156 protein-coding genes, 1 other RNA gene and 1 riboswitch are annotated in these 180,426 nt (G+C 67.0%); of the genes, 58 read left to right on the plus strand and 99 right to left on the minus strand.

Annotated features, from left to right (window positions below):
- Window positions 1-295: 295 nt before the first annotated feature.
- A complete protein-coding gene (locus ACWDTF_RS09550) occupies window positions 296-556 on the minus strand; it encodes a helix-turn-helix domain-containing protein (protein WP_240855894.1) in 261 nt (86 codons plus the stop codon).
- Between the two features lie 83 nt (window positions 557-639).
- Here ACWDTF_RS09550 and map point away from each other — a divergent pair, with 83 nt between their 5' ends.
- Together map and ACWDTF_RS09560 are read left to right on the plus strand one after the other, a co-directional pair.
- Window positions 640-1,401: a type I methionyl aminopeptidase gene (map, locus tag ACWDTF_RS09555; RefSeq protein WP_240855896.1), complete on the plus strand. Its 762-nt coding sequence runs from the start codon at window positions 640-642 to the stop codon at window positions 1,399-1,401.
- A 38-nt stretch (window positions 1,402-1,439) separates the two neighbouring features.
- On the plus strand, window positions 1,440-2,153 hold the full coding sequence (locus ACWDTF_RS09560) for an NUDIX hydrolase (RefSeq protein ID WP_240855897.1): 714 nt from the start codon (window positions 1,440-1,442) through the stop codon (window positions 2,151-2,153).
- A 43-nt stretch (window positions 2,154-2,196) separates the two neighbouring features.
- On the opposite strand, the gene ACWDTF_RS09565 is transcribed toward ACWDTF_RS09560, so the two are convergent.
- The 7 genes from ACWDTF_RS09565 to ACWDTF_RS09595 are packed head-to-tail and all read right to left on the minus strand — an operon-like array spanning window position 2,197 to window position 7,731.
- A complete protein-coding gene (locus ACWDTF_RS09565) occupies window positions 2,197-2,415 on the minus strand; it encodes a GNAT family N-acetyltransferase (protein WP_355274405.1) in 219 nt (72 codons plus the stop codon).
- An 11-nt stretch (window positions 2,416-2,426) separates the two neighbouring features.
- Window positions 2,427-3,086, minus strand: a complete 660-nt coding sequence (locus ACWDTF_RS09570; protein ID WP_240855900.1) for a DUF2567 domain-containing protein — start codon at window positions 3,084-3,086, stop codon at window positions 2,427-2,429.
- A 2-nt stretch (window positions 3,087-3,088) separates the two neighbouring features.
- On the minus strand, window positions 3,089-3,328 hold the full coding sequence (gene bsaP, locus ACWDTF_RS09575) for a biotin synthase auxiliary protein BsaP (RefSeq protein ID WP_240856037.1): 240 nt from the start codon (window positions 3,326-3,328) through the stop codon (window positions 3,089-3,091).
- 44 nt (window positions 3,329-3,372) lie between these two features.
- Window positions 3,373-4,410 carry a biotin synthase BioB gene (bioB, locus tag ACWDTF_RS09580; RefSeq protein WP_240855901.1) on the minus strand — a complete coding sequence of 346 codons (1,038 nt, stop codon included), beginning with the start codon at window positions 4,408-4,410 and terminating at the stop codon, window positions 3,373-3,375.
- Window positions 4,407-5,156, minus strand: a complete 750-nt coding sequence (bioD, locus tag ACWDTF_RS09585) for a dethiobiotin synthase (protein ID WP_355274396.1) — start codon at window positions 5,154-5,156, stop codon at window positions 4,407-4,409. Before bioD ends, bioB begins: the two co-directional genes overlap by 4 nt.
- A gap of 11 nt (window positions 5,157-5,167) precedes the next feature.
- Window positions 5,168-6,433: an 8-amino-7-oxononanoate synthase gene (locus ACWDTF_RS09590; protein ID WP_449754314.1), complete on the minus strand. Its 1,266-nt coding sequence runs from the start codon at window positions 6,431-6,433 to the stop codon at window positions 5,168-5,170.
- Entirely contained in the window at window positions 6,430-7,731 is a 1,302-nt protein-coding gene (locus tag ACWDTF_RS09595; RefSeq protein ID WP_355274391.1) for an adenosylmethionine--8-amino-7-oxononanoate transaminase, read from the minus strand. Before ACWDTF_RS09595 ends, ACWDTF_RS09590 begins: the two co-directional genes overlap by 4 nt.
- Window positions 7,732-7,879: 148 nt before the next feature.
- Here ACWDTF_RS09595 and ACWDTF_RS09600 point away from each other — a divergent pair, with 148 nt between their 5' ends.
- From ACWDTF_RS09600 to treY, 4 genes are all read left to right on the plus strand, one after another.
- Entirely contained in the window at window positions 7,880-8,458 is a 579-nt protein-coding gene (locus ACWDTF_RS09600; RefSeq protein ID WP_240855913.1) for a TetR family transcriptional regulator, read from the plus strand.
- Window positions 8,459-8,584: 126 nt separating this feature from the next.
- On the plus strand, window positions 8,585-10,780 hold the full coding sequence (locus ACWDTF_RS09605) for an acyltransferase family protein (RefSeq protein WP_449754315.1): 2,196 nt from the start codon (window positions 8,585-8,587) through the stop codon (window positions 10,778-10,780).
- Between the two features lie 118 nt (window positions 10,781-10,898).
- Window positions 10,899-13,577 (plus strand): glycogen debranching protein GlgX, encoded by a 2,679-nt coding sequence (gene glgX, locus ACWDTF_RS09610; protein WP_449754316.1) that lies wholly within the window; start codon window positions 10,899-10,901, stop codon window positions 13,575-13,577.
- A gap of 3 nt (window positions 13,578-13,580) precedes the next feature.
- The gene (gene treY, locus ACWDTF_RS09615) at window positions 13,581-15,905 is read left to right on the plus strand and encodes a malto-oligosyltrehalose synthase (protein ID WP_449754317.1); all 2,325 of its coding nucleotides are present in this window, start codon (window positions 13,581-13,583) and stop codon (window positions 15,903-15,905) included.
- Between the two features lie 445 nt (window positions 15,906-16,350).
- Here treY and ACWDTF_RS09620 read toward each other — a convergent pair whose 3' ends face one another.
- The 9 genes from ACWDTF_RS09620 to ACWDTF_RS09660 all read right to left on the minus strand — a co-directional run bounded on the left by ACWDTF_RS09620 (window position 16,351) and on the right by ACWDTF_RS09660 (window position 25,865).
- The gene (locus ACWDTF_RS09620; RefSeq protein WP_449754318.1) at window positions 16,351-17,310 is read right to left on the minus strand and encodes a hypothetical protein; all 960 of its coding nucleotides are present in this window, start codon (window positions 17,308-17,310) and stop codon (window positions 16,351-16,353) included.
- A gap of 95 nt (window positions 17,311-17,405) precedes the next feature.
- Window positions 17,406-18,578: an MlaD family protein gene (locus ACWDTF_RS09625; protein WP_449754319.1), complete on the minus strand. Its 1,173-nt coding sequence runs from the start codon at window positions 18,576-18,578 to the stop codon at window positions 17,406-17,408.
- Window positions 18,575-19,738, minus strand: a complete 1,164-nt coding sequence (locus ACWDTF_RS09630) for an MlaD family protein (protein WP_355274381.1) — start codon at window positions 19,736-19,738, stop codon at window positions 18,575-18,577. Before ACWDTF_RS09630 ends, ACWDTF_RS09625 begins: the two co-directional genes overlap by 4 nt.
- The gene (locus ACWDTF_RS09635; RefSeq protein ID WP_240855940.1) at window positions 19,735-20,844 is read right to left on the minus strand and encodes an MCE family protein; all 1,110 of its coding nucleotides are present in this window, start codon (window positions 20,842-20,844) and stop codon (window positions 19,735-19,737) included. The genes ACWDTF_RS09630 and ACWDTF_RS09635 overlap by 4 nt, the downstream gene beginning before the upstream one ends.
- Entirely contained in the window at window positions 20,838-21,818 is a 981-nt protein-coding gene (locus ACWDTF_RS09640; RefSeq protein WP_355274377.1) for an MCE family protein, read from the minus strand. The genes ACWDTF_RS09635 and ACWDTF_RS09640 overlap by 7 nt, the downstream gene beginning before the upstream one ends.
- The gene (locus ACWDTF_RS09645) at window positions 21,815-22,849 is read right to left on the minus strand and encodes an MCE family protein (protein WP_240855944.1); all 1,035 of its coding nucleotides are present in this window, start codon (window positions 22,847-22,849) and stop codon (window positions 21,815-21,817) included. Before ACWDTF_RS09645 ends, ACWDTF_RS09640 begins: the two co-directional genes overlap by 4 nt.
- Complete coding sequence (locus tag ACWDTF_RS09650; RefSeq protein WP_240855945.1) at window positions 22,846-24,165, minus strand: MlaD family protein; 1,320 nt, start codon at window positions 24,163-24,165, stop codon at window positions 22,846-22,848. The genes ACWDTF_RS09645 and ACWDTF_RS09650 overlap by 4 nt, the downstream gene beginning before the upstream one ends.
- Window positions 24,166-24,172: 7 nt before the next feature.
- Complete coding sequence (locus ACWDTF_RS09655) at window positions 24,173-25,039, minus strand: MlaE family ABC transporter permease (protein ID WP_240855946.1); 867 nt, start codon at window positions 25,037-25,039, stop codon at window positions 24,173-24,175.
- A 1-nt stretch (window position 25,040) separates the two neighbouring features.
- The gene (locus ACWDTF_RS09660; protein WP_240856046.1) at window positions 25,041-25,865 is read right to left on the minus strand and encodes an MlaE family ABC transporter permease; all 825 of its coding nucleotides are present in this window, start codon (window positions 25,863-25,865) and stop codon (window positions 25,041-25,043) included.
- Window positions 25,866-26,246: 381 nt separating this feature from the next.
- Here ACWDTF_RS09660 and treZ point away from each other — a divergent pair, with 381 nt between their 5' ends.
- Complete coding sequence (treZ, locus tag ACWDTF_RS09665; protein ID WP_355274372.1) at window positions 26,247-28,028, plus strand: malto-oligosyltrehalose trehalohydrolase; 1,782 nt, start codon at window positions 26,247-26,249, stop codon at window positions 28,026-28,028.
- On the opposite strand, the gene ilvA is transcribed toward treZ, so the two are convergent.
- Window positions 28,016-29,392 carry a threonine ammonia-lyase IlvA gene (gene ilvA / locus ACWDTF_RS09670; protein ID WP_240855950.1) on the minus strand — a complete coding sequence of 459 codons (1,377 nt, stop codon included), beginning with the start codon at window positions 29,390-29,392 and terminating at the stop codon, window positions 28,016-28,018. The two genes, treZ and ilvA, sit on opposite strands and share 13 nt — an antisense overlap.
- Window positions 29,393-29,557: 165 nt before the next feature.
- Here ilvA and ACWDTF_RS09675 point away from each other — a divergent pair, with 165 nt between their 5' ends.
- Window positions 29,558-30,526: an SMP-30/gluconolactonase/LRE family protein gene (locus ACWDTF_RS09675; RefSeq protein WP_240855951.1), complete on the plus strand. Its 969-nt coding sequence runs from the start codon at window positions 29,558-29,560 to the stop codon at window positions 30,524-30,526.
- Window positions 30,527-30,547: 21 nt separating this feature from the next.
- Here the strand turns inward: ACWDTF_RS09675 and ACWDTF_RS09680 are convergent, their stop codons facing one another.
- The 6 genes from ACWDTF_RS09680 to lspA all read right to left on the minus strand — a co-directional run bounded on the left by ACWDTF_RS09680 (window position 30,548) and on the right by lspA (window position 39,599).
- Window positions 30,548-30,811, minus strand: coding sequence for a hypothetical protein (locus ACWDTF_RS09680; protein ID WP_355274368.1), 264 nt, complete (start codon window positions 30,809-30,811; stop codon window positions 30,548-30,550).
- A gap of 97 nt (window positions 30,812-30,908) precedes the next feature.
- The gene (locus ACWDTF_RS09685; RefSeq protein WP_240855953.1) at window positions 30,909-32,606 is read right to left on the minus strand and encodes an NAD-binding protein; all 1,698 of its coding nucleotides are present in this window, start codon (window positions 32,604-32,606) and stop codon (window positions 30,909-30,911) included.
- Between the two features lie 51 nt (window positions 32,607-32,657).
- Complete coding sequence (gene dnaE / locus ACWDTF_RS09690) at window positions 32,658-36,200, minus strand: DNA polymerase III subunit alpha (protein ID WP_240855957.1); 3,543 nt, start codon at window positions 36,198-36,200, stop codon at window positions 32,658-32,660.
- Window positions 36,201-36,492: 292 nt separating this feature from the next.
- Window positions 36,493-38,016, minus strand: coding sequence for a serine/threonine-protein kinase (locus ACWDTF_RS09695; RefSeq protein WP_449754320.1), 1,524 nt, complete (start codon window positions 38,014-38,016; stop codon window positions 36,493-36,495).
- A 40-nt stretch (window positions 38,017-38,056) separates the two neighbouring features.
- The gene (locus tag ACWDTF_RS09700; RefSeq protein WP_240855960.1) at window positions 38,057-38,983 is read right to left on the minus strand and encodes an RluA family pseudouridine synthase; all 927 of its coding nucleotides are present in this window, start codon (window positions 38,981-38,983) and stop codon (window positions 38,057-38,059) included.
- Window positions 38,976-39,599: a signal peptidase II gene (gene lspA / locus ACWDTF_RS09705; RefSeq protein WP_449754321.1), complete on the minus strand. Its 624-nt coding sequence runs from the start codon at window positions 39,597-39,599 to the stop codon at window positions 38,976-38,978. The genes ACWDTF_RS09700 and lspA overlap by 8 nt, the downstream gene beginning before the upstream one ends.
- Before the next feature lie 53 nt (window positions 39,600-39,652).
- On the opposite strand from lspA, the gene ACWDTF_RS09710 reads away from it, so the two are divergent.
- Entirely contained in the window at window positions 39,653-40,597 is a 945-nt protein-coding gene (locus tag ACWDTF_RS09710) for a hypothetical protein (protein WP_449754322.1), read from the plus strand.
- A gap of 256 nt (window positions 40,598-40,853) precedes the next feature.
- Here the strand turns inward: ACWDTF_RS09710 and ACWDTF_RS09715 are convergent, their stop codons facing one another.
- From ACWDTF_RS09715 to ACWDTF_RS09735, 5 genes are read right to left on the minus strand one after another with little or no spacing between them, the layout of a single operon-like run.
- On the minus strand, window positions 40,854-41,960 hold the full coding sequence (locus ACWDTF_RS09715) for an ABC transporter ATP-binding protein (protein ID WP_449754323.1): 1,107 nt from the start codon (window positions 41,958-41,960) through the stop codon (window positions 40,854-40,856).
- Window positions 41,961-42,010: 50 nt separating this feature from the next.
- Complete coding sequence (locus tag ACWDTF_RS09720; protein ID WP_240855967.1) at window positions 42,011-42,892, minus strand: carbohydrate ABC transporter permease; 882 nt, start codon at window positions 42,890-42,892, stop codon at window positions 42,011-42,013.
- The gene (locus tag ACWDTF_RS09725; protein ID WP_240855968.1) at window positions 42,892-43,851 is read right to left on the minus strand and encodes a carbohydrate ABC transporter permease; all 960 of its coding nucleotides are present in this window, start codon (window positions 43,849-43,851) and stop codon (window positions 42,892-42,894) included. The genes ACWDTF_RS09720 and ACWDTF_RS09725 overlap by 1 nt, the downstream gene beginning before the upstream one ends.
- A gap of 2 nt (window positions 43,852-43,853) precedes the next feature.
- Entirely contained in the window at window positions 43,854-45,245 is a 1,392-nt protein-coding gene (locus ACWDTF_RS09730) for an ABC transporter substrate-binding protein (protein WP_449754324.1), read from the minus strand.
- On the minus strand, window positions 45,242-46,282 hold the full coding sequence (locus ACWDTF_RS09735) for a sugar-binding transcriptional regulator (RefSeq protein ID WP_355274353.1): 1,041 nt from the start codon (window positions 46,280-46,282) through the stop codon (window positions 45,242-45,244). Before ACWDTF_RS09735 ends, ACWDTF_RS09730 begins: the two co-directional genes overlap by 4 nt.
- Before the next feature lie 128 nt (window positions 46,283-46,410).
- Between ACWDTF_RS09735 and ACWDTF_RS09740 the strand changes: the two genes are divergently transcribed.
- Genes ACWDTF_RS09740 through xylB form a run of 3 tightly spaced genes read left to right on the plus strand, consistent with a single transcriptional unit; the run spans window position 46,411 to window position 50,284 of the window.
- Window positions 46,411-47,451, plus strand: a complete 1,041-nt coding sequence (locus ACWDTF_RS09740; RefSeq protein ID WP_355274421.1) for an NAD(P)-dependent alcohol dehydrogenase — start codon at window positions 46,411-46,413, stop codon at window positions 47,449-47,451.
- The gene (locus tag ACWDTF_RS09745) at window positions 47,448-48,914 is read left to right on the plus strand and encodes a mannitol dehydrogenase family protein (protein ID WP_449754325.1); all 1,467 of its coding nucleotides are present in this window, start codon (window positions 47,448-47,450) and stop codon (window positions 48,912-48,914) included. The genes ACWDTF_RS09740 and ACWDTF_RS09745 overlap by 4 nt, the downstream gene beginning before the upstream one ends.
- Window positions 48,911-50,284, plus strand: a complete 1,374-nt coding sequence (xylB, locus tag ACWDTF_RS09750; RefSeq protein ID WP_240855976.1) for a xylulokinase — start codon at window positions 48,911-48,913, stop codon at window positions 50,282-50,284. Before ACWDTF_RS09745 ends, xylB begins: the two co-directional genes overlap by 4 nt.
- A gap of 3 nt (window positions 50,285-50,287) precedes the next feature.
- Here the strand turns inward: xylB and ACWDTF_RS09755 are convergent, their stop codons facing one another.
- Window positions 50,288-50,959, minus strand: coding sequence for a GntR family transcriptional regulator (locus ACWDTF_RS09755; RefSeq protein WP_240855978.1), 672 nt, complete (start codon window positions 50,957-50,959; stop codon window positions 50,288-50,290).
- Between the two features lie 123 nt (window positions 50,960-51,082).
- Here ACWDTF_RS09755 and ACWDTF_RS09760 point away from each other — a divergent pair, with 123 nt between their 5' ends.
- Genes ACWDTF_RS09760 through ACWDTF_RS09775 form a run of 4 tightly spaced genes read left to right on the plus strand, consistent with a single transcriptional unit; the run spans window position 51,083 to window position 55,456 of the window.
- Window positions 51,083-52,261 carry an acyl-CoA dehydrogenase family protein gene (locus ACWDTF_RS09760; RefSeq protein WP_449754326.1) on the plus strand — a complete coding sequence of 393 codons (1,179 nt, stop codon included), beginning with the start codon at window positions 51,083-51,085 and terminating at the stop codon, window positions 52,259-52,261.
- A gap of 28 nt (window positions 52,262-52,289) precedes the next feature.
- On the plus strand, window positions 52,290-53,036 hold the full coding sequence (fabG, locus tag ACWDTF_RS09765) for a 3-oxoacyl-ACP reductase FabG (RefSeq protein ID WP_355274343.1): 747 nt from the start codon (window positions 52,290-52,292) through the stop codon (window positions 53,034-53,036).
- 34 nt (window positions 53,037-53,070) lie between these two features.
- Window positions 53,071-54,297, plus strand: coding sequence for an acetyl-CoA C-acetyltransferase (locus ACWDTF_RS09770; protein WP_449754327.1), 1,227 nt, complete (start codon window positions 53,071-53,073; stop codon window positions 54,295-54,297).
- Between the two features lie 16 nt (window positions 54,298-54,313).
- The gene (locus tag ACWDTF_RS09775) at window positions 54,314-55,456 is read left to right on the plus strand and encodes a CoA transferase (protein WP_355274337.1); all 1,143 of its coding nucleotides are present in this window, start codon (window positions 54,314-54,316) and stop codon (window positions 55,454-55,456) included.
- Window positions 55,457-55,528: 72 nt separating this feature from the next.
- Here the strand turns inward: ACWDTF_RS09775 and ACWDTF_RS09780 are convergent, their stop codons facing one another.
- Window positions 55,529-56,050, minus strand: coding sequence for a hypothetical protein (locus ACWDTF_RS09780; protein ID WP_355274418.1), 522 nt, complete (start codon window positions 56,048-56,050; stop codon window positions 55,529-55,531).
- 178 nt (window positions 56,051-56,228) lie between these two features.
- On the opposite strand from ACWDTF_RS09780, the gene ACWDTF_RS09785 reads away from it, so the two are divergent.
- Window positions 56,229-57,197, plus strand: a complete 969-nt coding sequence (locus ACWDTF_RS09785) for an asparaginase (protein ID WP_355274334.1) — start codon at window positions 56,229-56,231, stop codon at window positions 57,195-57,197.
- A gap of 245 nt (window positions 57,198-57,442) precedes the next feature.
- Here ACWDTF_RS09785 and ACWDTF_RS09790 read toward each other — a convergent pair whose 3' ends face one another.
- Both ACWDTF_RS09790 and ACWDTF_RS09795 read right to left on the minus strand, forming a co-directional pair.
- Window positions 57,443-58,816: a DNA polymerase IV gene (locus tag ACWDTF_RS09790; RefSeq protein ID WP_240856055.1), complete on the minus strand. Its 1,374-nt coding sequence runs from the start codon at window positions 58,814-58,816 to the stop codon at window positions 57,443-57,445.
- Between the two features lie 77 nt (window positions 58,817-58,893).
- A complete protein-coding gene (locus ACWDTF_RS09795; protein ID WP_240855987.1) occupies window positions 58,894-59,340 on the minus strand; it encodes a nitroreductase/quinone reductase family protein in 447 nt (148 codons plus the stop codon).
- A gap of 128 nt (window positions 59,341-59,468) precedes the next feature.
- Between ACWDTF_RS09795 and ACWDTF_RS09800 the strand changes: the two genes are divergently transcribed.
- On the plus strand, window positions 59,469-60,161 hold the full coding sequence (locus ACWDTF_RS09800; protein ID WP_355274331.1) for a TetR/AcrR family transcriptional regulator: 693 nt from the start codon (window positions 59,469-59,471) through the stop codon (window positions 60,159-60,161).
- Between the two features lie 140 nt (window positions 60,162-60,301).
- On the opposite strand, the gene sigJ is transcribed toward ACWDTF_RS09800, so the two are convergent.
- From sigJ to ACWDTF_RS09935, 27 genes are all read right to left on the minus strand, one after another.
- Window positions 60,302-61,198, minus strand: coding sequence for an RNA polymerase sigma factor SigJ (sigJ, locus tag ACWDTF_RS09805; RefSeq protein ID WP_240855991.1), 897 nt, complete (start codon window positions 61,196-61,198; stop codon window positions 60,302-60,304).
- Window positions 61,195-62,385, minus strand: coding sequence for an NAD(P)/FAD-dependent oxidoreductase (locus tag ACWDTF_RS09810; RefSeq protein ID WP_240855992.1), 1,191 nt, complete (start codon window positions 62,383-62,385; stop codon window positions 61,195-61,197). The genes sigJ and ACWDTF_RS09810 overlap by 4 nt, the downstream gene beginning before the upstream one ends.
- Before the next feature lie 90 nt (window positions 62,386-62,475).
- Window positions 62,476-63,927, minus strand: coding sequence for an MFS transporter (locus tag ACWDTF_RS09815; RefSeq protein WP_449754328.1), 1,452 nt, complete (start codon window positions 63,925-63,927; stop codon window positions 62,476-62,478).
- On the minus strand, window positions 63,924-65,165 hold the full coding sequence (locus tag ACWDTF_RS09820) for an alpha/beta hydrolase family protein (RefSeq protein WP_355274325.1): 1,242 nt from the start codon (window positions 65,163-65,165) through the stop codon (window positions 63,924-63,926). The genes ACWDTF_RS09815 and ACWDTF_RS09820 overlap by 4 nt, the downstream gene beginning before the upstream one ends.
- A gap of 65 nt (window positions 65,166-65,230) precedes the next feature.
- Window positions 65,231-66,238: a hypothetical protein gene (locus ACWDTF_RS09825; RefSeq protein ID WP_449754329.1), complete on the minus strand. Its 1,008-nt coding sequence runs from the start codon at window positions 66,236-66,238 to the stop codon at window positions 65,231-65,233.
- A 219-nt stretch (window positions 66,239-66,457) separates the two neighbouring features.
- Complete coding sequence (ileS, locus tag ACWDTF_RS09830) at window positions 66,458-69,619, minus strand: isoleucine--tRNA ligase (RefSeq protein ID WP_449754344.1); 3,162 nt, start codon at window positions 69,617-69,619, stop codon at window positions 66,458-66,460.
- A 333-nt stretch (window positions 69,620-69,952) separates the two neighbouring features.
- On the minus strand, window positions 69,953-70,594 hold the full coding sequence (locus tag ACWDTF_RS09835; RefSeq protein ID WP_240855996.1) for a hypothetical protein: 642 nt from the start codon (window positions 70,592-70,594) through the stop codon (window positions 69,953-69,955).
- 31 nt (window positions 70,595-70,625) lie between these two features.
- The gene (gene wag31, locus ACWDTF_RS09840; protein WP_355274412.1) at window positions 70,626-71,444 is read right to left on the minus strand and encodes a DivIVA-like cell division protein Wag31; all 819 of its coding nucleotides are present in this window, start codon (window positions 71,442-71,444) and stop codon (window positions 70,626-70,628) included.
- 341 nt (window positions 71,445-71,785) lie between these two features.
- Window positions 71,786-72,118 (minus strand): YggT family protein, encoded by a 333-nt coding sequence (locus ACWDTF_RS09845; RefSeq protein WP_240855998.1) that lies wholly within the window; start codon window positions 72,116-72,118, stop codon window positions 71,786-71,788.
- Between the two features lie 482 nt (window positions 72,119-72,600).
- Window positions 72,601-73,356, minus strand: a complete 756-nt coding sequence (locus ACWDTF_RS09850) for a cell division protein SepF (RefSeq protein WP_240855999.1) — start codon at window positions 73,354-73,356, stop codon at window positions 72,601-72,603.
- Between the two features lie 102 nt (window positions 73,357-73,458).
- On the minus strand, window positions 73,459-74,226 hold the full coding sequence (locus tag ACWDTF_RS09855; protein WP_449754330.1) for a YggS family pyridoxal phosphate-dependent enzyme: 768 nt from the start codon (window positions 74,224-74,226) through the stop codon (window positions 73,459-73,461).
- Window positions 74,219-74,971 carry a peptidoglycan editing factor PgeF gene (gene pgeF / locus ACWDTF_RS09860; protein WP_240856001.1) on the minus strand — a complete coding sequence of 251 codons (753 nt, stop codon included), beginning with the start codon at window positions 74,969-74,971 and terminating at the stop codon, window positions 74,219-74,221. The genes ACWDTF_RS09855 and pgeF overlap by 8 nt, the downstream gene beginning before the upstream one ends.
- Before the next feature lie 6 nt (window positions 74,972-74,977).
- Window positions 74,978-76,150: a cell division protein FtsZ gene (ftsZ, locus tag ACWDTF_RS09865; RefSeq protein WP_240856002.1), complete on the minus strand. Its 1,173-nt coding sequence runs from the start codon at window positions 76,148-76,150 to the stop codon at window positions 74,978-74,980.
- A gap of 216 nt (window positions 76,151-76,366) precedes the next feature.
- On the minus strand, window positions 76,367-77,065 hold the full coding sequence (locus ACWDTF_RS09870) for a cell division protein FtsQ/DivIB (RefSeq protein WP_240856003.1): 699 nt from the start codon (window positions 77,063-77,065) through the stop codon (window positions 76,367-76,369).
- On the minus strand, window positions 77,062-78,546 hold the full coding sequence (murC, locus tag ACWDTF_RS09875) for a UDP-N-acetylmuramate--L-alanine ligase (protein WP_355274410.1): 1,485 nt from the start codon (window positions 78,544-78,546) through the stop codon (window positions 77,062-77,064). The genes ACWDTF_RS09870 and murC overlap by 4 nt, the downstream gene beginning before the upstream one ends.
- Window positions 78,547-78,690: 144 nt before the next feature.
- Window positions 78,691-79,848, minus strand: coding sequence for an undecaprenyldiphospho-muramoylpentapeptide beta-N-acetylglucosaminyltransferase (murG, locus tag ACWDTF_RS09880; RefSeq protein WP_374246018.1), 1,158 nt, complete (start codon window positions 79,846-79,848; stop codon window positions 78,691-78,693).
- A gap of 78 nt (window positions 79,849-79,926) precedes the next feature.
- The gene (gene ftsW / locus ACWDTF_RS09885) at window positions 79,927-81,840 is read right to left on the minus strand and encodes a putative lipid II flippase FtsW (protein WP_433255157.1); all 1,914 of its coding nucleotides are present in this window, start codon (window positions 81,838-81,840) and stop codon (window positions 79,927-79,929) included.
- The gene (murD, locus tag ACWDTF_RS09890; RefSeq protein ID WP_449754331.1) at window positions 81,837-83,399 is read right to left on the minus strand and encodes a UDP-N-acetylmuramoyl-L-alanine--D-glutamate ligase; all 1,563 of its coding nucleotides are present in this window, start codon (window positions 83,397-83,399) and stop codon (window positions 81,837-81,839) included. Before murD ends, ftsW begins: the two co-directional genes overlap by 4 nt.
- On the minus strand, window positions 83,392-84,489 hold the full coding sequence (gene mraY, locus ACWDTF_RS09895) for a phospho-N-acetylmuramoyl-pentapeptide-transferase (RefSeq protein ID WP_240856008.1): 1,098 nt from the start codon (window positions 84,487-84,489) through the stop codon (window positions 83,392-83,394). The genes murD and mraY overlap by 8 nt, the downstream gene beginning before the upstream one ends.
- A gap of 16 nt (window positions 84,490-84,505) precedes the next feature.
- Window positions 84,506-85,084, minus strand: coding sequence for a UDP-N-acetylmuramoyl-tripeptide--D-alanyl-D-alanine ligase (locus ACWDTF_RS09900; RefSeq protein ID WP_449754332.1), 579 nt, complete (start codon window positions 85,082-85,084; stop codon window positions 84,506-84,508).
- On the minus strand, window positions 85,081-86,730 hold the full coding sequence (locus ACWDTF_RS09905) for a UDP-N-acetylmuramoyl-L-alanyl-D-glutamate--2,6-diaminopimelate ligase (RefSeq protein WP_449754333.1): 1,650 nt from the start codon (window positions 86,728-86,730) through the stop codon (window positions 85,081-85,083). The genes ACWDTF_RS09900 and ACWDTF_RS09905 overlap by 4 nt, the downstream gene beginning before the upstream one ends.
- Before the next feature lie 113 nt (window positions 86,731-86,843).
- Window positions 86,844-88,751, minus strand: a complete 1,908-nt coding sequence (locus ACWDTF_RS09910) for a peptidoglycan D,D-transpeptidase FtsI family protein (RefSeq protein ID WP_374246025.1) — start codon at window positions 88,749-88,751, stop codon at window positions 86,844-86,846.
- A 103-nt stretch (window positions 88,752-88,854) separates the two neighbouring features.
- Window positions 88,855-89,643, minus strand: a complete 789-nt coding sequence (locus ACWDTF_RS09915) for a hypothetical protein (protein ID WP_240856011.1) — start codon at window positions 89,641-89,643, stop codon at window positions 88,855-88,857.
- Window positions 89,640-90,647 (minus strand): 16S rRNA (cytosine(1402)-N(4))-methyltransferase RsmH, encoded by a 1,008-nt coding sequence (gene rsmH / locus ACWDTF_RS09920; protein WP_449754334.1) that lies wholly within the window; start codon window positions 90,645-90,647, stop codon window positions 89,640-89,642. Before rsmH ends, ACWDTF_RS09915 begins: the two co-directional genes overlap by 4 nt.
- Window positions 90,648-90,823: 176 nt before the next feature.
- On the minus strand, window positions 90,824-91,264 hold the full coding sequence (gene mraZ / locus ACWDTF_RS09925) for a division/cell wall cluster transcriptional repressor MraZ (RefSeq protein WP_240856017.1): 441 nt from the start codon (window positions 91,262-91,264) through the stop codon (window positions 90,824-90,826).
- A gap of 601 nt (window positions 91,265-91,865) precedes the next feature.
- Window positions 91,866-92,270, minus strand: coding sequence for a DUF3040 domain-containing protein (locus ACWDTF_RS09930; protein ID WP_240860561.1), 405 nt, complete (start codon window positions 92,268-92,270; stop codon window positions 91,866-91,868).
- 177 nt (window positions 92,271-92,447) lie between these two features.
- Entirely contained in the window at window positions 92,448-92,936 is a 489-nt protein-coding gene (locus ACWDTF_RS09935) for an SAV_6107 family HEPN domain-containing protein (protein ID WP_449754335.1), read from the minus strand.
- 225 nt (window positions 92,937-93,161) lie between these two features.
- Here ACWDTF_RS09935 and ACWDTF_RS09940 point away from each other — a divergent pair, with 225 nt between their 5' ends.
- The 3 genes from ACWDTF_RS09940 to ACWDTF_RS09950 are packed head-to-tail and all read left to right on the plus strand — an operon-like array spanning window position 93,162 to window position 96,369.
- Window positions 93,162-93,821 carry a GNAT family N-acetyltransferase gene (locus ACWDTF_RS09940; RefSeq protein WP_240860559.1) on the plus strand — a complete coding sequence of 220 codons (660 nt, stop codon included), beginning with the start codon at window positions 93,162-93,164 and terminating at the stop codon, window positions 93,819-93,821.
- On the plus strand, window positions 93,818-95,482 hold the full coding sequence (locus ACWDTF_RS09945) for a phytoene desaturase family protein (protein WP_449754336.1): 1,665 nt from the start codon (window positions 93,818-93,820) through the stop codon (window positions 95,480-95,482). The genes ACWDTF_RS09940 and ACWDTF_RS09945 overlap by 4 nt, the downstream gene beginning before the upstream one ends.
- Window positions 95,479-96,369, plus strand: coding sequence for an LppM family (lipo)protein (locus tag ACWDTF_RS09950; protein ID WP_433255178.1), 891 nt, complete (start codon window positions 95,479-95,481; stop codon window positions 96,367-96,369). Before ACWDTF_RS09945 ends, ACWDTF_RS09950 begins: the two co-directional genes overlap by 4 nt.
- A 221-nt stretch (window positions 96,370-96,590) precedes the next feature.
- On the opposite strand, the gene ACWDTF_RS09955 is transcribed toward ACWDTF_RS09950, so the two are convergent.
- Complete coding sequence (locus ACWDTF_RS09955) at window positions 96,591-97,610, minus strand: methylenetetrahydrofolate reductase (RefSeq protein WP_449754337.1); 1,020 nt, start codon at window positions 97,608-97,610, stop codon at window positions 96,591-96,593.
- Window positions 97,611-97,680: 70 nt separating this feature from the next.
- Here ACWDTF_RS09955 and ACWDTF_RS09960 point away from each other — a divergent pair, with 70 nt between their 5' ends.
- Together ACWDTF_RS09960 and ACWDTF_RS09965 are read left to right on the plus strand one after the other, a co-directional pair.
- Entirely contained in the window at window positions 97,681-98,811 is a 1,131-nt protein-coding gene (locus ACWDTF_RS09960; RefSeq protein ID WP_240860556.1) for a polyprenyl synthetase family protein, read from the plus strand.
- The gene (locus ACWDTF_RS09965; RefSeq protein WP_449754338.1) at window positions 98,808-100,343 is read left to right on the plus strand and encodes an alpha-(1->6)-mannopyranosyltransferase A; all 1,536 of its coding nucleotides are present in this window, start codon (window positions 98,808-98,810) and stop codon (window positions 100,341-100,343) included. The genes ACWDTF_RS09960 and ACWDTF_RS09965 overlap by 4 nt, the downstream gene beginning before the upstream one ends.
- A 17-nt stretch (window positions 100,344-100,360) precedes the next feature.
- Here the strand turns inward: ACWDTF_RS09965 and ACWDTF_RS09970 are convergent, their stop codons facing one another.
- Window positions 100,361-100,729: an Rv2175c family DNA-binding protein gene (locus ACWDTF_RS09970; protein WP_240860553.1), complete on the minus strand. Its 369-nt coding sequence runs from the start codon at window positions 100,727-100,729 to the stop codon at window positions 100,361-100,363.
- A 100-nt stretch (window positions 100,730-100,829) separates the two neighbouring features.
- On the opposite strand from ACWDTF_RS09970, the gene ACWDTF_RS09975 reads away from it, so the two are divergent.
- Entirely contained in the window at window positions 100,830-102,071 is a 1,242-nt protein-coding gene (locus tag ACWDTF_RS09975; RefSeq protein ID WP_240860552.1) for a protein kinase domain-containing protein, read from the plus strand.
- Between the two features lie 208 nt (window positions 102,072-102,279).
- Here the strand turns inward: ACWDTF_RS09975 and ACWDTF_RS09980 are convergent, their stop codons facing one another.
- Both ACWDTF_RS09980 and ACWDTF_RS09985 read right to left on the minus strand, forming a co-directional pair.
- Window positions 102,280-103,686 carry a class II 3-deoxy-7-phosphoheptulonate synthase gene (locus ACWDTF_RS09980; RefSeq protein ID WP_240860551.1) on the minus strand — a complete coding sequence of 469 codons (1,407 nt, stop codon included), beginning with the start codon at window positions 103,684-103,686 and terminating at the stop codon, window positions 102,280-102,282.
- Between the two features lie 44 nt (window positions 103,687-103,730).
- Complete coding sequence (locus ACWDTF_RS09985; protein ID WP_240860550.1) at window positions 103,731-104,216, minus strand: polyadenylate-specific 3'-exoribonuclease AS; 486 nt, start codon at window positions 104,214-104,216, stop codon at window positions 103,731-103,733.
- 133 nt (window positions 104,217-104,349) lie between these two features.
- Here ACWDTF_RS09985 and ACWDTF_RS09990 point away from each other — a divergent pair, with 133 nt between their 5' ends.
- On the plus strand, window positions 104,350-105,996 hold the full coding sequence (locus ACWDTF_RS09990; protein ID WP_433255192.1) for a mannosyltransferase: 1,647 nt from the start codon (window positions 104,350-104,352) through the stop codon (window positions 105,994-105,996).
- A 28-nt stretch (window positions 105,997-106,024) separates the two neighbouring features.
- Here the strand turns inward: ACWDTF_RS09990 and ACWDTF_RS09995 are convergent, their stop codons facing one another.
- The 6 genes from ACWDTF_RS09995 to ACWDTF_RS10020 all read right to left on the minus strand — a co-directional run bounded on the left by ACWDTF_RS09995 (window position 106,025) and on the right by ACWDTF_RS10020 (window position 110,602).
- Window positions 106,025-106,738, minus strand: a complete 714-nt coding sequence (locus ACWDTF_RS09995) for a lysophospholipid acyltransferase family protein (protein WP_240860572.1) — start codon at window positions 106,736-106,738, stop codon at window positions 106,025-106,027.
- Between the two features lie 132 nt (window positions 106,739-106,870).
- Window positions 106,871-107,914, minus strand: a complete 1,044-nt coding sequence (locus tag ACWDTF_RS10000) for an ROK family protein (protein ID WP_240860548.1) — start codon at window positions 107,912-107,914, stop codon at window positions 106,871-106,873.
- A 4-nt stretch (window positions 107,915-107,918) separates the two neighbouring features.
- Complete coding sequence (locus tag ACWDTF_RS10005; RefSeq protein ID WP_240860546.1) at window positions 107,919-108,434, minus strand: hypothetical protein; 516 nt, start codon at window positions 108,432-108,434, stop codon at window positions 107,919-107,921.
- A gap of 70 nt (window positions 108,435-108,504) precedes the next feature.
- Window positions 108,505-109,707, minus strand: coding sequence for an ArsA-related P-loop ATPase (locus ACWDTF_RS10010; protein ID WP_433259552.1), 1,203 nt, complete (start codon window positions 109,705-109,707; stop codon window positions 108,505-108,507).
- A gap of 20 nt (window positions 109,708-109,727) precedes the next feature.
- Entirely contained in the window at window positions 109,728-110,165 is a 438-nt protein-coding gene (locus tag ACWDTF_RS10015) for an SRPBCC family protein (RefSeq protein ID WP_240860544.1), read from the minus strand.
- Window positions 110,165-110,602: a hypothetical protein gene (locus ACWDTF_RS10020; RefSeq protein ID WP_240860543.1), complete on the minus strand. Its 438-nt coding sequence runs from the start codon at window positions 110,600-110,602 to the stop codon at window positions 110,165-110,167. The genes ACWDTF_RS10015 and ACWDTF_RS10020 overlap by 1 nt, the downstream gene beginning before the upstream one ends.
- 129 nt (window positions 110,603-110,731) lie before the next feature.
- On the opposite strand from ACWDTF_RS10020, the gene ACWDTF_RS10025 reads away from it, so the two are divergent.
- Window positions 110,732-112,555 (plus strand): AMP-dependent synthetase/ligase, encoded by a 1,824-nt coding sequence (locus ACWDTF_RS10025; RefSeq protein WP_355279575.1) that lies wholly within the window; start codon window positions 110,732-110,734, stop codon window positions 112,553-112,555.
- Between the two features lie 389 nt (window positions 112,556-112,944).
- On the opposite strand, the gene ACWDTF_RS10030 is transcribed toward ACWDTF_RS10025, so the two are convergent.
- The 4 genes from ACWDTF_RS10030 to ACWDTF_RS10045 all read right to left on the minus strand — a co-directional run bounded on the left by ACWDTF_RS10030 (window position 112,945) and on the right by ACWDTF_RS10045 (window position 117,551).
- A complete protein-coding gene (locus ACWDTF_RS10030; protein WP_355279577.1) occupies window positions 112,945-114,069 on the minus strand; it encodes a glycosyltransferase family 4 protein in 1,125 nt (374 codons plus the stop codon).
- A gap of 19 nt (window positions 114,070-114,088) precedes the next feature.
- Window positions 114,089-115,399 (minus strand): peptidase MA family metallohydrolase, encoded by a 1,311-nt coding sequence (locus ACWDTF_RS10035; RefSeq protein ID WP_240860540.1) that lies wholly within the window; start codon window positions 115,397-115,399, stop codon window positions 114,089-114,091.
- Between the two features lie 147 nt (window positions 115,400-115,546).
- On the minus strand, window positions 115,547-116,590 hold the full coding sequence (locus tag ACWDTF_RS10040; protein WP_449754339.1) for an NlpC/P60 family protein: 1,044 nt from the start codon (window positions 116,588-116,590) through the stop codon (window positions 115,547-115,549).
- Between the two features lie 277 nt (window positions 116,591-116,867).
- Window positions 116,868-117,551, minus strand: a complete 684-nt coding sequence (locus tag ACWDTF_RS10045) for a C40 family peptidase (protein ID WP_240860539.1) — start codon at window positions 117,549-117,551, stop codon at window positions 116,868-116,870.
- Window positions 117,552-117,568: 17 nt separating this feature from the next.
- Window positions 117,569-117,776, minus strand: a riboswitch (cyclic di-AMP (ydaO/yuaA leader).
- A 626-nt stretch (window positions 117,777-118,402) separates the two neighbouring features.
- On the opposite strand from ACWDTF_RS10045, the gene ACWDTF_RS10050 reads away from it, so the two are divergent.
- Both ACWDTF_RS10050 and ACWDTF_RS10055 read left to right on the plus strand, forming a co-directional pair.
- Window positions 118,403-120,223 (plus strand): DEDD exonuclease domain-containing protein, encoded by a 1,821-nt coding sequence (locus ACWDTF_RS10050; protein ID WP_240860538.1) that lies wholly within the window; start codon window positions 118,403-118,405, stop codon window positions 120,221-120,223.
- A gap of 65 nt (window positions 120,224-120,288) precedes the next feature.
- Window positions 120,289-120,567 (plus strand): Lrp/AsnC family transcriptional regulator, encoded by a 279-nt coding sequence (locus ACWDTF_RS10055; RefSeq protein WP_240860537.1) that lies wholly within the window; start codon window positions 120,289-120,291, stop codon window positions 120,565-120,567.
- A 16-nt stretch (window positions 120,568-120,583) separates the two neighbouring features.
- Here ACWDTF_RS10055 and trpD read toward each other — a convergent pair whose 3' ends face one another.
- Window positions 120,584-121,663 (minus strand): anthranilate phosphoribosyltransferase, encoded by a 1,080-nt coding sequence (trpD, locus tag ACWDTF_RS10060; RefSeq protein ID WP_240860536.1) that lies wholly within the window; start codon window positions 121,661-121,663, stop codon window positions 120,584-120,586.
- A gap of 46 nt (window positions 121,664-121,709) precedes the next feature.
- On the minus strand, window positions 121,710-122,252 hold the full coding sequence (locus ACWDTF_RS10065; RefSeq protein ID WP_355279370.1) for a hypothetical protein: 543 nt from the start codon (window positions 122,250-122,252) through the stop codon (window positions 121,710-121,712).
- A 105-nt stretch (window positions 122,253-122,357) separates the two neighbouring features.
- On the opposite strand from ACWDTF_RS10065, the gene ctaE reads away from it, so the two are divergent.
- From ctaE to ACWDTF_RS10090, 5 genes are all read left to right on the plus strand, one after another.
- Window positions 122,358-122,975 carry an aa3-type cytochrome oxidase subunit III gene (ctaE, locus tag ACWDTF_RS10070; RefSeq protein WP_240860534.1) on the plus strand — a complete coding sequence of 206 codons (618 nt, stop codon included), beginning with the start codon at window positions 122,358-122,360 and terminating at the stop codon, window positions 122,973-122,975.
- 113 nt (window positions 122,976-123,088) lie between these two features.
- Complete coding sequence (gene qcrC, locus ACWDTF_RS10075) at window positions 123,089-123,961, plus strand: cytochrome bc1 complex diheme cytochrome c subunit (RefSeq protein WP_240860533.1); 873 nt, start codon at window positions 123,089-123,091, stop codon at window positions 123,959-123,961.
- Window positions 123,958-125,103 (plus strand): cytochrome bc1 complex Rieske iron-sulfur subunit, encoded by a 1,146-nt coding sequence (qcrA, locus tag ACWDTF_RS10080; RefSeq protein ID WP_240860532.1) that lies wholly within the window; start codon window positions 123,958-123,960, stop codon window positions 125,101-125,103. Before qcrC ends, qcrA begins: the two co-directional genes overlap by 4 nt.
- Window positions 125,100-126,722, plus strand: coding sequence for a cytochrome bc1 complex cytochrome b subunit (gene qcrB / locus ACWDTF_RS10085; RefSeq protein ID WP_240860531.1), 1,623 nt, complete (start codon window positions 125,100-125,102; stop codon window positions 126,720-126,722). The genes qcrA and qcrB overlap by 4 nt, the downstream gene beginning before the upstream one ends.
- Window positions 126,723-126,818: 96 nt before the next feature.
- Complete coding sequence (locus ACWDTF_RS10090) at window positions 126,819-128,321, plus strand: bifunctional phosphatase PAP2/diacylglycerol kinase family protein (RefSeq protein ID WP_240860530.1); 1,503 nt, start codon at window positions 126,819-126,821, stop codon at window positions 128,319-128,321.
- Between the two features lie 73 nt (window positions 128,322-128,394).
- On the opposite strand, the gene ACWDTF_RS10095 is transcribed toward ACWDTF_RS10090, so the two are convergent.
- Window positions 128,395-128,811, minus strand: coding sequence for a cytochrome c oxidase subunit 4 (locus tag ACWDTF_RS10095; protein ID WP_355279375.1), 417 nt, complete (start codon window positions 128,809-128,811; stop codon window positions 128,395-128,397).
- Window positions 128,808-129,995 (minus strand): aa3-type cytochrome oxidase subunit II, encoded by a 1,188-nt coding sequence (ctaC, locus tag ACWDTF_RS10100; protein ID WP_433255218.1) that lies wholly within the window; start codon window positions 129,993-129,995, stop codon window positions 128,808-128,810. The genes ACWDTF_RS10095 and ctaC overlap by 4 nt, the downstream gene beginning before the upstream one ends.
- 286 nt (window positions 129,996-130,281) lie before the next feature.
- On the opposite strand from ctaC, the gene asnB reads away from it, so the two are divergent.
- Window positions 130,282-132,207: an asparagine synthase (glutamine-hydrolyzing) gene (gene asnB / locus ACWDTF_RS10105; RefSeq protein ID WP_355279378.1), complete on the plus strand. Its 1,926-nt coding sequence runs from the start codon at window positions 130,282-130,284 to the stop codon at window positions 132,205-132,207.
- Window positions 132,208-132,277: 70 nt separating this feature from the next.
- Here the strand turns inward: asnB and ACWDTF_RS10110 are convergent, their stop codons facing one another.
- The 3 genes from ACWDTF_RS10110 to ACWDTF_RS10120 form a co-directional block, all read right to left on the minus strand.
- Window positions 132,278-133,252, minus strand: a complete 975-nt coding sequence (locus tag ACWDTF_RS10110; RefSeq protein ID WP_240860524.1) for a carbohydrate kinase family protein — start codon at window positions 133,250-133,252, stop codon at window positions 132,278-132,280.
- 128 nt (window positions 133,253-133,380) lie between these two features.
- Window positions 133,381-133,740, minus strand: a complete 360-nt coding sequence (locus ACWDTF_RS10115; RefSeq protein WP_240860521.1) for a HesB/IscA family protein — start codon at window positions 133,738-133,740, stop codon at window positions 133,381-133,383.
- Window positions 133,741-133,908: 168 nt separating this feature from the next.
- Window positions 133,909-134,973 (minus strand): glycerate kinase family protein, encoded by a 1,065-nt coding sequence (locus ACWDTF_RS10120; RefSeq protein WP_240860564.1) that lies wholly within the window; start codon window positions 134,971-134,973, stop codon window positions 133,909-133,911.
- A 78-nt stretch (window positions 134,974-135,051) separates the two neighbouring features.
- On the opposite strand from ACWDTF_RS10120, the gene ACWDTF_RS10125 reads away from it, so the two are divergent.
- From ACWDTF_RS10125 to ACWDTF_RS10135, 3 genes are read left to right on the plus strand one after another with little or no spacing between them, the layout of a single operon-like run.
- Window positions 135,052-135,741, plus strand: a complete 690-nt coding sequence (locus ACWDTF_RS10125) for a DUF3043 domain-containing protein (RefSeq protein WP_240860520.1) — start codon at window positions 135,052-135,054, stop codon at window positions 135,739-135,741.
- Between the two features lie 3 nt (window positions 135,742-135,744).
- On the plus strand, window positions 135,745-137,478 hold the full coding sequence (gene cobT, locus ACWDTF_RS10130) for a nicotinate-nucleotide--dimethylbenzimidazole phosphoribosyltransferase (RefSeq protein ID WP_355279816.1): 1,734 nt from the start codon (window positions 135,745-135,747) through the stop codon (window positions 137,476-137,478).
- 7 nt (window positions 137,479-137,485) lie between these two features.
- Window positions 137,486-138,268, plus strand: coding sequence for an adenosylcobinamide-GDP ribazoletransferase (locus ACWDTF_RS10135; protein WP_240860518.1), 783 nt, complete (start codon window positions 137,486-137,488; stop codon window positions 138,266-138,268).
- A gap of 12 nt (window positions 138,269-138,280) precedes the next feature.
- Here ACWDTF_RS10135 and ACWDTF_RS10140 read toward each other — a convergent pair whose 3' ends face one another.
- On the minus strand, window positions 138,281-139,387 hold the full coding sequence (locus ACWDTF_RS10140) for a branched-chain amino acid aminotransferase (protein WP_240860517.1): 1,107 nt from the start codon (window positions 139,385-139,387) through the stop codon (window positions 138,281-138,283).
- A 63-nt stretch (window positions 139,388-139,450) separates the two neighbouring features.
- Between ACWDTF_RS10140 and ACWDTF_RS10145 the strand changes: the two genes are divergently transcribed.
- Entirely contained in the window at window positions 139,451-139,792 is a 342-nt protein-coding gene (locus ACWDTF_RS10145; RefSeq protein WP_240860516.1) for a DUF2200 domain-containing protein, read from the plus strand.
- 23 nt (window positions 139,793-139,815) lie between these two features.
- On the opposite strand, the gene gcvT is transcribed toward ACWDTF_RS10145, so the two are convergent.
- Entirely contained in the window at window positions 139,816-140,925 is a 1,110-nt protein-coding gene (gene gcvT / locus ACWDTF_RS10150) for a glycine cleavage system aminomethyltransferase GcvT (RefSeq protein ID WP_449754340.1), read from the minus strand.
- A gap of 10 nt (window positions 140,926-140,935) precedes the next feature.
- The gene (locus ACWDTF_RS10155; RefSeq protein ID WP_240860513.1) at window positions 140,936-141,550 is read right to left on the minus strand and encodes a CHAP domain-containing protein; all 615 of its coding nucleotides are present in this window, start codon (window positions 141,548-141,550) and stop codon (window positions 140,936-140,938) included.
- A 121-nt stretch (window positions 141,551-141,671) separates the two neighbouring features.
- Between ACWDTF_RS10155 and ACWDTF_RS10160 the strand changes: the two genes are divergently transcribed.
- The 6 genes from ACWDTF_RS10160 to ACWDTF_RS10185 all read left to right on the plus strand — a co-directional run bounded on the left by ACWDTF_RS10160 (window position 141,672) and on the right by ACWDTF_RS10185 (window position 148,800).
- On the plus strand, window positions 141,672-143,201 hold the full coding sequence (locus tag ACWDTF_RS10160; RefSeq protein WP_355277805.1) for a leucyl aminopeptidase: 1,530 nt from the start codon (window positions 141,672-141,674) through the stop codon (window positions 143,199-143,201).
- A 337-nt stretch (window positions 143,202-143,538) separates the two neighbouring features.
- Entirely contained in the window at window positions 143,539-145,353 is a 1,815-nt protein-coding gene (gene sucB / locus ACWDTF_RS10165) for a 2-oxoglutarate dehydrogenase, E2 component, dihydrolipoamide succinyltransferase (protein WP_355277807.1), read from the plus strand.
- Window positions 145,354-146,238: a TIGR01777 family oxidoreductase gene (locus tag ACWDTF_RS10170; protein ID WP_355277810.1), complete on the plus strand. Its 885-nt coding sequence runs from the start codon at window positions 145,354-145,356 to the stop codon at window positions 146,236-146,238.
- Window positions 146,231-146,974 (plus strand): lipoyl(octanoyl) transferase LipB, encoded by a 744-nt coding sequence (gene lipB, locus ACWDTF_RS10175; protein ID WP_355277813.1) that lies wholly within the window; start codon window positions 146,231-146,233, stop codon window positions 146,972-146,974. Before ACWDTF_RS10170 ends, lipB begins: the two co-directional genes overlap by 8 nt.
- Entirely contained in the window at window positions 146,971-147,990 is a 1,020-nt protein-coding gene (lipA, locus tag ACWDTF_RS10180; RefSeq protein WP_240860504.1) for a lipoyl synthase, read from the plus strand. The genes lipB and lipA overlap by 4 nt, the downstream gene beginning before the upstream one ends.
- A gap of 66 nt (window positions 147,991-148,056) precedes the next feature.
- Window positions 148,057-148,800: a DUF4191 domain-containing protein gene (locus ACWDTF_RS10185; RefSeq protein ID WP_240860501.1), complete on the plus strand. Its 744-nt coding sequence runs from the start codon at window positions 148,057-148,059 to the stop codon at window positions 148,798-148,800.
- Between the two features lie 672 nt (window positions 148,801-149,472).
- Here ACWDTF_RS10185 and ACWDTF_RS10190 read toward each other — a convergent pair.
- A complete protein-coding gene (locus ACWDTF_RS10190; protein WP_240860499.1) occupies window positions 149,473-149,976 on the minus strand; it encodes an RDD family protein in 504 nt (167 codons plus the stop codon).
- A 291-nt stretch (window positions 149,977-150,267) separates the two neighbouring features.
- Between ACWDTF_RS10190 and glnA (ACWDTF_RS10195) the strand changes: the two genes are divergently transcribed.
- Window positions 150,268-151,701: a type I glutamate--ammonia ligase gene (gene glnA / locus ACWDTF_RS10195; protein WP_240860497.1), complete on the plus strand. Its 1,434-nt coding sequence runs from the start codon at window positions 150,268-150,270 to the stop codon at window positions 151,699-151,701.
- 426 nt (window positions 151,702-152,127) lie between these two features.
- On the opposite strand, the gene ACWDTF_RS10200 is transcribed toward glnA (ACWDTF_RS10195), so the two are convergent.
- Entirely contained in the window at window positions 152,128-152,310 is a 183-nt protein-coding gene (locus ACWDTF_RS10200) for a hypothetical protein (protein WP_355277818.1), read from the minus strand.
- Between the two features lie 4 nt (window positions 152,311-152,314).
- On the opposite strand from ACWDTF_RS10200, the gene ACWDTF_RS10205 reads away from it, so the two are divergent.
- Together ACWDTF_RS10205 and ACWDTF_RS10210 are read left to right on the plus strand one after the other, a co-directional pair.
- Complete coding sequence (locus tag ACWDTF_RS10205; protein ID WP_355277820.1) at window positions 152,315-152,761, plus strand: DUF4189 domain-containing protein; 447 nt, start codon at window positions 152,315-152,317, stop codon at window positions 152,759-152,761.
- 112 nt (window positions 152,762-152,873) lie between these two features.
- Window positions 152,874-153,059 (plus strand): hypothetical protein, encoded by a 186-nt coding sequence (locus tag ACWDTF_RS10210; protein WP_240860492.1) that lies wholly within the window; start codon window positions 152,874-152,876, stop codon window positions 153,057-153,059.
- A 60-nt stretch (window positions 153,060-153,119) separates the two neighbouring features.
- Here ACWDTF_RS10210 and ACWDTF_RS10215 read toward each other — a convergent pair whose 3' ends face one another.
- Window positions 153,120-154,655, minus strand: a complete 1,536-nt coding sequence (locus ACWDTF_RS10215) for an MFS transporter (RefSeq protein ID WP_355277822.1) — start codon at window positions 154,653-154,655, stop codon at window positions 153,120-153,122.
- A gap of 99 nt (window positions 154,656-154,754) precedes the next feature.
- Here ACWDTF_RS10215 and ACWDTF_RS10220 point away from each other — a divergent pair, with 99 nt between their 5' ends.
- Together ACWDTF_RS10220 and ACWDTF_RS10225 are read left to right on the plus strand one after the other, a co-directional pair.
- Window positions 154,755-155,525 carry a TetR/AcrR family transcriptional regulator gene (locus ACWDTF_RS10220; RefSeq protein ID WP_355277824.1) on the plus strand — a complete coding sequence of 257 codons (771 nt, stop codon included), beginning with the start codon at window positions 154,755-154,757 and terminating at the stop codon, window positions 155,523-155,525.
- 65 nt (window positions 155,526-155,590) lie between these two features.
- Window positions 155,591-155,998, plus strand: a complete 408-nt coding sequence (locus ACWDTF_RS10225) for a hypothetical protein (RefSeq protein ID WP_355277826.1) — start codon at window positions 155,591-155,593, stop codon at window positions 155,996-155,998.
- Between the two features lie 67 nt (window positions 155,999-156,065).
- Here the strand turns inward: ACWDTF_RS10225 and ACWDTF_RS10230 are convergent, their stop codons facing one another.
- From ACWDTF_RS10230 to glnA (ACWDTF_RS10245), 4 genes are all read right to left on the minus strand, one after another.
- Complete coding sequence (locus ACWDTF_RS10230) at window positions 156,066-156,731, minus strand: biliverdin-producing heme oxygenase (RefSeq protein ID WP_240860486.1); 666 nt, start codon at window positions 156,729-156,731, stop codon at window positions 156,066-156,068.
- Entirely contained in the window at window positions 156,728-157,672 is a 945-nt protein-coding gene (locus tag ACWDTF_RS10235) for an endonuclease/exonuclease/phosphatase family protein (RefSeq protein WP_355277829.1), read from the minus strand. The genes ACWDTF_RS10230 and ACWDTF_RS10235 overlap by 4 nt, the downstream gene beginning before the upstream one ends.
- Window positions 157,672-160,728, minus strand: coding sequence for a bifunctional [glutamine synthetase] adenylyltransferase/[glutamine synthetase]-adenylyl-L-tyrosine phosphorylase (locus ACWDTF_RS10240; protein ID WP_240860484.1), 3,057 nt, complete (start codon window positions 160,726-160,728; stop codon window positions 157,672-157,674). The genes ACWDTF_RS10235 and ACWDTF_RS10240 overlap by 1 nt, the downstream gene beginning before the upstream one ends.
- A gap of 67 nt (window positions 160,729-160,795) precedes the next feature.
- On the minus strand, window positions 160,796-162,136 hold the full coding sequence (glnA, locus tag ACWDTF_RS10245; RefSeq protein WP_240860482.1) for a type I glutamate--ammonia ligase: 1,341 nt from the start codon (window positions 162,134-162,136) through the stop codon (window positions 160,796-160,798).
- 296 nt (window positions 162,137-162,432) lie between these two features.
- Between glnA (ACWDTF_RS10245) and panB the strand changes: the two genes are divergently transcribed.
- The 3 genes from panB to ACWDTF_RS10260 are packed head-to-tail and all read left to right on the plus strand — an operon-like array spanning window position 162,433 to window position 165,833.
- On the plus strand, window positions 162,433-163,287 hold the full coding sequence (gene panB / locus ACWDTF_RS10250) for a 3-methyl-2-oxobutanoate hydroxymethyltransferase (RefSeq protein WP_240860480.1): 855 nt from the start codon (window positions 162,433-162,435) through the stop codon (window positions 163,285-163,287).
- Between the two features lie 53 nt (window positions 163,288-163,340).
- Window positions 163,341-164,291, plus strand: a complete 951-nt coding sequence (gene pip / locus ACWDTF_RS10255; RefSeq protein ID WP_240860478.1) for a prolyl aminopeptidase — start codon at window positions 163,341-163,343, stop codon at window positions 164,289-164,291.
- 51 nt (window positions 164,292-164,342) lie between these two features.
- Complete coding sequence (locus tag ACWDTF_RS10260) at window positions 164,343-165,833, plus strand: CYTH and CHAD domain-containing protein (protein WP_449754341.1); 1,491 nt, start codon at window positions 164,343-164,345, stop codon at window positions 165,831-165,833.
- A 273-nt stretch (window positions 165,834-166,106) separates the two neighbouring features.
- Here ACWDTF_RS10260 and ACWDTF_RS10265 read toward each other — a convergent pair whose 3' ends face one another.
- On the minus strand, window positions 166,107-167,528 hold the full coding sequence (locus ACWDTF_RS10265) for an RNB domain-containing ribonuclease (RefSeq protein WP_433255258.1): 1,422 nt from the start codon (window positions 167,526-167,528) through the stop codon (window positions 166,107-166,109).
- A 42-nt stretch (window positions 167,529-167,570) separates the two neighbouring features.
- Entirely contained in the window at window positions 167,571-168,599 is a 1,029-nt protein-coding gene (locus ACWDTF_RS10270) for an alcohol dehydrogenase catalytic domain-containing protein (protein WP_449754342.1), read from the minus strand.
- A gap of 202 nt (window positions 168,600-168,801) precedes the next feature.
- On the opposite strand from ACWDTF_RS10270, the gene rnpB reads away from it, so the two are divergent.
- An RNA gene (gene rnpB, locus ACWDTF_RS10275) (RNase P RNA component class A) lies at window positions 168,802-169,227 on the plus strand.
- Window positions 169,228-169,243: 16 nt separating this feature from the next.
- Here rnpB and ACWDTF_RS10280 read toward each other — a convergent pair.
- The 4 genes from ACWDTF_RS10280 to cobC form a co-directional block, all read right to left on the minus strand.
- On the minus strand, window positions 169,244-169,897 hold the full coding sequence (locus ACWDTF_RS10280; protein WP_240860471.1) for a histidine phosphatase family protein: 654 nt from the start codon (window positions 169,895-169,897) through the stop codon (window positions 169,244-169,246).
- 3 nt (window positions 169,898-169,900) lie between these two features.
- Entirely contained in the window at window positions 169,901-170,638 is a 738-nt protein-coding gene (locus tag ACWDTF_RS10285; RefSeq protein ID WP_355277842.1) for a zinc ribbon domain-containing protein, read from the minus strand.
- A gap of 82 nt (window positions 170,639-170,720) precedes the next feature.
- On the minus strand, window positions 170,721-171,854 hold the full coding sequence (locus tag ACWDTF_RS10290; RefSeq protein ID WP_433255263.1) for a Nif3-like dinuclear metal center hexameric protein: 1,134 nt from the start codon (window positions 171,852-171,854) through the stop codon (window positions 170,721-170,723).
- Window positions 171,851-172,948, minus strand: coding sequence for an Rv2231c family pyridoxal phosphate-dependent protein CobC (cobC, locus tag ACWDTF_RS10295; RefSeq protein ID WP_240860562.1), 1,098 nt, complete (start codon window positions 172,946-172,948; stop codon window positions 171,851-171,853). The genes ACWDTF_RS10290 and cobC overlap by 4 nt, the downstream gene beginning before the upstream one ends.
- Before the next feature lie 30 nt (window positions 172,949-172,978).
- Between cobC and ACWDTF_RS10300 the strand changes: the two genes are divergently transcribed.
- Both ACWDTF_RS10300 and ACWDTF_RS10305 read left to right on the plus strand, forming a co-directional pair.
- On the plus strand, window positions 172,979-173,665 hold the full coding sequence (locus ACWDTF_RS10300; protein ID WP_355279984.1) for an HAD hydrolase-like protein: 687 nt from the start codon (window positions 172,979-172,981) through the stop codon (window positions 173,663-173,665).
- Entirely contained in the window at window positions 173,658-174,134 is a 477-nt protein-coding gene (locus ACWDTF_RS10305) for a low molecular weight protein-tyrosine-phosphatase (protein ID WP_355279987.1), read from the plus strand. The genes ACWDTF_RS10300 and ACWDTF_RS10305 overlap by 8 nt, the downstream gene beginning before the upstream one ends.
- A gap of 37 nt (window positions 174,135-174,171) precedes the next feature.
- Here the strand turns inward: ACWDTF_RS10305 and ACWDTF_RS10310 are convergent, their stop codons facing one another.
- Entirely contained in the window at window positions 174,172-175,179 is a 1,008-nt protein-coding gene (locus ACWDTF_RS10310) for a zinc-binding metallopeptidase family protein (protein ID WP_240862289.1), read from the minus strand.
- A gap of 36 nt (window positions 175,180-175,215) precedes the next feature.
- On the opposite strand from ACWDTF_RS10310, the gene ACWDTF_RS10315 reads away from it, so the two are divergent.
- Window positions 175,216-176,220 carry an SURF1 family cytochrome oxidase biogenesis protein gene (locus tag ACWDTF_RS10315; protein WP_433255268.1) on the plus strand — a complete coding sequence of 335 codons (1,005 nt, stop codon included), beginning with the start codon at window positions 175,216-175,218 and terminating at the stop codon, window positions 176,218-176,220.
- On the opposite strand, the gene ACWDTF_RS10320 is transcribed toward ACWDTF_RS10315, so the two are convergent.
- Window positions 176,198-177,130, minus strand: coding sequence for a cobalamin biosynthesis protein (locus ACWDTF_RS10320; protein WP_433255271.1), 933 nt, complete (start codon window positions 177,128-177,130; stop codon window positions 176,198-176,200). The genes ACWDTF_RS10315 and ACWDTF_RS10320 overlap by 23 nt on opposite strands.
- Window positions 177,131-177,196: 66 nt before the next feature.
- Between ACWDTF_RS10320 and ACWDTF_RS10325 the strand changes: the two genes are divergently transcribed.
- Window positions 177,197-178,009: a spermidine synthase gene (locus ACWDTF_RS10325; protein WP_449754343.1), complete on the plus strand. Its 813-nt coding sequence runs from the start codon at window positions 177,197-177,199 to the stop codon at window positions 178,007-178,009.
- Between the two features lie 229 nt (window positions 178,010-178,238).
- Complete coding sequence (locus ACWDTF_RS10330) at window positions 178,239-180,203, plus strand: protein kinase domain-containing protein (protein WP_240862280.1); 1,965 nt, start codon at window positions 178,239-178,241, stop codon at window positions 180,201-180,203.
- Window positions 180,204-180,426: the final 223 nt, after the last annotated feature.

A 180,426-nucleotide genomic window follows, 5' to 3' on the forward strand; every position in this document is an offset into this window, starting at 1 on the left:
GGTGGCCAGGATCGGGCCCCTGACGGTGGTCCTCCGGGTATATCCCGGAAGCGGACGCTGACGGGCCCGATCTCAGTCACCGATTGCCGGTCGCCACATTCCGCCGACGGCGACGCCAGGAACATACGCCCACAAAAAGTCGGGGAAGAAACTTCGTCCCCGACCCTTGGTGTCTTCCCCCCGAAATTTGTAGGGGACGACCGTGAACCTCGGGGAAGAAACTTGTTCCCCTAGATTTTGCGGGCACAGTATCGTGTTTCCCCAGGTCAGAAGGCGGGTCACTGAACTCTTCGGATCAGACAGCTGCCGCGCGATCCCCGTCGAGGACGCGAGCGAGATCGTCCAGCGAGGCGTCGAGAGCCCGAGCGAGAGCGGCGATGGTCGCGAACGCGGGTGTCGGCATCCGACCGGCCTCGATCTTGCGAAGTGTCTCCGGCGAGATGCCGGCCGCCGCAGCGACCCCGCTCAATCCTCGATCACCGCGCAGTTCTCGCAATCGGGCGCCAAGTCGTCGGCCGGCAGCCTTCTGTTCAGGCGTCAGCGGATTGCGAACCATGACCACAACGTAGTCGGTCTGGTATATAAATACCAAGCAGTGTCGGTATTTTTATACCGCGCCATCGTCGAGAAAGGAACCACATGGTCGAGCTGAAATCCCGCGACGAGGTCGCCGCCATGGGCGTGACCGGTTCCTTCATCTCCGACCTGCTCAGCGACCTGGTCGCAAAGGCCGACGTCGGCGTCAACCTGCTCGACCTCGAGCATCGCGCGCGCGACCTGATCCGCGACCGCGGCGCGGTGTCCTGCTATTGGGACTACGCACCGTCCTTCGGCCGCGGCCCGTTTCGCAACGTCATCTGTCTGTCGGTGAACGACGCCGTGCTCCACGGCTTGCCGCACGATCACGAACTACGCGACGGCGACCTCCTGTGCATGGACATCGCCGTGTCCATCGACGGATGGGTCGCCGATTCGGCACGCAGCGTGATCGTCGGAACCCCGCGACCCGAGGATCAACGGCTCATCGACGCGACGGAGCAGGCACTGACCGCGGCCATCGACCATGCCCGCGCCGGAAATCGCCTCGGCGACATCTCCGCCGCGATCGGAGCAGTTGCGGCGTCGCATGGTTACCGGGTGAACAACCAGTTCGGCGGACACGGTCTGGGTCGGACGATGCATGAGGATCCACACGTCGCCAACACCGGGCGAGGCGGGCGAGGAATGCGGCTGCGCCCGGGTCTCACCCTTGCGCTCGAGCCGTGGTTCACCTTGGGTACCGATCGCATCACTTACGACCCCGACGGCTGGACCATCCGCTCGGCCGACGGCTCACGCGGCGCCCACAGTGAACACACCATCGCCATCACCGACGGCGACGCGCTGGTCCTCACGCGCTGACGCTCATCCGACGACCGGTCACCCCTACAATCGACGCCATGTCCGCCGAGGGATCCGATTCGTCAGCCGGCGACGGATCCGTGGGGCTTCGCGTCGAAGTGCTCAGTGTTGTCTTTCAGGTCCGCGAGACGCAGCCGGACACCGCGCCGGCGCTCTGCGTGCTCCTGACGAAATCCTCCGACGCCTGGGCCCTGCCCGGCGGCGACGTCGGTGCCGCGGAGACGCTCTCGGAGAGTGCGCGACGACTGCTCGCCGACAAGATGGACGTCCGCAAGGTCGCCCACCTCGAGCAGCTGTCGGTGTTCTCCGATCCTCACCGAGTACCCGGGATCCGGACGATTGCCTCGACATATATCGGGCTGGTCCCCACCGACGCACCCGCTCGTCTCCCGGCAGAGGCCGCCTGGCACGAGGTCGACGCACTGCCATCGCTGGCCTACGACCACGCCGACATCATCGCGGCGGGCCGCCATCGCGTGGCTGCCAAGCTGTCGTACACCAACATCGCCTTCGCGCTCGCACCGGCCCGCTTCCCGATGTCAGAACTGTCAGAGATCTACTGTGCAGCACTGGGTTACGCCGTGGACACGACAAACCTGCTGCGCATCCTGAGTCGACGGGCCGTGGTGGTGTCGACCGGCACCGTCGGCAAGACCGGCCGCACCGGCGGACGCCCTCCGGCACTGTATGCGTTCGCCGACAACGAATTACGCGTCACCGACGAGTTCGCGACGCTACGTCCGCCGATGTGACCCGTCGTCGAACATCCGCCGAGTGATACCGAAGCACAGCGAATCACGCAGTCGTCGTCGTCACCAGGACGCGTCCCTCGGTCGCGGCCATCGCACGGTTGAGGACATCCCGCGACTCGTCGATCGTGTTCGGACCCCAAGCGGTGAACTCCACCACGCGCGGATCGGAACCGATGACATGCACAGCGTCGAGGTCGTCGAAGGCGAAGTCGGTCAGGCGAACCCGGGGTCCGCGCGCATGGACGATCTCAGTGGTCGGCATGCACGCGGATGCTACCGAGGCCCGCGCGTCGGATCACCCGGATTTCCCGAGGGACCGATCGCGTCCTGTGGGCCGGCGGGCTGTGCATAGGCGACCCGATCATTCGTCGCGTCGGCTGCGATGTATTCGTGTCGTCGGTCATCGAGATCCCCGACACCCAGATCGGCTGTGCGCGAGGAGAGTACGCAAACGAGGTAGACCAGGGTGAGCGCAAACGGCGCGCAGATCAGCAATGTCCACGGCTCGGCGGCGCCATGTGCGGTACCGCCACGCAGCCACAACCGCGGAACGAGTTCGACGGTGTCCCCCAGCGCAATTCCGGTCCGATCGCCGTATAGCCAATCGGTGATCCACATCCCGACCTCGATGGCCAACGCCGACCCGCCGATGGTGGCCGCCAGTACCGCGCCATAGCCCAGCAGTCCGCGCCATGTCCGTGCGACGAACCAGGCGACCAGTGCCGCGATCAGCCCGTACACGGCCATCGTCAGGCCGAAGACGGCCACACCGCTGAACGCCTTGGCCGTCTGCTCGGCGGGGAGGGTGAAGCCTCCGTCGACGCGTGTCGCGGTGACGGTGGGCGTGATGGCCGCCCACGTTGCACCCGCGACCGCACCTAGCAGGACCACGACACCGACGACGGCGAGCAGAACCCCCAAAGGTCGGCGCACCCTCACCGTCGGCCCAGTTCGGTGGAATCGACGACCCCGTGCCGAGAACAGCGCGCATGCCAGCCGTCGGGCCGTACCTGAACGACCATGCGCCGACCGCACTGACCGCAGAACCGCGGTGGTTCCAGGCCCAGGCGGGCCGCAGGTGGGATCGCGTCGGGCGACTGCAGTTCCAGCTCGAGTCCGGTGTACACGCCGTAGCGGCATGGCTCGGCAAGCGGGCCGGGGACGGTGTCGATCATGTCGGGCACGCCTTCGATGGTGTCACGCACGCGGTGGCGGCGTGTCAGATGGTGTCGTTGAGGGTCTTGATCGGCATCGACAAGTCGGTCAGCAGATCGAGATCGTCTTCGGCAGGGCGACCGAGAGTGGTCAGGTAGTTACCGACGATGACGGCGTTGATGCCGCCGAGGATGCCCTGCTTGGCGCCGAGGTCACCAAGGGTGATCTCACGGCCACCCGCGAACCGCAGAATGGTCCGCGGCAACGCCAACCGGAACGCGGCAACCGACTTCAGCGCCTCGGAGGCGGGCAGCACGTCGAGGTCGCCGAACGGGGTTCCCGGACGCGGGTTGAGGAAGTTGAGCGGCACCTCGTCGGGCTCGAGAGTGGCGAGATCGGCGGCGAACTCGGCGCGCTGCTCGAGGCTCTCCCCCATGCCGAGGATGCCGCCGCAGCAGACCTCCATGCCGGCCTCGCGCACCATCCGCAGCGTGTCCCAGCGCTCCTCCCAGGTATGGGTGGTGACGACGTTCGGGAAGTGACTGCGCGCGGTCTCCAGGTTGTGGTTGTACCGATGCACACCCATGTCGCGGAGCTGGTCGACCTGTTCCTGGGTGAGCATGCCGAGGCTGCAGGCGATCTGGATGTCGACCTCGTTGCGGATGGCCTCGATACCCGCCGCAACCTGGCTCAGCAGGCGCTTGTCGGGACCACGGACCGCGGCCACGATGCAGAATTCGGTGGCACCGGTCTTCGCGGTCTGCTTGGCCGCCTCCACCAGTGACGGGATGTCGATCCATGCACTACGGACCGGCGAAGCGAACAGGCCCGACTGCGAGCAGAAGTGGCAATCCTCCGGGCAGCCACCGGTTTTCAGCGAGATGATGCCCTCGACCTCGACCTCCGGCCCACACCACTGCATGCGCACGTCGTGCGCGAGCTGCAGCAGTTCGGTGAGTCGTTCGTCGGGAAGCCGAAGTACGCGCAGGACCTGATCCTGGTCGAGCCCCTCGCCTCGTTCGAGAACCTGCTCACGCGCGATGGCGAGAATGTCGTCGGAATCGCGAACGCCGGTGTCGGCGGCGACGGTTGCCTGGGTCACGAAAGCACTCCTTGCTTGATGTTGTTCAAAGTTTGGCCAGATTGCGACAATTCGGTGCGCAGCCACTGGGCGTCCAGCCATCCGGGTGCGGCCGCACGGAAGTGCGTGGCGTCCAGCGCGCTTGCGCCGGAAGGGATCACGCCGACGACCGGTACGCCGGTCAGGCGCGGCAGATCGTCGCGATTGCAGCGCATCGCGAGATCGGGATCGGCCGGCCACCATCCGATCACCAGACCGGCCGGTCGCAGGCCGCGCGCCCGAAGGGCATCGACGGTGAGTTCGGCGTGATTGAGCGCCCCGAGGCCGGGCTGCACCACCACGACGACGCCTGCCTGCGTATCCGCGGCGACGTCGGCGATCGTCAACGACGGTGCGAGACGGACCATCACGCCGCCGGCACCCTCGACGAGAGTCAACTCGTGGGTCATGGTGAGGGCATCGACGGCCGCCGCGATGTCGGCGCGGTCGACGCTCGGCAACCCGGCGCGACGGGCCGCGGTTTCCGGGGCCAGCGGTTCGGGATACCGCGCACATTCGACGGTGGTGAGGTGACCCGCGAGGGCGACGATCGTCGCGAGGTCGCCGGCCTCACCGGGAGCCACACCAGTCTGGACCGGCTTGCAGACTGCGACATCGGCGCCGAGAGCTTGCGCCGAAACAGCCAGCGCCGCAGTGACAATCGTCTTTCCGACGTCGGTCGAGGTTCCGGTCACCGCGAGGACGGCTCCGCTGGTCGGTGAGCTCATCGGGCCCGTATTCATCGAACACCGACCTCGCGCAGTGCGGCATCGACGACGTCGGCCACATGATCGACGGTCGCGTGGTCGAGGTCGGCCCGCACGGTGATACGCAGTCGAGAGGTGCCCTCGGGCACCGACGGTGGACGGAAACACCCGATCAGTACGCCGCGATCCCGGCAGGCCGCCGCGGCAGCAACCGCTTGCTTCGGGTCGCCGATGATGATCGAGATGACCGCTGCCGCCGGCTCGGCCGCGCCGCAGCGCTGCGCAAGGCGACGGGCGTTGTCGCCCAGCATGATCGGAAGGTCGGGGTTCGCGCTCAGCAGGGCGAGTGCCGCACTGGCCGCGCCGACCGCAGCCGGATTGAGCCCGGTGTCGAAGATGAAGGTCCGCGCGCAATCGATCAGATGCTCCCGAACGGCCCGCGTGCCGAGCACCACTCCCCCCTGGGCGCCAAGGGATTTCGACATCACTGCGGTGACCACCAGATCCGGGGCGCCGGACAGGCCGGCCTCGGCGACCAGACCCCGACCACCGGGTCCGCGCACCCCGAAGGCATGCGCCTCATCGACCAGCAGCACGGCACCGTGTGCGCGTGCCGCGTCGTACAACTCTGCGACGGGCGCAGGCTCACCGTCGATGCTGTAGACCGAGTCGGTGACGACGAGCGCGCGCTGCTCGTCGCGGTTGGCGAGTGCATCGCGCACCGCTTCATGATCACCGCGATCGACCACGACGACCCGAGCGCGCGACAGGCGGCAACCATCGATCAGCGAGGCGTGTGTCCCGGTGTCGCTGACAATCAGGTCACCGCGACCGGCGAGTGCGCAGATGGCACCGACATTGGCCAGGTATCCCGACGAAAAGGCCAGCGCTGCATCGAAACCCAGGAAGTCGGCGATCTGGTTCTCGAAGTCGACATGGAGTTGGGTGGTACCGACGACCAGCCTCGACGCCGTCGACCCTGCACCCCATTCGGCCAGGGCGGCCTGCGCACCGGCCACCACGTCGGGACGCGTCGACAGGCCGAGATAGTCGTTGGAGGCCAGGTTGATCAAGCCGTCGGCGGACTGCCGCACATGCGGCTCGCGGTGCAGCCCGGCCGACTTGCGCGCCTCGGCCGCGTCGACCAGCCAGGCGAGACCCGTGTCGTCGACCGCGGGACGCACGGTCAACGGCCCTTCGAGGCTCGCGGCTAGCGCTCCTCGCACCTCAGGGAGCGGTAGGTGCTCCTCGGCGAGCGGCGAGCGGCGCCCGGACGTGCGGGGGTGAACGGTGGTCATGAGTTTGCTCCCACGGGAATCGGGGTCGAGACGGTCGCTGCCACCGCCGCGCGAACACCGTCGACGACCACCCCGATGTCGTCGGAGGTGCAGACGAACGGCGGCATCACGTAGACGAGATTGCGGAACGGACGCAGCCACGCGCCGGCCTGCACCGCCGCGGACGTCGAGGCGGGCATGTCGACGGGACGGTCGAGTTCGACCACGCCGATCGCGCCGAGGACCCGCACATCGACCACACCGTCGACGTCGGAGAGCGGCGCGAGTCCGGAGCGCAGTTCATGCTCGATTCGCCTCACCTGCTCGCGCCAGGTTCCGTCGGCGAGCAGGTCGATGGAGGCAACCGCAATCGCGCACGCGAGCGGGTTGGCCATGAAGGTCGGGCCGTGAGCGAGTCCGCCGGCCTCCCCGGCGCTGATGACCGCGGCGATCTCATCGGTGCACAGGGTGGCGGCCAGCGACAAATAGCCGCCGGTCAGCGCTTTGCCAACACACATGATGTCGGGTGCGACGCCGGCTTGTTCGGCGGCGAACATCGTCCCGGTGCGACCGAACCCGGTGGCGATCTCGTCGAAGATCAGCAGCACGCCTCGTTCGTCGCAGATGCGACGCAGGTCCGCCAGGTAGCGGGGATCGTGGAAGCGCATCCCGCCGGCACCCTGGACCACCGGCTCGACGATCACGGCCGCGAGCTCATGTGCGTGCCGGGCGATCGCGTCGTCGAGGATCTCGACGTAGCCCTCGCGGTACTCCGACGGGGGCGCGGGCACGAAGATCTGTTCGGCGAGCACATCGGTCCACATCGAGTGCATGCCACCGTCGGGATCGCAGACGCTCATCGGGGTGAATGTGTCGCCGTGATAGCCGCCCCGCCAGGTGAGAAGCCGGGTGCGTCGGGGTTCCCCGCGGCCCCGCCAACACTGCAGTGCCATCTTCGCGGCGACTTCCACCGACACCGACCCGGAGTCGCAGAAGAACACCTTCTGTAGCGGCTCCGGGGTCAATTCCACCAAGCGTTGCGCCAGCTGTGCCGCGGGCTCGTGCGTGAGTCCGCCGAACATGACGTGCGACATCTGTCCCAGCTGCGCGACAGCCGCGGCATCGAGCACCGGATTGCCATAGCCGTGGATTGCGGCCCACCAGGAGCTCATACCGTCGACCACCTCGCGCCCGTCGGCGAGCGTCAGCCGCACCCCGCGCGCCGAGGACACCACCAGCGGTTCGGTGCTCGGCGGCATCGCACCGTAGGGATGCCAGATGTGCTCGGCATCGATACGGGAGATGGTCTGGTGATCCACGGAACATTCCTCATCGAACGGTTTCGGGCTGTGTACGCGTGCCGATGGGCATGAAGGCGGCACGGTTCTGCCTGGACACTGTACAGGCTTCCTGGACGGTGTACAGGCCGGTGCGCACGAACAACCAGCGGCTCACTATCGTGGGGCCGTGAGCAACAGCCGCGCCGATGTCCTGCGAGCCGCCCGCGGCATCCTCGTCGAACACAGCCTCGCGGACCTGTCCATGCGGCGATTGGCCACCGAACTCGGCGTGCGACCCAACGCTCTGTACTGGCATTTCCCGAACAAACAATCGCTGCTGGCCGCGCTCGCGGACGACATCCTCGATCACGTGGTGATTCCCCCGCCGACGCAGCGCTGGGATGACCGCCTGGCGTCGCTGGCGATCGGGATGCGCGGCGCACTCCTTGCCGTCCCGGACAGCGCCGAGGTCGTGTCGTCGAGTTGGGCGTCGGGCCTCGCCACCAAGGCGATCACCGCCGACATCATCACCGCCGCCCGCGCCGGCGGCCTGCCGATACGGGATGCCGAAGCGGTCACCACGGCGGTCTGCCAGCTCGTCATCGGCCTGACCATCGAAGAACAGACGCGAGCGCAGATGGAACGTCTCGGCGTCATCGAACCGTCCGGGCGCGACTTCGGTGGCGAGTTCACCGACGGGCTCGCAATCATCCTCGACGGCGCCCGCGCGCGGGCCACCAACACCACGCCTGCACCCACTAAGTAAAGAAAAGTAAAGGTCAGCGCCGCGTGTGTCGCTGCGGACCGAGTCGATTTTTCACAGGTTCGACGGGTACATTGCTAGCCGATCCCACCGACCGTTCCCCACCGACGAAGGAAGAAAACCGAGCCCTTGGCAGCCCCGACCCGTGTTGAACTCGCGCCGAAGACGAACTCCACGTCAGCGGCGCCGCCGGTCTATCGGACCGATCTCGACGGGCTGCGGGGTATCGCGATCACTCTCGTCGCGTGCTTCCACGTCTGGTTCGGGAAGGTGTCCGGCGGCGTCGACGTCTTCCTGACGCTCTCCGGCTTCTTCTTCGTCGGGTCGCTGCTGCGTCACGCCATTCACAGCCAGGCGCCACACACCACGTACCGCGACGCGGCCAACCCGTGGCCCCGACTCAAGCGGCTGATCAAACGACTGCTGCCCGCGCTGCTGACCGTACTCATCGCCGTTGCGGTGCTGACGGTGCTGATCCTGCCGCAGGTCCGGTGGTCCAACATCGGCAACGAACTCGTCGCCAGCGCCACCTACTGGCAGAACTGGTATCTGGCCTGGAACTCCCAGGACTATCTCGCCGCGAGCTCGGCCAACAGTCCGCTGCAGCACATCTGGTCGATGTCGATGCAGGGCCAGTTCTTCCTCATCACCCTGCTCACCGCCCTCGGGATCACCGTGGTCATCAAGCTGGTGTCCCGCGTCATCTCGGGTGTCGCCGACCCCCGGGTGATCCGGGTGATCGTCGGCGGATCGGTTCTGCTGGTCGCCCTCGCGTCGTTCTGGTGGGCGCACCGCGGACTACAGATCAACCAGCCGTACAACTACTTCGACACGTGGTCGCGACTCTGGGAACCCCTCGCCGGTGGCCTGCTGGCCATCTGGCTGCCACGCTGGCGGATCCCCAATTGGCTGCGCAACGTCGCCACCGCGGTGGCCTTGGCGCTCATCGTGACCTGCGGTTGGTGGATCGTCGGCGTCGAGCAGTACCCCGGTCCGTGGGCCCTGGTACCCGTGGGCGCGACCCTGCTCATCATCTGGGCCGGCGCCACGGATCTACAGCGTCGCCGACCCGACCAGCCCGACGGCACCGAGCCCATGCCGCTACTCAACCGTGCTCTGGCGAGCCGGTGGCCGGTCTGGCTGGGCACCATCGCCTACAGCCTGTACCTGTGGCACTGGCCGCTGCTGATCTTCTACCTGGCCTGGCGCGACAAGCAGCACGCCTCGATTCTCGAGGGTGTCGGGATTCTGGCCGTCTCCATCGGCCTGGCGTGGACGACGAAGCGCTTCGTCGAAGATCCGCTCCGTGGTGGCGACCGGTCGAAGTTGACCCGCGGCACCAGGACCGGGCGCAGGCGCCTGATCACGTACGCATCGGTGATGACCAGCATCTTGCTGGTGGGGACGATCGCGGTGGGAGTCGGCATCAAGATGTGGGACCGGCACGTCTCCACCATCACCGTCGACACCGCGAACCTCGACCCGCGCGACTACCCGGGCGCACGCGCCTTGCTCAACAATGCGCCGGTACCGAAACTCGACCCGGTCCCCGAACCGCTCGCCGTCATCAAGGATTTCCCCGAGACCTCGACCGACGGTTTCACCAGCAACTTCCAGGACGGAAGCATCCACGTCGGCGTCTACGGCGATCCGACCGCGAAGCGCACGATCGCCCTGGCCGGCGGTTCGCACGCCGAGATGTGGATCTCCGCGCTCAACCTCATCGGCCAGCGCAATCACTTCAAGGTGACCACCTACATCAAGATGGGTTGCCCGCTGTCCACCAATCCGGTTCCGCGCCAGCAGGGTGAGCCGTACCCGCAGTGCTATGAGTGGGGTCAACGCGTCATCGCCGAGATCATCAAGGCGAAACCCGATGCGGTGCTCACGAACTCGACACGCCCGCGGGACTATGAGAACGGCGACTGGACGCCACCGGACTACGTGCCGATCTTCGATCAGTTCATCGCGGGCGGTGTGCCCGTGCTCGGGATCCGTGACACTCCGTGGCCGATCAGGTCGCGGATCGACACACCGATCTGCCTCAACGACGGCGGGACCGCCGAGAGCTGCGGCACCAGGCGAGCGGTCTCGATGTCGCCGACCGACCCGGCTCTCGCTCTGGCCGCGACCCGTCCCGACTTCCATCCACTCGACCTCACGAACGGCATCTGCACGGCCGATTTCTGCCCGGCCATCGTGGGCAACATCATCGTCTACAAGGACCCGCACCACCTGAGCGCGACCTACATCCGCAGCCTCGCCGACGAACTCGAGCGGCAGATGAGGATCCAGTTGCCGTGGATCGGTCAGCCGACCCGGTGACCTGGGAAAACTGATCGACGAAAGTGGCGCAGGCCACTTTGGCGCGCAAAGGCGGCTTTCGAGATGAAGGCTTGGCACAACGCGGCTAGTGTCGTTCCATGACCTCAGGAAGGTGGGTATGACCGTACCGCCAACCACCGGCGACCAGCCCCCGTCAGCCGCCGATGCACCCGGAACCCCACCGGTTCCCCAAACCCCCACTGGTGACGTGCCGAGGGCGCAGTCCGGCTCGGAACCCGCCCCCAGTGACGCGCCGGGTGCGGCTTCGACCGACACCACCACGGCCGCGCCACTGAGCAACGACGACGCCACCTCGGCACCCGTCACCTTGCCGTCGACTCCGATGCAGGCCGACGCCCTGGTGGAGCCCGAACCGGCACCGATCCCGGTCTGGCCGGGTACCGCGTTCCCACTGGGCGCCACCTACGACGGTGTCGGCACCAACTTTTCGCTCTTCTCCGAGGTCGCCGAAGCGGTGGAGTTGTGCCTCATCGACCGCGACGGTCGCGAACGCCGCATCCGCCTCGAAGAGGTCGACGGCTACATCTGGCACTGCTACCTGCCCAACGTCGGGCCGGGCCAGTTCTACGGCTTCCGCGTCCATGGACCCTACGATCCGTCACGGGGACTACGTTGCGACGCAAGCAAATTGCTGCTCGACCCGTACGGCAAGGCATTTCACGGGGACTTCGACGGAGACGCATCGCTGTTCTCCTATCCCCTTCCGGAGCGCGTGCCGGCGGAACCCGAGCAGGCCGAACCCACCGCAGACGCCGATCCCGGCGTGGCTGCCGGACCGCCGGTAGAGCCCGCAGACCTGGAACCGGCCCCGACGACCGACTCGGTCGAGGTCTCGACCACAGACCCGGCACCGATCCCCGCAGACGTCGACCCGCAGAAGACCGATGCGGCGGTAGTCGACGTCGCATCCGACGAGGTGCCCACCGAACCAGTCGAGATCGAGGACGCGACTGCCGAGCCGGCTCCGACGCCGACCGAGAACCACTCGGAAACAACCGATTCCGAATCGGAGAACCCGATGCCGCAGCTCGATTCGCTCGGGCACACGATGGTGTCGGTGGTGATCAACCCATTCTTCGACTGGCAGAACGACCGATCGCCCAAGCGCTCGTATCACAAGACGGTCATCTACGAGGCCCACGTCAAGGGCATGACCGCGACCCATCCCGACATTCCGGAACGGCTTCGCGGGACCTACGCCGGCCTGTGTCATCCGGTGATCATCGAGCACCTGAAGTCCCTCGGCGTGACCGCCATCGAACTGATGCCGGTCCACCAGTTCATGCAGGACTTCGTGCTGCGTGACCAGGGACTGCGAAACTATTGGGGTTACAACACCTTCGGGTTCTTGGCGCCGCACCTGGAGTACGCATCCAACCCCGACCAGCCCGCCAGTGCGGTCACCGAGTTCAAGGCCATGGTCCGCGAGTTCCACAACGCGGGAATCGAAGTCATTCTCGACGTGGTGTACAACCACACGGCCGAGGGCAATCACCTCGGTCCGACGGTCTGTTTCCGCGGCATCGACAACGCCGCCTACTACCGCCTGGTCGACGGACAGCCCGAGATGTACATGGACTACACCGGGACGGGCAACAGCCTCAACGGGCGTCATCCTCACACGCTGCAGCTCATCATGGATTCGTTGCGGTACTGGGTGCTGGAGATGCACGTTGACGGGTTCCGTTTCGACCTTGCGTCGACTCTGGCCCGCGAACTCCACGATGTCGACCGTTTGTCCGCGTTCTTCGATCTGGTGCAACAGGATCCGGTGGTCAGCCAGGTCAAGTTGATCGCCGAGCCATGGGATATCGGTGAGGGCGGATACCAGGTCGGCAACTTCCCGCCGCTGTGGACCGAGTGGAACGGAAAGTACCGCGACACTGTTCGCGATTACTGGCGTGGCGAACCTGCCACCCTGGGCGAGTTCGCTTCTCGGCTCACCGGGTCGTCGGACCTGTACGAGGCGACCGGGCGCCGCCCACTGGCCAGCATCAACTTCGTCATCGCCCACGACGGATTCACGCTGCGAGACCTTGTGTCGTACAACGAGAAACACAACATGGCCAACGGCGAGGACAACCGCGACGGCGAAAGCCACAACCGGTCGTGGAACTGCGGCGTCGAGGGACCCACCGATGATCCGGAGGTACTCGCCCTGCGCGCCCGCCAGCAGCGCAACATCCTGGCGACCCTGTTCTTGTCGCAGGGCACGCCGATGCTCGCGCACGGCGACGAGATCGGCCGAACCCAACAGGGCAACAACAACGTCTACTGCCAGGACTCCGAGCTGTCGTGGATGGATTGGTCTCTCGCGGAGAAGAACTCGGATCTTCTCGAGTTCACCCGCAAGGCCATCGCGCTGCGCACCAAGCATCCTGTGTTCCGGCGTCGGCGGTTCTTCGAGGGCAAACCCATCCGATGGGGTCATGACACCCTGGACATCGTGTGGCTCACACCCTCGGGTGAAGCCATGACCACCGACGATTGGGGCAGCGGATTCGGCAAGAGCCTTGCCGTGTTCCTCAACGGTGCGGGTATCGGCGAGAAAGACGAGCGCGGCGAAGCCATCGTCGACGACAGTTTCATGATCTGCTTCAACGCACACTACGAGGACATCGACTTCCGCATGCCGACCGATCAGTTGGCCCTCGAATGGGAGGGCGTACTGAACACGACGCACCCGACGGGCGACTCGGACGTGGTCGCCGCCAAGTGCGGGAGCACGGTGACCATCGGTGCGAGATCGCTACTCGTGCTGCGCAAGACGCACTGATCTATGACCACAGGGGGCAGTGACCACCGGCGGGAGCCACACGCGACCTACCGTGTGCAGTTGCACGCGGACTTCGGATTCGCCCAGGCCGCAGGAATTCTCGACCACCTGCGCGATCTGGGCGTCAGCCACCTCTACCTGTCCCCCATCGGACAGGCCGCCGAGGGTTCGACCCACGGGTACGACTGGCTACCCCCGCCGGCGGTCGCACCGGTCCTCGGTGGCATCTACGGCCTGCGCGAATTGCGTACGGACGCAGCCGAACACGGGATCGGCGTGATCATCGACATCGTGCCCAACCACACCGGGGTCGCCGATGCACTGGCCAACCCGTGGTTCGCCGACCTCCTCGCCAACGGGGCACGTTCGCCCTACGCCAAGTACTTCGACGTCGATTTCTCCGCGGACAACGGCGCCGACGGTGCGATAGCGATCCCTGTCGTCGCCGCCGACGGCGACCTGTCACCACTCGACGTCGACGACGACGGGCACCTCTGCTACTATGACCACCGGTTCCCTACTGCCGCAGGTACTCTCGGTGGAACACCCCAGGAGGTCCACAGTCGCCAGCATTACCGGCTGGTGCCGTGGAACAGCGGCCTCATCGGCTATCGGCGCTTCTTCACCGTCAACGAACTCGCCGGCCTGTGCCAGGAAGACCCGACCGTCTATTCCGCCACCCACGCCTGGCTGCGCGAGCTCATCGACGAAGACCTCATCGACGGTGTGCGCGTAGATCATCCGGACGGTCTCTGGGATCCCCAGGGCTACCTCCGGCAGCTCCGCACCGACGTCGGCGACCAACGGTTGATCTACGTCGAGAAGATCCTCGCCCCCGACGAACCCTTGGAACCGACACTGCCGGTGGAGGGCACCACCGGCTACGACCAGATGCGGGTGATCGACTCCTTGTTCGTGGCGCCGTCGGGGGTCATCGAACTCGCGGAGGTCCACGAACGAGTCACCGGCGTGCCCGGCGACTCGCACTGGATCGAATCCACCGAGCGCGAACGCAAACTCGCGACCCTCGAGAACTCCTTCCCCACCGAACACCGTCGGCTCGTGCGTGCGCTGACCCATTCGGACCCCGACGTCGACCCGTCCCTCATGGCCGAGGCCAGCGCCGAACTGATCGCGGATCTCGGGGTATATCGAGCCGACTATCCGACGTTGCGCACTCGCCTCGTCGACACCGCAGCGGAGATCGCGCGCCGTCGGCCGGCGCTCGCAGAGTCCCTCGATCTGATCGTTCGCCGCACGGCGTCGCCCGGCGCGGCGACGTCGCGACTCGCCCAGACGTGTGGCGCGGTCACCGCAAAGAGCGTGGAGGACAGCCTCTTCTACCGCACGGCGCGGTTGGTCTCGGCCCAGGAGGTCGGCGGCGATCCGGCCAACCCGGCAATGAGTCTGGCCGCCTTCCACTCGCACAATGCGACCCGTGCGGCCGAATGGCCGTTGGCGATGACCGCGTCGTCGACGCACGACACCAAGCGCGGCGAAGACGTTCGTGCGCGTATCGCTCTGCTCGCCCAGGTGCCCGAGCGCTGGTCGCTGGCAGTGGACCGCATTTGGCGGGCGACCTCGATACCCGATTCGCTCAGCTGCTACTTCCTGCTGCAGAACATCTTCGGGGTGTGGCCGCTCGACGGTCGAGTCTCCGACGCATTGCGGTCCCGCCTGTACGACTATGCGCAGAAGGCGATGCGGGAAGCGGGTCTGCGAACGACGTGGACAGAAGTCGACGAGCAGTTCGAAACCGCCATCCGCGACTGGATCGACGACGTCACCACCGGACCCGTTGCCGACATCCTGACCGGGCTGGTGTCGCGAGTATCCGACTCCTGGAAGCAGGAAGCGTTGGCCCGCAAGGCCATTGCCATTCTCGGCCCCGGCTTCCCAGACATCTACCAGGGCACCGAATGGTGGGACGACTCACTGGTCGACCCCGACAACCGCCGACCGGTCGATTTCACCCAGCCGAGTGACCATCCGAAAACCGCTGTTGTGCGTGCGGGATTGCGTCTACGCGCCGATCACGCGGCCGCCTTCGGTTCCGAAGGAACCTACCGATCTCTGACGGCCGCCGGCCCCGCCGCCGACCATGCCATCGCCTTCTCCCGCGGCGACGGCCGGGTGGCACGGGTCGTGCTCATCACGGCCCGCTTCACCCACAGCCTCCGTGCCGACAGCGCCCGCGCCACCGCGATCACGCTGCCCACCGGCCGCTGGCGCAACGCGTTGAGCGGTGAGATCCACACGGACGCCGTCGATCTCGCCACCGCTCGGGCACGAGGCCCGGTGGCCATGCTGGAACTGCTGGACACCTGAACCTTGGATCCGTGAAGACCCCCTTCCGGTCCCTGAGGTGCGAGCGGAGCGACCCTCAGAGTGTCGTCGTCGAGCATGAACGCACGATCCGTTTGAAGTTGAGCCCGTATCCCGGGCTCAACTTCAAACGGATCAAGGGCCGGCCAACCACATGGTTGCCATGAGTGCGCAACGGCGGCATTCTCGTCGGCGGCGCGAACCGGCGCCACAAAAGTAGGGGAAGAAACCTCTTCCCCCACCCTTGGAGTCCTCCCCCAGAAAATTCTCGCGGACGACTATGAACCCCGGGGAAGAAGTTCTTCCCCTAGATTTCGCGGGCACGACGCCGGCTCATTTCCGCAGGTCAGCGGGATTGTTTACCGACTCTTCGGATCAGGCAGCGGAGGTCGACGCCGGTTCCACGGATCCAGGCTAAGGGAGCGGAGGTGGCTCGGTCCGCAATCGGCTAGCCCCCGGGAGCGGGCGCCGGGGCCGGGGTGGGTGTGGGAGACGGAGCGGGCGTCGGAGTTCCGTTCGGCGGAACTCGGGTCCCGTCGCCGAATAACACACCCGTGTCGGGCGCAGTGCCGAGCTTGGAGACCAGCCACTCGCCATCCACCTTCTCGAGGTTGATCAGGTAGAAGAACGTCGCCTTCTGCGGCGTCGCGGCCATCGCACCGGAGGCGGTGACTTCCACCTGCAGCAGCGTCGTGGCAGTGTCGGAGGTGAACTGTTCGACCGTGGCGAGTTTGATGTTGGCCGACGCGTCGGTCACCTTGATGTCGCGGGTCTGCTGCTCGGTCGCGGTGCGCTCACGCGCCAGCGTCTCCTTGAACTCACCGGTGCTCAACGGACCGAGTCGATCCTTGTACTGGTCGGCCGCGTTTGCCGGCATCGTCGCCACGAGTTCGTTGATGAAGTGCTTCGACGCGGCGATGCTGTCGTCGAAGGCGGCCAAACGCTCGTTCTTCTCGTGCAGTCGCCAACCGAGGAAGCCGATGCAGGCGAGCAACGCGACCACGGCCAGCACTGCGACGGCGCGGAGTAGCCCGCTTCTGCTGACGGTGAGCGTGAACTCCTTCTTGGCCCCGTCCTTCACGCCGTCCGACTTCACCTGCGCAGGCTTGGTCTTGCGCTCGACCGGCACCGTATCGGCGGTATCGATGACCTCCGTGTCATCAGCGCCTGAGTCCTCGGCGTTCGAATCCTCGGCCTTTGATTCCTTGGCGGCCGATTCGTCGGCGTCATCCGCCGACGTGGAGACGGAAACCGACCCCTGCGACCGCCGACGGGATTTGCCCGTCGGGGTGCGTGGAGCAGTTGCCTCTTCTTCGACGGTGACGTTCTCGGCGTCGTCCACCGTCGTGAAGTCGTCGGTCACGTTGTTGTCGGCCACTGTGTCATCGGTCTTGTCAAGATCGGTCATCTGAAGTCATTTCCTAGCGCACCGCAGATGGGCGTCGTCGCAGGGCGACACCCATGTCGGCGTGGTGTCGAACTCATGCTCGTGCGAGCAGAGAATCACTTGTCCATCGGCACGGTACGTGCGTTCGGGTCGTATCCCGGCGGCGGTCCGGCGGTGTCGTCACCCGGGGGTCGGGGTGCGTTGGCCGAGCCACGGATCTGCTGGTTCGGATCCTCCGTCACACAGTACAGATTGACCGGCACCGCGAGTTCGAGCACCTGCGTCGGTCGACGCGGAGTCACCGGGTAGTTGCAGGCCGGGCGTGGAAACACCGAACCGAACGTCCACCATGCCCCGCCGTGGAACATTGCGAGGCTCTTGACACTGGCGTCCCGGATCGACGGCAGCAGGTTGGCGATGGCCGGCGCGCGCAGAGCACCCTGACGGGCGATGTCGAGAACCTGTTTGAGTACGTCGGCCAGCGGGTCGTTCAGCTGGTTGAGTGAACCCGTCAGACTCGTGAGCTGTGTGGGCCCACGGTTCAGGAGGGTGCGGATCTCTTTGTCCGACGCGACCGTCGCGTTGATGACCGCACTGATCGAGGCCACCGTGGTGCCGAAATCTGGCTGGATCCCGGCGGTGGTCTTGAGGATCGTGCCCGAATCCTGGATGAGCTTGGTGGTCTGCGGGAGAACACGGTACAGGCTCGCGAAAATTGTTCCGCCCGAGGCGAACAGCGCGTCGAGCTGGTTGTTGCCGTCGTCGCTGCCGAGCGCGACGTCGAGGTTCTCGATCACCGAGCGAAGCTTCACCGGGTCGATCTGTTCGATGACGCCCAGCGACGATTCGAGCAAATCCGGGAAGGGTGCGGTGACGTGTGTCTGGTTCGCATTGATGGTGTCACCGTCCTCGAAATACGGACCGTCGGCGGTCGGCGGCTGGAAGTCGACGTACTGTTCGCCTGCGGCCGACAGACCCAGCGCGGCCACCATGGCGTTGCGGTTGATCTTCACGTCCTCGTCGATCGAGACCTTCACCTCGACCGAGTTCGGCTGCACCTGAATGCTGTCCACATCGCCGATCTGGGAACCCCGCAACGTCACCCGCGAGGTGTCCTGCAACCCGCCCGAGATCGGGAAGTTGATCGTCAGGTGATATTTGCCGGTGAGTGGCTCCCAGCGCAGGATTCCGAACGCGAGGTAGGCCAGACCGACAACCATCACCATCACCAGGGCGAGGTTGCCCAGGATGACCGAGTGTTTCTTGAGGAAGGCCAGCATTGCGGTCATCCGCAGCACCCCTTTGTCCCGGTCAGTCGCGCCAACAGCCTGGTGAGGGTTTGTTGCAGCGCGGCCGAACCCGCATCCACGTCGCCGAGTTCCGGTAGGCGGCTTGCGGAGTCGAAGCCGACACCCGGATTGAGCCAGTAGACCTTGGCCGACAGCGCTGCCGCGCTGCCCTGGGTCGTCTTTGCCCACCTCGGCACCAGGATGTGCAGGTTGTCGGCGAGAGATCCCAGCGTGGGGGCCGCCTGCTGCAAGCCGATGACGACAGTGTTCAGATGCCCGATCAGTTCCACCAGGTTGTTCCCGTTGGAGTTGAGGAAGTCGTTGGTCGCCGCAGTGACCTGTTGCGTCTTGTTCAGCGTCGTCAGCACGGACCCGATCTGCGAGTTCACCGCATTCACGGCCGGCCCGATCTTGTTGATGGAGGCCATGATCTGCGCGCGTCCAGCGGCCAGCTGAGCGGTGAGCACCCGCGTGTTGGCCATCGCCCGGTCGACCTCGCCGGCGTTCAGGTTGAACTTCCGGATGGCGGTGGTGAGCCCTTCGATGGAGTCGTTGAGTTCGTTGGGATGGGGCGACACCGCAGCACTCAACTCGGTGAGAATGACCGTCAACGAGTTCAGCGAACCGCTGTCGACCACACCGCTGACGCTGATCAGGAGATCCTCGACGGTTGCCGCGGCCGACGTCGGGCCGGTGAGGGTGTCACCGTCGGACAGATACCCCGTCGGCTGGCCGGGTGGCGGCAAGAGCGCCACGAACACATCGCCGAGCGGCGTGGCCTGGCGCAGCTCCGCGCCGGTGCCGACCGGCAGCTTGGTTGCCTTGCTGACATCCATCTTGACGATGGCCTTGTAGTCCTTCACCGAGATGTCGGTGACCTGGCCGACGTCGGTGCCGTTCAACTTCACCTTGGCCCGGGTCGGGAGGTTGAGCGCGTTGTCGAAGTTCGCGGTGAGTTCGATGGCCTCACCGATTCCGCCCGGTGCCGGCAACGGGATCTGTTCGACGGTGAGCCCGGGAAGCACCCCGCATCCGGTGAGGGTCATGAGACCGGCGACCACCACGGCCAGCAGTCCCACCCGACGGCGAGTCGACGGACGGCGAGATTCTCCGCGCGAGGCGCGCGGACGGTCCAGTGCAGTGCGGGTGACTGTTCTCATTTCGCCAACTCCAACAGTGCGGAGTAGATGCCCAGGTCGGGTCCGAAGTCCTTCAACTTGCCTGTCCTGCAGCCGTCCTTCTGGAGGTTGATGGTCTCGCAGAACTTGGCGAGCAGTTCGTTGTCGAGCAACGACTTGTCGAGCAACACCTGGGCACGCCAGGCGCCCTGCTCTGCGGACACCGAGTTGCTGAGGTTCTGGAACAGCAACGGTCCCAGGTCGATGGTCTCGACCACCTGCCGTGAGTAGTCACCGAGATTCGCTGCGAGTGCCGCGAGCCGTCCGAGCGAACCGCTGATGGTCCCGGTGTTGTTCTGCAGGAAGACCGTCGTGTTCTGCAGGGCGGTGTTGAGATCGCCGAGCGTGGCGACGAGGCCCGGTGACTGCGCCCGAAGCATGGTCGCGACACCGTTGATCGAGTTCGAGAACTCCAGCATTTTCGGATAGTTGGCAACCAGAGTCGTCGTCAGGCCCTGAATCGTCTTCACCAGATCCATCAGGACGTTGCTGTTGCCGGACACGACCTCCGATGCAGAACCCAACTCGTTCAACGCATCTCGAATGGCCTGCCCGTTACCCGACGCGATTCCCGAGGTGATGTCGATCATGTCGGCAAGCGGTCCAGCTCCGTTGCCGTCGCCACCGAGCGCGACCACCAGGTGATCGAGTGAATCGAACAGCTCGCCGACCGACACCGGCGCCTTGGTCTGCTTGAGGACCGCACCATCCTCGAGTTTGGGCCCACCGCTGTAGGCCGGACTCAGTTCGACGTGGCGGGTCGTCACGATCGACGTGTTCACGATCGCCGCGGTCGCGTCGGCCGGTACCGGCACGTCCTTGTCGATGGTGAACGTGACCTTGACACGATTGCCCTGGGGTTCCACCGACGTCACCTGTCCGACCGGCATCCCGAGGACCGCGACGTCGTTGCTCTTGTACAGCCCGGCCACGTTGTCGAAGTAGGCGGTCACCTCGATCGCCTGGCCGAAGGTCTTCTGCCAGCTCGCCGGGATGAACGAGCATCCGGACAGCCCGACCACGCCCAGCAGCGCAAGGCCGACGAGCCACACCGACCGTTTGAGATTCACCTTCTGCGCGTTCAGCATCCGTCCACCACCCGTGCCAGGCACAGCCAGTTGTCCGGGAAGATGCCCCAGGGCAGGTAGCTGTTCGCGTACGGACCGTCACCGATGACGTTGTTGGTCAGTCGTGCGGTGACCGGCAGGATCTCGAGGATCTTGCGCAAGTTCTTCCGGTTCTTCTCCAGGCCCTGCGAGACCGTGTTCAGGTTCGTCATGATGGGCGCGAACTGGTTGGCATTCTCGCCGGCGACGGCCTTGGCCTGCTCGGACAGCGCCGCGATACCGTCGAGCATCCGGGTCACCAATGCCTCACGCGCGGTGATCTTCTGGGCGAGTTGCCGGCCCTGGCCGACGATGATCGCCAGTTGCGCCTGGTTGTCGGTCACGATCCCCGTCACCGTCTGGGTGTCGGCCAGCAGTTGGTTGATCTGGTCTTTGCGGTTGGTGATGACCTTGGACATCGCCGTCAGGGCGTCGATGGTCGGCTTGGTGATCGCCGGCGCACCGGCCAGTTGCTTGTTCAGCGTCCGGATGCTCTGACTGAGGCTGTCGCTGTTCAGGTCGTTCAGGATCGGGGCACCGGCCTCGATGGTGCGCTGCAGATCGTAGGGGACGCGCGTCTGCTCGATCTTGCCGTCCGGGGCGGGCTCGCTGGAGTCGCCGAGCGACAGATCGATGTAGCGCTGGCCCAGCAGCGTCGACATCTTGATCTCCGCCGACCCGTTGGCGGTGACGTCCACATCCTGATCGACCTTCATGGTGATGGTGATGTGGTTGCCTTCGAGTTCGGTGTCGGTGACCTCCCCCTTGTCGATTCCGGCAACGCGCACCTTGTCGCCCGGTCGGATGCCGCCGGCCTGCGCGAAGTCACCCGTGTACGTCTTCTTGCCCAGGTGCGCGTTCGCGAGCGCAGTCACCCCGAGTAGGAGCGCGACGATGACGACGGCGCCGATGAGCCCGTACCAAAGTCGTTTGTTGTTGCGGAAGTGGTTCTTCATCGGCACACCACCGAGTGCTTGGTGCCGCCGATCTTGTTGATCAGCCCGGGTGGCAGGAGTACGTCGCCGATCGCGATGTCGAGGTCACACGCGTAGATGTTCAGGTAAGAACCCTCTCCGAGGACGAGCGGGAAGTGCCCGAGGAAGATGGGCAGGTCGACCGCCAGCTGATCCAGTTTTGCGCCCTCGCCGATCAGGGTGTTGGTGGCCACTCGCGCATTCGTGGCCGCCGATGCCAGATCGGCCCGACTCTGGCTGAGGACGTTCGCGAAACCGGTGGCGGTGTTGCCGATGTCGGTGACCGCCCGGCCGAAGGTCGCCGAGTTCTTGTTGAGGTTCTCGATGATGGTGCCCAGACTCGAGATCACCGTGCCGACCTGGCCGCCCTGGCGAGCGAGGTCGCGCATCACGCCACTGAGGTTGTCGATGATCGCGCCGATCACCGCATCGCGGTTCGCGGTGTCGTCGGCCAGCTTGCCCACCTGCGCGATCGTGTAGCTCAGGGACACGTCGCTGCCTTGGAACGCGTCGATCAGACCCTGCGACAGCGCGTTGACCTGCTCGGCGTCGAGCGTCTCGAACACCGGCTGGAAACCGGCGAGGAGTTTGGTCACGTCAAAGGAGTCCTCGGACGGCAACTTGAGTGTCGAACCCGCGGGGAGTGGCTGGGACGCGACCGCCTTGTCCAGCGTGAGATTGAGGTAACGCTGCCCGATGAGGTTCTGGTACCGGATGGCCGCCTTGGTGTTGGTGTACATCGGCTGGCTGTCCTGGACCTCGAAGCTCACCTTCGCGCGACCATCGTCGAGGACGATCTCGTCGACTCGGCCGACCCGGACTCCGGCCATCCGGACGTCGTCGCCGGTGGCCAGGCCCGAGGCGTCGGTGAAGTAGGTCGTGTAGGTGTTCGTCGGTCCCGACACCGACCGCTCCAGCGTGGAGAAGATGATGTAGGTGAGCAGCAATGCCACCACGCCGAAGATCAAGAACCCGAACAGCGGCTTGCGGATTGACGCCTTCCCCGAGCTCATCGTCCCCCTCCCGGTGTCTGTGCGGTGGTCGGGCGTGCCTCGACGCTTTGCACGAGCGGCCCCAACATCAAGGCGTCGGCAGCGTTCGGCTTACGACGGAGCGCCTGGCCCAGCGTCCGGGCATCGTCGCCCGTGGTCACCATGCCCGCGGGCGAATTGCGCCGCATGCCGTCGGACGGATAGATCATCAGCGGACCCGAACTCGTCGGCCCGGTCCCGGTTCCCGGTCCCACACAGCCCGGCCCGCGTGTCTGGCCATATGGCCCGCCGTTGTACACGGGGCAGTTCTGCCGCGTATATCGCTGGAAGGCGCCGAAGCTGACGCCGATGTTGAGTTGGGCATGCCCGTTGACACCGGTGAACACCGTGAGCACCTTGGCGGCGAGAGTATTGAGCGCGCTGAGTGCCTCGGGCAGTGAATTGGGTTCGAGCACAGCCGCACCGACCATGCGGTTGAGGTCGGTGACCAGACGCTTGCCGCCGTCACCGTTGCGCGCGAACAGAACCTGGGTCTGGTCGAGGATGCCCTGCCCAGCCGACAGCAGCGCCGCGAGATCCTGCTGCTTTTCCGCGATCGTCATCGCCGGGATGACACTGCGGCCCAAGGCGTCCAACAGTTGAGGCGTCGACTGCGCCAATCCCTGGACAGCGTTGTTGAAGTTGTCGAAGCCCGACGGTGCGCCAGGCGGGAACTGCGCGTTGATCGTCTTGAAATAGGTGTCGAGCACGCCGACGAATGAACCGAACACCGCACCGCCGCCCTTGAGCGCGTCGGAAAGCGTTCCGAGGAAGCTGGCCAGTTGCTCCGGCGGTATGGCCTTCAGCAGGGTCCGCAGTTCGTTCTGCGCGTCCTGCAGCCGAATGGTCGGCAGCGACGTATCGGCCGGAATCTGTGCACCGTCGCTGATGCGGGCGGTCCCCGGATCTGCGGGTGGGATCAGTTCCACCGAGTTCACGCCGAACAGGTTGGACGGCACGGTTCGGGCCGTCACGTTCGCCGGGATGCCCTCGGCCTGTTGAGGCTCGAGATCAATGTCGACGAGCTTGAGCTGCGCCGTCCCGGTGGCATCGGAATCGTCGAGCTCGATCGTCTTCACCGATCCCACGATCAGACCGTTGTAGCGGACGTCCGCGCCGGGGAGAAGACCATCGCCCACGTCGTTGAGTTTCGCGGTGACCGGAACCGTCGAGCTGAACACACCCTGATAGCGCATGGTCAGCAGGACCGCGATGATCAGCATCACGATCAGGAAGGCGACGCCGCGCAGCACGTACTGCAGGAGCGAGGGATTACGTCCGTCGGTTGCGATGTTCATGAGTCCCCTACCCCGAGATCTTGATTCCGGGCGAGGTGCCCCAGAACACCAGCGTCATGATCAGGTTGGCGAACACGATGACGATGATCGCGAGTCGGATGGCATGTCCGGCGGCCACACCCACGCCTTCGGGACCGCCCGAGGCGAAGTAGCCGTAATAGCACTGGATGAACGTCGTCAGCAGCACGAACACGATCACCTTCAAGAAGGAGAAGACCATGTCCCAGGACACGAGGAACTGACTGAAGTAGTACAAATAGGTCCCGGCACCCTGACCGCTCTGGAACTGGAACATCACCTGGCAGGCGATGTAATTGGCGGCCAGCGACACCGAGTAGAGCGGGACGATCGCGAGCACCGCGGCGAGCATCCGCGTGGTCACGAGGTACGGGAGCGGGCGGATCGCGATGGCCTCGAGCGCGTCGATCTCCTCGGCGATGCGCATCGAACCGAGCTGAGCGGTGAACCGGCAACCCGACTGTGCGGTGAAGGCCGTCGCCGCGAGCAGCGGCGCGATCTCGCGTGTTGTCGCGAACGCGGACAGGCCGCCGGTGACCGGCGCCATGCCCAGCAGGTTGAGGGCGGTATATGCCTCGATGCCGACCGTCGCACCGCCCATGATGCCGAGGATCACCATGACGCCGACGGTGCCGCCACCCACCACGATCGCGCCGTTGCCCCAGGCCACATCGGAGAGCAGGCGCCAGACCTCTTGGCTGTAGTGCCGGAAAGCCAGGGGTACGGCGCCGATCGAACGAACCAGGAAGGTGATGAGGTGCCCCATCGCAGCGAGCGCGTTGCGCGGACCGCGGTACAGCGATTTGGCCGCCTCGACCGGCCGCAGCGCGGGGGGTATATACCGAGAAGCAGTCACGTCACACCACCTTTGCCGGGACGAGGATCGCGAAGAGCTGGGTCAGGATGACGTTCACCGTGAACAGCAGCAGCACCGAGTTCACGACCGCCGCGTTCACGGAGTTCGCCACACCGGCCGGACCGCCCTTGGTGGACAGCCCGCGGTCGCAGGCGACGATCGCCACGATCGCACCGAATATCACCGCTTTACCCAGCGCGAACAACAAGTCCGACGTCGAGGCGAAAGACGCAAAGGTGCCCGTATAACTGCCGGGCGTACCGCCCTGGAAGTAGACGTTGAAGGCGTAGCCGGTGATGAAGCCGACGAAACAGACGAAACCGCAGAGCAGGAAACTGACCACCATCGTCGCCAGAAGACGGGGTGAGATGAGCCGCTCGATCGGGTTGACGCCCATCACTCGCATCGCGTCGATCTCGTCGCGGATGGTGCGCGAGCCGAGGTCGGCGGCAATGGCCGATCCGACCGCGCCGGCGAGAAGCAGGGAGGTGACCAGGGGCGCACCTTGCCGGATGACACCCAGACCGGTCGCGGCACCGGAGAACGACGTCGCACCGATCTGTCCGGCGATGTTCGACACCTGGATCGAGACAATCACGCCGATCGGAATTGCGACGAGCAGCGTCGGGAACACCGAGGTGCTGGCCATGAAGGCGCACTGACGGATGAACTCACCAAACGGGAACCGACGCTTGAAGATGTCCACGAACAGCGTCTTGAACACCTCGATGAACATCCCCAACTGACGACCGAAGGTGTCGAAGGATGCCACCACGTGGCCGTTGAACCACGACCGAAGCACCCCAGGCCCCCGCCGTGAATCCACTTCCTCGTCGTCGGAGGTGGTTGTGTTTGTGCTCAATCCCTACCCTTGCGTCCGAAAAAATCCGTACCGATGGTTCGCAGCCGTGTCGATGGTCAGGTGACCTCGAAATCGAATATGAAACATGCCCCCCGGGCAGGTGCGTGGGTAATATACCTCGCTTCGTCGGTGTGCTGTGCCTCGCCTCACAAGTTCGCCGGTCTGCGCCCCGGTTCCGTTCGACATACCTTGTGTCAGGTGACCGATTCGGAAAAGGCCGCCGACCACGATGTGACGCGCAATACATCTGGTGACGATTGCACCATAACTGGGACGGTCGACCAGCGCTCGCAAAACCCCCCCTTTTCGGCGTCGGCGAGTCGCTTTCACAGCCCACGGAGTCTCATGGACCTGCGGGTCTGGGCACCCGACGCCTCATCTGTCCAACTCGAGACCGGCAGCGACTCTCCCGCCGGTCCAATCCGGGTATCGATGACGGCGGGATCGGGCGGATGGTGGACCGTGCCGGAGTCTGCCGTCGAACTCGTCGAATCAGACGGTCCGGGGGCGCGGTACAGCTTCGTCATCGACGGCGCCGATCCTCACCCCGACCCCAGATCGGTCCGGCTACCCGACGGCGTGCACGCACCCTCGGCCCTGTTCAGGGTCGACGACACGCTGTGGACCGACGACGACTGGCCGGGGCGTGGGGTCCATGGCTCGGTGATCTATGAACTTCACCTCGGAACCTTCACTCCCGACGGCACCCTGGACTCGGCGCTCGAGCGTCTCGACCACCTCGTCGATCTCGGAGTCGACTTCGTGGAGCTGATGCCGGTCAACGCGTTCAACGGCGTCTACAACTGGGGCTACGACGGCGTTGCGTGGTACGCGGTGCAGGAGGCCTACGGCGGGCCGGGCGCCCTGGCCCGATTCGTCGACCGCTGTCATGCGCGCGGCCTGGGCGTGATCCTCGATGTCGTCTACAACCATCTGGGCCCGTCGGGCAACTATCTGCCCGAGTTCGGCCCCTACCTCACCGAGGGCACCAACAGTTGGGGATCGTCGCTCAATCTGTCCGAGCCGGACTCCGACGAGGTACGGGCGTACATCGTCGACACCGCGCTGCGCTGGTTCCACGAGTTCCACGTCGACGGACTGCGCCTCGACGCCGTACACGCTCTGATCGACCACCGGGCTGTGCACATCCTCGAAGACCTCGCGACGGCCACGGATGCGTTGTCGGCCGAACTCGGCCGACCGCTGTCGTTGATCGCCGAGAGCGACCTCAACGATCCGCGGATGATCCTGCCCCGGACGGTCGGCGGCCACGGCTTGGCGGCGCAATGGGACGACGACATCCACCACGCCATCCACACCGCGGTCTCGGGCGAACGCCAGGGCTATTACGCCGACTTCGGAAGCTTCGAGTGCCTCGCGAAAGTGTTGCGCGGCGGCTTCTTCCACGACGGCACGTACTCGTCGTTCCGGCGTCGGGGTCATGGGCGGCCGATTCCCACCGAGCAGGTGTCGGCGTCAGCGTTGGTCGCCTACACGTGTAATCACGACCAGATCGGCAACCGCGCCATCGGCGACCGACCAGGCTTCTACCTCGACGACGGCCAGCTGGCGATCAAGGCCGCACTGGTCCTGCTCGCCCCCTTCACACCGATGTTGTTCATGGGCGAGGAATGGGCCGCGAGCACACCGTTCGCCTTCTTCACCTCTCATCCCGAACCCGAACTGGGCGAAGCAGTGCGGACCGGCCGACGCGGAGAGTTTGCCGAACATGGTTGGGACACCGAGGATGTCCCCGACCCGCAGGACCCTGCGACCTTCGAGGCGTCGAAGCTCCACTGGTCCGAACTCGACGACCCGGCCCACTCGAGGGTACTCGACTTCTACCGCGCGCTCATCGCACTGCGGAAATCCCAACCGGAACTCGGTGCCGAATCGTTCGATTCGGTCGACGTCACCTACGACGCGGAGGCCCGCTGGTTCGCGATGCACCGCGGCTCATGGTCGGTGGTCGGGATATTCGGCGAGAACGAGACGGCCGTACCGATCGCGCTCGACGTCGAACTGTCCTGGGAACCCGTGACGCCCAACGACTCCGGCTTCGCCTCCCCCGGCCACAACGTGGTCGTCGGGCGACGGACCGAGGCGAATGGAGATCAGGTCAGGTAGTCGTAGGCGGGTGTTCCCGGTTCGAGTCGCTCGCAGCTCAGACGCGAGTGCGACATCCGGTCCATCAGTTCCGGCAGCCCGTCGGGCGAGCCGAGTTCGACGCCGACGAGCGCGGCGCCGGTCTCGCGGTTGTTGCGTTTCACGTATTCGAACAGCGTGATGTCGTCGTCGGGCCCGAGCACCTCGTCGAGGAAGCGCCGCAGCGCGCCGGGTTCCTGCGGGAAGTCGACGAGGAAGTAATGCTTGAGTCCCCGATGGACAAGTGAGCGCTCGATGATCTCGCCGTAGCGCGACACGTCGTTGTTGCCACCGGAAACCAGGCTCACGACGCTCGCACCGGCCGGTAGTTGCAGCCGCGACAGCGCGGCGGTGGCCAGCGCGCCGGCGGGTTCGGCGATGATGCCTTCGTTCTGATAGAGCTCGAGCATGGCCGAGCAGATCGCACCCTCGTCCACGTGGGTGATGTGCGTCGTCCCGGGTCCCACCTCGATCGGACCATCGGGCAGCACTTGCGTCGATGCGTTCACCGGAACCTCGGCGAGTGTCGGGTGGTCACTCACCGACGACGCCATCGCCGAGAGCACGCCGTGCCCGATCGAGCCGATGCGCTTGACCGCTGCGCCGTCGACGAACGGATCGATGGTCGGCAGGGTGTATGGCCCGCCGTAGACCAGGGCAGCGGTCAGCGACACCGCGCCGGTGGGTTCGACACCGATGATCGCGACGTCGGGGCGTCGGGCGCGAAGGTATGTCGCGATGCCGGCCAGACATCCGCCACCACCCACGGGCGCGACCACGACGTCGGGAACCTCGCCGAGTTGGTCAACGAATTCGTGCGCGATCGTGCCCTGCCCCGCCGCTGTTCGCGGGTCGTCGAAGGCGTGAATCCAGGTGGCGCCCGTCCGCAGCACATCGGCCTGAGCAGCCGCCGCGGCCGCGTCGTAGGTGTCGCCGACCGCCAGCAACTCGACGAATTCGCCACCATGCCAACGGATTCGGTCGCACTTCTGCTTTGGCGTGGTGGTCGGCACGTAGATCCGACCATGTACCGCCATGGTGCGGCACGCGAACGCCACCCCCTGCGCATGATTGCCTGCGCTGGCGGCAACCACTCCCCTGGCCAGTTCGGGCTGGGTCAGCTGGGCCATCACATTGAACGCACCGCGAATCTTGTACGAGCGAACCGTCTGCAGATCTTCCCGCTTGAGATAGACCTGCGCTCCGACATCCGAGGAGATGCGTGGGCAGGCTTCCAACGGGGTGCGGGCGATCGCGGGCTCGATGCGGCGCGACGCCGCCTCGATCGCCTCGGCGGTCAACGCCGGTTCGGACACCATCGCGGATTGGGTACTCACGACGTCCATGGTCTCACTGCGTGGTCGAGCCCGACGAATCGCGGTATCGCGACAAAGTCCGGCGCCTACACTGGCAACGGTCATGGGTTCTTGTCGGCGACTGAAGACCGCGGCGCCACCGAAGCCCGTCACGGACCAGCAACTTCGGGTCCACCCGACAACGCTTGGAGTGTCATGACACACCGGCCCACCTCCCTTCGCACACGTCTCGGAGCCATTCTCGCGGGCGTCACGGTGACCGCAGGTCTCGCCGCCGCAGTCGTTTCGGCGCCCGCATCGGCCGCGCCCTGTCCCGGCGCCACACCACCACGACTCGTGGGCAGCGTCCCGGGAGCCGCCCTCGAAGGGCTCACCGTCGACGCCGGCGGACGGCTCTACACCACAGATCTGTTCAGTGGCCGCGTCTATCGGCTCGACCGGCCCGGCGCACCGGCGATCCCGATCGCCCGCGTACCCGGCGGAAGCGGAGCCGGCGCGCTCGCCTGGACTCCCGGCGGCACGCTGCTCGTCGGATATGGAGCCGACCCCCGTGTGATCGTCGGCGACACCCTGCGACACGCCGGCATCGCGCGACTCAACATCACCGATCTCGCGATCCGCCCCTGGGTGGGCGGCCTGTCCGCGGCCAATGGCATGGACGTCTCGGCGCGCGGAACCGTGTACGCCACCAACGACTTCGGCAACCTGATCGGCCGAGTGTTCCCGAACGGATTCGTGCAGGCCGGGTGGGCGACATTTCCCAGCGCCAACGGTGCAGTTCTGAGCCGCGACGATCGCTGGCTCTACGTGTCACGCACCTTCGTCAACCCCGGCGTCAGCCGCATCTCGACAACGAATCCGCGAGTGGTGCAGAGCCTGCTGTCGGTCGGCGGCAACGCGACACCCGACGGCCTCACCCTCGACGCGCGCGGCCGTCCGATCGTCCCGTTCAATGCTGCTGGTGAGGTCGTCCGGATCACCTCACCGGGTCGCTATTGCGTACTCGCGTCAGGAATGCCGCTGTCGAGCGTCGTCAGCTACGGACGCGGCGATCGCGGCTTCTCGTCTGGACGACTGTTCCGCGCAGGCTTCGACGGTCGGATCTACGAGATTCCGGGCGGGTTCAGCGCAGGCGCTACGGCGGCGATACCCGCCACCCGCTGACCGGGCGCGGAATTTGGGGTGCTACTCCGACGGTCGGAACCGGACGGCCAACGCTGCGACGGCGGGAAGTCGGGTGCCCCACCAGACGGCCAGGACGGCAAGAGCGGTCACCCACATCGTGGCCTGACCCGATTGCGTCACGATCAGGGTCATGAGTGCCGCGACAATACCCACGACGACGGCAGCCACCTTGTGAAACGGCCACTGCACGCCGGCAACATTCACGGTGGGCGCATCGCCACGACGTCCGACGACCGGATTCACGATCTGGATGAGCGTGGTCATCGACGTCTCCTTGGATGCGGCGGGCTAGAACACCACTGTAACCGATGTCGAAAAGAAATGTTCGGCTACCCGAAAACTATCCGTGGATGTTCGGAGATCACACGCCGTGAGCGTCGGCGGACCTGGTGCCGCGCTGCAGGGTGGCCAGCAGCTCGTGGTACGGACCGACCAGGTACGCGGTGTCGCCTGCGGCAAGACGATCGTCGCGCCGAGGATGCTCGACGACCTCCCCGTTCGCGCTCTCGATGGCGATCACCCGCGTCTGCGTCGGCAGATCCGACATCGACGCGCCATCGAGCGCACTCCCGGCGCGCACCGAGACCCCACCCACCATGAATGACCGCTGCCCCACCGAGAACGTGCCGGAGACGTCGAGGCCGAGTGCGGCGCCGATGAACCAGGGTGCCGCCAGTTCCACGGTCGACCGGACATGCGCGAAGCCGAAACGCCGAGCCACCGCGTCGCCGAGCGCGTGGTCGAATACCCGCAGCACCACGGGCACACCGGGTGCGTCGGCCGACCCCGACCAGCGCACGCCGAGCGCTTCGCGCGCCGCGATGCCCGTCTCCACATTGACCATGTCGTCTTGCGTCAGAACCACGACCGCCGACGCACTCGAGATGCGCGCGTCGTCGAGGGTCTGGCGTACCGTCGCGTCGCCGAAGATCACCGGAACACCGAGATCGGCGGCAGTCGACAGATAACGGTTGGACTGGTCGCGTTCGACGACGGCGACGTCGTATCCGAGCTGCCGCAGGTCGGCGGCGACCCGAATGCCGAACGATCCGAGCCCGACGACGATCACATGACCGGTGAACTGTCGCGCCCGACGCCGACCCGCGGACTGACCCAACCTCCGAGAGAGCAGGAGATCGGCGACGAAGGCCATCAGGATCGCGGTGGTCCCGACGCCGGCGAACATGAGGACGATGGAGAACAATCGCAGCCACGTCGGCTGATCGACAAAGCTGAAGTCGCCGTAGCCGACCGTGGCAATCGTCTCGGTCGAGAAGTACAGGGCGTCCACGAAACTCATGCCCGGCTTGTCGTATGTGTAGCGCAGCAGCAGGGTCGCACCGATGAGCAGGGTGAACGAGACCCCTAGTGCGCGAAACAAATTCGGGTTGACGTCATCGCGGAAGTCCCGTACGGCCTGTGCCACGCGCATCGGACCGCGCGGCCGATGATGAGCGGCCCGCAGCGGATGCTCGGTCGAGATGCTCTGTCCGGCAAGCTCTTCTGCGGTACCGATCATCGCAACCCAGTCGCCTTCGGCGACCATCAGGTCGCGGCCCGGGCAGGCCACCACAGCACCCGGAGACGCAGCGAACTCCCCGCGGATGACCGCGACCGGCGCAAGGTCCCCGTAGAGCTCACGTAGCGTCCCGGTGCGCGGGGCACCCGCACCGGACACCACGAACTCCGTCCCGGCCACCGTGATCGAGTGGGTGGTGCGCGCCAGAGCGGCCTCGAGGACTGACGGAGCGGCCAGTTCGGCGACGTCGAGCACCGCACCCGGACCGTTGCCGTGCGCCACCGCTTCGCGCAGCACTCGATTCGACAGATGGGTCACCACCCGCACCTGCGGGTTGAGTTGTCTTGCCAGCAAAGCGATCTCGAGGTTCACGGCATCGTCGGAGCCAGCGCATACCACTGCGGTCGCGGCCTGCACATCCACCGCTGCGAGGTCGGCGGCTGCGGCGATCATCGTGGTGGCGCTGCCCGCACTCGACAGCTCTTCGACAATCCGCCTGGTCAGTGCGTCGTCGCCGTGCACGATGACGTTCGCGTCCATCGGTAGAGACTACTCAGCGGACGGGTCGTCGTGCATGGTGAACGACACGCCCTAGCTGAGGCAGCTAGGCCCGAGCAGCGCCTTGAGATCCCCCATCAGCGCCGAACTCGGCGTCACCCGCAGCGACTCGGTGAGCCGCAGCTGTGTTTGACGTTCGTCGCTGATCAGCGTCACGTGAACATCGGCCGTGCCCGGATGCCGAGTGAGTACCTGCTTGAGTGCCTGGACCCGGTCGGGGGTGCACAGGCGAGCGGGCAGCGTCAGCGCGACCGGCTTGCTCGCGCCTGCGGCACTGAGATCCGGCACGGCCAGATCGTTGGCGCTGATCATCATGCTGTCGTCGCGCAGGTTCACCCGTGCCTTGATGAGCACGATGTTGTCGGCGACGATGTCCATCCCGTACGCCGCAAAGGCCCGCGGGAAGAAGTACACCTCGACGCCACCGACCATGTCCTCGAGGGTGACCGCAGCCCACGGTTCGCCCTTCTTGTTGACCCGTCTCGTCACCGACGAGATGATGCCGCCGATGGTGATCTGTGCCCCGTCGGCGATGTTGCCCTCGAGAAGGGTGGTGATCGACGTGTCGGTGTGCGCGGCGATGGCATGTTCGACGCCGCTCAGCGGGTGCCCGGAGACATAGAGTCCCAACATCTCTCGTTCGATGGCGAGTTTGTGCTTGGAATCCCATTCCTCGTCGGGCACCTTGACGGCGAAGACTTCCGCCATGGTTTCATCGGCGCCGCCGGCATCGCCGAAGAGATCGAACTGTCCGATCGCCTCGGCCTTCTTGGTGCCGAGCACGGATTCGACCGCCTCGCCATGCACCAGGAACAGCCCCTTGCGGGGATGCGACAGCGAATCGAAGGCACCGGCCTTGATCAGCGACTCCGTCACCTTCTTGTTGCAGGCGGTGACGTCGATCTTCCCGAGATAGTCCGAGAAGCTGGTGAACTTGCCCTTGTCGTCGCGCGCGGTGAGGATCGAGCCGACCACGCCGCTTCCGACGTTGCGAATCGCCGCGAGCCCGAAGCGGATGTCGGTGCCGACGGCGGCGAAGTTGCGCTGCGACTCGTTGACGTCCGGGGGCAGCACGGTGATCCCGAGCTTGCGGCAGTCCGAGAGATAGATGGCGGCCTTGTCCTTGTCGTCGCCCACCGACGTCAGCAGACCGGCCATGTATTCGGCGGGATAGTTCGCCTTGAGGTAGGCCGTCCAGAACGATACGAGTCCGTAGCCGGCGGCGTGCGACTTGTTGAACGCGTAGCCGGCGAACGGGAGCACCGTGTCCCAGAGCGCGGTGATGGCTCCCTGGGAGAATCCGTTGGTGCGCATGCCCTCCGCGAAGCCGTCGTATGCCTCGTCGAGGATCTCTTTCTTCTTCTTACCCATCGCGCGACGGAGCAGGTCGGCCTGTCCGAGCGAGTAGCCCGCGACCTTCTGCGCGATCTGCATGATCTGCTCTTGATAGACGATCAGACCGTAGGTCTCGGCGAGGATCTCCTTCAACGGCTCCTCGAGCTCGGGATGAATCGGCTTGATGTCTTGCAGACCGTTCTTACGCTTGGCGTAGTCGGTGTGCGCGTTCACGCCCATCGGACCCGGGCGATACAACGCGAGCACGGCCACGATGTCCTCGAAACCGGTGGGCTGCATCAACTTCAGGAGTTCTCGCATCGCCGCACCGTCGAGCTGGAAGACGCCGAGCGTGTCGCCGCGGGCCAACAGCTCGTAGGTCTTGGTGTCCTCGAGCGGCAGGGCGTCGAGGTCGAGGTCGACGCCGCGGTTGGTCTTGATGTTCTCCAGGGCATCGCCGATGACGGTCAGGTTGCGCAGACCGAGGAAGTCCATCTTGAGGAGGCCGATGTCCTCACACGACGGGTAATCCCAGCCGGTGATGATCGCGCCGTCCTGAGCGCGTTTCCACACCGGGATGGCATCGGTCAACGGCTCCGACGACATGATCACCGCACACGCGTGGACACCCGCGTTGCGGATCAGCCCCTCGAGTCCGAGTGCCGTGTCGTAGATCTTCTTGACGTCCGGATCGGTTTCGATGAGGGCACGAACCTCGGCGGCCTCGTTGAACCGCTCGTGCTCGGAATTGGTGATGCCCCACACCGGGATGTCCTTGGCCATGATGGGTGGCGGCAGGGCCTTGGTGATGCGGTCGGCGATGGCGAATCCCGGCTGGCCGAACTGGACTCGGGCCGAGTCCTTGATGGCGGCCTTGGTCTTGATGGTGCCGAAGGTGATGACCTGGGCGACCTTGTCGACTCCCCACCGCGTCGTGGCGTAACGCACCATCTCGCCGCGACGACGGTCGTCGAAGTCGATGTCGATATCGGGCATCGACACACGTTCGGGATTGAGGAATCGCTCGAACAGCAGTCCGTGCGGGATCGGGTCGATGTTGGTGATGCCCAACGCCCAGGCGACCAGCGACCCCGCCGCCGAACCGCGGCCCGGGCCGACCCGGATACCGACTTCCTGCGCATGCCGGATCAGATCGCCGACCACTAGGAAGTAGGCGGGGAACCCCATCTGGATGATGACATCGAGTTCGTAGTTGGCGCGTTCGGAATAGTCCTGCGGCACCGGCTGTCCGGGGAACCGCCGTTCGGCGAGGCCCTTGGCGACCTCCTTGCGCAGCCAGGTCTGCTGCGACTCCCCCTCGGGGACGTCGAAGACCGGCATCCGGTCGCGATGGGTGAAGACGTCGGAGTAGCTCTGCACCCGCTCGCCTATTTCCAGGGTGTTGTCGCAGGCACCGGGGACCACCGAATCCCACTGGTCGCGCATCTCCTGCGCCGACTTGAGGTAGTAGCCGTCGCCGTCGAACTTGAACCGGGTCGGATCCGTGAGCGTCTTGCCGGTCTGCACACACAGCAAGGCCTCATGCGCCGCGGCGTGGTCCTTGGTGACGTAGTGGCAGTCGTTGGTGACGATCGGTTTGATGCCGAGCTTGCGGCCGATCTCCAGCAGCCCTTCGCGAACACGACGCTCGATCTCGAGTCCGTGCTCCATCAGCTCGAGGTAGAAGTTCTCCTTGCCGAAGATCTCCTGCCACTTCGCGGCCGCCTCGAGCGCCTCTCGCTCGTGCCCGAGACGCAGGCGGGTCTGCACCTCGCCGGACGGGCAGCCGGTGGTGGCGATGATGCCCTCGGCGTATTGCGCGATGAGTTCGTCGTCCATCCGGGCCCACTTGCCGAGTTGACCCTCGATGGACGCCAGCGACGACAGCTTGAACAGGTTGCGCAGCCCCGTCGCATTCTCGGCGACCATCGTCATGTGCGTGTAGGCACCGCTACCGGAGACGTCGTCACCCTTCTGGTCGCGGGTACCCCAGGTCACGCGCTTGGTGTCGAATCGCGAGCCGGGAGCGATGTAGGCCTCGATACCGATGATCGGCTTGATGTCGTTTTTGACCGCGGTGTTGTAGAACTCGCTGGCGCCGAACATGTTTCCGTGGTCGGTCATGCCGATCGCGTTCATCCCCAGCCGTTTGGCCTCCGCGAACAGCGGCGACACCTTGGCGGCACCGTCGAGCATCGAGTACTCGGTGTGGTTGTGCAGGTGAACGAACGAATCGGTCACGGTGCCCCTTCTGCTTCGTCGGACTGCCAGTGTTCCAGGTCGGGTTTTCCGGATACGACGGCCCCGCGGAGCGCGGCGTCACGGAAAGCCTGGTCCACTGTATGTCCTCGTGCCGACACTCACGGACAGGCGCGGCGGGCCGTGACAGATGTGGCCACCGTGACGTTCAATCCGGGCCCGAAACCGAGTCGGCTCGCGACAACCGGTGCCGAATTGGAGAACGCGAGTGCTGCAGCACTCGCGTTCTCCAATTCAACTCGATTCCTGGCGCGGTGGTCACCGACTCTTCGGATCAGAGCACGACACCGAGCACGATCGCCGTCACCAGGATCAGCAGCACGACCGCGACGATGGCGATGATCACCCCCGGATCGGGTCCGGTGGACGGTGGGGCCTGCGGTGCGCGCGGCGGTGGGGGTACCGCCGGACGACGATCGAGCGGGCCCGAGGAGGCACCAGGAATGGTCGGCGGCGCACCACCACGATTCGGTCCGGCGTGCAGCGGGCCAGAAGGGTTCGGTGCAGAAGGGTTCGGTGCAGAAGGGTTCGGTGCAGAAGGGTTCGGTGCAGAAGGGTTCGGTGCTGAAGGGGGCGGCCGCACCGGGTCGCGCGGTGGGGCACTCACATGGTCGTCGGTCTGCCGACGACGAACCGGGTCCGACGGCACCGCGTTGGGCGACACCTGGGTCTGCTGCCACGCCGGCAACTCCCCACGGCGAGGATCACCACTGCGGGGAGCGTCGCGATGTCGAGATCCGTCGCCGGGTCGTGGGCCGGCGGGCGGCGGTTGCCGTCGCGGCGGCGGCCCGACGCGGGGTGGACCCGGGATCCCCGGAGCTCCGGGGCGACGCGGGCCGTGCGCAGCGGGTTGCGGAAACCGGGGCTCATGTTGCCGGGGCGCCGGATGCGGTGGCCGCGGCGCGGGCCTCGCCGGCCGTGGCCGCACGGCGACTGCGAGGGCGTCGGCGAATTCCCGGCACGTCCCGAACCGGGCACCGGGCGACTTCGCCATGGCCTTGGCGATGACGGCGTCGACCGCCGGACTGACACCGCTCGTCGCGTCCGACACCTTGGGCACCGGGGATTTCAGGTGAGCTGCGATGACCGCACCGGTGTCGCGGTCGTCGAAGGGAACCTTGCCGACCAGCAGGTGGAAAGCCGTGGCCGCCAACGAGTACTGGTCGGTGGTGCCGTCCAGGGTCTCTCCGGACAATTGATCTGGTGACGCATAGGAGAGCGTTGCCAGGACCGTGCCGACGGAGGTGAGTCCCTCGACATCGTCGGTGATCTTGGCGACACCAAAGTCTGCCAGCACCACCCGCTGCTCGTCGGCGTCGTCCTCCGGCTCGCTGGTCGACAGCAAGATGTTGGCCGGTTTGATGTCGCGGTGCAGGAGATTGCGTCGGTGTGCGTAGTCAAGCCCATGCGCGATCTCGGTCACGATGTGCGACACCCGCCGCGGATCGAGTCGGCCTTTGGCGGCGACCTCACGCGCGGCGTCGGTCCCGGGCACATACTGCATCGCAATCCAGAGCAGATCCCGACCGGCCGCCGAGTCGCCGGTCGGAACGGAGGCGCGTCCGCGGTTGTGCACGGTGACGATATTCGGATGATCGAGAGTCGCCGCGACCTCTGCCTCGCGCAGGAATCGGCGCCGGAACTGCTGATCCGACGCGCCGCCCGACGCGGACAGGACCTTCAGTGCATCCGACCGCGGCAGTTCGGGATGGCGAGCCAGGTAGACAGCACCCATCCCGCCACTGCCGAGTACCCGCTCGATGCGATACCCGGCGACGGATGTTCCCGGCTCCAGCACCCTCCAAGGCTACCGAGAACCCCCGTCAGGTTTCATCTCATTAGGTCGCCCGGAGGACGTCGAGCGCGTGTTGCAGATCGGCCGGATAGTCGCTTGTGAACTCGACACGCCGGCCGTCGGCCGGGTGAGCGAAGGCCAGCGAACGGGCGTGCAGCCACTGTCGTTCCAGGCCCAGGCGTTTGGCGAGGACCGGGTCGGCGCCGTAGGTCGGGTCACCGCAGCACGGATGGTGCAGCGCCGAAAAATGCACCCGAATCTGGTGCGTACGACCGGTTTCCAGATGCACGTCGAGCAACGACGCCGACGCGAACATTTCGAGGGTGTCGTAGTGGGTGATGCTCGGTTTGCCGTTCGCGGTCACGGCGAAGCGCCAGTCGTTGCCGCGATGGCGGCCGATCGGTGCGTCGATGGTGCCCGACGGCGGATCGAGATGGCCTTGTACGAGCGCGTGGTATCCCTTGTCGACGGTCCGCTGTTTGAATGCCCGCTTGAGGATGGTGTAGGCACGCTCGGAGACCGCGACCACCATGACACCGGACGTGCCGACGTCGAGTCTGTGCACGATGCCCTGCCGCTCGTGCGCGCCCGACGTCGAGATCCGGTAGCCGGCCGCCGCGAGAGCGCCGATGACCGTCGGGCCGCTCCACCCGAGCGACGGATGTGCCGCCACCCCCACCGGCTTGTCGACGACCACGATGTCGGAGTCGTGGTATATGACCTCGAGATCCTCGACCGGTGTCGGTTCGATCTGCAGCGGCTCGTCCGGCTCCGGAAGCGTCACGTGCAGCATCGTGCCGGCGGCGAGGCGGTGTGATTTGCCGACCGCGATCCCGTCGACCGTCACGTCGCCGTCGTCGGCGAGACCCGCGACGACCGTTCTGGACAGTCCGAGCATCCGGGCGACCCCGGCGTCGAGCCGCATCCCGTCGAGACCGTCGGGAACCGGCACCAACCGTGACTCACGCATGGCTGCCGTCCTCGGTCGGGGAAACGTCTCCGTTGGCGGCGGCTTGGTCGTCGCGACTGTGCCGCGCCGCCCAGCCGGTCCGCGTGCCGTCGTAGTCGTACCCGAGCGCCGAGAGCACCACCAGCAGGATCGCGCCGCACACGACCGCAGAGTCGGCGACGTTGAACACCGGCCACCAGCCGACCTTGACGAAGTCGACGACGTGGCCTTGCAGTGGCTGTGGCGCGCGGAAGATCCGGTCGATGAGGTTGCCGATCGCGCCGCCGAGCACCATGCCGAGGCCCAGGACCCACCAGGCCGATCGCAACCGGCCGCTGTATCGCACGATCACGACGACCACCACGAGCGCGATGATCGAGAGAATCCAGGTGTAGCCGGACGCCATCGAGAAGGCCGCGCCGCTGTTGCGGACCAGCCAGAGTTCGACGTTGTCGCCGATGACCTGCACCGCAACACCCGGTTCGAGCAGTTCCACGGCGAGCGTCTTGGTCAGCAGATCCAGACCCACCACGGTGAGCGCGACCGCGAGCAAGGTCAGCATCACTCGCCTCGAACGGCCGCCGCGAGTGTCGGCGGAAGGATCTGGTGCAACGTCATCCACCACATCATCATCCATGACAGGTCTGGGCGAGCGCAGCGACGGGGGATCTACCGAATACGCTGGCTGCCGTGTCCCGTCACCGCCGCCGCAACCCGCGTGTCCTCACCACTCTCACGGCCCTGATGACGGTGGGCGTCCTGCTCGCGGGTTGCGGTTCCGACGGCGACGACGACACCTCGTCGGCCTCCGATGGTGGCTGTGCGACGGAGAACACCTCCGATCGAGACAAAGTGAACCTGATCCCGATCCCGCCGGTGAAGGTCACCGTGACCGGTTTCGGGAACGGCGAACGGCGGGTACCCGCGGCCGCTCCCGATCGGGATTCGGCCCAGCAGGCGACGGTGGTCACCACCTCGTCGGTCGCCTCCGCGGGTTCGGCGCAGGCCCAGACCGTCGACCTGCCGCTCACCGCACGATTCCACTGCACAGATCCCACCGACCTCGAGATGGACCTGGGGACGGTGACCTCTCCCGATCCGACTCTCAACGATCAACTGGCGCCGGCCGCGGGCGGCCACGCGGGAATGGCGATCGCCCCCGGCCTGGTGCCGATCTCGCTGCGTCTGATGCCGACCGACTCGTCGGGCCCCGAAGCCCGCCTCGCCATCGAGCAGGCGATGATCGGGGCGTTCACCCGGTCGGTTCCCTTGCCGACGGTGCCGATCGCCGTGGGCGCGACCTGGCGCGCCGAGCGGGTGATCAGCGCCGCCGCAACCGTCACCCAGACGATCGAGGCGAAACTGACCGCGTGGGAGGGCAACCGGCTCACGGTCACCTACACGGTCGACGAATCACCGATCAACTCGGTGTTCGCGATCCCCGGCGGCAATCAAACGCTGACGATCGCGCGCTACAGCTTCACCGGGAATGGCACGGAGACCGTCGACCTGACGCGCGGTCTCCCCGTCGACGGCGCGGCGACCTACCGCGGGGCACGGGAGCTCGTCGGCGCCGACGCGTCGCAGCGACTGCTTCAGCAGACCGGGTTCACTCTCACCTGGCGTTCGCGTTGACTCGACGGTGCGAGCGGAGCGAGTTTTCTCCGCTCCCTGAGGTGTGAGGAGCGCAAGCCGCCGGGCTGAGGAGCCCCATGCGAGGTACGAGCAGGGAGCGTCTCGAAGTCGACGAGCCTCGAAGGGCCTGGTGAGACAGGGCAATTCCGAGACCAAGTAGCTACGGTCACCAGCCCTTCGAGGCTCGCAAGCTCGCACCTCAGGGAGCGGGGGCGAGCTCAGGGAGCGGATTGGACCGGCAGTCTGACGACCGACGTCACACCAAGCGTTCACCGGTGTCGGGGTGGAACAGGTGCACCGCACGGTCGGACTGGTGCAGACGCACGCCATCACCGCGCTTGGCCGGCGCACGCTCGTGCGACCGCGCAACCAGGATCATGGGTTCCCCGTCGAGGTTGCGGATCGACTGATCCGCAACAGATGCATACACATAGGTCTCGCTGCCGAGTTCCTCGAGCAGTGCGACGTCGGCGGCGAGTCCGCGGCCTTCGTCGGACAGTTCCAGGTGCTCGGGGCGGATGCCCACGATCACCGAGGAAATCCCCGAATTCCGCAGCGCGGCTTTCGATTCTTCGTCGACGTGGATCACCGAACCGGAGATGGAGATCTGGCCATCGGTCACGGGTGCGGTGAACAGATTCATTCCGGGCGATCCGATGAATCCCGCGACGAAGGCGTTGACTGGTCGATCGTAGAGCTCGGTCGGAGTGGAGAATTGCTGCAGCACGCCATGTTTGAGAACAGCAACCCGGTCCCCCATGGTCATCGCCTCGACCTGATCGTGGGTGACGTAGACGGTGGTGGTACCCAGGCGACGCTGCAGCGCGGCGATCTGGGTGCGAGTCTGCACGCGCAGTTTGGCGTCGAGGTTCGACAACGGCTCATCCATGCAGAACACCTGCGGCTCGCGAACGATGGCCCGTCCCATGGCGACTCGCTGACGCTGACCGCCGGATAGTTTCGCCGGCTTCCGGTCGAGAAAGTCGGTGAGGTCGAGGAGCTTTGCCGCGTCGGCGACCTTCTTGGTGCGCTCTTCGGTCGACACGCCGCGCATCTTCAACGCGAAACCCATGTTCTCGCCGACCGTCTTGTTGGGATAGAGCGCGTAGTTCTGGAAGACCATCGCGATGTCGCGGTCCTTGGGTGCGACGCCGACCATGTTGTCGCCGCCGATGCGGATCTGACCGGAGTCGATGTCCTCGAGGCCCGCGAGCATCCGCAGGGCGGTGGACTTGCCCGACCCGGACGGCCCGACCAGGACGACGAACTCGCCGTCGTTGATGTCGAGATCGAGTGAGTCGACGGCCAGTTTGTCGGCGCCGGGATAGACGCAGCACGCTTTGTCGTAGGTGATGGATGCCATGGTGACTGCTCCTGTGAGTGTGGGGTGTGAAGGGGAAGGTCGGGCGTCGATTACTTGATGGCGCCGAAGGAAAGGCCGCGGACGAGTTTGTTCTGTGCGATCCAGCCGCAGATGACGACCGGGAGTGCAGCGAGGACCGAGGCCGCGGACAGTTGGGCCCAGTACAGGCCCTGCCCGGACATGAATCCGGTGAGGAACACCGGCATCGTCTGCGCGTTGACCGCGGTCATGTTGACGGCGAAGAAGAACTCGTTCCACGAGAAGATCACGCAGATGAGCGCTGTCGCAGCGATTCCCGGTGAGATGAGCGGCAGGATCACCTCGCGCACCGAGGTCCAGAGACTGGCACCGTCGATGCTGGCGGCCTCGAGCAGTTCGCCGGGCACCTCGAGGAAGAACGAGCGCATCATCCACACCGCGATCGGCAGATTCATTGCCGTGTACAGGATCACGAGGGTCCAGATGTTGTCGAGCATGTCCATCTTCCCGACGATCACATACAGCGGGATGATGGCGGCGACGATCGGCAGCATCTTGGTGGAGATGAAGAAGAACAGCGCGTCCTTGGTCTTGCGCACCGGCCGCAACGACAGCGCGAACGCCGCCGGCACGCCGAGCAGCAACACCAGGATCGTCGAGACGATGGTCGCGAACAGCGAATTCAGCAGCGGCGTGGCGATTCCCGCGTCGAAGACGTCGCGGAACTGTTGCAGGGTCGGAGCGAAGATGAAGGTCGGCGGATTGGTCGCCGCGTCGCTCTCCTGTTTGAAAGCGGTCAGCACCATCCACAGCACCGGGAAGAAGAACCCGATGGCGAGAATCCAGGTCACCGCGGTCAGTGCCATCTGGCGCGGGTTGCGCTGCTTCTCGATGTCCTGCGGCCGCACGTGCGCGGTCGTGGTGGGTGTGTCGGGACGGATGTCGGTGCTCATCAGGCCGGCTCCTCTGTTCCGGTGAATGACTTGAAGATCAGGCGCAGGGCGAGGGTGGCGACGACGATCGTGCCGATCACCGTGACCACACCCATCGCGGCCGCCTGCCCGATGTCGAATCCGAGGAAGGCCCGCTGGTAGATGTAGAAGGACAGGTTGGAACTCGACACCCCGGGTCCGCCGGAGGTCATCATGTAGACCGCGTCGAAGGTGTTGACCAAATAGATCGCGCCGAGGACGGTACCGAGTTCGATGAAGCGTCGCAGGTGCGGCAGCGTCAGCTCACGGAAGAGCCGGAAGCTGGTCGCCCCGTCCACCCGGGCGGCCTCCTGGATGTCGCGAGGCATCGACTGGAGACCGGCCAGGATCAGCAACATCATGAATGGCGTCCACTGCCACACCAATTCGGCCATCACGCTCATCAGCGGGAACTCCGAGAGCCAGTCGGTGTGGATGCCGAACGGACTCAATGCCCAGTTCACCAGACCATTGGTGGGTGAGAGCAGGCTGGTCTTCCAGAGCAGGGCCGATGCCACCGGGGTCACCAGGAAGGGTGTGATCAGCAGCGTGCGAACCACACCGCGGCCCAGGAACTTCCGGTCCAGCAGCAGCGCGAACATCAGTCCGAGCAACACCGAGACGATGACGGTTCCGACGATCAGCACGATCGTGTTCGCGGTGACCCGCCAGAACTGGCTGTCGGCGAAGACCGCGGCATAGTTGTCGAGGCCGACGAAGGCCCGCGAACCGGGCCGCACCAGATTCCATGATTGCGTGGAGTAGTAGAGCGTGAAGACGAACGGGATCTGGGTGACCACGATCATGAAGATCAGGGCCGGAAGGAGCGGACCGCGCCTGCGCCAGCCCTCGGCGCGGCTGATGTGGTCGCGCCGCGAGGTCAGCGGCGCCTGATCGGCGGGCGGGACCTGCTCGTCGCGGGTGGATACTGCGGTGGCCATGTCTAACGCTCCCTCTGGTAGGTCTTGCCCACGACCTCGGCATACTGCTGCGCCTGTTCGAGGGCGTCATGGACGCTGATCTGACCCGCGATGGCAGCCGAGATCTGTTGGCTGACACGTGTTCCGAGGTCCTGGAACTCCGGGATGGCCAGGAACTGGATGCCGGTGTACGGGACCGGGTCGAGCGTCGGCTTCTGTTGGTTGGCCGCCTGCATGGCCTGCAGGGTCGGCTCGGCGAACGGACCCGATATCTTCTGATACGCCGGGAGTTGGTAAGTCGAGAGCCTGCTGCCCGGCGGGATGTGGCTCGCACCGAGTTTGTCGGCGACGTGCTCGATGTAGTTCCGGTTGGTCATCCAGTTGATGAACTTCCAGGCGTCGTCCGGGTTTTCGCTGCTCGACGGGATGCCGAGCGACCAGGTGTAGAGCCAGCCGTTGTCGTTCTTGGCCATGCTGGGCGCCGGCAGGTAGCCGACATCGCCTGCGATGGTGGAGGTGTCGGGACTCTCGAGCACCGACACCGCCGACGTCGCGTCGTACCACATCGCAACCTGGCCCTGCGACATCAGGTTTCCGCATTCCTGGAAGCCCGACGACGACGCACCGGCCTCCCCGTACTTGCGAACCGTGTCCACATAGAACTGCACCGCGGCCTCCACCTGCGGACTCGTCAGCTGCGCGTTCCAGTTCTCGTCGTACCAGCGGCCGCCGAAGGCGTTGATGACCGTGTTGAGCGGTGCCAGCACCTCGCCCCAACCCGGCTTGCCGCGCAGGCAGATTCCCGCCGTGCGGTCGTTGGTGAGCCGCGCCGCCGCCTCGGCCACCTGCGGCCACGTCGGTTGGGCGGGCAGCGACACACCGGCCTCGCGGAACAGCTTCTTGTTGTACATCAGGAACGACGACTCGCCGTAGAACGGCGCCGAGTACATCGAACCCTGATATGACAGTGCGGTTTTGAGGGTCGGGATGAAGTCGTCGGCGGCATAGGTCGGGTCGGCGTTCATGTAGGGCGTCAGATTGACCAGCCATCCGTACTCGGCCCACATCGGGGTTTCGTAGTTGCTGATCATGACGACATCGAACTCACCTCCGCCGGTGGCGACGGACGCCGTGATCTTGGCGCGCGCCTCGTTCTCGGAAAGGGTGACGAAGCGGACCTTGAGGCCCGGATTCTGCTCCTCGAACTGGCTCGACAACGCGACCGCGTCCTGCATCTGAGAGTTGGAGACCATGGCGACCGTGACCTCACGCCCGCCGCCTCCGGTCAGCGAACCCGCGCCGGCACACCCGGTCGCCACCAGGGCGATGGCCGCACACAGCGCGACCAAGGCGGTCCGGCCGTTGTGGAGAATGCGGCGCGGCAATTGCGTCACCTGCCGTCGTGGAGATCTCATAGCTGACCTTCCTGTTGTGAGACAAGCCATTCCGCGGTCGGTTCGTCCGTGACCAGAATGGTCGCGTAACCGCCACGAAGCGCACCGAGAATGGACTCCTGCCGGTGAGCGCCGCCGGAGACGAGAATGGACGTGGGGCACGCCCGGATGGCGTCGAGCGACACCGACACGGTGCGTTCGACCAGAGTCGAATCCACCGGGTTGCCGTCCTTGTCGTAGAACCGCCCACCGATCTCGCCGACTGCACCGAGTTCGACGAGTTCGTCCAGCACGATCGCGTCGATGTAGGCACCTTCGAATAGCGTGGTCGAGGTGGACACCGATCCCACGCCGAACAGCATCACCTGTGCACCCCGAGCCGCGGAAAGTGCTTGGGACAGAATCGAATCACGATGCAGTGCCGCCACGGTCTCCGGGTCGACGTACAGCGGTGCCACCAAGCGCAGCGGCTGAGCATGCAGCCGCTCGGAGAAGCGTGCGAGAGCATGGTCGACGCCGGTGTGGTAGTCGACCGAGGTCATCGAGCCATCCATCTGCACCACCCGCTGGCAGCTTGCCGCTCCCCCCATCGCGTCGGCGACCGCCACCTGCTCTGGGCCCCAGGTGAATCCGAAGGTGTCGGTGGGCTGGATACGTCGTGCGAGCACGGATGCGCCCGCGCGGCCCAATGCGGCGTTGCCCGACGCAGTACCGTCGGCGGGTTCGTCCATCACGAGCACCTCGTCCAGACCGAAGAGTCGTTCGACCTGGCGCTCGAGGTCGGTGTGGATCGAGGAGGACAGGTGGGCCGGAGCCGTCACCGAGACCTGCACCAAGCCCTGCGCGCGGGCCCGTTGGATCAGGCGCCCCGCCGTGGGCCGGGACACGCCCAGCCGCCCGGCGATCTCGGCCTGCGTCAATCCCTCGAGGTGGTACATCGTGGCCGCTCGGACGAGCAGGCGAAGGTCCTGTCCCGTGTCGGCGCCGCCGCGGGCCCCTGGCTTGTGTCCCGCCGGTCGAGACGGGGACTCCTCGGCCATCTGCTCTCGCGCTGCCACGTGCTGAGCTCCATCCACTTGAACTGGTTGAGCATTTGCTCACTAGCGGTTCATATGCTCAGTACGCTAGCATTCGCTGTGTGAGCTACGCAACAGTCGATTCCGAATGTGACGCCGAGCAGCAAACGATGAAGGCGGCGGTCCTGTGGCCTGATCTCCGCCTGGAGGTCGAAGAGCGACCCGTGCCGACACCAGGCCATGGGGACGTGTTGGTGCAGGTCAGCGCCGTGGGTGTCTGCGGATCCGATACCCATTACCTACGCGAGGGCCGCATCGGCGACCACGTCGTCCGCAACCCGCTGGTCCTCGGGCACGAGGCCGCAGGCGTGATCGTCGACGTCGGAGAAGGCGTCGACGCAGCGCGCATCGGCGAGCGAGTGTCCATCGAGCCGCAGCGCCCGGACCCGATGAGCGCCGAATCGATGCGCGGCGACTACAACCTCTGCCCGCACATGCGGTTCTTCGGCACTCCCCCCGTCGACGGCGCCCTCGCCGGCTTCGTCACCATCGGGTCGGCCTTCGCCCACGCCGTTCCCGACGACGTGACCGACGAGGCCGCCGCACTCTTCGAGCCGTTGTCGGTGGGGATTGCCTCCGTGGCGAAAGCAGCAGTCGGGCTCGGTGGCTCCGTGTTCATCGCCGGGGCCGGCCCCATCGGCCTGGTGTGCGCGCAGGTGGCTCGCGCGGCGGGCGTCTCCCGTATCACCATCAGCGAGCCCGATCCCGACCGCCGTTCGCGTGCGTACGATTTCGGTGCCACCGAGGCGGTGTCCCCGACCGACTCGGTCACCGGATTCGATGCGTTCATCGACGCGAGCGGGGTTCCCGCCGCGGTGCGCGGCGGCCTGGCGGCCCTACGTCCAGGAGGGCGGGCCGTGCTCGTCGGCATGGGCGCCGACAGCATGGACCTCCCGGTGTCGCTCATCCAGAATCGCGAGATCGTCCTGACCGGCGTCTTCCGCTACGCCAACACCTGGCCGATTGCCCGAGCGCTGGTGACCTCGAAGGCCGTCGACCTCGACGCGATGGTCACCGGGCACTACGGACTCGCCGACGCCGCAGCGGCCCTCGAATCAGACCGCGTGCCCGGGATGATCAAAGCCATTGTCCACCCGCAACTCTCGCATCACCCCGACACCCCGCCAGCCGCTCGAAAGGCCGTTTCGTGAACACCCCGCTGTCCAACGCCACCCTCCCGTCGATCACCGACATCCCCACCCCCGGCTACGACCGCAGTCAGGTTCGGCCGACCATCGTGCACTTCGGCGTCGGTGGGTTTCACCGCGCCCACCAGGCCATGTACCTCGATCGTCTCCTGGGATCCGACCCCGCCTGGGGGATTTGCGGCGTCGGCGTACGTCCGGCCGACGAACGGATGCGCGATGCGCTGCTGCCGCAGGACGGCTTGTACACACTGACGCTCAAACATCCGGACGGGGCGGTCGAGACCTCGGTGATCGGGTCGATCGTCGACTACCTGTACGCCCCCGACGATCCGGAGGCCGTGATCGAGCGATTGGCCGATCCCGGCACCCGCATCGTGTCGCTCACCGTCACCGAGGGCGGCTACAACTTCTCCGCATCGACCGGCGAGTTCGACGCCGACAACCCGGAGATCGTCGCTGATCTCAGCGAAAACAAGCCTCCGACATCGGTTTTCGGCCTGGTGACCGAGGCACTCTCCCGCCGACGGGACCGTGGCATCGAGTCGTTCACGGTGATGAGCTGCGACAACATTGCCGGCAACGGCCACATGGCCCGGGCCACCTTCCTCGCCTACGCCCGATTGCGCGACGCCGAACTGGCGGCATGGATCGACGATCACACAAGGTTTCCGAACTCCATGGTCGACCGGATCACCCCCGCCACGCCGGCGGACCTGGCCGACGAGGTGACGGCGCGGACCGGCATCGTCGACAACTGGCCGGTGGTGGCCGAACCGTTCACACAGTGGGTCCTCGAGGACGACTTCTCCTGCGGGCGACCGGCTCTGGAGCAGGTAGGTGTGCAGGTGGTCGAGGACGTCACGCCGTACGAGCTGATGAAGCTCCGGCTGCTCAACGCGGGGCATCAGGCACTCTGCTACTTCGCCCATCTGCTGGGCTACCGCTACGTGCACGACGCCGCGGTCGACGACGACCTGCGAACCCTGTTGCGCCGCTATATGACCGAGGAGGGCAAGCCGACCCTGCAGCCACTGGCCGGTGTCGATGCGGACGACTACATCGACACACTGCTGGAACGCTTCGCCAATCCGGCCATCGCCGACACCATCGCCAGGCTGTGTCAGGATTCGTCGAATCGGATTCCCAAGTGGCTGGTCCCGGTAATTCGGGACCGGCTCGCCGACGGCGGCTCCGTCGATCTCGCTGCAGCCGTAGTCGCCAGCTGGACCCGGTACGCCGAGGGTCTCGACGAGAGTGGTAACCCCATCGCGGTCGACGACCCACTGGCCGATCGGCTGGTGCCCCTGGCGCGGCAGTCGATCACCGAGCCGCTGGCCTTTGTTCGCGAGCAGTCGCTGTTCGGCGACCTGGCGGACCACGACGCGTTCACCACGCCTTACCTGCGGACGCTGGAGTCGTTGCGTACCAAGGGTGCTCGCGCCACCCTGACCGAGTTGCTGTCATGACGCTCGTCGCCGGAATCGATTCGTCGACCCAGTCCTGCAAGGTGATGATCTGCGACGCCGACACCGGCGCGGTGATCCGCACCGGCAGCGCACCACATCCCGACGGCACCGAGATCCATCCCGACCATTGGTGGGACGCCTTGTGTTCGGCCATCACGAAGGCCGGTGGTCTCCACGATGTCTCTGCACTCTCGGTCGCCGGCCAGCAGCACGGCATGGTGTGCGTCGACGACGCAGGCCGCGTGGTCCGAGACGCATTGCTGTGGAACGACACCCGATCTGCGACCGCCGCCGACGATCTCGTCTCCGAATTTGGCGGGCCATCGGCATGGGCGAAGGCGGTCGGCGTCGTCCCCGTCGCCTCGATCACCGCAACCAAGCTTCGCTGGCTCGCCGACCACGAACCCGAGCACGCCGACGCGACCGCCGCCGTGTGCCTGCCGCACGACTGGCTGACCTGGCGTCTGTCCGGCAGCGGCGACATCGCGACGTTGACCACCGATCGCAGCGACGCCTCCGGAACCGGCTATTACAGCGCCGCGACCGGACAGTACCGAACAGATCTGCTGCGCATGGCCTTTCGCGATCGTGAACCTCTGGTTCCCCGCGTCGTCGATGCCGGGGAGGCGGCCGGTAAAACACCCACGGGTCTCGTCGTCGGAGCAGGCGCCGGCGACAACGCGGCTGCCGCGCTGGGTCTGCATGCCGGGCCCGGCGACGTGATCATCTCGCTGGGCACCTCCGGGGTGGTCAGCGCCGTCACCGACGTCGCGCCCGCTGATCCGTCCGGCATCGTTGCGGGTTTCGCCGACGCGACCAGACGACATCTACCTCTGGTCTGCACTCTCAACGGGGCGCCGGTGCTGGCCGCCACCGCCCGCGCACTCGGCGTCGACCTCGACACTTTTGCACAACTGGCCCTGTCGGCGCCTCCGGGCTCCGATGGGCTGACCCTGCTGCCCTACCTGGCCGGCGAACGCAGCCCCAACCTCCCCGACGCCACCGGCACACTCTCCGGGATCACCGCCGCCAACTTCAGCCCGGCCCACGTCGCACGCGCGGCGGTCGAGGGCTTGCTCTGCTCGCTGGTGTATTGCCGGGAGCAGATCGAGGCGCAGGGTGTGTCCGTCGAGCGATGCACCATGGTCGGTGGCGGCGCGAAATCAACTGCGGTGCGCGCGATCGCACCTGCCCTCTTCGGCGGTGAGATCACTCTTCCCGCCGACGGCGAGTACGTGGCGCTCGGCGCGGCTCGTCAGGCCACGTGGGCGTTGACCGGTGACCTCCCGGAGTGGAAGGTCGAGACCACGACACTGACAGCCACACCGACACCCGAGGTGTACGAGCGCTACCGGGCCGCCATGGGGTGACACCTACGCCCAGAAACCTCGCTCCTCCAGCTGCGCCACCGCTCGATGCCCACCGCGAAGGAAGTGCCCCTCGGTCAAGGTGCGCACCATACCGGGCGAGCGGGACGCGAGCGCATCGACGATCTCGCGATGATCACGCAACGACGACGCGACCGACTCCGGATGAGAGTCGAAGAAGCCCAACGGAATCGCGCCACTGAGCAGCTTGAGTTCGGCGACCAGGCGACGCGATCGTGCGCCCAGGTTGATGAGCCGATGGAACTGAAAGTTGAGTCGCTCCATGGCGAGGAGATCATCGGTCGATTCCATCCGATCGGCCAAGGCCGTGAGTTCAGCCAGTTCCTCATCGGTGAGGTTGACCGATGCCCGCTCGGCAGCCAGTCCGGAGATGACGCCCAGCATCCAGTAGTGGTCCCGAATGTCCGCGCGCGTGAGGTCGGCAACGAATGCCCCTCGACGCGGGATGGTCTCGATGATGCCCTCGCCAGCGAGAGCGATCAGCGCCTCCCGCACCGGCAGCTTGCTCATGCCCAGTCGCTCGGCCAGGGCGTCCTGGTCGACCTTGGCCCCCGGCTTCATCTGTCCGGAGAAGATCTGCCGACGGATCTCCTGCGCTGCGGTCTGCTTGAGCACCGCGGAACTCGCATCGCCGACAAGACGGCCCGCATTGCTCATGAGACTGTCTCCGATCCTGAAACCATTGCGCTAATTTATCATCTTCTGGCCCTATTGCGTCCATATGGTGGACTTTTGCTGGCACTTCTAGCCAGAGGGCTCATTTTTTGATAATTTCGAGCCATGCCCGCTTCAGCACTCCCCCACACCCCCGTCGTCAGCGCGGACGACTTCGACCAGATTCGCACCGTCGTCCACGACTTCATCCGGACCAAGGTCGTCCCGCGTGAGACCGAGATCATGGAAACCAACGCCATCCCCGACGACCTGCGTGCTCAGGCTGCCGAAATGGGCCTCTTCGGCTACGCGATCCCCCAGGAATGGGGCGGTCTGGGCCTCGACCTCACGCAGGACGTCGAGCTGGCCATGGAGTTCGGCTACACGACGCTCTCCCTGCGGTCGATGTTCGGCACCAACAACGGCATCGCCGGGCAGGTGCTGGTGAACTTCGGCACCGACGAACAGCGCACCGAATGGCTGGAACGCATCGCCTCCGGCGACGTCGTGGCGTCGTTTGCGCTCACCGAACCCGGCGCAGGCTCCAATCCGGCAGGCCTGCGGACCAAGGCGACCCGCGACGGGGACGACTGGGTGATCGACGGCCAGAAGCGGTTCATCACCAATGCCCCCATCGCCGACCTCTTCGTCGTGTTCGCGCGCACCCGCCCGGCCGACGAATCAGGCACGGGTATCGCCGTCTTCCTGGTTCCGGCCGACACTCCCGGGGTCGAGGTCGGCGTCAAGGACAAGAAGATGGGCCAGGAGGGCGCCTGGACCGCGGACGTCTCCTTCGACGGCGTGCGAGTCCCCGCCTCGGCCCTCGTCGGCGACACCGACACCGGCTACAAGGCCGCGATGACCTCCCTGGCTCGGGGCCGTGTGCACATCGCCGCGCTCGCCGTGGGTGCCGCGCAACGCGCACTCGACGAATCGGTCGAGTATGCCGCGAGCGCGACTCAGGGCGGAAAGCCCATCGGCTCTTTCCAATTGGTTCAGGCGATGCTGGCCGACCAGCAGACCGGGGTCATGGCCGGGCGAGCGTTGGTGCGCGACGCCGCCGCGAAGTACGTGTCCGGTGAGGATCGACGCACGGCGCCGTCGGCGGCCAAACTCTTCTGCACCGAGATGGCCGGCAAGGTCGCCGATCTCGCCGTCCAGGTCCATGGCGGTACGGGCTACATGCGTGAGGTCCCCGTCGAACGGATCTATCGCGACGTCCGGCTGCTGCGCCTTTACGAGGGCACCAGCGAAATCCAGCGACTCATCATCGGCGGCAACCTCATTCGCGCTGCATCCAAGTAGAGCCGCATCCAACCAGACAGGAATCACCATGCCCGGACCTCTCCTGAAAGACCAGACCGCCGTCATCACCGGCGCCGCACAGGGAATCGGCTGCGCGATCGCCCAACTCTTTGTAGACGAAGGCGCGCGCGTGATCATCGGCGACATCAACGCCGAGGCCGCCGAGAAAGCCGCCGTCGAACTCGGTGGAGGCGGCGTCGCTGTCGGAGTGCGCTGCGACGTCACCGTCGGCGACGATGTCGACGCTCTACTGGCCGCGGCGGCAAAACATTTCGGACCCGTCGACGTGATGGTGAACAATGCCGGCATCACCCGCGACGCGACGATGCGCAACATGACCGAGGAGCAGTTCGACCAGGTCATCAATGTGCACCTCAAGGGCACCTGGAACGGCACCCGCAAGGCCGCGGCCATCATGCGCGAGCGTAAGAGCGGCGCCATCGTCAATCTCTCGTCGCTGTCCGGGAAGGTCGGGATGGTCGGTCAGACCAACTACTCGGCAGCCAAGGCCGGGATCGTCGGCATGACCAAGGCGGCCGCAAAAGAGCTGGCGCACCACGGTGTTCGGGTCAATGCGATCCAGCCCGGCCTCATCCGCTCGGCGATGACCGAGGCCATGCCTCAGAAGGCGTGGGATCAGAAGATGGCCGAGATCCCGATGGCCCGGGCCGGCGAGGTCACCGAGGTCGCATCCGTCGCACTGTTCCTGGCCACCCACCTGTCCTCCTACATGACCGGCACCGTCATGGAGGTCACCGGCGGCCGGTTCATGTGAACGCACAACGATCGAGCACCAGAGGAACACCATCATGACTCCCACTTCCCTGCGCCGGGCCGCGATCGTCGCACCGGCACGCACTGCCGTCGGCACCTTCGGCGGCGCACTGCGCAACGTGCCCGTCGAGGATCTCGGCGCCGCTGTCGTCAGGGCCGTCGTCGACCGCTCCGGCATCGACCCCGACCGCATCGACGACGTCGTCTTCGCCCAGTCCTACGCCAACTCCGAGGTTCCGTGCGTCGGACGATGGATCGCATTGCACGCCGATCTCCCGATCTCGGTCGGCGGCATGCAACTCGACCGCCGCTGCGGTGGCGGACTCCAGTCGCTGGCCACCGCGGCGATGATGGTGCAGACCGGCGCTGCCGTCGCCGTCCTGGCCGGCGGCGTCGAGTCGATGAGCCGAATCGAGTACTACTCCACCACCAACCGGTGGGGTGCGCGCTCGGGGAACGTCACCATGTACGACCGCCTCGACCGCGGACGCGAACGCTCCCAACCGGTCTGGCGGTTCGGCGAGATCTCCGGAATGATCGAGACCGCCGAAAACCTCGCTCGCGACTACGGCATCACCCGTGATGCGGCCGACGCCTACGCCGCGCGCAGCCACCAGCGCGCCGCCGCAGCCTGGGACGCCGGGCGGTTCGACGACGAGATCATCGAGATCAGTGTTCCTCAACGCAAGAAGGACCCAGTCGTCTTCAACCATGACGAAGGCGTCCGGCCCGATTCCACCGCAGAATCGCTGGCCAAGCTCCGCACCCTGATGCCCGACGGCACCGTCACCGCGGGTAACGCCAGCCAGCAGAACGACGCCGCGGCAGCGTGCCTCATCGTCGCCGAGGACGCCCTCGACGAACTGGGCCTCGTGCCGATCGGGTATCTCAACGGCTGGGCGGCGGCCGGGTGCGACCCCTCCCGGATGGGGATCGGCCCGGTTCCGGCCACCGAGAAGCTGGCCGCGCGATCCGGATTCGACTCCGCTGCCGAACTTCTCGACTCGATCGATCTCGTCGAACTGAACGAGGCGTTCGCCGTGCAGGTGCTGAGCGTCCTCGAGGGATGGAAGTGGAATGATCAGGATCGGTTGAACGTCAACGGCTCCGGTATCTCCCTCGGACACCCGATCGGGGCCACCGGAGTCCGGATGACCACCACCCTTCTGCACGAACTGCACCGTCGCGGTGGTGGAACCGGATTGGTCACCATGTGTATCGGCGGCGGCCAGGGACTGGCAGCCGTCGTCGAAGCGGTCTGAACGAAAGGCTTGGGACATGGGTTCACCGAGACCGCTCGACGGGATACGCGTCGTCGAGATCTCGAGTTTCGTGGCCTCGCCGTTGTGTGGGCTCACGCTCGCGCAGCTCGGTGCCGAGGTGATTCGCGTCGATCCGATCGGCGGCGCGGCCGACATCAATCGGTGGCCGCTCACCGACGACGGTGAGACATCGATCTACTGGACCGGCCTCAACAAGGGCAAGAAGTCGGTCACCGCCGACCTGCGCGCCACCGAAGGTCAGGCGTTGGTGCAGCGTTTGGTCACCGAATCCGGTCCTGGCGGCGGCATTCTCGTCACCAACTCCGGCGGACGCGAGTGGATGAGCCACGACACCCTGGCCGCCGTGCGCGCCGATGTCATCACTCTCGAACTGCTCGGCGGTTCCGACGGCTCACCGGCCGTCGACTACACCGTCAACGCGGGACTCGGCTTTCCGATGATCACCGGTCCCCTCGATCACAACGGACCGGTCAATCACGTCCTGCCCGCCTGGGATGTGGTGTGCGGACTGTATGCGGCACTGGCCATCACGGCGGCGATCCGACGACGCGAGCAGACGGGCGCAGGCAGCCGTATACGACTGCCGCTCGAGGACACCGCGCTGTCGATCGCGAGTGCGTTGGGTTATCTCACCGAACCGCAGGTCAATTCGTCGTCGCGGCCGGCCACCGGAAATGACGTATACGGCACCTACGGCACCGATGTGGTCACCGCCGACGGCGATCGATTCATGCTCGTCGCACTGACCCCAAGACACTTTCGGGATCTGGTGCGCATCACCGAGACAAAATCGGTGATCGACGCGCTCGCGGGTTCGCTCGGCGCCGACTTCACCCGCGAATCCGACCGGTACACCCATCGCCACGTACTCAACGCGTTGTTCCGCAAGTGGTTTGCCGATCGCTCCACCGACATCGTCACCGCTGCGCTCGACGAATCATCGGTGCTGTCGGAACGCTACCGCTCCTTCGACGAGGTCGTGTCGTCCGGCGTTCTTGCCGACAACCCGATGTTCGCCGGGCTCGACCAACCGGGGATCGGAACGTACCTCGCCGCCGGCCTGCCCGCGGCCTTCGACGGCGAGCACTTCTTCACCGGCCCCGCCGCCGACCTGGGAGCCCACACTCCGCAAACATGACAGCGCACACATGACATCGCAGACATGACACCGGCCCGGCGTTCACCAGAACGCCGGGCCGAGTATCTGCGGTCAGTTCGAGGGCCGAGCCGCGCTACTGCGTGACGAGGTGCTCTTACCGGGGCACATCGCGCTCTTGACCTGATATGCCGACAGCAGGGTGCACACCGTCGCGTTCGAGAGCTTCCAGCGGCCGTCCTCGTAGACGATGGTCGCCTCGATCGGGGTGGGCGGGTTGCCCTCGGTGGTCACCTCGACCGACACGCGCGCCTTGTTCGGCCCCTGACGGATCGGCGGGTTGGTCACCTTGTAGGTGATGCCCGGATTCTCGTTCTTGGCCTCGACGAGCTTGTCGAAGATGTCCGGGTCCTTCTCGGCGCCCTCGACGAGCAGAACCTTCTGCGAGTTGGGGACGTTGGGGTCGAGGGCCTCGTTGATCATGGCCTCGATGGTCGCGGCCGATGGCGGCTTGCTGCCATCCGTGCGCTGATCAGCGGCACCGGTGCTGGCGGCCGACGATGTCGCCACAGTCGGCGGCGCATCACTGTCGTCGCTGCCGCAGGCGGCAACGCCCAGCAGTGCACCCGCGATCATGGTCGCGCTTACGAGTTTCGAAAACTTCAACGATCTCCCTCACTGTCGTGGTCTGCGGGTGGGTCCGTCCACCTCGGCGAGAGCCCACACCACTATGCCAAAAGTTCGCGAGGTGCCCAACAAACGCGGCCGCGCGGACCTCACCGCAACCCTTGACCGCAGGTGGATGATGATCTCCATGTCGAAGGAGAATCCGACCTTGCCCGACGAGACCGCGAATCCCGCAATCGGGACGATTGTGCTGATCAGCACGGGTGGAACGATCGCGTCGCAGGCCACCGCAGACGGCGCGGTCCCCACCCTCGACGCCGACGACATGCTGGTGGCCACCGACCTGTCGACGCCGGTGCGCACCGTCGACCTCATGTCGGTGGATTCCTCGGCACTGCGTGTGGCCGATCAGTACGCGATCGTCGCGGCCATCGTCGATGCGCTCGGCGACCCCACGGTGCGCGGCGTCGTGGTGACCCACGGCACAGACACCATGGAAGAGACTGCCTTCCTCGCGGATCTGTACGCCACCGACGAGCGGCCCGTGGTCTTCACCGGCGCACAGCGTCCGGCCGACCACCCCGACGCGGACGGACCGGCCAATGTCGCCGCAGCGCTCGCGCTCGCCTCGGACCCCGCCAATCGGAGTCGCGGTGTGCTCATCGCTCTGGGCGGCCATGTGGTCGCCGCGCGCGGAGCCTTCAAGGTGTCGACCACCGACCCCGTCGCCTTCGACACCGTCCGCGCCGACCTGCCGCGCCCAACGTTGGCGGGACCTGTCCCGTCGGGTCGGTTCGCGCGGGTCGACGCGTTCACGCTCTATCCCGGGGTCTCTCCAGGTTTGATCGCGGCCGCGGTGGCGCAGAACGCCGCCGGCATCGTGCTCGGCGGGACCGGATCGGCGAACTCGCATCCCGACATCACCGCCGAGGTCGCGCTGGCCGTGCAGCGTGGCGTCACCGTGGTGGTGACCTCACGAGTCCCGTACGGCGAGGTTCACGCGACCTATGGCGGTGGCGGCGGTGCGGTGGATCTCGAACGATCCGGCGCGATCGTGTCGCCGTGGCTGCGCGCACCTCAGGCACGAATGGCGCTTGTCGCGTTGCTGACCGCACAGGTTTCCCCGGCCGGGATCGCCGAGTTCTTCCGCAACTGATGCGGTCACCGAATCAACCCCGATGCCTGCGAAGGCAACCCGTTGCCTGAGCCTGGATCCGTGGAAGCGGAGCCAACCTTCGCTGCCTGAGGTGCTCGAGGCGCTAGCCGAGAGCACCTCAGGGAGCGGATGGGGGCATCGGCCAGCGCCCCGAGCACCCCGGGGAGCGGAAGTGGGGAGCGGAGGAAAGGCGGCCCGGTCACCGAACCATGGACGACCTGGCCCAATCAGGTTGCCGCCGAGCGCTATTCAGACTCCGCCACATCCGGCCAGTCGAGACTGGCCAGCGGGTCCCCGAGCGCGAGCGATTCGTCATCGAGCGTGAAGGTACGGGTACGGCCCGGACCGGTGGTGCGTGTCTCGAAGCGCACCGTGACCACGCCGTGGCCACTGCCCTGCACCCAACCGTGCCCGTAGTCGACGTGGAACACGTCTCTGCCTGGAACGAGATGAGCTGCGCGTGAGGTGTTCTCGGCCGACGGCTCAGCCGGCGGGTCCGCACCTTCCGGGGCAGCACCGTTCGGGGCAGCGTCCGACAGTGTGTCCTCGGCGTGGATCTGATCACCGTCGGCCGGGTCGACGAACAGTGCGTACTGCTGAACGTCGCTGAGTCCGGAATAGCCGACGCCGACGAGCCGGATCGGACCCACCGAGCGCGGATCGAGCGCCAAACGCTGTGCGGCACGGCCGAGTTCGTCGAGGTCGGTGGTGGCGGCGGAAAGAGTGGTCGAACGCGTCAGCACGGACATGTCCGACCGCTTGAGTTTCACCACGATCGTGCGCGCACCGCGTCCGTCTGAGAGCAATCGTCGGTGGGCATCGGTCGCGGCACGATCGATCGCATGCCGGAGATCGGCGAGTTCGACGATGTCGGTGGCGAAGGTGGATTCGGCGCTGATCTGCTTGGCCGAGGACCGTTCCGCGACCGGGCGGTCGTCGATGCCCTGTGCGAGCCGATGCAGCGCCGGACCCACCGTCGCACCCAGCACCGAGGACACCTCGATCGGCGACATCGCGGCAAGGTCGCCGATGGTGGCAATGCCCAACCTCGACAACTTGTCGCCGGAGACCGGTCCGATCCCCCAGAGCTTGCGCACCGGCAGCTCGTGGAGAAAGTCCATCTCCTTCGACGGCGGAATGACCATCACCCCATCGGGTTTGGCCAGCGTCGAGGCGATCTTCGCGATCTGTTTGCCGCTGCCCAGCCCGACCGACGCCGCCAGCCCGACCTCGGCCCGGATTCTCGCCCGGATGTGTTGGGCGAAGGCGGTTGCCGTCTGTGCGGTCGCGCCGATGAGCTCTTCCGGTTCGGCGAATGCCTCGTCGAAGGACAGCATCTCGATCACCGGAACCGCCTGGCGCACCAGAGCGAAGATGCGCGCACTGACCACCCGATACACGGCCCCACGCGGCGGAACCACCACCGCAGTCGGACCGACCAGGCGTCGGGCCTGATGCATCGGCATCGCGGACGACGCCCCGTAGGCGCGGGCCTCGTAGCTGGCACCGGCGACCACACCGCGCCCACCGGTTCCGCCGACCAGGACCGGACGTCCGCGCAGTGTCGGCCGGGTGAGTTGTTCCACCGAGGCGAAGAACGCATCCATGTCCAGGTGCATCACCCAGCGCGCGCTCCGCTCGTCGGGGGCGGTCGGCGATTCGTCGGGTGGCACCCCAGCATCGTATGACGGGCCTCTCAGCCCGCAATCGCGAAGACCGGCAGCTGGTGGGCATGGGCAGCGAGCTCCTCGTCGGTGGCGTCGACGGTGAGACCTTCCGGGAGGAACCGCTTGACCTCCCAGCCCCACTTCTTCAGGTACGCACGCAACACCGGCACCCGCTGGGCGGCCTCGATCTCGTGCAGGGCCACCGTGCGGCGCTTGCGGCCGCGACGCAGCTCCGCGGTTGCCGCCGCGCGCGCATTGCGGACCCACTGCGCCTCACCGCGAACCGCGACGAGGTACTCCCCTCCGTCGAACGTCAGCGGATTCACCGGCACACGCTGCGGTTGCCCGCTGACGCGTCCGACGACGGTAAGGGTTTCCGCGCCGGCCAGATTCACGCCACGGTCGGCGAGCCAGCGCACCGCGCGGCTGAAGGTGCGGTCGGAGCCGGCGGGCGGGATGTAGTGCGTGTCGTTCATGTCTGCCCCCTTGTGAGGTCGAAGTACTATGTCGAGAAATTGGAGAGCACCGCTCTCTTTTCCAAGTGTGCACCACGTGTCACGGCAAATCAAGAGCAGTGCTCTCGCTTTTCTGGCAGGATCTCCTCATGGGCACCACGACGAGAAGCAAACGGGCCGAGAACCGCGCAGCGATGGAGGCGGAGATCCGTCGACTCGGTCGCGAGCAGCTGACCACGTACGGCGCGGCAGGGTTGTCGCTGCGGGCCATCGCGCGCGATCTCGGCGTCGTCTCGTCCGCGGTCTACCGCTACGTGCCGTCCCGCGACGACCTGCTCACGCTGCTGGTCGTCGAGGCCTACACCGACCTGGCCGACACGGTCGACGCCGCGGCAGCGGCCGACGGGACCAATCGCGAGCGAATCCTGGCAATGGCTCTCGCGGTTCGGCGATGGGCAGTGGCCGATCCTGCCCGATGGGCGCTGTTGTACGGCAGCCCGGTTCCCGGATACGCGGCTCCGGCCGAACAGACGGTCGGGCCGGGCACACGTGTCGTCGGCGCGGTTCTCCGCCAACTCTCCGATGCGTACGACGCAAGTGCCCTACGGACTGACATCGATTGCCCCACAACGGTATCCACTGCGGAAATGGACGCCATCGGGACAGAATTCGACCTTCGCCTGCCACCCGGCCAGATGCTTGCCGCCACCACCATCTGGGCAACGCTGATCGGAGCGGTCAGCCTGGAGGTCTTCGGACAGTACGGTGCCGACACCTTCACCGACCCCGAATCACTGTTCGCAGCACAGATCGACCTCGCCCTGTCTCACCTGTTCGCCTGACCCACCTCAGTTCGCCGTGCACCCGAGCCGAATCGGAGAACGCGAGTGCTGCAGCACTCGCGTTCTCCAACCCAACTCGATTCCTGGGCACGTGGATGGTGTTGCCGCAGTTCAGGAGGCCGAAGGCAGTACTCTTCGAGTCAGCGAGCGATCTCCCGACGGTGCGCCAACCCCGCCAGCTTGTCCGGATTGCGCATCGCGTAGATCTCTTCGATCCGGCCGTCGACGACGTGGAACCAGAACACTCCGGCCAACTCACCGTCGAGGTGGACGACCAGCCCGGGCAGACCATTCACTGCCACGAGATCGGTGTCAAGGTCATGCTGCGCGCCTACGCGTGACATCCCTACCAGCAGTCGTGCGACGGCGTCGGCCCCATGGATCGGGCGACGAGCGGCGGTGGCCTTGCCGTCGCTGTCGGCGGTCCAGACCACGTCGGGTGCCAACACCTCCATCAACGGCCCCACCTCGCCGGTGGACGCCGCCATCAGGAAGGCCGCGGTCACATCGCCGACGACGGCAGCATCGGCGGGCTGATACCGGGGACGACGCGCCTCGACATGCTTGCGCGCCCGATGTGCCATCTGCCGCACCGCATCCGACGATCTGTCGAGCATCGACGCGATCTCGTCGTGGGAGAACCCGAAGACCTCACGAAGGACGAACACGGCACGCTCGTCCGCCGACAGCGACTCGAGCACCACGAGCATCGCGGTCGAGACCGATTCTGCGAGAACCACATCACGAGACGGATCGTGCTCGTCGAGCAGGATCGGCTCGGGCAGCCACGGCCCCACGTAGTCCTCCCGGCGGCGCGACCGGCTGCGTACCGCGTTGAGCGCCTGCCGAGTGACCACCTTTGCCAGATAGGCCTTTGTGTCCTGGATGCCGGACAGATCCGCGTCGGCCCAGCGCAGATAGCTCTCCTGCAGGACGTCGTCGGATTCCGTTGCGGTTCCGAGGATCTCGTAGGCAATCGTGAACAGAAGGGGACGCAGCTCGACGAAGAGACGAGCGTGCTCCTCGTCGGATGTCATGCCCTCACCTCGGAGGTGAGCGGCTCCCCGACCACGCGTTCCTGCCCACCGACCGACGGCATGAATCCCGGTCGGCGTGCCTCCATCCGAAGACCCCAGGCGACACTGCGGCACACCATCTCCTTGACAGCCGCACCGGTCCGCCCGGAGATCACGGTCCGACGTGGGGTGTCGTCACGGCGGGTGAGTTGTACGACCGCACCGTGGCGGCCGAGTGACATGCACTGCCCGACGAACGCGACCGACACCGGTGCCGGCTGCTTGCCGCGCAGCCGCGCGAGCACCGTGTCGGCGGCGTGCGGTCCGAGCTGGTTGGCCGCCTGGCAACTCATCCGAAATGGCTGCCCCGACGGTGCCACCGCGTCGCCGGCACCGACGATCCGCGGATCGTCGACGCTGGTCAGCGTCTCATCGGTGATCAGTCGGCCGAGCGCGTCGGTGGTGAGACCGCTGGCTGCCGCGATGCCGGGGACCCCGAACCCGGCAGCGAGGATCGTCGTTGTGCTCGGCAGGATCTGCGCTACGCCGTCGTCACCCACGATGGTGATCGTATCGGCAGCCACCGACGCGACGCGGTGTTCTTCGATCAGCTCGACACCGAGCTTGCGCAGCTTCGCCCGGGCGCGGCGTCGCGCGCGCGGCCCGAAGGACGTCGCCACCTCGCCGCGGCAGACCAGCCTGACCTGACGACCAGCCTCGCCCAACTCGGCGGACATCTCGATCCCGGTCAGTCCGCCACCCACGACGGTCGTCGGCGCATCCGGCAACGTTCCCTCGAGCCGACTCCGAAGTGCCTGTGCCGCTTCCCATTCACCGATGAGATAGCCGTGTTCGGCAGCTCCGGGAATGGTCGACGGCGCGACGCCCGTGGAGCCCACTGCATAGACAAGGTGGTCGTACGGCAACGCATCGCCCGACTCCAACTCCACCCGCCCGGCTGCGACGTCGATACGCGTCACCGCGTCGACGACGAGCCGCACCCGCTCACCGAGTACCGTGCCGTAGTCCACTGCGGCGTCGCCGGTACCGGTGGCCCACTGGTGCAACCGGATGCGATGCACGAACTGTGGGCGCGGGTTGATCAGGATGACCTGGGCACCGTCGTGGCCGGCGATCCGATTGGCGGCCATCGTGCCTGCGTAACCACCACCGACGACGACAACGGTGGATGACTGCGGTGTGCTCATGGTTGCTCCTCTTCTCGGCTGAGCGTGACAACCTCAAGACACCGCTACTCCATCGAATGTGACATCGAGCGGTCCAGATCACATATCCGGTCAGACGGCCGGTTCCGGAACCGGCGCCTCCCCCGCGGTGATCCGCTCCTTGGACAAGAAGGCAATTGCGCACACCAGCGCGAGCGCGAACACCGCGGTGGCGAGCCAGAATCCGACGGTGATGGCATCGGCCGCGTGCTGCGGGATCGGTGTGCGGGTTGCCTGATGTTCGACACCGAGCACGATCGACCCGATGATCGCGACGCCCAACGTCCCACCCAGTTGGCGGATCGTCTGCACGATGCCCGACGCCTGGCTCCGTTCGTCGGCGCTGACGCGGGACAGCGCATCGGTATTGCTGGGCGAAAACACCAGTCCGAGACCGAATCCCGTGATGATCATGCCCGGCACCTGGGCCGCGTAGTCGAGATGCGGGAGGGCCAGTGTCCAGCAGAGCATTCCGACGGTCGCGATCGCCAGACCGGTGATCACCGGCGGCCGGTTGCCGGCACGGTCGTACCACCGCCCGCCGATCTGGGCGGCGACGGTGATCGGCAGGATCAGCGGCAACGACGCCAGGCCGGCCTTCATCGGGCTCATGTGCAGGAGGTCCTGCAGGTAGAGAGTCGAGAACAGGATCGCCGACAGCAGCGAGAACTGGACGAGCCCGAGCGTCACGAGGTTCGCACTGAACGCACGACGCGCGAACATGCGGACCGCGACAAGCGGTGCAGCGCTGCGCCATTGAGTCACCACGAACGTGGTGGTAAGAACGAGGCCGGCCACCAGTGAGCCGATGGTCGCCACCGAGGTCCAGTGCCACGTGCTGCCCTGCTGCAGACCCAGCACTGTCAGCGACAGGCCGGTGACCAGCAGCACGGCCGCGCCCATGCTGACTTTCTCATCGCCGTTGCGCGTGTCGTCGGGGCGGGCGACGGCGACGAGGATCAGGGCGGCGACCCCGACCGGCACGTTCAGCCAGAACACGGCCCGCCAGCTGATCCACTCGGTGAGCGCCCCGCCGAGCAGCGGTCCGATCGCCAGAAAGATCTGCGACACACCGGCATACACCGCCATGGCCCGACCCCGCTCCGACACGGGAAAAGCGTCCATGACGATCTTCGCCGACACCGGCATCATCAGTGCGGCACCAAGACCCTGAACGGCGCGTGCGACGAGAATCCACGCTTCCCCACCGCCGCCTGGTGCGAGACCGCAGAAGATCGAGGCGACAAAGAAGACGGTCACACCGAGCCGGAAGCACGTGACCGCACCGTAGCGGCTGCCGAGTTTGCCGCCGAGGGCGACGCACGCCGCAATGGCCAGCACGTAGGCGTTGACCACCCACTGCTGCCCCGACGACGACAATCCGAGATCCCGGGTCATCGAGGGCAACGCCACGGTGACGACCGTCTGATCGAGCATGATCATCGACAACGCACCGGTCATCGCCAGCAGCGTCAGCCACCGGTTCCCGGCGAGTCGGGTGCGGCGTGGTGACAGGGCGCTCATCGCACACCGCCGACCACAGAACCCGTGCGGTTGGCAGCATGCGCCAGAACCCCGTCGAGCCAGTCGTAGACGACCGCGTCCCAGACCCGTTGTCCCAGACCGCCACAGTGACCGTCGACCCCCGACTCGGGGTCGGGCGCAAAGAGTTCCTTGGTGTCGACGGTGAGTGCGTCGAACAGATCCCGGCCCTGTCCACCGACCGGATCGTTCGGCGATTCGACGATCAAGGTGGGACAGCTGATCTCGGCGGCCCGGTCGATCATCGTGAAGCGCTTGAGTTCGTCGAGGTAGTCGGCGATGGTATCGAGACCGTGGCAGGCCATGCGTGAGGTGAAGAACTCGCGACGTTCGCGGCTGACCTTGCTGATCAGGGTCATCAGCGGTGCGGCGACGCGTTCCTTCCAGCCGCCGGGGATCTTTGCGCCCATATCCGGCTGCGCCGGATCGCACACCATCGCGGCCCACCGCGACTCTCCTGCGACACCGCGCGGGACGAGGTAGCCGGCAAACGAGCGGCCGACGGCGACCAGCCGATCGGTGTCGACGCCGGGAAGCGTCACCACCCGGTCGAGGATCTGGCCGAGCACCGATTCGTAGTCGGGGCGGAAATAGACACGGTCAAGGATGAGACTGGCACCCTGGCCCGGCCCCTCGACGCTGAGCACGTTGTATCCGCGAGCCAGCGCGCCCTGCGCGAACCCCCAACCCGACTCGGCGGTCGAATCGTAGCCGGCAGGCATGACGATCGTCGGGCGCGGTCGTTCGACGTCGGCCGACAGCCGGAACAGCCAGGCATGGATGTCGGTGCGTCGACCGTCGATGCCCGTGTAGGCGATCGACACGTTCTCGGCGACAATCGGGTTCGCGGTGTGCGGCAGCAATTCCATCGCCCGGCCGAACGTGGTCCGGTGCGCCGCGAACGCATCCTGTAGTCGTTGGTCGTCGAGGTCGGACCGCAGGTAGAAGAACGCCTGTCGGTAGTACTCCGACGCCCGCAGGTAGGCAAGGTGCGCGGTGACGAGGTGGCCCGCGGTGTGGGCGGTCTCCGCGGCGTCACGCACCGACTCGGCGCGGGCGATCCATTGCGAGTACCAGCGCTCCGGCCGGTACTTGCCGCCGATCGCGTGCGCGGTCGAGTAGGCCTCGCCGAGGTCGGCGGCGCCGACGGCGGAGGCCTGCAAGGTGCGGCTGAACTGTCCGTCGAACTCTTCGTTGGCAAATGCCAGTCTCGATGTCATGGGAATCTCCGTGGTTGTGGTGGTTGGCGCTGAGACCAGGACACCGCGGAGTCCTCACAAAGTGCTCACATGCCGACGAACCGCTCGTGATCGCCAGTGCGCATCGCCTCGCGAGCCGCCGCCGAGCCGGTTCGCCACCCCGCTTCGAAACCGGCGTTGTCCTTATCTCGGCAGCCTCGGATCGCGTCGTGGGTGAACGGAAGGCGCGGCCAGGCCATGCCGGCGTCGGTGGCGTAGGCGCGCGACACCGCGAACGAGTGGGCGGCGCGCGTGATCTCACCGCCCGCCGCAAGGTGATTTCCGCGTTGTTCGACGGTGTCGCAGATCTGCACGCCGCCCGCGTCGAGGTAGGCACGGAACGCCTGGTCGTTCCAGCGCAACCCCATGCGGGGGTCTCCGTCGAACAAGGACCCGATACCCATGACCACTGCCGCGAGATGCATCGCCAGCGGGTCGGCGCGTTCGGTGCTGAGTGCCAGCGCGGTGTGCGCGTGCTCCAGGCTCGCCGCCATCTCACCGGCCACCAGCTCACACAAAGCCGACGTCGCGGTGACGAGCGCGACGATTCCGTCCGACGCCGAGCTGAGCGAAGCGGCAGCTCGCGCGACGTAGTCTCCCGCGAGTGCGTGGTCGTCACCGACCCACGCGGCCAGGGCCAGGGATGCAAGTCGGATCGTTCTTCTCTCCGGGTCCCGGTCGCCGGCCACGACGATTCTCTCGACGTCGTCGAAGGTGTAGGAGGTCAGCAGCTCGTGCGCCTCCTCGGCGGATTGGCTGTAGGCCAGCGCAGACCCCAGCGACAGGGTGACCACCGCAGTCGTACGCGGTGTGCACGCACCGGTTGTACAGGTGGCGGCAGCGTGCCGAAGAAGCCGGATGCCGTCGGCCAGCCGACGCCGGAGGAACCAGAACGGGCCGAGCGACTCGAGCAGGTCAGCGTGCTCGTCGAGACGACCGGGGGCGGCGACGACGCTCTCCAGAAAGTCGAGAACGGTCTGCATGTCGATGTCGACCCGTTCGAGGTCTGACGCCGAGGCAGGCATGTCGGTCAGCAGCGGCGTCTGCGCGAGCATGGTCGCTACGCACGACAATTCACCGGACCATCTTCCGCCGGCTGCGCCCCCACCCGCCGGCTGAGGCGCGAGCCTGCGAGCCTCGAAGCCCGTGGTGAGATGACAATGTCGTCTCACCAGGCCCTTCGAGGCTCTCGGCTAGCGCCTCGAGCACCTCTGGGAGCGGAAGAACGGCTCGTCGCCAGCTGCTCCTCACACCTCAGGGAGCGGAGGGAGCAATCAGGCCTTGGTGACGTCGGCACTCACGTCGTCACCGAGTTCGATTGCTTCCGCACCGGACTCGGCGGCGTCGGCCACGTCGAACCGCACGGCAAGCACCTCACCGGCGATCAGGTCGGCATGGCGCTGCGCCCACGCGAGGCGCTCGGTGGGCACAACGAGTCGGACCTCGATGCGATCGGACACGTCCAGGCCGAGGGTGCGTCGGGCGTCCTGGAGTTCGCGGACACGGTCCTTGGCCCAGCCCTCGGACTCCAGTTCTTCGGTGACGGCGGTGTCGAGCACCACGAGACCACGTCCGCCTGGAAGCTCGGCAGTCGAATCTGGTTCGACCGCAACGAGTTTGCGCGAGTACTCACCCTCGACGAGGTCGATGCCGTCGGCGCTGACCACGTCCGTGCCGTCGGCATCCGCACGCACCGACCAGTTTCCGGCCTTGACCGCCTTGATGACCCGCTGCACATCCTTGCCCAGACGCGGGCCCGCCGCGCGCGCGTTGACCACCAGCTCGAATCGCCCGTAGTCGGCGGTGTCGGTCGAGAGAGTGACGTCCTTGACGTTCATCTCGTCGGCGATGAGGCCGGTGAACGGGCGCAGCCGATCCGCGGTCGGCGACGCAACGGTCAAGCGCGGCAAGGGAAGCCGCACCCGCAGCTTGTTGGCCTTGCGGACGCTCGACGCCGTCGAGCACACCTGCTGCACGTCGTCCATGGCCGCGACGAGGTCGGCATCGGCGGGCAGTTCCTCGGCCGAGGGCCAATCCGTCAAGTGGACCGACCGCTGCCCGGTCAGCCCGCGCCAGATCGCCTCGGTCGCCAGCGGCAACAGCGGAGCCGCCAGCCGGCAGGCCACCTCGAGCACCGTGTACAGCGTGTCGAAGGCATCCGGATCGGCGTCCTGACCCGACCAGAACCGTGAACGGGAGCGTCGCACATACCAATTGGTCAGGGACTCCACCAATTCGCGGAACGACTCGCACGCACCGGCGATGTCGTAGACGTCGAGCGCCTCCGTCATGGTGTCCCGGGTCACCGCGAGCTTGGCCAAAATGTAGCGGTCCAGCACATGCGTCGAATCCGTCCGCCATGTGGCGGGACGCTCGGCGTACAACTGCAGGAAGCTGTAGCTGTTCCACAACGGCAGCAACGCCTGTCGGACACCCTCGCGGATGCCGCGTTCGGTCACCACCAGGTTGCCGCCGCGCAGCACCGGCGAGGCCATCAGGAACCAGCGCATCGCGTCCGAGCCGTCGCGGTCGAAGACCTCGTTGACATCGGGGTAGTTGCGCTTGGACTTCGACATCTTCTGTCCGTCGTCACCGAGGACGATGCCGTGCGCGATCACGCTCTTGAACGCCGGGCGGTCGAACAGCGCGGTGGCCAGGACATGCAGGTTGTAGAACCAGCCACGCGTCTGACCGTTGTATTCGACGATGAAGTCGCCCGGGTTGTGCGCCGGGGTGAGGTCATTCCCGTGACATTCCCCCGTCGCTTCGCTCGCCCCGTCGAACCACGCCGCATTCTCGAACGGGTAATGCACCTGCGCATACGGCATCGAACCGGACTCGAACCAGCAGTCGAGCACCTCGGGCACCCGACGCATCGTCGACCTGCCGGTCGGGTCGTCGGGGTTGGGCCGGGTCAGCTCGTCGATGTACGGGCGATGCAGATTGGCCGGACGCACGCCGAAGTCGCGTTCGAGGTCGTCGATCGAGCCGTATACGTCGATGCGCGGGTACTCGGGATCGTCGGAGATCCATACCGGGATCGGCGCTCCCCAGAAGCGGTTACGGCTGATGTTCCAGTCCCGGGCACCTTCGAGCCACTTGCCGAACTGCCCGTCGCGGATGTGTTCCGGAGACCAGACGATCTGCTTGTTCAGCTCGATCATCCGGTCCTTGATCGGATCGACCGCGACAAACCACGACGGAACCGCCATGTAGATCAACGGCTTTCCCGATCGCCAGGAGTGCGGATAGGAGTGCTCGATGGTCTCGTGGCGCACGATCTTGTCGGCACCCTTGAGATCCTTGATGATCACCGGGTTGGCGTCGAAGACCATCAGGCCCTCGTACGGCGGCACCTGCGCGGTGAAGCGTCCGCCCGGATCGAGCGGCTGCACCACCTCGATGCCGTTGGCGGTGGCCAGCTCCATGTCCTCTTCACCGAAAGCCGGTGCGAGGTGCACGATTCCGGTACCGCTGTCGGTGGTGACGTAGTCACCCAACAGGGTCCGGTGCGCGTTCGTATGACCCGTGAAGAAGTCGAACGGCGGTTCGTAGGAGAGGTTCTCGAGGTCGCGACCCTGGTACGTCCCCAACACTTCCGGTTCGGCGATCTCCTTGGCGTAGCTGCCCAGCAGCGCCTCGGCGAGCAGATACTGCTGTCCGTCGGCGGCCTTCACATGCACGTACGTGATCTCGGGATTGACGGCGATGGCGAGGTTCGACGGCAGGGTCCACGGAGTCGTCGTCCAGATGAGGGCGTTGACGCCATCGAGCGGCGAACCGGGCGCACGCAAGGGCATCCGCACGGTGACGGCCGGGTCCTGACGCATCCGGTAGGCGTCGTCGAGCTTCGATTCCTGGTTGCTCAGCGGCGTCTGCTCATACCAGCTGTAGGGCAGCACCCGGTAGCCCTGATAGATCAATCCCTTGTCATGGAGTCGCTTGAAAGCCCACATCACCGACTCCATGAAGTCGATGTCGAGCGTCTTGTAGTCGTTGTCGAAGTCCACCCAGCGCGCCTGCCGGGTCACGTAGTCACGCCACTCACCGGTGTAGCGCAGCACGGAATCGCGGCAGAAGTCGTTGAACTTCTCGACGCCCATCTTCTCGATCTCGGCCTTGTCGGTGATCCCGAGTTGACGCTCGGCCTCCAGTTCGGCCGGCAGACCGTGGGTGTCCCAGCCGAAGCGTCGTTCGACGCGCTTCCCGAGCATGGTCTGGTAGCGCGGGACGACGTCCTTGACGTAGCCGGTGAGCAGGTGGCCGTAATGCGGGAGTCCGTTGGCGAACGGCGGGCCGTCGTAGAACACGAACTCTTCGGCGTCGGCACGATTCACGATCGATGCGGCGAAGGTGTCGTCGGAATCCCAATAGCGCAGGACGTGCTGCTCGACGTCGGGGAAGGACGGAGCGCTGCGTCCGGTGCCGTCGGTCATGTCGACCAGCGGGTACACCCGTTGGGATTGTGCTGCGTTGTCCGCATGGGGGCTGTCCGCGTCGCTCACGGTAGGTCTCCTCGTGCCAGTCGTATCGGGCACGGGGACGCACACCTGAGGTCTGCGCGGTACCACCCCGCTTGCGCCGGCCGGGGCCGACGCCGCTCATGAACCATCATGGTTCGGTGGCTGTCACGGGCCACTCCCGCCTGGTTCTACTGGGAATCGCGAAAATCAGCCGCGAGTCTGTTCTTCCAGGTGCTCCCCGGTGATGGCCGGATCAATGCGCAGTCCAGTGTAGCGACCGCTCGCCGTCGGTAGCCAATCCATCTATCAGTCGAGTGGCGGACGCCAATTGGGATCGAGCGGGTCGAACTTGGGCTTCGGTTGAGGTTGCTCTGGGCGCCGCGGCGCGGACCCCGGAGACATCGGGGGCATCTGGGGCGGCCCAGATCGGTTCCCCGGCGGCCGAGCGCCCGGCGGAGGACCATAACCGCCCGCTGGACGAGGCGGCGGTGGAGATGTCCTCTGGGGAGGCAACTCGCCGCCCACGGATCGCAGGTAGTCCTGCAGTCCACCTTCTCGGGGAGGTTCGGGACTCGGCTCGGCCGGCAATGCTGCGTGTCGGCCGCTGTCGGTGCCTTCGTCTCCGCGGATTCCCGCTGTACCGGGCGACGCCACATCCGGCTCGGATTCGACCGGATGAGAATCGCCGCGGTCCGAGTCGTGCGGTACGCGGCTCTCGCCCCCATCGCGATCGTCTTGATCCGGTTCGTCGTCCCCGGCGCCCGGCACCATCTCTTCGATGGACCGAGACCCACGGCGACCCGAACCGATCACATCGACCAGCAGGAAGGCCAGCCCGACGAGGCAGATGACGATACAGGCGACGGCAAGCCACACCTGACCGGTGATCAGACCGAGGACGAGCAACACGAACCCGACGAGGGTCGCGGCCAAAGCCAAGGTCAGCACGTCACCTGCCTAGTCTGTGTTCGACGCGAGCTCAGCTCGGCGAGTAACTGCTGTACCCACCGCTGCCCGGGTCACTCGAGAACGACGCGTCGGGACGTCCGTTCTCCACCGGCGCGGCGCTGCCACGCTGCTGCAGCTCTTCGAGCTGAGACTCCAGGTAGGTCTTCAGGCGGGTACGGTACTCGCGCTCGAACGTCTTGAGCTGCTCGATGCGGCCTTCGAGAACACCACGCTGCTGATTGATCGTGCCCATGATCTCGCTGTGCTTGCGCTCGGCGTCGCTCTGCAGTGCGTCGGCCCGCTCTTGAGCCTGTCGGAGCTGAGCCTCCGACCGGGTCTGCGCGTCGGCGAGGATCGCCTCGGAGCGCTGGCGCGCGTCGGCCAGCATGCTGTCGGACTTGGTCTGCGCCTCCGAGACCATCGCGTCGGCCCGCGAGTGGGCGTCGGCGAGCAGTGCGTCGGCGTCGGCGCGTGCGCTTCCGGTGAGACGATCTGCGGTGTCCTGGGCCAGCGCCAGCACGCGCGCGGCGCGGACGTTGGAGTCGTCGTCCACCGGCGCGACGGGTGCTGCGACCGGGGCCGGAGCAGGAGTCGGTTCGGGGGTGGCGACGGCGAACGCCTGAGTACGGTCGTCGGTCGTCGGCGTACCGCCCGACGACTTGGCGTCGGCCAGCTCGCCTTCGAGCTCTTCGACGCGCTGTTTCAGATCCGAGTTCTCCTCGATGAGGCGCGCCAGCTCCGCCTCGACGAAGTCGAGGAACTGGTCTACTTCGTCCTCGTTGTAGCCGCGCTTACCGATAGGCGGTTTGCTGAACGCGACGTTGTGCACATCAGCTGGTGTCAGCCGCATGTCGGTTCCCCTCATGTCGTTTGGAGCTTGTCTTCAGTTTGCGGGACGCGCAGCCCGGGCGGGCCGGGTCGCCGGATCCATGTGTCCGGTCTCTCGACCCATTCTCCAGGCTGCACTACTCATACATACCAGTCAAAATCTGTAACTGGCGTCCCATCCTGTCACATCCGAACCGTTCGTTGCAGTGCTTCGATGCGCTCTCGCAATGAAACGGTCACTCGATGATGACATTTAACGGTAGAACATCACACCATTCGCACGATAGCCACCTGGGATTTCGAGGTCGACCAATCGTGGTACGGGAGTACCGATCGTCGGCATGAATGTGCCGACAGCAGGTTTCAGATCAGGCCGGTTGCCATCGCAAGAGCCGACGCCATTGCTTGATTGCGCAGGCCAGACACGATGTTCATGGCGATGATGACGACGATCATCACGATCATCAGGGAAAGATCGAGCCGGACCGGGCCCAACGGAATCGGGGGCAGTACGCGGCGAAGCGCTTTGATCGGCGGGTCGGTGCTCGTGAAGATCACTTCGAGAATGATCACCGTCACACCGGTCGGGCGCCATTCGCGAGCAAAAGTTCGCACCAGTTCCACCACGAGCCGAGCCAACAGGAGCAGCCAGAAGATCAGCAAGAGGAAATACAAGACACCCCAGATAACCGCCACACGTCAAGATTGCCTGAAAAGTCGGACAGAGGGCGAATCGGCCACGTCGTCGCAGGTCAGTACTCACCAGAAGTCGGGCGACTGTTAGGGCGCGGCCGCGCGTGAGGTCACCTTCGCTCACGGGAGGCCGATCTCCGCCGGCACAAAAGTAGGGGAAGAAACTCGTCCCCTACTTCTGGAGTCCTCCCCGCGAATTTTCTCGCGGACGACTCAACAAGCAGGGGCAGAAAGTAGGGGAAGAACCTTTCCCTACCCTTGGTGTCCTCCCCTAGAAGATCCTCGCGGACGACTGTGAACCTCGGGGAAGAAGTTCTTCCCCTAGATTTTGCGAGCACGGCACCGACGCATTTCCCCAGCTCACGGGGACGGTCACCGACCTCGTCGAGTGAGGCCGACGGAAGTCTGTACGCACCAGGCCGGCCAAGTGGATTGTCCACTTGGCCGGCCTGGTGGGTACAGATTGCGGAGGTCAGGGACCCGAGTCAGCTGTGGTTGTAGAAACCGGTCTCGGCGATCTTTCGACGATCCTCTGCCGAGACATCGACGTCGGCCGGCGACAGGAGGAACACCTTGGTGGCGACCTTGTCGAACGATCCGCGCAGTGCGAAGGCCAGTCCGGCGGCGAAGTCGACGAGGCGCTTGGCGTCGTCGTTGCTCATGTCGACGAGGTCCATGATGACGGGGTTGCCGTCGCGGAAGCGCTCACCGATCGTGCGTGCCTCGCTGTAGTCCGACGGGCGCAGCGTGGTGATCTTCTGCAGCGGGCTGTCGGCGAACACCCGCTCGAGCTCGGCACGCTGTTCGGCGCTCATCGGCCGCGATCCGGCGGCGGAGCGCAGCGCCGAGTTGCTCGAACGCTGCAGCGGCTCGAGGCGGCCGCCGCGCATGTCGGCGGTCGGGCGGACCCGATCCATGGACTCGGCGGTCGGACGTGCGCCGGCATAGGCGTACTCGGGTTCGTATCCGCCGGCGAAACGACGGTCCTCGACGTAGGCGAGGTCGGCGTCGCGGTATCCGACCGCCCGCAGCGGCTCACCGTAGCCGGGTTCATAACCGCCGTCGCCCGCGTAGTAATCGTCGCGGTAGTCATCCCGGTAATCGTCGGCCCCGCGATAATCGTCCCGGTAACCGCGCTGCGAGCCGCGCATGGGCGGAACCGACTCGTCGAGGTAGTCATCCTCGTACTCGCTCGGCGGCACCATGCCGAAATATGCCTTGAACTTCTGCATCGTGGTCATGTCGGCCTCCCTGTCGTGCGACTCCGCTGCGCAGCCGTGCCTGTGTTGCTTGTGTTGACGATGTTTTGTTTGTGCACTTTGGTTCTGTTGTTACCAATGTGATTACTGAGAGAGTAGCGGCCGTTCCCCCATGATCGCGGTTCCGACACGCACGCATGTCGAGCCATGTGCGACGGCGACTTCGAGGTCGCCCGACATTCCCGCCGACAGCACTCGCGCGTCGGGGAATCGCGCAGTGAAGTCGTGCTGGATTCGCGCGAGCTCGGACATCCAGCGGTCCGCGTCGCCGGCAAGTGGTGCGATCGCCATCAGTCCCCGCAGGTCGAGCGCTTCCTGCTCGGCAACGCGTTCGGCGACTGCCGACAAGTCGCCTTCTACCAGGCCACCTCGGTGCGGGTCCCCGTCGAGGCTGACCTGCAGCAGCACGCCCAGCGGCGCGTCGCGATCGCCATCGTCGAGTGCCGTCGCCGCGGCATCGGCGAGACGGTCGACCAGCCTCGTTCGATCCACCGATTGAACCTGCCGGGCCCAGCGCGCGACACCGCCCGCTTTCTTGGTCTGCACCGACCCGATCATGTCGAAGGTCGGCGGCGGTGTCGCCGACTCGGCCCGCACCTCGGCGATCTTGCGACCCGCCTCCGGCTCGCGGGACTCACCGAACGTGCGGACGCCGAGTTCGATGAGTCGCTCCACGTCCGACGCCGGGAAGAACTTTGTCACCACAAGCAGTTCCACCGATCCCGGTGTGCGTCCGGCGGAGTCGACGGCGGTCGCCAATCGCTCCTGCACAAGCTTCAGTCGCTCGGCCAACTCGGTGCTTCGCGCGTCCGGACTCGGCCCGTCCCCGGCGTGATCGTCGCTCTCAGGCATCGCCGTCTCCGGACTCGGCGTCACCCGCAACCGGCTCCAGGTCGGGGTCCATCCAGATCACCGACGCCAACCGTCCGGTGGGGGCGCCGCGTCGATGGCTGAACAGCGTGGGGTCGGAGATCGTGCACCGCGGGTCCACCGCGACCGCACCCACCCCGGCGTGCAGGAGTTGCCTGCGCAGACCCGCCCGCAAGTCCAGACCCGGTGTGCCTCTTGTGGTTCGGGAGGCACTGCCGGGCAGGTGCTTGTCCACATCCTGTTGCATCTCGGCCGGCACTTCGTACCGTTCGCCACTGGCCGCAGGCCCCAGGAACGCGCCGATCCGCTCGACCTGCGCGCCGAGTTCGACCATGGCACGCAAGGTGGCCGGGATGATCCCGATGCGGGCACCGACGCGGCCCGCGTGCACTCCCGCGATCACGCCGGCCTCGTCGTCGCTGAGCAGAACCGGAACGCAATCGGCACTCAACACGGCCAGCGCAAGACCGGGCGTGGTGGTGACCAACGCGTCGGTCGCGGGCACCGGCGCGGTGACCGGGGCGTCGACAACCGTCACCGTGCGGCTGTGGATCTGTTCCATCCAGACCACCGACCCCGGTGCCACCCCTATCTGTTCTGCCAGCCGAATCCGGTTGGCCGCCACGGACTTCGGATCGTCACCAACATGGTCGCCCAGATTGAACGAATCGTAGGGCGCCGCGGAGACGCCGCCGGCCCGGGTGGTGACCACACGACGCACCCGCATCGTGCCTCAGCGCTTCATGAAGGACGGCACGTCGACGTCATCGTCGTCGAGCCGTACGCTGTTGCGCCGCGGCGCTTCCTGCTCGCGGCCCGAGAACGGGTCGCCGCCACCGGCGGGCATGTCACCGAACAGCGGGTCGTTCTTGCGGGCGGTCGTGACCGCACCCGCCTGACCCTGGCCCACCGCGGTGTGGCCGGTGGCCGCCGCGGGAACCTCGGTGCGCTTGCGCGGCGCACCGCCGTCGAAACCGGCCGCGATCACGGTGACGCGCACCTCGTCGCCGAGGTTGTCGTCGATCACCGTGCCGAAGATGATGTTCGCGTCCTCGTGCGCCGCCTCCTGCACCTGCGTGGCGGCATTGTGGATCTCGAAGAGGCCGAGGTCGCTACCGCCGGCGATCGAGATGAGAACGCCACGTGCGCCTTCCATCGACGCCTCGAGCAGCGGCGAGTTGATGGCCGACTCGGCGGCCTTCTTGGCGCGATCCTCACCGCGCGAGGAGCCGATGCCCATCAGTGCGCTGCCCGCGTCGCTCATCACGCCCTTGACGTCGGCGAAGTCGACGTTGATCAGGCCCGGCGTGGTGATCAGGTCGGTGATGCCCTGGACGCCGTTGAGGAGGACCTCGTCGGCGCTGCGGAAGGCGTCCATCAGGCTCACCTGGGCGTCACCGAGCTGCAGGAGCCGGTCATTGGGGATGACGATCAAGGTGTCGCAGGATTCGCGTAGCGCAGTGATGCCGTTCTCGGCCTGATTGCCGCGGCGCTTGCCCTCGAAGGCGAACGGCCGGGTCACCACACCAACAGTGAGCGCTCCGAGCTTGCGCGCGATCTGGGCCACCACCGGTGCGCCGCCGGTGCCGGTGCCGCCGCCCTCGCCCGCGGTGACGAAGACCATGTCGGCGCCCTTGAGGAGCTCCTCGATCTCGTCGCGGGCATCCTCGGCGGCGCGGCGTCCGACCTCGGGGTCGGCGCCGGCGCCCAGGCCGCGGGTGGAGTCGCGTCCGACGTCGAGCTTGACGTCGGCATCGCTCATCAACAGCGCCTGCGCGTCGGTGTTGATCGCGATGAACTCCACCCCCTTGAGGCCCTGCTCGATCATGCGGTTGACGGCGTTGACGCCGCCGCCGCCGATGCCGACGACCTTGATCACGGCCAGGTAGTTGTGCGGTGGCGTCATGCGCTCGCCTTCCTTGTTTTCGATCATCGAACTGTCTCGGTCGTGCGGTTGTCTTCACCTACCGTCGAAACCCTAAACCTGAACCATAGATTTAGAGTTATGTCAAGTAGTTCTGTGTTGGTCGCAACGCTAGGCATCGACGGCCCGGGTAGCCAGGTTCATCGTCGGCGTGTCGTGAAGTCGGCCGCAGAAATCTCCGCGCAGCGGCGACGCGGATCACTTGTAGGCGGGGTACTCCGGGCTCGACACGTTGTACATCGACGCCTTGCGCGTCAGCAGATCTCCGAGTGTGCGCGCCTTCTCGTCCCCGTGGTCGCTGTCCCCCCACACCACCGTGCGCTTGCCGGTGAGCGTGAACTCGATCGCGACAGGCGATGTCGCGGTCACCCGGATCACCTGCCGCAGCAACGGTTCCGGCAGGCCGGCAACCGCCGCAAGAGTCGCCTTGGTGGTCGGATCGGTCGGGCCGGGATTGGAAGTGACGAGTTCCGGAAGCTTGAGGACCTCCGGCGGAACACCTTCTCGCCGATCGTAGTTCAGGTAGGAGACCCCGGTCCGATCGAGCACGTGCACCTTGGTGTGGTCGTTGATGATGACCCTCGGCGTGCGTTCGGTGACCGTGATCAGCAACGACGACGGGTACGAGCGCTGGACCCGGACCGATTCGACCGATGGGATCGCGGCGATCCGCTGGGCGACGGCCCGGGTGTCGACCTGCAGGAGCGGAGTGCCGTCGGACACCTGGGCCACCCGCAGGATCTCGTCGGTGGGCACCACCTTGTTGTCCTGCACGTCGGTACTGCGCACCGACATCAGGGGCGTGAGATAGGCGATGAGGACCAGGCCCACCACGACCGCCACCACCATCGTGGCGGCGTAGAGCCGGCGCAACCGAGGAGACCGTGCGGCCATCATGAGACGCGTCCCGGTCGGCTGCCGGTATCCGGAATCGTGTCGGTATCCGAGTCTCCCAGGGCCGCAAGGATCTCCGGCCCCTGCATGGTGATGTCACCCGCGCCGAGCGTGAGGACCACGTCGCCGGGCCGGGCGATGTCGGCGACCTGCGCCGCGAGTCGGGACAGATCCGGCGCGAAGACCGCGGGAACATGCAGGCGGTCGGTGATGATACGACCGCTGACCCCCGGGATCGGCTGCTCACGCGCGCCATAGACATCGGCCACCACCGCGGCGTCGGCGAGGTCGAGGGCGGCGGCGAAATCGTCGGCGAAGTCGACGGTCCGCGAATACAGGTGGGGCTGGAACACGGCGATCACCCGTCCCTTGCCGCCTTCGTTCGCCGGCCGCGACGCGATCATGTCGCGCGCGGCGGTGAGTACGGCCGCGACCTCCGTCGGATGGTGGGCGTAGTCGTCGATCACGTCCACCCCACCGCGATGGCCACGGAACTCGAAACGCCGGTGGACGCCGCCGAAGGCACCGATCCCGCGGACCGTCTGGTCGAGATCGGCACCGAGCCGGACGCACCCGACGACCGCGCCGATCCCGTTGAGCGACATGTGCTTCCCCGGAAGCGTCAGCGTGAGCGTGTGTTCGGACGGCTGTGCGACGAGCGGCTCGGTGAACCGCACCCGCGCCTGCCCGCCGATCCCGCGCGCCTGCCAGGACAGCAGTTCCGCGGCGTGGACCACGCCTGGCGCGCTCGACGCGAACTCGCCTGCGCCGTAACCGAGGACGGCGACGCCACGCTCGTGCAACCGGCTCGCCACCCGTCCACCGAGGGCGGCAGCACCCGGATCGTCGAGGCAGACGACCAGGGTGCCACCGTCGGCGACCCGGTCGGCGAAGTCGTCGAACACCGCCACGTAGCGTTCGATGGTGCCGAAGAAGTCGAGATGGTCGACGTCGATGTTGGTCACCACCACCACGTCGGGCGTGTACTCGAGCAGCGATCCGTCACTCTCGTCGGCCTCCGCGACGAAGAGTCCGTCGCTGCCGTGGTGGGCGTTGGTCCCCGACTCGTTGAGTTCGCCGCCGATGGCGAAGGATGGGTCGTGTCCGCCGCGCTGCAGCGCGACCACCGACATCGACGTCGTCGACGTCTTGCCGTGGGTGCCGGCGATCAGCAGAGTGCGGTGGCCGGCCATGAGCTCGGCGAGGACGTGGGGACGCAAGAGGATCGGGATCCCGCGTGAGCGGGCTGCCACGAGTTCGGGATTCGTCTTCGGGATCGCCGCGTACGTGGTGACGACGACCGACGGGCCGCCGGGCAGCTGGTCGAGGGCCGAGGGGTCGTGGCCCACCTGAATCCGCGCGCCACGAGTCCGCAGTTCGAGGATGGCGCGGCTGTTCTTGGCGTCGGACCCCGACACCTGGCCTCCGCGCGCCAACAGGATGCGGGCGAGCCCGGACATCCCGGCCCCGCCGATCCCGACCATGTGCACGCGTTGGAGCTGTTCGGGCAACGATCCGACCACACCGGTCACCGGTCCGTTCGTCACGTCGTCACCTCCCACCTCTCCTCATCCGCCCACCAGCGGACTCACCCTGCGCCTGCCTGTCAGGAGCACCAATCTCAATTGTCACCGTCGATCGCTGGAACCGTGTGAGCGAAACGCCCCCAGGAGCCGGGTGCGGTGCTCGCCGGCACGGAATTGTGCCGCCAGCTCGAGCGCTGCGGACGCGACCGCAGACGCTGCGTCACGATGCCCGGTGCCGGCGGCCGCAACCGACATCGCGGCCAGTCGGTCGTCGTCAGACAGCAGTGCGGGGATCTCGCGGGACACCCAGTCGGGCGACACGTCGTCGTTGTCGACCAGGATGCCTCCCCCGGCCTGGACCACCGGCAGCGCATTCAGTCGTTGTTCGCCGTTGCCGTGCGGCAATGGCACGTAGACGGCCGGCAGTCCGGTCGCCGACACCTCGGCGACGGTCATCGCACCCGAACGGCACATGACCAGGTCCGCGGCCGCGTAGGCGAGGTCCATCCGTTTGAGGTATCCGACCGCGCGGTAGGGCGGGGCGCCGTCGGGCACCGTCGGATGAATCGAGTTCTTGGGGCCGTAGGCGTGCAGGACTCCGATGCCCGCATTGCCCAGGACGGGTGCCGCACCTGCGACGGCGTCGTTGAGCCGCTGGGCTCCCTGCGAGCCACCGAAGACCAGCAGTGTCGGCGCGTCGTCGTCGAGTCCGAAGTAGTGCCGTGCCTTGGCGCGCAGTTCGGCCCTGTCGAGTTCGGCGAGCACACCCCGGACCGGAATCCCGACGACCTGTGCGTCGGGCAGGCCAGACCCGTCGACCGCAGCCATCACGCGGTCGGCGAATCGTGCACCGACCTTGTTGGCGATCCCGGCGCTCGCGTTGGCTTCGTGGATGACGATCGGAATCCGACTGCGCCCCCGGAAATGTGTCTGTGCGGCGAGGTAGGCGGGCAGCGCCACGTATCCGCCGAAGCCGATGACGACGTCGGCGGATACGGCCGCCAGAACCTTGCGCGTCGCCGTGACCGAGCGCAGCAACCGGCCGGGCGTACGGGCCAGTTCCAGGCCGGGCTTACGCGGCAGGGGCACTGGCGGGATCAGCTCGAGGTCGTAGCCGCGCTCGGGTACCAGCGTCTGCTCGAGACCCTTCGTGGTCCCGAGGGCGGTGATGCGGGCGGTGGGATCGAGGAGCCGTACGGCGTCGGCGACCGCGAGCGCGGGTTCGATGTGACCGGCCGTTCCCCCGCCCGCGACGACCACCGACAGCGGCCTCGGCGACCCTGCCTGTGCTATATCACTATGTCCTGCAGCCGAATTCACTCGCGCTTCCATCCGTCTCTATCGAGTCCGTGCGCTCGGACGATACGTCGCGCCCGATCCCCCGAACCGCCCGGCACCTGCCCCATCCGGCCGCGCTGCGCGACGCGCAGCGGCACCCGGATTGCCGGAGCCCCGCGCACTCCCCGAACGAGGCGGCACCCAGCGCGCCGAGGCCGCGGTGGCGTAGCGCGTGCCGTGGCCGGAATGCCCGTTACGGTAGTCGACCCGTCCGCGATTCGTCGCGGCCGGTTGTCGCCGACCGCGCGCGGGCTCGGGGTCGGCACCCCGGCGCCACGGTGGCGTGAATCCACGACGAGGTTCGGCCTGCTGGTCTGCGCCTCGGCGCGCCCGGTTCGGCGGTGGTGGCTGGCCCCGGCGGCGGCCGCGGCCGGCGGGCGGCGGCGGGGTCCGCCGTCGACCCAGCATGCCGCCACGGCCGGCCGATGGTGGTTTGTGACCGCGTCGCTGGTCCATCCGGTCCCGCAGCGTCTCGGCCCGGGTCTTGCGGTAGGCCACCGGGGTCGGCAACCGCAGTAGTCGCGACACCCGGGACGGTCGTCCGGTGGTGAGGGCGGCCACGGCTTCCGGTTCGTGTCGGGCCGCGTTCGCGAGCAGACCGAGCATCGCCAGCACCGTCAGCGTCGAGGTGCCGCCCGCCGACAGCAGCGGCAGCTGGATGCCGGTGACCGGCAGCAGACCGATCACATAACCGATGTTGATCAGCGCCTGCGCGATGATCAACACGGTGATGGTCGCCGCCATCAGCCGCAGGAACGGGTCGGTGGATCGATGAGCGATGCGGAAGCCGACGTAGGCGAGCACGACGAACAAGAACACCACCAGCAGTCCGCCGAGCAAGCCCAGTTCCTCGCCGATGATGGCGAAGATGAAGTCGTTGTGCGCGTTCGGCAGGTAGTTCCACTTCGCCCGGCTCTGCCCCAGTCCGACGCCGAACACGCCGCCGTTGGCCAAGGCGTAGGTCGCCTGCCGTTCCTGGTAGCCCGCGCCCTGCGGGTCGTCGATGTTGTTCAGGAAGCTCATGACGCGCTGCGACCGATAACCCTCGACAAGGGCCAGCATGACCGCGATGCCGATCGCGGAGACGGCGAAGGTGAGAAACACCTTGACCGGCAGCCCGGCGAACCACAGCAGCGCCCCGATGATGATCGCGATGGTGATCGTGGTGCTGAGGTTGGGTTCGAGAATGATCAGCAGACAGATCAGCATGCCCACCGGGACGAGTGGGACGAGCAACTCACGCAGTGACGCATTCTCCTGGCGACGCGAGGCGAGCAGATGCGCACCCCACACGCAGAGTGCCACCTTGACCAGCTCCGACGGCTGCACCGACAACCCGTAGACGACGAACCATCGTCGGGCACCCTGACTGAGCGTGCCGAGTCCGGGGACCAGTACCAGCGCCAGCAAGATGGTGGTCACGATCATCAGCGGCGCGGCGGCTCGGCGCAGGAACCGAACCGGGACACGAAGCGTCACGTAGAAGACGAAGAATCCCAGGAACGCGAAGATCACCTGGGTGGAGAACAGGCCGTAGGCCGAGCCGTCCTTCGAATAGCCCTCGACCGATGACGCCGAGAGCACCATCACCAGGCCGAAGGCGGTCAGCAGAAAGCCCAGCGTCAGGATCAGGTGGTACGACGCGAGCGGTCGCGCGAGCAGGCTGCGCACCGCCTCGGCGACGGTTGCCGGCAGCGACGCGGTGGTCGCGGCCGCAGACTTCGCCACCTCGACCTTCGCCACCTCGACTTTCGCGGCGCGACTCGTGCCGCGCGAGCTCTTCTCGACCCCGACGACAGCTTGTGCGGCGTCGTCGTTTACAGCGTCGTCGGAAGCGCCCTGGGTCTCGCCGTTGTCGTCTGCCGGCTCGGAGGTGCCGCGACCACGGGTGTCTGCCTTCACCCGCGACGTCATCGACGCGACGCCTCGACGTCGGCGATGCGTCGGGCGGCCGCCGCGAAGGCGTCGCCACGGCGTCCGTAGCCGGCGAACATGTCCAGGGATGCGGCGGCGGGTGCCAGCAGGATCGCATCCGGCGTCGTGTCGGCGGTCACCGCGAGCTGCCACGCCTCGGCGACGGCACGCTCCATCACGGCGATGGCCGGGTCGGCCGGTGGCTGGGCGACAAGGTGCTCCGACGACGCTTCAAGGACGGCCGAATCCGCTCGATGGACGTTCACCCCGCCATCGTCCCCTGTGAATACTGTGACGTTTGGGACTTCTGGGGCGTGTCGCGCGATCGCGTCGGCGATGATGTCCCGATCGCGGCCGATCGACACCACTCCGGCCAACCGATCTCGGACGGCCTCGATCATCTCGACCACCGACGCACCCTTGAGCAGCCCGCCCGCGATCAAGACGACGCGAGCGTAGGCCGCGACCGCCGCCTGCGCGGCGTGCGGATTGGTGGCCTTGGAGTCGTCGACGAAGCGGATCCCCCGGCTCTGCGCGACCACCTCCCCGCGATGGGCGGCAGGCCGAAAAGCGCTGAGCCCGTCGACGACGGCCCGGGCGTCGATGCCCGCCGCGAGGGCGAGGGCCGCGGCCGCCAGGGCGTCGGAGACACCCGATGGGCCCGGGGGGTGAATCGCGTCGACCGCGACCAAGGCCCCCGCGCCGAACGCGCGGTCGTGGAGGTGCCCGTCGGCGACACCGATTTCGCCGGCATTGGGCGTCGACAAGGTGAAACCGACCCGGCGTCGGCCGGTGGGCAATGACGCCGCCACCGCGTCGTCAAGTCCCACCACCGCGACGTCACCGGTCAGCGCACCCGCCTTGGCCGTCGCGTAGGCCTCGAAGGAGCCGTGCCAGTCGAGATGATCCTCGGCGACATTGAGCACCACCCCCGCCTCGGGATGAACCGACGGCGCCCAATGCAGTTGGAAGGACGACAGTTCGACGCAGAGAACCGCCACGCGCGGACTCATCCGCATCGCATCCAGGACCGGCAGGCCGATGTTGCCGCACGCGAGACCCACCCGCCCGGATGCCTCGACGATGTCGGCGAGCATCGACGTGGTGGTCGTCTTTCCGTTGGTCCCGGTCACGACGAGCCACGTTCGGGGTTCGCCGAGTGCGCCCGCGCGGTCGAGGCGCCAGGCGAGTTCCACTTCGCCCCACACCGGGACCGAGGCCGATGCGGCGGCCCGGACCAGTGGATGGTCGGGCGCGAAGCCCGGCGAGACGACCACCAGTTCGGTGCGCACGGCCCAATCCGGGTCGTCGAGCAGCTCGCCGGCGGCGACCAGCACGGCACCACGGCCGAACAGATCTTCGGCGCCGTTCACCACCGAGCGCGCCGCGGCCTGCTGCTCGGGCGACGCGGTGGCCGAAGCGAATCGGGTATCAGCGACAGTGACCTGCGCCCCCACGTCGACCAGGTAGCGCGCCGCCGACATCCCGGCCGTACCGGCGCCGGCGACCAGAACCGCACGACCCGCCAGGTCTCCTGCCCCGGTGGGCCGCTCAGCCATTGGCGGTGAGGAATTCGCCGTAGAACAGCGACAGCCCGAGGGCGCATGCGATCGCGGTGAGCAGCCAGAACCGGATGATCACCGTGGTCTCGGCCCAGCCACCCAGTTCGAAGTGATGGTGGAACGGCGCCATGCGGAACACACGACGCCCCGTGGTGCGGAAGAACGCGATCTGGATCACCACCGACATGATCTCCGCGACGAACAGCGCACCGATGACGACGGCGAGCAGTTCCGTACGCGAGCAGATCGACAGGCCGGCCAGCATGCCGCCGAGCGCGAGGGAACCGGTGTCGCCCATGAAGATCTTGGCGGGCGCCGCGTTCCACCACAGGAAGCCCATACACGCCCCGCCGCCGGCGATCGCGATGAGCGCCAGGTCCAGCGGGTCACGCACCGGATAACAGGCGCTGGAGATCTCGGTCGTCGGCTTGGCGCCGCCGCGGCACGCGTTGACGAACTGGAAAAACGTCACCAGCACGTAGGAGCCGAGCACCATGGCCATCGACCCGGCAGCCAGGCCGTCGAGCCCGTCGGTGAAGTTGACTGCATTCGACCACGCGGCGACCACCAGCCAGCAGAACACCACGAACGCGACCGATCCCATCGAGATGGCGTTGATGTCGCGCACGTACGACAGGTTGATGCTCGCGGGTGTGTAGTCGTACTCGTTGTGGAACTGCAGGACGAGCACGCCGAACAGGATCGCGGCCCCGAACTGGCCGATCGACTTCGCAGTCTTGTTGAGACCGAGGTTGCGGTGCTTGCGGATCTTGATGATGTCGTCGAGGAACCCCACACCGCCGAGCACGGTCGCCAGGCCGAGGACCAGCAGACCCGACGCGGTGGGACCGTTTCCGCCGTCGATGAACAGGCCGGCCAGATGCGAACCGAAGTAGCCCGCCCAGAGCGCGGCGATGATCGCCACGCCGCCCATCGACGGCGTGCCACGTTTGGTCTGGTGGCTCTGGGGGCCTTCGACGCGGATCTCCTGGCCGAATCCCTGGCGCGAGAACACCTTGATGAGCACCGGGGTGAGCAGAATCGAGACCGCCACGGCGATCGCACCCGCGATGAGGATCTGTGTCACTGTGCTGGTCCCGTCCTCACGTCGCGTCCTGTGTCTCGTTTGGTGGTGGCCCGTCCGGTGGTGCCCCGTCCGCAGGGGCGCGATCGCGAACCGGCAGTGCCAAATCGGTGGCGAGTTCGTCGAGCAGAGCGGCGATCTCCGATGTGGCAGCGGCAACGAGTATCACGTCTGGAGCCGTGGGTCGCCAATCCGGCTGCTCACGGACGAGGTCGCGTGCGGCCGTGGCCGTGTCGACGATCCGCACCTCGTCGCCCCACGAGCCTTCCATAACCGCACCCTGATGCAACGCGCGCACCGACCGGGAGTCGCCGATACACAAGGTCTTGTCGACCGCGAGGCGGACCGCGAGCCGACCTACGCGGTCGTGTTCGACGACGCGTTCGTTCTCGCTGAGGCCGTCGGGCACCTCGAGCTCACCCAACCACGCCCAGGTGCGTCCGCGTCGAACACCGTCGGCGTCGCGGGTCTGCTCGCCCGCGTCGGCCAGCGTTCGCAGGAGTTCGCGGACTTCACGCGCCGACGCAGGTGTTTCCGCCCTGATCACGACGAGTTCGTCGGGCGCACTGCCGGCGCCGGACCGGATGGAACCACTCACCGGCGACCGCCGTCCGCTACAAGTTCGTCGAGGACGGAGGCAACGACGTCCCGGTCGTCGAAGGGGTGCTTCACACCGTTGATCTCCTGACCGGCCTCGTGTCCCTTGCCCGCGATCAGAACCGTGTCACCGGGTGCCGCCCACCGCAGCGCGGTGGCGATCGCCTCCGACCGTCCCCCGACTTCGCAGATCTCCTCGGCGCCGGCGGGACGCTCGTCGGCGCCGACACCGCGTGCACCGGCGAGCACCTCGGCGCGGATCGACGCCGGATCCTCGGTCCGCGGGTTGTCGTCGGTGATCACCACGAACTCGGCGCCGCGCGCCGCGGCCGCTCCCATCAGGGGACGCTTGGCGGTATCGCGATCACCGCCGGCACCGATCACGATCGCCACCCGGCCCGACCGCTGGCCGCGCAACGTGGCCAGCACCGCCTCGACCGCACCCGGCTTGTGGGCGTAGTCCACGAGTGCGAGGAAGTTCTGCCCCCTGTCGATGCGCTGCAATCGGCCCGGCACGGCGACGTCCGCGATCGCCTCGACCGCTGTACCGGCGTCGACACCCGCGCCAACAGCGATCGCCACGGCCAGCAGTCCGTTGGCGACGTTGTAGCGACCGGGCAGCGGGACCACGAGGTCGAACGCGCCCTCCGGCCCGGTGACTGGTGTGCGCGACGAGCCGTCGTCGGCGGTCGTCGACTCGCCCGCCTGCCATTGGGCCGGCACCGGTCCGGTCGACACCGTCACCGGCAGTGCGCGAGCACCACCGGGGGCCGGGCGCGCGAGTTCGGCCATGCGGCGTCCCCACTCGTCGTCGACGCAGACGATCGAGCGCACCGCATGCACCGGCGACGACGGGACGAACAGCTGCGCTTTCACCTCGAAGTAGGCGGCCATGGACGGATGGAAGTCGAGGTGGTCCTGGGAGAGATTGGTGAACGCGCCAACAGCGAAGTGCGCGCCGTCGACCCGGCCGAGCGCCAGCGCGTGGCTCGACGCCTCCATCACCACCGCGTCGACTCCACGTTCGAGCATGGTCGCCAGCAGCGCCTGCAATGTGGGTGCTTCCGGCGTGGTCAGCGAACTCGGCTGGGCCACCCCGTCGATGCGGGTCTCGACCGTTCCGATCAGGCCCACCGACGCACCCGAGGCCAGCAACGCCGCCTCCACCATGTAGGAGGTGGTCGTCTTGCCCGACGTGCCGGTGATCCCGATGAGCTTGAGCCGCCGCGACGGATTGCCGTAGATCCGTGCCGACACCCCGCCGAGCACCGAGCGCGGGTTCGGATGCACGAGCACCACCACCGACGATTCCGGCGGCAACACCCGAGACAGCTCGGCGCGGCCCGCGGCGTCGGTCAGGACCGCGGTGGCACCCGCCGCCACGGCGTCACCCGCGAAACGCGCGCCGTGGGTGGTACTACCCGGCAGCGCGGCGAACAGATCACCGGCTTGTGCATCCTGCGCGCGCAGCGTCACGCCGGTGACGGTGGTGTCGGCGTCGGCGGCCCCGATCAGGTCGAGACGCGCGCCGGTCGAGGTCGACAGGACCGACACAGCTGTCGGCGTGACCGACGTGGGACGCAACGCGCCCGGCCCACGCCGGTCCGCCTTCGACGCACCGCGCGGGTGACGACGACCAGACGCCATGGCGTACCCGCCTCCTCACTCCGGTCCCGGAACGAACTCACGATACCGGCTCACCCGGTGACGACGGTGCGGCGGTCCGAGCCCTGGCCCGCACCTCGCGACATGCCAGTTGGTCAGCCCGCGGTCAGCACCAGCCGCGGCGTCGGGCGTGGCGAGAGCGGCACGCGGTCGCGCTGCAACATCCACGAGGCGATGGAACTGAACAGCGGCGCGGCGGACTGTCCGCCGGAGCCGTCCGAGCTGCGACGCGGGTTGTCGAGCATGATGCCGACGACGTAGCGAGGATTGTCCGCGGGAGCGATACCGGCGAAGGTGATGTTGTAGCGCGAGTTCGAATAGCACCCGCATGACGGGTCCACCTGCTGGGCGGTGCCGGTCTTGCCCGAGACCTGGTAGCCGGGAACCGCGGCCTTGGCACCGGTGCCGTTCTGCACTCCCATCGGGTCATCCTGGATGACCGCCCGGAACATGTCGCGCACCGTCCGAGCCGTCTGCGGGCTGACGACCCGGACGGGATTCGGCCGGATCGCGGAACGGCTGTCACTGTCGTTGTCGGGCAGCATAATTCGCGGCGGTATCCGTAGTCCGTCGTTCGCAATCGCCTGATACATCGCCGTCATCTGCAGCAGCGTCATCGAAAGACCCTGTCCGATGGGAAGGTTGGCGAACGAACCGCCGGACCACTGACTGAGCGCGGGCACCTCGCCGGCACTCTCGGCCGGCAGGCCGACACCGGTCCGCTGCCCGAGGCCGAAGCGGTTCACCATGTCCGCGAAGCGTTCTTCGCCCACCCGGCGAGCCAGCATCAGCGTGCCGACGTTCGACGATTTCCCGAAGATACCGGTCGTCGTATACGGCTCCACCCCGTGCGACCACGCGTCGTTCACGGTGACACCGGCCATCCGAATACTGCCGGGAACACGGTGTACCGCACCGGGTGTCGTGACGCCGTACTCGATGGCCGCGGACGCTGTGATGAGTTTGTTGACCGAGCCCGGCTCGAACGGTGATGTCACCGAAGGATTTCCGAGGTCGGCCCGTGGCTGCTCGGACAATGGGCGGGAGGCGTTGAAGGTGCCGTCATTCGCCATCGCGAGCACCTCGCCGGTGCGTGCATCGAGAACCACCGCCGACGCACTGCGGGCCCCCGACGCCACCTTGGCGCGCGCCACCGCCGTCTGCACAAACCATTGGGCGTCGGCGTCGATGGTGAGTCGGACGGTGTCACCGTTGATCGCCGGGTGTACGTTGCGGGTGCTGCCCGGGATGATCGCGCCGTCCGAGCCGCGGTCGTAGGTCTTGGATCCGTTGGTGCCGGCGAGCAGTGCGTCGAGGGAGGCCTCCAGACCGATCAAGCCGTTGCCGTCGTAGTTGACGTCGCCGACGATGTTGGCGGCCAGCGCGCCGCCGGGATAGAGCCGGATGCTCTGCGGATCGGCGCCCACCTCGGGATAGTCGGAGATGATGCGGGATGCCACGTCGGGGCTCACCGATCTCGCCAGATAGACGAACGTCTCGTTACTCGTCACCTTGGCGAGGATGTCCTGCTCGCTGATCGACCCGCCGAGCGCGACCGACACTCCGCGCGCGATCTCCCGCAACCGCGTGTTCGCATCGGGGAGGGCGGGATTGTCCTGGCGCTCGGCATCGATCGACTTGCGAACGGCGCGAGGCAGAAACGTCAATGCACGGGCCTCGTCGGTATAGGCCAGCGGGCGACCGTTGCGGTCGAGGATCGATCCGCGTTTGGCGGTGAGGATCTGGGTGAACTCGCGCTGTTGAGCCGCCTCGGCCGCGATCGACGGGGCATCGATGGTGTGCACCACCACCATGCGGACCGCGACGGCGATCACCGCGATCACCACCAGCACACCGGCGGCACGTGCACGGAAGAAGAAGCTCTGGGGACCGCGCGTGGCACCGCCGGATGGCGAGGCCCCGGTGAGCTTCTCCCTCATCGGCCGTCGAGGCCCACCACGGCCGGCCTTGGCGGTCCGACGATCGGAAGTCGCACGTGTCATGGGGTCAATTGTCCACCGGATCAACGGCATTCCCGAGAATTTGCGGTCGGCGGGTTGCGATTGACATGGACGCAGTTCTGACCGGAAGCGTGTTCACGAGCGATCAGCGAGCCGCACCGGTCGGTGCCACGGGCGCCGTGCTCGGCACCACCGAACTCGCGGCGGGTGCGGTGGGTACGGCCGAAGATGGTGCACCGGAGGGTGTTTGGGTGTTCGACGGCGTGGTCGGCGCGGCCGGCGTCGTCGCAGCCCCCGGGGCTCCCGACGACGGCCCGCCGAGTCCGATCGAATCGTCCACCTGCCTGGGATCGATGGTGGCGGTCGGTTCAGGGGTGGTTCTCGGGTTGAGCGGGGCCATCGGCGTGCCGGTGGCCGGTGACGGCGTACCCACGATCCGCGGCCGCCGGTTGGGTTCGACGATCATTCGCGCCGGATTCTGCGCCGGCACCATGCCCAATTGTGCTGCCTTGTAAGCTAATTCCGGAGCAGAGTCACCCGACTCGTAGTCCCGCTTGAGCGCGTCGACCTGATCGGTCAGCGCCTGGTTCTGCTTGCGCTGTACACCGAGCTCGTAGGAATCCTGGGCGGCTTTGGTGGACAACCACAGACTCAGACCCAGACCGACCACGAGGATCGCGATCACCGGGACCACAAAGGGGATGTGGCGCACCCGTTCTCGCAACGACGTCCGCTGCGACGGCTCGGTCCGCGGGGCGGTCCGTGCGCGCGGTCGGTCCGCGTCGGTGTCGACCCGCCGACGTCGACGATCGAGCGCCCGTTGCGCAGCCGCCGAACGGGTCGGCCGATCCGATTCGACGCGGCGCCGGCGCTGTTCGCGGCGTGCGCGTTGCGCAGCGGTCGCATCGTCGGGCGCGTCCTGCAAGATGGTCATACTTTACGCCTCCCCTGGCCTGGGCCGTCGGACCCGATTCGCTCGATCACCCGCACCCGAACCGGGGCCGACCGTGGGTTGACCTCGAGTTCGTGCTCGTCGGGACGCTCGGCGCCGCGGGTGACCAGGCGAAACCGCGGCGCAGTGCCGGGCAGTTCCACCGGGAGTCCCCGCGGGGACGTCGAGGTGGTGCGAGTCGCGAACTCGCGCTTGATGATTCGATCTTCCAATGATTGGTAGCTCATCACCGCCACACGGCCGCCCACACGCAGCGCGGACAGCGCCACCGGCAGTACGTCGCGGATCGCGTCGAGTTCGTGATTGACCTCGATGCGCAGCGCCTGAAAGGTGCGTTTCGCGGGATGGCCGCCGGTCCGTCGCGTGGCAGCCGGGATCGTGTCATACAGCAGTTCGACGAGTCTGGCGCTGGTGGTGAACGGCTCCCGGGCGCGCTCGCGGAGAACAGCAGACGCGATCCGTCCCGCGAATCGTTCTTCACCGTAGTCCGAGAGCACGCGGGCGAGGTCCCCGTGCGAGTAGGTGTTGAGCACGTCGGCCGCGGTCAGACCGTCGGTGGTGTTCATGCGCATGTCGAGCGGCGCGTCGGCGGCGTAGGCAAAGCCGCGGTCGGCCTGGTCGAGTTGCATCGACGACACTCCGAGGTCGAAGAGCGCCGCGTCGATGTCGGATACCTCCGCGTCGTCGAGCACCTCTGCCAGGCTGTCGAATCGCGCCTGGTGCAACGAGATCCGGTCGGCCATGTCGGCCAGGCGCCGGCCGGCGATGGCCAACGCCTGTGCGTCGCGGTCGATCCCGATCAACCGGGCCTCGGGGAAGCGGCGCAGGATCAGCTCGCTGTGACCGCCGGCGCCCAGTGTGGCGTCGACGAAGATTCGTGGACCTGGGTCCTCGAGCGCTGGAGCGAGCAGGTCGGCCATCCGGTTCGCCATCACCGGGACGTGGCCATGGCGACCGGTGTCGTCGGAGTCGGCGTGTTCGTCCACGGATGCACCCCTCGGATTCGGCAGTCGGACGGGAGGCGTTGCGGAGGTGGCACTTCGGGTGAGTCGGGGTCCCGACCCGGTCACGCACCTGGCGTTGGGGAAGTACGCCAGGGTCGGACCGGGCCGGGGCCTCGTACCACCCGAAGCCCTGTTCATCTGTCCGCCCATCATCTCGGCTACAAGACCGCGTTCAACGCGGCCGAGTTCGCGGCCGAGAAGTTCTCCTCGTGCTGGCTCTGGTAGTCACGCCATGCGACGGCATCCCAGATCTCCAGGTGATCGAAACTGCCGAACACCACACATTCCTTGGTCAGTCCCGCGTACGCCCGATGGTCGGCGGACAACGGGATCCGCCCCTGCCCGTCGGGCCGCTGCTCCTCCGAACTGGCGAAGAAGTAGCGCTGGTAGGCGCGGGCTTCCGGATCGTTGCGGGACGCCTCGACGATCTTCTCCGCCATCGCGTCGAACTCTTCGGTTCGATACACCGACAGGCTGTGGTCTTGGCCCTTTGTGACCATCACCCCTCCTGCCAGCGCGTCGCGAAACTTGGCGGGCAACGTGAGTCGCCCTTTGTCGTCCAGCTTGGGCGTGAATGTGCCGACAAATCGCACTGCCATGTCGGTACCTCCCGCCCACCGGGTTCGGCATTTCCGGTCTGCCTCACCCGGTGCTGCCACAGTACCCCACTTTCCACCACTTTCCACCCCCTCGTGGCCCTGTGTGGGCAAAAGCCATCAAAGGACCAGCTCAGAGGCTAGAAATTGGGTGGGGGAAATTTTGTGGCAACGGCGATTCACGATGCTCTTTGGGCATATCAGAGTGACAGATTGCGTCGTCCGGGTCACATGTGACGTGCTCCGACGCAATGGTGGGGCACAGTGGGGAGTCCAGGTGGGGCGCAGTGGGGAGCCCGGGTGGGGCACGGCGGGGAGTCGCGCGGACAAAAGTAGGGGAAGAAACTCGTCCCCTACCCTTGGTGTCCTCCCCCAGAAAATTCTCGCGGAGGACTACGAACCCCGGGTAGGAAGTTCTTCCCCTAGATTTTGCGGCAGGACGCCGACGCATTTCCCCAGGTCGCAGCGCCGCTCACCGAACTCTTCGGATCGGGACGGGATGGACCACCGGAAAGCGCGAGAGCCGCGCACCTCGGTGCGCGGCTCTGGCGGTACGTACGTAAAGTGTCAGCGAACGTGTCAGCCGACGTGTGGCGTGCTCAGATCACTCCTGCTCGAAACGGCGATTGAAGCGTTCTTCCATCCGCTCGGACAGCTTGCGCTTCTGCGCGCCCGCCCCTCCGGACTGCTTCTTGCCGCCCCGACGCGATCGGTCGCCGCCGGCCGCGTCGGAACCCCCGCCCCAGAGCGCGAAGAGCCCAGCGGCAAACATGACGAGGAACCCGATGAGACTCACGATCGGGAAGCCGCCGATGTCGATACCCACGACGAGCCCACCGACCAGCAGGACGAGCCCGACGACAAAGATCGCCACGGCCTGCAGCCGCCTGCGGCCGCTCGCCTTTCCGAGGCGCCGACGCTTCACACTGGACGCAAACTTGGGGTCTTCCGCGTACAGAGCGTTTTCGATCTGTTCGAGCATGCGCTGCTCGTGCTCCGAAAGTGGCACCGACCCTCCTTCTCCCAACTGGCCGCGTAACGCCGACTACGACGTCACCCTCGGGCGCATTTTCATGCGAATGCGCCTGTTCTGATCCCATGATACGAGGTGAATGCACCTCCGACCACCATTACCTGCCGTTCTGCGTCGATCTGTCGTCAACGGCGTCGCGGTGAGCGGCTCACGTCACGCCGTACGGCCCATCGAATCGTTCCCCTGACTCACCCGGCCCTGCTCATAAGCGATGACGTGAGCCTCGACGTGCTGCAGGAATCCGGTGACCGCCACGCGCATCGCGGCAACGTAGCGCGGGTCGATCGTTCGAACGATCCCTGACTCGATGCGCATGCGGGTGGCCGACAGCGACGCGAAGACCTGCACCTCGCGGGCCAGCTCAGGAACCACGACGACCGTGCGCGACCACGCGTCGGTGGCCCCACGCCGCGGACGTCCGGGCAGTTCGTGGACGGCGAGCGCTGCGCCCGCCGCACGTAGCGCGGCCAGGTAGTACTGGCGGAATCGCTCGGGGTCGTCGGGGACACCGTCCGCGTTGCCGAACAGGATGTGCGCACGGTCCAGCAGATCTCGTGCGCGGCCCACCACGATCGGGTCTGCAGCCACCCGGCCCGCGGCAGGCACCGACCGGCGTCGGGCCTGCGATCGGCGATCGCGCATGATTCCTCCAGACTCCAGGAGCGTCTCGGACGCTCCGGCGGCAGGCGCTTCCCTCGCCCACCGCCGAAGCGACGCGTCGTCGGGGTGCGCGCGAACAGCTTGCGGAGGCACATCCATCGAACACCCGTTCGACACGTTCAATATAGCTAGCTCTGCTCCATCCTTCAAGACGGGTGTGACAAGTTCCCCCACCCCGACCATCCCGAGAGAAAGGTCAGCGAGGCGTTGACGATCCGGCTGGTCACCCTGACCGGGCAGGATGCCCGACTGTGGCTCGAACCCGCCCTCGACATCTACGTGACCGCGATGGGATACCCGCGCGGCACGGAGGTGCACCGGGCAGCGCTGTGGCGCGAGCACATCGGGCGGCCCGGATGGCGTGCGCTGGGAGCGGTGACCACGGTGTCGCCGCACGAGGCCCACACCCTGCCCGGCTCACGCCGCCGGGTGCAGCCGCCGGTGGGGCTCGGGGAGAACGACGTCCTCGTCGGCATCGCCTACGGCTACACCGGCGCGCCCGACCAGTGGTGGAATCAGCAACTCCGCCTCGGGTTACGCCAACGTGGGCATCCAGCCGAGGTCGTCGAAGGGATTGCGGCCGACTATTTCGAACTCACCGAACTGCACGTGCACCCGAGCGCCCAGGGTCGCGGAATCGGACAGTGGCTGCTGGGCCGGCTGCTGACCGAACGGCCCGAGAGTCACGTCCTGCTGTCCACTCCGGAGATCCCCGAGGAACGCAATCGCGCGTGGTCGCTGTACCGGCGAATGGGATTCACCGACGTCCTGCGAAACTTCACGTTCACCGGCGATCCGCGCCCCTTCGCATTCCTCGGCCGTCGGCTTCCGGTCGACCTCGGGCCGGCAGCCGGACCGCAACCGTGAGCACCCAAACGTGCGGTGGGGCCGGCATCGCCGACGCCATCGTCATCGGATCGGGCCACAACGGTCTGGTCGCGGCGGCATACCTGGCGCAGGCCGGCCGCGACGTCGTCGTCGTGGAGCGCGACACGGTCCCGGGTGGTGCCACGTCGACGGTGGAACGCTTCCCCGGCTACCGGGTCGATCGCGGCTCCTCGGCACATCTGATGATCCGGCACTCCCCCATCCTCGACGAACTCCGTCTGCCCGAGGCGGGTCTGCAGTACTTGGACTGCGATCCGTGGGCATTTGTCCCCGCCACCGACTCGGCGCCGCCCATCGTGTTCCGCACCGACCTCGACGCCACCTGCGCATCGATCGAAAAGGCTTGCGGCCCAGCCGACGCCGACGCATATCGACGCTTCGTGGCAACCTGGGGACCGCGTGCCGAGGCCGTGATGCGCACCTTCTACCGGCCGGCCACGCCGGGACGATTCGCGGGCGCGTTCGTCGGACTCGGTGACACTGCGTCGACGGCACGCACCGGAATCGCCGGTCGCCGCGCCGGGCAGATGATGGCGCTCTCGCAAGAACTGATGGGCTCGGGCGACTCGCTCCTCGACCGCTGGTTCTCCTCCGAACACCTCAAGGCGGGGCTGGCCTGGTTCGGTGCGCAGTCCGGACCACCGATGAGCGCACCGGGCACCGCACCGATGGTCGGGTTTGCGGCACTCATGCACCGGATACCACCCGGACGCGCCGTCGGGGGCAGCGGCGCACTCGCACAGGCGCTGATCGCGCGCATCACCGGCGACGGCGGCGCGGTTGCGGTCGGCACCCCGGCCGAATCGATCACTCGCTGCTCCGACCATTGGCGCGTCGAGTTCGACGGATCGCCACCCCGCTGTACCCATCAGGTGATCGCCGCCTGCCACGTGCTCACCACCCTCGACTTGCTGACCGCGGGTGGCTTCGATGCCGACACTGCGCGGCGGTGGCGGTCGTCGGTGGTCGTCGGCAACGGCATCGGGATGGCGGTTCGGGTGGGCACCACGGCACTGCCGGACTATCCCGGGCTGCCATCGGGGCTGCCTGCACACAGCGTGCACTCCGGCCTGGGTCTGCTCGTCACCGATCGCGCCCACCTCGTGCGTGCCCAGGCCGCGGCGGCGGTCGGCGAGCTACCCGAGCGTCCGGCCTGCGTCGCCATGAGTTACTCCGCGATCGACCCGACCCTCGCTCCACCCGGACGACACCTGCTGACGCTCTGGGCTCAGTGGCATCCGTACCGACTTGCGGGCGAGCGCTCGTGGGCGCAGTTGGGCGAGGTCGCAGCCGATGCCGTCTGCGGCGAACTCGACCGGCACGCACCGGGATTCACCGACACCATCGAGCACCTCCACGTGCAGACACCGGCTGATCTGGAAACCGAACTCGGACTCACCGGCGGCAACATCATGCACGTGGAGATGTCGATCGACCAGATGTTCATGTGGCGACCGCACCCCGACCTGGCACACCACCGCGTGCCCGGCGCGGACGGCGTCCTCCTCGCGGGCGCCTCGACACATCCCGGCGGCGGCGTCACCGGCGCCAGTGGTCGAATCGCCGCCACGCTGGCCCTCGGCGCGCGCACACGCAGACGTCGCGGTGGCGCGCGACGCGGCAACGGTCTGGCACGATGAGCACCGTGACCTCCCCAATCGACGCGCCACGACGCCGGCTCCCGATGCTCGCAGCGGTCCTGCTCCTGCTGGTCGCCGCCCCGCTGATGTCGGGTTGCCTGGAACGGTCGACCACCGTCGGTGACCGCTATTCGGGCACGATCGTCGTCGCGACCTCGCCGGACAATCCGCATGGCGCACCCAAGCTGGACCTCCCCGAGTCGATGGCCTCGCTGGTCTCGGTCACCGAGTACCGCGCCACACCCACTCCGTCGACAACGCCGGGCGGCCCCGGGCCGAGCGGGTCGACGTCGACCACCACCACCCCGCGCACCCCGGGCAACGCCGACGACGATCGCGCGACACACGTGGGTACCCGGGCCACCTTCTCCGGCCTCACCTCCGGCCAGCTGAGCCAGCTCGGCGACATCGTCGCGGACTCTTTCGGGGACACATCGGTCACCATGGATCTCACCGCGAAACGCAGCGGTGAGGTGGTCCGGTTCCGCGGTTCCACCGACCTCACCGATCTGGCACCTCAGCGCGACTACGTGCAGTTGACACTGACCTTCGCCGGACCGATCACCGCGACCAACGGCGATCAGACCGGTGAGTCGTCGGTGACGTGGACACCCGAGCCGGGCAAACCGTCGGACTTCAGCGCCGACGCCACCTACCCGGACCCGGCGACGGCCGCGGTGAGCAGCTGGTCGTGGTTCCTGGCGGCCATCTGCCTGATCGTGGTCGCGGTGATCGTCGCGATCGCCTACTCGTCGCGCCATCGCGGTCCCCGGCCCGGCCGACCCGTCCGGGCAAAGACCCCATCGACCGCCAAATCCGACGCCAAGTCAAAGCCAGATGCCAAGTCTGCTTCCGACCGGGCCACGCAGGACGCGTCGAAATCCTGACGAATCCTTCCGCCGGCTGAGGCGCTCGAGGCGCTAGCCGAGAGCCTCGAAGCCCTGGTGAGAGGACATTGTTGTCTCAACAGCGCCCTTCGAGGCTCGCAAGCTCGCACCTCAGGGAGCGGTGAAGGCTCGCTTCGCGGGTCCTGAGCAGCGAGCTTGACGAAGGGCGCACCTCAGGGAGCGGTGAAGGGCTCGGCCCGCACGAACTCAGGCAGCGGCGGTCAGCTGCTCAGGGCCGGGGCGCCGAGAACCTCGCGGACGTCGGCGCCGAGGCGCTCGAGCACCTCGCTGGTCGCCTTTGCGAAATTCAGGCTGCAGAAGTGCAGGCATGGTGCGCCCTCGGCGATGAGCCGCTCGGCCATCTCGGTGGCGAGGTCGATACCGACCGCCCGCACTGCCGCACGATCTTCCTCCGGACCGTCGCCGGCCGCGGCACTCAGCCGGGCGTCGACCGCCGGCGGCAACACCGAACCCGAGAGCTGGACCATCCGGCGGACGCTGGCGAGGGAGGTGATCGGCATCAGACCGGGGATCAGGGGCTTGGCGGCCTGCTCGGCGTCGGCGGCGTGCACGCGATCACGCAACCGCAGATAGTGATCGACGTCGAAGAACATCTGACTGATCGAGTACTCGGCGCCCGCACGCAGCTTGCGCACCAGGTTCTGGGTGTCGTGGTCGAGATCGGGCGCCCGGTGATGACCCTCCGGGAACGACGCGACGCCGACGTGGAAGTCGCCGAGGCGCTCGATCAGCCGCACGAGTTCCTCCGCATACTGCACGCCCTCGGGATGTGCGACCCACTCGCCGAGCGGATCGCCGGGCGGGTCGCCACGCAACGCGAGGATGTTGGTGATGCCCTGGTCGGCGTAGGCGCCGACGAGCGCGCGCAGCTCGGCGACGCTGTGATTGACCGCCGTCAGGTGAGCGACCGGCAGCAGCGTCGTCTCGGCGGCGAGTTCGCCCGCGATGCGGACCGTGCGGTCCCGAGTGGAACCGCCGGCTCCATAGGTCATCGACACAAAGGCAGGTCCCAAACGCTCGAAGATGCGCACGGCGCGCCACAGCCGGGCCTCCCCCTCGGCATCCCGCGGCGGCATGAACTCGACCGAGAACGGGATCGGGCCACGATGTGGCGTAGCCAGGCTCTCGACGATCGACGGCGCGCGGCCGGATCGGGTCTGACCTGGACGGCCGGTAGCGGATGGAGTCACCCAACCATGATACGGACGCTGCCCGACCATCTGCGATCGCGGTCACCCCCCTGCGCCGCCGCCCTGTGGCCGCGAGCACGCCATCGCATAGCCTGACAGGGTGACCTCCACGATCCCCACGCCCGTCTCGCTCGACGAGGTGCCCGCGGCGGTCGAGGGCCGGCTGCGCACCTTCTTCGCGGCCACCACACCGGTCGCCGAACAGATCTCTCCCGCGGTGGGCACGGCGGCGCGGATCGTTCGCGACTTCGTGCTCCAGGGCGGCAAGCGAATCCGGCCGGTCTTCGCCTTCGCCGGCTGGCGGTGCGGGAAGACCGCGTCGGAGCACACCGAATCGCGTTACACCGCGTCGGACACCTTGCGGGTATGTGCCGCACTGGAATTGGTGCAGGGATGCGCGCTGATCCACGACGACATCATCGACCGCTCCGACACGCGACGGGGCAGGCCGACCGTGCACCGCGACGTCGAAGGCCGCCACCGTGATCAAGGTTGGGCGGGCGACTCCGGGCAGTTCGGGATCGCGGCGGCGATCCTCGCCGGTGACCTGGCGCTGGCCTGGGCCGACGACCTCGTCCACGGCCACATCCCGGGCGCGGCCGCGCCAGTCGGCGTGACCCCGTTGTCGCCGACGATCGGTGCGACGTGGGCCTCGATGCGTACCGAAGTGCTGGGCGGACAGTATCTGGACATCGTCAACGAGGCGAGCGGCGACGAATCGGTCGAGGCGGCGTTGCGGGTCATGGAGTACAAGACCGCGGCCTACACGGTCGCCCGTCCGCTGGAACTGGGTGCGCGACTCGCCGGCGCTTCGGAACCTCTGATCACCGACCTGCGGTCCGTCGGACACGATCTGGGCATCGCTTTCCAGTTGCGCGACGATCTGCTCGGGGTCTTCGGGGACCCGGAACGCACGGGCAAGCCGTCGGGCGACGACCTGATCACCGGAAAGCGCACCGCTCTGCTGGCCATCGGCCTGCGCCGCGCCGACGACACCGCGCCCGCCCGCGCGGCGGCGCTGCGCGCAACAATCGGGCGCGAGCTCACCGAGAGCGAATTATCTGCGGCACGAGCAACTCTCGTCGATGTCGGGGCAGTTGACGAGGTCGAATCGAGGATCTCCGAGCTGCTCGCCTCAGCCCTCGCGGTACTCGACCGCATCGACATCGGCCCCGACATCCGGGCCGAACTGAGCGCCGTGGCGCATCGCACCGCCTACCGCGAGACATGACCGACACGGCCGGCACCCACACGACACCCGTCCGAGCCGGACTCAACGGCACGGCCCGGGCGGACCTCGCCATCGGTATGGTCGGGTCGATCCTGGTGTGTCTGGGCGCTTTCGGTGTCGGCGACCCGCCGCGCAACAGCGGGCTGCTCACCGATCTCGGCCTCAGCTGGATCACCTACGGACACGGCAAGAATCTCTCGGCGGTCATCTTCTGGGCCGGGGTGGCGGCGATGGTGATCGCGTGGGTTCGGGTGGGACGACGCATCTTTGCCGGCGACGCGCCGAGCGTCGCGACGCTCCGGCGCTGGCTGCTCGCGTGGGCGGCGCCACTGATGGTCACCGTGCCGGTGTACAGCCGCGACGTCTACGCCTACCTCGCCCAGGGCGCGGTGTTCGGAGCGGGTTTCGACCCTTACGCCGACGGTCCCGCCCACCGCCCTGGTCCACTCGTGGACAGCATGGCCCAGGTCTGGGCGACCACCACTGCCCCGTATGGTCCCTTCTTCGTCGGGGTGATCCGGACGGTGTCGGAGATCACCGGCGATCACGTGATCCTGGGTGTGCTGGCCATGCGGCTGGTACTGCTGCCCGGACTCTTCCTGTCGCTGTGGGCGATTCCGCGTCTGGCAACGCATTTCGGTGCATCCGGGCAAACGGGATTGTGGCTGGCCCTGTTCAATCCGATGGTGCTCATCCATCTGGTGGCCGGGGCGCATGTGGAACTGCTCATGATGGGTGTCCTCGTCGCGGGTGTGCTGCTGGTGGTGCAGGGCCGCCACGTCGCAGGCCTGGCCGTGCTCGGCCTGGCGGTGTCCATCAAGATCACCGCAGGAATCGCGATTCCGTTCGTGCTGTGGATCTGGCTCGCCCACATCCGTTCCCGGCGTCCGGTGACCGCACGTGACGTTGTGGGCTGTTTCGCGGCGATCGTCGGGATCACGGTGGCCGTCTTCGGTTTCTGGACACTGGTGCTCGGCCTCGGACTGGGCTGGCTGACCGGATTGGGTTGGGCCGACGTCATCATCAACTGGTTCACCCTCCCGACCCTGCTGGCGCATCTGGTCACCCTCCTGGCCGCACCGTGGGCGGCGCTCAATCTTCAACCGGTACTGGAGGTCACGCGTGCGATCGGCGCGGGCCTGCTCGCCGTCGTCCTGGTGACGCTGTGGTGGCGGTTTCGCCGCGACGAGCGCGCCGCCGTTGCCGGCATGGCCTGGGCGATGCTCGCGGTGCTGCTCCTGGAGCCGTCCACGCTGCCCTGGTACTACACCTGGGTGCTCGCCATCGCGGTGGCCTTCACACTGCCTCGGTGGGTGTACGCGACCGTCGTCGGGGTCTCGACGTTCATGCTGATCGTGTTCCAGCCCGACGATGCGATCGCCTTCTACCAGCCGGGGGCACTCGTTCTCGCCGTCGCCCTGGCCGGGCTCGCGGCATGGTCGTTGCTGGGTCCGGATCCGTTGCGGCTGGGCCGGTTCGCCCGGTGGGCGTGGGGATCGCCCGGTCGCGAGGTTGCCACAACGGCGCAGTGATCAGAACGGCGCAGCGATCAGAACGCCTGGGCTTGCGCCCGACGGATGACCTCGCGGGCCGAATGTGTGTGCAGCGCCTGCGCCGGGTGCATCTCCAGATCGTCCTGCGTGGTGAACAACCAGGCCATCACATCGTCGCGGCTGTACCCCCCGTCCAGGAGGACCTCGACGAGACCAGTGAAGTGCTTGACGACACCGAGGTCGTCGAAGAACAGTGCCGGGATCGCGGGCTCGCCGCCACGCGAGACGCCGAGCAGATGGTGGTCGCGGATCAGGGTGCGGACGCGGTTCGCAGAAACCCCGAGACGCTTGGCCACCTCGTCGATCGACAGCGTGTCCACATCGGGCGGCAGCAGGGTGTCTTGCGAGAGCGGTAGAGAACTCACACGAAGAGAGTAGCGGTTCACCGACTTCCGGTGGCATGAGATCACGGTCGGCGGACGGCGTTCACGCCCAGACGCCGACGATGCCGGTAAGTTCACCGACATGAACAGTCCCGCCGACCCGGTGCTCGGTGTCGTCGTCGAGGGCCGCTACCGCATTGACGCGCTCATCGCGCGGGGCGGGATGAGCGCGGTCTACCTCGGGGTCGACCTGCGGCTCGGACGCGACGTCGCGGTGAAGATCATGGACGACCGCTACGCCGGGGATCCGCTGTTCCTGCGCCGCTTCGAATTCGAGGCGCGCGCAGTGGCCGGTCTCAAACATCCTGGTCTGGTGGCCGTCTACGACCAGGGCATCGATCACCAGATCGTCTTTCTCGTCATGGAACTGGTGGACGGCGGAAGTCTCCGCGAACTGCTGCGCGAACGCGGACCGATGCCGCCGCATGCCGTGGTCGCCGTCGCCGACCCCGTGCTCGGCGGCCTCGGCACCGCGCACGCCGCCGGGCTGGTGCATCGGGATGTGAAGCCTGAGAACGTCCTCATCTCCGATTCCGGCGACGTGAAGGTCGCCGACTTCGGACTTGTCCGCGCCGTCGCCGAAGCAGGGGTGACGTCGGCCAGCGTCATCCTCGGCACCGCCGCCTACCTGTCCCCCGAGCAGGTGGAATCCTCACACGCGGACGCACGCAGCGACGTTTACTCGACCGGGGTGATGTTGTTCGAACTACTCACCGGCCGAACCCCTTTCCGCGGCGACACCCCACTGGCCCTGGCTTATCAGCGCCTCAACTTCGACGTCCCGGCGCCCGGCGACGTCATCGCCGGGGTGCCCCCCGAACTCGACGAGATCATCCTGTGCGCCACCGAACGCGATCCGGCACACCGGTATCCGAACGGATTCGCCATGCGACAGGCATTGCTGGCGATGGCCGACGATCTCGATCTGCCGCCGTTCACCGTGCCCGCGCCACGCCGATCCGCCGAGCGCGTCACGATGGCGCGCCACCGCCCGGCCGGTCCTCGGCTGCACGGCACCCGTGCGGTGTCGGTGCCAGGTCCCTATGTGGCCGAATCGGAGTCGGGCGCAAGGGGGTCGGGCGCAGGAGCTGCGGCGGACCGTCCGGAACCGCCGGCCCACACGCCACCGCCGGAGCGCGACCACGCCGACGACGCGCCACCGAACGCCGCAACACCACGACGATCCGGCGCCCTCGACGACGTCGAACCCCAGGTCGGCAGCCGCCTGCGCTCTGTGCTGTGGCTGCTTGCCGTGCTCGCGGTCGCGGTTGGCCTGGGTGCGGTCGCCTGGTGGACGGGCCATCACTACCTCGGGGTGCGCTGATCTGACGAGCCCGGCGCTTCCGATGGCTGTGCGAGCCTGCGAGCCTCGAAGCCCCCTGTGAGATGACCTTGTTGTCTCACCAGCCCTTCGAGGCTCGTCGGTTTCGAGACGCGTCGGGTCGCTTCGCTCCCTCGTCGCTCCTCAACCCGGCGGCTTGCGCTCCTCGCACCTCAGGGAGCGGGGATGGGCTCTTCCCACACCCGCACGCCTATCCGCGCAGCATCTCCGCGACCAGGAACGCGAGCTCCAGCGACTGCTGGGTGTTCAGTCGGGGGTCGCACGCGGTCTCGTAGCGACCGGCCAGGTCGAGGTCCGAGATGTCCTGTGCCCCACCGAGACATTCGGTGACATTCTCACCTGTCAGTTCGATGTGCACACCGCCCGGGTGGGTGCCCAGCGCGTGGTGCACCTCGAAGAAGCCCTGGACCTCGTCGACGATGCGATCGAAGTGACGCGTCTTGAAACCGGTGGAGGCCTCGTGGGTGTTGCCGTGCATGGGATCGCACTGCCAGATGACCTTGTGCCCGGTCGCCTCGACCGCGGACACGATCGCCGGCAGCACGTCGCGCACCTTGCCGTTGCCCATGCGAGCGACCAGCGTCAGGCGGCCCGGCCGCTTGTGCGGATCGAGCAGCTCGACGTACTCGACGGCCTGTTCGGGCGTGGTCGTGGGACCGATCTTGACCCCGATCGGGTTGCTGATCAGCTCCGCGAACGCGATGTGCGCGCCGTCGAGCTGGCGGGTGCGCTCCCCGATCCACAGGTAATGGGCCGAGAGGTCGTAGAGCACCTTGCCGCCGGAATCGCCGGATGCCGGGCGGGGGTCGTCGGCGAGGCGCAGCATGGCTCGCTCGTAGTCGAGGACCAGCGCCTCGTGTGAGGCGAAAATGGCCGCCGAGGCCAGACTCGAGTCGGTGACGCCGCAGGCGTCCATGAAGCGCAGGCCACGGTCGATCTCCGACGCCAGTGCTTCGTAGCGCGCACCCGCGGGTGAGGTGCGGACGAACTCGCGGTTCCAGTCGTGGACACGACGCAGGTCAGCCTCGGAGCCGGTGAGCGCTCGCACCAGGTTCATCGCCGCCGCGGCGTTGGCGTAGGCCCGCACCAGTCGCGACGGGTCGTGTGCGCGTACCGCCTCGTCGGCCGGGAAACCGTTCACCATGTCGCCGCGGTAGGACGGCAGGCCCAGCGCGTCGGTGTTCGACGACCGCGGCTTGGCGTACTGACCGGCGATCCGGGCCAACTTGACCACCGGCAGGCTCGCGCCGTAGGTCAGCACCACCGCCATCTGCAGCAGCGTGCGGATGTTGCCCTTGATGTGCGGTTCGGTGTTGTCGGCAAAGGTCTCCGCACAGTCGCCGCCCTGCAGCAGGAATGCGCGGCCCTCGGCGACTTCGGCAAGCTGCGTCGACAGCGCCTCGACCTCGGCGGGCATGCAGATCGGCGGCACGCTCTCGAGCACCGTGCGCATCTTGCGTGCCTCGTCGGCGGGCCAGCTCGGCTGCTGGAGCGCCGGCCGGCCGATGGCGTCACGGAAACGCGCTTCGAGGTCGCCGGGGAGCGGCGGCAGCTCGGGAAGTTCATCGATCGGAACGTCTACGGTCCAGTTCACCACGCTGCCCAGGGTAGATCAGCGGACGGTGTTCGCCGGTGCCGGGTTCAGCTGTGGCGGGCGCGTTCGATCGCCTCCCACTTGCGCAGGTTGTGGCGGGCGTCGGTCAGGGCGTCGTGCGCGTCCCGTGGCGACGGGGGCAATGCGGGCCGACCGGCGGCCTCCCAGTGCTGACGAAGCTCCCGGGTGAAGCGCGGGATCTGACGTGGCAGCGCGGTCATCGGGCCCCACAGCTGGCAGAGGACCACGTGATCGTAGGCACCGACCCACGCCCAGAGTTCGACATCGCCGCCTCCCTCGTCGAAGAACGCGAGCAAGTCCTCACGTATGCGCCGACGGTCCCGCCAGTGCGGCGACGACGGGGACGGCAGCTTGGGTAACACGTTGGCGCGCACCCACTCGCCGGCCCGGCCGGGGTCGAACTCGGTCGACACCGCGTAGAACTCGCGACCGTCCTCGGCGACGACACCGATCGACACCAACTCGATTGTCGAGCCGTCCTCGATAAACTCCGAGTCATAGAAGTACCGCATACGCACAAGTATTGGTCACACCCGCAATGCGGACCCGCAACGAGGTGCCGTCACGGCAGTCAGGGGGTACTCGGACCCGATGCCTGACAGGCCGCCGACACGCCCCGTACGCAGGTCGCTACCCTTGGAACTCGTGCGCTCCAGGTCTGTGCTGGCAACCGCGATCCTGGCGGCCTCGATCATCGCTCGGCTGATCTGGGATGCGGCGAACGCCAACGGCAGGAACTTCGTGGACCTGCACGTTTATCGCGACGGGTCGGCCGGTCTCGCCGACGGCTCCCTGTACCTGTTCACCTACTCGGGCTCCACGGACTTCGCGTTGCCGTTCACCTATCCGCCGTTTGCGGCCGTCGTGCTCTATCCGCTGTCGTTGCTGCCGTTCAGCCTCGTCGCGATCCTGTGGGAACTCGCCACCTTTGCCACGTTGTACGGGAGTGTGGTGCTCGCCCTGCGGCTCTGCGGGCGGACCACCGGCGTGTACGCCCTGGCGGCGGTATGGGCCGCGATCGCGATCTGGTGCGAACCGGTGCGCGTCACCCTCGACTACGGACAGATCAACGTCTTCCTGATGTTCTGCACCCTCCTGGCCGTGTCGATGGCGCGAACCGAGCGCGGCCAGATCATGGGCGGTGCGCTGATCGGCTTGCTCGCCGGCATCAAACTCACGCCGGCGATCACCGGGCTCTGGTATCTCGCGGTCCGCAAACCGCTCGGCGCTGTGGCCGCGGCCGGCGCCTTCGTCGCCACCATTCTGGGCTGCCTGCTGTTCTTCCCGTCGGTGACGCGCACGTACTACGGCGAACTACTCGGCGACGCCGACCGCATCGGTCCCGTGGCCCGGGTGATCAACCAGAGCATGCGCGGATCGCTCTCCCGGATCGCCGGACACGACGTCGGGTCGTCCTGGATCTGGCTGGTCGCGGTCGCCCTCGCGCTGGTGCTGGCCGTGGCGGCGTGGCGCGTGGTCCGCGACGACACGTTCGGCGTCCTGATGGTGGTCCAGCTGCTCGGCCTGCTGGTGTCGCCCATCTCGTGGGTGCATCACTGGGTGTGGCTGCTGCCCCTGGCCGTCTGGCTGGTCTACGGCGGCGGAGCCCGCCTGATGGGCGCGAAAGTGGTGCTCGGCGTGTGGATTGCCGTCGCGGCGATCGGGATTCCGTGGATTCTGAAGACGATCGACGAGTCGAGCCGGGAGCTGCCCGCGGCCCTCGTCGCGATCCTGGGCAGCGCGTGGTCGGTGATCGCCCTGGCCACTCTGGCCTGGATCGCCGTGACGCCCTGGATCGCCGTGACACGCAGCCGGGCTCGCACCGAGGTCGTTGCCGCGGCCATCATCGACGACGGACGCCTCCTGCTCGCCCAACGTGCGCGGCCGTCGGACCTGGCGGGCAAATGGGAACTCCCGGGCGGACGGGTCGAGCTGGGTGAGTCCGCGCACGACGCCGTGCGCCGCGAGATCCGCGAAGAGCTCGGCGTCGACGTCGAACCGCTCGATCGTGTCGGCACCGAGGTCGCACTCCGCGACGACCTCGTGCTCCGGGCCTACGCGGCGCGCCTGACCAACGGGACACCGCAGGCGCTCGAACATCTCGATCTGCGCTGGATGTCGGCGGACGACCTGCGCCACGTCGACCTCGACGACGTGGTGCCCGCCGATCGGGAGTGGCTGCCCTCGCTCATCGGCCTGCTGTCGTCGTCGGAAACCAACGAGGTGACGTCGACGACGCTGTCGCCGAGGCGCCCGGCCGCATCGGTCGACGAGCCGCACAACGCTGGTTGAAAACCCTCGGTGCCGGCTGACGATCGCTTCAGGCAGCGTCGGCGGAGGCCGCCGGCGGCTCGGCAGCCGGCTTCTTGTCCTTGAGCGACGCGGCGTAGATGTCGACGTACTGCTGGCCGGTGAGCTGCATGAGCTCGTACATGATCTCGTCGGTCACCGCGCGTTCGATGAACCGGTTGCCCTGCATGCCCTCGTAGCGGGCGAAGTCGAGAGGTTTGCCGACCTTCACGACCACCTTCGACGGACGCGGGAGCACGCTGCCGGGCGGGTTGAACTTGTTGGTTCCGATCATCGCGACCGGAATCACCGGCACGCCGGTGTCCAGCGCGATCCGGGCCAGCCCCGTCTTGCCCTTGAACAGACGACCGTCAGGTGAACGGGTGCCCTCGGGGTACATCCCCATCAGCTCACCCTTCTCCAACTGACGGCGCGCGGAGATCAGCGCTCCCTCCGCGGCCTGCGCACCCGACCGGTCGATGGGGATCTGGCCGACAGCGGTGAAGAACCACCGCTGGAAGGCGCCCTTGAGGCCGGTGCCGGTGAAGTACTCGGACTTGGCCAGGAAGTAGATGCGCCGGTTCACCATCAGGGGCAGGAAGAAGCTGTCCATCACCGCGAGGTGATTGCTGGCCAGGATCGCGGGCCCGCGATCAGGGATGTTCTCCAACCCCTCGATCCGGGGTCGGCCGAGCACGCGCAGAAGTGGACCCAAGAAGATGTATTTGAACGCCCAGTACCACATCTGCACTCTCCCTCACCGACTCACCGCAGCGACCATACCCGGAGCAGAACTCTACCCACCCACGCCGGGGTTCGTCATCGCACGGCCCGTGCCGCAATGTTTGTGTGAATTGGTGGTCCTGTCCAGCACCACTCATCCCAGAAGTTGGTCGGACGTCCGTCCGGCCAACGGGTGAGGCTGTTGGCGCACAAGATCATCCGTACTCAACTGCATCCGGGGTGCCGGCGCGCGCAGTCCCTGCCGCGCGACCTCCGCGGCCCCGATCACCCCGGCCGATTCGCCGAGCTGCGTACCCCGAATCCGGGCGAGCTGTCGATGCCCGGCGCCCGTGACCAGACGTGCGTAATGCTCGCGCGCCTCGTCGAGGAACAGACCCGACGCCGCACCGACGCCGCCGGCCAGCACGATCAGGTCGGGATCGAAGATGTCGGCGATCATGGCCAGACCCTGACCGAGGGAGGCGGCGAACTGCGTGAACGCCGCCAGCGCGACCGCGTCACCGTCGGCCGCGGCGCCCGCGACCCGGCGACCGGTCAGCGCCCCAGGGTCGGCCGCGACATCGGCGGCGAGCTGACTGCGGCCCCAATTGCCGTCGGCGAGCAGTTCGACGACGGTGTCGACAAGCGCCGTGCCGCTGCAGTACCGCTCCCAGCACCCCCGCTTTCCACAGGAACACACCCGACCGTCGGGAACGATCGTCAGATGCCCCAATTCCGGTGCGACACCGAAACTCCCGCGGTAGATCTCACCGTCGATCAACAGGCCGGCGCCGATACCGGTCCCGATCGCCAGGACCAGCGAATTGTGTCCGCGGGCGGCCGCGCCGAAGCGATACTCGGCGACCGCCGCCGAGTTGGCGTCGTGTTCGGCGAAGACCGGGATGCCGATGCGCCGGGTCATCTCCTCGGCGACCCGTGCCTCACGCCACGGCAGGTGCGGGGCGAATCTGATCACCTGCCGGTCCGGCGTCAGAAACCCGGCGATGGCCAGTCCGACGGCTTTGGCCGCCCACCTCGAGGTGAGTTCGCCGACCAGTCGATCCAGACAGTGCTCGAGCGCCTGCGCGGTCGGCGGGGTGGCGGCACGAAGGGTGTCGAGCATGGCGCCGTGGTCGTCGACCACCGACGCGCGCACGCTGGTGCCGCCGATGTCGATACCGATCGTCAACTCGCCCATGAGATCACTCCTTCGGTCGGTCCTCGGTGGACTCCGGACCGGTGGCCCGAGGGGGCGAGGGTTCGGGGAACGGTGGCCGAGAGGCGCGTGGCGAATCGATGCGCACGGCGATCGGCTGGTAGTGCCGGGGCGGCGACGTGTCGGCGGGCGTCGAACGCAACGCCTTGGCGATCGCCTCCAGTACTGCGATGAGTGCCGCGATCAGTCGTGCCAGCAGATCGCCGATCTCGGCGAGCAGCGAGGTGATCTCTCCCGACACGTCTCCCAGTCCGGCTCCCGCAGAAAACGCTCCGGCAGCGGCCTGCCCGGATCCGAACGATCCGGCGCCGAAGGTCTGGTCGGTGTCGGCACCATCAGCATCGGTACGCCGTGAGCGATTCCCGCCGAACATGGCCGCGACCTGATCGATCTGACCGGCCAATCCCAGCAGCAAGTCGCGCACCATATCGCTCTGGTGGGCTCCTGCACCGGCCGACCCGCCATGGTTTGTGCGGTCGCCGTCGTCGTCATCGGCGCTCATGAACGAGCACGCTCCTTCCGGACGGGAGTACAAGCCCCGCAGGGGCACAGGTTCCAGACGCTACCCGACATCACCGCTTCGGCCACACCGCAGGATCGGGCACGAAGCTGATGGCCAGACGCACGCCGTCCCACTCCGCATCCACCACGGTGCACCGGCGCAGCATCGACGGCAACCGGATCGGGTGCCGGAATCCCGACACGGTCACCAGCAGGTCGTCCCCGCTGCGTCCGAGCACCAGTCCGTCGGGGTCGGGCAATCCCTGTGGCCACGACATTCGATACGTGGCTTGCACGCCGGCTCCACCGACGGACTCCACCATCGCTGCCGCGGACCCCTGAGGAACGCCGTGTGGTGCCGCCAATGTGACGCCGAGCTTGCGCAGCCGGGCGAGACGGTCGATCGTGTCGGGCGCGCGGCCCACGGCCCGGACCCCGACCACGACGCCCGCGGACTCCGACCGCTCGGCGACGAGATCGTTCAGTCGGGCCACGACGTCCTGGCTGCCCGGTCCGCCGGCCTCGTTGACCACCACCGACGTCAGCGGCAGTCCCATCACGTCGATGTCGGCAAGCATCGGCGCGACGAGCCGGCAGCCACGATCGTCGGCCCCGACGACGAGATGCACTGCGACGGCGGACGCATCGGTGATGAGTTCGGAGAGGTCTGCGCAGTCGCGGTCGATCGCGTCGACCGCAGCCGTGAGCGCCGCCATCACCGGACGCTCCGCTGCGGCTGCGAGCCGCCGGTGACGCGGCCAGAAGCGGTTGAGCGCCTGCGAGAGAACCGCGGCCGCCCGCAGAAACGCGAACGGATCACCGACTCCGGAGCAGTCGACGACGATCCGCTGCCATTGTCCGCTGGTCGCCTCGTCGCGAATCCTGCGCAGCAACAGGAAATCCTCGATCCCGGGCAAGGCGGTCAATTCGGCCGCGTCCACGCCGGCAATTGTGCCGACACCGGGTAGGGCGACCTTCGACCGTCGGACGCTCTCGGAGAGAACGTCGACAAATGCCGCCCAGGTCTGCTCGCTGAGGTCGAGACGATCGAGGGTCAGCAGGTGCAGGTATTGCGACACCGCGACCACCTCGCCGGGCTGCCGGTACACGCCCGCCCACGACGCGGTCGGCGAATTGCGGTCCAGCGTGACGAGCAGGGTGTGCCGAGCCGGCCGCGTGACAGACTGTCGGCTGTCACGCGGCGCGCGGGGCCGCTCTGCCGCCCCGGCCGTCGCGACGACAGACACGCCACAACCCCCGGGACCGAGCACCAGATGGATCGGTGTGAGATCGATCAGCCTTCGACCCTTTTCTTCAGGTCGTGCAGGGCGGCGTCCGTGATCGCCTTCTCCGCACGGCGTTTCAGTGCACCGATCAGGGGCACCACGAGGTCGACCATCAACTCGTAAGTGACCTTCGTCGAACCCGGCACCTGCTCGGTGAGCACGTACCGGCCGCGCTGATCGCGCTGGAGTTCACTGGAGACGAGACGCCACGACACGCCTTCGCCGTGCGAATCCCATTCGTAGGCAAGCACATACGTGTCCTGCAGGACACCCGCGTCAAGGACGAATCGTACCTGCTGGGCGCGTCCGGACGCGTCGGTGCTCAGCACCTCGACCTCCCGCGCGGCCGAGACCCACTCCGGATAGTTCGCGAAATCCGCGATGACCGCCAGGATGTCGGCCGCGTCGGCGTTGATGATGATGTCGCGCTCGGTGTGGTCGGCCATCAGTGTGTTCCGACCCCTGACGCGTCCAGCCCGGACGCCTGCACCCCGACTGCCGGGCCGCCGACGATGCGCCCCGATTCGAGGTCATCCTTGACCGCGAAGGACATCACCTTGCCCGCCACCCGACGTTGCTTGTTCTCCTGCGCCAGATCCGCGGCCGAGCCCGCAATTCGATCGCCGAGCGAGCCGGCGGGTTCGGCATGCAGGAAGTAGTGGAGGACAAAGCCGTCGAGTACCGCTTCACACCAGACCTCCATCGTCCCCCGCAACGGCCCGTCCACCGTCCACCGCACCCCCTGGGCGCCGCGGTCCTCGGTGACGGTCAGCGACAGATCCGGCCACCAGCGTCGCCAACGGGCGCGATCGGCGATCACGTCGGCCACCAAGGCCGGGGCCGCGGCGACAAATGTCGCATCGGCCACCTGAATACTCGTCACGACATTAGCTTCACACATGCACCACAGGCGACGGTAGGGCCCCCAACTGCGCCGTCGCGCGAGGTCCGGTTGGCCGACGGCTATACCATTGGTGTCGACGAATACCGCAGTACTCGAGAGGGGTCACCGATGACCGAAACCGATGTCCAGCCGTTCAGCGTTTCGGCGAAGTTCACCATCGCCGCCGAGGACAATTGCACCGACATCATTTTCGACATCGCCGACAAGACCCCCGATCGCACCGTTTTCCTCCACAAGCGGGGCGACGAGTGGGTGCCGGTGAGCGCCCGCGAGTCCGTCGAACGCATCACCGCGATCGCCAAGGGCCTGATCGCGTCCGGGGTGAAGCCCGGCGACCGCGTCGCACTGCTCTCCCGAACCCGCCTGGAATGGACGCTCATCGATTTCGCCATCTGGTCGGCGGGTGCCATCACGGTCCCGATCTACGACTCGTCCTCGGCGGGCCAGATCGAATGGATCATGCAGGATTCCGGCGCCACCGTGATCATTCTGGAAGACGACGGGCATCGCGACGCATTCAACTCGATCCAGACGCTGCCCGACACGATCGCGGTGTTCCAGATCGATCGGACCGACGGACCGAGCGCGGTCGCCCAACTGACCGAGACGGGTGCAGACGTCCACGACGACGAGGTCACCAAACGTCGTGCCACCGTCGGTTCGGCCGACCCGGCCACCCTGATCTACACGTCGGGAACCACCGGACGCCCCAAGGGCTGTGAACTCACCCACGCGAACATGCTGTCGGAAGTCCGGGGCGTACTCGAAGGCGATCTCCTCGACGAGTTGCAGCGCCGGCCCGAGAAGCGACTGCTCATGTTCCTGCCACTGGCCCACGTTCTCGCCCGGGCCATCACCCTCGTCGCAATCGAGGCGGGCGCCGAGGTGGGCCACTACGCCGACACCTCGACACTGGTACCGGAGTTCGCACGGTTCAAGCCGTCCCTCATCCTGTCGGTCCCCCGCGTGTTCGAGAAGGTGTACAACACCGCCCGCCAAGGTGCACACGACGGCGGCAAGGGCAAGATCTTCGACGCGGCCGCCGACACCGCCGTCGCGTACTCGAAGGCATCCGAACGTGGTCAGGTCGGCCTGGTCCTCAAGGCCAAGCACGCCCTCTTCGACGCCCTGGTCTACAAGAAGCTGCGTGCCGCTCTCGGCGGCGAATGCGCCATGGCCATCTCCGGTGGCGCACCGCTCGGTGCGCGTCTCGGTCACTTCTTCTCCGGCGTCGGCATCCCGGTGTACGAGGGCTACGGTCTCACCGAGACCACGGCCGCGTTCAGCGTGAACACACCGGCCGCGAGAAAGATCGGCTCCGTCGGAAAGCCGTTGGCCGGCAACGAAGTTGCCATCGCCGAGGACGGCGAGGTGTTGCTGCGCGGCGGCGTGGTGTTCAAGGAGTACTGGCAGAACCCGGAGGCAACGGCGACAGCGGTCACCGACGGCTGGTTCCACACCGGAGACCTGGGCAAGGTCGACGGCGAAGGATTCATCACCATCACCGGCCGCAAGAAGGAACTGATCGTCACCGCGGGCGGCAAGAACGTCTCCCCCGCCGGCCTCGAAGACGTCATCCGCGCCAGCGCCCTCGTGTCACAGGCGATGGTCGTCGGCGACCAGAAGCCGTTCATCGCGACACTCATCACCATCGACCCGGAGGCATTCCCGGCCTGGAAGGAACGCAACGGCAAGCCGGCAGCGGCCACGGTCGCCCAACTGGCCGACGACCCGGATCTGCGCGCAGCGGTGCAGGCCGCGATCGACGACGCCAACGCGACCGTGTCGCATGCCGAGGCCATCAAGAAGTTCCGGATTCTGCCCACCGATTTCACCGAGGAGACCGGGGAGATGACCCCCACTCTGAAGGTCAAGCGCAACGTCGTCGCCGAGAAGTTCGCCGACGACATCGAGGCGATCTACGCGAAGTAGCCGTCGACTCACTCGCCCACGCGGAGGAGCGCGGCCTCGTCGCAGAAGCCGCACTTGTCGCCAGAAACCTGCTCGCCGCCGCAATTGCGGCCACCGTCACAGAAACCTCACTCGTAGTCAGAGACCGTCAGCGGTTCCGACGGTCTCTGATTAGAAACGAGGTCCCTGTCGCAGCGCAGTCCTCGGAACCGGGAACATCGTCGTGCGAAGGAATCGCGATCCGCCACAAAAGTAGGGGAAGAAACTTCTTCCCCTACCCTTGGTGTCCTCCCCCAGAAAATTCTCGCGGATGACTGCGAACCTCGGGGAAGAAGTTCTTCCCCTAGATTTTTCGGGCAGGACGCTGACACATTCCCCAGTTCAGCGGGTTGGTCACCGTCCTCTTCGGATCAGAGCAACTGCCGCAGCCGTGCGGCCATGTGCTGCCACTGCCAATTATCGACGACGAAACGTCTTGCCTGCCTGCCCATCTCGGCGGCCGCCGCCCGATCTCCGAGGATCGACAGGATGGCCATGGCGACCGCGTCGACGTCGGTGCCGTCCACGACGGTGCCGGTGACCCCCTCGACAACGGTCTCGGGCGCACCCCCGGATTGGCCGGCAACCACCGGCACCCCGCAGGCCGACGCCTCGAGATAGACGATCCCGAGACCCTCGACGTCCAGGCCGCCGCCACGGGTCCGGGCCGGCATCGCGAACACGTCGGCGACGTTGTGATAGGCGGGAAGGTCTTCGGACGCAACGCCTCCGGTGAACACCACGTGGTCGGCCACGCCGGACTCGTCGGCGAGTTGGTGGAGCTTGTCGGCGTACGGCCCCCCACCGACGATGACCAGGACCGCGTCGGGCACCGTGCGGCGGATCAGCGGCAGTGCCCGGATCAACGTGTCCTGACCTTTCCGAGGCACGAGCCGCGACAGGCAGAGGATGGTCGGACGGTCGCCGAGGCCGAGCCGGCTCCGAATCTCGGTGCGCCGCTCCGCATTCGGCGTGAAGCGTTCGACGTCGACACCCGGCGGCAGGTACTCGAGTGCGGCGTGGCGACCGAAGGCCGACGCGAAACGCCCACGCGTGTAACGGCTTACGAACGTGATCACATCGACATGTCGACCGATGAACCCGAGAACCTGGCGGGCCACCGGGAGCATCGACCAACCGACCTCGTGGCCATGAGTACTGGCGATCACCCGCTGCGCGCCGGCGCGTCGAACGGCGGGGGCCAGCACCGCCAGTGGTGCGGCCGCACCGAACCACACCGTCGAAATGTTCTCCTGCGCCACGATGCGAGCGGCACGGCGCGCCACCAGTGGCGTCGGCAGCATCAGCGTCGTCGGGTGCCGATACACCTTGTAGGGCACCGCGGCGTCGAACTCGACGTGGGACTGCTTACGCCAACGCGGTGCGTACACGACGATCTCGTCGGGCGGCAGCAGATCGACAAGGTTCTGCAGGTACGACTGGATGCCACCGGGCCGCGGCGGAAAGTCGTTGGTGATCAACAGAGTTCGCTTCATCGCCCAGACCGGCTCACCGTCATCGAACCTGTTCGGTCAGCCACCGCTGCCAGCGCGACACCAACTCGGCACGCGTGATACCCAGCACCGTCGCGATGGCGGCATCCTGACGTCCGACGTCCACCGTGGAGGCGACACCGAGATAGAGCTGCTTGAGTCGCGTCTCACCGTAGCGCTGCGCGACGTAGGCCGCGATGGACCACGCCGACTGGTAGGCCAGCTGCGACGCGTCCCCGCCGGCGGCGAAGGCTGCGTCTGACGGAAAGGCGGCCGGTGGACCCGAGTCGGTCACCTCGGCCGCCAATTCGGGAGCGGCGTCGGCGAAGCGACGGTAGGTGTCCTTGCGGCCGACGTACTCGGGCACGCCCTCGGTGATCCACATCGGCGCGCCCACGGCTGTACTCAGCCGCGCGGCCACATGGGTGAGTTCGTGTCGCATGACGACGCCGAGCGCGGGCGTCGGCAACGATCGCGCCTCCGGCGTCAGCACCACCCGCTGTCCGACCGCCACACGCTTACGGGCGTCGATCCGGTCGTACACCGTGGCGGCCGCGGCCCCGCCGATCACACTGCCTGGTGCCAGCGCCTCGAACTCCGCGTCACGGGCCGTGGCCACCACGAGCGCACGCTGGGGCCACGCGGTCCCCCAGAAGTCGGTGACGGCGGTAACCGCCCCTCCCAACAGCTCCTGAAGACGGCCCACCTCGGTCGCAGTGTCGGGATACGACGCGATCACCGACTCGCCGCCGGCCGTCCGAACATCGCGCACCTCGAGGCCGGGCAGATCCCACATCTGTTTGTCGGCGGCGGGGCGTCCGGCCAGCGTCGCATCACCCACGATCTTCCAGCTGTCGCCATAACGGGCCACGACCAACTGCGCCGAATCCACCATCTCGGGCTCGGCGAGGCCGGGCTTCGACGCACCGCCGAGCGCGTGATGAAGTTCGACCGGCGCGACCCAGGAGTCCGAACTGCCCTGCTCGTCCAGCGCCTCCTGCACTTCGGAAGACACCAGTGCCTCGGCTTCTTCGGTCGGCGCGAGCTGATATCGGAAGACGGCCGGGCGCAACGCCGACCCGCGACCCTCCGACGACGCGCTTTCCGACGCCGACGAGTCGTCGGCGAAGTTCGCGGTCACCACCATGAGGCGATTGCGGAACGCCGCGGGAGCACTCTCGTCGAGCAGTGCGGCCACCGCCCGCCGGTCACCACGCACCACGGCACGGCTGAACGAGTCGAGCAGCGCGGTCACGCCCGCGGAACGCTGCGCTTCATAGACGTTGTCGGCGGTCGACGGCGTGGCGGGAACCGACGATGTGGACGTGATCACCGTCGGCGGTGGACCCGATGAACACCCCACGAGCGTCCCGAGAATCACCGCTGATGCCGCAGCCACCGACAGCGAGCGGCTCGTCCGATGCTCACGCACCGGTGCCCCGCGTCCACTGCAGGACGCCAGAGTCGCGTGTCACGTCATTCAGTACCGGCGAGCCGCATTGTACGGTCCGGCCTCGTCGATGGGGACCACCTTGACAGGGACGCCGAAGGTGGATGCGTGGATGACGTAACCGTCGCCCACGTACATCCCCACGTGGGTGGCGCCGGGGTAATAGATGATCAGGTCGCCCGGTTCCAGATTGTTGCGGTCGATCGCACGTCCGGAGGCCAACTGCGCCTCACTCGAGCGTGGCAGTGTCTTTCCTGCCTGCTTGTAGGCCCACACCATGAGTCCCGAGCAGTCGAAGGAATTCGGTCCGGTGGCTCCCCAGACGTACGGGTCACCGATCCTGGTCAGCGCGGCCTGCACGGCGATCAGCGGCAGCGACGTTCCGCGCGGCACGAGCCGGGGGTCGAAGGTGAACTTCGGTCCCTGCAGTTCGGCGAGCTGCTTACCCGTCATCGACTTGTAGACGGCACGGATCTGAATGGCCTGCAGCTGCATGTTGGCCCGTTTGGTCTGCAGGTTGCCGCGCACCCGTTCGACGCGCGAGACGGCCTCGGTGGCGGTCGTCGCGGCACGCTCGGCGTCGACCTTCGCCGACGCGGCGCGCTTGCGAGCCTGCTTGAGGTTGGTCAGGTCCCGGGCGGCCTGGCGGGCGATCATGTCCAGCCCGGACATCTGGTCGAGCAGGGACTGCGGCGAGTCACTGACGAGAACCGCGTACAGCCCGTTGATGCGCGCGCCGCGGTAGCTGGCGCGCACGATCGAGTCGACGCGGCCCTGATACAGATCGAGCTGAACCTGCGACTGGTCGAGCGAACGCTGCGCAGTGGCTGCGGCACGGCGGGACGTGACCACGAGCCGGCGCTGCTTGTCGTATTCGATCTGCGCGTTGTGCATCGACTCCGCGGTCTTCTCCGCGTCGATGCCGAGCTGCTTGTAGCGAATGAGCAGCTGATCGGCCGTACGTGCGGGAATCGCCTGCGCGTCGCCGGTACCGCCGATACCCAGCGGCAGGGCGACCAGAATCGCCAACAGACCGGCAGCCAGCGCAGCGGGCGCCGAGCGCGACGAGATCACTCGTCGTGCGCCTCGCGAACGGGTTACCACCTTGCCATCACTCCTGTCGAAACTCACGGTCGATCCGGCATCTGGCACGGCCCACCGGGCGTCGCTGTGTGCGGAGAATCCCCCACGCCCCCAACTCCCTCTGATGAGCAACCCTAGTTGTGTGCCTGCCACCGGATGACCGGTTTGGCCACCCCGGATTCCTCCTGGGTAGCCAAGTGGTTTGGGCGGATCACGCCTGAATGCGTGATCCGCCCAAATCCGAAGTCATTACGCTGCCGGTTCGCGCTCAGTAGCGCCGAATGCCGACGAGCGACCATTCCTTGACCGCAGCCTTCTTCACCGGCTGACCGTAGGTCGAGGAGTGGACGAACATTCCGTTGCCGATGTAGATACCGGCGTGACCCCCACCGTTGAAGATGAGCACGTCACCGGGCTTGGCGTCTTTGTAGGCCACCGCGCGACCGCCACCGAGCTGACCGTAGCTGTCACGCGGGATGGTCTTGCCGGCCTGCTTGTAGGACCAGTAGACGAGGCCCGAGCAGTCGAACGCATTGGGGCCGGCAGCGCCATAGGAGTACGGCGAGCCGATCTTGCTCTCGGCGGCCTTCACGGCCTTCTCACCGGTGGTCAGCTGCGGCTGTCCCAGCGGCGCGCCACCGCGCGGCTTGAACTGCGGCGGGATCTGATTCTGGTTGATGCCGGGCACCGTGAACGTTCCCAGGTTCGGGATCTCAACCGTTGCGCCTTGCGGCTTCTTGGCGGGCTTTGCCTTCTTCTTGACCGGCTCGGTCTTGTGCGACGGCCCGAGACCGGGCACCTCGAACGTACCGAGGCCAGGCACCTCGACCGGGGCGGCGAGCGCGGGGCCAGCGGCCGCGGCAAGCGAACCGAGTGTGATCGATCCTGCGATCACGGCCTTCTTGGCAACCTTGCCCCCGCGGTTGGGCTGCTCCAAACGATGTTTGGCCACGAAGCGAGTTCTCCTTCAAGTTCTCCCTCTACCGCCTACCGAGTTAGCTGTCGGGTTCGGGCCGGAAGAGTGGCCCTACGCATGCCTCTACCCCGTGTGTCACCCGGACACACCTGGTTTCAGTACGCGATTCACCCCGATTCAGACTGGTCCGACAGACGTCCGACCCGCCCGAAGTTGGTGGTTCCCCGGTTCGCCGCGAGGGCGATTGAGCGGTGACCGCTTGCAGACCACTTCTTGGTGAAGCGGGACGCTCTGCAAAGGTCTCGGAAAGGTTACGAAATTGGATGCGGGTCTGTCCACTGGGCCACTACGGGCCCAACTTGTTCGCCCCGCTAACCAGCACGCAGGATGCGCGGACCACGGTCCGTTCCACGTGCCTGAACTGCAGTTTTCCCCGATCTTGCAGATCGTGCAGCGGAGCTGGACACCATTGCAGCAGAAACGAATACGTCGATGGCGAGGTCGAGTTCAGCGTCGGCCGCAGCCGTCGATCGGCGGTCCCGAACACCCCGGCCGTGAGCCCCATCGTCCCAGCTTGGAGTACCCAAGAGGACGTTCATGGCGCATCCGTCGCAGGCAACGGGACGACCCGGGCAGCTGCTGCAATCGACATACATTTGTGATCTCCATCTCATTTTGCCCTTGTCGGGATGTCGTCAGCGTGTTGGCGGGTGGGTCATCTGTCCACTGCGCCGGGCGGTACCTGCGTCGACGACAGGCTCCGCTCAGATCTGGACACTAGGGGCACCCTCCGACAAACTCCGTCGATCACAACTGCCACTGCGGTTATCCGGGGTCGCTGGTGTCACTGCAGCAACTTGTCGGGCCGTCGAACTAGTGTTCGCCACATGATGCAGAGTGGTCGTCATGCGGTGGACTCCGGTCAGCTCACCTTCGGAGATCTCGCCGACGAACTGAACAACGGTCCCGCCGGCCTCGCCAACGACTTCAGCGATCGTGCACTCTTCGACACCACTCTCGTCGTCGTCGACCTCGAAACCACCGGATCGAGCCCGGACGGTGATCGCATCACCGAGATCGGGGCGGTCAAGATCCGCGGCGGCGAGGTGCTCGGCGAGTTCGCGACGCTGGTGGACCCGGAGCGGTCCATTCCGCCGCAGATCGTCACGCTGACAGGCATCACGCACGCCATGGTGAGCGCGGCCCCGCGGATCGGAGAGGTGCTTCCCGCATTCATCGAGTTCGCCCGCGGGTCGATCCTGGTGGCACACAACGCCCGCTTCGACATGGGTTTCCTGCGCCGCAACGCGCTGCGACTGCATCTGGAGTGGCCGTTCTCGCTGACGCTGTGCACGGTCACCATGGCGCGCCGCATCCTGCACCGCGACGAGGCCCCGACGGTGCGGCTGTCGGCCCTCGCCGACCTCTTCGACGTCTCGGTCCGCCCCACTCACCGCGCACTCGACGATGCGCGTGCCACCGTCGAGGTGTTCCACCACCTCCTCGAGCGCGTCGGCAACCAGGGCGTGTACAGCGTGCGCGACCTGACCGACTATCTCCCTCGCACCGACCCCCGGCTAAGGGCCAAACGCCATCTCGCCGACCGGGTGCCGGCCCGACCCGGCGTCTACCTCTTTCGTGGGCCCTCCGACGAGGTCCTCTATGTCGGCACCGCGGTCGACCTCCGACGGCGCGTGCGGTCCTACTTCACCGGCAACGACCCGCGCCGTCGGATGGGCGAGATGGTGATGCTCGCGCAGCGCGTCGATCACGTCGAATGCAGTCACGGACTCGAGGCCGCGGTCCGCGAACTGCGGCTACTCGCCGCACACGCACCCGCTTACAACCGGAAATCCACTCAGCCGCACCGCGGTTGGTGGATCGTCGTGACCGCTGAGCGCTTTCCCCGGCTCAAGGTGTCCCGCACCCCGACAGACGAGGCCATCGGCCCGATCGGCAACCGAACCACCGCCGCGACGATCGCCGACGTCATCTCGGCTGCGGCCGGCCTGCGCACCTGCACCGGCCGGACGAGGTCCGGGGGCTACCACTGGTGTCGCCTGGACTCCCCCACACCGGCGGGCGCGCTGCCGCACCCCGGGCAGTGTCGGGCGGCGTCGACCGAGCCGCAGACGGTGCCCGACTATCTGCCCCGGGTGACCGCGGCATGCCGACTGCTGCGCGGCGAGTCCGACGATCTCCTCGAGGACCTGGCGGACCGGATCGGCGCGGCGGCACAAGCCCAGTTGTTCGAGACGGCCGCCCGGCACCGCGACCGCCTCGCACTGACCATCGACGCCCTCGCCCGCTGTCAGCGGCTGAGCGCCCTGTGCACGATCGCCGAGTTCGTCGCAGCCCGGCCCCACAGCACGGGAGGCTGGGAGTTCGCGGTGATCCGACACGGCCGCCTCGCCAGCGCGGGGGTCGCGATCCGTGGCGTCGCGCCGATGCCGGTGGTCGAGGCGCTCGTCGCGGCCGCCGAAACGGTGGTACCTGCCGAGGGCCCGCTGCTCGGCGCCAACGCGGAGGAAGCGGCGCTGCTCTACCGGTGGATCACCGAACCGGACGCGCGGATCGTGTCCTGCACCGAATCCCTTGCGCTGCCGTCTCGCTCGGCTGTGCGGTGGCTGTCCTGGTCCGCGACGGCCCAGCGCGCCCGCGACACGACCACACGGAGTGCGTCCACGGCAGCCCTGCGCGCAAGCTGATCAGGAACTCGGCAAGTCGTTGACGGTGCCCCGACATGCTCGCGAGATGTTCTACTGTGACACCCATGATCACCGCCATCGTGCTCATCTCGGCCGACGTTCATCAGATCCCGGAGACCGCGCAGGCGGTCGCCGACATCCCCGGTGTCGCCGAGGTCTACTCGTGCGCGGGCGACGTCGATCTCATCGCCAAGATCCGGGTGCGCGACCACGAGCAGATCGCCGAGGTCGTCACCGGCCGGATCAACCGGCTGCCGGGTGTGTTGCACAGCGCGACCCACATCGCGTTCCGCAGCTACTCCCGATCCGACACCGAGGGCGGCTTCTCCATCGGCGAGGAGTGAGCCTGCCTGCGCGCGATCAGCCGGCGGCCAGTTCGCTCGAGAGCTGGGCCCATCGCTGCAGAAGTTCTTGTGCCGCACCCGAATCGATGGCCTCGGCGGCACGCGCACGCGCTGCCCGGAACGCTTCGGTCAGCCCGTCCTGAGTCAGCGGAGCACTCTGCTCGAAGGCCACGATCGCGCCGGCCGCATTGAGCAACACGGCATCGCGCACGGCACCCTGGGTCCCGGCGAAGAGGTCTCGGGCGATCGCCGCGTTGACCGTCGCGTCGCCACCTTGCAGCGCAGACAATTCGACGCGTTCGATGCCGAGATCGAGTGGGTCGATCGACAGCTGAGTGACCTGGCCGTCGGCGACCTGCCAGACCGTCGAGGTCGTCGTGGTCGTCAGTTCGTCCAGTCCGTCGTCACCGCGTACCACCAGGGCCGCAGCTCCCCGGTCGGCGAACGCCCGGGCGAGCACCGGCGCCAGGTCCGCGAACGCGCACCCGATCAATCCGCGCGCGGGCCGCGCCGGGTTGGTCAGCGGACCGAGAACGTTGAACACGGTCGGGATACCGATCTCCTTGCGCGGCGGACCGGTGAACCGGAACGCCGGGTGGAACACCGGGGCAAAGCAGAATCCGATACCCAGTTCGTCCACGCAGCGGGCTACTCCGCTCGCGTCCAGCGAGATGGCGACGCCGAGTGCCTCCAGGACGTCCGCGCCACCACTCTTCGACGACGCCGCGCGGTTGCCGTGTTTGACCACCGGGACACCCGCGGCAGCGATCACGATCGACGTCATCGTGGAGATGTTGACGGTGTGCGACCGGTCACCACCGGTTCCGACGACGTCGACCGCGGGGCGCGACACCTCGACCAGGGTCGCGTGCGACAACATCGCATTCGCCAGGCCGATGAGCTCGTCGGGCGCGGCGCCCTTCATCTTGACGCCGACACCGAAGGCCGCGATCTGTGCGCCGGTGGCGCTGTCGGTCATGATCTCGTTCATCGCCCAGGCGGCTTCCTGCGCGGACAGGTCATGTCGATCGGTGACCTTGCCGAGGATCTGTGGCCACGTGTACGCGGATGCGGGCGGAGTCTGGGCGCTGCTCACGGGGTTACAGCCTAGGCCATCTCGAACCACCCGATTCCCGGCGATGTCAGGTGGGCGGGCGCTGCAGGACATGCCAGCACAGTGCGACGCCACCATGCCGCGACCCGAGGCTGGCCATCCTCGACCGCTCCTGCGACAGATGCATGGCGTCGAGTTGCTGAACTCTGGCCAACACCACCAGGGCATGGCCATCATCTCCGCTGATCGACCCACCCCCTTGCTCTACGCGGACATACCCATCGAGCGCAGCGATCGACACCGCTTCCGCACTCCGATGCACCGGTAGACGGAGAATGTGTCGCAGGACCACCTCGTCGTCGGGCCGCCACGACGACTCGGCGAGCGCCGTGGAACTCGCGACGGCGTCGTCGTCGGAACCTGCGACGACGACGAGGTCCGCGTCGTCGACCGACAGCGGCGTAACCGGGCCGGCCCCACCGAAACGACTCCGCAGCCGGGCCCACCGGCCGGGCTGCACCACGCGGCCGTTGAGATCCCGCGAACCCGGCGTGACACCGTCTTGATGATTCCGCTTCATTGCGTTCCAGCCAACCACATCGACGGTGCGCGACTGCCGTCGGCGGGACACGCCGGGCCTCCCCGATCATGGCCCCCACCTGCGCGGAGAGAAATAGTTCCGACCAATTTCCGACCCAAGTGGTCACCGCTTACTACGAACCGTCATACTTCATCTGTGACAAGCGCTGTAGGAACCTCAGGAACAGCCATCACCTCGCGCGTGCACTCGCTGAACCGGCCCAATATGGTCAGCGTCGGCACCATCGTGTGGTTGTCCAGCGAGCTCATGTTCTTCGCCGGTCTGTTCGCGATGTACTTCGTGGCCCGGGCGAACTCACCTGCCGACATCGGCTGGCCGGCCGAGCCGACCGAGCTGAATCTCGCGTTGGCGATCCCGGTCACCACGGTGCTGATCCTGTCGTCGGTGACCTGCCAGATGGGTGTGTTCGCGGCCGAGCGTGGCGACGTCTTCGGACTGCGGCGCTGGTACGTACTGACCTTCCTGATGGGCTCGTTCTTCGTTGCCGGTCAGGGCTACGAGTACTACCACCTGGTGCACGAGGGCACGACCCTCTCGTCGAGCGCCTACGGTTCGGTCTTCTACATGGCCACCGGATTCCACGGCCTGCACGTCATCGGTGGTCTCGTCGCCTTCATCTTCCTGCTGATCCGCACCAAACTGTCGAAGTTCACCCCGGCACAGGCGACAGCCGCGATCGTCGTCTCGTACTACTGGCACTTCGTCGACATCGTCTGGATCGGCCTCTTCGTCACGATCTACTTCGTCCGATGACATCGGCCGCAGCGCACCAGCCCGCGCTCTCGCGGCCCGGATAACGCTTCAGCCCCCGCGGGACCACCCGCACGCACAACAACACAGTCCGTCCGCTTAGTAGAGAGTCACAGATGAGTTCATCTCCACCGCGATCGTCGGATAGCGACGCCGGTCCAGAGGTCACCGCCTCAGTGGCAAACAAGGCCACGGCCCGCAAGGCGCGCGCTCGCCGCAAGCTGCGTCGGCGTGCCAGTGGGGCATTGCTGCTGCTCGCGGGCTTGATGCTGGCCGGTGTGCTCGCCTCCGTGCTGTCGCCGAACGCACAGGTCGCGACCGCCGACCCGAGCGATCTCGCCGTCATCCAGGATGGCCGCAAGCTCTACGAGACCTCCTGCATCACCTGCCACGGCGCCAACCTGCAGGGCGTGCCCGACCGCGGTCCGTCACTGCTCGGCGTCGGCGATGCTGCGGTGTACTTCCAGGTGTCCACCGGTCGTATGCCCGCAGCTCGCGGTGAAGCACAGGCATTGCGCAAGCCACCGAAGTTCACCACCGCGCAGATCGACCAGCTCGGCGCCTACATCCAGTCCGAAGGTGGCGGCCCGACTCGCGCCCCCGAGGACGGCGAAGCGCTTCGTGGCGAGCGCCTCGGCCGCGGCAGCGAGCTCTTCCGTCTGAACTGCGCGTCCTGTCACAACTTCACCGGACGTGGCGGCGCGCTGTCTTCGGGCAAGTTCGCACCCAACCTCGACGGTGTGACCGAACAGCAGATCTACACCGCGATGCTGACCGGACCGCAGAACATGCCCAAGTTCTCGAATCGGCAGCTGTCGTACGAAGAGAAAAAGGACATCATCGGCTTCATCAAGTACGTGACCGAGTCCAAACCCCAGGGCGGGTTCGGCATCGGCGGTTTCGGCCCCGTCAGTGAGGGCATGGTGATGTGGTTTGTCGGAGTCGTCGCCGTGGTGGCCTCCGCCATGTGGATGGGATCTCGCGCATGAGCAGCGACAAAAGCAGCCCTTCGAAGGACGAACTCGACCAGATGAGCTCGGAAGAGCTGGTCAAGCTCGGCACCAATCTCGACGGTGTCGAGATCATCCACCGCTCCGAGCGCTACCCGGAGCCGGGGTCCAAGGTCGAGAAGCGTGCCGAACGGCAGGTCGCGATCTGGTTCACCATCTCGGGAATCTCGGCGATCGCCTGCTTCATCATCTTCATCTGGAACCACTGGGAATTCACTCTCCCCGACGAAGCCGACTACTGGCGCTACACCCTGAACACCCCGCTGCTCGGCATCACGTTCGGGCTCTCGGTGCTCTCCATCGGTATCGCACTGGTCCTCATCACCAAGAAGTTCCTGCCGGCCGAGATCTCGGTGCAGGACCGGCACGACGGCGGATCGTCGGAGGTCGACAAGAAGACCATCGTCGCCGAACTCGCCGACTCCGGTAAGACCTCGACGCTCGGTCGTCGCAAGATGATCCTGGGCTCGGCGGCCTTCGGCCTGGGAGCGTTCGCGTTCACCGGTCTGATCGCCTTCGTCGGCGGCCTCATCAAGAACCCGTGGGCCGAGGGCGACAACTCGCCGCTCTGGACATCCGGCTGGACTCCCCCTCCGGGTCAGCCCAAGGAGACCGTCTACCTGCGCCGTGACACCGGTGACCCGTGGCGGGTCGCGCTCGTGCGTCCCGAGGATCTCGACGCCGGCGCGATGGAGACCGTGTTCCCGTGGCGGGTGTCCGACGGATACGGCGAGACCGAGCATTCACGCCACGCACTGCTGCAGAGCCTGCGTGCGGTTCGCAACCCGGTCATGCTCATCCGGCTCCGTCCCGAAGACGCCGCGCACGCCATCAAGCGCAAGGGCCAGGAGAGCTTCAACTACGGCGACTACTTCGCCTACACCAAGGTGTGCAGCCACCTCGGCTGCCCGACCTCGCTGTACGAGCAGCGCACCAACCGCATCCTCTGCCCGTGCCATCAGTCGCAGTTCAACGCGCTGGAGTTCGCGAAACCGGTCTTCGGTCCGGCGGCACGGGCACTGGCACAGCTGCCGATAACGGTGAACAATGAGGGCTACCTGGTCGCTGCAGGCGACTTCATCGAGCCCGTCGGACCAGCATTCTGGGAGCGTAAGTCATGACCATCGCCGACCGTCTCGGCGCGCAGGCCGAAGAGGTGGACTCGAGGTACCACCTCGCCGCCGGCATGCGTCGTCAGATCAACAAAGTCTTCCCGACGCACTGGTCCTTCCTGCTGGGTGAGGTCGCGCTCTACAGCTTCATCATCCTGCTGATCTCCGGCGTCTACCTGACCCTGTTCTTCGACCCGTCGATGAGCGAGGTCATCTACGACGGCGCCTATCAGCCGCTCAACGGCGTGATGATGACCAAGGCCTACGAGACCACCCTGAACATCTCCTTCGAGGTGCGCGGCGGTCTGTTCGTCCGGCAGATCCACCACTGGGCCGCGCTGCTGTTCGCCGCGTCGATCATCATCCACATGCTGCGCATCTTCTTCACCGGCGCCTTTCGGCGTCCGCGTGAGGCCAACTGGATCATCGGCTGCTTCCTGCTGATCCTGGCGATGTTCGAGGGTTTCTTCGGCTACTCGCTCCCCGACGACCTGCTCTCGGGCACCGGCGTCCGCGCCGCGATGAGCGGCATCGTCCTGGGTATTCCGTTGGTCGGCACCTGGATTCACTGGGCGCTGTTCGGCGGTGACTTCCCCGGCGAGATCATCATCCCGCGCATGTATGTGCTGCACATCCTGCTGTTCCCGGGCATCATCCTGGCGCTGATCGGCGCGCACCTCGCGCTGGTCTGGTACCAGAAGCACACCCAGTTCCCCGGCCCCGGCCGTACCGAGAAGAACGTTGTCGGCGTGCGCATCATGCCGGTCTTCGCGGCCAAGGGCGGCGCGATGTTCGCCATGGTGACCGGTGTGCTGGCGCTGATGGCGGGTATCTTCCAGATCAACCCGGTGTGGGTGCTCGGTCCGTACAACCCGGCGCATGTGTCGGCCGGGTCGCAGCCCGACATCTACATGATGTGGACCGACGGTTTGGCCCGTCTGATGCCTGCGTGGGAGCTCTATCTGGGCAACTACACGATCCCGGCGATCTTCTGGGTGGTCGTGATCATCACGATCATGTTCGCGGGCATGTTCACCTACCCGTGGATCGAGAAGCGGCTGACCGGCGACGACGCGCATCACAACCTGCTGCAGCGTCCGCGTGACGTCCCGGTGCGTACCGGTATCGGTGCGATGGCGGTGTCCTTCTACATCATCCTGACGCTGTCGTGCATGAACGACATCATCGCGCTGAAGTTCCACATCTCGCTGAACGCGACGACGTGGATGGGCCGCATCGGCCTGATCGTCGTACCGCCGCTGGCGTACTTCATCGCCTACCGCTGGGCACTGGCGCTGCAACGCAGCGACCGTGCGGTCCTGGCGCACGGCATCGAGACCGGCCTGATCAAGCGTCTGCCGCAGGGCGAGTACATCGAGGTGCACCAGCCCCTCGGCCCGGTCGACGATCACGGTCACCCGATCCCACTCCCCTACGAGGGAATGGCTCTGCCCAAGCGCATGAACAAGCTCGGCTCTGCCGGCGCGCCGGGTACCGGATCGATTCTGACCGCGGATCCGCCGGATCAGCAACGACGCCACGTCGAGGCCGAACACGAGAACGAGAAGGCCGAGCAGAAGGCTCTGCGCGAATTGCAGGCCAAGGGCGGCAATCCGTTCGAGGAGTAGTCCTGAGAATCAGTGAGGCGGCATCATCTTCGCGATGATGCCGCCTTTCTGTTGTCCCGGCTTCGCGAGTGGCGCGGCGTATGACAACGTGGAGGCATGAGACGCCGACTCGTGAGAACTGCTCGACGCACGGCAGCGGTCCGTCAGATCACTCGCGGGCTCGGCTCGCTCGACGCGGAGATCTACGATTCGATCGCCCGCTCCCCCAGCCCGTTGCTGGACGCGACAATGCCGAAACTGTCTCACGCAGCGGATCATTCGAAGTTGTGGATGGCAATAGCGGCCGGGATGGCTCTGTCCGGACAGCCCACCCTGCAGCGTGGTGCCGCACGTGGCATCGCGTCGCTTGCGGTGACCAGTCTGGTCACCAATCAGGGGGCCAAACGGATTCGACGTCGCAACCGCCCGCTGGTCGGCCCGATACCGCTCACTCGACGCGGCACCGCACAGCCGACATCCAATTCGCTGCCGTCGGGACACTCCGCGAGCGCGGCGGCCTTCGCGGCCGGGGTGGCCGCGGAGAATCCGCCGGCGGGGCTGCTGTTGTCGGCGCTGGCCGGGCTGGTCGGCATCTCGCGGGTCGCGACCGGGGCGCACTACCCCGGTGACGTCATGGCCGGCCTGGGCATCGGTGCGAGCATCGCGACCATCGGCACCAAGGTCGTCCCCCCGATCACCCGTCCGCGGATCTCACTCGCCACCCCGTCCGCGGTACCGACCACGGCACGTCCGGACGGGAACGGTGTTGTTGTGGTGATCAATCCGGCCTCGGGCGACGGCCAAGGCGCACGGGTTCTCGACCGGATCCGAGCCATGCTGCCGGCCGCCGAGATCGTCGAACTCGCTCCCGACGACGACGTCGAGGAGGTGCTGCGCGACGCCGCATCTCGGGCCGAGGTGTTGGGCATCGCCGGCGGTGACGGCACCGTCGCAACCGCGGCAGCGATCGCACTGTCCGCCGATCTGCCGCTCGCAGTCTTCCCCGCAGGGACGTTCAACCATTTTGCCCGCGACCTCGGCTGCACCGACGTCAACCGGACACTGACGGCCATTCGATCGGGCACCGCCACCCGCGTGGACACGGTGTGGCTCAACGACGACCGGCTCATCCTGAACACCGCCAGCATCGGCGCCTACCCGCAGTTCGTCCGAACCCGCACACGGCTGCAGAGTCGCATCAGCCGGCCGCTGGCGACCGCCTACGCCGTCCTACGCGTCCTGCGACGGGCTCCGCACGTCCGAATCAACGTCGACGGCACCGAGATCGAGACATCGCTGTTCCTGGTCGGCAACTCAATGTACCAGCCGACGGGTTTCCTCCCGGCGCGTCGGCTCCGACTCGACGACGGACTGCTCGACGTTCGGATCCTGGAGACCAATCACCGCTGGGCGACCACCAGAATCCTGCTCGCGCTGGCCCTCGGCCGGTTAGAACGGTCGCGGCTGTACCACGAGATGCAAGTGCCCGAGTTCGGTTTCGCCGCCGTCGACGATCAGATCACCATCGCGCACGACGGCGAGATCGGCGAGCGCTACCGGGAGGCACGCTTCCGCGTCGGCTATCGACAGCTGGCCGTGTACGCACCCCGGCAGGCCTGATCAACGTAAGCCCTGAACATGCTTGTGGCCACACCGGATTCGGTGTGGCCACAAGAATTGGTCGGTGAGAGCGTCAGTGTTTCTCGGGTCCCACGTGGTACTCGAACACCAATCCTGCTGCCGTACCCATGATCACCGCGGCGGCGAAGATCGCGAGCCAGAAGTTGCCGGTGGCGAACGCGACGGCGAAGAGTGCGGCGCCGCCGGCGATCAGGATGGGCCACCAGGAATGCGGGCTGAAGAAGCCCAGTTCACCGGCGCCGTCCTCGATCTCGGCGTCCTCGAAGTCTTCCGGGCGGATCTCGACGCGACGAGCGACGAATCGGAAGTAGGTGCCCGCGATCAGCGTCAGTCCGGCACTGAAGAACATGCCGACAACACCGACCCACTCGATTCCCTTGCTGGTGAACACGGTGAAGAGGGTGTAGGCAACGCCTGCGAGGGCGAAGAACACGGTGAGCAGCTCGAAGAGCCGGGCTTCTACCTTCACTGGACCGCCTCCAACGGTTTGATCTGGCAACTCGACAGGGTCGTGTTGTCGGGATTACCACTCGCCTCGACGCTGCCGTTGGACTTGCGGCGGGTATCGAAGGGCACGGTGGTGACCGACTTGGGTTCCTGGCAGATGTACTCCAGCGCCTGGGCGTTGGTCCGATCCGGGAAGCGCTCTCGGTAGGAGATGTAGGCGTCGAAGTCCTGCGGCGAGACCGCACGCACCTCGAAGTTCATCATCGAGTGATAGGTGCCGCACATCTCCGCGCAACGCCCGACGAAGGCACCTTCACGGTCGATCGACGAGATCTGGAAGACGTTGTCGGTGTGGTTCTGTTCCGGGAAGGGCAGCACGTCGCGCTTGAACAGGAACTCCGGCACCCAGAACGAGTGGATGACGTCTGCCGCAGCGAGATTGAACTCGATGCGCTTGCCGGTCGGCAGCACCAGGATCGGGATCTCGCTCGAGGAACCGACGGTCTCGATCTTGTCGAACTTCAGGTAGGTGCGGATGTCGTCGTCGCGACCGCCGGCCGGGAACGGCAGTTCCTCGCCGTGGTGCATCTCGTGTTCCTGCTCACCGGCGAACGGGTTGCCCTCGCCGATGCCGGGCTGTGCGCCCTGGTACACCCGACCGTTGTCCAGGATCACGCTGCGGTAGCCGAACTTCCAGTTCCACTGGAAGGCAGTCACATCGACGACGACCTTGGAGTCATTGTTCTTGCTTTCCACATCGTTCTGCACGATGACGGTGAAGTAGAAGAGCACCGCAATGATGACGAACGGGATTGCGGTGTAGGTCAGTTCGAGCGGCACGTTGTAAGCGGTCTGACGCGGGAAGACCCCCTTCTTCTCATCGTTCGCACGATGGAAGCTGATGGTCCAGAAGATCAGGGCCCACACCAGGATGCCCATGATGAGCGCGGCGATGACCGACCACGTCCACAGGTCGCCCATCTTGGTGGCCTCCGGCGTGACGCCCTCGGGCCAGCCGAAACGCATCGCGTCGCGCGCGTCGCATCCGGTCATGACCAGTGCAGCGACCGCCAAACCGGCGACCAGCCCGATCCTCTTGACCGTCCGCGACGTTGATGAGACACGCCGCGATAGGGGCCGTCCACCGTGTGCCAATTTCACGCCTTCCTGCTCGCCCGGGCCCGGCTCGACGCCACCCGGGTGCATGCCACATGACCTGCACAGCGCGAGAACTGCCCGCACTTCACAGGGCAATTCTCGCACCTAGTACTACGCAGCGTAGACCAACACGGCGAAGCTTTCGTGATTGGGGCGGACCTTGCCGCAACCAATCCCCACAGCAATCGATAAGTGCCAGCTCACGGTCGTGTAAGCAATGACGAGCACGGCACGTCGAGGCGGGTCCACTTCGGACTCTCGGTGCCTGCTGAGGCATACTCGGGACGCGACCCGGTCCCCCAAATAGTCTGTCCCCACGGAAAGAGGCGCTCACGTGTGTGGTCTGCTCGGCCTGCTGACATCGGACGGTTCGGCGGCCGACGCCGTCGGCGCGGTTGCGGCGGCCTCGCACTGCATGCGGCACCGGGGGCCGGACGAACCGGGCACCTGGCACGACGACGACCTCGTCTTCGGGTTCAACCGACTCTCGATCATCGACATCGAGCATTCCCACCAGCCACTGCGCTGGGGTCCGCCCGAACAGCCCGACCGCTACGCCCTGGTGTTCAACGGCGAGATCTACAACTACGTCGAGATCCGCGCCGAACTCGCCCGTGACGAGGACGCGACGTTCGCCACCGAGGGTGACGGCGAGGCGATCGTGGCCGCCGTGCACTACTGGGGACCCGACGCCGTGCGTCGACTGCGCGGCATGTTCGCGTTCGCGATCTGGGACACCCACGAACGCAGCCTGTTCATCGCGCGCGACCCGTTCGGCATCAAGCCGCTGTTCATCGCGACCGGACCCGGCGGCACCCTGTTCGGCAGCGAGAAGAAGAGCCTGCTCGAGCTGATCGACCGCGTCGGCCTGGGCACCGAGCTCGATCCTCGCGCGATCGAGCACTACACCGTCCTGCAGTACGTGCCCGAACCCGAGACCCTGCACGCGTCGATCCGCCGCCTGGAGTCTGGGTCGTACGCGACCCTGCGTCCCGGCAAGGCACCGGAGGTGCGCCGATACTTCACCCCGCAGTTCGGGGTGCATCCGTTCACCGACGCCACCCGGCAGTCCCGCTACGACGAGATCGCCGACGTTCTCGCCGATTCCGTCGCCAAGCACATGCGTGCGGACGTGACGGTCGGGTCGTTCCTCTCCGGCGGCATCGACTCGACCGCGATCGCGGCGCTCGCGATCCGCCACAACCCCGACCTGATCACCTTCACCACCGGCTTCGAGCGCGAGGGCTATTCGGAGATCGACGTCGCGGTCGAGTCGGCGGAGGCCATCGGCGCGCGACACATCGTCAAGGTGGTCAGCCCCAGCGAATTCATCGAGGCGATCCCGCAGATCGTCTGGTACCTCGACGACCCGGTCGCCGATCCCGCCCTGGTTCCCCTGTACTTCGTCGCCGCCGAGGCCCGCAAGCACGTGAAGGTCGTCCTGTCCGGTGAGGGCGCCGACGAACTGTTCGGCGGCTACACCATCTACAAGGAACCGCTGTCGCTCAAGGGCTTCGACCGGCTCCCCGGGATCTTGCGTCGCGCCGCCGGCCGCGCATCGGATCGCATCCCGGAGGGCACCCGCGGCAAGAGCCTGCTGCACCGCGGGTCGTTGACGCTCGAGGAGCGCTACTACGGCAATGCCCGCAGCTTCGACGACGCGCGGCTGCGCGCCGTGCTGCGTGACTACCGGCCGGAGTGGACGCACACCGACGTCACCGCCCCCATCTACGCGATGAGCGAGGGCTGGGACCCGGTCGCCCGCATGCAGCACATCGACCTGTTCACCTGGTTGCGCGGAGACATCCTGGTCAAGGCCGACAAGATGACGATGGCCAACTCACTGGAACTGCGCGTGCCCTTCCTCGATCCCGAGGTGTTCGCGATCGCCGAACGACTCCCCTACGACGAGAAGATCGCGCACGGCACCACCAAATACGCGCTGCGCAAGGCACTCGAACAGATCGTTCCCGCCCACGTGCTGCACCGGAAGAAGCTCGGGTTCCCGGTGCCGATCCGGCACTGGCTCGCCGGCACCGAGATGTACGACTGGGCGCACGAGACCATCGAGCATTCCCAGACCGATCACATCCTGAACAAGGACGCGGTGATCGCGATGCTGAACGAGCATCGTGACGGCGTGGTCGACAACAGCCGACGGCTGTGGACGCTGCTCATGTTCATGGTGTGGCATGCGATCTTCGTCGAGAAGACCGTGGTCCCGCAGATCACCGACCACACCTATCCGGTGCGCGTGTAGGTCGCCGACCCAACGTCAGAACTGGTTGCCAAGGCGCTCGGAAAGCGAGCGCCGTGGCAACCGGAACTCGTCAGGCGAAGGCGGCGCGGATCTCCTCGGCAGCGTGCTCGCCATACGCGCCCGCGATCCGGGCGAGTGCGGTCTCGGAGTCCCACGACCAGTCCTGAGTCGACACCGTCTCGAGCACCAGCACGGCGACCATCGAGCCCACCTGAGCAGCCCGTTCGAAGCCGAGTCCCTTGCCCAACGCGGAGAGGAAGCCGGCGCGGAAGCCGTCGCCGACACCGGTCGGGTCGACCTTCTCGGTTTCGGGTACGACGTCGACGTGCAGACGGGTGCCGTCCGTGTCGATGATCTCGACCCCGTCCTTGCCGAGCGTCGTGACGCGCACCCCGACCATCTCGGCGACCTGCGCCTCCGACAGTCCCGCCTTCTGACGAAGCAGACCCCACTCGTACTCGTTGGTGAACAGATACGCGGCGCCGTCGATGAGCTCGCGGGCCTGCTCGCCGTCGAGACGGGCCAGCTGCTGCGACGGATCGGCGGCGAACGGGATTGCCGCGGAACGACATTCGGCGGTATGACGTAGCATCCCGGCGGGGTCGTCGGCACCGATCAGGACGAGTTCGGGTGTTCCGGTCTCCGCGATGACGCCGGCCAGCGAGATCTCGCGCGACTCGCTCATCGCACCGGCGTAAAAGGTGGCGAGCTGGGCCATCGTCTCGTCGGTGGTGCACATGAACCGTGCGGTGTGGTGGACGTCCGACACACGCACACCACGGCAATCGACCCCGTTGGATTCCAGCCACTGCCGGTAGTCGTGGAAATCGGAACCGACGGCACCCACCAGTACCGGAGCGCCACCGAGCTGACCCATCGCGTAACAGATGTTGCCGGCCACCCCGCCGCGTCGGACCACGAGATCCTCGACCAGGAAGCTGAGGGAGATGTGCTCGAGGTGATCGCCGAGAATCTGCTCGGAGAACTTGCCGGGGAACTTCATCAGGTGATCGGTCGCGATGGACCCGCAGACGACGATTGCCACTTGGTTTCTCAGCCCTTCAGATGTGCAACGGATGGACAGCGATCCACGCTACTGCGCACTGCTCGATGCACGACGACCGCACCCCGGCGTCGGGGTGCGGTCGTCGTGAGAGGTCTGTTCGGTCCGACTCAGTTGAAGGAGTCGCCGCAGGCGCAGCTGCCGGTCGCGTTCGGGTTGTCGATGGTGAAACCCTGCTTCTCGATGGTGTCGACGAAGTCGATGGTCGCGCCCTGCACGTACGGTGCGCTCATGCGGTCCACCGACAGGGTGACCCCGGCGAAGTCGGCGGTCACGTCGCCGTCGAGCGACCGGTCGTCGAAGAAGAGCTGGTAGCGCAGGCCCGCACAGCCGCCCGGCTGCACGGCGATGCGCAGCGAGAGGTCGTCGCGACCTTCCTGGTCGAGCAGCGCCTTGGCCTTGGACGCGGCGGCCTCGGTCAGGATGACGCCGGTGCTCGTCGCGGCGCCGGATTCGTTCTGCACGGTCATGGAATGCTCCCTCGGTGGTTGGTTCCCGGGCTGTCCCCTGCCGCACCGACGACGGGTGATCGGTGGCGCGACGCGATGTCTGATGTGCCGGGATGGCGAACCAGTAGTACGTGTGCTGTCAACGGTACTCCTTCGCCGCCTATTCCCGCGTATCGCCCGATCGCGTCATCAATCCACCGACCACCCTCGGGCAACGGATTCGGCGAGACGGATCAGCTGGTTGCGGGCGTCGTTCATGGCGACCTCCACCGAACCCGCGATGTCGACGATGGCGTGCGCCGACGCGATCCCCGCTGCGCCGATCTCCTCTGGTGAGAGCGCGACCTGACCTGCGAGAACCACCGTTTGGGCGCCTGCCGCTGTCGCGGCGCCGTGCAGTGCCGAGACGACCTTGCCGCGCAGTGTCTGCGAGTCGAACTTGCCCTCCCCGGTGATCACCAGGTCGGCGGCGGCCACGTCGGCGTCGAGGTCGGTGGCCTCGGCGACCACCGTCGCCCCCGACACCCGATGCCCGCCCACCGCCAGCAACGCCGCACCGAGACCACCGGCAGCGCCGGCCCCTGCCTCGCCGCTGATGTCGCGGCCGGCGATCGACGCGAGCACCCGCGACCACTGGGTCATGCGTTCCTCGAGTCGGGCGACCGTGTCCGGGTCGGCGCCCTTCTGCGGGCCGAACACCGCTGCCGCACCGATCGGACCCAGCAGCGGGTTCTCCACGTCCGACGCCGCGACCACTTCTACGTCGGCCAACCGGGCCTTCGCTTGGGCAGCGCCGCCGAGCGCGTCGATGAGCCCGCTGCCACCATCGGTGGTCGCGCTGCCGCCGAGCCCGACCACCACGCGCCCGACGCCGCGGTCGAGAGCCGCCGCCACCAGTTGTCCGACACCGCACGTGTCGGCCGCCTGCGCGGTCCGCGGCGTGGGTCCGCCACCGAGTTGGTGCAGCCCACAGGCCTGCGCACATTCGATGTAAGCGGTCGGGACGTCGCCCGACTCGTCGAGCAGCCATCGCGCCGTGACCGACGCGCCCAGGGGTCCGCTGACCTTCTCGGTGACGACCGTCCCGAACCGCGACGCCAGCACGTCGACAAAACCCGGACCGCCGTCGGATTGCGGCGCTGTGACGAGCACATCGTCCGGGCGGGCAACGGCCCAGCCGGCCGCGATCGCGTCGGCGGCGTCGACCGCCGACAACGTGTCACCGAAGGAATCGGGGGCGATCAAGACACGCAGGTGGGCGGGTGCCGTCATGCGCGGAAGTATAGGGAGGCGCACGGAAGTCGGCAGGGTTCATCGCCTAGGCTCGACGGTGTGAAACTGCCATGGAAAAAGGATGCCGACGGGCAGGGCGAGAACGACGTGGTCACCGCCGACAGCTCGACCGTCGATGCCGCGGACCTCGACTCGACCGACGAATCCACCAAGGGCAGTGCGTATACCCCTGGCAAGGGCAGGCCGACGCCGAAACGGAGCGCGCAGCAGAGCAGGCGACGCGGGCCGGTCGCCCCGCCGCCGACCAACCGCTCGGAGGCGCGGGCGCGCAAGAAGGAACTGAAGACCTCGCTGTCCAAGGAAGAGCGCAAGGAGCGCTCCGAGCAGCGGCGTTCGCAGCGCCTCGAGCAGCGCGAACGCATGATGGCCGGCGACGAGCGCTACCTCATGCCGCGTGACAAGGGACCGGTCCGCAAGTTCACGCGCGACATCGTCGATTCCCGACGCAACTTCGCCGGGCTGTTCATGCCGTTCGCGATCGTGCTGATCGTCGTCATGTTCCTGCCTCGACTGATGTACTTGTCCACCCCGTTGCTGCTGATCTTCGTGATCTTCATGGCGATCGACGGGTTCATCCTGGGTCGCCTGGTCAACAAGAGGGTGCGCGAGCGCTTCCCCGACTCGGCCGACGGCGGATTCAAACTGGGCTGGTACGCCTTCACCCGGGCGATGCAGATGCGCAGGATGCGCGCACCGAGCCCACAGGTATCAGCGGGCGACGAAGTCTGACCGATGACCGATCGGGGGAATCGCACCCTGGTATTGGGTGGCGTGCGCTCAGGCAAGTCCGGACACGGCGAATCGCTACTCGCCACACACTCACAGGTGCGGTATCTGGCCACCGGCCCGACCACCACGTCCGACGCCGACTGGGTGGCCCGCGTCGAAGCGCACCGCGCTCGGCGCGACGCGCGGTACACGACGATCGAGACCACCGACCTCGCCGCAACCCTGCGCGAAGCACCGGCGATCCCGGCCCTCGTCGACGATCTCGGCAACTGGCTGGCCGCGCGCCTCGATGTGCTCGACGGGTGGTCGAGCGCGGTCGATATGAGCGCCGAATTCGACGATCTGTGCGCGGCGCTGACCGAGATGACGGCCGACGTCGTGCTGATCAGTCCCGAGGTCGGGCTGTCGCTGGTGCCGCCGACGCCGGCCGGACGAGCCTTCCAGGATCAGCTCGGCGCGTTGAACACTGCCATCGCGAGCGTGTGCGATCGGGTGGTCCTGGTGGTAGCCGGGCGGGTCGTCGACCTTCCCGACCGGGTGGTCGAGGCCGGACCGAGCGCGACTCCTCGCCCACCCACGTCCGCTCAGCCGGTCCCCGTCCCGACACCGCCACTCCCCGAACCGGTCGCGGCGCCGAGCGCGTCGTCGGCACCGGTCACGCCTCCTGACCTCGATCCCACCGACGCCGAGGTGTTCGGCGTGCTCGACCTGCCCGACGAATCCGTTGCGCGAGCGGCCCGGGAACGGCAACTCACGCTGACCAAACCGCCGAAGTCGCTCGGCCGGGTCGAGGAGATCGCGGTGTGGATCTCGGCATGCCAGGGGCAGTGCCCCCCTGCGCCCATCACACAACCGGCGGTCGTCGTCTTCGCCGGCGACCATGGGGTGGCCCAGGCCGGCGTCTCCGCGTTCCCGTCCGAGGTGACGGCCCAGATGGTCGCGAACATCGCGTCGGGCGGGGCTGCGGTCAACGTCCTGGCGCGAGCGGCAGGCGCGTCGGTGCGTGTGGAGGACATGTCGGTCGACGCCGACACCGCACCGGAGGTGTCGCGCTACAAGGTTCGACGCAGCAGCAACGACCTCCGTGTCACCGACGCCATCTCGATCGCCGAGGCGCGCACTGCCATGGCGGCCGGTCGGGCCATCGCCGACGATCTCGTCGACTCCGGCACCGATCTGCTGATCGCCGGCGAGATGGGCATCGGCAATACCACTCCCGCCACCGTTCTCATCGGCACGATCACGCGGCGCGAGCCGGTCGAGATCGTCGGTCGCGGTACCGGTATCGACGATGCGGGCTGGATGCGCAAGACCGCCGCGATCCGCGACGGCATGCGTCGGGCGCGTTCGGTCACCCACGACCCGCTGGCGCTGCTGGCCGCCGTCGGCGGTGCGGATCTCACCGCGGTTGCCGGTTTCCTCGCCCAAGCGGCGCTACGCAAGACCCCGGTCATCCTCGACGGTGTAGTCATCGCGGCCGCCGCACTGGTCGCGAACGAGTTGGCACCCGGGGCATCGCGCTGGTGGCTGGCCGGGCATCGGTCGGTCGAACCCGCCCACGCGCTGGCACTGGAACACCTCGATCTGAAGCCGGTCCTCGATCTCTCCATGCGGCTCGGTGAGGGCAGCGGGGCGCTGATGGCGCTTCCGGTGGTGACCTCGGCGGTGGACCTGCTCGGTTCGATGGCCACCTTCGGCGAGGCAGGCGTCAGCGACAACAGCGACGAGAAGCACTGAGGGCACGGTGATCTCGCCGCTGCGCGCCGTGCGGACCGCGTTCGGCTGGTTGACGGTCTTTCCGGTCGGGAGCGCGGACGAGGAACCCGATCGTCGTCTCGGTGGTGCGGTGCTCGCCGCGGTGCCCGTCGTCGGCGCAGTGCTCGGAGCACTCGTCGCCCTCCTCGGCGCGGCGGCAGCACAGACCGATCTGCCCGTACCGGTGACCGCCGTACTCGCCGTCGTACTGCTGGCCCTGCTCACCCGCGGCATGCACCTCGACGGTCTCGCCGACACCGCCGACGGGCTCGGCTGTTACGGGCCGCCGTCGCGCGTAGCCGAGGTCATGCGCAGCGGGACTGTCGGGCCGTTCGGGGTTGCGACGCTCGTTCTCGTACTCGCGGTGCAGGCCACCGGATTTGGGTCACTGTTTGTCGAATCACGCTGGTATGAAGCGGCATTTGCCGTCGCACTGGGACGGTTCAGCGCGGTGGTCGCGGCCCGGCGACAGTTACCTCCCGCCCATCCCGACGGTTTCGGCGCGCTCGTGGCCGGGACGCAACGGTTGTCGATACCGATCTGGGGTGCCGTCCTGCTCGGTGCGGCCGCCCTCGCCGGTTTCGGTTCGTCGACAACGGATTTCGACGTCAGAGCGTGCGTCGGCGCGATGCTCACCGTGGTGGTGGTCGGCGTTTTCGCGGATGTGTTCTCGCGGCACTGCGCGCGTCGAATGGGCGGCATCAGCGGCGACGTCCTCGGCGCGACAATCGAACTCGGCGTGGCGATCTCGGTGGTCGGGCTGCTGCTCTGACCCGAGGACCGACTACCGCCGGTAGAGCTCGGTCATCCACCCGTGGGTGTCGGCGAAGGTGCCGCGCTGGATTCCGGTGAGGGTGTCGCGCAGTGCCTGGGTGACCTCGCCGGTCACGCCGTTGCCGATGGTGTAATCCTCGTGGTCGCCCTTGACCCGACCGACCGGCGTGATCACCGCGGCGGTGCCGCAGGCGAAGACCTCGGTGATGTCGCCCGACGCGACACCCTTGCGCAGTTCCTCGGTGGTGATGCGACGCTCCTCCACGGCGAAGCCGGCGTCGGTGGCGAGGGTGAGCAACGAACTCCGGGTGATGCCAGGCAGCAACGATCCGGTGAGTTCCGGCGTCACGAGTCGGGCGTCGGCACCCGATCCGAAGACGAAGAAGAGGTTCATGCCGCCCATCTCCTCGATGTAGCGACGCTCCACCGCGTCGAGCCAGACCACCTGGTCGCAGCCCTGCTCGGTGGCCTGTCGCTGGGCGAGGAAGGCGGCCGCGTAGTTGCCGCCACACTTGGCGAAACCGGTGCCGCCCGGTGCCGCGCGCACGTACTCGGTGCTCAGCCACACGCTGACCGGCTTGATGCCACCGGAGAAGTAGGCGCCCGCGGGCGAGGCGATGACCGAGTAGATGTACTGCGACGACGGCGCATTGACACCGAGACTGGCCTGCGAGGCGAACATGAACGGCCGCAGGTAGAGCGATTCCTCGCCGCCGGAGGCGGGCACCCACTCGTTGTCGGCGTCGAGCAGAGCGCGCAGCGAGCCGATGAAGTCCTCGACCGGCAGCGGCGGCATCGCGAGGCGCGCTGCCGAGGACTGCAGCCGCTCGGCGTTGGCCTCGGGGCGGAAGGCCGCGATCGAACCGTCGGGCTGGCGGTAGGCCTTGAGTCCTTCGAACACCTCTTGGCCGTAATGCAGCACCATCGCCGACGGATCGAGCGCGATCGGGCCGTACGGGGTCACCTTCGCGTTGTGCCACCCGCGGTCCGCGTCGTAGTCGATCATCACCATGTTGTCGGTGAAATGACGACCGAAGCCGGGTGCGGCGAGGATCTCGGCGCGCCGCGTCTCCGACACCGGGTGGGGATGTTCGGTACGGGTGAACTGCAAGGTCATGGCGCCCATCGTACCGCCGGGGCACAACCGAATTCGCGTGCACCCGCGCCCTACGATGAGGACATGCATCGGATCTTCCACACCAGCTTCGCGTCGGTGTACCCGCTCTACGTGGCCAAGGCGGAACGTAAAGGCCGCAGCCGCGCCGAGGTCGACGAGGTCATCGAGTGGCTGACCGGATTCGACGCCGACGATCTCAAGCGGCACATCGACGCCGAAACCACCTTCGAGGATTTCTTCGCCGACGCCCGGCTCAACGCGCACGCAGACCAGATCACCGGCGTCGTGTGCGGCGTCCGGGTGCAGGACATCGACGACCCCCTGATGCAGCAGATCCGCTACCTCGACAAGCTCGTGGACGAGCTGGCCAAGGGCAAGGCGATGGCGAAGATCCTGCGCACCTGACGCCCAGTCAACGAGGCTGCAGGTCAGACGTGGCTGGGCACGAACGGCGGGATGACCACCTCGCAGGGCAGGTCACGGCCGCGGACGTCGACAATCACCTCGTCGCCCTTGCGCACTCCGGAGGAGGTGTCGAGCAGGGCGAGGGCGATGCCCTGTTTGAGAGTCGGCGAGAAGGTACCCGACGTGCACAACCCGATCTGGGCACCACCCGGTCCGGCGAGGACGGTGCAGTCGGCGCGCGGCACACCACGACCGGTGGCCCGCAGCCCGTACAGGCGCCGAACCGGTCCGGCCTCCTTTTCCGCGAGCAGCGCGTCACGCCCGAAGAACTGCGGCTTGTTCCAGCCGACCGCCCAACTCGTCCGTGCCTGCACCGGCGTGATCTCCGTGCTCAGCTCGTGCCCGTGCAGGGCGTAACCCATCTCGGTGCGCAGCGTGTCACGCGCGCCCAGGCCCGCAGCCTGGCCGCCGAGGGCGCGGACGCCGTCGAGCAGGGTGTCGAACACCGGTCCGGCGTCGTCCCAGCGCGGGAGGATCTCGTAACCGCGTTCACCGGTGTACCCGGTGCGGCAGACGCGCACGGGAAACCTGCCGTCGCCGGTGTTGAGGTCGGCGTCGACAAACGCCATGTACTCCATGTCGGCGGGCAGACCCAGTCCCGCCAGCAGTTCCGGGCTGCGCGGGCCCTGCACCGCGAACACGGCAAACTCACGGTGGCGGTCGGTGATCTCCACACCCTGCGGCGCGGCCACCCGGAGCAGTTCGACGACGGACGCCGTGTTGGCGGCATTGGGGATCAAGAACACCTCGTCGCCCGATACGAGGTAAGCGATCAGATCATCGACGACGCCGCCGGACTCGTTGCAGCACAGCGTGTATTGGGCTTTACCCGGGCCGATCTTGGCCAGGTCGTTGGTCAGCGCCGAGTTCACGAAGTCGGCAGCGCCCGGTCCGGAGACCAGCGCCTTGCCGAGATGGCTGACGTCGAAGACGCCGATCTTCTCCCGCACCGCGTTGTGTTCGGCGACCGTGCCGGCGTACGACACCGGCATGTTCCAACCACCGAACTCGGCGAAGGTGGCACCGAGCGCGACGTGACGATCGGCGATGGGACCGGCAAGCAGTTGACTCATGGTGCTCAACTTAACGCCCCGGGACGCCGTAACCCCGAATACCCGGATCACTCCTGAGTTGGTACGAGCGCAGCGTGACACCGCCGCTCTCGTTGCCGCCGACCGTGGTGATCTCGTCGCCGTCGACGCGAACCACGATGTTGGTGTGCTGCCCCATCGGGCTCGGCTTGTCGTAGAGCACGATGTCGCCGGGAGTCGGGCGGTGTCCGGGCGGGCGCAGACGACCGGTGTCGGACAGATGGGCGGTGAGCGTCAGGACACCTGGGATGCGCCACGACCCCGAGTTCGGATTACTCAGCGGCACACCGGCTTCGCGCATCGTCCAACTCACGAAGTCGGCGCACCATGGCTCTCGCACACCGTCGGAGTACGTGGTGCCCGCCGGATTGCGGCGGTACTGTTCGCCGACCACGGTGACGATGCGCGCCCGGACGGGTGAGAGCGTCGGATCGATGGCCGGGAAGTCGGGACGCGCCCCCGGCAGGATCGACGACAGACCCGGCAGCCGGTCGGCAACTGTGCTGACCGTGATCACACCGACGGCGGCGACGACCGACAGGGTGGCGACAATCACGGCGACGGTCGACCGGCGCCGCCTGCTGGCGCGTTCTCGTGTCGCCGTCATGTGTCCCCCGCTTTCTGTGCCCGGCCGTGAAACGTCCACCTTAGTGATCGCCCGACGACAACCGGTCCCGCCACATTGCGGTGTCGTCCACGCGTCCGACCCCTGTGGCAGAGTTGAGCGGGTGAGCAAGAACGACACTGTCGACCGCACCCGCGGCCCCGAACTGGACCTGTCCACCTCGATCGCCAAGGACGACACCGCACTCGTCATCGGCCTGATCAGCGCGCCGTCTTCCGAGGACGACGCCGAACCCACGCTGGTCATCGCCGAAGAACTGCTCGACGATGCACAGGCCGGCGAGATCTCCGCCGCGCTGACGGCCCTGGGCGCCACGGGTTCACACGGCGAGGTCACCAAGATCGCCGCACCGGCATCGCTGCCGGTCGACATCGTGGTCGCGGTCGGCCTCGGCGACACCGCCGACGCAGAGTCCGCCGACAAGATCCGCCAGGCGGCGGGTGTCGCGGTCCGGTCACTCGAAGGGGTCGCTTCGGCCGCCACGACGCTGTCGACGGTGAACCTGCCTGCCGCCGCCGAGGGCCTCTTCCTGGGCGCCTATCGGTTCGACGAATTCCGGTCGGACAAGACGAAACCCAAGAAGTCCCTGCCGGGACAGATCACGCTGATCGTCGACGCCAAGACGAAAGAAGCCAAGACAGAACTCGATCGGGCGGCAACGATCGCCGACTGCGTCGCCATCGCCCGCGACTTCGTCAACACCCCACCGAGCCACCTCTATCCCGAAGAGTTCGCCGCTCGGGCCCGGACGTTGGGCGCCAAGGCCGGTCTCACCGTCGAGATCCTCGACGACACCGAACTCGACGCACAGGGTTACGGCGGGATCATCGGCGTCGGCAAGGGTTCCTCGCGCCTGCCTCGTCTCGTGCGATTGACGCATGCCGGAAAGAAGTCGGCCAAGAAGGTGGCGCTCGTCGGCAAGGGCATCACCTTCGACACCGGCGGCATCTCGATCAAGCCGGCCGCGAACATGGATCAGATGACCTCCGACATGGGCGGAGCGGCCGCGGTCATCGCCGCGACGATCCTCGCCGCCCGACTCGACCTCGACGTGTCCGTCACGGCGACCGTGCCGATGGCCGAGAACATGCCGTCGGGCACTGCCCAACGGCCGGGCGACGTGCTGACCCAATACGGCGGGCGGACGGTCGAGGTGCTCAACACCGACGCCGAGGGACGTCTCGTCCTGGCCGACGCGATCGTGCGCGCCTGTGAGGACGACCCCGACTATCTGATCGACACCGCAACCCTGACCGGCGCGCAAATGGTCGCGCTGGGGACACGCACGCCGGGTGTCATGGGCACCGAGGAGTTCCGCGACCGGGTGGCGGCGCGTTCGGCCGACGTCGGCGAGAACGCGTGGGCGATGCCGCTGCCCGCCGAGCTTCGCGGCGACCTCAAATCCCGCGTCGCCGATCTGGCCAACGTCACCCCGCACCGATGGGGCGGGATGCTCGCCGCCGGACTGTTCCTCAAGGAGTTCGTGCCCGAGAACGTGGCGTGGGCGCACATCGACATCGCCGGCCCCGCATTCAACACCGGCGGCCCCTGGGGCTACACGCCGAAAGGTGGGACCGGCGTGCCGGTCCGGACCATCGCGGCCGTCCTCGAGGACATCAGCAGCAACGGCTGACCTGCGACTGCACCCGCCCGCCGGCCGCACCCGAATCCGCCGGCGCCGGGAGCGAAGCGAGCGGGCCGAGTTCCACCGGCGCCGGGAGCGAAGCGAGCGGGCCGAGTTCCACCGGCGCCGGGAGCGAAGCGAGCGGGCCGAGTTCCATCGGTGTCTCGCCGGGACCGTCACGCCGCGAATGGGATTACGAGCCGAACCGAGTCAGGGCGGGCCGCGACGGGTAGGGTTAGCCGAGGGTGAGCGCTGACCCGCCACCAGCCCCGTGTCCCGACGGCGCACACACCGTCGGCCACCACAACAGCACAGACAACCGTGTCGAGTTCAGGAGTCAACAACGATGGCCTTCTCCGTCCAGATGCCCGCCCTCGGTGAAAGCGTCACTGAGGGAACAGTGACCCGGTGGCTGAAGGAGGAGGGCGACACCGTCGAGGCGGATGAGCCGTTGCTCGAGGTGTCCACGGACAAGGTGGACACCGAGATCCCGGCCCCGACGTCGGGCGTGCTGACCAAGATCATCGCCGCCGAGGACGACGTCGTGGAGGTCGGCGGAGAGCTCGCGCTGATCGGCGATGGCGATGAGGCAGGCGACTCCGGTGACGACTCGTCGGCAGAGGCCGAATCCGAGCCGGAACCAGAGCCCGAGGACGCATCCGACGAAGAACCGGCCGAGAAGTCCGCCGAGGCACCGTCCACCAACACCGACGAGCCTGCTCCCAAACCGAAGGCCGACACCGGTTCGAGTTCGGGCGAGGGCACCGACGTGCTGATGCCCGAACTCGGCGAGTCGGTCACCGAGGGCACCGTCACCAACTGGCTCAAGTCGGTAGGCGACGAGGTCGCCGCCGACGAACCGCTGCTCGAGGTGTCCACCGACAAGGTCGACACCGAGATCCCGTCCCCGGTCGCCGGCACGCTGCTCGAGATCGTCGCCGAAGAGGACGACGTCGTCGAGGTCGGCGGCAAGCTCGCGGTCATCGGCGACGCGTCGGCGGCCAAGTCCGAGCCGGAACCGGAGCCCGAGCCGGAAGGGGCCGAGGCCGAACCTGAGCCGGAACCCGAACCAGAACCAGAGCCAGAACCCGAGCCTGAGCCCGAACCGGCGAAGGCCGAGAAGGCCGAGAGCGCAAGCACTTCCGAGGATCCGCCGACCGTCGAATCGACCCCGTACGTGACACCGCTGGTGCGCAAGCTGGCCGCGGAGAACGACATCGATCTCGACTCGGTCAAGGGCACCGGGGTGGGCGGTCGAATCCGTAAGCAGGACGTCCTCGCCGCCGCCGAGGCCAAGAAGGCTCCCGAACCCGAGCCTGCTCCGTCGGCACCGGCTCCCGCCGCGTCGGCTCCCTCTGCGTCGGCTCCGAGCGCCCCCGCGGCATCGGGCGGCACGTCGTCGGCACCGGAGATCAAGCCGGAGCTGGCCGCCCTGCGTGGGACCACCCAGAAGATCAACCGCATCCGGCAGATCACCGCGAAGAAGACGCGCGAGTCGCTACAGACCAGTGCGCAGCTCACCCAGGTGTTCGAGGTCGACATGACCAAGATCGTCGGACTGCGCAAGGCGGCCAAGGAATCCTTCAAGGCTTCCGAGGGTGTGAACCTGACGTTCCTGCCGTTCATCGCCAAGGCCGTGGTCGAGGCACTGAAGGCGCACCCCAACGTCAACGCGTCGATCGACGAGGACAAGAAGGAGATCACCTACTACGACAAGGTGCATCTCGGCATCGCCGTCGACACCGAGCAGGGGCTGCTCTCACCGGTCATCCACAACGCCGACGACCTGTCGATCGCCGGCTTGGCGCGTGCGATCGCCGACATCGCGGCCCGTGCACGCAAGGGTGCAGGCGGACTCAAGCCCGACGAGCTGGCGGGTGGCACGTTCACCATCACCAACATCGGCAGCCAGGGTGCGTTGTTCGACACCCCGATCCTGGTACCGCCGCAGGCGGCGATGCTCGGCACTGGTGCCATCGTCAAGCGTCCGGTCGTGATCACCGGCGACGACGGTTCGGAGTCGATCGCGGTGCGGTCGATGTCGTTCCTGCCGCTCACCTACGACCACCGACTCATCGACGGCGCCGATGCCGGTCGTTTCCTCACCACTGTGAAGAAGCGCCTGGAGGGTGCGGCCTTCGCCGCCGACCTCGGGCTGTAGATGCGAGTAGCCGTAGCCGGCTCACAAGGGCTGATCGGTTCGGCCCTGGTCACCTCGTTGCGCGCGGCGGGCCACACGGTTGTCCGTCTGGTCCGCCGCGAAGCGCTGTCCGACGACGAGTTCAGCTGGGAACCAGAGACTTTCGGGGTACCGGAGGAGAGCCTGGCCGGTGTCGACGCGGTCGTCAGCCTCGGTGGCGTGGGTATCGGCAACCAGCGCTGGACCGGACGGTTCAAACAGGAACTGCGTGACTCCCGGATCACGCCGACCGAAGTCCTTGCCGAAGCCGTCCGCGACGCCGGTGTCCCCACCTTTGTCAGCGCCAGCGCCACCGGCTTCTACGGCGACACCGGCAGCCACGAGGCGACCGAAACCGATTCGGCCGGAGAAGGATTCCTCGCCGATCTGGTGACCGACTGGGAACGCGCGGCGACCGAGAACGCGGGACCCGACACCCGAGTCGTGCTCCTACGGACCGCGCCGGTGCTCAGCCCGAAGGGCGGCATGCTCGCGAAGCTGCGTCCGATCTTCAAGCTGGGATTGGGCGGTCCGATCGGCGACGGCAAGCAGTACTTCTCGTGGATCAGCCTGGTCGACGAGCTCCGGGCGATCGAGTTCGTGCTCGATTCCTCGATCAGCGGTCCGGTGAACCTGAGCGCTCCCGAGCCGGTGCCGTTCGGCACTTTCGTCTCCGCCCTGGGGCACGCTGTGCACCGGCCCGCGATCCTGCCGGTGCCCGGTTTCCTGGCCCGCGTCGCCGGTGGTGAGATGGCCGAGGAAATGATTCTGATCAGTCAGCGCGTTGTACCGGCTGTGCTCACCGACAACGACTTCACCTTCGACCACCCCGACATCGACACGGCACTGGAGTACACCCGTGCCTGACCGCGTGACCACCAGCGCGGTGACCGGGAGCCGACGGTCGGTGCGCGCCGACGCCGCACCCATCGAGGTCCGGTATCTCGGCACGGTCGACTACCGCGACACCTACGAGCTCCAGCATCGCCTCGCCGACGAGCGCGCGAGCGGTGCGCTCGATCACGATGTCCTGCTGCTGCTCGAGCATCCGTCGACCTACACCGCGGGCAAACGCACCGAGGAGGCCGACCGTCCCTCCGACGGTTCACTCGTGATCGACGTCGACCGCGGTGGTCGGATCACCTGGCATGGTCCCGGACAGCTGGTGGGCTACCCCATCGTCAAGCTCGGCGAACCGCTCGACGTCGTCGACTACGTCCGACGCCTCGAGGCCGCGTTGATCGCGGTATGCGCGACGCTGGGTGTGAGCACCGGCCGCGTCGACGGCAGGTCCGGGGTGTGGGTGCCGGCGCAACCCGCACGCAAACTCGGGCAGATCGGCATCCGGGTGGCCAAAGGCGTTGCGCTGCATGGCTTTGCACTCAACGTCAACCCCGACATGAGCGCCTTCGAGGCGATCGTCCCGTGCGGAATCGCCGATGCCGACGTCACGTCGCTGAGTCTGGAGACCGGACGGACGGTCGCGGTCGCCGACGTGCTCGACGTCGTCGCCGAGGCGGTGAGCGCCGCCCTCGACGGCACGCTCCCCGAGAACTCCGCACCCGATGCGGTGACCCACACGAGCGTAGGATCGGCACGGTGACCGCGTCCCCCACAGCCCCTGACGGCCGCAAGCTCCTGCGCCTCGAGGTCCGCAACGCGCAGACGCCCATCGAACGCAAACCCGAGTGGATTCGCACCCGCGCGACGATGGGACCGGAGTTCACCGAACTCAAGGGCCTGGTCAAACGCGAAGGCCTGCACACCGTGTGCGAGGAAGCCGGCTGCCCCAACATCTACGAATGCTGGGAAGACCGCGAGGCCACCTTCCTCATCGGCGGCGAACAGTGCACTCGACGCTGCGACTTCTGCCAGATCGACACCGGAAAGCCGGCACCGCTCGATCGTGACGAACCGCGCCGCGTCGCGGAGAGCGTGCAGGCCATGGGACTGCGCTATTCGACGATCACCGGCGTCGCCCGCGACGACCTCCCCGACGAGGGCGCCTGGCTCTACGCCGAGACCGTGCGCGCGATCCATCGGCTGAACCCCGGCACCGGTGTGGAGAACCTGATCCCCGACTTCCACGCCAAGCCCGACCTGCTCGACGAGGTCTTCGACGCCCGCCCCGAGGTGCTCGCGCACAACCTCGAAACCGTGCCGCGTATCTTCAAGCGCATCCGGCCGGCGTTCCGCTACGAGCGTTCGCTGGAGGTCATCACCGCCGCCCGCGACTTCGGCCTCGTGACCAAGTCCAACCTGATCCTGGGCATGGGCGAGACGCCGCGTGAGGTGCAGTCGGCCATCATCGACCTGCACGAGGCGGGCTGCGACATCCTCACCATCACCCAGTACCTGCGGCCGTCGGCGCGTCACCATCCGGTGGAACGTTGGGTGAAGCCGGAGGAGTTCGTCGATCACTCCGAGTTCGCGACCGAGATCGGGTTCGCCGGCGTGATGGCCGGTCCGCTGGTTCGCTCGTCGTATCGCGCGGGCCGCCTCTACGCACAGGCCATGGCCCGCCACGGACGGCCCCTCGCACCGGCGATGGCACATCTCGCCGAGGAGGGTTCGGCCAGCCAAGAGGCCTCGAGCCTGATGGCGCGGCTGGCTCGCTGACCTCAGCCGGCGGGAAGGTCCAACCTGTGTCCGACCGGGGTGGCGGCCGGACGTAAGCTGGAGTGCATGGCAAAGGCGCAGTCCAAGGACAAAGAGGCAAAGGCCGCGGCCAAACAGGCCCGCAAGAAGGCATCGAAGGAACGGCGCCAGCAGCTGTGGCAGGCGTTCCAGATGCAGCGCAAGGAGGACAAGCGCCTTCTGCCGTACATGATCGGTCTGTTCGTGCTGATCGTCGCAGTGTTCGTGGCGCTGGGCTTCGTCTTCGGGACCGTATGGCTGTTCGTGCCGCTGGGCGTGGTGCTCGGTCTGCTGGCCGCGTTCATCCTGTTCGGCCGCCGAGTGCAGCGCAGCGTCTACTCCAAGGCCGAGGGCCAGCCCGGTGCCGCGGGGTGGGCGTTGGGCAACATGCGCGGTCAGTGGCGTGTTCAGCAGGCGGTCTCCGGGACCTCCCACCTCGACGCCGTGCACCGCGTCATCGGCAAGCCGGGCGTGATCCTCGTCGCCGAGGGCTCCCCCGCCCGCGTCAAGTCCCTTCTCGCGCAGGAGAAGAAGAAGGCTGCGCGCGTGGTCGGCGACACCCCGATCTACGAGATCGTCGTCGGCAACGACGACGGGCAGGTGCCGCTCTCCAAGCTCGAACGCCACATCAACAAGCTGCCCAAGAACATCGACGGCAAGCGGATGGACACCCTCGAGGGACGACTGTCTGCTCTCGGCTCCAAGGCACCCGGCCCCGGCATGCCGAAGGGCCCGCTCCCGGCGAATGCGAAGATGCGCAGCATGCAGCGCACCGCGCGTCGCCGGAGCTGACCGCCTCCCGCGCCTGGTCTGATCGAGCAGGCCAACCTGACGAGTCGGCGACCAACTCGCGTGGAGGCGGGAAGGGTTGGCGGTTGGGCCGGTGGCCAGGATCGGGCCCCTGACGGTGGTCCTCCGGGTATATCCCGGAAGCGGACGCTGACGGGCCCGATCTCAGTCACCGATCGCCGGTCGCCGCGTTCCTCCGACGGCGACGCCAGGAACATGCGCCCACAAAAAGTCGGGGAAGAAACTTCGTCCCCGACCCTTGGTGTCCTCCCCCAGAAATTTGTGGGGGACGACTGTGAACCTCGGGGAAGAAACTTCTTCCCCTAGATTTTTCGGGCAGGACGCCATCGTGTTTCCCCAGGTCGGAAGGCTGGTCACCCAAACTCTTCGAGTCAGCGACCCACCCGCCGACGTCGTCGGCGATCGTGAAGATGGGAAGAGCCGCGCCGTCTGAAGCGGTCCTCCTCAGGTGCCACCGATGCAAGGTTGCCCTCCCAGGCACGTCACGGCGACCGTTTCAGATGCCAACTCCAGCGGCGACCCGGTCAGGCCAAGGGATGATGCCGCCACCCGTCGGATGTCTGTACGCCCCAGCCCGACAGGTGCACTCTGCAGGGCTCCCACGCACAGATTTCCGCAGTTCAGGAGGACAATAGCTGTGCTCGTCGGATCAGATCAGCGAGTGCGCACCATCGCGGTGCCGGTGGCCCGGTCGTGCAGGGCGCGTCCGTTGTAGTCGTTGATGAGTGCGGGCACCAGGAACACGATGAGCAGCTGTCGAGCGACCGCCCGGATGATTCCGACCGCCGCTGGCTGCGCCTCGCCGGCCGCCTCCGCCGACGCGCGCTCCGGTCCGTGGTCGACACGGGCCACCCGCAGTCCGATCGCGAACTGGCCCGGGGTGAAACCGAAGAGCGTCACGGCGAGTACGCCGATCACGAACCACACGCCGAGGATCGCGGTGCCCATGTTGGGCGAGCCGAATCGCACGAACAGCAACGAGATGCCGCCGGCCAACAGCCAGTCCACGAGCAGTGCCGCCACGCGCGGCCAGCCGCTCGCCAATGACCCGGGACCCGTTTCGGGCAGCCCGAGATCTTGTCCGCGGTACTCGTTGTCGACACCGGCGGCGGGGCCGATCTGAGGTCCCGACAACCACGATCCGGTGGTCCGTCCCACTGCAATCTCCTTCGCCGACTGTTCACCGCCAACTGTTCACCATGGTAATCCCGCTCCGAAAGCGAGGTTCACGCCGGACGCGGGGATCGGAAGGCATAGGGTTGGACCGCACGACGGCTAGCGTTGTAGTGCGTCAAACAGACCGTCCACGTAACACAGGAGAAACACTCCCTTGACCCATGGGCAACGTCGCCTCCATACGGTTCAGGCTGAGATCCGCTGCTGTGTCTCGGTGGCGGATGAGGCGTGTCAGCACCACTGACCACCCGATCACGAAGGAGTCACCGCACGGTGTACAGCAGTAAAGAAGAACTACTCGAGGGCATCAAGAAGGAAGGTGTCGAGTACGTCGACATCCGTTTCTGCGATCTGCCCGGTGTCATGCAGCACTTCTCGATCCCGGCGTCGGCATTCAACGAGGACGTCTTCGAAGAAGGGCTCGCCTTCGACGGCTCGTCCGTCCGCGGCTTCCAGTCGATCGACGAGTCGGACATGATGCTGCTGCCCGACCCGGCAACCGCGCGGATCGATCCCTTCCGCAAGGCCAAGACGATGAACATCAGCTTCTTCGTCCACGACCCGTTCACCCGCGAGGCCTACAGCCGTGACCCGCGCAACGTGGCCCGCAAGGCCGAGGACTACCTCGCCTCCACCGGAATCGCCGACACCTGCTTCTTCGGCGCCGAGGCCGAGTTCTACATCTTCGACTCGGTGTCCTTCGGCTCCGAGATGAACGGCACCTTCTACGAGATCGAGTCGGAGTCGGGCTGGTGGAACACCGCGTCCCCGACCGACCCGGACGGCAGCCCGAACCTCGGCTACAAGGTCCGCCCCAAGGGCGGCTACTTCCCCGTCGCACCGTACGACCACTACGTGGATCTGCGTGACGAGATGTCGACCAACCTGCAGAACGCGGGCTTCATCCTCGAGCGTGGCCACCACGAAGTCGGCACCGGCGGCCAGGCGGAGATCAACTACAAGTTCAACACGCTGCTCCACGCAGCCGACGATGTGCTGCTGTTCAAGTACATCATCAAGAACACCGCCTTCCAGAACGGTAAGACCGTCACCTTCATGCCGAAGCCACTCTTCGGTGACAACGGCTCGGGTATGCACGCCCACCAGTCGCTGTGGAAGGACGGCAAGCCGCTGTTCCACGACGAGGCCGGCTACGCGGGTCTGTCGGATCTGGCGCGCTACTACATCGGCGGCATCTTGCACCACGCGCCGTCGCTGCTGGCGTTCACCAACCCGACGATCAACTCCTACAAGCGCCTGGTGCCCGGCTACGAGGCCCCGATCAACCTGGTCTACAGCCAGCGCAACCGGTCCGCCTGCGTGCGTATCCCGATCACCGGCAACAACCCGAAGGCCAAGCGCCTCGAGTTCCGTTGCCCGGACAGCTCGGGCAACCCGTACCTCGCGTTCGCGGCCATGATGATGGCCGGCCTCGACGGCATCAAGAACAAGATCGAGCCGCACGAGCCCGTCGACAAGGACCTCTACGAGCTCCCGCCGGAGGAGGCCAAGGGCATCCCGCAGGCCCCGACGTCGCTCGCCGCGGTCATCGACAAGCTCGAAGAGGACCACGAATACCTCACCGCCGGTGGCGTGTTCACCGAGGACCTCATCGAGACCTGGATCGCGCTGAAGCGTGAGAACGAGATCGAGCCGGTGCAGATCCGTCCGCACCCGTACGAGTTCGCTCTGTACTACGACGTCTGATCGTCTCCGACGAGGCGACGTCTGATCGTCTCCGACGAGGCGACGTCTGATCGTCTCCGACGAGGCGACGTCTGATCGTCTCTTCTGACAAGTCCACCCATCCGGTCCGCCGGGCGGGTGGACTTGTCATTTGCGGGGGGATTCGCCGGGGCCACTCGACATGTGCCCGAGAAACCCGACGTGGCACACTCACCCGGTGACCAACCCGTACGACCCACGCAATCCGCACGGCCGACAGCCCGGTGCACCCGGTGCCTACGACCCGACGGCGCAGTGGCCCGTGGGTGGTGTTCCGCCGAATCAGGGTCGCCCGGCCCAGCATCAGAACCCACAGCATCAGAAACCACAGCATCAAAACCCACAGCATCAAAACCCGCAGCATCAGAATCCGCCGCATCACACACAGCAGTTCCCGGGCGTAAACCCCTACGGTGCGTACGGCCCGCCGAACCAGCCACCGAGTGGACCTGGGTGGCCGCCCAGCGGACCGGCCTGGCCGGTCGCTCCCCAGAGTGGGCCGCCCAAGAAGAGCGGATCGACCGCGCTCATCGTCGGCGGGATCGCCATCGCCACCGTGGTCGTCATCGTCATCGCTGTGGTCGCGGGCATTCTGATGAATCGAAGCGACGACGACAACTCGACACATGCGGCCGCGGCGGTCTCGTCGTCGCGGGCCAGCATGACCACGTCGCCCGACACCACCACCACAACGACAACCACCACAACAACGACGACGACCACAACGACTCCGGTTCCCGTGAACTACTACGGCGCCATCGCGATCTCGCGCGACACCGGCCACTGGGGGTACGCCGTCGACGCCGCATCGCAACGTCAAGCGAACATCGCTGCGCTCAAGTACTGCGTCGTGTCGACCTGCGCGACCGTCGTCGAGTTCCGCAACGCATGCGGGGCACTCGCACAGTCACAGGAGAACTCGTACTGGGGCTGGGGCTGGGCGCCCACCCGACAGGGCGCGATCAGCACGGCCATCTCGTACGTCAAGGGCGGCTCGCCGAAGGTCCTCGTCTCGACATGCACACGCAACGTGCAGGGTTGACGGCGGATCCGACACCACCGCATGGGCGAAACGCACGTCACAACGTGATCTCGAACACGAAATGGACTTAATACCCTGCCGACTCACAACCAGGCGTTTTACCGTATTTGACATGACCCGCACGAGATACGTCGAAGACCTAGCCCCCGGCGACCGGATCAGCATCGATGGTGCCGACAGGGTCGTCCGCACGACCACCCGCCGCGACGACGATCAGTTCCTCGTCGAACTCGTAGCCGCCGCCGACGCCGCAACCGAGGTGCTCCTGCACCGCGGCTCCAAGGTCGAGGTCGTCTGACAGACGTCACCGAGCGCGCCGGCGGTCGTCACCAAGACAACCGCCGGCGCGCTCGTTGTGTCACTGGAACTCCGCCGCCCGGCTACGGTCGCCACCGACGGCGAGGTCGTCATCATTTTCCGGCACGCGGTCCCGCGATGAACGCAGACCCCAAAGCGCGACCATCGCAGTGAACGTGAGGACGGCGGCGCCGGCCCAAGCGGCGGCACTCAACCCGTCGACGAAGGCGCTGCGAGCCGCGTCGACGAGCGCATCGGCGCGCTCGATCGGGAGGCGTTGCGCGGTCGCGAGCGCACCGGCCAACGTCCCGGGCCCCCCATCCCCGAACCGACTGGCGATATCCATCCGGAACACCACATTGACGATGCTGCCGAGCACCGCGATGCCGAGTGCTCCGCCGAGTTCGCTGGTGGTCTCCAGCAATCCCGACGTGGCGCCGGCCCGCTCGGCGGGTGCAACGCCCACCACGTAGTCGGCGATCATCGACGTTGCCGCGACCACTCCGGCAGCCAGCAACGTGGCGCCGGCCAGTACCGGCAGCAGTGTGTCGGTGCCCGTCATGGCGGCGAGCACCACGAAACCGGACGCGCCGACGAGTAGTCCGGTGACGATCACGGCCGGACGACCGATCCGGTTGGCGACGACCGCTGCCAACGGGGCGGTCGCGCCCACCACCACCGTGGGTGCAAGGCTCCACAACGCCGCGCGCAACGGCGAATAGCCGAGCACCGACTGCAGATACTGGGTCATCAGGATCGAGTTCCCGAGCATCGCGAACATACACACGAGATTCACGGTCATCGATGTCGCAAACCGGCGCTCCCCCAACAGAACAACGTCGACGAGTGGATCCGCCAATCGTCGCTGCCGCCACACGAATACCGCGCCGACCGCGACGCCGACACCGAGCGTGATCAGCCGAGACGCCGACCATCCCTGCGCGGCAACCGATTTGATCGCATCGACCACCGGCAGGATTGCGGCCAGCGCCAGCAGAGCGCTCACCAGGTCGACTCGTCGGCCTGGTACGGCCGTGTGCCCGGGCAGCAACGCCGGCGCCACGACGAGAAGCAACGCCATGACGGGGATGTTGATGAGAAACACCGACCCCCACCAGAAGTGTTCGAGCAGCACGCCGCTGATGATCGGGCCGAGGGCGACACCACCGGCGAGGACCGCATTCCACGTGGCAATAGCCTTACGGCGCTCGTCAGGATCATCGAAGAGATGTCGGATCATCGCCAGCGTCGAGGGCATCAGGGTCGCCCCGGCGATCGCCAGCAGGGCCCGGGCGCCGATCAGCATCTCCGCGCTCGTCGCGAAGGCCGCCAGTGCCGAAGCGGCGCCGAATCCCGCGGCGCCGATCATCAGTAACTTTCGGTGGCCGATGCGGTCGGCCACCGAACCCATCGTAAGCAACAGACCGGCCAGCACGAATCCGTAGACGTCGAAGATCCAGAGCTGCTGGTCGGCCGTGGGGTCGAGGTCGGCCGCGATGTAGGGAACCGCGAAGAACAGCACCGAGACGTCCATCGACACGATGAGCATCGGAAGACACAGGGCGCTGAGACCCCACCAGGGAGAACGTGTGGTCATGACAAACTCCTCATCTGTGTACGTAGTAGACTGTTTATTGCATACGCAGATGCTAGAACCTATCTGTTTACACCGCAAGCAGTAAGTAGGATGTCGCCCATGAGCCCCCGACCGACCGATCCCACGCCGTCAGACGCACACCCCCCGCTACCTCGGTACCTGGCGGCGTTGTGGGGCCGAGCCGACGACACACCGCGCCGCGGGCCCAAACCAACCCTGTCCATCCGGGAGATCGGCCGCGCAGCCGTTGCGATCGCCGACGAACGCGGCTGGGAATCGGTGTCCATGAAGGCGATTGCCCAGTCGCTGGGTATGACCACCATGTCGCTCTACCGCTACGTCGAGAGCAAGGACGACATCATCGACGCGATGGTCGACGAGGCATACGGCCGCGCAGACCGGGCCGTTCTCGACGAGGCGACCTGGCAGGGCCGGATCACCGCGTGGGCGCATGCCGTGACCGAGCGGATGCGACAACGCCCCTGGCTCGCCGCGATCCCGCTCCCCCGACCACCCTTGGGCCCGAATGCCTTGTCCTGGACCGACACCGGCGTGCGGACATTCGACGGAACGGCACTGCGCGGCCAACAGAAGATGAACGCGCTGCTACTCGTCGACGGATTCGTCCGCCAGCACGTGCGGCAGTCCAGCCAGATGGGGATGCTGGGTACGATCCCCGACGGTCCGCCCTACGAGTCGATGCTCCTCACCCTGACAACCCCCAACACCCACCCGGGCATATCCGCCGCCCTCGCCGACATGCCGGACGGCGATATAACAAGCGACGAGGAGACCGACTTCTTCACCGAGCAGTTGGACTTCGGATTGTCGGTGATCGTCGACGGCCTCTCCGCGCTGCTCGACCACTGACACGACCCGGTCACGCAGTACGGAGATCAGCCACTGCGGTGTCGGCAAACCCCTACGATGAGTACATGATCCGACTCATCATCCGCACTGTCGTCTACCTCGTCTCGGCGGCGATAGGCCTACTCGTCGCGTCGGCCGTACTCGATGATTTCCACCTGCACGCCGGTGGCTTCCTGGTCGCAGTCGTCGTGTTCTCGGCCGCACAACTCATCCTCGGTCCGTTCATCTTCAAGGTCGTGCGCAACAACGCGGAGGCCTTCGTCGGCGGGGTCGGACTCGTCTCGACATTCGTCGCACTGCTGATCGCCTACTTCGTCGGCGACGGCCTCGACATCACCGGGGCGTCGACCTGGATCGCGGGCACCGTGATCGTGTGGCTGGTCACCGCGATCGCCACCATGCTCCTGCCGTTCCTGCTGGCGAAGGCCGGCGTCAAGCACGCCCGCGAGGAGAAGGAGCAGACCGCCGGCTGAGGGTGAAACCGAAAGCCCCCCTCCAGCGGAGGGGGCTCAGGCAGCGTAGTGGCGGGCGCGGGGAGACTCAGGCGGCGCGGTCGTGGTCGAGGTCGCCGAACATCGCCTGGTTGTGACCGAAGGCGGAGATCGCTTCCTCCACGAGGCGCTCGACGGCGGCGTCGTCGAGCGGCAACGCGTCGAGCCGGTCGCGGTAGGAGTCCTTGTAGCGCTTGAGTTTGTCGATGCCATCGAAGGCGTAGAACGACAGCGCTGTGTCGTCGAGGCCGTAGTGCTGACGCATGCGATGCGCGACGACCTGACCGCCGGACAGGTCGCCGAGGTAGCGGGTGTAGTGGTGGGCGACGTAGCGCGCCGCGTCGTCGCGCGTGGCCTCGATCGCCTCGACGTACCGGGCGACCGCCGGCAGTGGCGTGATGCCGGCCGGATCGATCCCGAGCGACACGAGATCGGCGTGCAGCCGTGGCAGCCGACGCAGCTTGTCGTCGAGCACCGCCGCCGCCACCGGGTCGTCGGACAAGTCGTCACCGACCTGTTCGAGGGCGCGGTAGACGAAGTACAGCTGCGCGGCAAGGCTGGTGTACTGGCCGGCGTCGAGGCGGCCGGACATCAGGTCGTCGACAAAGGTCGCGCTCTCGGCGCGCTCGTGTGCGACGGCGGTGGCCGCACGCAGCCGCGCCGAGATGGGCCGGCTGTCGGCAACAGGGGATGCGGTGTCCGGCGAAGTCGTCATGATGCCACCAGTGATACCACCACGGCACGATGATCGGAACCCGGGATGTCGTAGGTGTTCACACTCGCCGCAGCAAAACCGCGCGTGACCACATGATCGAGGGTGATCCACGGGTGCACTCCGCGATTGGCCGGGAACGTCGGTAGGAAGCCGCCACCGACCTGTTCCACGGAATCGGCGTAGCCCTCGGTGAGCAGGTCACGGAACCGCGGGCTGTCCCACGTCGAGTTGAAATCGCCGGCCGCGACCACCCGCTCGTCGGGCAGGGCCCGCAAATAGGCCCCGATCGTCGAGAGGTCACGCTGCCAACTGTCGATCTGACCGCCGAGCGGAGCCCTCGGGTGGATTGCCAGCACCCGCGCACCGGGAGCACCGGGAAGGTCGGTCCGCGCGCTGAGGTTTCGGTCGGCGGTGTTCGGAACCGGCGCGGGATCGACGAGCGGCCGCTTGCTGAACAGCGCGGTTCCGCCCGACTGCGGCACCGGAATCGCGAACTCGTGCGGCAGTTCCCGCGCGATCGAACTCGTGCGAATCCGCGCGAGCGCCTCCGGCGTCACCTCCTGCATCGACAACAGATCGGCGTCGGACCGCTCCACCAGATCGGCCAGCGTGTCGAGATCCGCCTGTCCCAGACGCAGATTCGCGGTCACCACGGTGAACCGTTCGCCCGGCGGCGGATTCTCCCCGATCCACAGGGGCAACTGGGTCCAGACCAGGGCGACCGTCGCGATCACCGCGAACCCGAGCATGAACCAGCGCCGCAGCAGTACGAAGATGAGTAGTGCACCGGCCGCCGGCACCACCGCCAACGGCACGCGGCTGGTCATCCGGATGGTGAACCCGCTGCGCACCGGGTAGTAGTGCAACCAGACCGCGACGCAGACCACGGCGAGCAACACCCAGCCGACCACCAGCAGGGCCGCGGCGATGTACTTGCGCATCAAGCCCCGAAAACCCTGAGCACCACGGCCTTTGCGCGGCGGGTGACGCGTAGGTAGTTCTCCAGGAACTCTGCGGCCTGGTCTTGCGGCCACCCGGCCGCATACGCGATCTGCCGCAACGCTCGCCCCGGTCCCGGCAATTGGTCGACGGGTTTGCCCCGCACCAGGACCAGCGCGTTACGTGCCTTGGTCGCGGTGATCCACGCGTTCTTCAGCAGCGCGACGTCGGTCTCGGCCAGCAGTTCTGCACCGCCGATCGCGTCCAGCGACTGCAACGTCGAGGTGTTGTGCAGCGTGCGGTAGCGGTGCGCATACCGCAGTTGCAGGAGTTGGACGGTCCACTCGATGTCAGCGAGGCCGCCGCGACCGAGTTTGGTGTGCGTCGCCGGGTCGGCACCGCGCGGCAGCCGCTCGGCGTCGACGCGCGCCTTGATGCGGCGAATCTCCTTGACCGCCGCGCTCGACACCCCGCCGGCGGGATAGCGAATGCGATCGGCCATGTGCAGGAAGTCGACGCCGAGATCGTCGTCGCCGGCCACCTGATGCGCACGCAGCAGCGCCTGGATCTCCCATGGCTGCGCCCACTGGTCGTAGTAGGCCGCATACGCCGCCAGGGTGCGAACGACCGGACCGTTGCGACCTTCCGGCCGCAGTCCGGTGTCGACCTCGAGCGGCGGGTCGTCGCTGGGCGAACCCAGCATCGTCCGGACGTGCTCGGCGATCGTCTGCGACCATCGCACGGCCGCGGCTTCGTCGGCACCGGGGTTGGGCTGGCAGACGAACAGGACGTCGGCGTCCGATCCGTAGCCCAGTTCGCCACCACCGAGGCGGCCCATCCCGATGACTGCGATCCGGGCCGGTGCGGGTTCCCCGCGTTGCTTCTCGGAGTCGTTGATGACCACCGTGAGTGCCGCGTTGAGCACGGCCGCCCACACACTCGACAACGCGGCACACACGGCCGGGACATCCATCAGACCCAGCACGTCCGCCGACGCGACCCGCACCAACTCGGCCCGCCGGTGCGAACGTGCCGCCGCCACAGAACGTTTCAGGTCGGGCTGACGCACCGTCGAGGCGATGAGTCCCTTGGCCACGTCCTGTGGCCGAACCTCGCACAGCTTGGGTCCGTCGGGTCCGTCCGAGTACAGGTGGATCACCTCGGGCGAACGCATCAGCATGTTCGCGATGAACTCCGATGTCCCGAGCACCTTCATCAGCCGCTGGGCCACCACCCCGTCGTCGCGCAGGAGACGGAGAAACCAGTCGGCATCGTCCATGACGTCGCACAGTCGCCGGTAATTGAGCAGACCGGCGTCGGGATCGGGTGTCCGGCTGATTGTTTCGAGCAGCTGCGGCAGGATCAGGAGCTGGATCTGACCGCGGCGGCCGGGCGCGTTGGACAGGGCCCGGATGTGACTCATCGCGCGGTCGGGCTTCGCGTAGCCCAAGGCCGCGAGGCGCCGCTCGGCCGACGCGTCCGACAGTGTCAGTTCCTCGGTCTTGAACTGGGTGACGGCTTCCAACAGCGGTCGGTAGAACAGCTTTTCGTGGAGTCGGCGCACCCGGAGACTCTGATGCCGGATCTGCTCGCGCAGCACGCCGGTCGCGTCGAGGTCACCTTCGCGTCGAATGTGGGCGGCGCGCGCGAGCCAGCGCATGTTCTCGTCGTCGTCGAACTCCGGCAGGAGGTGGGTGCGCGACATCTTCTGCAACTGCAGCCGATGCTCGAGCAGCCGTAAGAATTGGTACGACGCACTGAGATTCGCGCCGTCGTCGCGCCCGACATAACCACCCGAGGTGAGCGCGGCGAGCGCGTCGACGGTCGCCATCACCCGCAGGTCCTCGTCGACTCGTCCGTGCACCATCTGCAGCAGCTGGACCGCGAATTCGACGTCGCGAAGGCTGCCGCTGCCCAGCTTGAGGTTGCGGGCGCGCAGATCCTCCGGGACGAGGGACTCGACGCGCCGCCGCATCGCCTGCACCTCGGGCACGAAGTCCTCTCGGTCGGCCGCCCGCCACACCATCGGTTTGACCGCGGCGATGTAGTCGTTGGCGAGTTCCATGTCGCCGGTCATCGCGCGGGACTTCAACAGCGCCTGGAATTCCCAGGTCTTGGCCCACCGGTTGTAGTAGGCGACGTGGGAGTCGAGGGTCCTGGTGAGGGCACCGGCCTTGCCCTCCGGTCGAAGTGCAGCGTCGACCTCGAAGAAGGCCAGCGAGCCGACGCGCATCATCTCGCCCGCGATCCGGGCGGCCGTGCCGTCGGCGGGGTCACTGACGAAGATGACGTCCACGTCGCTGACGTAGTTCAGTTCACGCGCACCGCATTTGCCCATGGCGATCACGGCCAGCCGCACGCCGATCGGCTTGTCGCCGTACACCTCGCGGTAGGCCACCGCCAGTGCGGCGGTCAGCGCCGCGTCGGCCAGATCGGCCAGGTAGGCGCCCACTTCGGGGAACCACATCACCGGCAGATCCTCGACGGTGGACGCCACGTCGTGCGCCGCGAGTTGCATCACGAGATTGCGATAGGCGAGCCGCAACGCGACCACCGACTTCGGCCCGGCGAACCCCGCCCGGTAGACCCGGTTGCCCTTCTCGATCTCCCCGGGCTCGGGTGTCGCGTCAACCGCAGCGAGCATCAGGCGGTCCACCTCGGCCCGGTCCGGCAGTTCGTCGGCGAGTAGGAGGTGCCAGCTGTCGGGTTCGGCGACCAGATGATCGGCGAGCGCGTCCGACGACCCGATCAGCGCGAACAGGCGACCACGGAAACCCTTGTTGCTGCGGATCGCCTCGTCGAGCGCCGGCCACTCGTCGCCGACAGTCGCCCGCAGGCGGGTCAGCGTCCTCAAAGCGAGGTCGGCGTCGGGTGCGCGCGACAGCGACCACAGAACATCTACCGAAGCACTGTCGTTCCAACCCAATCCGGCCAGGTCGTCGGCGGCGCCCTTGTCCAGCAGACCGAGACGACCGGAGCTGGGCAACGCACTCCGTCCGGGCGGTCGTGTCCCGGGAACGCTCGAACCCGAGGGGTTCGCGCCAGAACGGTAAGTCACACCACAAACCGTAGCGACCCGAGATCGGACATCACAGGCGGGTGCCACGATGAACGGCTACAGACGACTACAGGGGCAGGTAGCTCTTCAACTCGAACGGGGTGACCAGGCTGCGATAGTTGGTCCACTCGGTCCACTTGTTGCGCAGGAAGTAGTCGAAGACGTGCTCCCCGAGCGCCTCGGCCACCAGTTCGGAGTTCTCCATCTGGTGCAGAGCCTCGGCCAGGCTGCCGGGCAATTCCTTGTAGCCCATCGCCCGACGCTCCGCCGGGGTCAACGCCCACACGTCGTCCTCGGCCTCGTCGGGCAGTTCGTAGTCCTCGCTGATGCCCTTGAGACCGGCCGCCAGCAGAACCGCGAAGGTCAGGTACGGGTTGCAAGCCGAATCTGGGCTGCGGACCTCGACCCGACGCGACGACGCCTTGTTGGGCGTGTAGAGCGGCAAGCGGATGAGTGCCGACCGGTTGGCACCACCCCACGTCGCCGCGGTCGGGGCCTCGCCACCGTGGATGAGTCGCTTGTAGCTGTTGACCCACTGGTTGGTGACGGCGCTGATCTCGGCGGCGTGATGCAGGATGCCGGCGATGAACTTCTTCCCAGTGTCCGACAACTGCATCGGGTCGTCCGGGTTGTGGAAAGCATTGATGTCGCCCTCGAACAGGCTCATGTGCGTGTGCATCGCCGAACCGGGGTGCTCGCTGAACGGCTTGGGCATGAACGTGGCCCAGGTGCCCTCCCCGATCGCGACCTCCTTGATGACATAGCGGAAGGTCATCACGTTGTCGGCCATCGACAGCGCGTCGGCATAACGCAGATCGATCTCCTGCTGCCCCGGCGCACCCTCGTGATGGGAGAACTCGACGGAAATGCCCATCGACTCCAGTGCCTCGATCGCGTGGCGACGGAAGTTGGGCGCGGCGTCGTGGACGGCCTGGTCGAAGTAGCCGCCCGAGTCGGCCGGGACCGGCACACTGCCGTCGAGCGGTGCTTCCTTGAGGAGGAAGAACTCGATCTCCGGGTGGACGTAACAGCTGAAGCCCAAGTCGGCGGCCTTGTTCAGCTGGCGTCGCAACACATGACGCGAGTCGGCCCAGCTCGGAGTGCCGTCGGGCATCGCGATGTCACAGAACATGCGTGCCGAGTGATGCCGACCGCTCGAGGTGGTCCACGGAAGGATCTGGAACGTCGACGGATCCGGTTTGGCAACGGTGTCGGCCTCCGACACCCGGGAGAATCCCTCGATCGCGGAACCGTCGAAGCCGATCCCCTCGGCGAACGCACCCTCGAGTTCTGCCGGAGCGATCGCCACCGACTTGAGATAGCCGAGGACGTCGGTGAACCACAGCCTTACGAATCGGATGTCGCGCTCTTCGAGGGTCCGGAGCACGAATTCCTTTTGGCGATCCATGGTCGCCGACATTAGAAGTAGCCTGTTAAATCTGTGTTACACGCACAATTCGAACTCGATGTCCTGCCGTTTTGTCGAGCCCATCCCACCATGCGGAACTGGGGAGCCCGAATATGAGACGCAACCTGCAGCGACACCCGCGGCGCACCCACACCCACGCGAGGACCGCAACCGGTCATTGTGACCAACGCCATAGCCATCGCGGGTTCTGCGTCGTGTCCCCGATGGGAGACTAGAGGAGTCCGTGATCAACCCGGGTACCCGCCATGCGGGACTCGAGGCAGAAAGAGACAACGATGTCCGAAACTTCGGTCTATGGTGCTGCTCCCACCACTTCTGGCACCACTCCCGCTCGTCGCCGCAAGACCCGCATCCAGCATCTCGCCCAGATGAAAGCCGAAGGCGAGAAGTGGTCGATGCTCACCGCCTACGACTATTCCTCGGCACGCATCTTCGACGACGCCGAGATCCCCGTACTGCTCGTCGGCGACTCCGCCGCCAACGTGGTGCTCGGCTACGACACCACCATCCCCTGCACACTCGACGAACTCATCCCCCTGATGCGTGCCGTGGTGCGCGGCGCGCCCCACGCCCTCGTCGTCGCCGACCTCACCTTCGGCAGCTACGAGGCCGGACCGCAGCAGGCCCTCGAGTCCGCGGTCCGCATCTTCAAGGAGTCCGGCGCTCACGCAGTCAAACTCGAAGGCGGCGAACGTGTCGCACCGCAGATCGCCGCACTCACTGCCGCAGGCATCCCGGTGATGGCACACATCGGCTTCACCCCGCAGAGTGTCAACGGCCTCGGCGGCTTCCGGGTCCAGGGTCGCGGTGACGGGGGTGACCAACTCATCGCCGACGCGATCGCCGTGCAGGAGGCCGGCGCCTTCGCCGTCGTGATGGAGATGGTCCCGGCCGACCTCGCAGGCCAAATCACCCGCAAGCTCACCATCCCGACGGTCGGCATCGGCGCGGGCAACGAGACCGACGCCCAGGTTCTCGTCTGGCAGGACATGGCCGGAATGACCGACGGCAAGACCGCGAAGTTCGTGAAGCGTTTCGGTGACGTCGGCTCCGAGCTCCGCAATGCCGCAGTGCAGTACGCCGACGAGGTCCGACGCGGCGTGTTCCCGGGTCTCGAGCACTCCTACTGATCGACCGGCGCCCTCCGACTCCGATCGCGCATTCCGCACCCTATGGTGTGACCATGCGCGATCTCTATCCGCCGGTCGAACCGTACGCCGCCGGCCATCTCGATGTCGGTGACGGACAACAGATCTACTGGGAGACCTCCGGCAATCCCGACGGCAAGCCCGCGGTGTTCGTGCACGGTGGACCCGGCGGCGGAACCTCACCCGATCAGCGTCGCTTCTTCGACCCCGACCGCTACCGCATCGTCCTGTTCGACCAGCGCAATTGCGGCCGGTCGCGTCCGCACGTGGCCGACGGCGCAGACCTCACCACGAACACGACACCTCACCTGATCGCCGACATGGAGGCACTGCGCGAGCACCTGCTCATCGACCGATGGCAGGTCTTCGGCGGGTCATGGGGTTCGACACTCGGACTCGCCTACGCCCAGACGCATCCCGATCGGGTCACCGAGCTCGTGCTGCGCGGGATCTTCTTGCTGCGTCGCAGCGAGATCGACTGGTACTACAACACCGGGGCGTCGAACATCTATCCGGACCTGTGGGAGTCCTATCTGGCTCCCATCCCGGCCGACGAACGCGATGGCGACCTCGTCGCCGCCTACCATCGGCTGCTCACCTCCGACGACCCCGCCATCGCGCAGGCGGCGGCGAGCGCCTGGACCGGTTGGGAACACTCGACGAGTTATCTGCTGCCCCGACCGGATGCCACCGACGAGGGTTCCCGTTTCGACCTGGCCTTCGCCTCGATCGAGAACCACTACTTCGTCCATCACGGCTTCCTCGACGACGGTCAGTTGCTGCGCGACATCGACCGCATCGCACACATTCCGGGTGTCATCGTGCAGGGACGCTACGACGTGGTGTGCCCGATGCGCAGCGCGTGGGATCTGCACCGCGCCTGGCCATCGGCGCAACTGCACGTCGTCGACGACGCCGGGCACGCGTCCTTCGAACCCGGCATCAAACACCACCTGGTGACGGCCACCGACGCCTTTGCGGAGTGACGATCGCGGGACCGTAGACTGACCAGACCGACATTCCCGACAGGAGGCACCGTGGCCGCATCCGAGCAGATCGAGATCGAGCTCAAATTCGATGTTGATGCCGGCCAGAGCGCCCCAGATCTACGCGCGCTGCCGGGTGTCGTGTCGGCCGTCGAACCCGAGACCTTCGCCTTGGACGCAACCTATTTCGACACCGAGACACTGGATCTCGCCGGCAACGCCATCACCATGCGACGCCGTACCGGCGGCCCGGATGCGGGGTGGCATCTCAAGCGTCCGAGCTCGGTGTCGGGGGCCCGTCGCGAGACCCGACTGACCTTCGATCAGGCCCCCGCCGACGGCGACGTGCCCACCGAACTGCTCACCCCGGTCCTCGCCCTGACGCGGTCCCGACGACTCGCGCCGGTCGCGGTCATCTCGACCACGCGCACGGTGACCGTGCTGCTCGGACCCGACGGTGTCCGGCTGGCGGAGTTCGCCGAGGATCTGGTGACCGCTCAGTCGCTGCTGCCCGGCGGACACAGCCAGCAGTGGGCCGAGTGGGAGTTCGAGCTGATCGACGGCGACAACCGGCTCCTCAAGGCCGCCCACAAGGTCCTGCGCTCGGCTGGTGGCCGGGAACCGTCGAGCGCTTCCAAACTCGCCCGCGCGATCGGCTCGACTCCCACCGCCCACGAACCGCGGCTCTCCAAGAAGCCCACGGCACTCGAACTCGTCGTCACCGACATCGCCCTGCACCGCAATTCGCTGATCGCCTACGACCCCCTCGTCCGGGTCGACGCGGAGGACGCCGTGCACCAGATGCGGGTGTCCACCCGACGTCTGCGCAGTGTCCTGTCGGGCTTTCCGACCGTCCTCGACGCGGAACGGACCGCGCACCTCAACGGAGAACTCAAACTGTTGGCCGGAATCCTCGGCGAAGCGCGCGATTCCGAGGTCCAACTCGCACTCGATGAATCTCTCCTCCGCGATGAGCCGGCATCCCCGACCCTCGTCGACGCGCTCGCCGGAACCGAAACCGCCACGCACGACCGCGCGATTCGGGCAGCCCATTCGGCCATGTCGTCGGCCCGCTACTTCGCACTGCTCGACGCCATCGACGAACTCATCGCCGCACCGCCCCCCGGCCCGGACGCCGACATCCCCGCGACCGATGCCGTCGACAAGGCGATCGACAAGAGCCGCAAGCACATCAACAAGGCGCAGGGCCGCCTCGCCGAACTCCCCGAGGGTTCCGACGAGTGGGAAGAGCAGCTGCACACGATCCGCAAGCGCGCCAAGCGACTCCGCTACAGCATCGACGCCGCCGGACCGCTCGGCAAGAAGAAGTACAAGCAGGTCGGCGCCGTCGCCAAGGAAATCCAGTCCGCCCTGGGCGATTTCAACGATTCCCGGATCAATCGGACCAAACTCGCCGAACTCGCCGCCAGCGGTCGACTGCCCGGGCCGGACATGTTCATCCTCGGACGCATCGACGCCCGCCTCGAAGCGGACGGCGAAAAGGCCATCGCCGACTACGTCAAGTCCGCCAAGAAGCTCTGATCTCACCCGCTCCGCAACCCCCACCCGCTCCCCGAGCCGCCACCCCGCTCCCTGAGGTGCTCGAGGCGCTAGCCGAGAGCCTCGAAGGGCTGGTGAGAAAAGGGAATTGGGCGACCACGCAGCGAGTCTCACCAGGGGGCTTCGAGGCTCGTCGACTTCGAGACGCTCCATGCTCGTACCTCGCATGGGGCTCCTCAGCCCGGCGGCTTGCGCCCCATAGACTGCTCAGCCAGCGGGGGCGGAGGGGCTGCGGCGACGGGAAGGGGACAGCCCTCACGCCGGCGCGAACGACACCGACCGTGTCACGGGGTCGGCGGCGGTCAGCGTCACGGTGATGCTGCTCCCCTGCGCGGGTGAACCCTCGCACGACGCCACCACGGCAGGTTCGGCGATGAAGATGCGCGCCGGCCGTTTGCCGTCGGCCTCCTGCAGGACCACCGCGTCGAACCGTTCGCCGACGCGGTCGGCCAACACGACCGCCTCGGCGAGATCCACGCTCGCCCGATCGGCCGCCGACCCGAGCGAATCCGCGGACCGCAGGATCTTCGGGAGCGTCGGCAATGCCCGGACAGTCCAGTCCGGCAACGGCTTTCCCGACGTGACCGACAGGCATACCTCGGTGGCGAACCGATCGCCGAGCCGACGCAGCGGCGCGGTGACATGCGCGTAGACGCCGCCGATCGCGGCGTGGATCATCTCGTCCTCCGCCGGAGGGTCTGCGGGGCCTGTGCCCACGCCCAGCGGTAGATAGCCCGCACCGCGCATCAGTGCACCGGCATGCGACATCACGGCCAGCGTCGTCGGTGCGTCGCGCGGCAGTCCGGCCAGAAACTGTCCGGGCGTCTGCCCGTCCGGCCACGGCACCCCGAGAGATCGTGCGGTCGCACGCAATTCGGCGACGGCATCGCGCGCGGCCGGCGGAAGCGTCCGCAACAGTCCGATCCCGGCGTCGCGCATGATCTGTCCCGCACACCGTCCGGTCAGCAACGACAGTTGTGAGTTCCAGAGGTCCGCGGGCGTTCGCGGAGCGATCTGCAGCGACCACCCATCCGGCCCCGACACCACCTCCTGATCGGGCAGATCCAGTTCGATGGCTCCCGCCGCCAGCGCCACCCGATGCCGCAGCTCCCCGAACTCGGGCAGGGCAGCGATCGACGGGTGCAGCCGGGACGCCACCGCGTCCGCCGACACACCGGCATAGTCCAGGCGCGCAACCGATGTCACCAAAGCACGACGCACCGCCACGTCGGCGACCTCGCCGTCGTGCGTGACGCGGATCGTCCACAGCACGGCGGACCGTTTCTGGTCGGGCAACAACGAACCGGCACCCTCGGAGAGCACACGAGGATGCAGCGGCACCGACCCGTCCGGGAAGTAGATGGTGGTCCCGCGTCGGCGGCTTTCCGAATCGAGCGCGCCTTCAGGTCGCACGAGCGCGGCCACGTCCGCGATCGCATAGTCGACGACATATCCGTCGGCATCCGAGCGCAGGTGCACGGCCTGATCGAGGTCCATCGATCCGGGTGGATCGATGGTGACCAGCGGAACGTCGGTGTGGTCTTCACGTTCGGCCGCATGCGCGTCGGTCGCCTGCTGCGCCTCCGCCAGTGCGGCAGCGCCGTAGTCCTCGTTCACGCCGAGTTCGATGCGGATCGCCTCGAAGTCGATGTCCGGCGCCGACAGCCTGCGTTGCACGCCTTCGACACTATCCCCGCCGCGCCGCAACCCGCGGCCGCCTCACGACAATTCGAGTGCCACCTTGACGCAATCGGCCGATCGCGCAGCGGCCAACTCGTAGGCGCGCGGCGCTTCGTCGAACGGCAGATGATGGGTGACGATGCCGCTGGTGTCGAGGCGACCCGACTGCACCTCGTCGACGATCGTCGGCCACAACTGCTGCACCGGGGCGGTCGTCGAGCGCAGGGTGACGCTCCGCACCAAGCACATCGTCGCCGGGAACGGATAAGGGTTGAGGTCGTGCACACCGATCACCGAGACGGTGCCGCCGGCCCGCACGCAGGTCAGCGCCGCGTTCAGGGTGGCGTCGGAGGCGACGGCGTCGACCACCGAGTCGGGACCCACACCGCCGGTCGCCTCGGTCACCGCACCGAGATCCGCGGGGTCGAGGGTGATCACCCGATCGGCTGCGGCCCGCGCACGCCGCCCGGGAACCGGGTCGACGGCGAACACCGTTCCCACCCCTTGAGCGAGAGCACTGCGGACCGCACACAGTCCGACCGCCCCCAACCCGAAGACGATCACGCTCCCGCCCTCGGGGACATCGGCGCGTGCGACACCTGCCCACCCGGTGACCAGGTTGTCGGTGAGCAGCAGCGCCGTGTCGGTGTCGACGGCGTCGGGCACGGCCAGCAGATGGAAGTCGGCAGCAGGCACCGCGAGCAGTTCGGACTGAGCTCCGCCGAGCAGTCCACCCCCGAAGATGACCAGTCCCCGCACGCACCGGGTCGGGTCGAGCGTCGCGCATCCGGCGCACTGGCCACACCCACTCACCGACGACACCAGCACGCGGTCCCCCACCCGATGATTCGCGACGTCGGCTCCCACCTCCACCACCGTGCCGACCGCTTCGTGACCGAGCGCCAGCGGTGACACGAGCGGATAGTCGCCGTCGAAGAAATGCAGGTCGGATCCGCAGATCGCCGACGATTCGATCGCGACGATCGCACCCGCCGAATCGGGCAACACCGGATCGGGGGTGACGTCGATGCGCACTGCTCCCGGGTTGTCGATGACCACACTGCGCACGCGACGCCTCCTCCTCTGCCCGGACGGCTGTGTGAACTTCGTCGGCGCCGTCACGGTGCGTCAGACGCTACCGACCCCCACCCCGCGGCACGCGAAATCCGCTCATTCCGTGGGGTATTCGCCGTCAACGACATTGCTGCGAACCGCGTGGGGCCAACCTGTCCGGCCGGCCCAGGGCGGCAGGCTATCCTGGATGCGCGAACGAGTCGGCCGGGCGGCCGCGGCGCTCGGAACGGCCAGCTCACTGGTACGCCGAGAGCCGAGGAAAGTCCGGACTCCACAGAGCAGGGTGGTTGTTAACGGCAACCCGGGGTGACCCGCGGGACAGTGCCACAGAGAACAGACCGCCGACCGTGAGGTCGGTAAGGGTGAAACGGTGCGGTAAGAGCGCACCAGCGGAACGGGTGACCGTGCCGGCTAGGTAAACCCCACCCGGAGCAAGGCCGAAGCGCGGATCGCGGTAGCAATACCGTCATGCGCGTGCGCGGGTGTCACGAGGGCTGCTCGCCCCAGCCCGCGGGTGGGCCGCTCGAGGTGCCCGGTGACGGTGCACCCAGATGGATGGTCGCCGCCGCCCCGCGGTTTCCGCCGGGCGGCACAGGATCCGGCTTACACGCCGACTCGTTCGCCCTCCCCGACCGCTTTCAGCGCAAGTGGGAGGTGTCGTTGACGAGGCGTACCACCGAACCGCCGTCGGGAAAGAACTCGGTGATCGACACCGACGCCAGGTCCAGGTGCAGTCGGAACAGCAGTTCCGGACCCACTCCGAGCGCCTCACGCAGCAGCGACTTGATCGGGGTCACGTGCGAGACCAGCACCACCGTCTGTCCTGGATACCGCGCAAGCAGTTCGTCTTTGGCGGCGCTCACGCGCTCGGCGACGGCGGCGAAGCTCTCGCCGCCCGGCGTCGGGACCGTGACGTCCGACAGCCATCGCGCATGAATCTCCGGGTCGCGCGCCGCCGCCTCGGGAAAGGTCAGACCCTCCCACTCGCCGAAGTCCGTCTCGATGAGTCCCGGATGCTCGACGACGTCGAGCCCCATCTGTCCGGCCACCGCGCCCGCCGTATCCAGCGCGCGCTGCAACGGCGACGACACGATGGCCACCGCGTCGAATTGCTTCGCCAGTCCGGCTGCCGCAGCCGCGGCCTGCGACCGCCCCATCTCGGTCAGCACCGGATTGCCGCGGCCCGAGTACCGCCGCTGCACCGACAGTTCGGTCTGACCGTGGCGCAGCAGGATCAACCGAGTGGCCTCACCGCGCTGCCCTTGCCACGACGGGGTCTTTGCGTCGGCCACGCGCTACAGCCCCGACTCCGCGGTGCGGACCAGGATCGCCCCGCACTCCTCACACCGGATCACCTCGTCGGAGGATGCGGCAGAGATCCGTGCGATGGTGCCGCGGTCGAGTTCCATTCGGCAGGCACCGCATCGCCGGGCGCGCAGCAGTCCGGCTCCCACTCGTCCGGCCGACCGCTGACGGTCGTAGACCGCGAGCAATTCCGGGGCCACCTCTGCTGCGATGTCGTCGCGCCGGCGCTGCTTGTCCCCACGGTCGGTCTCGATCGAGGTGATCGACTCCTCGCGTCGTACACGCACCGCGGCGAGCTTGCCCTCGAGGTGTTCGATGGTCGCCGCCGCACGTCCGCGTTCGGCTTCCAGCGCCTCCTGCTGCTCCATCACCGACAGCAAGTCGTCTTCGAGCACCGACCGGCGTCGGCCCAGACCGGCCAGCTCGTGCTGCAGCTCCGACAACGCCTTGGGAGCCAACCCACCCGCGGTCAGAAGCGCCGAGTCCTTCTTCTCGCGTGCGGCCATACCGGTGACCTCGGAATCGATCCGACGATACTCCCGGGTGAGATCCTCGCCGGAGATCTCTGACCGCACGAGGTCGTCGCGGGCCGCGTCGAGTTCACGTTCGATGTCCGCGATCTCGGCATCCTCAGCGAGGGTGGCGCGTCGGTGGTCCAGGCGTGCGATCTCGGCGTCGGCGTCCGCGAGTTCGAGCAGCAGTCGCTGGGCACCGGCCTCCGCGATCATCGGGGCCTCCTGAGTTCGGGCATCCCACAACCGTACGCGCCGCCACACGCGACACCGCAGGCGAGGCGACTGCGCTCGGCGATCACCCGAACCGGTGGACCACGAACGGATCGGTGGGCTTGTCGTACACCTCGACGTCGAGACCCAACCGGTCCGACAACAGCCCGGCAGCCTGTGCGCACCATGGAAACTCGGTCGCCCAGTGACCCGCATCGACGAGCGCTGGTCCGCCCGCGCGGCGGGATTCATCGACCGGGTGATGGCGGAGGTCACCCGTGAGATACACGTCGACGCCGATGCGCCGCACCGCGTCGAGCAGCGAGTCACCCGCGCCGCCGCACACCGCGACGGTCGATATCTGCGCATCCGGGTCGCCCGCGGCCCGCACCCCCCAGGGACTGTGCAGCGCGGCCGCCGCCTGCGCGGTGAACTCGGCGAGAGTCACCGGCCGGGCCAGGCTGCCCACCCTCCCCAATCCGAGATCGCTGTCGACGTCGGCGAGTTCGAAGATGTCGAAAGCGGGCTCCTCGTACGGATGTGCCGTTCGCAGTGCCGCCAGGACAGTAGCGCGGAGGCCGCGGACCGCGACCATCTCCACCCGGGCCTCGTCGACATGGGTGCGCATGCCGATCTCGCCGATGGCCGGCGTCGCCGCCTCCTGCGGTTCGAACTGCCCGGTACCCACCACCGACCACGCGCAGTCGCGGTACTCGCCGATCGCCCCCGCGCCGGCGGCAAACATCGCCTCGCTCACCTGCTCGGCGTTGCCCTCCGGCACCATCACCACCCACTTGTCCATGGGGGCAACGGGTTTGGGTTCGATGGGGACGGTATCGAGCACACCGAGCGACGCCGCGAGGGCATCCGAGACGCCGGGTCGGGCGCTGTCGGCGTTGGTGTGCGCGGTATGCAGGGCGATCTGATGGCGGATCAGCCGATGCACGACCCGCCCCTTGGCGGTGTCGGCGGCCACCGAGTCCACGCCGCGCAGCAACAGCGGATGGTGCGCGAGCACGAAGTCGGCCCCTGCGGCGATCGCCGCGTCGACCACTCCATCGGTGACGTCGACACACACCAGCGCACGGCGTACCGGTTCGCCACGATCGCCGCAGACCAGCCCCGCCGAATCCCATGGCTCGGCCAACACCGGCGGGTATGCACGTTCGATCTCGGCGACCACGTCGCCCACGAGAAGTGATTCATCGGTGGCGCTCATGATTGACCTCCAGTCCGACCCGCTCGAATCTGCTCGATCGCGGCCACCAACTCGGCGACCGGCTCGGCGGCCCGCACCGCCAGGCGTAGATGCTCGGCGCCGAGGCCGACGAAGTTCACGCAGCCACGCACCGCGAAGCCCCGTTCCGCCAGCCCCTGCTTGATCACCAGCGCGTCGGGCACCTCCACCAGGACGAACGGCGCGCGCGGTTCGGCCGCCACCCGAAGTCCGATGCGTTCGAGTTCGCGGCACATCCGCTCTCGTTCGGTTGCGACCGCCGCCGCCTGTTCGGCCCGGTAACGCTCACCACGCTCGCTCAGGCAGGCGGTCAACGCGGCGAGCGCCGGCGTCGACAACGCCCACGGCCGACGCCCGGCACTGAGCATCTCGATCACCGGCGCAGCGGCCAGCAAATAGCCGGCCCGCAGCCCGGCAAGGCCGAAAGTCTTTGTCACACTGCGTATCACAATCACGTCCGGCCAGGACTCACCGGCCAGCGATTCCGGTTCGGGCCGGCCGTCGGGCCCTTCGGTCAGATCGGCGAAGGCCTCGTCGACGACGATGATGCGACCCGGCCGCCGCAGCGCCGCGATCGCCTCGCGGGCGTGCAGCACCGACGTCGGATTGGTCGGGTTGCCCAGCACCACGAGATCGGCGTGCTCGGGAATCGCCGTGTCACCGCCGAGACACCACGGCGGTGGCAGCGTGACCTGGGTGATGGGCACGCCGGCCGCCCGCAGCACGAGTTCCGGTTCGGTGAACGACGGCTGGATCAGCGCCGCATGTGCGGGCGCGAGCCTGGGCAGCATCTCGAAACCGTCGGCGGCCCCGGCCAGCAACAGCACCTCACTCGGGTCCCGACCGTGCGCGGACGCGATCGCGTCGATCGCGCGGTCCTCGTCGGCGGCGGTCGGATAGCGGGCGAGGTCGTCGAGCCGGTCGCGTACCGCGTCGATCACGAAGTCGGGTGCGCCGGCCCGCACGTTCACGGCGAAATCGACCAAACCGGGACGCGCGTCTCGGTCGCCGTGACGGTCCAATGCGTACAGGCCGCCCTCAACTCCCACCCCTTGTGCGCGCAACCCGGATGTCATGACTTCAGACATTACGTGCACGATGAAGAGGTGACGTCGCTGCCAGACCCCCGCAATCCGGCCACCACGCTGCTCGTCGACCTCGACGGCACCATCACCGACAGCTTCGAGGGCATCGCCAACAGTTTCCGCCATGCCCTGGCCGCGGTGGACGCACCCGAGCCCCCTCCCGAGGTGGTGCGCGGAATCGCCGGCCCGCCCATGATCGATTCGCTGCTGGCGCTCGGACTCACGTCCGAGGTCGCCGACGAGGCGATGGCCGCCTACCGGCAGCGGTATACCGAGACCGGCTGGCTGGAGAACTCCGTCTTCGACGGTATGGACCGCGTCCTGGCCGACCTCGCGTCGACCGGCCGGGTGCTGGCCGTCGCGACTTCGAAGAACCAGAACACGGCGCGGGCGATTCTCGAGCACTTCGGGCTGGCGTCGTACTTCCAGGTGATCGCCGGTGCCAGCGACGATGGGTCACGACGGCGGAAGTCCGACGTCATCGAGCACGCGCTGAACGAACTCGGCATCACCGTCGACCCCGCGACCCGCCATCCGCGGGTGCCGGTGGTGATGATCGGCGACCGCAGCCACGACGTCGACGGTGCGGCCCGATTCGGGATTCCAGCGATTCTCGTCGGATGGGGTTACTCTCAAGTAGGCGAAGGCCGCGATGCGACGTGGACGGTCGCATCGATTGCAGATCTGCGCGAGGTATTGGGTGTCTGAACAGCTACACATCAGCTTCGTCTGCACCGGCAACATCTGCCGATCCCCGATGGCCCAGAACATCTTTCGTTCGGCACTCGACGACGCGGGGCTCGGCGACGCGGTGCGGGTGACCAGTTGCGGTACCAGTGGTTGGCACGTCGGGGAACCCGCCGACAACCGTGCACGTACCGAATTGCTGGCGCACGGCTACTCCGACGCACACGTCGCCAGCCAACTCGGTCCGGAGCACTTCAACGCGGATCTGCTGGTCGCGATGGACTCCGGGCATGTCCACGAACTCGAGCGCAAACGTCTCGGGGACCGGGTCCGGCTACTGCGGTCGTTCGACGAGGCGGCCGATCCCGACGACCTCGACCTCGCCGACCCGTACTACGGCGGCAACGACGACTTCACTGTGACGCGCGAGCAGATCGAACGGTCGATGCCCGGCCTGATCGCCTGGGCGACCGAGCGTCTCGACGGGTGAGCGCTGGTCGGCGGCACGTGCCGCCGACCAGGCCGGCTCACTCGTCTGCGGGACTCACCAGGTTGTGCACAAACCGGATCTTGTTCAGCACTGCCTCGGGCAGCACGAACGGATAGAGATCCGGGTGTCCCATCGACCGGTTGATCTGGTTGAGCGACCACGACAGCGGCAGCCACCATTCGATGATGCGATCGAACCCGACGTCGCCCGGCAGCACACCGTCGAGTGTCGAACCGGCCGGCGCCATCGCGAATGCCGCCGCGGTGTCGAGACTGTCGCGAATGTGCAGATAGTGCGCGAAGGTCTCGGCGAAATCCTCGGCCGGATGCATCGTCGCGTACGACGACACGTACTGCTCGGGCCATCCTTCCGGCGCGCCCTGCGAATAGTGGCGGTCGAGCGCGGCCTGATAGTCGTCGTCCGGGTTGCCGAAGAGCTCTTCGAATCCGGGTCGTGCGGCGTCATCGATGAGCACCAGTTGGTAGTAGTGCCCGATCTCGTGCCGGAAATGACCCAGCACGGTTCGGTACGGCTCGGCCAGTTCGACGCGCATCTGCTCGCGGTGCACGTCGTCGCCCTCGGCGAGGTCGAGGGTGATCACACCGTTGTCGTGTCCGGTGATCACGGATTCGTGTGCGCTGGAGAGGAGATCGAAAGCCAGTCCGGTGTTTGGGTCATTGTCTCGGCCGGTGATCGGGAGGCCGAGTTCGTCCAGTTCGAGGATCACACGTCGTTTGGCGGTCTCGGCCTGGCCGAAGATCGGCAGAGCGTCGAGGTCGTCGTCACCGGGGCGGGTCCGGGTGAGTTTGCACGACACGCAGCGCGTCGGCTTACCGGTCCACTTCACAAGCCAATTACATTGGGCTACTTGGGTATTTGCGCACCGTTCGAGGAGGACACCGTCCACCTCGGTACGTCCGGACTCGTCGAGCACGTAGATCGATCGGGTCGGCAGCCAGAAACCCAGCGGACTCTGGCAATGCAGACACAGGCTGTTTTCGAAGGACAATCGCTGACCGCATTTGCGGCATAAGAAGTCGCGCATTGGTTCCACGCTACCCGGTCTCGGTACCGTTGAGGCGTGCGCGTGCTCCGATCCGTATTGCGTCCAGGGTGGATCGCCCTGGGCGTCGTCGTGATCGCGTTCGCTGTTGCGTGCTTCACGCTGCTCGCGCCCTGGCAGTTGGGCAAGAACTCCTCGACCCACCAGCGCAACGAACTCATCCGCAGCGCAGCCGAGACCGACCCGGTCCCGCTGGCCCAACTGGCGCCGACCGCGGCCTTCGATCCGTCGGAGGAGTGGCGGGAGGTGACGCTGCGCGGACGCTATCTGCCGCAGGATCAAGCGCTCGTCCGGCTGCGCAACGTCGACGAGCAGCCGGCGATCGAGGTCGTGACGCCATTCGCGGTGGCGGGTACCGACCGGGTGATCGCGGTGAATCGCGGATACGTCCGTCCGCGGGAGGGCGCGGCACCGCCGATTCCGGCGGGCCCTCCCGGCGATGTGACGATCACCGGGAGGATCCGTGCCCCCGAGGGCACCAGCGCCGGTCGCGGTGCCCACGCCGAGGAGGGGATGCTGGCGGTGTACTCGATCGACCCCGCCGAGATCGGCCGGGCGACGGCGACTCCGATGGATCGGTTCTACATTCAGCTGTCTCCCGCCCAGCCGGGTTCACTCGGCGAGATCCCGCTGCCGCAGTTGGATTCCGGACCGTATCTCTCGTACGGATTGCAGTGGCTGGCGTTCGGCATCATGGCGCCGCTCGGTGCCGCCTACTTCCTGTTCTCCGAGATCCGTCACCGCAGGCGGGCGGGCGCCGGTTCCGTGACCACCGCACCCGACGGTGACACCCTGCTCAGGGGCACTGCGCCCGGGGCCGATGCCGCACCCGGGGCCGACGCCGCCGAGCCCACAGCGATCCCCGACACCCGCGCGGAACGAAAACGGCGTGTCCGCAGCGACCTGCGAGCGGCCGGCGTCGTGTCCGGGTCACGTCAGGTCAGTCAGGTCGGCACCGGACCCGACGCGAGCGCGACATCCGACGGGGTGCGCGACAAACTCAGTCGCCGATACGGCGGCTGAGAAGAACTCCAACGGCCACCGCGAGCGAGGCTGCCTGCACCCGACGCGACAGCGCGACGGTCGCACGCAGGTCCGTCGTCGTCGGCGGATCGCCGTCACCCAGAGTCGGCCGGTCCTCGACGGCGTGCGGGTACACCGTGCGCCCGCCGAGCCGCACGCCGAGCGCCCCCGCAAACGCGGACTCCACCACGCCCGCATTGGGACTCGGGTGCGCGCGGGCATCCCGCCGCCACGTGCGCACCGTTCGTCGAGGCGCGCCGCCGACGAGCACCGTGAGTGCACCGGCGATCCGCGCCGGCACGAGGTTTGCGATGTCGTCGGCCCGGGCCGACGCCCAGCCGAAACGGCGGTAGCGCGGGCTTCGGTACCCCACCATCGCGTCCAGGGTGTTGACGGCCCGGTAGCCGACCAGACCCGGCACTCCCGCCACGGCACCCCAGATCAGTGGGGCGACAGCGGCATCCGAGGTGTTCTCGGCGAGGGATTCGACCGCGGCCCGGCAGATGCCCGCGTCGTCGAGGGAGTCCGGGTCGCGTCCACACAGACTGGGCACCAGGGACCGCGCGCCTGCGGTGTCGGCCGCACTCAAGGCGTCGGCGACCTGTTCGCCCACCCGCGTCAACGACGCACCGCCCAACACCATCCAGGTGGCCAGTCCGGTCAACGCGAATCGACTGGCCGGCCCGTCACACAGACGCTGCGCTCCGAGCGCCAACGCGGTCGCCGAACCGGCCGTCGCGCAGGCGAAAACGGTTCCGGACCATCGGGAATCACGGTAGATGTGACGTTCGACGACCGACACCATCCGACCGAATCCGGCCACCGGATGTCCGCGCCGCGGATCGCCGAGCAGGCGATCGAGCAGGTACCCGCACACCAATCCCCCCGCGGTCGCGAGCGCTCGTTCCATCGGCCGATCGTAGCCAACCCACGCTGCGTGACAGACTTGCCCGGTGATGCTGGACAGGACCGAGTAGTGGCCAGGACACGACCACAACCCATTGCCGGTCGCTACGACATCGACGGCGGCATCGCCGAACTGGCACCGGACCCGGTCGCCGGCGGATGGCTGCTGACGATCAACGGCACCCACAGTTCGCACATCCACCCGGACCCGACGCTCCTCGACTTCGAATACCTCCGCCAGATGGCAGCGGTCATCGAAGACCGGTACCCATCACAGACTCGCCTGCGCGTCGTCCACCTCGGCGGTGCGGCCTGCGCGCTCGCTCGTTACCTCGCCGTCCGATACCCCGACGCGCGGCAAGTGGCGGTCGAGATCGACGCCGAACTCGCGCGTCTGGTCCGCGAATGGTTCGACCTCCCACGATCCCCACTGCTTCGCATCCGGGTGGGTGATGCCCGGGCGGTCACCGAAAGCCTCCACCCGGGCAGCCGCGACATCGTGGTCCGCGACGCGTTCGTCGGGAACCGAACCCCGGTGCACCTCACGACGCGCGAGTTCACGTCGTCGGTCCACGAACTGCTCACACCTGGCGGGTTGTACCTGGCGAACTGCGGCGACGGGCGAGCGCTCGACGGTGTTCGGGCCGAGGCCGCCACCATCGCATCGGTCTTTGCCAACGTGATGCTGATCGCCGATCCGGCCATGTTCAAGGGTCGACGCACCGGCAATGTCGTACTGGCGGCCAGCGACGCCCCCCTGAAGGCATCTGCCGCGCTCACGCGCCGGTTGCTCAGCGATCCCCTCCCCGCTCGCGCCATCGACGGCGACGCGGCACGCGTCTTCGGCAGCCAGGTCCGCGTCGACGAGGACTCCGCCCGGTAGCTCGATAGTCGGTCGATCGTCCAATCGGACGACACGAGGTTCTCGGCAGTGATACCGACATCCAGCCGAGTGAATTCGGGCCGCACATACGTTCGGAGGAGCCTCGCCTTGTGTCGTCCCACTGCTCGACATACGAAGGTGTAGTTCACTCGATAGGCTGAGAATGGATCTGTCGGCGATCGGACCCGATCGACGGCGAGAATTTCGGATCGAAAATCGAAGGGGTGACGTGACCGAGCCAAAATCGAGGACCGGCACCATGCTGGGCCCGTACCGCATCGGCCGGCTCCTGGGTCGTGGTGGCATGGGCGAGGTATACGAGGCCCTGGACACGGTCAAGGAACGCACCATCGCCCTGAAGTTGCTCCCGCTGCACTTCGCGAACGACAGCGATTTCCGCGAGCGATTCGAACGCGAATCGAAGACCGCCTCCAAACTGTCCGACCCGCATGTCATCCCGATCCACGACTGGGGTGAGCACGACGGCGTGCTGTTCATCGACATGCGCATGGTCGACGGCAAGGACCTGCGGGGCATTCTGAAGGACGGCCCCATCGCACCTGGCCGCGCTGTCTCGATCCTCTCCCAGATCGCAGGTGCGCTCGACGCGGCGCATCGCAGCGGGCTGGTCCATCGGGACATCAAGCCGGACAACATCCTCGTCAACAACGACGACTTCGCTTATCTCGTCGACTTCGGCATCGCGCACGGTGAGACCGACAGGCACCTGACCCAGGTCGGCACGGCACTCGGCACGCTCGCGTACATGGCTCCCGAACGTCTCAACGATGTTCCGGCGGGACCGAGTTCGGACATCTACGCGCTGACCTGCGTGCTCTTCGAGAGTGTCACCGGAAGCGCGCCGTATCCATCGAAGACCGACGCCGGCATCATGACCGCCCACCTCACCCAGCCGCCGCCGCAGACCGGAAGTCCGCTCGACCCGGTGATCGCCCGCGGTCTGGCCAAGGACCCGGCCCAGCGCTTTCCGACGGCGAAGGAGTTGATGCGGGCGGCATCCGTCGCGATCGCCACCACCCCCACCCGGCCCGTCCACCAACCAGGACCCGGGCCCGGTCCCGCTCCGTCCGGACCGTCTCGGATGCCGTCGGGCCCAACGTATCCGCCGGGCGGGCAGGGGTCGCGTCCCTCCGGGCCTGGGGTCTCGGGGCCTGGGGTGTCGGGGCCTGCGGCCGCGGGCGCAGCGGCATGGGGAGCGCAGCCAGGCGGGGCATACTCGGGGCCCACTCAGATTCGCCCCACCCCGTCGGGACCGAGCGGATTCGGTGGCGCGCCGCCATCCGGGCCCACAACGATCGGCTCCGGCCCACACTCGGCTCCCGGCGGCTCGTACACACCGCCGCCACCCAGTGGGCCGAATCCGTCGTATCTCTACTCCGGCGGTGGCGGAACGCCACCTTCGGGGCCGCAAGCCAAGAAGCGTCCGGTGGCGCTCCTGGTGGTCGCCGTCGTGGCGGTCCTCGCCCTCATCGGGGCCGGCGTCTTCTTTGCCGTCCGCGCAGCTGGAGGTAGTGACGATACGAAGACAGCGTCGTCGACGCCACCGACGCCGAATGTCGAGACCGTCGCGTGCACGTACACGACCCACACGCCGGTCGGCGGCGTCCCACTCGACCCGCCCGCGGCCCAACAACCCAAGTCCGGCACGGTGAACGCCACCTTCGCAATAGCCGCGCAGGGCGACATCAAGGTCACCATGGATCGGACGAAGGCACCCTGCAACGTCGGGGCCGTCACGACGATGATCCAGAACGGGGTCTACGACCACAACACCTGCCACGAGTCCGGCAAGATCTATCTGCTGTGCGGTTCCCCGAACGGCGAGGACAACACCAACCCCGGCTGGACGAGCCCAGACGAACAGCCAGTCGGATTGACCCCCGACGGCACCAACGACAGCGGCGAGAACGTCTTCGTGTATCCGCGGGGAACGATGCTCATCTACCCGTCCGAGGACATCAAACCCAATGGCGGATCGACGATGCTGGTGTTCCTCACCGACAACGCCCGACTGCCGTTGCGCTTCACGATCCTCGGGAAGGTCGACGACGCGTCGATGCCGGTTCTCGACGGCATCGTCAAGGGTGGGTTCATTCCCGCCAAGCCGAACGCGACCTACGGCAAGCCGAACATCAGCGCCATCATCCAAACCGCCACGGTGACATCCGGCTGATTCTTTCTCTCGCCGACGACGCGCCTCGGACTCGGGAGCATCGTCGTCTAGCACAGGAGGCGCGACCTGCCGCCCACGAAACCAGCGCAGCCGTGCACCGCGACAACCAGAGCCGAGTTGGAGAACGCGAGTGCTGCAGCACTCGCGTTCTCCAAAACAAAAACAGTTGTAATAAAGGGAGAGGGGCGTGTTTGGAAAGAGTGGTGTTTTTTTGGTGTAGGTG

It is taken from the genome of Gordonia sp. NPDC003422, assembly GCF_053588675.1.

Bases quoted from the DNA above. Each gene is read 5' to 3' on its own strand.
- ACWDTF_RS10225 (WP_355277826.1), top strand. From the start codon at position 155,591: ATGATCCGACTCATCATCCGCACTGTCGTCTACCTCGTCTCGGCGGCG.
- ACWDTF_RS09635 (WP_240855940.1), bottom strand. From the start codon at position 20,844: ATGCTGAACGCGCAGAAGGTGAATCTCAAACGGTCGGTGTGGCTCGTC.
- ACWDTF_RS09675 (WP_240855951.1), top strand. From the start codon at position 29,558: ATGACACACCGGCCCACCTCCCTTCGCACACGTCTCGGAGCCATTCTC.
- gcvT (WP_449754340.1), bottom strand. From the start codon at position 140,925: ATGAGTCAACTGCTTGCCGGTCCCATCGCCGATCGTCACGTCGCGCTC.
- ACWDTF_RS09620 (WP_449754318.1), bottom strand. From the start codon at position 17,310: ATGACCGATCTTGACAAGACCGATGACACAGTGGCCGACAACAACGTG.
- ACWDTF_RS09650 (WP_240855945.1), bottom strand. From the start codon at position 24,165: ATGAACATCGCAACCGACGGACGTAATCCCTCGCTCCTGCAGTACGTG.
- ACWDTF_RS09680 (WP_355274368.1), bottom strand. From the start codon at position 30,811: ATGACCACGCTCATCCAGATCGTGAATCCGGTCGTCGGACGTCGTGGC.
- ACWDTF_RS09955 (WP_449754337.1), bottom strand. From the start codon at position 97,610: ATGGTCGGGCAGCGTCCGTATCATGGTTGGGTGACTCCATCCGCTACC.
- ACWDTF_RS10115 (WP_240860521.1), bottom strand. From the start codon at position 133,740: ATGACCGTGCAGAACGAATCCGGCGCCGCGACGAGCACCGGCGTCATC.
- ACWDTF_RS10170 (WP_355277810.1), top strand. From the start codon at position 145,354: ATGCGAGTAGCCGTAGCCGGCTCACAAGGGCTGATCGGTTCGGCCCTG.
- ACWDTF_RS09550 (WP_240855894.1), bottom strand. From the start codon at position 556: ATGGTTCGCAATCCGCTGACGCCTGAACAGAAGGCTGCCGGCCGACGA.
- glnA (WP_240860482.1), bottom strand. From the start codon at position 162,136: ATGGATCGCCAAAAGGAATTCGTGCTCCGGACCCTCGAAGAGCGCGAC.
- ACWDTF_RS09810 (WP_240855992.1), bottom strand. From the start codon at position 62,385: ATGAGCACACCGCAGTCATCCACCGTTGTCGTCGTCGGTGGTGGTTAC.
- pgeF (WP_240856001.1), bottom strand. From the start codon at position 74,971: ATGCGGGTGCGTCGTGTGGTCACCACCCGGGCCGGCGGCGTCTCCGCG.
- ACWDTF_RS10030 (WP_355279577.1), bottom strand. From the start codon at position 114,069: ATGAAGCGAACTCTGTTGATCACCAACGACTTTCCGCCGCGGCCCGGT.
- ACWDTF_RS09905 (WP_449754333.1), bottom strand. From the start codon at position 86,730: ATGGCGTCTGGTCGTCGTCACCCGCGCGGTGCGTCGAAGGCGGACCGG.
- ACWDTF_RS09935 (WP_449754335.1), bottom strand. From the start codon at position 92,936: ATGCGCGATCGCCGATCGCAGGCCCGACGCCGGTCGGTGCCTGCCGCG.
- ACWDTF_RS10285 (WP_355277842.1), bottom strand. From the start codon at position 170,638: ATGATCGCGGAGGCCGGTGCCCAGCGACTGCTGCTCGAACTCGCGGAC.
- cobC (WP_240860562.1), bottom strand. From the start codon at position 172,948: ATGACATCCGGGTTGCGCGCACAAGGGGTGGGAGTTGAGGGCGGCCTG.
- ACWDTF_RS09760 (WP_449754326.1), top strand. From the start codon at position 51,083: ATGCCCGCTTCAGCACTCCCCCACACCCCCGTCGTCAGCGCGGACGAC.
- ACWDTF_RS10220 (WP_355277824.1), top strand. From the start codon at position 154,755: ATGAGCCCCCGACCGACCGATCCCACGCCGTCAGACGCACACCCCCCG.
- ACWDTF_RS10320 (WP_433255271.1), bottom strand. From the start codon at position 177,130: ATGGAACGAGCGCTCGCGACCGCGGGGGGATTGGTGTGCGGGTACCTG.
- ACWDTF_RS09755 (WP_240855978.1), bottom strand. From the start codon at position 50,959: ATGAGCAATGCGGGCCGTCTTGTCGGCGATGCGAGTTCCGCGGTGCTC.
- ACWDTF_RS09590 (WP_449754314.1), bottom strand. From the start codon at position 6,433: ATGACCACCGTTCACCCCCGCACGTCCGGGCGCCGCTCGCCGCTCGCC.
- murC (WP_355274410.1), bottom strand. From the start codon at position 78,546: ATGGTCGGGATCGGCGGGGCCGGGATGTCCGGGCTCGCCCGCATCCTG.
- ACWDTF_RS09850 (WP_240855999.1), bottom strand. From the start codon at position 73,356: ATGACCACGATGCAGAAGTTCAAGGCATATTTCGGCATGGTGCCGCCG.
- ACWDTF_RS10005 (WP_240860546.1), bottom strand. From the start codon at position 108,434: ATGAGCGCCGATGACGACGACGGCGACCGCACAAACCATGGCGGGTCG.
- ACWDTF_RS10210 (WP_240860492.1), top strand. From the start codon at position 152,874: ATGACCCGCACGAGATACGTCGAAGACCTAGCCCCCGGCGACCGGATC.
- ACWDTF_RS10025 (WP_355279575.1), top strand. From the start codon at position 110,732: ATGACCGAAACCGATGTCCAGCCGTTCAGCGTTTCGGCGAAGTTCACC.
- panB (WP_240860480.1), top strand. From the start codon at position 162,433: ATGTCCGAAACTTCGGTCTATGGTGCTGCTCCCACCACTTCTGGCACC.
- ftsZ (WP_240856002.1), bottom strand. From the start codon at position 76,150: ATGACGCCACCGCACAACTACCTGGCCGTGATCAAGGTCGTCGGCATC.
- ACWDTF_RS09640 (WP_355274377.1), bottom strand. From the start codon at position 21,818: ATGAAGAACCACTTCCGCAACAACAAACGACTTTGGTACGGGCTCATC.
- ilvA (WP_240855950.1), bottom strand. From the start codon at position 29,392: ATGGACGTCGTGAGTACCCAATCCGCGATGGTGTCCGAACCGGCGTTG.
- ACWDTF_RS10090 (WP_240860530.1), top strand. From the start codon at position 126,819: ATGAGACGCCGACTCGTGAGAACTGCTCGACGCACGGCAGCGGTCCGT.
- ctaC (WP_433255218.1), bottom strand. From the start codon at position 129,995: ATGCACCCGGGTGGCGTCGAGCCGGGCCCGGGCGAGCAGGAAGGCGTG.
- ACWDTF_RS10235 (WP_355277829.1), bottom strand. From the start codon at position 157,672: ATGCGCAAGTACATCGCCGCGGCCCTGCTGGTGGTCGGCTGGGTGTTG.
- fabG (WP_355274343.1), top strand. From the start codon at position 52,290: ATGCCCGGACCTCTCCTGAAAGACCAGACCGCCGTCATCACCGGCGCC.
- ACWDTF_RS09565 (WP_355274405.1), bottom strand. From the start codon at position 2,415: ATGCCGACCACTGAGATCGTCCATGCGCGCGGACCCCGGGTTCGCCTG.
- ACWDTF_RS09915 (WP_240856011.1), bottom strand. From the start codon at position 89,643: ATGACCATCTTGCAGGACGCGCCCGACGATGCGACCGCTGCGCAACGC.
- ACWDTF_RS09740 (WP_355274421.1), top strand. From the start codon at position 46,411: ATGAAGGCGGCGGTCCTGTGGCCTGATCTCCGCCTGGAGGTCGAAGAG.
- glgX (WP_449754316.1), top strand. From the start codon at position 10,899: ATGACCGTACCGCCAACCACCGGCGACCAGCCCCCGTCAGCCGCCGAT.
- ACWDTF_RS10185 (WP_240860501.1), top strand. From the start codon at position 148,057: ATGGCAAAGGCGCAGTCCAAGGACAAAGAGGCAAAGGCCGCGGCCAAA.
- xylB (WP_240855976.1), top strand. From the start codon at position 48,911: ATGACGCTCGTCGCCGGAATCGATTCGTCGACCCAGTCCTGCAAGGTG.
- murD (WP_449754331.1), bottom strand. From the start codon at position 83,399: ATGGCTGAGCGGCCCACCGGGGCAGGAGACCTGGCGGGTCGTGCGGTT.
- ACWDTF_RS09625 (WP_449754319.1), bottom strand. From the start codon at position 18,578: ATGACCGCAATGCTGGCCTTCCTCAAGAAACACTCGGTCATCCTGGGC.
- ACWDTF_RS10200 (WP_355277818.1), bottom strand. From the start codon at position 152,310: ATGCCCGCGACCACAGCGATGACGATGACGACCACGGTGGCGATGGCG.
- ACWDTF_RS09975 (WP_240860552.1), top strand. From the start codon at position 100,830: ATGAACAGTCCCGCCGACCCGGTGCTCGGTGTCGTCGTCGAGGGCCGC.
- lspA (WP_449754321.1), bottom strand. From the start codon at position 39,599: ATGGATGATGATGTGGTGGATGACGTTGCACCAGATCCTTCCGCCGAC.
- ACWDTF_RS09780 (WP_355274418.1), bottom strand. From the start codon at position 56,050: ATGATCGCGGGTGCACTGCTGGGCGTTGCCGCCTGCGGCAGCGACGAC.
- ACWDTF_RS10205 (WP_355277820.1), top strand. From the start codon at position 152,315: ATGAATCGAAGCGACGACGACAACTCGACACATGCGGCCGCGGCGGTC.
- ACWDTF_RS09775 (WP_355274337.1), top strand. From the start codon at position 54,314: ATGGGTTCACCGAGACCGCTCGACGGGATACGCGTCGTCGAGATCTCG.
- ACWDTF_RS10050 (WP_240860538.1), top strand. From the start codon at position 118,403: ATGATGCAGAGTGGTCGTCATGCGGTGGACTCCGGTCAGCTCACCTTC.
- ACWDTF_RS09790 (WP_240856055.1), bottom strand. From the start codon at position 58,816: ATGCACCTGGACATGGATGCGTTCTTCGCCTCGGTGGAACAACTCACC.
- ACWDTF_RS09910 (WP_374246025.1), bottom strand. From the start codon at position 88,751: ATGACACGTGCGACTTCCGATCGTCGGACCGCCAAGGCCGGCCGTGGT.
- ACWDTF_RS09730 (WP_449754324.1), bottom strand. From the start codon at position 45,245: ATGAGATCTCCACGACGGCAGGTGACGCAATTGCCGCGCCGCATTCTC.
- ACWDTF_RS09795 (WP_240855987.1), bottom strand. From the start codon at position 59,340: ATGAACGACACGCACTACATCCCGCCCGCCGGCTCCGACCGCACCTTC.
- ACWDTF_RS09560 (WP_240855897.1), top strand. From the start codon at position 1,440: ATGTCCGCCGAGGGATCCGATTCGTCAGCCGGCGACGGATCCGTGGGG.
- ACWDTF_RS09815 (WP_449754328.1), bottom strand. From the start codon at position 63,927: ATGAGCGCCCTGTCACCACGCCGCACCCGACTCGCCGGGAACCGGTGG.
- wag31 (WP_355274412.1), bottom strand. From the start codon at position 71,444: ATGCGGCTGACACCAGCTGATGTGCACAACGTCGCGTTCAGCAAACCG.
- ftsW (WP_433255157.1), bottom strand. From the start codon at position 81,840: ATGACGTCGCGGGTGAAGGCAGACACCCGTGGTCGCGGCACCTCCGAG.
- ACWDTF_RS10145 (WP_240860516.1), top strand. From the start codon at position 139,451: ATGCATCGGATCTTCCACACCAGCTTCGCGTCGGTGTACCCGCTCTAC.
- ACWDTF_RS09630 (WP_355274381.1), bottom strand. From the start codon at position 19,738: ATGAGAACAGTCACCCGCACTGCACTGGACCGTCCGCGCGCCTCGCGC.
- ACWDTF_RS10015 (WP_240860544.1), bottom strand. From the start codon at position 110,165: ATGGCCGACCACACCGAGCGCGACATCATCATCAACGCCGACGCGGCC.
- ACWDTF_RS09715 (WP_449754323.1), bottom strand. From the start codon at position 41,960: ATGGCATCCATCACCTACGACAAAGCGTGCTGCGTCTATCCCGGCGCC.
- ACWDTF_RS10000 (WP_240860548.1), bottom strand. From the start codon at position 107,914: ATGGGCGAGTTGACGATCGGTATCGACATCGGCGGCACCAGCGTGCGC.
- qcrA (WP_240860532.1), top strand. From the start codon at position 123,958: ATGAGCAGCGACAAAAGCAGCCCTTCGAAGGACGAACTCGACCAGATG.
- ACWDTF_RS10230 (WP_240860486.1), bottom strand. From the start codon at position 156,731: ATGACGACTTCGCCGGACACCGCATCCCCTGTTGCCGACAGCCGGCCC.
- ACWDTF_RS09995 (WP_240860572.1), bottom strand. From the start codon at position 106,738: ATGTGGTACTGGGCGTTCAAATACATCTTCTTGGGTCCACTTCTGCGC.
- ACWDTF_RS09870 (WP_240856003.1), bottom strand. From the start codon at position 77,065: ATGATGGCCGCACGGTCTCCTCGGTTGCGCCGGCTCTACGCCGCCACG.
- ACWDTF_RS09720 (WP_240855967.1), bottom strand. From the start codon at position 42,892: ATGAGCACCGACATCCGTCCCGACACACCCACCACGACCGCGCACGTG.
- cobT (WP_355279816.1), top strand. From the start codon at position 135,745: ATGACCGATCGGGGGAATCGCACCCTGGTATTGGGTGGCGTGCGCTCA.
- ACWDTF_RS09700 (WP_240855960.1), bottom strand. From the start codon at position 38,983: ATGCGTGAGTCACGGTTGGTGCCGGTTCCCGACGGTCTCGACGGGATG.
- ileS (WP_449754344.1), bottom strand. From the start codon at position 69,619: ATGACCGACGGCACCGGACGCAGCGCTCCGTCCTTCCCCGACGTCGAG.
- ACWDTF_RS09855 (WP_449754330.1), bottom strand. From the start codon at position 74,226: ATGCCTGAGAGCGACGATCACGCCGGGGACGGGCCGAGTCCGGACGCG.
- ACWDTF_RS10290 (WP_433255263.1), bottom strand. From the start codon at position 171,854: ATGAGCGCCACCGATGAATCACTTCTCGTGGGCGACGTGGTCGCCGAG.
- qcrB (WP_240860531.1), top strand. From the start codon at position 125,100: ATGACCATCGCCGACCGTCTCGGCGCGCAGGCCGAAGAGGTGGACTCG.
- ACWDTF_RS09800 (WP_355274331.1), top strand. From the start codon at position 59,469: ATGGGCACCACGACGAGAAGCAAACGGGCCGAGAACCGCGCAGCGATG.
- ACWDTF_RS10140 (WP_240860517.1), bottom strand. From the start codon at position 139,387: ATGACCTTGCAGTTCACCCGTACCGAACATCCCCACCCGGTGTCGGAG.
- sucB (WP_355277807.1), top strand. From the start codon at position 143,539: ATGGCCTTCTCCGTCCAGATGCCCGCCCTCGGTGAAAGCGTCACTGAG.
- treY (WP_449754317.1), top strand. From the start codon at position 13,581: ATGACCACAGGGGGCAGTGACCACCGGCGGGAGCCACACGCGACCTAC.
- bsaP (WP_240856037.1), bottom strand. From the start codon at position 3,328: ATGATCGACACCGTCCCCGGCCCGCTTGCCGAGCCATGCCGCTACGGC.
- ACWDTF_RS09820 (WP_355274325.1), bottom strand. From the start codon at position 65,165: ATGACATCGAGACTGGCATTTGCCAACGAAGAGTTCGACGGACAGTTC.
- ACWDTF_RS10055 (WP_240860537.1), top strand. From the start codon at position 120,289: ATGATCACCGCCATCGTGCTCATCTCGGCCGACGTTCATCAGATCCCG.
- qcrC (WP_240860533.1), top strand. From the start codon at position 123,089: ATGAGTTCATCTCCACCGCGATCGTCGGATAGCGACGCCGGTCCAGAG.
- ACWDTF_RS10215 (WP_355277822.1), bottom strand. From the start codon at position 154,655: ATGACCACACGTTCTCCCTGGTGGGGTCTCAGCGCCCTGTGTCTTCCG.
- ACWDTF_RS09645 (WP_240855944.1), bottom strand. From the start codon at position 22,849: ATGAGCTCGGGGAAGGCGTCAATCCGCAAGCCGCTGTTCGGGTTCTTG.
- ACWDTF_RS10155 (WP_240860513.1), bottom strand. From the start codon at position 141,550: ATGACGGCGACACGAGAACGCGCCAGCAGGCGGCGCCGGTCGACCGTC.
- ACWDTF_RS09785 (WP_355274334.1), top strand. From the start codon at position 56,229: ATGTCGAAGGAGAATCCGACCTTGCCCGACGAGACCGCGAATCCCGCA.
- ACWDTF_RS09965 (WP_449754338.1), top strand. From the start codon at position 98,808: ATGACCGACACGGCCGGCACCCACACGACACCCGTCCGAGCCGGACTC.
- map (WP_240855896.1), top strand. From the start codon at position 640: ATGGTCGAGCTGAAATCCCGCGACGAGGTCGCCGCCATGGGCGTGACC.
- ACWDTF_RS09950 (WP_433255178.1), top strand. From the start codon at position 95,479: ATGAGCACCGTGACCTCCCCAATCGACGCGCCACGACGCCGGCTCCCG.
- sigJ (WP_240855991.1), bottom strand. From the start codon at position 61,198: ATGACATCCGACGAGGAGCACGCTCGTCTCTTCGTCGAGCTGCGTCCC.
- treZ (WP_355274372.1), top strand. From the start codon at position 26,247: ATGGACCTGCGGGTCTGGGCACCCGACGCCTCATCTGTCCAACTCGAG.
- mraZ (WP_240856017.1), bottom strand. From the start codon at position 91,264: ATGGCAGTGCGATTTGTCGGCACATTCACGCCCAAGCTGGACGACAAA.
- ACWDTF_RS10310 (WP_240862289.1), bottom strand. From the start codon at position 175,179: ATGCGCGACTTCTTATGCCGCAAATGCGGTCAGCGATTGTCCTTCGAA.
- ACWDTF_RS09685 (WP_240855953.1), bottom strand. From the start codon at position 32,606: ATGGACGCGAACGTCATCGTGCACGGCGACGACGCACTGACCAGGCGG.
- ACWDTF_RS09825 (WP_449754329.1), bottom strand. From the start codon at position 66,238: ATGCTCGCGCAGACGCCGCTGCTGACCGACATGCCTGCCTCGGCGTCA.
- ACWDTF_RS09770 (WP_449754327.1), top strand. From the start codon at position 53,071: ATGACTCCCACTTCCCTGCGCCGGGCCGCGATCGTCGCACCGGCACGC.
- bioD (WP_355274396.1), bottom strand. From the start codon at position 5,156: ATGAGCTCACCGACCAGCGGAGCCGTCCTCGCGGTGACCGGAACCTCG.
- ACWDTF_RS09985 (WP_240860550.1), bottom strand. From the start codon at position 104,216: ATGCGGTACTTCTATGACTCGGAGTTTATCGAGGACGGCTCGACAATC.
- pip (WP_240860478.1), top strand. From the start codon at position 163,341: ATGCGCGATCTCTATCCGCCGGTCGAACCGTACGCCGCCGGCCATCTC.
- ACWDTF_RS09725 (WP_240855968.1), bottom strand. From the start codon at position 43,851: ATGGCCACCGCAGTATCCACCCGCGACGAGCAGGTCCCGCCCGCCGAT.